This window comes from Parazoarcus sp. PS-13 R2A (assembly GCF_057621855.1).
This window is the reverse complement of record NZ_JBYEXN010000002.1, coordinates 170,569-401,254: the sequence shown is the minus strand read 5'-3', so window position 1 is coordinate 401,254 and position 230,686 is coordinate 170,569. Positions and strand designations below refer to the sequence as shown.

Sequence of the window (230,686 nt, the reverse complement as noted above, 5' to 3'; positions counted from 1 at the left end):
TCGGTTTGCTGTGGGGCATGGTGCTGGTGTCCTTTGCATCGACGATCGGCGCCACGCTGGCGTTTCTCGCCTCGCGCTACGTGTTGCGCGAGACCGTGCAGGCGCGCTTTGGCGACCGTCTCAAGGCGCTCAACGAGGGGGTGCGCATGGATGGCGCCTTCTACCTGTTCACCCTGCGTCTGGTGCCGGTGTTCCCGTTCTTCCTGATCAACCTGCTGATGGGGCTGACACCGATCCGTGCCGCCACCTTCTACTGGGTGAGCCAGCTCGGCATGCTCGCGGGCACGCTGGTGTATGTGAACGCCGGCACCCAGCTCGCCCGCATCGACGGTCTTGGCGGCATTGTGTCGCCCGGCCTGCTGGCCTCGTTCGCGCTGCTTGGCGTGTTTCCGCTGCTTGCCCGGGCGGCGCTCGGCTGGGTGGGGCGTTACCAGGCATGGCGTCACGGCTGACAGTGGCATGCAAACGTTGAAACCGACCCGCATCATCATCTTTGCCAAGGCGCCCGTCGCAGGCTACGCCAAGACCCGGCTCATCCCCACGCTCGGCGCCGACGGAGCAGCGCGGCTTGCGCAGCGCATGCTGACCCACACCGTCGACAACGCGCTGCGCGCCGGACTCGGACCGGTGGAACTGTGTGCGGCCCCCTCGGCCGCAGATCCGGCCTGGCACGAACTGAACCTGCCACCCAAGCTGCAATGGTCCGGGCAGGGCGAGGGCGATCTTGGGGCCAGAATGGCACGTGCGGCGTCGCGCGGGCTCGACACCGGCCTGCCGGTGCTGCTGATCGGAACCGACTGTCCGGCGCTCGACAGCGATGTGCTTCGCACTGCAGCCCAAGCGCTGACCGATCATGACGCGGCCATCACCCCGACCGCCGACGGCGGCTATGCCTTGCTCGGGCTGAACCGCTTTCACGCCTCGCTGTTCGACAACATGCACTGGAGTGTGCCCACGGTCGCCACCGAAACCCTCGACCGCATCGGGCGCATCGGCTGGCGCGTCGCCCGGCTCCCGGAACAGCACGACATTGACGAAGCACAGGATCTGGAATGGCTGCCGTCGGGCTGGTACGGTAGCGTGCACAGAGTCCCCGCCACGAACTGATTCGCCTGCCGTGAGTCTTATTCGCGTCAGTCCCGGCTGGTAAGCTTGCGGAATTCGACGATCAGGCCGTTTGCCCGTCGCCCCGTCACCCTGTGCCGGGGCTTTTGCAAGCCCGCATCACGCATCACGCATCACGCACACTGCACTGGAGCACCCGACATGAAGCGAAACATCCCCTGGATTCTGCTGGCGCTGGCCACCGCGGTGCAGGCGGCCACCCCGGCACCTGCGCCCATCACGCTGCAGCCGGACGAGACACAGGCGGAGGCAGCGGCGGTCAGCGCCAGGCTGCTCAGCCGCTACCATTACGAAGCGGTTCCGCTTGACGACCGCATGTCGGAGAAGATCTTCGACCGCTACCTGAAGTCGCTCGACCCCGAACGGGTGTTTTTCCTGCAGGCTGACATCGACCAGTTCTCTGTCGCCCGCACCCTGCTCGACGATGCCATCGCCGGACAGCAGCTCGACATGCCCTTCACCATCTACACGCGCTATGTGGAACGCGTGCAGGAAAGGCTGGGCCTGGCGCGCAAGCTGCTGGAGAAGGGTTTCGACTTCGAGCTCGACGAACAGTACCGCTACGTACGTACCGATCTGCCCTGGGCCGCTACCCAGGCCGAGATCGACGACATCTGGCGCAAACGGGTGAAGAACGACTGGCTGCGCCTGAAGCTCGCCGGCAAGGACGAGAAGGAGATCCGTGCCACGCTCGACAGGCGGTACGAAACCGCCCTCGCCCGCTCCTTGCGCGCGAAGAGCAGCGACGTCTTTCAGGTCTTCATGAACGCCTATGCCGCGTCGATCGAACCGCACACCAGTTACCTCGGACCGCGCGCTTCCGAGGACTTCGCCATCTCGATGAAGCTGTCGCTGGTGGGTATCGGCGCCGTGCTGCAGGAGCGTGACGACTACGTCACCATCCGCGAACTGGTGGCAGGCGGGCCGGCCAGCCGCTCAGAGCGCCTTGCGGTCGGCGACCGCATCGCCGGCGTCGCCCAGGGCGAGAACACCCCATTTGTGGACGTGGTGGGCTGGCGAGTGGACGATGTGGTGGGCATGATCCGCGGTGAAAAGGGCACGACGGTCGTGCTCGACATCCTCCCCGCCGACGCCGGCCCGGACGCCGAGCACAAGCGGGTGGTGATGGTGCGCGACACCATCACCCTGGAGAAGCAGGCGGCAAGCAAGACCATCCTCGATGTCGGCAACGCAGATGCCAGGAAGCGCGTCGGCGTGATCACCCTGCCAACCTTCTACCAGGACGTCGGCGCGCGGCGCAATGGCGACGACAACTATCGCAGCGCGAGCCGCGACGTGGCACGGCTGCTGTCCGAACTGAAAGCCGAATCGGTCGATGCGGTGCTGCTTGACCTGCGCAACAACGGTGGCGGCTCGCTCGACGAAGCCATCGCCCTGACCGGTCTCTTCATCCACACCGGCCCGGTGGTTCAGCAGCGCAACGCGCAGGGGCAGATCCGCGTCGAGAGCGACATGATCCCCGGCCAGGCTTGGGATGGCCCGCTTGGCGTGCTCATCAACCGCGCGTCTGCATCGGCCTCCGAAATCTTCGCCGCTGCGGTGCAGGACTATGGCCGCGGCCTGATCATCGGCGAGCAGAGCTTCGGCAAGGGCACGGTGCAGACCCTGCTCGATCTCGATGAAATGGCCGCCAGCAGGACGCCCACGTATGGCGAGCTGAAGATGACGGTCGCCCAGTTCTTCCGCGTCTCCGGCGGCACCACGCAGCTGAAGGGCGTCACCCCGGATATCGCCCTGCCCTCGCTGGCAGACAAGGAGAACTTTGGCGAGTCGAGCTACGACAACGCCTTGCCGTGGACGCAGGTGCAGCCGGCCGCCTTCACCCCGGAAGGCCAGTTCGCGGAATTGCTGCCAGCGCTGACGCTGCGCCACTCAGCCCGGGTGACGAGCGACATCGGTTACCGCAATCTTGAGGAAGACGTCGCCGAACTGAACACCCTGCGCAAGCGCAACGAGATCTCGCTCAACGAAGTCGAGCGTCGTCGCGAACGAAGCATGCAGGAGGCGCGCCTCAAGGCCAGGGAGCTGGCACGCGCCGCGGCGGCCGGCGACAGCGCTGAAGCCGCCACCCCGGCGGCCATTGCGGCGCTTCGCGACGACGGCCTGATCGCCGGCGAACGCAGCCTGCGCGCCGAACTGGACGCCGAAAAGTCGGGCAAGAACCGGCGCGACGTCCTGCTCGACGAGGCCAGCGCCATCCTGGGTGACATGGTCGAGCTGCTGCAATCCGAAACCGGGCTGGCTGCACGCAATCCGCCCGCGAGCGGCGCCCGCGTCAACTAGGCTGCCGCAGACACCCAGCCGGAAGGGATGAGCCGATTACTGGCTATCGCCTTTCGGCCGCGGCGGTGCGTCCATCCATTTCTCGAACTCGGCCACCGGCATCGGCCGGGCGACGTACCAGCCTTGCAGGCTGGCGTTCTCGAGCGTTTCCACGAAGCGCGCCTGGTTTGCCAGCTCCACACCCTCGGCAACGACGCTTGCATTAATGGCCTGCGCGATCGAGCTGATGGCCTTGACCAGGGTCTTGCCCTTGGGGTCGTCCAGGATGCCATCGACAAAACGCTTGTCGATCTTGATCGTGTCGACAGGCAGGTTCTGCAGGTAGGCGAGGCTGGAATAGCCGGTTCCGAAATCGTCCAGCGCGACCTTGCCGCCCAGCGCTCGAACCGCATCGAGCGTCTCGCGCACGATCGGATTGGTCTCAAGCAACATGCTCTCGGTGATCTCGACCGTGAGGTGCGGCAGCGCATCCGCTTGGGCGCGCATGTGGTTTTCGAGCTCGCGGGTTGCGAACTGCTCTGCCGACACATTGAATGCAAGCCGGAAATCGCCGCCCCAGCGCCCGGCCCATGAACGCGCCAGCTCGGCCGCCGCGTTGAACACCCAGGCACCGACCTCGAGAATCTGGCCGGTTTCTTCCGACAGCGGAATGAAGTCGAGCGGCGGCACCAGACCCCGCAAGGGGTGATTCCAGCGAATCAGCGCCTCACCCGCAGTGGCACGCTTCTCCGCGAGGTTCCAGATCGGCTGAATGTAGAGCTCGAACTGCCCCTCCTCAAGCGCCAGCGCGATCTCGCGCCGGATCTGCGTGCGCCGCTCGGCCTGTTCGTTCATGTGCGGCGCGAAGTAGCGGAAGCCGTTACGCCCCCCCTTCTTGGCCGAATACATCGCCGTGTCCGCATGCTGGATGAGCTCTGTCGCCGTTGCGCCATCCCCTGGATAGCGCGCGATACCGACACTGGCCGACAGCTCGAGCCCCTTCTTGATTTCCGGCATCTGCTTACGCGCGGCTTCGAGGAGGTCGTGCAACACGCGCTCGAGCACAAGAACGTCCTCCACCTGCCCGAGCACGATGACGAATTCGTCGCCGCCGAAGCGGCCCACCGAATCCGTCGAGCGCACCAGGCCCGAGAAACGCATTGCAAGTTCCTTCAGCACCTGATCGCCAACCCTGTGCCCGAGCAGGTCGTTGATCGGCTTGAAACCATCCAGGTCGAGGAACAGCACGTAGGTCGGCATGCCCGAGCGGTCGGTCAGGCGCATCTGCTCGCTGAGCCGGTCGAGCGTCAGGTTGCGGTTGGGCAGGCCGGTAAGCGCATCGAAGTTGGCCTGCTGGAAGATCGTGGCTTCCTGGCGCTTGCTCTGGGTGATGTCCTGCACGACAGCGACGATCAGGTCGTCGTCAAGCGTGCTTTCGCGGGTCATGCTGACGGTGAGCCGGCCCCAGCGGATATCGCCGGCCTTGGTCAGGTAGCGCTTGTCCATTGTGTAGCTGTCGCGCCTGCCGGCCATGAGCTCGGCGAACAGCGCAAGATCGCCCGAACGGTCTTCTTCAACCGTGATTTCACGAAAATGGCGACCGACGAGTTCGTCCGGCTCATAGTCGAGCATGTGCGAAAAGGCCGTATTGGTCTGGTTGATACGGCCGTCCGGATCGACCAGCACCATGCCGACTGCGGTATTGGCAAACACCGACGCGAAGCGGGTTGCGGTGGCCTGCACCGCGTGCCGCGCCGCAACGAGGTCGGTCACGTCGGACGTGCTGCTGACCAGATACTTGCACACGCCACGCTCGTTGTTTACGCACTGGCCGCGTTCCTTGAGCCAGCGCAGCTTGCCGGAAGGCAGAATGACGCGGAACTCGAAATCCCAGTGCTCGACCGGGTGCTTGATGACACGCTTCTCAAGCAGCACACGGTCGTCGGGATGAACCCAGTCCAGCATCCGCTTCGGGTCGTCCGTGATCTCCTCTACGTCGCGCTCCCAGAAATCGGCAAAATTGGGCGTCACGTACAGCATCTGCCTGAATCCCGGGTCGGCCATCCACACCACCTCGCGCAGCGACTCGGTGATGAAGCGCATGCGCTCCTCGGTTTCGAGCCGGCGGACTTCCTCGGTGCGAACTTCTGAGACGTCGGTAAAGCTGAGCACTGCGCCGGTCAGCTGCCCGTTGCTGTCACGGTAGGGCGAAATCTGGATCAGATAGTGCGTGTCCCCGCGCGCGGCGCGATCAATGACGGTCTCGCCCTTCTCGATGACTTCGGCCAGCTGGTCGCGCAGACGGGTCAAACGCAGGTTGCAGGGAACACCGACCAGACTCTGGCCGACGTCGTCCGGCATGAGGCCGAAGATACGCACGGCGAGCGGGTTGAAACGCGTGACCCGCCCCAGCTTGTCCACCACGACCAGTGCCATCTGCACCGAGTTCTGGATGTTTGTCAGCGTATCGTTGAGATCGGTCAGCTCAACGGACTTGGCCTGCAATTCGTCGTTGAGCGTGGTGAGCTCTTCGTTGGTAGCCTGCAGCTCTTCGTTGGTGGTCTCGAGCTCTTCGTTGGAGGCCTGCAGCTCCTCGGAACTGGCCTGCAATTCTTCGTTCAGGCTTTGCAGCTCCTCGTTCGAGGTTTCCAGTTCCTCGATCACGGCCTGCAGGTGCTCACGAGTGCCAGCCAGTTCCTGCTGGCATTCGAGCAGCAGGCGCGCTATCGCCCCCTGATCGCCCACCGAGCCGAGCACCGCTTCGATCTCGGCGGAGTCCGGCCCGTTCTGCTCCTCGAAGCAGATCATGATGCCGCGTTCGCTGTCCGTACCTTCCATCCACAACTTGCGCAGTACAAGCCGGATGTGGGCCGGTTTGCCGTCGATCGAGACCATCATGGGATGGCCTGCGGTTTCGGACAGGCTGTCCTGCGCCATGCGGTGCAACATGGTGCGAAGCTCGGTCCGGATCTCGGGAACGCACAGCGACAGGATCGAGAAATCGGCCGCCCCCTCTGGCAGCGTCAGGTAACGACGGGCGTTGCCAAAGAAATGCAGGGGCTCGAAGGCCTGGCTGACCAGGATGCTGGGCGGCGCATATTCGCGCAGCAGGATGTCGCGCATGATCTCCACTCGCGGCATCTGCGCGGTCTTGCCACGCACCGCCCCGCCCTCGGCCTTCACCCCGGGAAAGGTCAGGTTGCCGCCGATACGAACCGGATACGGTGTCTGCACCGCCTTCTTGCGATACAGCTTGTTCTTGCCATCGACCGTGGAGAAGAGATTGGTGGCGCCACTGATCGATTCCGACTTGCCCAGCAGCAGATAGCCCCCCGGGATCAGCGAGTAATGGAACTTGTTGAAGAGCTCTTCCTGCAAGCCCTGCTTGAAGTAGATCATCACGTTGCGACAGCTGATGACGTCCATGCGCAGGAAAGGCGGATCGCGAACGATGTCCTGCCGCGCAAAGACGCAGATCTCGCGGATCAGCTTGCTGATGCGGTAGAAGCGGCCTTCCTGATGGAAATAGCGGTCGCGAAGATGCGCCGCCATGCCTTCGAGCGAGGCCTCGGGATAGAGTCCGGCACGCGCAACATCGGTCGCGGTGAGATCGATGTCGGTTGCGAAGACGCGCACATCGAAGTCATTGATACGACTGCCGAGCGTCTCGACCAGCAGAATGGCAATCGTGTAGGCCTCTTCGCCGGTCGCGCAACCCGGCACCCACACGCGAATCGGCTCACGCGGCGCCTTTGTACGTGCAAGATTGGTGATGACCCCCGTGAGCGCCTGGAACGGCGACGGGTCGCGGAAGAACGACGTCACCGAGATGAGGAAACTCTTCTGCAGGGTCGTCAGCTCACCCGGGTGCTCGCGCACATGAACGAGATAATCCTCGAGCGAGTCCAGACGCAGCGCGGCAATCCGCCGTTCCACCTGGCGCCCCAGGGTGGCTTCCTTGTACTGGGTGAAATCGATCTGCGTCGCCTTGAACACGAGGTCGAGCACATCGCGCAGGGTTGCAACCGTGGGACGCTCGGCGGGGCGCTCGAGAGGAATCCTCATCGGCGACACGTCTGCAAGCGTATTCAGGTGCTGCGCAATCTCGCTGATCCGCAGCTGGAGATCGACCGAGCCCGAACGCACAGCGGCACTCGGCATGCCGTCGTGCTTGGCCTCGTCGAACGACTGTACGAAGACCAGCCCGCCTGCCGCCTTGACCGCACGGCAACCATGCGCCCCGTCACTGCCTGTCCCCGAAAGCACAACGCCCACCGCATAGTCGGCGTAGGTATCGGCGAGCGAATGCAGCAGCAGGTCAACCGAGGGCTTGGGACCAATCTCGTTGGCCGGCTTCACCAGCACCAGCTGCCCGTCACGCACGGTGATGTCCCTGTTGGGCGGGCAGACATAGACATGATCGCTAGCGACGATCTCGTTGTGATTGGCCGTGGTCACCGAGATCTTCGCATCGCGCGACAAAAGGTCAGTAAGCAGGCTGGTGTGCTGGGGCGACATGTGCTGGGCAACGATGTACGCCGTCTTGCCCGTTGCCCGAAGATCGGCAATCAGCGGTCGCAAGGCCTCCAGCCCGCCGGCAGAAGCACCAAGACCGACCACATAGGTGGGTGCGTTGTCGCGCGCAGCGTTTGCCTTGGCGCGCTTTGTCTTGGGGGCGGACGTCGCCGCCGTCTCCTTACCATCTGCCATCAGATTACTACCTGTCGTTAAACAAAAATACAAACAGAAACCACCTCGGGACCGAGGCTATCACAAGGCAAGACGGAAGATGTAATGGGGCAAACCATACACGCCACCCCGAAAAACCGCCCAAAGTGACGCTATTCGTTGGATGCCGTTCCCCGGAAGGACTATGCCTTGAGTACAGAGGGACATCCGCTGGGACGGGGCTTCCGGGCTGCGCATGAACACGTTGCCCATCCCGGACCAAGAGCCGGAGCGCGGCGCCAGCATCGCGCGGGAGTATAGCGGGATTGTGCGCAGCAACGAAGCCGGAAGAGGCGTTCGACCCGCCTGAACTCAGGTGCCGGCGGGCACTGATTTCGGGCGTCGACTGCGGGCTGAACGGATAGGTATGTGCAAATGCCAGGCACAAAGTAAAAACGCCCCAGAAGGGGCGTTATTACCAAAGCTCTGGCGGAGACGAAGGGATTCGAACCCTTGAGACAGGTTTTGCCCGTCTGCTCCCTTAGCAGGGGAGTGCCTTCGACCTCTCGGCCACGTCTCCATCACGAAGGCGGGACTATATAGACTCCCTGCCTCGCGGTCAATTTCAGTTCACGATATTTTTCGATCACGCCACGGAATCGAGTTCGAAGGCCTTGTGCAGCACGCGCACAGCCAGTTCGAGGTACTTCTCCTCGATCGCAACCGAGATTCTGATTTCGGACGTCGCGATCATCTGGATATTGATGCCCTCCTCGGCCAGCGCACGGAACATCTTCGACGCCACGCCCGGATGCGAGCGCATGCCCACGCCGACAACGGAGACCTTGCACATGGTCTTGTCAGCCGAAATCGCTGCCGCGCCGACATGCGACCGCACACCTTCGAGCAGGGCCATGGCCTTGTCGAGGTCGGCGCGACCGACCGTGAAGGAGAGGTCGGTGCAGCCGTCCTTGCCGACGTTCTGGATGATCATGTCCACGTCGATGTTGGCCTCGGCAACCGGGCCGAGTATCTGGTACGCAATGCCCGGCTTGTCGGGCACGCCCACGACGGTGAGCTTGGCTTCATCGCGATTGAAGGCGATGCCGGAAATGACGGGCCTTTCCATGGTGCTGTCTTCCTCAACGGTAATGAGCGTGCCCTCGCCTTCTTCCTCGAAGCTCGACAGGACACGCAGCCTGACCTTGTACTTGCCAGCGAACTCGACTGAACGGATCTGCAGCACCTTGGAGCCAAGACTGGCCATCTCCAGCATTTCCTCGAAGGTGATGGTGTCGAGCTTGCGGGCCTCGGGAACGATGCGCGGATCAGTCGTATAGACGCCATCGACGTCGGTATAGATCTGGCACTCCTCGGCCTCGAGTGCAGCGGCCAGTGCAACCCCGGTGGTATCCGAGCCACCGCGCCCGAGCGTGGTGATGTTGCCTTCCGCATCCACCCCCTGGAAGCCCGCCACGACCACGACCATGCCTTGCGCAAGATCCTTGCGAATGGACGCTTCATCGATGCTCAGGATGCGCGCGCGGGTGTGGGCGCTGTCGGTCAGGATCTTAACCTGGCCGCCGGTGTAGCTCTTCGCCCTGATGCCGATCTGCTGCAGCGCCATGCACAAAAGGCCGATCGTGACCTGCTCCCCGGTCGAAATGACCACGTCGAGTTCACGCGGATCCGGATTCGAAGAAACCGCCCTGGACAGCGCGATCAGCCGGTTGGTCTCACCGCTCATTCCCGACACGGTAACCACCACCTGATGCCCCTGTTTACAGAACTTCGCCACCCTGCGGGCAACACTCCCGATGCGCTCAGGCGTACCCATCGACGTGCCGCCATACTTCTGGACTATCAGGGCCATCTTTGTACCCAAGTACCTGTCGGGAAAGGGCTTGATTCTATTCGATGCCGGTCGTTTTGCAGAACTGCAACAAATCCGGGGGTTTGTACTCTTATGGATTGTGGTTAACCCCGATTCGTGATTTATCACCGTTGTATATTTGACTGGGCTTGATCTATACTCTGAACATCCTACAACTTAAGTTGTAGGAACCACATACAGACAAATTCAGTCTCAATATATGTCTGACAACTCGACAAAGGACAAAGTCATGAAAAACTCCGATACCCTTGATGTACGCGAAATTCGCCGCAAGCTCGGCCTCAACCAGTCCCAGTTCTGGTCCAAGATCGGTGTCACCCAGAGCGGTGGTTCCCGCTATGAGAGCGGCCGCAACATTCCGCGCCCGGTTCAGGCCCTGCTGCGCCTGGTTCACGTCGAACAGATCGACATCAACAAGGTCAAACGCGACGACGTGGATGTGGCCGAGTACCTGAAGGCCAGCAACCCGGAGCTGTACAAGACCCTAAAGAAGGAAGCCAAGGCCAAGCGCAAGGCTGGTTAATGGTCGGGAGTGCCGCCCGCAAGCCGGGCGCATGCATGAATCAGGGGCTGACGCGAACCGTCAGCCCTTTTTCCTTGATGCGAGCAGCGATCGCTTCGAGTTCATCGAGCGTCAGCGCCGAAAGGTGGGATGCCTCGGGTTGCCTCGACTCGCGCGCGATGCCGTACAGAAGCACCCCCTGCAGATTTTCGATGCCTGCCGCCGTCAGCACCTCGAGATAGGCGTCGATGTCATGCCTGGACGGCAGTTCGCCGTCCCAGCGGAACATGCAGGTCTGAACCCAGGTCGGACAGCGCGCGGCACACAGCGCCAGGTGGCGGGAAATAGCCTCGGGCTCGAGACGCACGCCGTTGATGCGCTCGATAGCGTCAACGTCGCCCCCATCGACCTTGAACCAGACCTCACCGTTCGCCGCTGCGAGCCGACTCACCCCCTCCTGCACCCGCGCCTGCGCCATCAGGCTGCCGTTGGTGATCAGACGCACAGGAACGCCAGCCCCCAGTCCGAACTCGTCATGCAGGCGTGCCACCAGCGCGACCGCTTCGGGGAACTCCGCCGCACTGGTCGGCTCGCCGTTTCCCGAAAACGCGATGTCTCGGATCTCACGCAGCCCCTCGGGCGCATTGTGCTCAAGCCAGTCGCCGTGCACCAGTACGTTGAGGAAACCGCGCAGCTCCGACTCGAGTTGCGCGAGATCGATCTCCGGCGCCTTGCCACGCACCAGGTTCGGCACCTGGCAGTAGGCACAGTGCCAGTTACAGGCGTTGTTGGGATTCAGGTTGATCCCGATTGAAACCCCGCCCGCACGCCGGGACAGCACCGGATAGACATAGGTCAGTCCGGCGAGCTCACGGTCATGATTGTGGATGGTCAGGATCTGCGAGGTCGAAATCATTTTGGGCTCAGTAAGTTGCGTTCGCACGGACAGCGGGAGCGGATTCAGGCAAATGCTATAATCCGCCGCCTTTCAAGCGAGGTTAACCATGCGCATCACCCGTCGTCTCGAATTCGACGCTGGACACCGGATTCCGGATCACGCCAGCCAGTGCCGGCATCTGCACGGTCATCGCTACGCGCTGGAGGTGACGCTGTCAGGTAACATCATCGACGCCGCAGGACAGGCGGTCAACGGCATGGTGATGGACTTCGCCGACGTCAAGAAAGTTGCCAACGAAATGATCGTCGACCGCTGGGACCATGCATTTCTGGTGTACCGCGATGATACCCAGGTGGCCGCGTTCCTTGCCTCGATGCCGGGACACAAGACCGTCACCCTCGATGTTGTGCCGACCGCCGAGAACCTGGCGGCCGAGGCCTTCCGCGTTCTGGACGGTGCCTATCAGGACGTTTATGGAAACCAGCTCCAGCTCGAACGCGTAAGGCTGTACGAAACGCCGAACTGCTGGGCAGACGCGGTACGCGGCGAGCGCTGAGCCGAAACACGGGCGGCGCAGCGCACTCGCTGCATTCAACAGCAGAAAAGCAAACGGGCGGATAATTTCCGCCCGTTTGCCTTATGTCGTGTCAGATTGCGTAGCGTCGCAGCCGCATGGAGAAGTCCTGCAGTTGCTGGATGCCGCTCTGCTCGGCGCGCTCGATCCAATCGTGCAACTGCTTGAGCAGCTGCTCATGTGTCGCGGTGGAACGCGCCCAGATTGCGGCCAGCTCCTCACGCATGGACACCACGGTGGCGAGGGCCTTGCTGTCGCCGATCACCTCCGCAAGCTGTGCTTTCTGCACTTCGCACAGGTGTCGCTCTTCACCCGACAGGACCCAGCGCCGCAAGGCGCGGGCGTCGAACTTGCCTGCATGGCTTTTCTTGAGACGCTCGATTTCCTCGCTGCAGGTGTGCTTGAGCGACTGCATGTAGCGCGTCATCACGTCATAACGGTGGGTGATGATGGCCTGCAGGGTGTCGAGATCGGGCTGATGCTTGGCGTCGCTGAACTTCGGCATCGGGATGACCTTCTTGGCCTTGGCCAGGCCCAGGATCTCGAGAATGCGGATGTACATCCAGCCGATATCGAACTCGTACCACTTCGCCGACAGCTTGGCCGAGGTGGCGAAGCTGTGGTGGTTGTTGTGCAACTCCTCGCCGCCGATCAGGATGCCCCAGGGCACGAGATTGGTCGATGCGTCGGTGCAGTCAAAGTTGCGATAACCGATGTAATGGCCCAGGCCATTGACGACGCCGGCGGCCCAGATCGGGATCCACATCATCTGCACGGCCCAGATCGTCAGACCAATTGCGCCGAAGGCCACCACGTCGATGATCAGCATCAGCGACACCCCGACCACGGAGCGGCGATAGACGTTGCGCTCGAGCCAGTCGTTGGGCGTGCCGTGGCCGTAGCGTGCAAGGGTTTCCTTGTTGTCGGCCTCGATCCGGTACAGCTCGGCGCCTTCCAGCAACACCTTGCGGATACCGCGTGTCTGCGGGCTGTGCGGGTCTTCGGGCGTTTCGCATTTGGCGTGGTGCTTGCGATGCACCGCAGCCCACTCACCCGTGACCATGCCGGTGGTCAGCCACAGCCAGAAGCGAAAGAAATGGCTTGGCAACGGACTCAGTTCAAGCGCGCGGTGAGCCTGATGGCGATGCAGATAAATGGTGACTGACGCAATGGTGATGTGGGTCATCACCAGCGCGACAACGACATAGCCCCACCAGGGAAGCTCGAAAAGCCCGGAATACATTCTTTAGAAATCCTTGTACAAGAGAAACCTGTGCGCCCGCGACACTACACGAGCCACAGCAAACCACCAAACAGTGGCCTTGCCGGCATTCAGACCGGCTCTGTTAACCCTTCGACAGCGGGCGCGGGAGAAAGTGGCGGGAGCAGACGCACTTCTCGCTGCGGATACGGGATACCAATGCCCGCAGCCTTGAATCGGCGCCACACTTCCATGTTGATCTCGGAGGTAATGGCTAGCGTACCCTCCTGCGGGTCTGCAATCCAGCACCCCAGCCGCAGGTTGATGCCATTGTCGCCGAAACCCGTCAGAAAGGCCTTCGGTGCCGGATCGGCAAGCACCCGCGGCTGCGCACCCGCCACGGCAACAAGAATCGCCAGCGCCTGATCGAGATCCGCATCGTAGCTCACCTGAAACACGAGCGGCAGCGCCACCTGGGTATCGCTGAACGTTTCATTCTGCACCACCGAGCTCACCAGCACTTCGTTCGGCACGATGGATTCGATGCCATTCGGCGCCCTGATCACGGTATAGCGGGTGGTGATCTCCTTGACCACGCCCCGCTCGGCGCCAACCGAGATCAGGTTGCCGATACGCAATGAGCGATCGATCAGGATGATGAAACCCGATACGTAGTTTGCAGCGATCTTCTGCATGCCGAAACCGAGGCCGACACCAAGCGCGCCGCCGAACACCGACAAGGTGGTGAGGTTGATGCCAACCATCGGCAAGGCCACCAGAAACGCAACGAGGATCAGCAGTGCGCGCATCACCCGCGTCAGCACCAGGCGGACACTGGCATCGAGCCCCGTCGCGCCGGCCAGCCGGCGCTCGAGCACGCCAGCGAGCCACATCGCGACGAGCAAGGTGAGCAAGACCATCGTCAGACCCTTCATCAGGGTCCAGGCCGACAGCTTCTGCCCGCCAAGGGTAACGGACATCGAGTCCAGCCCTTCGATGACCTCGGGCAGCCACCCAAGGATGTAGAGCGCAACCACGCTCCAGGCCAGGGCCGAGACAAACCTCTCCAGCGCACCCAGCCAGCTCGTGCGACCGACTGCCTGCCGCAGGGCAAATACGACGAAACGGATCACCGCCAGCGAGGTCAGCAAGGGCACGGCCAGGTCGAGCAGATGGACGGGCTGATAGCGCGCAAGCACTGCCCGTGCAACGACGACCAGCAACAAGGCGGTGAGGGGAAACAGCACGCGCTTGGCGCCATGCTGCCCGAAGCGCCGCGCGGAGTTGAGCGGCTCGGGATCGAGCTGCAGCAGACGGCGATCCCAGGCCTGCTGAATGAACCAGCCCACAACGAGGGCACAGACGATGACGGCGAGCTGGCGCAGCATGGCGGCCTGGCCGAGGCCCGACCAGGCTCGCGCAATATTGTCGGCCAGGGCGACCAGATTCGGACCTTGCTGCATGCTCACGGTTTCCAGGGCAGGCGCCGGACGGGCGTCGCTTCGGCGCGATGGCGCCGCCAGTTGTCACGGTAACTGCGTGCCAGCGGGCAATGCGCACGCATCACCAGCAGATTTTCCGCGTTCCGGTTGTTGGCCGACCAGGTGAAATTGTATGAACCGGTCACCACAGTGCAGCCCGGCCCTTCCGCGTCGGCAATCACGACCTTGTTATGCGCTGCGCGGTAACGGGTCTCGAAGGCGACCGGCACCCCGCCCGCGAGCAGGCGTGGCACGGCATTGCCGCGCTCGCGCCGGTTCATGCCGGCGTCGGCGAGCACCTCAACGCGTACACCACGTTTATGGGCGGCCACCAGCGCATCGGCAAACGTGCGACTGGTAAAGGCATAGGCCTGCACCAGCACGCTGTGGCGCGCCTTCCTCACCACGTCTAGCAACAGCTTCTCAGGATCGTCCCAAGGCGAGAAGGCGAGTTCGATCTCGCCCTGCGCACGAAAGGTCTGCGAAGCGGATGCGCTGCCTGCCAGCGCTACGAGCAGAAACACCTGCGACACCGCCAGCGCCACGCGCCGCCAGCCATCAGGCATCGGCAGCGTCGGGCACTGAAGACTGGCGCTCGAGCACCGCGGCAAAGAAGCCGTCGGTATTGTGCTCGTGAGGCGACAGGCGCAGACGTTCGCCGGTGGCCAGGGTCACGCCCTGACGCTCGAGCACTTCCTGGGCGGACACGGCCTTGAACGCCGGGTTTGCAGCCAGGAAAGCGTCGACCACGGCGTCGTTTTCTTCGGCGAGCAGGCTGCAGGTTGCATACACCAGGCGGCCGCCGGGGCGCACGAGCCGGGCCGCAGCGGCAAGGATGGAGCCCTGCTTGACGACCATTTCATCCACCGACTCGGGCGTCTGGCGCCACTTCAGGTCGGGATTGCGGCGCAGGGTGCCTAGCCCGCTGCAGGGTGCATCCACCAGCACGCGGTCGGCCTTGCCTGCCAGGCGCTTTACCTTGGCATCGTTCTCGTGCGCGATGAGCACCGGATGGACGTTGGAAAGCCCCGAACGCGCCATCCTCGGCTTGAGCTTGGCCAGACGCTTCTCGGACACGTCGAAGGCATACAGGCGCCCGGTCGAACGCATCATCGCACCCAGCTGCAGGGTCTTGCCGCCAGCACCGGCGCAGAAATCCACCACCAGTTCGCTGCGCTTGGGCTGCACCAGCAAGCCAAGGAGCTGACTGCCTTCGTCCTGGACCTCGAAGCCACCTTCAAGAAACAGCGGGTACTTCTGCAGCGCGGGCTTGCCCGCAAGCCGGATACCTTGCGGCGACATCGTGCAGGCTTCCGCAGCAAAACCATCCTCGTTCAGCTTCGCGAGCACGGCATCGCGGTCGGCCTTGAGCACGTTCACCCGCAAATCGAGCGGCGCCGGCCGGTTCAGGCTGTAGGCAAGCTGCAGCACCGCTGCTTCGTCGTAACTGGCGAGCAGGCGCTCGGTCAGCCAGTCAGGCAGGTCGGCGCGCTCGGCAACCGTCCCCTCGTCCAGCGTGGCCGACTTGATGGACTCGATCCAGTCGCGTTCGGTGGCCGACGCGAGACCTTCGAACTGGCGCATCGGCCAGCCTTCGCCACGTGCCAGCCAGGCCAGCAGCAGCTGACGCGGGGTTGCAGTGGCGCCGGCAATACGACGCAGCCAGCGCAGGCGGCGCACGATGCCATAAACGGTCTCGGCAATGAAGCCGCGGTCGCGGTGACCGAGATCGCGATTCTCACGAAAATGCCGCGACAGGACCGCATCGGCGGGGTGTTCGAAAGACAGCACGGTGCCGAGCACCTGTGTGGTCTGAATGATGAGACCGCGCGAGATGGCCTCGGCTGCCTTGACTGTTTTCTGCATGATATCCGTTCAGTTCGTATAAAGATTGGCCAACGGTTCTGTCGGCGCTTCTTCCTTGAGTTCAATACTGTCGACCGCACCTGCGGTCTCGCTCGCCTTTCCGTCCGGCGGTGCAAGCCTGAGCTGCACGGCTTGCTGGTCGAGCACTTCGCCCTTGTCGTCCACCATCCTGATGCGCACCGGCAACATGCCGTAATTGCGCGCCAGCCAGATGTCTATGGTCAATACGCCGGTCTGCGCCTGCGCCCTGACCCGCAAGGTTTCGAGCCGCCCGATCGGCAGGCTCAGTCCTTCGTCCCCGACTGCTTCGAGCAGTGCAGGCGTGGCTTCCTTGTTGCTGACCACCATGATCTCACGCGGCAGCCCTGCGGTACCGACGATACCGATCTGGTGCCACAGACTGAGCACATCCTGATCGCCGGTCTGCAAGGCTGCGTTGCGACGCTCCCGCTCTCCGCGCCGGATGCTCACCTTCGCATTGTCCCAGTCGAACAGGGCACTTTCCAGTTTCTTGCCCTTCTGCGCAACGGTGAACTGATTTGGCCTGAGCCCCTCCGGCCCCAGTTCACCTTCGCTCTTCTGCACGTAGTGAAAACCGTGGAGCAAGGCCGCCAGCCCGGTCGTTTCGAGCGTGACCTGCATGCGGTAACTCGTATCGTCATGAAACCAGTCATGACGCGCTTCACCCACCTGCAGGCCGGCCGAGCCCAGATAGACGCGATATACGATGGCACCGTGTGCGGGCCAGCCGTCGAGCGCGAACGACTCACCCAGGTCGGGCTCAGCGGACTCGGCTTCAGGTGCAGCTTCGGCTTCGGCGAGTTCAAGCGGAGGCTCCAGCGCCCCAGGCGCCACTGCCTGCTCAAACAGCGGCTCGGGCGCTGCATCGCTGATCACGTCGGTCGGCGGGGACAACGCAGCAAGCGGTGCGAAGGCCGGCGGCGCCTGCTTGCGCGCCGGCGGGACTGCAGGCGCTGGCGCAGCCACCACCGCGGGTGCTGTCGTGACCGGCACCGCGACCGTTCGCAGCGCTGCACTGAGCGTCTGCGCCGTTTCGGGCTCAGGGTCAGCCCAGTGCCAGCCCTCGCCCGCAAGCAGCGTGCCATGGGCCAGCACAGACAGACCCAGCGCCGCGATGAGGCCTCGATCGATCATGAGCCGGCCGTCCTCAGCCTGCCACCTGCTCGACTGCGGGCACTGCGCTCGGGGCCACGGCGAAGTCCGCATCGGCAACACTGACGCGGGCATCGGCACCCAGTGCAATCCGCCCCTCGACAAACCAGCGCACGGCCTGCGGATAGATTCGATGCTCCTGTTCGAGCACGCGCGCAGAAAGTGTTGCCTCGTCGTCGCCGGCGTGCACCGGCACGACGGCCTGTACCACGATCGGTCCGCAATCCAGCGTCGCTGTCACGAAATGAACGGTCGCGCCATGCACCCTCACCCCGGCTTCAAGCGCCCGGCGATGCGTGTGCAGCCCCGGAAAGGACGGCAGCAGTGACGGATGAATGTTGATCAGGCGCCCCTCGTAATGACGAACGAAGTCATCAGTGAGTACCCGCATGAACCCTGCCAGCACGACCAGATCGGGCTGATGCGCGTCGATTGCGGCAGCCAGCGCGGTGTCGAAGCCGGCACGGTCGGCATAGGCCTTGTGGTCGATTGCCACGGTGGCAATGCCGTGCGCAGCGGCAAAGGCAAGCCCCGCCGCATCGGGCCGGTTACTGATCACGGCTGCAATGCGGGCACCCGGTATGGCGGCCCGCACAATGGCTTCCATGTTGCTGCCGCGACCGGAAACAAGAATAACGATGGACTTCATGATCCTCGAAGGGGATGGCGGTGTATTCAATACACCGGCAGGAATACTGCAGTTGCAAGGTTCTGGACCACTCGGGTGACAGTACGTTCGGTCTTTTCCTCGACCACGTCGGAAAGCGCTTCGAGCAGACCGATCACACGGCCGAAATCGCGCTCGAAACTGAGATTGGTGACGTCCCCCATCTCATTCGACAACAGCAGCAGATGACCATCCGCGCCGGTTGCGTTGCCCAGTTTCCAGGCTGCAATCTCGACATTGCGGGCCGCATTGTAGAGGTGCTGGGCGTCAAGATCATCCAGAAGATAAAACTCCTCACGATCGCCGAAGGCCGACTGCACCATGCTGGCCAGTCCGACAATGTACGCCTGAACCCGGTCGCCGCGATAAGCGGGGTGCAGGGCAACCGTCAGCGCATCGAGATCGCGCCGGTAACCGAGCGACTCCAGACGCCAGCCGTGCGGCTCGTCGAAGATATGCGAAACCGCCGCCTCCATGCTGCGGGCATCGGACTTTCGCCATTCACGCGGATTGCGCTTGTAAAGCTTCTCCGCCAGGCGCCGCAGACTGATGAAAATACGCTGCTGATGCGCTTCGGCGAAGCGATTGAAGTCCGTTTTTACCAGATGCTGCGCCGCAAATCCCGGCAAGCGCCCGGGCTTTGGCCCCGTACCGGGTGACGAACAGGCCATCAGGCCGGCGACCACCATGACCAGCAGCAGACAACGCCAGCGCTTGCGCTCAGCAGCCATTCACCCTCCAGCGGGGGTTCGCACCCCGGGTCGTATTGAATAGTTTCGGAGCAAATCATACCGGATCGGGCGCGCTCGCACGCCAAACCCCCGCGTGCTGGCTGATGGCCGCACGCCCCGTATAATCCCCGGTCCAACCCCGTTCGTTGCAGCGACCCTGTCCGCACATGCCCTCAATACATCGCCTTTCAGACCTCCTCGTCAACCAGATCGCCGCCGGCGAGGTGGTGGATCGCCCGGCCTCAGTGCTCAAGGAGGTTCTCGAGAACGCGGTCGATGCAGGCTCGCGTGCCATCGAGGTGCAACTCGAACAGGGCGGCGTGCGCCGTATCCGGGTCAGCGACGACGGCTGCGGCATCCAGCAGGACGAACTCGCGCTCGCGCTCGAGCGTCACGCCACCAGCAAGATCGCCAGTCTCGACGATCTCGAACGGGTTGGCACCATGGGTTTTCGTGGCGAAGCGCTGGCGGCGATCTCGGCCGTTGCGCGCACCACCATCACCAGCCGCGCCGAGGGCGCCGGACATGCGTGGCGTATCGACGGCGACAGCGGTGAACTCACGCCTGCGGCACTCAACCAGGGCACGGTAGTCGAGGTCGCCGACCTGTATTACAACACCCCGGCGCGGCGCAAGTTTCTCAAGAGCGAAGGCACCGAGTACGCGCATTGCGACGAGATGTTCCGTCGCGTCGCCCTCGCCCGCCCGGACGTCGGCCTGCAGCTTTCGCACAACGGCCGGGTGGTGCACCGCCTGCCACCGGGCGAGCCGATTCGTCGCGTCGGCACCCTGATGGGTGACGACTTTCTCGAGCACGCGCGCGAGGTGCGCGCCGAGGGCAGCATTCTTTCACTGGGTGGCTTTGCCTCCCTGCCCGCCTATTCGCGCAGCAGCCGCGACGCCCAGTACTTTTTCGTCAATGGCCGCTACGTGCGGGACAAGCTGCTGACGCACGCGGTGCGTCAGGCCTACACCGACATCCTGCACGGCAGCCGCCATCCGGCCTATGTGCTGTTTCTCGAACTCGACCCTGCGGGTGTGGATGTCAACGTCCACCCGGCCAAGATCGAGGTCCGTTTCCGCGATTCGCGGGCAGTCCATCAGTTCGTGTTTCATGCCGTCAGCCGGGCGCTGGCCGAATCCGGCGCCGGACGGGCGCTCGACGAACCGCTTTCCGCCGAAACCTCCGTCCCTGCGCAATCGGTGCAACCCGCGGCGCACTCGACTGCGCAGACACCAAGCCCCTACGGCCGGCCGCCGGAAAGCGCCTGGAACCGCCCCCCGGTGCAGGGGCAACTGGCGATGGACTCGGCCAGCCGGGCCTACTTCGACTTTGCAGCGAGCGCACGGCCCGCACCTGCGGGCGCGGGCGCAGATGCGCCCCGGTCATCGTCCGCGCCCGTCGCCCCGCCGCCCCTGCCATCGGGCGACAATGGCGCGCCGCTGGGCTATGCACTGGCGCAGCTGCACGGGGTCTATATCCTGGCCCAGAACGCAAACGGCCTGATCCTGGTCGACATGCACGCCGCCCACGAACGCATCCTGTACGAAAAGCTCAAGACCGTGCTCGATGGCACGCCGGCGGTACAGCGCCTGCTCATTCCCGCCGTATTTTCCGTCAGCGCAAAGGACATGGCCGCAGCCGACGAGTGCGCCGACGTCCTGTCGCGCATGGGATTCGAGATCGCCCCCGCGGGGCCGCAGGAGCTTGCGGTTCGCAGCGTGCCGGCGCTGCTGGCAAACGCGCCGGTGGCCGAACTCCTGAGAAAGCTGCTGGAAGAACTGCGCGAATTCCCCGCATCCGACGTGGTCACGGCGAGGCGCAACGAGCTGCTCGCCACCATGGCCTGCCACGGGGCGGTGCGCGCCAACCGCCACCTGACGCTACCGGAAATGAACGCCCTGCTGCGCGACATGGAGGCAACCGAGCGCGCCGATCAGTGCAACCACGGCCGCCCGACCTGGACCCAGCTGACGATGTCCGACCTCGACCGCTTCTTCATGCGCGGGCAGTGAGGGCACGCCACTACGCTGCGGCCCGCCACCTCGCTGTCAGGCGCGATACAGGACGATGCCCGCCACGACCGCAATGACCGTTGCCCAGCCGAGGCGGTCGATGTAGCGCTGGAGCATGGCCTCCATCCGTTCCCCGCCCCAGGCCATCAGCCCGGCCACCATGAAGAATCGCAAGCCGCGCCCTACCAGCGAGGCCAGGGTGAAGGGAATCAGGGCCATGGAGAGCGCACCGGCGGCAATCGTGAACACCTTGTACGGAATCGGCGAAAAGCCAGCGACGAAGACCGCCCAGAAGCCCCATTCGTGGAACCACTCGACTGCGGTCGAATAGCTCGACCAGTAGCGACTGGCGCGCAACCAGGGCTCAATCATTTCGAAGGCGTAGCTGCCGATCACGTAGCCCAGCAACCCACCTGCCACCGATGCGAGCGTGGTGATGAGCGCAAACCACAGTGCCCGGCGGGGATTGGCGAGACTCATCGGCGCCAGCATCACGTCGGGCGGAATGGGAAAGAATGACGACTCCGCAAAACTGAGCCCGCCCAGAAACCACGGCGCACGGCGGTGGCGCGCCCATTGCATGGCGCGCTGATAGAGCGGCGAAAATATCTTCACGAAAAGTCCTCGAAATCCGGCGACGCAGCACGGGCCGTAAACGGCCGCCATGATAGCTGGTTGGCAAGAAAGTTATTGCACTGGATGCCGCGGCGCAGCAATCAAGGCCGGCGCTCCGGGCGCTCTTCGCTGCGGGACGCATTGCCGGCTTCCCTGCGACCTTCCCCGCCTTCGTCCCGTTTGCGCGCGGCATCGCTCTCGGCGCCACGCCGGCGCTCGCCCTCCTGCGCCTCCCGGCCGCCCCGCTGATCACGACGCGATGCCCGCTCCGACCCCTGATCGCGCCGAGCACTGCCAGCATCCCGTGCCGCATCCCGGTGCAAGGGTCGGACGGTCGGCATCCCGGGCAGATGCGGAAACGGGCGCGGCGACACCACAATGTATCGCTTTCCGGCGGGTTCGCCGTCGTCGCTGCAGGGCTCCCGGTAGCGCGCCTCGCACTCGGCTTTCAGTTGCGCGCGCTCAAGCTCGCGCGCCTGCTCCGCCGCCTCCGCGTCGAGACGCAGCTGGCGTTCGGCTTCGAGTTCGCGCTCCAGCCGATCCAGACGCGATTCCGGTGGCGGCGGGAGCGGTGCAGGCGGCAGAACCGGGGCTGGCACCACCGTCAGCCGGCCCCGGCCTCCGACCGGCTCCGCGTCCACGCCCGGTGGCGGCATGTTGCCGTAGTTGATGCGGCCTTCGCGGTCCTTCCAGCGAAACACCTCGGCGTCGTCCGCGCACGCCGAAAATGCCATCAGAATTCCCGCACCGAGCGCCAGCCAATTGCGGTTCATTACCCTCTCCGCGCCATGCCTGCCCTTTCCTACACGGCAGGAGCCTCCAGCTTACTGCAGCAGGCGTCCGCGCCGGCGCACAAAGCGCAACAAGGGATTGCAGCACCGCTTCAGGATCATCAAAAAATCACGCGGCATTGCACAATATGGCTTTCCTGTAGAGAATCAAGCCCTTCCACATTTGGTGTCTTGCCATAACCGGCCGGGCAGTTCAGATCATGTCGAAGCCGTCTGCCCCCCTCTCGCTCAAGCTGGTCCTGATTGTTCCCTACGTCGTGCTGGTGATTGCGCTTGCGGTCGCTGTGGGCTCACTGTCGTATTCGGCCGGGAACCGGGCCGTGTCGACGGTCTCGGAGCACCTGCTGCTCGAAACCGTGGGACGCATTGCACAGGCAGTGGACCGTCACATCGTCGGATCGGGCGCGGTGCTCGAGTCAGCCTTCCCGGACGGCATGGCAGCGCCGGAGAAGATCGAATCGGATTTCCATGAGCTCCGGACGCGCTTCTGGATTGCGACCTCACTGCATATCGACCCCAACAACTACGTCTATTACGGCAACGAATCCGGGCAGGGGCTGGGCCTGTACCGGCACTCCCTGCAGGACGCCGAACTGCGGATGAAGATCAATGCCGACGAACACCGGGCAATCTATCGCTTCACTGGCATCGACGGCCCTTTGAATTTCGAACGGCGCGAAACGAAGCTTTTCGACCCCCGCACCCGCCCCTGGTATCAGGACGGCAAACGGGTCACAGGCCATACCTGGACCTCGGTATACATTGATTTCGGCACGCGGGAACTGCTCGCCACACGGGCGCGCAGAGTGCTGTCGAGCGCAGGCGCTTTCGAAGGCGTGGTCGCGACCGACATTTCCCTGCGTGCGCTGAACGACTTTGTTGGCCGGCTCAAGGTTTCTCCCAACGGTATCGCCTTCATCATCGAGCAGGACGGCAACCTGATCGCGTCCTCGGCCAGCCCCAACATCCGGGAGTTGCCCGATGGCAGCAGCGCCCGTCTGAAGGCACGCGAAAGCTCGCATCCGCTGCTCAGATCAGCCTACCGCCTGGTGCAGGAACGCCTGGCCACCCCCGATGCCACCTCGCTGCCAAGAGTACTGACCTTTGTCACCGAAGAAGGCGAGGAGATCCATGTCGCCTTCGACCGCATCCAGGACGAGGCCGGCCTGAACTGGATTACCGTCGTCGCCATGCCGACCAGCGACTTCATGTCCGGGGTGACCGAGAACGCAACCCGCACGGTCATGCTGGCGGCCGCGGCGGTCGTGATCGCCATCGTTATCGGGCTGCGCATCCTCGGCTGGGTTGCGGGTGATCTGAGGCGCATTGGCGAGGCCGTGCGCAAGGTGGGCGAAGGCGAGCTCGACGCACCGGTCGGCGTGGCGCGCAACGACGAGATCGGCGCACTGGCGCGCAGCTTCGAGGCCATGCAGACCCGCTTGCGCACGGACAAGCTCACCGGACTCGCAAACCGCGACGCCTTCATGCAAAAACTCAACAAACGGGTTGAGCTGGCCCGCAGCGATCGCCGCGCTGCGAAGCTGGGCGTGCTGTTCATCGACCTCAACCGTTTCAAGCAGATCAACGACCAGTATGGACACGACGCCGGCGATCTGGCTTTGCAGGAGATCGCCGAGCGCCTGCGGACCAACGTCCGCGGAGGCGACCTCGTCGCCCGTTACGCCGGTGACGAGTTCGTCATCCTGCTCGACCAGGTTGCGAGCCGCGAAGCCGTGGGCCATATCCGCCGCCAGATCGAGGAAGTCCTGCGTCAGCCCCTGTGCTGCATCGAAGCCGAGAGCACGGTCGAGATCAGTGTCGGCGGCGCGATCGGAGAAGCCCTGTATCCGGATGATGGCCTCGATGCGCAAAGCCTGCTCAAGAGCGCGGACCGGGCCATGTACGTGCATAAGTTTGCCGACCGCGCTGAACGGGGAGATGTGCCGGCCTGAAACCCCGGCTTATCCCCACCGGGCGTAGACAAGATGCGTGACAAGCTGTGGACAAGTGCCGCAAGTATCTGACCACGAAGCTCAAATTCAGACTGCTGCGAAATCGGGCAGCGGCGGACGGCCATCCGCCCGCTGCGCGCCGGCAGCGCCGCTACCTTCACGAAGGCTCGGGCGCATCCGGGCGCACCGGGGCAGTGCAACGCACCAGAAAAGTGCATTCAAGCACGAATATCCAAATGTCACGACCCCATTTCGGGCCGCCGACGCCCCCGGACCGCCAAGGGCCTCGGGCACGAACATTCCTGACAGCCTGCCGGCGAGCCGGATGCAACACGCGGCACGCAATTTGCTATTCTCCCGCAAAGCACGCCGTTGGGCGCTGCGCAGTGGCCTCGCCGGTCGATGAAGTCGATTCCGGCACGCCACAACCGCTACCAGCCTCAACGGCAAGCCGGCCGGATTCATCCGGCCGCAATCCAACACCCGAATGACCGCTCACCGGAGAAATACATGTCCAAGCCGCGCGCCCTTGTTGCCCTCACCCTGTTGCTCACAGCCGGCGCTGCCGCTGCACACCCCGGCCACGAAGCCATGAGCTTTGCCAGTGGGCTCAGTCACCCGCTCGGCGGGTTCGACCACCTTCTGGCGATGCTGGCAGTGGGGCTTTTCGCAGCACGCCAGAAGGGCGTCGCGCGCTGGGCACTGCCTGCGGGATTCGTCGCCGCCATGCTGGGTGGCGCTGCGCTGAGCACGAGCGGAGTCGAACTTCCGGCTGTCGAGGCCGGCATCGCGACGTCCGTGCTCGTCTTCGGCCTGCTGATCGCTTTTGCCGCACGCCTGCCACTGGCGGCGGCCATGCCGCTGATCTCCGTGTTCGCCCTGTTTCACGGCCATGCACACCACGCCGAGATGGGCAGCAACGCGCTCCTGACCTACACGGCCGGTTTCGCGCTGGCCACTGCAGCCCTGCATGGCGTCGGCTACCTCGCAGCCCGCCACCTGCCCGAATCGCGGTTTGGCAAATACGCGCAGCGCGCAATCGGCATGGCAATCGCCGGTGCCGGCATGCTGCTCGTCGGCGCCTGAGCGACATGGATCAGGGCAAGTCCCTGACCCTGAGAAACGACGGAAAACGGGGCAACCCCTTGCCCGTCAGCTCACGATAGCGGTAGGTCACCAGCGTGCCGGGTGGCGGTGGCTCGCGGCGCTGGGCATCGGTGAAGCCGGTTCCAATCCGGAACCGGCGACCGTCCGGCGCCTCGACCAGCAGCGCACCCAGCATGCCTGCGTATTTCCCATTGCCCTGAACGTGGGCGATCACTCTCGCCTCGTCGTCCAGCCAGGGCACGTATTTCAGGATGGCATCGGTGCGCCCGGCCACCCGCAGCGCATCGTCCCGGTGCAGCATCAAACCCTCGCCCCCCGCCCGCACAACCCGCTCGAACTCGCGCTGCAAGGCCTTACGGTCGGCGACGCGGTGCTGTGCGACGCGTTGCAGCCAGGGCAGGCCCGTACCGCTTACGATGCGCGCCATGGCGTCGATGCGCTCGGTGAAGGTGCCACCATGAGCGGGCAGATCGAAGACCATGTATTTCACCTTACGCCATGCCGCATCGTCGGGCTCCTGAGTGCGCACCGCACTCACGAGTTGCTCGAAGCGGCCACGGCCGATCCAGAGCTCACCATCGAGCGGCTCCGGCGGCAGGCCGGCAACAAACCACGCTGGCGCAGCCACCGGATTTCCGCTGCGAAACAGCAACTGCTGCCCATTCCACAGCGCACGCACGCCGTCCAGCTTCTCGCTCACCCAGTACCCGGCCGGATCGACATCCGCGTGATAGCGCCCTGCGAGCATCAGCGGAGGCAGTTGCGCCCATGCGGGACAGGACAGCGCGAGCAGCGCAAGAGTCAGAACACGGGCAATCGCCTGCCGGCCAGGCACGGGGCATTTCTTCGTTCGCATCGCGGGAATTCACCGGAAAGGATACGATTATGCCATTCTCATTCTTTAAGCACATCTTCGGGAACCGGACTCCATGCGAACTTCCGTCAGGCACACCGATCCGGATACCCCAAAGCGCCACGGCACGAGGATAATGCGAGGCCAACTCCCAGTCCTGACCCCGATGCCGCACACCGACCTCCCACCCGCACTGCTTCTGCTCGGCCCGACCGCAAGCGGGAAGACAGCCAGCGCGCTGGCCCTGGCGCACGCGTTGCCGGTCGAGATCATCAGCGTGGATTCGGCCCTGGTGTACCGCGACATGGACATCGGCACGGCCAAGCCGACGGCGGCAGAACAGGCGGTCTGCCCCCACCATCTGATCGACATCATCACGCCGGAAGAAGCCTACTCGGCTGCGAGCTTTCGCGACGACGCGCTGCGCCTGATGGCCGAAATCACCGCTCGCGGGCGAATCCCGGTGCTTGCCGGCGGCACCATGCTGTACTTCAAGGCATTGCGCGACGGCCTGTCGGCACTCCCGCAGGCCGACGCCAGGCTGCGCCGGCAGATCGACGATGACGCCATGCGTCTTGGCTGGCCTGCGATGCATGCGGAACTCGCGCGTCTCGACCCCGAGGCTGCGGCCAGGCTCGAGCCCGGCGACGCGCAGCGCATCCAGCGCGCACTCGAGATCGTTCGTGTCACCGGACGACCGCTGGCTGAAAGCTACGCCCGCCGCGAAATGACACCCCCGCCCTTTCGCCTGCTGCCAATCGCGCTTGCGCCCTCGGACCGCAAGGTGCTGCACGACCGTATCGCAGATCGTTTCTCGCAGATGCTGGATGGCGGACTCATCGACGAGCTTGCGCAACTGCGCCAGCGCTACACCCTGAATACGTCCATGCCCTCGATGCGCTGCGTCGGCTACCGCCAGGCATGGGCCTATCTCGACGGCGAAGACGACATTGAAACACTCCGCTTCAAGGGCATTGCCGCAACCCGTCAGCTCGCCAAGCGCCAACTCACCTGGCAGCGCCAGTTCCGCGACACCTGGCCGGAGCTGGTCGAACTCGACTGCCTGCGTGCCGATCTCGCCACCGCGGTGCGCAACACTGCACTCGAACGCCTCGAATCCTGAAACACTCCTGGAAACCGGACCCAATGGACCAACAAATCATCAACGACGTACGCCAGTGGCTCGACGACGTCGTCATCGGACTCAACCTCTGCCCGTTCGCGGCCAAACCCCGTACCGAAGACCGCGTGCGCATCTGCGTGAGCCACGCCACGACCGACGAAGCCCTGCTCGACGACATGCAGGCCGAACTCGAGCGCCTCTCGGACACCCCCGCCAGCGAACTCGAGACCACGGTCCTTGCGATCCCGGACATGCTGTCCGACTTCGAGGACTACAACCAGTTTCTGGACCTGGTCGATCTGTGGCTGCAGCAGTTCGGCTGGGAAGGCGAACTCCAGGTCGCGAGCTTTCACCCCGACTACCAGTTTGCCGACACCGAATCGGACGACGCAGGCAACCTCACCAACCGCTCGCCGTGGCCGCTGCTGCACATGATCCGCGAAGAAAGCCTGGAGCACGCACTGGCGCACTTTCCAGACCCGGAAGGCATTCCCGAGCGCAATGTGCTGCGCATGGAGCAGCTGAGCGAGGACGAGCGGAAGCGGCTGTTCCCCTATCTTTTCGGCTGACCCGGCAGCAGGACCACGCAGCTGCCACCGAGGCGATCGTGCAGGAACTGGCGATCGCGATCGAAGATGGCCCAGATCAGACCGACGCCACCGATCAGCACCGATGGCCACGCCAGTGCATAGCGCAGCCAGCTGCGCGCTGCACTGAGCGGCTGGCCGCTGACCGAGTCCACGATCTTGAGCCGCCAGGTCTGCATGGCCAGGGTCTGCCCCTGGCGGTGCCAGTACCAGACGAAATAGAAGCCCAGCACCAGGAACACGTGAATCCACGCCAGCCAGCCCGGTGACGCGACCTCGAAGATCATGCCGATCAGCAGGTTGGGCACCATGAAGGTCAGCGCCAGCACCCCGAGCAGCAACATCGTTTCGTACAGCATGCTCGCCAGCCGGCGGCGCAGACCGGCAAGTTCAACCACGGTGGGCGAGCGCCCGGGTGCTGCGGCCTGAGCTCCGGCCGCCGGTGTCTTGTTGCCTTTACGACTCATCGAAATATATCTACCTGTCCTTGAAGCGCCGCACCGGGCCGGCGTGGCGCAGGCGTCACCGCTTCGGGGCGACGTCCTTCAGGGGGCAGATTCTGATAGCGTTCCCACTCCGCGTGCAAATTACTGCGTCGATCAGGCGGCAGTTTCTGCATGGCACGGTACTGCATCCGCGCGCGGCTGCGCTCGTCCGGGTTGAGTCGCGCCCAGTCCCGCATCCGCACCTGGATACGCACCTGCTCGTCGGCCGACAGACGATCGTAACGGTCGCAGATGCCCAGCCATTTGCGCCGGCTGACCGGGGTCATCCCGTCCCAGTCTGCCTCAAGGGGCGCAAGCACCTCATGCTGTCGCGCATCGAGCTCGGCCCACGCCGGTGCGGCCAGCGGCAGAACGCGCGCCGACGCCAGCGCACTGCACAGCAGGCACGCGATCAGGATGAGGAGTCTTGCTGCAGCCATGCGGGAAAATCCGAATCAAGATAAGCGTCGATGGGGAGCTCGTCCGCCAGCAGCGCCGCGTCGACTTCTTCGAGTTCGAGCAGCATGGACGTCGTCGTCCAGTGGTCACCCGCAAAAACGAACACGACAACTGCCGCCAGCGCCACCGACTGACGCAGCAGCGGACGCCAGGACCACGCAGCCCACATCGTCGCCAGCAGCCTGGCGAACACGCCGCGCCGCGGGCGATGCGCCTCGAGCGCATGCAGTCGCGCTGCCCTGAGGCGCTCGGCGACCCGCTCGTCGGTGTGATGGGCGGCAACCGAAAGACTGCCGACAATGCGCCGTGCGACCGCTGCGTCGCTCAAACTATCGCCCCCTGGGCGCTGTTGCTGATCGGTCATGGCATGAGCCCCTTTGCTCTGAGGGCCGCGGCAAGCGTCTGGGTGGCACGCGAGCAGTGCGTCTTCACACTGCCCTCGGAACATCCCATGGCCTCGGCCGTTTCGGCGATATTCATTTCCTCCCAGTAACGCATCAGGAACGCCTCCCGTTGACGATTTGGCAGCCGGGCGATCTCGCGCTCAATCTGCGCGAGCACATCGCGACGCTCGAACAGACCGTGCGGCGTTTCATGCTCTGCCCCGTCGCGCTCGTCGGCCACGCTCTCGAGCGGGTCGCCTTCTTCTTCGTTCGCCCCCTTGAGCACGGACAGCGGCGACACCCAGAAGCGGCGGACCTTGAGTCGCCTGTGCGCATCGAGAATCACGTTCTGCAGGATGCGCTGAAACAGCATCGGAAACTCGTCGGCCGGGCGCTCACCGTAGCGCAGCGACAGTTTCAGCATCGCATCCTGTACCGCATCGAGCGCGGCATCGTCATCGCGCAGGGACCAGACAGCCTGCTTGAACGCACGTTTTTCAACGCTTTCAAGAAACGCGGAGAGTTCGGTGCGGGTAGCCAGCTGGGAATCCTTGAAAGAAGCGCCTATTGGACCGGCATTTACAGCCTTGACCAAACTCCCTCGGAGCGGGTACTGTTATCCGTTTCTTCAAACGAATTACAGGGCGACTTTGCGATGGTGCTGACTGGAGCGGAAATTGTAATCAGGTGCCTGCAGGAAGAAAAGGTCGAATACGTATTCGGCTATCCAGGCGGCGCCGTGCTGTACATCTATGACGCACTTTTCCAGCAGGAAGAGGTTCGCCACATTCTGGTACGCCACGAACAGGCCGCTGTCCATGCAGCTGACGGTTTTGCACGCAGCACGCAAAACGTAGGTGTTGCACTGGTGACCTCGGGCCCGGGCGCGACCAATGCCGTTACCGGCATCGCCACCGCCTTCTGCGATTCGATTCCGATGGTGATCATTTCCGGACAGGTACCGACGGCCGCGATCGGCCAGGACGCCTTCCAGGAAGTCGACACCGTGGGCATCACCCGCCCCTGCGTGAAGCACAACTTCCTGGTGCGCGACGTCAAGGACATCGCCACGACCATCAAGAAGGCCTTCTATCTGGCACAAAGCGGCCGTCCCGGCCCGGTGCTGGTCGACATTCCCAAGGACATCACGATCGCCAAGTGCGAATTCGAGTATCCGAAGGAAATCTCGATGCGCTCCTACAACCCGGTGGTCAAGGGCCACCAGGGTCAGATCAAGAAAGCCGTGCAGTTGCTGCTCGAAGCCAAGCGTCCGATGATCTATGCCGGCGGCGGCGTGGTGCTGTCCGACGCGGCCGAGCAACTGACCAAGCTCACCCGCATGCTGGGCTATCCGATCACCACCACCCTGATGGGTCTGGGCGGCTACCCCGCAAGCGATCGCCAGTACCTCGGCATGCCCGGCATGCACGGCACCTACGAAGCCAACATGTCGATGCACTACTCCGACGTGCTGCTGGCAGTCGGCTCGCGCTTCGACGACCGCGTGATTGGCGACCCGGCCAACTTCGCCGAAGAGCCGCGCAAGATCATCCACATCGACATCGACCCGTCGTCGATCTCGAAGCGCGTGCGCGTGGATGTGCCGATCGTGGGCGACGTCCGCGAAGTGCTCGACGAAATGATCCGCCAGCTCGAAGCCGGCCCCGCCCGCCCCGACATCAGCGCGTGGTGGAAGCAGGTCGAGGAATGGCGCAGCCGAAACTGCATGGTGTACAAGAACTCCGACACCATCATCAAGCCGCAGTTCGTGGTGCAGAAGCTGTGGGAAGTGACCGGCGGCGATGCCTTCGTCACCTCCGACGTCGGCCAGCACCAGATGTGGGCAGCACAGTACTACCGCTTCGACAAGCCGCGCCGCTGGCTCAACTCCGGTGGCCTGGGCACGATGGGTGTCGGCATGCCCTATGCGATGGGCGCCCAGCTTGCCCACCCCGATGCGCAGGTCGCCTGCATCACCGGCGAGGCCTCCATCCAGATGAACATCCAGGAGCTGTCGACCTGCAAGCAGTTCCGGCTGCCGATCAAGATCTGCAACCTGAACAACCGCTACCTCGGCATGGTTCGCCAGTGGCAGCAGCTGTTCCACGGTCAGCGCTACTCCGAGTCGTACATGGATTCGCTGCCCGATTTCGCCAAGCTGGCAGAGTCCTATGGTCATGTGGGTTTCCGCATCGACAAGCCCTCCGACGTCGAAGGCGCGCTGCGTGAAGCTTTCACCACGCACAAGAAAGATCTCGTGTTCCTCGACTTCCAGGTCGATCAGACGGAAAACGTGTATCCGATGGTTCAGGGCGGCAAGGGTCTCACCGAGATGATCCTGTCTGCCGAAGACCTGTGATCCGCGCCACCGTCCAGTCAATCATCTGAATCCAGGACCGAAATCATCATGCGTCACGTTATTTCCCTGCTGATCGAAAACGAATCCGGTGCGCTGTCACGCGTGTCCGGCCTTTTCTCCGCGCGCGGCTACAACATCGAATCCCTGACCGTGGCGCCCACGGAAGATGCGTCGATGTCGCGCATGACCATCGTCACCATCGGCTCGGAAGAAATCATCGAGCAGATCACCAAGCAGCTCAACAAGCTGGTCGAAGTGGTCAAGGTGGTGGACATCTCTGAAGCCGCGCATATCGAGCGCGAGCTGATGCTGATCAAGGTCCGTGCTACCGGCAAGGACCGAGAGGAGATGAAGCGCACCGCTGACATCTTCCGCGCTCGCATCATCGATGTCACCGACGCGTCATACGTGATCGAGCTCACGGGCAACCAGTCCAAGCTCGACGCCTTTACCAAGGCCATCGATCCGGCGCTGATCCTCGAAACCGTGCGCTCAGGCGTCTGCGGTATCGGGCGCGGCGACCGTGTTTTGAAGCTCTGACCCCTCCCATCTGTTTTGCGCCCGGCCGACCTGCCCTTATGATGTCGGCCGCAGGCGATTACTGCCCTTGATATCTGAAAGGAAAACCATGAAAGTTTATTACGACAAGGACGCCGACCTCTCCCTCATCAAGGGCAAGAAGGTCACCATCGTCGGCTACGGCTCGCAGGGCCACGCCCACGCCCAGAACCTGAACGACTCCGGCGTCAAGGTCACCGTTGCAGTACGCAAGGGCGGCCCGTCGTGGGACAAGGCCAAGGCCGCCGGCCTCAAGGTCGAAGAAATCGGCAAGGCGGTCAAGGCCGCTGACGTCGTCATGATCCTGTTGCCGGACGAGAACATCCCCTCCGTGTACAAGGAAGAAGTCGAGCCCAACATCAAGAAGGGCGGCGTGCTGGCTTTTGCCCACGGCTTCAACGTGCATTACAACCAGGTCGTGCCGCGTGAAGACCTCGACGTGATCATGGTCGCCCCCAAGGGCCCCGGCCACACCGTGCGTTCCGAGTACCTGCGCGGAGGCGGCGTGCCGTCGCTGATCGCCGTGTATCAGGACAAGTCCGGCAAGGCCAAGGACATCGCGCTGTCGTACGCTGCTGCCAACGGCGGCACCAAGGGCGGCGTGATCGAGACCAACTTCAAGGAAGAGACCGAGACCGACCTCTTCGGCGAACAGGCCGTGCTGTGCGGCGGTGCTGTCGAGCTGGTCAAGATGGGTTTCGAAACCCTGACCGAAGCCGGCTACGCCCCCGAAATGGCCTACTTCGAGTGCCTGCACGAGCTCAAGCTGATCGTCGACCTGATGTACGAAGGCGGCATCGCCAACATGAACTACTCCATCTCCAACAACGCGGAGTATGGCGAGTACGTAACCGGCCCCGAGGTGATCAACGAGCAGTCGCGCGTCGCCATGCGCAACGCGCTGAAGCGTATCCAGACCGGTGAATACGCCAAGATGTTCATCCAGGAAGGCAAAACCAACTACCCGAGCATGACCGCGCGTCGTCGCCTCAATGCAGAGCACGCGATCGAGCAGGTCGGTGGTCAGCTGCGCGACATGATGCCGTGGATCAAGGCCAAGGCCCTGGTCGACAAGTCGAAGAACTAAGACGTCTTCGTCACGGTTCAGAAGGCCGGAAGCGCAATGCGCTTCCGGCCTTTTTCTTTGTGTGGCGCCGAAACGAATCGATACATCCAGGGTATCCAGCTTAAGGCTGGCTTCATGTTGGCGGGCTTAAATGCACTCCGTCGCCCCAGCCGGGGCACTTATACCGAGAAAGGAAGCCAGCATGAAAAAGCTCTTTGCCGCCGCCATCATTGCCGTCACCACGACCAGCGCCTTCGCCGGCCCCGCCTGCAACGCCCCCGAAGACAAGTGGATGAAGGAGGCCGACTTCAAGGCAAGAATCGAAGCCCAGGGCTACAAGATCAAGACCTTCAAGGTCTCCAAAGGCAAGTGCTACGAGATCTACGGCTACGACAAGGCCGGCAAGAAGGTCGAAATCTATTTCGACCCGATCACGGCTGAGCCACTCGAATCCAAGTCCTGACCCCGGCACCTGAACCGCCCCTGCCGGGGCGGCTGCAATCCGCGCCGACCCGGTGAGTTTCGAGGACACACGACCATGACCCGCAGCGAATCAGACACTTCCATCCGCGTATGGGATCGCTTTGTGCGCCTGTTCCACTGGAGCCTCGTGCTGTGCGTGATCACCAACTACTTCGTGATCGACGACGGTGAGACCTTCCATCAGTGGATTGGCTACCTCGCCAGCGCGCTCGTACTTGCCCGCATCGTGTGGGGCTTCATCGGCACGCGATACGCACGTTTTTCAGATTTCTTCCCGACACCCGGCCGACTGCGCCGGCACGTGCGCCATGTCATTGCGGGCGAACCGGACCCTCACCCAGGCCACAACCCGCTCGGCGCGCTGATGATGCTGGCCCTGATCGCACTCGTGCTCGCGCTTGGTGTGAGCGGATTCATGCAGACCCTGGACGCATTCTGGGGCGAAGAGTGGTTGCAGGAACTGCATGAAGCATTTGGTTCAATCCTGATCGGCCTCGCCGTCCTGCATGCAGCTGCAGCGATTATCATGAGCCGCATCGACGGCACCAACCTGATCGGCGCGATGATATCCGGCGTAAAGACGCGCAGCAGGAAAGCCGCCCGCCCCTGACACGACCCACATTCAATGGAGGCCTGCATGCGCCTGCTGCTGCTCGAAGACGATGCGACCCTCGGCGAGGGGCTCAGCGACTTCTTGCGCAGCGAGGGGCATGTGGTCGACTGGTTCACTTCGCTCGCCGAAACCCGGGGACTCTCCCAGGAAGCCTTCGACCTGCTGCTGGTGGACTGGAACCTGCCCGATGGCGCAGGCACCGACTGGATTGCGGCACTGCGCAGACAGGGAAACACAACGCCGGCGCTGATCCTCACCGCACGCGACCGCCTTGCTGATCGAATCCGCGGCCTCGACAGCGGCGCCGACGACTACCTGGTGAAGCCTTTTGCACCCGAAGAGCTCGCTGCGCGGGTGCGCGCGATGGGCCGTCGGCTGAGCGGCGTCTCCAGTCATCTGCGCAGCTTCGGCAACGTCGACGTCGACCTCACGGCGCGCAGCGCGCGGGTCGGGTCGACGCCCGTGGTCATGACCGCGCGCGAGTGGGCGCTCCTCGAAGCCCTCGTTCTGCGGGCCGGGCGGATCGTATCGAGGACAGACCTCGAAGCCCTGGTGAGCGGCTTCGAGGGCGATGTGATGAGCAATGCGCTTGAAGTCCATATCAGCCACCTGAGGCGCAAGCTGGGCAAGGACCTGATCGAAACCGTGCGCGGCATGGGTTACCGCATCCAGGCATGAAGGGCGCGCCATCCATCCGCAGTCGCCTGTCGCGAAGCGTGATCGTGATTGCGCTCGCCTGGAGCATTGCCGTCACCGCCGCGGTGTGGACGGTCATTCGCCATGAGATCGACGAACTCCTCGACAACACCCTGCAGGAATCAGCGCAGATCATCTTCGCGCTGCTCTCGTACCGGCTTGAGCACTGGCCGCTTGATGGCTCGGCCCCGGGCTCCATGCCCGCACCCGCACACGTCGAGCGCCTGATCTGGCAACTTGCGGACGCTGACCACACGGTCGTCCTGCGCTCTCACAATGCGCCCGCGACTGCGCTGCTGAGCACGCGCAGCGCCGGGTTCGCGGACGTCGGCGACGACTGGCGTGTCATCACCATGCCGCTTCCGGGCGAGCACGGCTGGGTTCTTCACGTTGCCCAGGATGCCGAAGAGCGTCGCGAAGCGAGCATCGAGGCGGCACGTTACACCGCCGAAGTGGCCCTCGCAATCGGATTGATCTGCGTGTTCTGGCTGCGCCGGCGGCTCAAGCACGAACTCCGCCCGGTCGCACAACTCTCGGACGCCGTCCGCGATTTCGACCCGCTCGATACGCGCTCGCAGCTGCCACCGGTCACGCGCGCCGAACTGGCGCCGATGCATCACGCCATCTCCGCGCTCAGCAGTCGGCTGATACAGCGCATCTCAAACGAGCGCGCATTCTCCGCCCACGCCGCGCACGCCCTGCGTACGCCGCTGGCAGGCCTCGACGCACAACTGGCAGTCGCCTTGCGGGAATGCCCCACCGAACTTCGCACACGGCTGCTGCGCGCACGCTCGGCAGCAAACCGGCTGCAAAGAGTCGTCACCGCCCTGCTCGCCCTGTTTCGCAGCGGGGCCGAACCCGAACTGCAGCCGGTGAACATGAAGGATCTGGTCGCGCACCTGACCTTCGAGGGGCTGGAGGTCCGGGTCGAGGGGATCGAGTGGATTCACGCCGACGCCGACCTCATCGCCGCCGCGCTGATGAACCTGCTGGACAACGCTGCACGTCATCACGCCAGCCAGGCATGCGTCGCGGTTCGCGAGGACAGCGGGATCGTGCTCAGCGTGAGCGACAACGGCAGCGGCATTCCCGAGGCCAAAAGGGTGGGCCTGCAAGCTGCGCTCTCGACCCAGACCTATTCGGGTCAGACCGGCCTGGGCCTGATGCTGGCAGACATGGTTGCACGCGCTCACGGCGGAACGCTGACGCTGGACGGTGCGACCCCGGGATGTACGGTGGAACTGCGCCTGCCGCAAGCGACCTGCGTCGGACCGCCGGCCTGACCCGAGGCGCCGAGCGGCACCTGCCAACGACGCAAACAAGCGCTCGCAGCGCCTTGCCGGCGATGACCTCAGACGGACTCGGGCCGCGGTTCCGGGTGCGTGAATACCCTGGCACCGGGCAAGGCTTTCCGGATCGCGGACTCGATTTCATCGAGTGCGTCATGAGTACGGACGATGCTCCAGTCCGGCGGCACCAGCACGTCGACATAGATGAAGCTTTCCGCACCCGCGCGTCGCGTGCGCAGATCCGCATACGCGATGCCCCGGCCGGAAAAGCCCCGCAGCGTGGTCTCGATCACCGCAATGCTTTCCTCGGGCAGTGCGGCATCCATCAGGCCGTGAGCAGAGCTGCGAATCAGGCCCCAGCCCTCGGTCAGGATGTGCAGACCCACCAGGATGGCGACCACCGCATCCAGCCACAGCCAGCCGGTAAAGCCGGCAAGAACGAGACCGGCCACCACGCCTGCCGAGGTCCACACATCGGTCATCAGGTGCCTGGAACTGCCCTCCAGAGCAATCGAGCGCAGACGAACGGCGGCACGCCCGAGCGACACCGCAACCCCGAGGTTGATGAGACTGCTGCCCACCGAGAAGGCCAGGCCAATCCCGATCGACTCGAGCGGAACCGGCTCAAACAGCCGTCCGACCGCGGACCAGATGATGGCGCCCGCAGCACCGAAGATCAGGACGCCCTCGAAACCGGCGGAGAAATACTCCGCCTTGCCGTGCCCGAGGGGATGTTCGTCGTCGGGCGGGCACTTGGCGATGGTGATCATCCACAGTGCGAAACTCGCCCCGGCCAGATTGACGAAGGACTCCATCGCATCCGACAGCAGACTGATCGAGTCGGTCATCCACCACGCAAGCGTCTTGAGTACGATGGTGACCACAGCCGCCGCCGTCGACATCCAGAAATAGTGACGCGCTTCCATGTTCTCGAAAAAACGCATTGGGTGAACCCGGCTCTCAAGTGACAAGGCGGGTTTCTAACACAGCATCGGTGAATTGGTCGTGAACGCAGATCAAAAATGGGCCTGGGCGAGCATGAAACCGGACCTTGATGCCGACACCGGGCGAATGCCCCTGCCTCAGCTACTTTCCGATACACGACGAATCGAACGGATATCCGGCGACAGCGCCCCGATGGGCTAGAATCGGGGCTTCTCTCAAGTCGATTGTCCACTTGGACCACACTGACCGCATGCCTCTGATCACACCCGAGAAGCGCCGCCGCGGCATTTACATCCTGCCCAACCTGTTTACCACTGCGGCGCTGTTTGCCGGATTTTTCGCCATCGTGCAGGCGATGAATCAGCGCTTCGAGGTTGCCGCCGTTGCAATCTTCATTGCCATGGTGCTCGATGGACTAGACGGTCGCATTGCTCGCCTCACCCATACGCAGAGCGAGTTCGGCGCCGAATACGATTCGCTGTCGGACATGGTCTCCTTCGGCGCGGCCCCTGCCCTCGTGGTGTACGAGTGGGCTCTCAAGGACATGGGCAAGCTTGGCTGGATCGCAGCCTTCATCTACTGCGCCGGTGCGGCACTGCGTCTGGCGCGCTTCAACACCAACATCGAAGTGGTCGACAAACGCTACTTCCAGGGTCTGCCCAGCCCGGCTGCGGCAGCGCTGGTTGCGGGACTGGTCTGGGTGGTCATCGACAACGGCATTGCCGGCAGCGACGTGCGCTGGTACGCCTGCATCCTGACGATGTTTGCCGGCATCTCCATGGTCAGCAACGTGCTGTTCTGGAGCGGCAAGAGCATCAACCTGCGCAAGAGCGTGCCCTTCATCGTACTGATTGCGCTGGTGCTCGCGTTCGCGCTGGTCTCAAGCTATCCGCCGGGCGTTCTCTTCGGCCTCTTTGTCATCTATGCGCTGTCGGGCTACGTCGTGTATGTGCTGCGCTGGCGCAAGCGCCGCCAGCGCCCGGACGCCAAACCCGTCGCCGAGGAGCCCCGAGCAGCCGATACCCCGCCAGAATGACGCGCTTCTAACTGCGCCATTCAGGCGCTTTCACAAATTTTTCACACTTCCTTGAGCTTCCGGCGACACCACGGAGATCATGATCCGCGGTCCATGTCTCCGGAGCTCCGAATGCAGCCCGCGCGGTCCCGTCTTCCCAGCAACGCCCAGTTCAACCGCTTCCTGCTGCTGTCATGGCTTATCTGTCTGGCACAGGTGCTGCTGTGCCAGACCGCGCGTGAGTTCTCCGAACCCGCCGTGGCCGGCTGGAGTCTGGCCACGACGCTGAGTTACGCCGCGTTCTACCTCCTGCCCACCGCGCTGCTTGGCCATCTCGGCCTGCGGGTGCTGAGATCGATACCTGGCCTGAAGTCCGCAGCGGCATTGATGGCCGTGCTGGCCGTGGGCCTGGCCGGCCTCACCCAGGTCCTGCTGTTTGCCGACCGCATGATCTATGGCATGTACGGCTTCCATATCAATGGCTTTGTGATTGACCTTGTGTCCACGCCGGGTGGGATTGCATCGCTCGGCGCCAGTCGCAGCACGGAACTGACGGCGACCGCCATCGTTGTCGCGCTCATCCTCGCCCAGGCAGGCGCCTATCTGCTTGCGCTGCGTGCGCACACAGGCGCCACCCCGGCGCGCAGCGGACGCTGGCGCTGGGTTCTCGCCGCCTTCCTCGCGCTCACGCTCGGCGAGCGGATTGCCTATGGATTCAGTGCCGTGCTGCACTACGAACCGGTGCTCTTCGCCAGCGAACGCTACCCGCTCTACCAGCCCATGACCTTCGACAAGTTCGCCCGCAAGATGGGGATCGAGGCGGAAGCGGCCGAGAGCAATGGCGTGCGCATCCGGAGCGGCTCGCTGAGTTACCCGCGCAAACCGCTCGAAACCGTTGCGCCCGCCGCACCGCTCAATATCGTGTGGCTGGTTGCGGAGTCGCTGCGCTTCGACATGCTCGACCCGAAGATCATGCCCAGGACGTGGCAGTTCTCGAACGAGGCACTGCGTCTGGAGAAGCATTTCAGCGGCGGAAACATGACACAGATGGGTGTGTTCTCGATGTTCTACGGGCTGTACGGAAACAACTGGTTCCCCATGCTTGCCGCCCGCCGCGCGCCGGTGCTGATGGACGTGATGCAGCAACAGAACTATCAGTTCAGCCTTCACACCAGCCAGCGCTTCACCTATCCCGCCTTCGACAAGACCGTCTTCGCCAACATGCGCGCGGAAGACCTCCACCCCATCGAGAACGGCGCACCGGCCTGGCAGCGCGACGTCCAGAACATCGACAACATGCTCGGATTCATTGATGGTCGGGACAAGGCCCGGCCCTTCATGACCTACATGTTCTTCGAGTCGACGCATGCCAACTACGACTTCCCGGAACGGGCCGTGATCGCAAGTCCGTATCTCGAGGACTTCAACTACATCACCACCAACCTGTCGGAGCAGATCGGCGCGATCAAGAACCGCTACATCAACGCTGCGCATCACGTGGACGCCCAGATCGGTCGCGTGATCGAGCACCTGAAGGCGCAGGGCCTGCTCGAGCATACCGTGGTGATCGTGCTCGGCGACCACGGTGAAGAGTTCATGGAGCGCAAGCGCTGGGGCCACAGTGCGGAGTTCAACCGCTTCCAGACCGGCACCCCCGGCGTCATATACGTACCGGGCGCCGCGCCGCGCGTCATGACGGGCATCAGCAGCCACCTCGACATTCCGGCCACCCTGCTGCCCCTGCTCGGCGTGAGCAACCCGCCCGAGGACTACTCCAACGGCCACAACCTGCTCGCGAGCGACTTCCACCGCGATTACGCCGTCGCCGCCGACTGGAACCGGATCGCCTACATCGGTGACGACTACAAGGTCACCTTCCCGATCAATGCGGTGGGCGCTGCGCGCAATGAGATCACCGACGGTGACGACAACCCGCTCGCCGACGGCGATGCCGCACGAATGGCGATCCGCAAGCCGATGGTCGAAATCATGGATACACTCACACGTTTCACGCGTGCGCCCGGCTGAGGCGCATCATTGAGGCATGACCATGCGGCTGCTACTGATCGAGGACAATCGTGACATCCTCGCCAACCTTGCGGACTACCTCACGCTCAAGGGCTACGAGGTGGACTGCGCCCAGGACGGACTGACCGGACTGCATCTTGCCGCCGTCAATCACTACGAGCTCATCGTGCTCGACGTGATGCTGCCCGGAATGGATGGTTTCACCCTGTGCCAGCGTCTGCGCGAGAGCGAGCGCAGCGACACGCCGGTCATCATGCTCACGGCACGGGATGCGCTCGACGACCGCCTGACCGGCTTTCGCGCCGGTGCCGACGACTACCTGACCAAGCCCTTCGCGCTGTCAGAGCTGGCCGCCCGCATCGAGGCAGTCCTCAAGCGCAGCCGCGGCGGCGGCAGACGGCTGCTGAAGGTCGCCGACCTCAGCTACGACCTCGACACCCTCGAAGTCACCCGTGGCGGCCAGCTGCTCCACCTGGGGCCGATCGGCCTCAAGCTGCTCGCAGTGCTGATGCAGAAGAGCCCCGCGGTCGTACGCCGCGAAGTGCTCGAAACCGCGCTCTGGGGCGATGAGCCCCCCGACAGCGACAGCCTGCGCAGCCACATTCATGCCCTGCGCCAGCAACTCGACAAACCCTTCCCCTCTCCCCTGCTGCAGACTGTTCATGGGGTGGGCTTCCGTCTCGCTGCACTCGCAGGCGATGGCTGAGAGAAGCCTTTCCGGGCGTATCGTCACGGCGTTTACGCTGATGACGACGGTCGTCGCCGGCCTGTTCGCGCTGGCCATCGTGATCTTCATCAACCAGGCTGAGGTACAGCTTGTGGCAGAAGGCCTGAACCGCCAGCTCGATGTCATCACCTCCACCGTCAGCGAAGGTGAGAAGCCCTATCTGGGGCCGGAGCTGACGCTGTACCGCGCGCCCTCGGCAGACGACGCGACCCTGCCCGACTGGCTGCGCAACCTGACGCCCGGCTTCAGCGAGATCGAACACGACGACGTAGACTGGCATGTGCTGACCCGCGACGAGGCCGGGAAGCGGTTCATCCTGGTGCTCGACCAGGTTGAGTTCGAAGAGCGTGAAAACCGCCTTTACATCGCGGCCGTCTCCGGCTTCGCGCTGAGCCTGCTGGCCGCATTCATCATCGGCACGCTGACCGCAGGCAAGGTCATCGCCCCGGTCATCCGCCTGTCTGGCCAGGTGCGACATCGCGACCAGTTGCTGTCGCTGGCGCCACCACTTGCAACCGACTATCCGGCGGACGAGGTGGGACAACTGGCGGCGGCCTTCGACGACACCCTGAACCAGCTGCGCGAAGCGCTCGACCGTGAGCGCCTGTTCACCAGCGATGTCAGCCACGAACTGCGCACACCGCTGATGGTAATCGCCAGTTCCTGCGAACTGCTGCTCGAAACCCTGCCCCACGACGCACGCGAACGGACGCAGATCGAACGCATCCAGCATGCCAGCGAGGAGATGCGCGAGCTCGTCGAAACCTTCATGTGGCTCGCCCGCGGCGAGCAGGCCAAACGTCAGCCGGCGTCGATGAACACGCTGCAACACATCGCCGAAGAGCAGTTCCGACGCTGGAGCCCGGACGCCGAGCAGCGCAGGCTTGGTCTGCGGCTGACGGTCGAGGCACCGGACGACACGCTCTACCCAACACCGATGCTGCGCGCCGTGATCGCCAACCTGCTGCGCAACGCCCTGCATTACACCGACAAGGGCGACGTGCAGCTGGTGCTGCAAGGCAGGCGCTTCAAGGTCATCGACAGCGGCGCCGGCATCCCGATTGCGGAACGGCTGAGCGTCTTCCGCCCCTTCGTCCGCGGCGGAAGCAGTCGCGGAGACGGTATCGGCATCGGGCTCTCCCTGGTTCAGCGCATCTGCGCACAGCAGGGGTGGAAGATCGAGCTCTCGGATGCCGCCGGTGGCGGTTGCGTGTTCGAAGTCGACCTGGGGTGAAACCGGCCGGTTGAACGTCACTTCACGATAATTTGACACCTGTACGACGGCGGGGTCACAGCAGCCTCGCCAGACTGCGCACTTTGAATCACTGCGGAGTCAGCTCGTGCACACGTCCAGCCAATCGCCTACCCGTCTGCCCTTCTCGGAGAAATACGACCTCCGCCACGCAAGGGCCTACTTCGAGAAGCATCAGGATGGCCTCGCACGCCGTCTCTCAAACTATCGCGACATCCAGATTGCCCGCCAGGCCCTGCACCTGGCCGGAGACCCGACCCTGGTGCTGGATCTGCCCTGCGGTGCAGGACGGTTCTGGCCACTGCTCGCGGAGCAGCCCAACCGGGTGATCCTCGCTGCGGACAACTCGGCGGACATGCTCTCCATCGCCACCCAGTCCCAGTCGCCAGAAATCGTTCGGCGGGTGAAGACCTTCCAGACTTCGGCGTTTGACATCGACCTTCCCGATCGTGCCGTTGACAGCATTTTCTGCATGCGCCTGATGCACCACATCGGCGAACACGAACACCGACTGGAGATGCTGCGGGAGTTTCACCGCGTCACCCGCGACACGGTCATCCTGTCCATGTGGGTGGACGGCAACTACAAGGCATGGAAGCGTGCACGGCTTGAGCACAGGCGCGACCGCAGGGAAAACCGCGGTCCCCAGAACCGTTTCGTGATCCCGGCAAAGCAGATTGAGAGCGAGTTTCGCAGCAACGGTTTCGAGATTCTTGGCCACTACGACTTTCTGCCGATGTATGCTATGTGGCGGACCTATGTACTGCGCAGGATCGATAGATGAACAGACTCGCACCCTCACTGTCTGCCACAACCGCTAAGCAGGACGACTTCGAGCACTGGTGGACACTGCCGGGCGAATGGGTGGAAACACCCAATGAGAGGCGTGACGGCTGGAGTGGGGTGATTCGCGCCCTCACCGATCACACCCTGTGTTACGTCAAGCGCCAGCGCAATCACCTGTGCCGCACCCTGAGCCACCCGCTGGGCTGGCCGACGGCGAGCAGGGAAGCCCACTTTCTCGACGCGGTGCGCAACCTCGGCTTGCGCGTGCCGGAAACGGTCTACCACGGCGTGCGCAAGTATTCGCGCGGAACCGAAGCCGTTCTCGCCACCCGTGCGCTCGATGGTTTTACCGCGCTGTCCGAGCACACCGGCTTGAGCGCAGCACAACGCGAGACCCTGGCAACCGAGCTCGGCCGGGTGCTCGGCGTGCTTCACCGTGCGCGTTTTCAGCACGGTTGCCTTTACGACAAGCATGTGATGGTGCGCTGGCAGGGCGAGCAACCCGACGTCGCCCTGCTCGACCTCGAGAAAATGCGCCGCCGCTTCAGCGCGGACGCTGCGGCCAAGCGCGACCTCGACCAGTTGAAACGTCATCAGTCGATCCTGACCCCGGCGCAGTGGGACATGATGCTCGAATCGCACCGACAGGCACTGCGCGAAAATACCGACGTTTGAGCTTTTCTTCACAGCAGCAGCACACTTCGCCAACACCCGGCAGCCCAAACTCCCTGACACCATCATCACTCAGGGAGTTGCAACATGCACAGTCTCACCGCCGGGTACCGCGGACGCTTCAAGTACGACAGCCGGACCGCGACCGCCTACCAGCAGGTGGATCCGGACAAGCATCAGGCTGAAATGCGCCTGGTGGACAAGGTGCTGTCCATGGTTCCCCCTGCACACCGCGTTCTGGATTTGCCATGTGGCGGCGGCCGTCTGAGCCTGCATGTGAGCCAGCGCGGCTATCAGGTGACCGCAGCGGACCTGTCGGATGCCATGATCGCCATCGCGGGCAGCACGCTGCACGCACACGGACTGACACACGGTGTCGACAAGCAGGACATCGAGCACACCACCTACCCCGACCGGGCCTTCGATACGGTGTTCTCCTTCCGCCTCTTCCATCACTTCCCCAACGCCGACATTCGCCAGCGTGCGGTCAGCGAGCTGTGCCGGATCTCGGGCAGGTATGTGGCGATGTCCTATTTCAGTCCCTGGTCCGTCACCTCGATCAAGCGCCGCATCCGCGTACTGCGCGGCGGACGCCCGTCGGAGAAGCACTCAACTTCGCTGCGCGAGGTCGAAGCGTACTTCGCACGCGCCGGCTTTCGACTGGTGCGGGACTTCGCCCGCAGCCCCTTCATTCACACACTGCATCTCGCGCTATTCGAGCGCATCGAAGCCTGAGCACCGACGGCACCGTTCGCAGCGCACGGCCCGGGGAGCGGCGCTCATCCGGCGGGCAGGCTCAGGACCGCGCGCAGCCCGCCGCCGGGCGATGCTTCGAGCACGACGGACCCGCCGTACAGGCGGGCGAGATCATTCACGATGCCCAGACCAAGGCCGGACCCCGGCACCAGCTCGTCGGTGCGCACGCCACGCTCGAACACCGCCTCCCTGACCTCCGGCGCCAGACCGGGACCGTCGTCGTCGATACTGACGACGAGCCCCTGCCCGCTCACCGACACCTTGACGTCGACCCGTGATGCGGCCCATTTGCACGCGTTGTCGAGCAGATTGCCGAGCATTTCCTGCAGATCCTGTTCCTCGCCACGGAACACCGCATCGCCTGCCGCACCACGCCACTCGACCGACAGCACCCGATCCGGATGCAGGCGCTGCATGACCCTGAGCAGCGCCTCGAGCGCCCGTCGCAAGGGGGTGCGCACCCCGGGCACCTGCACCGCAGCAGCGGCGCGGGCGCGGGCGAGGTGGTAATCCACCTGGCGACGTGCGGCACCGACCTGTTCAGCAACGAGGCGTGCAAGGGCGCTGTCCTCCGCTGCCGCCGCATTCGCAAGAATGGCCAACGGGGTCTTGACCGCATGCGCGAGGTTGCCCGCCTGCGTGCGCGCACGCATGACCACCTCTGCGTCGCGCCCCAGCACCGCATTGAATTCATCGACCAGCGGACGCACCTCATCCGGGAACCGCCCCTCCAGCGCGCGGCTGCGCCCGTCCCGAACGTCGGCGAGACCGCGGCGCAGACGCCGCAGCGGTGCCAGGCCTGCCCACACCTGAATGAAGACCGCCGCAGCCAGACCGGCGGCCAGAATGCACAAGGCCAGCACGAGCAGGCCGACGAATTCGCGCACCGGGCCTTCCATCGTCTGCTCATCGACCGCCACGATGAGGCGCAGGGGCAGACCGGGGTGGTCCGCCAGCCTGACCACACGCTCCATCATGACCAGCGTGGCGCCGTCCGGACCGCCGATGCGGTGGATGTGCACCTGGCCGTCATCAAGGCGGTCGGCCGGCACGGTGAGCACCGTGTCCCACAGCGAGCGTGAGCGCAGGTGTCCGATACCGTGGGCGCCCTCCCCGTCGACCTGCCAGTAGAGTCCAGAGTACGGCTTCTGCAGGCGCGGATCGCTCAACGCAGACAGGAGCCTGGGACGCAGATCCTCGCCGAACTCGACATTGGCGGTGAGCTGGTCGAGCTGAACCCGCAACTCTGCATGCAGACGGGCAGCAACATGCTCGCGGAAGAGATCAGCGAGAAAGAAACCCGACAGCGTGAGCGCTGCCAGGATCCATACAAGGCTGCCGGCAAGCAGCCGGAACCGCAGCGAACCGACACGCGGCAGCGCCTGTTTCATTCCGGCGTCACGAGCCGATAGCCCAGTCCGCGAACGGTCTCGATCAGGCCGGCCGGCAGCTTCTTGCGCAGCCGCCCGATGAACACTTCGATGGTGTTGGAGTCGCGGTCGTAGTCCTGCGCATAGATGTGCTCATTCAGATCGGTGCGCGACACGACCTCACCCTGGTGATGCATCAGATAGGCAAGCACCCTGAACTCATGACTCGTCAGGCTCACCGGCTGACCGTTCAGGCTGACCCTGCCGGCACGCGTATCGAGTACAACCGGACCGCACGCAAGGCTCGCGCTCGCATGCCCGCCCGCCCGCCGGATCAGGGCCCGCATCCGGGCGAGCAGCTCTTCCATGTGAAACGGCTTGGTCAGGTAATCGTCAGCGCCCGCATCGATGCCAGCCACCTTCTCGTGCCAGCCATCGCGCGCGGTCAGGATCAGCACCGGTACGGTCATCCCGTCTGCGCGCCACTTGCCCAGCACGGTGAGCCCGTCCATGCGCGGCAGGCCGAGATCGAGAATAACCGCATCGAAGGTTTCCACGGCCCCGAGAAAGTGCGCATCCTCACCGTTGTCAGCCGTGACAACCGCATAGCCCGCCGCATCGAGCGCCTGCTTAAGCTGCCCGGCGAGCGTCGGCTCGTCTTCCACCACGAGAATGCGCATCAGTGCCGCTCCTCCTTGCTTCGCTCGTCGCCGGTCCTGCGTCCGCGCACCGACAGTACGCTGCCGTCTTTCGCATCGACGAGCAACCTGGCCATGCTGCCGTCGTCACGCAGCAGCTTCAGTTCGTACAACCAGCGCCCATCGTCCCGCTCAAGCTCGATCTCGATGATCTGCCCCGGATGCGACTGCTCCACGCGCTCGATGATGTCGCGCAGCGGGATAACCTCCCCGGCCTCGAGCGCACGCCGCGCCCGGTCATGGTCGTGCGCATCGGAAGCCCGTGCCGGCATGCTGACAGCGGCTGAGCACAGCACTGCCATGGAAAGCAGGGGGGCAAGAAGGCGTGCAGCAAAGGAACGCATTACGACGGACTCCTTTCGGGGGCGAGGCTTGAATGATAACGACACGGCAGTTGCGAGGCCTGCATCCATGGCTCTCACTTATAGCCGTGGCCGACTGAACCCGCGATGAACGTCCGCTTCAGGATGCATTCAGCCGCCGGCGCCCATCATGGCGCCATCTTCCCAGTCACGCTCACCGGAGGCAGACATGCCCGGCAATCGCTTCAATCTTTCCATCCTTGTTCTTGCACTCGCCGTTCCCGCACTTGCCGCGGCGGGTCCGCGCGACGAACTCCTCAACCGCTACAGGGCCGAGGCGCGCACGGCCGATGCAAGCTTCAGCGCATTCTCCGCTGCGCGTGGCGAGGCGCTCTATCGCGACCGCCATGACGGTGGCAAACCGGACACCCCAGCGTGCACATCGTGCCATGCCAAGGACCCGCGCAAGCCCGGCCAGACCCAGACCGGAAAGCGCATCGACCCTGTCGCGGTATCGGTCAGCCCGGATCGCTATACCGATCCGGCAAAGGTCGAGAAATGGTTCAGGCGCAACTGCAACGAAGTCCTTGGCCGCGAGTGCACTGCGCTCGAAAAAGGTGACTGGCTCACCTGGATGATCAGCCAGTAATCCGCAGGAGACCATCATGAACATTCCCGTCCGCCCCCTCGTATCCGCCTCACTCATTCTTGCCGTCAGCGCCTTCGTCCTCACGGGTGCGGTTGCCGACGGCGGGCACTACTTCCCGCCGGTCGCAGACAAGACCACTGCAGACGAATGCGGCAGCTGCCATCTCGCATTCCCGCCCTCCATGCTGCCTGCAGCATCGTGGCGCAAGCTGATGGGTCAGCTCGACCAGCATTTCGGCGACGACGCGAGCGTCGACGCTGCAAGCGCCGACATCATCACCCGCTATCTGACCGCCAATGCGGGCGACAGCAGCGGGCTTCGCTTCAGCGGCAAACTGCTGCGCGACCTCGCCCCCGGCGCAGCTCCGCTGCGCATCACCGACCTCCCGCGCTGGAAGCGCGAGCACCGCAAGATCCGCGCGGCCGAGTGGGCCGACCCGAAGGTTAAATCGAAAGCCAACTGCGCCGCCTGCCACGAGGGCGCTGCCCGCGGCTACTTCGATGACGACTGATCGCCTCCGGTCATGACGCTTCGTTCTCCAGGACAATACCCATGAAACGCGTTCTGCTCCCCTTCCTCTGCACCGTCACACTCGCGTGGTTCGGCGCCTTGCTCGTCGAAGCGGCGCCAGCCGGTACCGCGCTGCCCTGGGCGTTCCGGCAGCAGGCGCTTTATCTCACAGGCCTGTGGTCCTTCGCGCTCATGTCGCTGATCATGGTGCTGGCAACGCGCCCTGCCTGGCTTGAAGCACCGCTGGGCGGCATGGACCGCATCTATCGTATCCACAAATGGGCAGGCATCCTCGCCGTGCTCTTCGCCGCTGCGCACTGGCTGATCGAGATGGCGGACGACGTGATCAAGGCCGTCTTCGGCCGCGCAGGCCGGATCCCCGGAAACCACGACGGCGGCTTTCTCGCCATGATGCAGGATGTCGGCGAGGACCTCGGCGAGTGGGCCATCTATGCCTTGCTGGCCATGCTGCTCATCACCCTGTGGCGCAAGTTTCCCTACCATCTGTGGCGTTACCTGCATCACGTGATGCCGGTGCTCTACCTGATGCTGGCAATCCATGTCGCCTTTCTTGCACCCACGGTGTGGTGGTCGCAACCGGTCGGGTGGATGCTCGCAGTGCTCATCACGATGGGCGTTGCGGCGAGCGTGGTGTCGCTGACAGGGCGCATCGGCAGACGCCGGCGCGTCGCCGGTACCATCGAGTCGGTGCATGCCACGGCTGATGGCATCTGCGAAATCGACTGCCTGCTGGACCCGCAATGGAAAGGTCATCGCGCCGGACAGTTTGCATTCGTGACCTTCGATGCCATCGAGGGCGCCCACCCCTTCACCATCGCCAGCGCCGACCGTGGCGATCATCATGTCCATTTCAAGATCAAGGCGCTGGGCGACTACACCCGTGGTCTGGAGCGAAAGCTACGGGCCGGACAGTCGGTTCAGGTCGAAGGCCCTTACGGCCGCTTCGACTTCCGCCGCGCGTCACGCAAGGCAGCGCAGATCTGGATTGCGGGTGGCATTGGCATCACGCCTTTCATCGCCTGGCTCGAATCGCTGCAGAACATGTCCGACAGTGCGCCCGAAGTCGACCTCTACTACAGCACCCGATGCCGTGACGACGATCCCTTCGTCAGCCGTCTGGAATCGCTGTGCGCGGGCCTCGCATCGGTCAGGCTGCATGTCGTCAGCACCGACCGCGACCCGGTGGTGAACGCCGAATGGCTGCAGCGGCAGCACGGCGCGGCAAAGCACACCGAGCTCTGGTTCTGCGGTCCGCGCGCATTCGGAGATGCCCTGCGCACGGGCATCTCCCGCCTCGGGATGCGAGGTGTACGTTTTCATCAGGAAGCATTCGAGATGCGCTGACAAGGCCGAAACCGCGTGGGCGGGCGCGATCGAAGGCGATGATCGCACCCGCCCATGCGCTGCGACTTGCCATGACGCAAATCGCTGCCTTATAGTGCGGCACATGAAACCCGAACGCGACCTCCTCTCCCTGTCGCTTCGCCTCCTGCCGGCGGGTGTGCTGCTGCACGCCCGACTGCTGCGCCCCGCGCGCTGAATACATTCCCCCCTCCCTTCGTGCCACACCCCACTGCCCGCGCACCCATGCAGGCAGTCGAGCCGTATACGCAATCAGACCTTAGCCGGAGCCGACCATGAAAGACGCCTTGATCATTTTCGATACCACCTTGCGCGATGGCGAACAAAGCCCGGGCGCGTCGATGACCCGCGACGAAAAGCTGCGCATTGCCCGGCAACTCGAGCGCATGCGGGTTGACGTGATCGAGGCCGGCTTTGCTGCGGCCTCGAACGGTGACTTCGAAGCCGTGCGTACCATTGCCGAGGCGATCAAGGAATCCACCGTGTGCTCGCTGGCACGCGCCAACGAGAACGATATCCGCCGCTCGGGCGAAGCCATCCGCCCCGCCGCCCGCGGCCGCATCCATACCTTCATCGCCACCAGTCCGATCCACATGGAGAAGAAGCTGCGCATGACGCCGGACCAGGTGGTGGAGCAGGCGGTGAAGGCGATCGGCTGGGCGCGCGAATATACCGACGACGTCGAATTCTCTGCCGAAGACGCAGGCCGTTCGGACATCGACTTCCTGGTGCGGATCTTCGACGCGGTGATCAAGGCCGGCGCAAAGACCATCAACGTGCCCGACACCGTCGGCTACAACGTCCCCGAGCAATACGCCGCCACCATCCGCACGCTGATCGAGCGCGTGCCGAACTCGGACAAGGTGATCTGGTCGGTGCACTGCCACAACGACCTCGGCCTTGCGGTATCCAACTCACTGGCTGCAGTGATGGCCGGTGCGCGTCAGGTGGAATGCACCATCAACGGCCTCGGCGAGCGTGCAGGCAACGCCTCGCTCGAAGAAATCGTCATGGCCGTGCGTACCCGGGCCGACGTGTTTCCGGTCGAGTCCCGCATCGACACCACCCAGATCGTGCCCGCGTCGCGCCTGGTGTCGCAGATCACCGGCTACCCGGTGCAGCCGAACAAGGCCATCGTCGGCGCAAACGCCTTCGCGCACGAATCCGGCATTCACCAGGACGGCGTGCTCAAGCACCGCGAAACCTATGAGATCATGCGCGCCGAAGATGTGGGCTGGGGCGCAAACAAGCTCGTGCTCGGCAAGCACTCGGGGCGCAACGCCTTCCGCGCCCGCCTGCTGGAACTCGGTATCGAGATTGGCTCCGAAGAGCAGCTCAACCTCGCCTTTGCCCGCTTCAAGGAACTGGCGGACAAGAAGCATGAGATCTTCGACCAGGATCTGCACGCACTCGCCAGCGACGAGGCGATCACCCCCGAGTTCGAGCACTACCGCCTGGTATCCACCCGCTTCCACTCCGAGACGGGCGAGACGCCGCTGGCCGAGATCACCCTGACCGCAGGCGGCCGTGAAACCCACAGCAAGTCGAGCGGCTCAGGCCCGGTCGACGCCGCCTTCAAGGCGATCGAATCGGTGGCAGCCAGCGGCACCGAACTGCTGCTGTACTCGGTGAACGCCATCACCACCGGCACCGATGCCCAGGGCGAAGTGACCGTGCGTCTCGCGCGCGACGGGCGCATCGTCAATGGACAGGGCTCAGACACCGACATCATCGTCGCCTCGGCGAAAGCCTATCTGAACGCGCTCAACAAACTGCACGCCGGCAGCGAGAAGCTCAATCCGCAGGTATGAGCCAGGCCCGCGCCAGTTGCAGGCTCAGTCCTGCGGCTGGCGCGACGGCGCCGTGTTGCGTGCGTAGAACATGGTGCTGAGAAACAGCACGATGGACAGCGCCACCTCGATATAGGCCAGCGTGCCGCTGAGCCCGGCATCGTTGGTACGCAGCACGCCCTCGGTGAGGTAGAGCAGCACCAGCATCGACATCCACTGGTAGGTATAACGCTTGCCACGCAGGATGCCGAATACGGCAAGCATCAGCGGCAGGACCTTGAGCATCATCCACGAACCGCCCGGACGCAGGGGCGCGAGCCACACCTCCCACAGCACGCACAGTACGATCAGCGACAGCAGCGCCACGCTCGATATCAACGACAGCAGACGTGGGCTCATCGCGCACCTCCCAGCTTCAATGCAATCTCCGCAAGGCGACGCCCCTGAGCCTGCGCCAGCACGATTTCCTCCTCACTCAGCTGCGACAACCCGTCCGCACCGGCGACGTGGGTGACACCGTAGGGCGTCCCTCCGCTGCGCGTCGCGTTGAGCGCGGGCTCAGTGTAAGGCAGCCCCACCAGCACCATGCCGTGATGCATCAGCGGCAGCATCATGGACAGCAGCGTGGATTCCTGGCCGCCGTGCTGGCTCGCGCTCGATGAGAACACGCAGGCGGGCTTGCCGGCGAGCGTGCCATTGACCCATGCGCCCGCAAGGCCATCCACGAAATACTTTACCGGCGCCGCCATGTTGCCGAAGCGGGTCGGACTGCCGAGCGCCAGCCCGATGCACTCTTCGAGATCGCGCGCCTCGACATAGGGCGGGCCGTCGGCGGGAATGTCCGCCTCCACCGCCTCACACACGGCCGACACCTTGGGCACCGTGCGCACACGCGCTGCAACGCCGGGAACCTGATGGATACCACGGACGATCTGCTCGGCCAGCGCGCGAACCGAGCCGCGGTGGCTGTAATACAGCACGAGGATTTCCTGCATGACGAACCGAAGTGGATAGAATGCGCGGATTATACCTGCCCTCCCTGCCGGCCCCGTCCGCTCAATCCACATGTCGCTGCAGTCACTCCGCGATTTCGCCGAGCTCTTCTCGGCGCGCTTCAATGCGACCCGCTGCCCGCAGGTTGCAAGCAGCCTGGCCTTCACCACCCTGCTTGCCCTGGTGCCGCTGATCACGGTCACGCTTTCGGTGTTCAGCAACCTGCCGGGCATGGATCAGCTGGGCATCTCGCTCAAGATCTTCCTGCTCGAGAACCTGCTGCCAGACCGTGCAGGCAAGATCATCACCACCTACGCGATCCAGTTTTCGCAGAAGGCCGCCCGCATGACGCTGATCGGCACCGGCCTGCTCGCGGTGACGGCGCTGATGCTGCTGGCCACGATCGAGCGCGTGTTCAACCACATCTGGGGCGTGCGCAAACCGCGCCCGATGCTGCTGCGAATCACCGTCTACTGGTTCATGCTCACCCTCGGCCCAGCCATTCTGGGCGGCAGCGTCTTCGCCACCGGTTACCTGGTCAGCTCTTCAATGGAGTGGTCCGCCCATCTGCCCTGGATCAGCGAGCTCGCGGCACGCACGCTGCCACCGCTGCTGCTGGGGGCCCTGTTCAGCTTTCTCTACTACGCGGTACCCAATCACCCGATCCGCCCGCTGCACGCAATTACCGGAGGGGTTTCGGCTGCGGTCGTATTCTTCCTGATGCAGCGGGCCTTCGGCATGTTCCTCGCCCAGTTCCCCACCTACACGCTGATCTACGGGGCGTTTGCCGTGCTGCCGATCTTTCTGGTGTGGCTCTACCTGTCGTGGATCGTGATCCTGCTTGGCGCCCTGGTGACGGCCACCCTGCCCGCCTTTCTGGAGCGACGCCTGCACTCCCCCTGCTTTCCCGGCAGCGAGGCCTGGGCTGCGGTCAGCGTGCTGCTCGAACTCGCCCGCGCCCAGCAGGACGGCCGGACGACACCGTTTACCCAGCTCCGCGCACACACCGGACTGTCCGAACCCGAGGCCGAGACCTTGCTCGGAAAACTTGGCGAAACCGGATGGACGACACGCGCCGAAAGTGGCGAATGGGTGCTGACCCAGGCGCCAGAGCGCATTCCGCTTAGCGAGGTCATCCGCCGCTTTGCCCTCGACGATCTCGCCTGGCAGGCTGCGTCGGAAGGCAGCGTCTCGGCCCTTGCACAGCGCCTCGGGCGCAGCATGCGGATGGAAGGCGAAACCATTGCCAGCCTGCTCCAGTCACCGCAGTCCGGCGCGCCGGACTGAGTGGCGCACAGGGCCTGCGCGCCACTCAGATCGGATAGGGGTCGATTTCGTAGCGGAAGAGTTCGATGCTGGCCGTCTGCATATCCAGCCCAAGCACCCGCCCCTGCGCGACATAAAGGTGCTCGCCGTCGTTGACCAGCGCAAAACGTCGCGACACATAGGTCCCGGCCGGCGCCACCAGCGCCTGGTGCTGCCTGACGGCCGCCAGGGGGGGCAGCATCAGCGCCGGCGTCATCTTGCGCACATCGCTGCCACGGAAGCCCACCTGAACCGCACTGAAGCCCTGGGAGATCACCTGCAGGCCGAGCTCGACCTGATCCGGGTTGTCGCTGCGAATCCAGCGCACCACGCAGACTGACCAGCCCAGCGTGGATTCGCGACGCAGTGCCAGCAGCATGCCCGCCGACAGCGCGGAATCGACGCCACCCACGCACAGGATGGCATACCCCCCGGGGCTCTCGTTGAACACCATCCACTCCGCCACCTCGGCGCCGGTGCCACGACCGATATCCCAGATCGCCTTCAGACCGGCACAGACCTGCACCGAGTACTGATGCTTGCGCCGAGGCTGCGCCCGCTGCGGCGGTGTGGCCCAGCGGTCGCGCAGACGACGCAGCAGCGAAAGCACCTCGACCGGCGTCAGCCCCTCGGGGAGACCGGACGTTTCCGGATCGAGCAGTTCACCGTCGCGCTCGAGCCCGACGACCTCGGCCTCGAGAACCCGCTCCTCCAGCCACGCAACCTGCTGACTGACGCGGCGGCAGATCCCCTGCGGGCTGAAGTAGATGATGTCGCGCCCACCCTGCGGTTTGTGCCGCACGATCGGTATCGGCGGATTGTCCTGCGCCAGGTCGATCCAGTAGGACGTGGTTTCCGGCTGCAGCGGCTCGGTCGATAGATCTGCGTCGCACGCTGCCGTATCGAGATAATCGAAGAGCCATTGCAATTCACGCGCAGTGAGGCTCTCGGGCTGGCTCACCGCAATGGTCATCACACGCCGGTACTGCACACACAGTGCAGCCACCCCCGCGTCAGCGCCTGCGCCACCCGCCAGCTGTTCGCGCATGCCGGCTGCAAGCCACAACACATGTGCATGCTGCCACAAGCCAAACGGCACCACCGCGCCAGCCATGCTGCCAAGAATGCAGGCCTCGCCGATGAGCTCGAGCGCCTGCGCACTCAGATCGACCAGCTCCTGCCTGCGCGCCCACAACCAGCGCCGCTGCAGTTCCGCCGCCAGACCCCGGTAGTGATCGGAGATGGCGAGCAGGCTGTCGATCAGCGCCATTGCAGTGCGGTGGATCTCCCGGCTCAGCGGCAGGCTCGCAGTGAGCAGGCGTGGCCGGAAACGTCCACAGATGTCCTTTGCGCGTACCCGCAGCAGCCCGAGCAATTCCTCGCGCTGCGCCACCGTGAGCGCGCTGTCGCCCGCCGCGGGTTCGTGGTGCCGCAGGGCAGCGAGGTCCGCAACCGGGTCGTCATCTGGCTCGCCGTTCAGCCAGGTCAGCGCGGCTTCGTGGGTTGCGGAGAGTTGATCGGGCTCTGACATCGACTGTCGCTATGGATTAAGTGGCTTACCATTCTATTCAACTTTGGAACGGCGCACCGCCCTGTACACTCAGGGCGAGCACATTGCCGTCGCACATGAGTCCGGCAAACCCTGAAAAATACACAAGCACCTTGCCGAAAAACCCTATGTACCCTACAATCGTGCGCTTTTCGTCTCTACCGATCTCAGGATACTCAGATGGTCGTCATTCGCCTTGCCCGTGGTGGCGCCAAAAAGCGCCCGTTCTACAACATCGTTGCTGCCGATTCGCGTAACCGTCGTGACGGTCGCTTTATCGAGCGCGTCGGTTTCTACAATCCGGTTGCTTCCGGCGCCGAAAACGCGCTGGTCATCAATACCGAGCGCCTGGCCTACTGGGAGCAAAACGGCGCCCAGCTTTCCCCGACGGTTGCCCGTCTGGTGAAGCAGTCCGCCAAGGCTGCCTGATTTTCAGGACGCTTCAAGCATGATCGTACTGGGGCGCATTGTCGCCCCTTTCGGCGTTCAGGGCTGGCTCAAGATCCACCCTTTCGGTGATGATCCGCTCACGTGGCGGAACATGCCGAACTGGTGGGTTTCGAACGATCCCGACGCCCCTGCAGAAGCATGGTCGCAGCGCGAATTGCGCGGCTGCCGTGCCCATGGCAAGGGCCTGGTTGCGACGCTCGAAGGCGTACCCGACCGCAACGCTGCAGAAGCCATCGAAGGCTGGTACATCGGCGCGCCCCGTGAGGCCCTGCCGAAGCCTGCTGCCGATGAATACTACTGGGGCGATCTGGTCGGTCTGGAAGTGAGCAATGAAGCCGGCGAGGCCCTGGGCACCGTCAGCGGACTGATCTCTACCGGTGCCCACGACGTGCTGCAGATTCAGGACGGAGACAACGAACGGCTCGTGCCCTTTGTTGCCGCCTATGTCCTCGATGTAGACCTGGCAGGCCGGAAAATCCGGGTTGCCTGGGAAAAAGATTGGTGATTCAGGCATACGGCGATCCGCGCCGCTATGACGTGATCACCCTGTTCCCGGAAATGTTCGCAGCCCTCACCGGCAGCGGCATTACCCGTCGGGCGCTGGGCCGCGATCTTTACCGGATCGCCTTTCACAGCCCGCGCGATTTCGCCACCGACGCACATCGCACGGTGGACGACAGGCCTTATGGCGGCGGCCCGGGAATGGTCATGATGCCCTCTCCTCTGGAGCAGAGCATCGCACAGGCCCGGCAGCAGCAGCGGGACGCGGTGGGCAGTGCCGGACCGGTGATCTATCTGTCACCGCAAGGCCGCACGCTGCAGCACGAACGAGTGATGGAACTCGCACAGGCGCCAGGACTGATCCTGCTGTGCGGGCGATACGAAGGTGTCGATCAGCGTGTGATCGACCGTTGCGTGGATGAAGAAGTCTCGCTTGGCGACTTTGTCCTTTCGGGCGGCGAACTGCCCGCGATGGTGCTGCTCGATGCCATCGTGCGACAACTGCCTGGCGCACTGAACGATGCCGATTCGGCGGTGGAGGACTCCTTCGCCGATGGCTTGCTGGACTGTCCGCACTATACGCGGCCGGAAGTATATGAGAATGAACGGGTGCCGGACGTACTGCTGTCCGGCAACCATGCCTTGATCCGCCGCTGGCGCTTGAAGCAGTCGCTCGGACGCACCTGGTTGCGCCGCCCGGAACTGCTCGCCGACAGAGCGATGACCAAGGAAGAATTGCGCCTGCTTGAGGAATTCAAGCGGGAGCAAACTGAGGCGAAAGACGGCGCTGCCGGCTGACGCTTCGATGACAAACCGCATGCATCAGGTGGCGACCTGCTCTGCATGCCAGGCCAAAGGCCATTAGACGAGATGGAGTCAAACACATGAACCTGATTCAGCAACTCGAACAGGAAGAAGTCGCCCGCCTTTCCGAAGGCAAGACGTTCCCCTCATTTGCCCCGGGTGACACCGTGGTTGTGCAGGTGAAGGTCAAGGAAGGCACGCGCGAGCGCCTTCAGGCTTATGAAGGCGTCGTGATCGCAAAGCGCAACCGCGGTCTCAACTCTGCCTTCATCGTCCGCAAGATCTCCTCCGGCGAGGGTGTCGAGCGTACGTTCCAGACCTACTCCCCGCTGGTCGCCTCGATCGAGGTGAAGCGCCGCGGTGACGTACGTCGCGCCAAGCTGTACTACCTGCGCCAGCGCTCGGGCAAGTCGGCACGGATCAAGGAAAAGCTGGACTACAAGTCGGCGGCAGCGAAGAAGCAGCAAGGCTGATTGCCAGTCTCGGAATCGTACAGAAAACGGACCCTCGGGTCCGTTTTTTTATGTCTGCGCTGCGTACCCGGCACGCGTGAGCGGCCCCGCAAAGGACCGCACCGCCACCGCCTGCCAGCTCGCCACGGCCCGGCGCGACGGTCCCGAGCGACGGGCCTGAGACCTCAGCGGCGCTCGACCATGTAGAGCATCACGGCCGCTGCGAGCAGGAACAGCATGCTCGGGGTCAATGCCGCCATCGCGGGCGACCAGGCGTTGATCACGCCAAGATTCGAGAACAGCCCGTTCAGCAGGTGGAAGCCAACGCCAAGCATGACGCCAAGGAAGACCTTGACGCTGACCCCGCCCATGCGATCGTGGGTGAAGGCGAAAGGCAGCGCCAGTGCAATCATCACCAGCGCGGCAAACGGATAGATGAGCTTCTTCCACAGCGCAATCTCGTAGCGCTCGGCGCTTTGCTGGTTGTCGCGCAGATGTCGAATGAAGGCCCACAGATTGCCGACCGACATCCGTTCCGGAACCACCATCAGCACGCTGAGCACTTCTGGCGTCAGCTCCGAGTGCCAGATGAACTCGGGCAGGGTTTCGACGTCGGTGCGGTCGGCACGGAAGTTGGTCTGCACCACACCGGTCAGGCGCCAGAATCCGTCCTGGGTGTACTCGCCCCGCTCGGCCTCGCTGATCGAAGCCAGCGCGGTGTTGTCATCGAAGGTATAGACACGCACCTTCTCCATCGTGCGATCGGGCTGCAGCGTGCGCACATTGACCACAAGACGCCCGTCCTTGACCCACAGGCCTGAGCGCAGCTGCTGCGACACCGTCGAGTTAGTCGCGGTCAGCCGCCACTGCTGGGCAGCGCTCTCGGCGGGCGGGGCAATGTACTCACCGAAGACGAAGGTCAGCACCACGAACACGCTTCCGATCAGCCCCAGCACCCGCAGCATCCGCCACGTCGACAGACCCGACGCGCGCATCACGGTAATCTCGGAATGGCGGGCGAGCGTGGTCAGCGCGTAAAGCGAGCCGATCAGCACCGCCACCGGGAGCAGCTCATACACCCGCCCCGGCAGGATCATCGCCACGTAGATCATGGCGTGATGCAGCATGTAGCCGTCCTTGCCGACGCTATCGAGCTCGTTTACGAAATCGAAAAAGGCGAACAGGCCGAGAAAGGCAACCAGCACCATCGCCGTGGCGCCATAGATCTCGCGCGCAAGGTATCGGGTCAGAATCCTGCTCATGAGCGCGACCGCCAGAAAGGAGTCACCACCAGCCGGCGGTAGAACATGAATGCCACCAGCGCCAGGACGGCAAGGTGCGGCAACAGCAAGGCGAGCTCGAAACGCAGACGCCCCTGCGACACCCAGGCCTGGCAGACGGTGATCGCATTGCTGTAGATCAGATAGGTAAACAGGGCCAGCAGCAGGTTGTTGGTACGACCGGCACGCGGGTTGACGAAGGACAGGGGAATCGCGAGCAGCGCCAGCAACAGGGCTGCGAGCGGAATGCCGATGCGGCCCGCCAGTTCGGCCAGATTGCGGTCATCCGGGTTCTGCAGCAGCTGCAAGGTGGGGCGGGTCCGGGTCTTGGCCGGCGCAGCTGCCATCTGCCTGGATTCGATCTGCACCTGATAGCGCTCGAAAGTCATGACCCGGTACTCGGGCGTACCCGGCGTGCCATCGTAGCGCCGGCCCTTCTCGAGAATCACGTAGCGGTTGCCGTCGTCATCGTTGTGCATGAAGCCTTCTGCAGCGGCAATGACCGTCAGCTTGCCCTTGTTCTCTTCGCTGACGAAGACGTTGCGCACCCGCCCGTCCTCGCCGGCACCCACCTCGACGAAAAACACCCGGCGGGCGCCTGACGACTCGCGAAACACGCCCGGGGCCACACGGGTCGTATCGTCGCGACTGTCGAGACGCTCGCGGTACTCGGCGTTCTTGAGCTGCGCCCACGGGCCGAGGAAGAGCGTCACCCCGGCAATGACCAGCACCAGCGGCACCGCAAAGCGCAGCACGGGCGAGATCCAGGCCGTCAGCGGCACGCCGGATGCAAACCACACCACCATTTCGGAATCACGATAGCCGCGCGACAGCGAGAGCAGCACCGCAATGAAGAGCGTGAGCGTGAGCACAACCGGAAGCTCGCTCAGGGCGCCGAAGCCGATCAGTGCCGCCACGGCGTCCGCGGGCACGCTGCCACCCGCGGCCTGACCGAGAAGCCGGATCAGCACGGTGGTGATGAGAATCGCGAACAGGGCGACAAATACAGCCGCTGCGGCGTAGGAAAATTCCCGCTGAAGGGCGCGGCGGAAGATCATCGCACCAAGTCTGGACCAGTAAGCGTTTTTGGGGAGGGTGTTCAGCTGCTTTTGACGGGCTTGTCGGGAACGGGCCATAATCGGCAACAGACCCAAGGACGCGTCGTACACAGGAGTAAGCTCGTGGAATTTACCATAAAGACCGTCAGCCCGGAGAAAGTCCGGACCGGCGTGCTCGTTGTCGGCGTGTTCGCCGGCGGCACCCTGACCGCCTCTGCGCAGACCCTCGACAAGGCCAGCAAAGGCAAGCTGTCACAACTGATCAAGCGCGGCGACCTCGAGGACAAGGCCGGCGCCTCCATGACACTTCACGACCTGCCGGGCACGACCGCCGACCGCGTACTCCTGGTGAGTCTGGGCAAGAAAGAGGACTTCAGCGACAAAGCCTATCGCGATGCCCTCGCCAGCGTCGCCAAGGCACTGTCGGCCAGCCCCGCCAAGGACGCCGCAATCACCCTCGCCGACACGGCACCGGGCGCGCGTTCGCAGGCATGGTGCCTGCAGCAGGCCAGCCGCATCATCGCCGACGGTGCCTACCGTTTCGACGCACCCAAGGCGGGCGGCAAGGACAGTAAGAAAGAGCGCGGTGCGCGCAAGATCACCCTCACCATCGACTGCAAGGTCAATGCTGAGCTCGAAACCGCCGTGCGCCGCGGGCAGGCCGTGGCAGAAGGCATGGCGCTGGCCAAGGACCTCGGCAACCTGCCGGGCAACGTGTGCACCCCCGCCTATCTCGCGGACACCGCCAAGGCGCTCGGCAAGCAGTTCAAGCTCGACGTCGATGTGCTCGACCGTGCCGACATGGAAAAGCTCGGCATGGGCTCGCTGCTCTCGGTCGCAAAGGGCTCCGAGCTGCCACCCAAGCTCATCGTCATGCACTACAAGGGCGGCAAGGCCAAGGCCAAACCCGTCGTGCTGGTCGGCAAGGGCGTCACCTTCGACTCCGGCGGCATCTCGCTCAAGCCCGGTGCCGAGATGGACGAAATGAAATACGACATGTGCGGCGCAGCCAGCGTGATCGGCAGCATCAAGGCCATTGCACGCATGGCCCTGCCGATCAACGTCACCGTAATCGTGCCAGCCACCGAGAACATGCCCAGCGGCACCGCGACCCGCCCGGGCGATGTGGTCACGTCGATGTCGGGCCAGACCATCGAGATCCTGAACACGGACGCCGAAGGCCGGCTCATCCTGTGCGACGCCCTCACCTACGCCGAGCGCTTCAAGCCGGACTGCGTCATCGACGTCGCCACGCTGACCGGTGCCTGCGTTGTCGCGCTGGGCAAGATCCCCTCCGGACTGCTCGCCAACGACGACGACCTTGCCGCCGAACTGATCAAGTGCAGCAACGACTCCGGCGACCGCGCGTGGCAGATGCCGTTGTGGGAGGAATACCAGGATCTGCTCAAGAGCAACTTTGCAGACATGGGAAACATTGGCGGACGTTACGGCGGCACCATCACTGCGGCCTGCTTCCTGTCGCGCTTCACCAAGGCCTACAAGTGGGCACACCTGGACATTGCCGGAACAGCCTGGGTGTCGGGTGACGCGAAGGGTGCAACCGGACGGCCAGTGCCCTTGCTGACCGAGTTCCTGATGAGGCGTGCCGAGGGCACGGCGGACTGAACGCGGTGACGCGGGTACAGTTTTATCACAACACGCCGGACCGGCTCGCGCTCACCTGCGAGCTGGCCGCAAATGCACATGCGGGTGGCAGGCAGGTCGCCATCCGCGTGGCCGATTTCGCCCACGCACGCCGCCTCGACCAGCATCTGTGGACGGCTGTACCGCTCTCGTTCATTCCACATGTGCTGCTTGAATCCCCGCTCGCAGCGGAGACGCCGATCGTGATCGGCACTGCTGACAGCACCCGCCCCTGGCCCCATGGCGACCTGCTGTTCAACCTTGCCGACGACATTCCGCCGGGTTTCGAGCAGTTCCGCACCGTGGTCGAAATCGTCGGCCAGAGCGAGGCGGACAAACTGCCCGCACGAACACGCTGGCAGCAGTACAAGGCCAGCCAGGTCCCACTCAAAGCCTTCGACGCCGAAAGCAGGTCAGCCCTATGAACGCGTGGTCACCCCGGGACGAGAACTCCGACGCCGAACTGGAGCTGGCCGACAGCCTGATCGGCAAAGCCGATGCGCTGCTGCGCCGTCACCACGCCACCAACGCCCCGCCCGCAGCCATGCCGGCCGAGACCCCCGATGACGGCGACGAACTGCCCATCCTTACCGATGTCGTCCTCGACTTTGACGAAAACATCCCGCTGCTCAGTGAAGTGGCGCAACTGCAGCAGAACACCCCGTCGCCCGCACCCGCAGCGGCCGCGAATCAGGCGGGCCTGAGCATCCAGGACCGTGCCGTGCTCGTCGAACATCTGGTTGAAATCGACACCCTGATCGCGCACGAAGTGGAAACCTGGCTGAGCAACGAGCTCCCGCAACTGCTGTCCCGTGAACTCGACAAGCTCAACGAGCGACTGCGAATCGAGACTCTCGCCCACCTGCGCGCAACCCTGCTCCCGACCCTTTCGGCGCATATCGCGAGCCGTCTGGACGACATCGAGCGCTAGACCGCCCGAGCACCGGCAGCCTCCGCCGGCACAGGATGACCGCCACGATGCACAAAGGGCCCGACGATCATCCGCCGGGCCCTTTGATCGTTTACGCCGCGCCGGTCTGCACCGGCCACGCCCTGCCGCGCTCAGGAACCATAGAGCAGCCCGGGCAGCCAGGTCGCCAGCGCCGGGAACACCACCACCAGCACCAGCGCCAGCACCTGGATGGCCAGGAACACCAGCGACGACTTGAAGATCGTTGCCATGCTGATCGTGGCCGGCGCAACCCCGCGGATGTAGAACAGCGCATAGCCGAATGGCGGACTGAGAAAACTCATCTGCATGTTGACCAGATACAGCACCCCGAACCACACCAGCACCTGGTCCGGCGTCGGTCCGGGCATGCCGAACAGCCCGTCGAAGGCCAGACTCTTCACGATCGGCACGAAGATGGGCACAGCCAGCAGCAGGATGCCGACCCAGTCGAGGAACATGCCGAGGATGACCAGCAGGAACATCATCAGGAAGAGGATGCCGTAGGGCGAGAGTCCGGTACCGAGCAGGCTGTCGGTAATGAAGGACTGTCCGCCCTTGAGGATGTAGAGCCCGACAAAGATCGACGCGCCGAAGATGATCCACAACACCATCACGGTCGCCTTGGCCGTTGCCAGACTCGCACCGAACAGGCCGTCGAGCGTGAGACGGCCGTGAATCAGCGCCACGATCATGGCACCGAAAGAACCGAGGCCGGCAGCCTCCACCGGCGTGGCGACACCGGTAAACAGCAGCCCCAGCACGATGATGACCAGCAGAATGGGCGCAATCAGGCCGCGCAGCAGGATGAGCTTGGCCCCCAGGCTGAGACGCTCCTCTACCGGAACGGCCGGACCGACCGCCGGATTGAGCAAGGAACGGATCAGCACGTAGGCGACATACAGTCCCGCCAGCATCAGGCCCGGCACCACGCTGCCCGCATACAGCTCGCCAACCGACTGCTGCGCCACCACCGCGTAAAGAATGGCGAGAATGGACGGCGGGATGAGCACCCCGAGTGCGCCGCCCGCCATGATCGAGCCCAGCGCGATCTGCTCGTCATAGTGACGCTTGAGCATTGCCGGCAGCGCAATGATGCCCATGGTGACGATCGCCGCCCCCACCACGCCGACCATCGCGGCAAGAATGGTGGATGCGAGGATGGTGGCCACTGCAAGCCCGCCGCGCAGGCCACCCATCCACTGATAGACGGCGTCGAACATCTCCTCGATCAGGCCCGCGCGTTCGAGCATCGTCGCCATGAAGATGAAGAGTGGAATCGCCGCCAGATCGGGGTTGGTCATCATCGGAAAGATGCGGCTCGGCACCATGTTCAGCATCGCCGAGTCACCGACCAGGTACAGAAACACCACGCCGAGACCGCCGGCAACGAAGGCCAGCGGCAGTCCGGCCATCAGCAGCACGAAGAGCGAGCCGAACATGATCCAGGTGAGCGCACTCATTTCCACGTTGGCCAGCACGCCCTGCATGCGGAACAGGAAGTAGTCGTCCCCCCAGGGATCGTAGAACGCGATGTTTACCGCTTCGATCGCCATGATTGCGGCGAGCAGCAAGGCCCCGCCATAGACAGCAAAGCGAAAACCGGTGTGGTTGGCAGCGGAGCCGTTCGAATTGGTGGTCTGCATGTCAGTGGTGCTCCCGGCAGGCCGTTTCAAATCTGCGGATGTCCTTGATCAGGTGCGAGATCCCTGCCAGCAGGATCAGGATGGCCCCAAGCAGCAGCGCGGCCTTGACCGGCCAGTACTGCACCTGCCAGGTTTCCAGCGAACGCTCCCCCTGGTTGTAGCTGTCGGAAAAGAAGCGCCATCCGGTGGAGATCATCACCAGCACGAAGGCAAAGAAGAACACCGAGGTCACCACATCGACCGCGCCTCGCGCCCGCCTCGACAGCTTGGTGTAGATCACATCCACCCGCACGTGCGAGCCATGCAGCAGGCCGTAGGCGCCGGCGAGCGCGTACTGCATGCCGAACAGCAGATAACTGGACTCATGCACCCAGATCGTGGGCTGATTGAAGGCGTAGCGCATGAGCACCTCGTAGGTGTAGGCGAGCACCGCGTTCACGCTCCACAGCGCGACGAAGGTCCCGCTGCGGTCGCTCAGCCAGTCGACCACTCTTTCAAAGGTGGTCGCAGTCGCCTCATGCTTGACCGCGGGCAGCACCCCCTGCCGTTGCGCAAGCACGATCAGGATCAGCGGCATCACTGCCAGCCAGCCCCAGTAGGCCCAATGGGGCATGACAAAGCCAAAGCCCTGCAGGTCACTCATCGCGTACTCCGGGAAATAAGCCGGACCACCCCCGTCCGCAGACAGGTTCGATCCGGAAAAAGATCAGTTGCCGGCAGCGCCGTGCCCCGTCGCCGCGGGCACGCTGCGGTTGTGCGCCCGGATCGCGCCATGACGCGATCCGGGCGCACAACCACGTTCAAGACCGGCGCCGCTGGCCAGACTCAGAGGCTCTGACCCTTGAGGTCGTCTGCGGTCACGTAGCCAAGGATCTCGTTCTTCATGTAGTCGAGCTGCAGCTTGAACACACGCGTCGCATCCGGATCCTTCTTCGCCCACTTGTACCAGATCGGGATCGCCGCCTTGCGGAAGCGCTCGATGTCGGTCGGCCCCATGCGCGAAACCTCGGAGCCGGCCGCGATGAACTTGTCCATCGCAACCATGTTGGCCTTCTGGATTTCAACGTAGTGGTGAAGGGAGTAGCTCTTGACCTGATCCTCGACGAATTCCTGCATCTTCTTGCTCAGGCGTTTCCAGGCCCCCATGTTCACCGTGAGATCCATGATGTCCACCGGCTGATACACGCTCATCGTTCCCGGCGGTCCGAACAGGATGTACTTGGTCACCTGATGGAAGCCGAGGTCGTAGTTGACCGCCGGACCGACGTAGTCGGCAGCATCGATCGTGCCCTTCTCAAGCGCGGGAAAGATGTCCGAGCCCGGCAAGGCCACCGTGGAGCAGCCAAAGGTCTGGAACACCTCGGCAACCATGCCGCCGGGCAGACGGATCTTCTTGCCCTTCAGATCGTCGACCGAGCGGATCGGCACCTTGGAGTGAATGATGTTGGCGTCGTGGTGGATCGGGCCGACGAAGAAGAGCCCCTGCTTGGCGTAGATCTCGCGCGCCAGTTCGAGCATGCCGAGGCCGTAATACATCGTGTCCCACTGTGCCGGCTGATCCGGCCCCATCGGGTACGAGGACAGGAACACCGACGCGGGGATCTTCCCCGCCCAGTACAGCGTGAACGGGTTCATCCCCTGCAGCACGCCACTGCGCACCGAATCGAACAGGGAATTGTTGTCGGCCGCGACCGCCTTTGCCGGAAAGGGCTGGATGCTCAATTCACCGCCGGACTTTTCCTTGAAGTTGTTGCACCAGGTCTCGAAGAGCTTGTAGCCAGTGGTCCCGGCATCCCAGGTCGACTGCACTTTCCACGTCGTTCCCGACTGCGCCTGTGCATTGCCGATAAACGGCGCCGTCACCAGCGCAGTCGATGCAGCCACCTTCAGAGCCTCTCGGCGTGTGAATGTCTTGCTCATCTTGTCTCCTCCGTCGTTGTTTGGCCAGGCAGGCACCCTCGACTTATTTATTCCCGCAGCGCAGCAATTTCACTTTGCGCGGACTCGCTACAGCACCTCACCCGGTACATCAGAATCAAGCGTGGCTGCAGCGAGCTGCACTTCCGAATTCGCCACAACCCTTTGATACAATGGATAACCCCTAAGGCCACACCAGCACCCCAGACGCCGGCGCCACTGCATATTGCGCTGAATTCAAGCCCTGAAAAACACAACATAAGGAATATCAATTATTCTTCGCTGGAATCAGTGAAGGCCTTCGCCACGGGAGTATGCCGATGGACAGATTCACCAGCATGCAGCTCTTCATCCGCCTTGTGGATAGCGGCAGCTTCTCGCGCACGGCGCGCGACATGAACCTGACGCAGCCGACGGTCACCAAGCACATCGCTGCAATCGAGGCCAGACTCGGCGTGCGCCTGCTCAACCGCAACACACGCGGCATGCGGCTTACCGAGGCAGGCACGCTGTTCTATGAACGCTGCAAGATCATTCAGCGGGAAGTCGAGACCGCCGACGACATGGTGACCCGCCTCGGTGAGCGGGTGCACGGCCGCCTGCGCATCGCAAGCTCCTCGGGTTTCGGGCGCAGGGTCGTGATGCCGCTGGCGCTCGAATTCATGGCCGGCAATCCGGGCGTACAACTCGATCTGCAGTTCGACGACCACATGATCGACCTCGTCGAGCACGGCATCGACGTGTCTGTCCGCATGGGCAAGCTCGCCGACTCCACGCTCGGCAGCCGCTGTCTAGGCCTCAACCCCTGGGTCACCGTGGCGAGCCCGGCCTATCTCGCCCGCTGCGGCGAACCCACCCATCCATCGACGCTCACGGCACATCACTGCATCGTCTACAGCAGCGTACAGGGCGACCACCTGTGGCATTTCGCCGACAGCAAGGGCAACCCGGTCCCGGTGGCGGTGAGCGGCCCGGTGCGCTCAAACAACATCTCCTGCGTCGCCTCGGCCGCAATCGACGGCATCGGCATCGCCCTGCTGCCGCTCTACATCGCGCGCCGGTGGATCGTGCGCGGCACGCTGACCTCCATCCTCAAGGGCTTTCCCCTGCCCTCGCAGGAGATCCATGCCGTCTATCCGTCGCCACGGCTCGTTCCCGCCAAGGTCAGCGCATGGATCGCCTTTCTGCAGACGCAGTTCGAGGACGATGCGTGGATCAGGCGCGAATGGGGAAATCTCGACTCCCTGCGCTGAGCGATCAGTCCTTGCGCTGTTTCCGACGAATGCCACCGGGAGTGTTGGTGGCGCATCCGTTATAATTACGCCTTTGCCTTCAAGCGCGCTAAAACAACATGGAACTGGCCAAAAGCTTCGAACCGGAGAACATCGAGCGTCGCTGGTACCCCGAGTGGGAATCCCGCGGCTACTTTGATGCCGGCCTCGACAAGTCGAACCCCAACGCCTTCTGCATCCTGCTGCCGCCGCCGAACGTCACCGGCACGCTGCACATGGGACATGGCTTCAACCAGACGATCATGGATGCGCTCACCCGCTACCACCGCATGCGTGGTCACAACACGCTGTGGCAGCCGGGCACCGATCACGCCGGCATCGCCACGCAGATCGTGGTAGAGCGCCAGCTCGACGCGCAGGGCATCTCGCGTCACGAACTCGGGCGCGAGAAGTTTCTGGAGAAGGTGTGGGAGTGGAAGGAGTACTCCGGCGGCACCATCACCCGCCAGATGCGCCGCCTCGGCACCAGCCCGGACTGGAAGCGCGAGCGCTTCACCATGGACGAAGGCCTGTCGAAGACCGTCACCGAAACCTTTGTCCGGCTCTATAACGAGGGCCTGATCTATCGCGGCAAGCGTCTGGTCAACTGGGATCCGAAGCTGGGTACGGCGGTATCCGACCTCGAAGTCGTTTCCGAAGAGGAAGACGGCAAGCTGTATCACATCATGTATCCGTTCTCGGACGGTGCGATCGACGGCCTGCAGGGCCTCACCGTCGCCACCACCCGGCCCGAGACGCTGCTCGGCGACGTCGCGGTCATGGTGCACCCGGAAGACGAACGCTACGCCCACCTGATCGGCAAGACCGTGCGCCTGCCGCTCACCGGCCGCGACATCCCGATCATCGCCGACGACTACGTCGACCGCGAATTCGGCACCGGCTGCGTCAAGGTCACGCCCGCGCACGACTTCAACGACTACGCAGTCGGTCAGCGTCACAAGCTCGACATGATCGTGGTGCTCAAGCTCGACGGCAGCATGCCCGCCGTGGCCGAGCGCTATGACACCAACGGCCAGGCACTGGAAGGCGTGGCCATGCCCGCCGGCATCGTCGGCATGGACCGCGTCCCCGCGCGCCAGCAGGTGGTCAACGAGCTCGAAGCCCTCGGCCTGATGCTCGAGATCAAGGCGCACAAGATGCAGGTGCCGCGTGGCGACCGCACCAACGTCGTGATCGAGCCGATGCTCACCGACCAGTGGTTCGTTGCCATGAGCAAGCCGGGCGCCGACGGCAAGTCGATCACGCAGAAGGCGCTCGACGTGGTTTCGTCGGGCGAGATCAAGTTCTATCCGGAAAACTGGATCAACACCTACAACCAGTGGCTCAACAACATCCAGGACTGGTGCATCTCGCGTCAGCTGTGGTGGGGCCACCGCATTCCCGCCTGGTATGACGAGGAAGGCAAGATCTACGTCGCCACCGACGAAGAGGCCGCGATCCACGCGTGGAAGGCCGATCTCGAAGCCGAGATCAACCGCCTCAAGGCTGAAGTCCAGTCCCGCCAGGCCGCAGGCGAGACCACCGAGCAGCACCCGGAACTCGCGCAGCGCCTGTCCGTGCTTCACGCCCGTTACGAAGAAGGCAAGCTGCGCCGTGAAGACGATGTGCTCGACACCTGGTATTCGTCTGCGCTGTGGCCGTTCTCCACGCTCGACTGGACCGCCGAGTGGCCGCAGCAGAGCAACGATGCACTCGACCTCTACCTGCCCTCCACCGTGCTCGTTACCGGCTTCGACATCATCTTCTTCTGGGTCGCCCGGATGGTGATGATGACGACTCACATCACCGGCAAGATCCCGTTCAAGCACGTCTACGTGCATGGCCTGATCCGTGACGCGGAAGGCCAGAAGATGTCGAAGTCGAAAGGCAACGTGCTCGACCCGATCGACCTCATCGACGGCATCGCCATCGATGAACTGGTGAAGAAGCGCACCTTCGGCCTGATGAACCCGAAGCAGGCGCAGAGCATCGAGAAGAAGACGCGCAAGGAATTCCCCGAAGGCATCCAGGCCTTCGGCACCGACGCCCTGCGCTTCACCTTCGCCAGCCTGGCCAGCCCGGGGCGTGACATCAAGTTCGACCTCGCGCGCTGCGAGGGCTATCGCAACTTCTGCAACAAGCTGTGGAACGCTACCCGCTTCGTGCTGATGAACTGCGAAGACCAGGACTGCGGCATGAACGAGCACACGCCCGATCAATGCGCGCCCGGCGCTTATCTCGACTTCTCCTTTGCCGACCGCTGGATCGTTTCCCGTCTCCAGCGCACCGAAGCCGACGTTGCCACCCAGTTCGAGTCCTACCGCTTCGACCTCGTCGCCCGCACGGTGTACGAATTCGTGTGGGACGAGTACTGCGACTGGTACCTGGAGCTGGCCAAGGTCCAGATCCAGACCGGCACCCCGGAGCAGCAGCGCGCCACCCGGCGCACCCTGCTGCGCGTGCTCGAGACCGTGCTGCGCCTCGCCCACCCGCTGATCCCCTTCATCACCGAAGAGCTGTGGGAAACCGTTGCGCCGCTCGCCGGACGCAAGGATGCCGACAGCGTGATGCTGGCACGCTACCCGCAGGCCGATCTGAGTCGCGTCGACGAAACTGCAGAAGCGAAGGTCACCGAGCTGAAGGCCATGATCTACGCCTGTCGTAACCTGCGCGGCGAGATGAACATCTCCCCCGCCCAGCGTCTGCCGCTGGTCGCGGCGGGCTGCGCCGACAAGCTCAAGGCCTATGCGCCCTATCTTGCGGGTCTGGCCAAGCTGTCAGAGGTCGAGATCGTCGCCGAAATCAGCGCCGAAGAGCTGGCACCGGTGGCCGTGGCCGGCGAAACCCGCCTGATGCTGCGCGTGGAGATCGACATCGCCGCAGAGCGCGAGCGTCTGGGCAAGGAGATCGCCCGCATCGAAGGCGAGATCGTGAAAGCCGAAGGCAAGCTGGGCAACGCCAGCTTCGTCGATCGTGCCCCCGCTGCCGTCGTGCAGCAGGAACGCGATCGCCTCGCCGGCTTCAAGGTCACGCTGGAGCAGTTGCGTCCGCAACTGGCAAAGCTGGCTGGTCATTGATGCAATCGCCCGGGGCCGAGGTGGCCCCGGGATAAAGCTCAAGCAAAAGGGCCGCTGATCGCGGCCCTTTTGCTTGGGTAACACTCAGTGCAGCATCACTTGCGCCGCATGTAGAACTCGAATGCCTTGTCGGCCGTCTCGCCCTGCTTGACCAGTTCATTCCCGGTCTGTTTGGCGAACGCCTGAAAGTCTTTCACCGAACCCGGGTCGGTCGCAATGATCCGCACAACCTGGCCATGATCAAGCTCGGCCAGTGCCTTCTTGGCACGCAGGATCGGCAACGGGCAGTTCAGACCGCGGGCGTCTACTTCCTTGTCGAAATCCATTGCTTCGTCCTTAGTCTTCGTTATCAGCAAACCCGACGATTTTAATGTAAAGCGCAGCGCGCCGGTAGACGCAGCCCGCGAGCAAAATACCTCAGCGCTCAAGTCCGCGCTCGCGACGTTCGTCGCGCACGCGGATTTTCAGTTCGCGCAGGCGCGCGTCGACGGCAGAAAGGTCGTAGAAGTCGCCGTCCCCCGCCTTGCGTGCAAGTTCGAGTTGCTCGACCGCCGCAGGATAGCTCCCCTGCAGCGTGTACACTTCGGCCTGAGCGCGATGGCGGGCGGTCAGCTTGCCAAGCTGGGCGTTGGCTCGCGACAGCAATTGCCACAGCCGGATATCCTCACCGCGCGTCTGCAGCCCCTGACGAACGCCGGCAACCGCGTCCGCCGCCCGTCCCGCAATGATCTGCGCATCGGCCAGCGCGTAGCGCAGGCTCTGACTCGCAGGAAAACGCCGCACCGCCGCGTCCAGCGTCCTGACCGCGGCCCCTGCGTCACGCCGTGCCATCGAAAGCTCTGCGGCAAGCGTCTCGATGAAGACTGAGGGCTCGGTGCTGCTACGCAATGCCTTCAGCCCCGCCTCGGCGTCGTCCAGCCGCCCGGCGCGCATCTGCGTCCGGATCAGGCCGTAACGCACGGCCTCATCCTTGGGCGTGCGCGCGAGAAGGTCTTCAAAGGTCTTCAACGCCTCTGCCGGCTGCGCCGTCTGCGATCGCAGCTTGGCCCGCACGTAGCGGAAGTCGGCGGAATCCGGCACCTGCCGGTAGCGCAGCGACGCCGCACGGTTCTCCATGTCGGCAATACGTTCGGTCGTCAGCGGGTGGCTGCGCAGATAGGCCGGCGCATTGTTCTCGTAAAGACGGCTCGAGCGCTGCAGCCGCTCGAAGAAGCTGGGCATGCCGCGCACGTCGAATCCGGCGGCCTCCAGCGTCTGCAAACCCGCACGATCCGCTTCGCGCTCGAAATCACGGGAGTAGCCAAGCTGCGACTGGATGGCCCCGGCCTGGCCGGCGGCGACGGCAGCCATGCTGGCGTCCGAGCTGCTGCGCGCCGCCAGCACCGCCACCAGCAGCGAGGCGAGCATCAGAATGCCGGCCTGGCTCTGCTTGCCGACGATCTGGGCGATATGACGCTGCGTGACGTGAGCGATCTCATGGCCGAGCACCGAAGCCAGCTCGGACTCGCTCTCGGAGGCGAGAATCAGCCCCGAGTGCACACCGATATAGCCTCCCGGCAAGGCGAAGGCATTGAGGGTGGCATCCTTGACCACAAAGAAATCAAAACTCTGCAGCGGATCGTTGCTGACTGCAGCCAGCCGCTTGCCGAGTCGATTGACGTATTCCTCGACCTCTGGATCGTCGAGATAGGCCGCATCCTTCCAGCGGATCTCGCGGATGATCTCTTCACCGATACGGCGCTCTTCCGCCGGCGACAGGTCGGACGTACCCACATCACCGAGATCGGGCAGATCGACGGCGTGGGCAGGAAAAGCCAGCGCGAGGCTGAGCAGCAGGGCGAGGGATCGACGCATCATGGGATGCTATGATAACCCTCCCGAAGCGTAGTTCCGGCGTGCGGTGTATCGGCATGTAGCAAGCGCCAGTCGCGCCGTCGAACCATTCACTCAATACCCTTCCGACACCGAACAATGAGCGATTCCACTCCGTCCGCCCTGACCCATTTCGACGCCGAAGGCCAGGCCCACATGGTTGATGTCGGCGCCAAATCGGAAACCCGCCGGGTTGCGGTCGCGACCGGCCGCATCCTGATGGAAGCCGCGACCTTCGACACCATTCAGAGCGGCACGGCAAAGAAAGGCGACGTGCTGGGCATCGCCCGCATCGCCGCCATCCAGGGCGCAAAACGCTGCAGCGACCTGATCCCGCTGTGCCACCCGATCCCGCTCACCCGCGTCGCCGTCGAGTTCGAAAGCGATCCCGCCGCGCTCGCCATTCGCTGCACGGTGACGGCCGAAACCGTCGGCCGGACCGGCGTCGAGATGGAAGCGCTCACCGCCGTCAACGTCGCCCTGCTCACCATCTACGACATGTGCAAGGCGATGGATCGCGGCATGCGCATGGAAGGCATCCAGCTGATGGAAAAGCTCGGCGGCAAGTCGGGGCACTGGGTTTCTGGCAGCTGAAGCCGCTTGGGCGCAAAACCTTCATTGCGCGGCACAAGGGGCGAAAGCCGACAATGCGTGCCGCTAAAAGTCGCCCAGGAAACAGCGTAAGCCTCTGAATTCATTCTGTTGATCAAGACCAGGCCAGGACAGGCACCGGAATTGCGTTCACGCCGGATGCAGTTTTGCTTCAAAGGTCAGGCGTGGTGCAGACGCCACGCCCTGGTTTAAATCTGGAATGAACACGCAGGGAAATCATGGCAATCAAGGATATCAAGGCCTTTTCGGACAAAGCCCGCGCTGATGCGGCCCTCGGCGAACAGCTGAAGGCCTGTCAGAAGGTCAGGGAGCTGCTCGCACTCGCGCGCGACAGCGGCTTCCCGATCGACGAAGTCGAACTCTATCCGCCCAACGAGCCGCAGTTCACCGAAGACCAGTTCTCCGAGCGGCTGTGCAAGGCGCTGCTGCGGGTCTGATCCGACAAGGGCCTGACATCCGTCAGGCCCGGCCTTCCCCCGGCGCGAACAGCCTCAGCGCCCGCGCACCATCGACATGATCTGGCCCGCATCGAGCGAACCCGCCCGCTCCTGGATCTGCGGCAGATAACGCGCTTGCATCTCCTTGGCCGGTCCCAGCAGATTCTGGAACGTGTCGCGCAGCAGTTCGGTACTCATCTGCCGCCCGCCTTCGTAGTAGCGCCGCGCCACCTGACCAAGTGCATAGGTGGTGGCGAAAGAGAATGCGACGCTGGTCGCGGACTTGCCGAGCTGGCGCCCCAGGCCGCCCCCGACCTTGCCCAGCAGTCCGCCAAGCAGCTTGCGCCCGAACTGTTCGAGATACTGCGAGGTCAGGCCAACGCCCATCGTGGCCAGCAGTTCGCGGATATGACCCTGGTCGAGTTCGTGCCCATAGGTCTTTCCGATGCCATAGACCATCTTGATCTGCAGCGGAATGATCGCCATCGAAGCCCACGACTGCGGCAGAAGCTCAAGCGCCCCATTCAGAATCGCGTAGTTGAGAATACTGCGATCCATCTCGGCGTCCGCCGCAGGGTTCGATGCAGCGCGCGGAATTTCCTGAGCCGCAGGGACACTCGACGGCGCCATCGGCGCTGCCGCATCGATCAGGTCGGCCATTTCCTCCCCCTGCTGGTCGACCGGCGCTGTCACCGCGCGCCCCAGACCCAGCGCGGCCGCGAGCGCATCGAGGAAGGCACGCTCGGCCGGACTGGTGTGACCGTCTGCATCGCACACACAGACCGCCATCTCGTATGCAAGCTGCCGGTGGGTCGGCTCGCCCAGCGCGGCGACCGCATCGTCCAGGCTGACGCGCTTGAGCAAGACCTGCTGGTAAAGACCGCGCAGATCGGCCGCACCGGCTTCTCCGCTCAGCGATTCGGCGATGCCGCGAATCTGCTCACGCTCGTGCTCGTCGTTCGCGCCATCGGCAAAGGCGGCCATCAGGGCGATGGTCAGGACGGCTTTCTGCTGATCTGCATTCATGATGTCTCGGGCTTGATGAAACGGGTGCACTCAAGACCCGATGAGCATGCGCGAGTTCCCCGCGGTGACGCAGGCGCCCGATCAGAAGGTCATGCGCCAGGGCAGTTCGCCCTGGATGAAGAGCCTGGCCTCGTCCGATGCAGGGCGGGAGAAGAAGCGCTGCGTCGGCGTGTGTTCGCACACCTTGCCGGCGGACAGAAAGACGATGTCGTCGCCGAGCCGGGTGGCCTGTCCGAGGTTGTGGGTCACCATCAGGATGCGGGTGCCGTCGGTACGGATCTCGCGGATGATGCGCTCGACTTCCGCCGTTGCCGACGGATCGAGGCTGGCGGTGGGTTCGTCGAGCAGCAGCAGGCGCGGGCGGGTCAGCCAGGCGCGCGCAAGCGCCAGCCGTTGCTTCTCCCCGCCCGACAACTGGCGCGCGCTGTCACCGGCGCGATGTGCGAGCCCGATGCGCTCGAGCACGGCCATCGCCCTGCGCTGGCGCTCGGCCGCAGACACGCCGAGCGGCTTGAGTCCGAGCGCGACGTTCTCCAGCACCGTGGCACGCAGCATCATCGGATGCTGGAACACCATCATCACCCCGCGCGCCGGACGCACACCACCGCCCCAGTCGATTGTCCCGCCGCAAGGTTCGACCAGGCCGCACAGCACGCGCAGCAACATGCTCTTGCCCGCTCCGTTGGGACCGAGCAAGAGCGTGATGCCCTCGCTGCCGAGCTGCAGATCGATGCCGTCGAGCACGGCATGTCCGTTGGGTGAAAAGCGCAGATTGTCGATACGGACAGGGAACATCGGACCTCGGTCAGTCGTAGCGTCGCATCGCCCACTGCCGCAGCAGGAAGGCAAAGGCGTTGAGCGCGAGAATGAGCAGGATCAGCACCACACCGAGCGCAATGGCCAGCGGCAGGTCGCCCTTGCTGGTTTCCAGCGCAATGGCCGTCGTCATCACCCGGGTCGAGCGGTCGATGTTGCCACCGACGATCATTACCGCGCCCACCTCGCTCATGGCGCGCCCAAGCCCCGCGAGCACCGCGACCATCAGGGAGTGGCGACAGTCGTACAGCAGCGTGGTCACGCTTTGCCACCAGCTGAAGCACATGACCTGCAGTTCTTCCGCGTAGCGTTGCCACACATCCTCCACCACCTGGCGCGCAATCGCAGCCATCAGCGGTATCACCAGCAAGGTTTGCGCGACCACCATTGCAGCCGGGGTGTAGAGCAGGCCAAAGTCGCCGAGGGGCCCCGAGCGCGACAGGAACAGATAGACCACCACGCCGACCACGACCGAGGGCAGGCCCATCAGGCCGTTGATGAGTACCGAGGCGGCATGCTTGCCGGGAAAGCGCCCGACGGCCAGACAGGCGCCGAGCGGAAGGCCGATGAGCGTACCCAGCATGACCGCGCCGCCGCTGACCTTCAGCGACAACCAGACGATCTCGCCCACTCGCGCGTCGAAAGTCGCGAGCAGGGCCAGTGCATCGGCAAAGGTGGAGGTGAACATCGACATCGCGGGGAGAATACCCGAATCCGCGCGACCTGCCGTGATCGAGGGCGGCCCAGGGGCGCCGGTGTGGCTGTTGGGTGGGCTGTCGAGAGCGCCGCCGGGAAATGCGTTTGTGGGGAAACAAGCCGATGCATGTCTGAGCCCGCATCGCGGGCGAGTTTGCATCGGCGCCCCACAAATGCAGTTCCTGGCGGGAAGCCGAAGGCCGCGAACGTCTGCCCGCCCGGCAGCCACACCGGAACAGCTCCCAGGGCCGCCCTCGATCACACCCCTGGATTACACGCTGTCAGCCGCCACCCTTCTGCATCGAGCGATCGAGTCTGGCAAGCCAGCTGCGCCGCGCCGGCTCGTCACCGCCTTCAAAGCAATATCTGACCTGCAGCTGAGGCAGCTCGAAAAGGCCCAGCCTGCGCACCGGCAAAACGAGCAGTTCCAGCGTCAGGCGCTGCTCGCCATCAACCAGCAGCAGGCGTCCCGGCGTTGGAGTGCTCACGTCTGCCCATGCGGCACGCAGATCGCGCTCGAACTCCGCCGGCGTCGCGGTCACCAGGCGCTCGACGACCTCCGGCACCGGACCATTGATGAAAGCCATCCTCAGCCGCCGGCGATCGGCGGCCAGATCGCCAGTTCGTCACTCGGCTGCAGACGGTGGCGAATACGCTCGGACGGCGGAATGAAGACACCATTGACCAGCACCAGATGCGCGCTGCGCTCAGGCACGTTGTAGCGGCGGATCAGGTCTGCCACCGTCGTTCCGTCCTCCACATCGAGCTCAAGGCGGTTGCCCTTGCGCTCGGCGGGAAGGTAGTCGGACAGCGAAGCAAACAGTTTGAACGCAACTTTCATCGTGACACGTGCCCTCACCTTGCGAGCGCCATCGGTTGCGAGGTCGCGACATAGGCATCGACGAACTGCAACGGTGTCTCAAGCAAGCGCTCTTTCCACTTCCCGAGTTTGACCTGCCCGTGAATCAGGCCGCGCAGGGCACCGACATGCTCGGTCAGCCCGATCGATGTGGCACCGATCAGTACATCGTCCTTGAACTGCAGGCTCAGGTAGCGGCTTCGCATTTCATCCACATGCTCGACGCCCTCACCGCCCTTGTCCGCAGCCTCACCCCACCATTGTCCGAACGAGGTCGAGATCAGGCCCAGGGTATCGAGCACGTTGATCGCCAGCACGCCGTTGAGGCAGTTGTCCCGTCCCGCCATGTTGAGTGCGGCCACGCGGGCCTGATCGGCAGCGTTGGGCTGAATCGCGGCGACAAGGTGGGCGCCGGTAAACACGTCCGGCGCCTCAGCCACGTCACCCGCAGCGTAGATACCTTTCACGCTGGTTTCCAGATGGTCGTCCACCAGCACGCCCTTGGCCACATGCACGCCCGTTCCCTCGAGAAAGGCGACGTTCGGCGCCACGCCCGCGGCAACGATCACCAGATCGCAGTCGATCTTGGCACCCGTGCTCAGGCTCACGGTCAGTGGCGAGCCCGCACCGCGGTCGATGCGGTTGACCCCGGCCGAGGTGATCACCTTCACACCCTTGTTCTCGACCCACTCCTTGATCATGCCGCCCGCTTTCGGCGTCATCATGCGCGGCACCATGCGGTCGCCCATCTCCACCACGGTGAGCTCGACGCCGCGCTTGGCCAGCGCCTCCATGATGATGCAGCCGATGAAGCCGGCGCCCAGCTGCAGCACCCGCGCACCGGGCTTCGCGTGTGCGGCGATCGCACGCGCATCCTCCAGGGTCCAGCAGGTCTGCACCTCGGGCAGGTCGACGCCCGGAATCGGCGGGCGCACCGGGTGCGAACCGGTCGCGATCAGGAGACGGTCGTAGTCCTCGAAATGGCCGTCGAAAAACAGCATGCGCTGCTTCTCGGTGTCGAGCGCCACGGCCCGCCCGCGCAGTTCGCGGATGCGGAGCTGCTCGAAGTGGCCCGGCGCCTTGCGCAGCCAGGTGCCCTTCTCGTCGATGTTCTCTTCCAGCAGGTAGGGAATCGCCATGCGCGAATAGGGCGGTGAGTCCTCGTTCCCAACCAGCACGATTTCGTCCTGCGGCGCGGCGCGGCGCAGGGTTTCAGCGGCCACCACACCAGCGGGGCCGTTACCGAGTATCAGGTGTTTCATCAGACATCCTCGATGCACAGCCGCGGCCGGCCCCTCGCAAGGCCTCCGCGATCATTGCAAATGCGACCGATGCGGGCGCTGCCACGAGCGGCCGGATGTCGGCCGGCCGCTCACTGGCTCCCGCTCCCCGTTTACAGCCCCAGGCGGGCCTTGGTCTCAGCGGTCGGCACCCCGTCAGGCGTCCAGCCACGCGCCTTGTAGTACTCCGGCAACATGGTCGCCAGCCCATTGACCAGCCCCTTTGCCGGACCGGTCTTGGCCGGCTCGGTGGTCAGGCGCGGCGGCAGGTTGTCGTCCTTGGCGGTGAAGCCGGCAGCGTTGTTGAACTCGCGCTCCATGTTCCAGATGCGCTCGCCCACCTCGTTGAGCTTGTCCATGCTCCAGTCGCCCTCGCAGGCGGCGTCGAGCTGGGGCTGCACATCGGCCAGGGTCCACGCAAAGCTGGTGAATACGCAGATACCGGCAGAGTCGAACACTGCGGTGGCATCCTGGAACGCCTTGACCAGTTCCGGCTTGCCCTCGGTGGTGAGCGGATCGGTCTTGACCGGAATGCCGAGCACTTCGGAGGCCACGGTGTAGCCGCGCAAATGGCAGGCGCCGCGGTTCGAGGTGGCGTAGGCCAGGCCCATGCCCTGGATGCCGCGCGAATCGTAGGCCGGGAACTCCTGGCCCTTCACGCTCATCGACAGCCCGGGATGACCGTACTTTTCGCACAGGCGCTTGGAGCCGAGGCCGATCTCCTTGCCAAAGCCCTCGCCATTTGCCGTCATCTCCACCAGCTTCGCCAGCGCCTCGGCAGAGCCGAAGGGCGAATCGATGCCGATCTTGGCCGAATCGAGCACGCCCATGTCGTACAGCTCCATCACTGCACCCACGGTCGCGCCGAAGGAGATCGGGTCCATGCCCTGCTCGTTGCAGATCATGTTGGCGTACTGCAGGGCCTCGATATCGCCCACGCCGTTGGCTGCGCCCAGTGCCCAGGCGGCCTCGTACTCCAGACCGCCGGACGCCCCCCAGTACTTGGGACTGTTCTTGACGGTGAAGTGGCCCTTGTCGATTTCCGAGATGCGACCGCAGGCGATGGTGCAGCCGAAACAGGCGGCATTGGTCACCAGCTGCGGCTTGCCGTCGCTCTCGCGCTTCTCGTGCATCGCCTCGGCGGAGATCTTGCCGGCGTCCTCGAACTGCACGTCGCGGTGATTGCGGGTGGGCAGCGCGCCCATCTCGTTGATCACGTTCATCAGCACCTGGGTGCCGTACTTGGGCAGCCCCTGGCCGGTCACCGCGTTATCCGCCAGCACCTTCTTGGCGTCGGTGGTCGCCTTCATGAAGGCCTTGAAGTCGTGAATGCCGGACACGCCCTTGGTGCCGCGCAGTGCGACTGCCTTGAGGTTCTTCGAGCCCATCACCGCGCCCACGCCGGAGCGCCCTGCTGCACGGTGCAGGTCGTTCACCACACAGGCGAACATCACTTCGTTTTCGCCCGCGAGGCCGATCGACGACACGCGCACCAGCGGATCCTGCAGCTCGTGCTTGATCGTCTCTTCGGTCTCCCAGCAGCTGCGACCCCACAGATGGCCTGCATCGCGCAACTCGGCCTTGTCGTTTTCGATGTAGAGATAGACCGGCTTGGGCGACTTGCCCTCGAAGATGATCATGTCCCAGCCGGCGAACTTGAGCTCGGCGCCAAAGTAGCCGCCCGAATTCGAGCACGCGATGGCCCCCGTCAGCGGCCCCTTGGTCACCACCGTATAGCGCCCGCCGGTCGAGGCCATGGTGCCGGTCAGCGGACCGGTGGCCATGATCATCTTGTTGTCGGGTGACAGCGGATCGACCTTGGGATCGATTTCCGATACCAGGTACTTGGTCGCCAGACCGCGCGAGCCGAGGTAATCCTGAGCCCACTTCATGTTCAGCGGCTCTTCCTTGCATGTGCCTGCCGTCAGATCGACACGCAGGACTTTTCTGTTCCAGCCCATGGTTGCTCCTCCTTCAGGCGGCAGTGGTCGGCGTATTGGCCTTGGCGGCCCAGGTGCGCATCTTGTCCAGCCCCGTCCAGTCGGCGTCGATGTAGGTGATCGCCGCCGTCGGACAGGCCTCGGCACAGGCAGGATTGCCATCGCACAAGTCGCATTTCTGCACCTTGCCCGACTCCTGGTTGTAGTTGATCGTGCCGAAAGGACAGGCGATCGTGCACACCTTGCAGCCAACGCAGGTGTCTTCGAACACCATCTTGGCGCCGGTGGAAAGGTCGATGCGGATCGCATCGACCGGACAGGAATTCAGGCACCAGGCTTCGGTGCACTGGGTACAGGTGTATGGCACCTTGCGCCCCTCGGCCTCGAAGTTGAATACCTTGATCCGCGACTTGCTGGGATTGAAGACCCCGGTGTGCTCATACGAGCAGGCCATCTCGCACTGCAGACAGCCGGTACACTTTGCGGGATCAATATGAAGTGATTTCCACATCAACCTTCTCCTCCGATTTCCGTTGTTATGACAGTGATGAAGCAACTCATATGAAGCACACTTCATACCTGCCGTCGAGGATACGCCCGACCCCGGACGGGACAAGCGCAGGAAAACCCTTATTACTAATGGATTAGACGGCCCGGAACGCAGCCTTATTTCATGCGGCCGATCTTGCGATACAGGGTGTTGCGACTGATGCCGAGACGGCGTGCTGCGGCCGACACATTGCCGCCCTCTTCGAGCATCACGCGGGAAATTGCATCGAGCTCGATCTCGTCCAGGCTGCGCCCCGCGGCGGCTTGCGCGGGTACTGCCGCCGCAGTCGGTGAGGACGCCGCCACCGCGCTGGCCTGCCCGCTCTCGGCGTCGTCCATCGGATCGGAACCGAACAGCTCCTCTGGCAGATGCAGAGGCAGAATCTCGTATTCGTCGTCATCCAGCAGCGCCACTGCAACTCGGATCACGTTCTGCAGCTGGCGCACATTGCCCGGCCAGGGGTAGCGCTCGAAGAAGTCGAGCACCTGCTCGCTGATCGTCACCTCGCCACGCGCGGGGTCGACTTCGGACGCCAGAATGATGGCGACGATCGAGCGGATGTCACTGCGGTCGCGCAGGGGTGGCAGGGTGACGGTCAGGCCATTCACCCGATAGTAGAGATCCTCGCGGAAGCTGCCGTTGCGCACCGACTCTCGCAGCACCCGGTGGGTCGCACACACCAGGGTGATATCGACCGGCACATTGCGTTGAGCCCCCACCGGTGTCACGCAGCGCTCCTGCAGCACCCGCAGCAGACGCGCCTGCATCGCCAGCGGCATGTCGCCGATTTCATCGAGGAACAGCGTGCCGCCATGCGCCTGCTGGATCTTGCCCACGGCCCCTTCGCGCCGCGCACCGGTAAAGGCGCCGCCGACGTAACCGAAGAGTTCGGATTCGATCAGGTTCTCGGGAATGGCCGCGCAGTTGACCGCCACGAAGGGGCCGTCCTGGCGCGGACTGGAATAATGGAATGCGCGCGCAAACAACTCCTTGCCCACGCCCGATTCACCCTGAATCAGGAGCGGAATGTCCTTGCCCATGATGCGCGCTGCGCGATCCAGCGCCAGCTGCAAGCGTGCATCGCCGGTCGACAGGCACTCGAGCGTCGCCCGCCCGCTGCGACGGTCGCACGGCGGATTGCGTCCGGCCGACTCGCCCGCGCCCGACGTACTGCGCGCCTCACCCTGTCCGCCGGCATCGCTGCGCGAGTTCGCCTTACCCACCGTCGGCACCCGCCCGCGGATGCGCGCATAGAGCGGTTCGCCCCCGCGCAGCTCGAGCGCCTGCAGCGAGCAGACGTCGCGCGAGCAGCGGTCGATGAAGGTGCCGAAGGGCAGGCGGAACAGGGTGCCGAACTCACCGCAGACCATTCCACCCTGCTTCACGCCGAGCAGGGCCCTGGCCACCGGATTGGCCCCCACGACGCGCCCCTCGGACGACACCGCGAGCAAGCCCTCCTGCAGGCCGCCGACACACTCGGGACGGTTATGGAATGCGATCAGCAGTTCGCGCGCGAACTCGATCTCGAACAGACGCTTCTCGAGCAACTGCGCAGCCAGACGCGCCAGTCCGAGGGTATGGCGCTGATTGCCACGATAGTCGCCGGAGATATCCAGCACCCCCTCGATCTCACCGCGCGGGTTGAACACCGGCGAGGCGCTGCAGGTCAGGATGCCGTTACGGTCAAGAAAGTGCTCGGCACCGTTGACCTCGACAGGCGCAGCCTCGACCAGGGTGGTGCCGATCGCATTGGTGCCCCGTACCGACTCGCTCCATGAGGAGCCTGGCTGCAAGGCCACGCGTTGCGCCCGGCTGACGAAATCGGGATCGCCCATGCTGTGCAGGATCATGCCCTGGCTGTCGGCCAGGATCACCATGCTGCCCGAAGCGCGGATCTGCTCGAACACATGCTCCATGATGCCGGCCGCGTTGCTCAGCAGGGACTTGCTGCGCTCCCGCGCAAGATCCAGCCCGAACCGGCCTTCGGGGTCGCCGCGGCCATCGTCCCGATAATCGACGCCACTGTCCCGGCAGCGCAGCCAGGATCGCAGCACCTCCTGCGGCAGTTCGATGTCCGCACACTCTCCACGATCGAAAAACTGGTGTCGCGCCTCACGCACACGCAGTTCGTGCGGCGTCGTGGCCATTGGGTGACCTGTCATGTCGTCTCCTCCAGCCCCCTGTCTCTATTTTTTGTCGGGGGACATGTTCCAAAACTTAGCACCTGTCACGATGCGCAGCAACCGCCGCACCCTGGCGGCAGTTCATCGTGAGCAATTTCCTTGCCATACAGGGAGTCCGGCAACAGTGGCACAGCGTTTGCAGAGCATGAGCACACCGGCCCAACCGGGGACATGCGAATCAAAGCGCTTCAATACCAGCCATGAGGAACGATACAGTGGAAGACAAGTACAACAAGGAGACAGTCACCCGTTCATTACGTCAGATCGCTTGCGCTGCAGCATTGGCAAGCGTCACGCTGATTGCGGGTGCTCACGGAGACGTCACGCCGCAGGCGGTTGATGTATCCACGCTCAAGCCGCTCGGAAAGGACTGGCTTGTCAGCAACCCCTATCGCAAGGACAAGGAAGCCATCCGCATCGGCGACTCGGCCTACAACCAGAACTGTGCGCGCTGCCACGGCCTGGGCGCCGTCTCCGGCGGGATCGCACCTGACCTGCGTTACCTGCCTAAAGGTGACGAGGGCGACGAGATTTTCATGCAGCGCATCCGTGACGGTGCCAGCCGCGGGGGACGTGTCTACATGCCGCCGTTCGAGGGTATCCTGCCGCAGGAAGCAATGTGGTCGATTCGTGCATGGCTGGAGACCGTACGTGAAGAATGAACGCAGACACTTTCTCCTGGGCGCAGGCGCAATGCTGGTCGCTGCCGCGCTGCCCGCGCGTGCGGCGGCGGCCGAACTTGAGCTGCAACAGGCTGGCGCACTGCGCATTGCGGTCTATGCCAACTATCCGCCCTGGTCGGACAAGGGCCAGGGCATTGATATCGCACTGGGCAGGGCGCTGGCGGCCAGGCTCGGGCTGCGTGCCGAGTTCGTCGAGTTTCCGGCCGACGAAGACATGAGCGACGACCTGCGCAACATGGTGTGGAAAGGCCACTACCTGGGCATGCGCCCCGGCGACGTGATGCTGCACGTACCGGTCGATCGCAACTTTGCCGCCAACAATGACAAGGTTACGATCTTCGCGCCCTACCACCTCGAAACCATGGCGATTGCGCGCAACAGCGCACGCATTCCAGCCATCGCGGGGTCGGCCGCCAACGCATTCGAAGTGTTCACGCGCGAGCGCATCGGCGCCGAGCTCGACACCCACGGAAGCGACTTCATGCTCCATGTGCTCAACGGTCGCCTGCGTGACCAGGTCACTCACTACCGCAGCATTCCGCTCGCAGCAGCGGGTCTGAAGGCCGGCGAAGTGGCTGCCGTGATCGGCACCCGCACCGAACTTGAATCGGCATTCAAGGATGCGCCCGGCGTTGCCATCGACAGCCTGCAGATGCCCGAACTTCGCGTGACCGGCTGGCCACTGGGTATGGCGGTGAAAGCCGATCATCCGACGCTTGCTGCTGCACTCGGCGACGCCCTGGCAGAGCTTCAGCGCAGCGGCGAGCTTGGCCGCATCTTCAGTGAGAACGGCAGCACTCACCGTCTCCCCGGAGGAATCTGACTCATGACAACACGCCAGAACCGGCGGTGAGCATGCACTCCGTCACCCCTTGCCCTGCATGACATTTGCGGGCCTGGCGCCCAGCCTCGCCGGCGCGGTCCCTCTTGCCCATGTCCCAACTGAAAAGTCGGGCACGGTCCGCGACACCGAAACCGATCAGCCCGTGGGCGAGCTGCCATGGGGCGTTGAAATCAACTAAGCACGCAACGCAACACAACGGTCGCGGCGCCATGTTGCTGCACTGAGTGCACGCCATCCTGGTGCCGGACCTGATCGACCGAGTCGGAAAACGGTGCCGCGCGCAAACGGAAGACACCTGCTCCAAAACGAGACACCTGCTCCACTCCGGAGCAGGTGTTTTTTCTGCTCAGTCCTTTGCGCCAGCAAGAATCCATGCGATCGCGGCTTTCAGATTGTCGTCGCTGATCCTGCTTTCATCGTTCGGCGTCATTGGAATGGCGCCCCAGGTGCCTGAACCACCATGGCGGACCTTGTCGAAGAGCTCGGATGCGGCGCCGGCCTGCCCTTCGTACTTTGCCGCCACCTCACGATAGGCCGGGCCCACCATCTTCTTGTCGACTGCATGACAGGCCACACAGCGCGCTTTCTTCACGATCTCCATCGACGCCATTGCCGGCGCCGACATCGAGGCCATCAGCACAGCCCCCACTACCATCGTCCTGATCATCACGGTATTCACTCCTTGGCCGGGTGCACGCCGCACCCTTCTGTTGGGAAACGGGTTTCAAACAACACCGGCTGCCTCCAGCCCGGCCCATTCTTCGTCGGTGAACAGGCGCGAACGGGTGTGAAAGCTCTTGCCTTCAGGCCCTTCCAGCGAGAAGGTTCCACCCCCACGCGTATCGAGCACATCAATGATCAGCTGCATGTGCTTCCAGTACTCATATTGCGAACTGCTGATGTAGAAAGGACAGCCGCCGATCTCGCCCAGGCGCACATCCTGGTCGGTGCACAGCTCGCCCGGCAGGTAGCAGTTGGCAGCACTGCCGTCACAGCAGCCGCCGGACTGGTGGAATATCAGGTCGCCATGCTTGGCGCGCAGCAACTCGATCAGGGCCAGTGTGGCCTCGGTTGCAATGACTCTCTCGACCATGACGGCCTCCATCGTTGCAAAAAAAGCGGGCGGCAATTGCCGCCCGTGAACTCACTTTCATGAGGAGGGAGAACTTCAGGCTGCCCCGCATATCGCAGCTCGACATGCGGGGCCTTGTATCAGAAGAAGCCGAGCTTCTTCGGGTCGTAGCTGACCAGCAGGTTCTTGGTCTGCTGATAGTGGTCGAGCATCATCTTGTGCGTCTCGCGACCGATACCGGACTCCTTGTATCCGCCGAAGGTGGCGTGTGCCGGATAGGCGTGGTAGCAGTTCGTCCACACGCGTCCGGCCTTGATTGCGCGACCCATGCGATACGCCCTGCTGCCATCGCGCGTCCACACACCGGCACCCAGTCCGTAGAGGGTATCGTTGGCCAGTTCGAGCGCTTCAGCTTCGGTCTTGAAGGTGGTCACCGCCAGCACCGGTCCGAAAATCTCTTCCTGGAAGATGCGCATCTTGTTGTGGCCCTTGAACAGGGTCGGCTTGACGTAGTAGCCGTCACCCAGCTCGCCTTCCAGCTGCGCCCGGCCGCCACCGATCAGGAGCTCGGCACCTTCCTGCCGGCCCACATCCATATAGCTCATGATCTTGCTCAGCTGCTCTTTCGAGGCCTGAGCGCCCATCATCACGTCGGTATCGAGCGGGTTGCCCTGCTTGATGGCTGCGACGCGCTCGAGCACGCGCGACATGAACTTGTCGTAGATCGACTCGTGGATCAGCGCACGCGACGGGCAGGTGCACACTTCGCCCTGGTTGAAGGCAAACAGCACCAGACCTTCGATCGCCTTGTCGAAGAACTCGTCGTCGGCATCGGCGATGTCGGCGAAGAAGATGTTGGGCGACTTGCCGCCCAGCTCAAGCGTTGCCGGAATCAGGTTGTTTGCAGCGGCCTGGGCGATCACGCGGCCGGTCGAGGTGGAGCCGGTGAAGGCGATCTTTGCAATGCGCTTGCTGTTGGCCAGCGGCATGCCGGCTTCGCGACCGAAACCGTTGACCACGTTGAGCACGCCCGGCGGCAGCAGATCGGCGATCAGCTCGGCCAGCACCAGGATGCTGACCGGAGTCGATTCAGCCGGCTTGAGCACCACGCAGTTGCCGGCGCCGATGGCAGGCGCCAGCTTCCAGGCGGCCATCAGAATGGGGAAGTTCCACGGAATGATCTGACCCACGACGCCCAGCGGCTCGTGGAAGTGGTACGCCACGGTGTTTTCGTCGAGATCGCTCAGACTGCCTTCCTGCGAGCGCAGGCAGCCGGCGAAATAGCGGAAGTGATCGACCGCCAGCGGGATGTCGGCATTGAGCGTCTCGCGAATCGGCTTGCCGTTATCCACGGTCTCGGCATAGGCAAGGATCTCGAGGTTGGCTTCGAGCCGGTCCGCGATCTTCAGCAGGATGTTGGCCCGTTCGGCCGGCGGGGTGCGACCCCAGGCGTCGGCAGCAGCATGCGCGGCATCCAGTGCGAGCTCGATGTCCTCCGCGGTGGAGCGGGCGGCCTTGCAGAACACGGCGCCGGTAATCGGCGTGATGTTGTCGAAGTACTGCCCCTTGACCGGCGGAACCCACTCGCCACCAATGTAGTTGTCGTACTTTTCCTTGAACTGAACCTTGGCACCAGGCCTGCCGGGCATTTCGTAGATCACTTTTTGTCTCCTTCCGGGTAAGCGAATAACGCGGTGTTGCGTTGCACCTCCTTTCGCAGGCCCCATGCCAGCCCTTGAGCCTTTGCATCCCGCTCGGAAAAATCTCCATAGTTTTCCGGCACATGTCTCATTTCCAGGCGCCACGCACCGGTATCGGGCGGAGCATGACTGTCACCTGCCGCGCTGTTCAATTTGGGTACAGCTGCTCCAATGCGATGCAGGAATCCCTATGAATCAGGCTGCATATCGACGCACACAAGGCCTATGCAACAGAATTTGTGCAGTAGAAACAAGCACGCCGCACCCAGGAAGGTTAACGTTCGCGGAAGGCACGTTTCCTGCATCAAAAATGTCATGAACAAGGCAAGCTCACCCGTTGCGCTCCCTCCCGACCTGCGCGCCTCCTGGCTGCGCAGCCAGGCGCATGGGCTGCAGACCGACCAGCCACTTCCGCTCGACCCGCTGAACCGGGCAGATCTCGCAGACCGTCTCGAGTCCAACGCCCGCCTGGTGACGTTCTCGCAACCGGTCATCGAGAACCTGCTGCGGCAGATCGACAGCAGGGACGCAACCGTACTCCTGACCGACAATCAGGGGCTCATCCTCAGTGCAAACGGGGACACCGGCTTTCTGGACCGGGCCGCCCGCGTCGCGCTCGGCCCCGGCGCGGCCTGGAGCGAGGAAGCGATGGGCACCAATGCGATCGGCACGGCGCTCGCCACCGGCGACATCATTGCGGTTCGCGGACATGAGCACTTTCTCGAGCGCAACCGCTTTCTGACCTGCGTCGCGATTCCCATCCTGGCACCCACCGGCGGCATCGCAGGCATCCTCGACATCTCGACCGATGCCAATGCCAACCTGTCGCATTCCAACGCGCTGTTGCGCACGACGGCCGAGATCATCGAGCACCGCCTCGTCGAGAGCATGGACGACGGCTTTCTTCGCGTGCGCTTCCACAACCGCCCTGAACTGCTCGGCAGCCCTCTCGAAGCCATTGCAGTGTTCGACGAGGGCGGGCGAGTGATGGCCTGCAACCGTAACGCCCGCAACGTGCTCAGGCTGCATCAGGAGTATCCGGACGCAAGCTGCGAAGACTGCTTCGCAATCACCTGGCAGAGACTGCTCGACTGGGCAGCCCTCGATCAGAGCCTTCCCTTCCCGCTGCGCGCCCGACAGGGCCAGACCCTGGCGGCCCGCGTCAGCCTTCATCGGCGCCCGCTCGACTTCAGCCAAGGCCGCACTCACGGCAAGACGGGGACACCCGGTGCAGGCAACCCGCCCGCAGCAAACGCAGACAGCGTCGTTGCCGTCACACGCAGCACACCATCAGGCGACCCCCGCGTCATCGCCGCCACGACACAGATCCGCCGTTGGGCCAGTGGCACAGGCCCGTTGCTGATCGAAGGTGAAACCGGCACCGGAAAGCATTACCTCGCAAGCACCCTCTGGCACGAGCATGCCCCCGGAACCCCGCTGATCCAGATGGATTGCCGCGCCCTCGCCTCCAGCACCGACATTGCCGCGGAGCTGGCAGTCGCAATGCGGCAGGCGCGCGGCGGTGCGCTCTATCTGAGCGACATCGACGCCCTGCCACTTTCATGGCAGGGCAGCCTGTTCGCAGATACGGCGCACCTCAGCCCGCGGCTTGTTGCCGCGACCCGCCGCAACCTCGATGTCCTGGTCGACGAGAACCGCCTCAACATGAGCGCCTTCGCTGCCAGCCACGGCATCGAAGTCCACCTGCCGCCGCTGCGCCGCCGCAGCGACTTCGACAGTCTGGTGCGCGGCTTCGTCCGCGGGGAATGTCCAGACCGTCCGATGTACGTCTGCCCCGACGCCCTCGCCCTGCTGCGCAAACACCGCTGGCCCGGCAACCTGAGCGAACTTCACAACCGCCTGCGCCTGATCCTCGCGCTGATGGGCGACGAAGCTGGGCAACTGTGCCCGGACGACATCCCCGAAGAGCTGCTGGAGCAGATCGGCGACTGAAGGTTCGACCGAGGCAGGCCTGCCCTGCTCGTGATCTCAATGATTGAAACGGCGGCCGTTTCGCGCAGTGGCACAGAGGACAACTCGTGCAGTCGTGCTTCTCCACGCCTCCGCGTGCCACTACCCCCTTTGGTACAGTGACGTTCCTGTCAGAGAACCACAAAGCGGATATTTTCCATGCACATCAACGCGGACTTCTCCCTGCGCGCCGTCGTACAACATCAGGACCTGCCCTGGGTCAGCTCTCCCGCTGGTGGCGTCGAGCGGCGGATGCTTGAGCGCGATGGCGACGAGGTGGCGCGCGCGACCTCGATCGTCCGCTACCTGTCGGGGGCAAGGTTCGAGCGCCACCTGCATGAACTGGGCGAGGAGATCTTCGTGCTCGAGGGCACATTCAGTGACGAATCGGGCGACTACGGCGCGGGCACCTATCTGCGCAATCCCCCGGGGTCGTCGCACGCACCGCACTCGGCCACGGGCTGCGTGCTGTTCGTGAAACTGCGTCACATCAACCCGGCGGATCAGGCCCATCTGGCAATCGATACCACGACCGCGACCTGGTATCCGGGACTTGTGCCCGGCCTGTCAGTGCTACCGCTTGCCGAGTTCGGCACCGAGCACACGGCGCTGGTGCGATGGGCACCGGGGACCTGCTTCAACCCGCACCGTCACTACGGCGGCGAGGAGATCTTCGTCATTGACGGCGTGTTCGAGGATGAATTCGGACGCTACCCTGCAGGCACCTGGATACGCAGCCCTCACCTGAGCCAGCACAAACCCTTCAGCCGCGAGGGCTGCACCATCCTGGTCAAGACTGGCCATCTGCCCCTCCCCACCGACATCGCGTCAGGGAAATGACATTTGCGGCTGTGGGGATGAGCACCTATGCTCCAGAGGCACACCCGACGCGCAGTGCCGTGCTTCGCGCTCACGCCGGGCGCTGAAGCGGAAGACATTTTCATGCATGCCCGAAGCATGTGTTTGCGGCACCGTCGAATATCGACTGTGAAAGCTCACGAACATGGACAAGGATATGCCGGACCTCGACAGCGAAACCCATGCGCTTCACGAACCCGATGCGCGCACACGCAAGTTTCAGGCAGTCGCAAGCTGGGTGGTCGTGGTCATCCTGATCGGCTTCGGCTCCTACGCCTTGATGAAGCTCGTGTCCGTGCATGAAACCCCGGGCACCTACTGGCGTGATCTGATCCGCGAGCAGTTTCCGGTACTGGTGGGCTTGCCCATGGCCGGGCTGGGCGCGCTGTTCGTCACGCTCATTCTGCGGATTTCGACCGGGCCGCTGGAGTTCGAGATGGCAGGGGTCAAGTTCAAGGGCGGCGCCGCACCGATCGTGTTCTGGATCATCTGCTTCCTGAGCATCGTGCTGTCCATCCGGATGCTGTGGCAGAGCTGATCCGCGCGTGCAGAACTATTTCCAGCTCACCGTCGATGCAAACAGGTAGCCCGCACCGTACACCGTCTTGATCACCTTGGCGCGCTGCGGGTTTTCCTCCAGCCGGCGGCGCAGGCGCGACACCCGCAGGTCGATGCTGCGATCGAGCGCGGACACATCGCGTCCGCTTAGCAGCTGCTCGCGCGACAGAATCTGGTTGGGATGCTCGAGCATGGTGATCAGCAGCTGTGCTTCGGCCAGACCAAGGGTGTCTTCCCTGCCGTCGGCGCTGATCAGCCGGTGCGTGCCGAGCTCGAAGCGCCAGCCCGCAAACTGCGCGACCTTGGCCGCGCCCAGCGCAGGATCCGGTTGCGCCGGCTCGTAGCGTCTCAGCACGCTGCGCACACGGGCAATGAGCTCGCGCGGCTCGAAGGGCTTGAGCACGTAATCGTCTGCCCCCAGTTCCAGCCCCATCACCCGGTCCGAGGTATCGGTCCGGCCGGTGACGATGAGCAGGCCGAAGCGATGCCGCGCGCGCACCTGCTGCAAGACTTCCATGCCATCCATGTCCGGCAGTCCGAGATCGAGAATGCACAGCTTGGGCTGCTGCACCCTCAGCCGGCGCAGGAAATCACTGCCGGTTCGAAACACCTCGCACTCATAACCAAAACGCTGCAGGGCGCCTTCAATCAGTCGTGCAACAGTTGCGTCATCTTCGACCACATGGATGAGCACGCTATCCTTGACCTGCATCCAGCCCCCGTATTTTCTTCTGTCGATGTACCCGTCTAGCGCCCCAAGGATGTGAGCGCTGCCGCAAGCTTATCGCGGCTGAAGGGTTTGTCCAGCATCGGGACGTCATCATCGCCTCTGCGCCCCGGCTCCGAACTCGCGTAACCGCTCATCAGCACCACCGGAAGATCGGGACGGAAGCGTCTCACGAAACGCGCCAGCGCGCGTCCGTCCATGCCGCCCGGCATGACCACGTCGGACAGCACGAGCGCGATCGACGCGACGTTCTCCACCATGTCGGCCGCCTCGTTGCCGCTTTCCGCCTCCAGCACGGTGCACCCGAGCGAAGCCAGCTGCTTTCGCACCACCTTGCGCACGTCGTCATCGTCCTCGACCAGCAGCACGAGACGGTCCTTGAGATCCATCCCGACCGCAGCAGGCGCATCCAGGTGCAAGGTCACGGCGGGGCGCGCTGCGCACGGCAGGATCAGCGCCACCGTGGTACCGACCGCCTGGCGGCTGCGAATGCGCACGCCACCGCCGGACTGCTTGATGAAGCCGTACACCATGGCCATGCCCAGACCACTGCCCATGCCAAACTTCTTGGTGGTGAAGAAAGGCTCGAACACGCGGGCAACGGTCGCCCCGTCCATGCCCATGCCGTTGTCGCTCACGGCGATCTGCACATAGTTGCCGGGCGGCAGCTCGAGGTCGGCCGCCTCCGCCCGCCCCAGCGCTTCGAGCGAAGATTCGATGCACAGCGCGCCGCCATTCGGCATCGCATCGCGCGCATTGAGCGCCAGATTGAGCAGCGCGCTCTCCAGCTGATGCGCGTCAACCATGGCGACCAGCTGATCGGTTTTCGACTGGGTGAGGATGGAGATATTGCCCGGCACCGAGCGCCGGATCAGGCGCGCCATGCTGAGCACGAGTTCGTTGACCTCGACCGGCTCCGGCGCCATCGGCTGCTGGCGCGAGAAGGTGAGCAGGCGCTTGATCAGCGTGGAGCCCCGCTCGGCGGCTTCCAGCGTCGGATCGACAAACTCGTCGATCACCGGATGCCCGGGCAGCGCCTCGCGCAGACCGGCGAGGTTGCCCATCACCACAGTCAGCATGTTGTTGAAGTCGTGCGCGAGGCCACCGGTCAGCTGGCCGATGGCTTCCATTTTCTGCGCCTGCGCAAGGGCGCTGAAAGTGCGCCGCTGTTCGGTGATGTCGACCGCATGGACAAAACAGCCGATCACCTCGCCATCCGGCCCCACGTCAGGCACGAGCGTGCTGCGAGCGAAGCGCATCATGCCGTCGGGCGCGATGAGCGAGTACTCGTAGGACACCTCCTCGCCTTCAAGCGCCCGCTCCACCGCGTCTTCCACGGCCTCGAACACCTGCAGCCCGATCACTTCGCGGATGGGCTGGTTGGCCATGGTTTCGCTGGTCCACCCGAACCACTCCGCATAACTGCGGTTGGCGTAACGGTAGATCCACTGATTGTCGAAGTAGGCGATATGCGCCGGAATGGTGTCGGTGATCTGGCGCAGTCGAGCCTCGCTGAAACGCAGCGCCGCAGTAATCCGGCGGTTGTCCTCGATGGCGGCGGTGAGCTCGGCATTGGAGCGGGTCAGCTCGGCGGTACGGCGCTCGATGGCGGCCTCCTGCTCGATCTGCTGACGTTCGATCTGGGTCTGCTTGGCATCGAGCTCGGTGATGTCCGAGTACAGCGCGATGAAGCCGTCGTGCGGCAGTGGAAAGCCACGGATCAGCAACAGCGTGCCATCCGGACGGCGACGCCGGGTTTCGTGGGGCTTGAACGCACGCGCGGCCTCCACCCGTTCGCTCACCTGCAGGTTGGGGTCGCCCGGCCCGTACTCGCCGCGATCGGCGTTGTAGCGGATGAAAGCCTCGAACGGCAGCCCGGGCTCGGCCATCGTGTCGGGGAAGTCGAGCAGGCGCAGGAAGGTGCGATTGCACGCGACCAGACGCAGGTTGCGGTCGAAAACCGTCACCCCCTGATCAAGCAGATCGAGCCCTGCAGCCGTCATCTCGCGATAACGGCGGTCACTGATTACCGGTTTGTTCGTGTCGCCAGCCGCAGCTGGCACCTGCCCTGATGTCATGCCGATTCACTCATTCCTGCACTCCCGCATTTTCCGGGTACGGACTGATTCTAGTCGGCCCGCAAGCCCCGGGGCAGCGCCGACAAGATTCAGTACATTTCCTCGAAATTGGTGACAAGTTTGTTTGTCATTCTGCTCCCGCGGCGCAGAACGACCACTGCCAGCCAGCCTGCCTGGGGGTTTCGGGGTTGCAGACGCGCGGTGACCGCCGGACCACCGGCAAGGGTTTCCAAAAAAACGTCATGGAGGAGCAAAGGGTGTCGACCAATCCTTACGAGCAGGGCCTGAACAAGAATGCAGCCAACTTTGTACCGCTGTCGCCCCTGAGCTTCATCGAACGCAGCGCCTGTGTATATCCCGACCGTGTCAGTGTGATTCACGGCGCACGCCAGTTCACCTGGAAGCAAACCTACGAGCGCTGCCGCCGCCTGGCAAGCGCGCTCACCCAGCACGGCATCGGCAAGGGCGACACGGTCGCGGTCATGCTGCCCAACGTGCCGGCCATGGTCGAGGTGCATTTCGGCGTGCCGATGACAGGTGCCGTGCTCAACACCCTCAACACCCGCCTCGACCCCGAAGCGATCGCCTTCATGCTGTCGCACGGCGAGGCCAAGGTGCTGATCACCGACCCCGAATTCGCAGCCATCGTCCGCCCCGCCCTCGACAGGCTCGAAGGCGAGAAGCCGCTGATCATCGATGCGCTCGACCCGGAATATCCTTCCACCGAATGCCTCGGCTCGATCGAGTATGAAGCCTTCCTCGAAACCGGCAAGCCCGACTTCGAATGGTCGCTGCCCGCAGACGAGTGGGACGCAATCGCCCTCAACTACACCTCGGGCACCACCGGCAACCCCAAGGGGGTGGTCTACCACCACCGCGGCGCCTATCTCAACGCCGCCTCCAACATCATCAGCTGGGGCATGCCGCAGCACGCCGTCTATCTGTGGACGCTGCCGATGTTCCACTGCAACGGCTGGTGCTTCCCCTGGACCATCGCCGCCAATGCCGGCGTGAACGTGTGCCTGCGCAAGGTCGACGTGGCACTGATCTATGAGCTGATCCGCAAGCACAAGGTCACGCACTTCTGCGGCGCCCCCATCGTCCACGGCATGCTGATCAATGCCAACGAAGCCTTGCGTGCCGGCATCGAGCACAAGGTGTCGGCCCTCATCGCCGGTGCGGCGCCCCCGGCCGCCATCATCGAAGGCATGGAGCGCATCGGCTTCGACATCACCCATGTCTATGGTCTGACCGAAACCTACGGCCCGGCTTCCGTCTGCGCCAAGCACCCCGAATGGGATGCCTTGCCGATCGACAGGCGCGCCGAGCGCAATGGCCGTCAGGGCGTGCGCTACCACATGCAGGAAGCGATCACCGTGCTCGACACCGACACCCTGCAACCGGTGCCCGCCGATGGCGAGACCATGGGCGAGATCATGTTCCGCGGCAATCTGGTGATGAAGGGCTACCTGAAGAACCCCAAGGCCACTGCCGAAGCCTTTGCCGGCGGCTGGTTCCGCACCGGCGACCTCGCGGTGATGCACCCGGACGGCTACGTGAAGATCAAGGACCGCTCCAAGGACGTGATCATCTCCGGCGGCGAGAACATCTCGTCGCTTGAGGTCGAGGAGGTGCTGTATCGCCACCCCGCGGTCATGACCGCAGCCGTTGTCGCCCGCCCCGACGAGAAATGGGGTGAAGTCCCGGCCGCCTTCATCGAGGTCAAGGAAGGCGCGAACGTCACCGCCGACGACATCGTCGCCCACTGCCGCGAGCATCTGGCCCGCTACAAGGTGCCCAAGCACATCGAGTTCTGCGTCCTGCCCAAGACCTCGACCGGAAAGATCCAGAAATTCGTGCTGCGCGATCAGGCGAAATCCGCTTCGGCAATCGGCTGACACGATCCCCGCCGTGCCATCGCGCACTGCGGCGTGCCAGACCTGCACCCAACGACACAAGGAACACGCACATGACCACTTACACCGCTCCCGTACGCGACATGCTGTTCGCAATGAACGAACTCGCCGGACTCGAGGACATCTACTCGCTGCCGGGCAATGAGGACGTCAGCGCCGATCTCGTCGAAGCCATTCTCGACGAAGCCGGCAAGTTCGCTGCCGAAGTGCTGGCGCCGATCAACGCCCCGGGCGATCGTCAGGGCAACACCTGGCACGACGGAGAAGTCAGCACCGCCGACGGTTTCAAGCAGGCCTACGAGGTGTTCTGCGACACCGGCTGGAACGGCATGCCCTCATCCACCGAGTTCGGCGGCCAGGGACTGCCGGTCACGGTATCCACCGCCGTGCTGGAGATGTGGAAGTCGGCCAACATGTCGTTCTCGCTGTGCCAGATGCTGACCCTGGGTGCGGTTGAAGCCATTGCCCATCACGGCAGCGACGAACTGAAATCGACCTTCCTGCCCAACATGGTGTCCGGCAAGTGGACCGGCACCATGAACCTGACCGAACCCCAGGCCGGCTCCGACCTCGCTGCGGTACGCAGCAAGGCCGAACCGCGCGGTGACGGCAGCTACGCGCTCTCCGGCACCAAGATCTTCATCACCTGGGGTGAGCACGACATGGCGGAGAACATCATCCACCTCGTGCTCGCACGCCTGCCCGATGCACCGCCGGGGGTGAAGGGCATCTCGCTCTTCGTCGCGCCCAAGTTCCTGGTCAATGCCGACGGCAGCCTCGGCGCCCGCAACGACCTGGTGTGCGCATCGATCGAACACAAGATGGGCATCCACGCCAGCCCGACCGCCGTCATGGTATTCGGCGAGAAGGAAGGCGCGATCGGCTACCTGGTGGGCGAACCCAACCGTGGCCTCGAGTACATGTTCACGATGATGAACCATGCCCGCCTCAACGTCGGCCTCGAAGGCGTGGCGATTGCCGAGCGTGCCTATCAGGCCGCGCTCGGCTATGCCCGCGAACGCGTGCAGGGCCGCATCATCGGCGACAAGTCGGGCGAGACCAAGCCCATCCTGCATCACCCCGACGTGCGTCGCATGCTGATGGACATGAAGGCCCGCACCGAGGCCACGCGCGCCCTCGCCTACTACGTTGCCGGCTGCATGGACCGCGCCCGCAGCGACGCCGACGAGAACGTGCGCAACAGCAACCAGAGCCGGCTCGAACTGCTCACCCCGGTGGTCAAGGGCTGGTGCACCGAAACCGCGCAGAGCGTGACCTGGAACGGTATCCAGGTACACGGCGGCATGGGCTTCATCGAAGAAACCGGCGCCTGCCAGCACATGCGCGATGCCCGCATCACCACCATCTACGAAGGCACGACCGCGATCCAGGCCAATGACCTGATCGGCCGCAAGGTGGCCCGCGAAGGCGGCCATGCCATGGCCGCCCTGATCGAGGAGATGTCGGCGACCCAGGCACAGCTCGAGGCGCATGCCGACGAGCAGTTGCAGAAGATCGGTGCGTCCTTCGGCAAGGGCATCCTGGCCCTGCGCGAAGCCACCGACTGGCTGCTGGCCAACTATGAGCTCAGCCCGCAGGCAGCCGCTGCCGGTGCCGTGCCTTTCCTCAAGCTCACCGGCACGGTCGCTGGCGCATGGCTGATGGCCCGCAGCACCGCCATCGCGATCGAGCGCATGCAGGGGCCGGATGCCGGCTTCTTCGGTGCCAAACTCGTCACCGCGCGCTACTTCGTCGAGCACGTGCTGCCCGAAGCCAACACCCTGCGCGACGCCATCGTGAACGGTGCCGAATCCGTGCTGGCACTGCCCGAGGAGCTGTTCTGATGAGCCGCGAATCGATGGAATACGATGTCGTCATCGTCGGCGCCGGCCCCTCGGGGCTGAGCACCGCGATCCGGCTCAAGCAGCTTGCCGAAAAGGCCGGGCGCGAACTGTCGGTGTGCGTGGTGGAGAAAGGTTCGGAGGTTGGTGCGCACATCCTGTCCGGCGCGGTGATCGAGCCGCGTGCGCTCAACGAGCTCTTCCCCGACTGGAAGGAACGCGGCGCCCCGCTCAACACCCCGGTCACAGAAGACCACTTCATGCTGCTGTCGGAGAAAGGTGCCCGCAAGCTGCCGACCCCGCCGCAGATGCACAACGAAGGCAACTACATCATCAGCCTGGGCAACTTCTGCCGCTGGCTGGGTGAGCAGGCCGAGGCGCTCGGCGTGGAGATCTACCCCGGCTTCGCCGCCGCCGAAGTGCTGTTCGACGAAGCCGGTGCGGTGCGTGGCATCGCCACCGGCGACATGGGCGTGACCCGCAACGGCGAGCCAGGCCCCAACTACCAGCAAGGCATGGAGCTGCATGCGCGCCAGACGGTGTTTTCGGAAGGCTGTCGCGGTTCGCTCACCAAGGGTCTGATGGCGCGTTACGACCTGCGCCGCGATGCCGACCCGCAAACCTACGGCATCGGCATCAAGGAGTTGTGGGAGGTCGATCCGGCCGTCCATCGCCCCGGCCTCACCGTGCATACCGCCGGCTGGCCGCTCAAGTCGGACACCTACGGTGGCTCCTTCCTGTATCACCTCGAAGGCAACCTGGTGTCGGTGGGCTTTGTCGTCGGCCTCGACTACAGCAACCCCTGGCTGTCGCCGTACGAAGAGTTCCAGCGCTTCAAGACCCACCCCGAGATCCGCAAGTACTTCGAGGGCGGCCGCCGCGTGTCGTATGGCGCACGTGCGCTGTCTGAAGGCGGCTTCCAGTCCCTGCCCAAACTCACGTTCCCGGGCGGCATGCTGGTCGGCGACACCGCAGGCTTCCTCAACGTGCCCAAGATCAAGGGCACCCACATGTCGATGAAGTCGGGCATCGAAGCCGCTGCAGCACTGTTCGCGCACCTGACGGCCGACGATGCAAAGACGACTGAAGTCACGGGCTACCCCGAGCGCCTCAAGGCCAGCTGGCTGTGGGACGAACTGTACTCGGTGCGAAACGTCCGCCCGTCCTTCCGCTGGGGCCTGTGGGGCGGCATCGCCTACAGCGCCATCGACACCTTCCTGTTCCGCGGCCGCGCGCCATGGACCCTGCGCAACCATGCCGACCACACCCAGCTGAAGAAGGCGGCCGACTGCGAGCAGATCGTCTATCCGAAGCCGGACGGCAAGATCAGCTTCGACCGCCTGTCATCGGTCTTCATCTCGGCCACCAACCACGAGGAAGAGCAGCCCTGTCACCTGCGGCTGAAGAATCCGCTGACGCCCATCGTCACCAACCTCGCCGATTTCGAGGCCCCCGAGCAGCGCTACTGCCCGGCCGGCGTGTATGAAATCGTGCGTGAAGAGCAGGGCCCACGCCTGCAGATCAACGCCCAGAACTGCCTGCACTGCAAGACCTGCGACATCAAGGACCCGACGCAGAACATCGACTGGGCGGTGCCCGAAGGCAGCGGCGGCCCCAACTACCCGAACATGTAATCAAACCCGCACGAAAGCATCAACAAACAACTTTTAACAGACGAGGAGAGACATCGTGTCCATGCAACGCCCTCACGGGGCCGAACAGCCCTACTGGCCATTTGGCCCCTTCAAGATCCGGCTGCCCTTCATCCACTATCGCTGGGAATATCCCGAGATGATCCAGGGCCTGATCATGTTCGTGGTCGGCCTGGCGATGATTCCGCTGCTGCAGAAGTATCTCGGCATGCCTTATGAGGCTGCGCTCGCCTTCTGCGTGATCGCCGGTGTCGGCTACATGCTGCCCGCCCTGCTCGGGGTGCCACTGGTACCGGGCTGGATCACCCCGGCCATTCCGGTGGTGATCCTCTTCCTGCAAGGCTTCGAGCCCGGCCCCGAGGCGATCAAGGCGCTGTTCGCGCTGCAGATCGAAGTGTTCGCGATCTTCCTGATCCTGGGCATCACCGGCCTCGGCAACCGCCTGGTCACGGTCATCCCCAACTCGCTCAAGTCCGGCATCATCATCGGCGCCGGTATCGCCGCGATGATGGGCGAACTCAAGGTCGGCGGCCGTATCGACAACACCCCGATCTCGCTGATCATCGGCTCGATCGTGTCGGCATACGTGCTGTTCTCGCTGTCGTTCAAGAGCATCGTCGAGAAGAACGTGTGGGCCAAGCGCATCTCCAACTTCGGCATGGTGCCCGGCATGATCCTGGCCATGCTGGTCGGCTGGGCCGTGGGTGAGTACCCGTGGCCGGACGTGCAGTGGGGCATCACCAATCCCGACTTCAAGCTGATGTGGAACTACCTGGTGTTCTCCACCGGCCTGCCCGACGCCAGCACCTTCCTGCTCGCGCTCCCGACCGCCATCATTGCCTACGTGATCGCCTTCGGCGACATCGTGGTCGGCTTCACCCTGGTGAAGCGTGTCGACCACCTGCGTGAAGACGAGAAGATCGAAGAGGGCATCACCCGCGTTCACCTGGTGACCGCCATCCGTAACGGCATCCACGCCTTCTTCGCACCGTGGCCCGGCCTGGCCGGTCCGTTGTGGACGGCTGCGCATGCCACGGTTGCCGAGCGCTATGCACTCGGCCGCAAGGCGATGGACTCCATCTACAGCGGCGGCGGCACCTTCTGGATCACCGGCTTTGTCGCACTGTTCATGCTGCCCCTGGTCAGCATCTTCAAGCCGGTGCTGCCGATTGCGCTCTCGCTCACCCTGGTGCTGACGGCTTACATCTGCATCATGGTCGGTATGGAAGAGCTGAAGAACTCCACCGAGCGCGGCGTGGCCGGCATCGTTGCGGTCACCCTGGCGATGCCCGACCCGAAATCCACCGTGTATGCAGTGGTGATCGGCCTGGTCCTGTACTTCCTGATCGAGCGTCCGCATCGCATCGGCACCCGTGAAACCAAGGATGTGAGCATCCTTGCCAACACCACTGCCGAAATGGAAGCGGCCGACAGCCACGGTCAGACCCGCGGTTAAACGCACACGGCCACCATTGCCCTGCAAGGGGTCATGGTGGCCGCCTCCCACGCCCCCGCCCCCATGTCCGCACTCATTCACCGCCTCTGCGGCGCCGACGCCGAACCTCTCCCGCGCAGCCGGAGCCTCGTCCGTCTGGGACTGACCGTTGCGCTTGTCTCCCTCTATGCGCTGACCATGCTGCTTGTCTTTGCGCCCGAAGCGCTGCACTGGGCCACGTTCGGAAACTGAACACCCACCGCCTGCCGCGCGCCCTCATCGTGGTGCAAGCCGCCCACCAATCCGGGCTAAAATTGGCCGCATTCCATTCCGGCCTTCCCCATGTCCAGTTTTCTGACCGCAGCGCTGTACAAGTTCGTCCGCCTCCCCGACTTCCGTGAGCTGCAAGCCCCGCTGCTGGATTGCTGCAACCGTCATCAGGTCAAGGGCACGCTGCTGCTGGCCGAGGAAGGCATCAACGGCACCATCGCCGGACTGCCCGACGACATCGAAGCGGTGCTGGCCTGGCTGCGCAGTGATCCGCGTCTGGCCGAACTCGAGCACAAGTCCTCGTGGGCCGACTCGCCACCGTTCCAGCGCATGAAGGTGAAGCTCAAACGCGAGATCGTCACCCTTGGCGTGGAAGGCGTATCGCCGACCAACATGGCTGGCGAATACGTCAAACCCGAAGACTGGAACACGCTGATTGCCGACCCCGACGTGGTGGTGGTCGATTGCCGCAACGATTACGAGGTGGCCATCGGCACCTTCGACGGTGCGGTCGATCCGCACACCCGCAGCTTTTCCGAACTGCCCGCCTGGGTGGAAAAGGAGTCCGCACCCGGCGGTCTGCTCGCCGACAAACCGAGGGTGGCGATGTTCTGCACCGGCGGCATCCGCTGCGAGAAATCCACCGCCTTCATGCGCATGCAGGGCTTCGAGGCTGTCTATCACCTCGAAGGCGGCATCCTCAAATACCTCGAGACCATTCCCGAAGCTGACAGCAGCTGGCAGGGTGAATGTTTCGTGTTCGACGACCGCGTCTCGGTCGGCCACGCGCTGGTGCCGGGCGGGCTGGGCCGCTGCCTTGCCTGTGGCTACCCGCTCACCGCAGAAGAACAGGCCTCCGAACAGTACGAGGACGGCGTGAGCTGCCCGCATTGCTGCGACTCGACCGAAGAACGCAAGGCCGAACTACGCGAACGCCGCCGCCAGCAAGCGCTGGCCGCAGAACAGAAGCGCGCCGACGACAAGGCGGCACGCCCCAAACCGTGAGCGACGGCGCCCTGCCCCTGCTGTATTCGTTCCGGCGCTGCCCGTATGCGATGCGGGCGCGTCTGGCGATTGCAGCCAGTGGCCAGCAGGTGGCGTTGCGCGAAGTCGTGCTCAGGGACAAACCGCCCGAACTGATCGCCGCCTCGCCCAAGGCGACGGTGCCAGTGCTGGTTCTGCCCGATGGCCAGGTGATCGAGCAGAGCATCGACATCATGCTGTGGGCGCTGCGCCTGCACGACCCGCAAGCCTGGCTGAATCCGCCATCGGGCTCGCTCGACGGGATGCTGACGCTCATCGCCCGCAACGACAGCAACAGCGAAGGCGGCTTCAAGCACCACCTCGACCGCTACAAGTATCCGAACCGCTATCCGGGCGCAGACGCCGCACAGCATCGCAGCGCAGGCTCCGCCTTCCTGATGGAACTCGAACACCGGCTCGAAGCGACGGCATGCCTGTTCGGCAACCGTCCCGCACTCGCCGACATGGCGATTGCCCCCTTCGTGCGCCAGTTCGCCGCCACCGACCCCGACTGGTTTGCCGGCCAGCCCTGGTCGCGACTGCAAGCCTGGCTGACCACCATCACGACAAGCCCGCGCTTCAATCACGTAATGGGCAAGTACCCGCAGTGGCGAGCAGGTGCGCAACCCACCCAGTTTCCATAATCAGTCCAAGAATCGACTCACGCGGAGACGCATAGAGCGCAGAGAAGCTCCATTCGGATTTCCTCCGCGCTCTCCGCGCCTCCGCGCGAAACACCAGCCCCGCCATCACCAACGACGCAGGAAGGCGCTGGCGTGACGCGGCGTTCAGACCATGGTCTCGGGCTGAAAGTGCGGGATCGCGTTGATGAGCGTGCGGGTGTAATCCTCCTGCGGGTTGCGCAAGACCGCTGTTGCCGTCCCGGTTTCGACGATGCGTCCGCGGTTCATCACGATCACCCGTTCGCACAGCAGCCGCACCACGTTGAGGTCGTGCGACACGAAGATATAGCTCATGCCCAGCTCGCGCTTCAGGCGGTCGAGCAGCTGCAGCACGACCGCCTGCACCGACACGTCGAGCGCCGAAGTGGGCTCGTCCAGTACCAGCAGCAGCGGATCCACCGCGATCGCGCGTGCGATGCCGACGCGCGCTTTCTGCCCCCCCGAAAGCTGATGCGGAAAGCGCGTCAGCAGCTCGCGCGGCAGGCCGACCATGTCGGCAAGCTGCGTGACCCGCGCGGCGATCTTGCGCCCGTCGCGCATGCCCTTGAGCCTGCGCAGGGGTTCGCCAATCGCATCCTGCGCGGAGTAACGCGGATCGAGGCTGTCGGTGGGATCCTGGAACACCATCTGGATCTTCATGCGCTGCGGCAGACTGGCAAAGCGCGCCGCAGGGTGCGCGGTGATGTTCTCGCCGTCCAGGATCACGTCCCCCGAACTGGGATCGAGCAGGCGGGTAATGATGCTCGACGTCGTCGACTTGCCGCAGCCCGACTCACCTACCAGCCCCAGGCTCTCGCCGCGCTGCAGCCTGAAGGAGATCCCATCCACTGCACGAAAATCGCGCTCGGCCGGATCGGCGCGGCGCCACGGCCAGCCGCCGCCAGTATCGCGGCGCGGAAAGACCTTCACCAGATCGACAACCTCGAGCAAGGTGTCGCTGCGCGCGGGTGCATGGGCAATGACGGCAGGCGCTTCGCTGCCACCCGCCGAGACCATCACCTCACCCGAGGCTGCAGTGCCGACGAGACCATCGACAAGCTCGTCGGGCACCGCGGTCAGATCTGAAAGATCGGTCTCCGGCCCCGGCGACGCCGCGATCAGCTTGCGGGTGTAGGGGTGGGTGGGGTGTCTGAACAGGTCGGCCACCGCCGCAGACTCCACGACCTTGCCCTTCTGCATCACGGCAATACGGTCGCAGTAGGCCGCAGCCAGGCCAAGGTCGTGCGTGATCAGCACCACCGCCATGTTGCGCTCGCGGGTCAAGTCGGCGATCAGGTCCATCGTCGCCTTCTGCGTGGTCACATCCAGCCCCGTCGTGGGCTCGTCGGCGATCAGCAGGCGCGGATTGCACGCCAGCGCCATCGCGATCATCACGCGCTGGCACATCCCGCCCGAAAGCTCGAAAGGATAGGCATGGTAACGATGGGCGGGGTCGACGATGCGCACCTTGTCGAGCATCTCGATCGCCTTGTCGCGCGCGGTCAGCCGGGTTGCCTGCGAATGGCGCACCAGCACATCTTCGATCTGACGGCCGACGGTGCGAATCGGATTGAGTGCGGCGCGCGGGTTCTGGAAGATCATCGAGATCTCGCGTCCGCGCAGATCGCGCAAGGCGGCCTCCGACGCACCGGTCAGCGGCATGCCGTCGAAGCTCGCCGAGCCTCCGGCAGCCGTGCCGGCGGCATCGAGCAGGCCGAGCACGGTATAGGCGGTGACCGATTTTCCGGAGCCGCTCTCACCCACCACACCGAGCACTTCACCTTTCTCGACCGTGAGCGAAACCTCGTCAAGGGCACGGACGACGCCGTGCCGGGTGCGAAACTCGACCGACAGACGATCCACCGACAACAGGGGATGAGTGGACACGAAATGCTCCTCAGGTACGACGCTGGGGGTCGACCAGGTCGCGCAGACCGTCGCCCAGCAGGTTGAAACAGAACACCGCCAGCATCAGCGCCAGGCCAGGAAAGAGCGCCATCCACCATTCGCCGGACACGATGTAGGTCGCACCCTCTGCAACCATGATTCCCCACTCCGCATCGGGCGGACGCACGCCCAGCCCGATGAAGGACAGGCCGGCCGCATTGAGGATCGCCCAGCCCATGTTGAGCGAGACCTGCACCATCATCGGCGGCAGGATGTTGGGAAAGAGATGCGTTGCCAGAATGCGCACATCGGTGCAGCCGCACAGGCGCGCCGCCTGCACGAAGCCGGCGTTGCGGCGAATGCTGGTTTCCGAGCGCGCGACCCGGGCGTAGAACGGCAGGTTGATGATGGCTGTGGCGTAAATGATGTTCTCCACCGAGTTGCCCAGCGCGGCAACCACACCCATCGCCAGCACGAACAGCGGGAAAGCCATGATGGTGTCCGTCACGCGGCCGACGATGCGGTCGGTCCATCCGCCCCAGAATCCGGCGGCACAGCCGAGCGCACTGCCGACGAAGAAGGACAGCGCCACCGCGGCGAGGGCGATGCCGAGATCGAGCCGGGTGGCCACGATCACACGGCTCAGCATGTCGCGACCGAGGTGGTCGGTGCCGAAGGGGTGCGCCCACGACGGCGCCTGCAATGCATTGGCGGCACTGGTGGCGATCGGGTCGTACGGTGCCAGCGCCGGGCCGAACAGGGCGATCAGCACGATGGCAAAGAACAGGAAGAAGGCCCCGGCCGTCACCGGGTTCTCACTCATCACATAACGGAAATGACGCAGGAAGCGGATCATTGCAATGGCCCTCAGGCGTCAAGACCGACGCGCGGATCGACCAGGGTCAGCACCACGTCGATCAGCAGATTGACGAAAACGAACAGCAAGGCCATTGCCAGCACGAATCCCTGCACCGCAGCGTAATCGGACGCCACCAGCGCCTGGATCGCGTAGGAACCGATGCCCGGCCACGAGAACACCTTCTCGACCAGCACGTTGGCGCCGAGCAGGAAGGAGAACACCATGCCCAGCGTCGTCAGCACCGGCAGCGCCGCGTTGCGCAAGGCATAAGCGCCCAGGATGGTGGAGCGCGACAGGCCGTTGGCGCGTGCCGAGCGCACGTATTCGCTGGACAGCGCATTGAGCATTGCCGCACGCGTCATGCGCGCAATGGGCGCCATCGCGAACACGCCCAGGGTGATCGCCGGCAGCACCAGCTGGCGCAGACTGGCCCAGAAGGTCTCGGCGTCACCGGCGATGATGCTGTCGATGAGGAAGAAACCGGTCACGCGCTCGGGCGAGAGATACAGAATGTCCAGCCGCCCCAGTGGCGACGGTGCCCAGCCCAGCAGGAAGTAGAAGATGTAGATCAGGAACAGGCCGGTGAAGAAGGTGGGGAGCGAAACCCCCGCCGTCACCACCACGCGGCACAGATGATCGATCCACGAACCGGGACGGGTCGCCGCCAGTACGCCGAGCGGAATCGCCACCGCGATCGCCAGCCCCAGCCCGCAGAAAGTGAGCTCCAGCGAAGCCGGCAGCCGCGTCAGCAGCTCCTCCATCACCGGCACGCCGGTGCCGAGCGACATGCCGAGGTCGCCCTGCAATAGCCGCCCGACGTAGAGAACGAACTGCTCCGGCCAGCTCCGGTCCAGACCCAGCGATTCGCGCACCTGGGCAATGGATGCAGCGTCGGCCATCGCGCCGGCAAAGTAGGCCGCCGGATCGCCCGGCAGCGCCCGCGTCAGCACAAAGGAAATGACCACCACTCCGAACAGTGAAGGCAGCGACTGCAGCAGTCGCTTCCCGATCTGGATGAGTTTTGTAGGCATCAGCGCACCCCGCCCGAAGACATGGGTGCGCGTGCCATGGGCAGTGAAGCTCTGCTCACGATATCTCAGGCCTTGGTGATGGTGCTGCAGTCGAGCTGGCGGTGGTACCACGAGGCGTAACCACCGACGTTCTTCGCCAGCGCGGCATCCAGATAGGGCTGATACAGCGGGATGCGCGGCACGTCGGCGAACGCAATCGCGATCATGCGCTTGATGTTGGGCGCGTACTTCGGATCGCTCACCTCCATGTGCAGGGTTTCATCCACGAGCTTCTCCATCTCTTCGTTCTTGTAGTTCGAGGAGTTGAACAGGTGCCCGTGCTTGTACGCCCAGAAGAAGTAGTAATCCGGGTAGTTGAGCCAGCCGCCGAAGTTTTCCAGATGCATCGGCAGGCGCTTTTCCACCAGCGCAGCGGTACGCCAGTTGGCACCCGGAATCTTGTCCAGCGTGACCTTGATACCGATCTTGCCCAGCGCCTCCTGAATCAGCAGCGCGGTCGGCTCCTGCCAGTCGGCCAGCCCGAGGTTGAAGGACAGCGTCGTTTCGAAGCCGCCCGCAAGGCCCGCCTCCGCAAGCAACGCACGCGCCTTGACCAGGTCGGTGTCGTAGGGGAAGGCCTGCGGCCACTCGGTCGTGGCGGGCGTTTTCGCACCGGCACCGAACATCGGCTTGCCGCGGCCATAGGCTGCAGCGGAAAGGATGTCCTTGTACGGCAGGGCATAGGCGACGGCCTGGCGCACACGCGGATCGTCGAAAGGCTTGTGCGTCACGCTGAGTCCGAGCACGTGCAGGCAGTTGTCGATCGGCGCACCGGAGACCTTGACCTTGCCGCCCTCCATGAGCTCCTTGGAGTCCTTCGCAGGCACATCCATGTAGAGATCGGCATCGCCGCGCTCGATCAGCGCACGACGCGTTGCCGCGGACGGCACCTCACGCACGATCACGCGGCGCAGCGCCGGCTTGGGTCCGAGGGCCCAGGCGTCGTTGCGCTCGTACACGAACTGCTGACCCGGTTCCCAGCGCGCGATCTTGAACGGACCGGAGCCGGCCGGCGTCTTGTGCAGGTACTCGGTGGCCCAGGGGTCTTCCTTGGTCGCATGTTTCCTGGCGACCTTGGCGTTGATGATGAAGGGCACCGGCACCGCGAGGTCGGGCAAGGTCAGCTTCGAAGGCGCGGGCAGGTCGATGCGGAAGGTCTGCGCATCGACCACCACGAACTGCTCCGGACTGGTCATCGAGCCCGCCTTCATCTGCACACCGGCAAAACCACCCAGGCTCACTGCCCGATCGAAGGACCACTTGACGTCCTCCGCCGTCACCGGTGAACCATCCCAGAAGCGTGCCTTGGGGCTGAGCTTGAAGGTGATCGACTTGCGGTCGCTCGAGTAGGTCCAGGATTCTGCCACCTCCGGCACGATCTTGGTCGAATCGTAGGACAGCGAGCCATCTTCCAGCGTCTTCACACCGAAACGCACCAGGCGGTCGTAGACGTTGACCGTAATCTGGTAACTCGGACGGTTGGTCCCGGCGCGGTGCAGGTCGAGGCTGTTGATGCCGTCACCGGTCACCACCACCAGCGTGTCGCTGCCGGCCGCTGCGTGGGCGGGCAGGTGACGCAGGAAAGGCAGCACGCTCGCGCCGACTACGCCTGCCTTGATGAAATCTCGTCTTTGCATGATCGAACTCCTTGGTGTGTAGTCAGGTTGAAGCCAGCGCGGCCATGTAGGCGCGCCAGCCTCCGAAATGGGTAATGTCCTCGGCACCCGCGGTGCCCATGGGCTCGCACAGAAATCCCTTCACCTGGCTGCCATCTGCCAGATCGAGCGTGCCGATGCCGAGCGGCTGCGGGATGCCGCGCATGAACTCGCCGAAGCGGGAAAGCGGCAGCGCCCAGACTTCGAGGTCGATCGCAGCACCCGCCTCGCTGCGCACCAGCCCGGGCCGCCGCGGCGGGCCACCGGCGAGGCTGTAGAAGCGATAGTTCGGGGCGGTTTGTGTAGCGCGCAGAAAGCGGGCACCGAGGCGGGTCAGCTCGTGGTTGAGCGGCAGACCCGACATGTGCGCGCCCACCACCGCCAGCGCAATCTCGTCACGGTTGGCGGCCGGCGAAACGCTGGCAGCCTGAGGCAGGGGCCAGCCGGTCGCACCCAGCGGCGCGGCGCAGTCCTGCTGCAGCACCCCGGCGACGGCTGCGATGCGTGCATCCTCCCCGCGGCCGGCGATCAGGGTGACACTGCCCGGCCTGCCGTCGGCACGCGTGCGAACGGGCACCGCGATTGCGCACATGTCGAGCAGGTTCACGAAATTGGTATAGGTTCCGAGGCGGGAATTGGGCCCCACCGGATCCGCTTCGAGCTCGGCCACGGTGCAGAAGGTCGGAATCGAGGGCACGCACAGGAGGTCGACCGCATCGGCCACGGCAAGCGCCTCCCGACGCAGATCCTGCAGACGGTAGAAGCCGCGGAATGCGTCGGCCGCAGAGAACTTCTCCGCGCGCTGGATGATGGCCCGTGTCACCGGCAGCACAGCCTCGGGCTGCTCGCGTAACAGCGCCTCGATCACGGTGTATCGCTCCGCCACCCAGACGCCGTCGTAAAGCATTTCCGCGATGGCATAGAGCGGACCGAAGTCGAGTTCAACGATCTCCGCCCCCCGCTCACGCAGGGATTCCAGCGTGGCATCGAAGGACGCCGCCTGTACTTCATCACCGAAGAAGCGCCGACTCGCGGTATCCGGCACACCCACGCGGAACGTCGGCGCGGCGACGGGGTTCTCGGCCAGCACAAGCGGTCGCGCGTACGAATCCGCGGGGTCGAACACTGCCGCAGCGGCGAACACCTTGTAGGCGTCGCCAACGGTCAGCGCGAAGATCGAGATCGTATCGAGGGTGCGGCAGGCTGGCACCACACCGCTCGCTGAAAGCGCACCGAGCGTGGGCTTGAGCCCCACGATGCCGTTCAGCGCCGCCGGCACCCGGCCCGACCCGGCGGTGTCGGTGCCCAGCGAGAAACTCACGATGCCGTGTGCAACCGCCACCGCGGAACCGGAACTGGATCCGCCGGGCACGATCGCGGGGTCGAGCGCGTTGAGCGGTACAGGAAAGGGGGTGCGCACACCGACCAGTCCGGTCGCGAACTGATCCAGGTTGGTCTTGCCGATCAGGATTGCCCCCGCGGCACGCAGCACGCCGACAACGAAGGCGTCTGCCCCGGCCTCGTAGGCATAGGCTGGGCAGCCTGCGGTGGTGGGCTCGCCGGCGGCGTCGATGTTGTCCTTGATGGCAAACGGAATGCCCCACAGCGGCTTGCTGTCGGGATCAAAAGCGCCAAGCTGCGCAAGCTGGGCCTGCAGCGCAGCGGGCGCGAGCACATGCAGGAAGATGCCCGGATCGCCTGCGGCCCCGATGCGGCGGTGGGCCTCCTCCATCACGGCAGCGGGATCAAGCCCCTGCGCATAGGCGGCGTGCAGGCTGGAGATATCGAACGGGAGTGTGTGCAGCATGAAATGTCTTCCAGAAACGTCTGGAAGTGATTTGAGCAGGGATCACTGACGCGGCATACTGCTAATTTTCGCCATCTGTGCTGCAAAATTTGCATCACTGAAAACGGAGCATCGCCATGAAGCATCTTCTGCCGCTGCGCTACATCGACGTCATTGCTCGCAGCGGCTCCATCCGCAAGGCGGCAGACAGTCTCGCGATCACATCCACCGCACTGAACCGCCGCATCCTCGCGATGGAAGAGGAACTGGGCGTGCCCATCTTCGAGCGCCTGCCCCGCGGCGTGCGACTGTCCGCCGCCGGCGAGATCCTGATCCACCATGTGCGCAACCAGTTGAGCGACATGGAGCGCGTCAAGAGCCAGATCTCCGACCTCACCGGCGAGCGTCGGGGCCATGTATCGATCGCCTGCAGCCAGGCCCTGCTGCCGTTCTTCCTGCCCAACCAGATCGCCCAGTACCGGCATGCACACCCTGCCGTTACCTTTGAAGTCCTCGTCCGCGACCGTGCCGCCGCCGAGCAGGCGCTGGTCGACATCAGCGCGGATCTTGCACTGGTATTCGAGCCGCTTCGGCTCATGGACTTTCAGGTCCTGCAGCGGGTCCGCCAGCCGGTTCATGCGCTCATGCGCCCGAACCACCCGCTGGCACAGGCCGAGACCTTGCGCCTGCGCGACTGCCTGCGTTATCCGGTGGCGCTGCCGACCTCGCAATACGGCGTGCGCCACCTGCTCGAACTGGCGGTGCAGCGCAGTTCGCTCACCTTGCAGCCGGTGGTTGAGTCAGACAGTTTTGAGTTTCTGCGCAGTCACGCGCTGGAAGAAGACATTCTCGCCTTCCAGATTCCGATCGGCCTGCCGATCGACACCGAAGGCAGCGGCATGGTCAGCAGGCCGCTCGACGTACGCGACGTCCCGCCCGGCGTGCTCTATTTCGGTCAGTTGCGGGGTCGCATCCTGCCGGTTGCGGTGTCGCGCTTCGCCAGCCAGGTGCTGGAAACACTCACCCACCGCTTCGAGACGGACTAGCGAATCCGCAAGAATTTCATTGCGCCGGCATGGCCTCAAGGACGAAAACCACGCCAAACGCGCCAATGGAAACCAGGCGCTGATTCACCATCGTATAGGACGCCACTCCCAGCGGATGATAGTGCGACACGAAGGCCGCAAAAGCCCCCAGTCCGAGCAGACCCGCGACGGGGCTGCGCTCCGCAATCGCCTGCCGAATCTGCTCCCGGTGCTGCTCGGGCGTCGGGTTGAGCCAGAACGCCAACGCTACGACTGCCAATGTAATGACCACGGACACGATGGAAGCTTTAGCCACTGCAATGTTTCCTGTAATAGACAAAGCGCGCCTCACACGGAGGCACGGAGCACCCGCCCATTATGCCTTCCTCCGCAACCTCCGCGCCTCCGCGTGAAACCGCCACGCTCCGCGCTTCCCCTTGGTACGGGGGAGCCCCCTGAACACCTTACGCAACGACTGGCCAGTTTGACGGTCGGACCTTGCATGCATAATCGGGGCCTTGCTCCGGGAGGAAGTCGCCATGGCCATAGGCTGGATCACCTTGTTGAAGACCGTTCCCTGGGCGGATGTCATCGCCACCGCACCGGTAGTCGCCGACGGTGCGAAAAAGCTCTGGAAGACGGTCGGCAGGAAGACGCAACCCGACACCGCCGCAACGGATGAGAGCGCGGAAACGGTGCCCGCCGAAGCTGATGCCTCGACGAAGCTGCAGGCAAGGCTGCTTGCGCTCGAGAACACCTCGCAGGATCTGCACGCCCAGATGCTGGCTTCGTCCGAGCTGATCAATGCGCTCGCCGAACAGAATACCGAGCTGGTGAAACGGGTCGAGGCCAACCGTGTTCGCCTGCTATGGCTGTCCGTTTCCACGCTTGTGACCTCCGCAGCGGTGGTGCTCTGCCTGGTGTTGCTGCTGCGCGCCTAGTCAGGCGACAGCCGATCACCGCGAGCCTGCGCGTACGCCCCCTGTCCCGGCTTTGGCGCATGCATGCCGGACAACACGCTCAGGATTGAAAAAACCCCTCCATCGCCTATGTTGAGATCACACGGCATGGGGGAGGTCGTTACCATGATCACGGAATCGCACTGCATTGCGCGCTTCGCTTCCTGCTGGCGCGCGCTGACCGGGCTGTTGGCCGCGGCCGCCACAGCATTCGCCCTGCCGGCCGCAGCGGCGGGACAGGAGGAATGGCTCTCCCTCGGCAGCAAGCACTGGTCCCCGACCGTGTTTTCCAAGACCGGCGCAGGCACCGAGAACGCCGTTGCCGAGGCGCGTGCCACGCGGGCTGCGATCGAGGGCTGGTGCGCCAACTGGAGCCCCGGCGACCGCGACTGCGTGCGCAGCCAGCTTGCCACCCCGGAGGCGAAGAAGACCTGGCGCGCCACGGCCAACTGTATCAAGGGCCGCATCACGGCGGTCGATGGCAACACCTACACCCTGGCCGGACGCTGGGACAACTCCGACATCGGTGGCGGACGCACGCGCTGGAGGGATGCCTCGGGGCAGATCGTCGGGCGTGACAACGCCAGCGGCGGACTCGGCATCTCACAGCAGTGGGAGGTGCTGTGCCCCGCATCGGCCGCCTCTGCGGGCCCGGCGGCTCCACGCAGCAGCGGCGTTCAGCGTCCGGCACAGTCCGCGCCGCCAACGCCTGCTGCGACAACGGCAGGCTTCACCGTCGGCGAAACCGTATATGCCCGCTACGGCGCCGCCTGGGTTCGTGGCAAGGTCACCCGCATCAGCCGCGTGAGTGGCGCCAAAGGCCCGGAGCTTGCCTATAACGTCACGCTCGAAAACGGTGAGCGCGGGCTGCTGCCTGCACACATGATGCGAAAGACACAGGGCAGATAGCGACCCAGCGCCAGGGCGGTCGCGCAGCCACTCACTCGTCTCCATTCACCGTGAGTCCGGTGGTCGTCACCGGGGCGCGTTAAAATGCGTCCTCAACGACAAGAAGAACACGGGAGACCCCATGAGTCCGGACATTCAGTCGTATTTGCAGCGCCTGCCCGATTTGCTGACGGAACTGGCGACCGTGGAACTGTTTTACGAACTCGGCGTGCTTGCGCTCGCAGGCCTCATCGCCTGGGTGATTCACCGCACGATGCGCGAGTCCTTGCGCGCCGGGCTTGAGGCCGCATCCAGCAAAGGCCTGCGCCATCTGACCCTGCGCACTGCCCAACGCATCCTGCTGCCGGCAACGATGCTGCTCGGCGTGCTGGTCGGCCGCGGCGCCCTGCGTTCGGCACAACTGCCTGTCGGCCTGCTCGATGTCGCCGTGCCCCTGCTGCTGTCGCTGGTCGCCATCCGCCTGCTGGTGTACGTCCTGCGCAAGGGTTTCCCGGTGACCCCGGCGCTGAAGACGTGGGAGAACCTCATCTCCGGCAGCATCTGGGCCATGGTGGCACTGCATCTCGTGGGCTGGCTGCCTGCCGTCGAAGCCACGATGGACGAGCTCGCCTTCAATATCGGCGCCTCGCGCATCTCGCTGCTGGCCACGGTCAAGCTCGTCGCACTCGTCGCCCTGCTGCTGACCCTCGCGTTCTGGGTGTCCGGGGTGATCGAGCGGCGCATGCGTGCATCCACCCACATGACGCCCTCGCTGCAGGTCGCCTTCGGCAAGTTCAGCAAGGTGTTCCTGATCGCGCTGGCCTTTCTGCTCGCCATCGACGCGGTGGGCATCGACCTCACCACGCTCACGGTGTTCGGCGGAGCGCTCGGCGTGGGCATCGGTTTCGGCCTGCAGCGCATCACCAGCAACTTCATCAGCGGCTTCATTCTCGTGCTCGACCGCTCGATCAAGCCCGGCGACGTGATTTCGGTCGGCGGCAACGATGCAAAGTTCGGCTGGGTGCAGGAGTTGCGCGCGCGTTACGTGGTGGTACGCGACCGTGACGGCGTCGAGCGACTGATCCCGAACGAGAACCTGATCACGTCCGAAGTGGTGAACTGGAGCTACTCGGACACCAACACCCGTGTGCGGCTGCCGGTGCAGATCAGTTACAGCGACGACCCCGAGCAGGCCATGGCCCTGCTGCTCGAGGCGGCCAAGGCCTCGCCGCGGGTGCTGCCCTTGCCGGAGCCCGCCGCGCGCATGCTCGACTTTGCCGACAGCGGCATCCAGCTCGAACTACGGGTGTGGATCAGCGATCCGGAGAACGGCATCGGCAACGTGCGCACCGACATCAACCTCGCGATCTGGAAGCTGTTCACGGCCGCAGGCATCTCCATCCCCTTCCCGCAACGGGATGTGCACCTTCACACCGTAGCCGCACCGGAACTGGCCGCTGCACAGGAGCGCCCCGCGTGAGCGCGCGCAGCGCCGGCCGGGGCGATGTGGATCAGATGCCGGTGAGCTCGCGGTAGGCGCGCCGCGTCTCGGGCGACACCGCTTCCAGCACCTGTTCGTGACTGGTCTTGTGGCGCGCCAGCAGGCGGGCAGAAGCAATCGTCCGCGATTTGCAGAACCAGTGGCAGGTGTGCTGCATCAGGTACATTTCTGCCGACAGCAGAAAGGCGCGTTCGCGCGGCGAGCGGCCCGCTTCGTTTTCCACTGCGCGTTCGAAGCCGCGGGCATGGATGTCGAAGGCCTTGCCCAACGCGAAGGTCGAGGACGGAAACAGGCGGTCGGCGTGGGGCAGAGCAAGCGGCAGCGTGCTGATGAGCACCTGCGCGGAGTCGACCCGCGCGATGTCCGCAGCAAGACGGCGAAACTGACTGGCGAGTGCGGTCTCGTGCGACTGCATCAGCGCGAGAACCTGATCCTGACGGTTCGGGTCCTGCTCGCCAAGGGCGCGGTCATAGCCCTCGGCCAGCGTCTCCATGAGTTTTTCGATCTGGTAGTTGCTCAGGTGGCTGCCCAGCAGGGTGATGCGGCGACGCTGGTCCCGGGACTTGAGCACCAGAACGCCAACGGCCGCGAGCATGAAGATAAAATAGGTTTCCATCCCGCTATTGTCCTGTGTGCCACGCATATTGGGCAACTCCGGCGATCAGGAAGCCTTGCACAACTCATCTCAGGCAAGACTGTTACCACGCAGCCGCCACGGCAGCCGGCGGGACAAGGTATCATCCGCGCGGTAGCGACGAAGCCCGACACCACGCCCTCGCCTTGCAAAGCCAGGCCAGCCGTTCGCCGGGCACGCCGTGAAGCCGTCCATCTGCTCACGCGCGCCATCAGGCCTCGCCACCGTCACCCCACACTTTCCGCACTGTCGACCGCGCCGGCGACGATGGCGGGCACTCCATACCGGCCCGCAGCAGGACAGAACCCAATGTCGTCAGAACACTTCACCGCAGGCAAGGACGCCGCGCTCGGCCACGCCAAACTGCACAGGACCCCGCAGGCAGCATGAAAACACCGCACAGAATCGCCCCACTGGTCGAAGACGGCCTCGTCGACAGCGTGCTGCGTCAGCTCATGAGCGGCAAGGAGGCGATGGTCTACGTCGTCCAGTGCGGCGACGAAGTACGCTGCGCCAAAGTGTACAAGGAGGCCAACAAGCGTGGCTTCCACAAGGCAGTCGACTACACCGAAGGCCGCAAGGTGAAGAACAGCCGCCAGGCGCGCGCCATGGCCAAGGGCTCGCGCTACGGCCGCCAGGAACAGGAGGCAGCGTGGCAACACGCCGAAGTCGACGCCCTGCGCCAGCTCGCCGCAGCCGGTGTGCGTGTGCCCGTACCCTACGACTTCCACGAAGGCGTGCTGCTGATGGAGCTGGTGGCCGATGAAGACGGCGAACCCGCACCGCGCCTCAACGACATCGAACTCAGCGCCGACGACGCCCGCACGTTTCACGCCTTCCTGATCCGTCAGGTGGTGCGCATGCTGTGCGCCGGCATCGTGCACGGCGACCTGTCCGAGTACAACATCCTGGTCGATCACACCGGCCCGGTCATCATCGACCTGCCACAGGCGGTCGATGCCGCGGCCAACAACAACGCCAAGCGCATGCTGGCGCGCGACGTGGACAACCTTGCCGATTACTTCGGCCAGTTCGCCCCCGAACTGCTCCAGACCCGCTACGCCGATGAAATCTGGGCGCTGTATGAAACCGGAAAACTGCTTCCCGACAGCCCGCTCACCGGCACCTTCAAGGACGTCGAGACCCTGGCCAATCTGGACGAAGTGATGCAGGTGATCGACGCCGCGCGCCGCGAAGAAGCCGCACGTCAGGCAAGAATGGCCGGCGAAAGCACGGACGGCGCCGACGACAACTGAGCCACGGGCTCAGGACGCCTCGCTGGCATCGAGCAGGCGCTCGCACTCCAGCATCATCGCCTGCGCCAGTTCCGACTGATAGTTGGGGTCGAGGGCTTCCATCATTTCATGCGCGGTGAAGAGGCCCGCCTCACGCGACAGCGTGGCGGCGATCTGCCGCGCCATGTCGTCGCTCAAGCCAGAGAGCTGCTTGCGCTCGGACTGCGGCAGCGTGCGCTTGCTGCGCCGCAGCCAGTCCGCCGCCAGCGTCGCCCCCTGCCCTTCGTTCATCCACTGCCCATGCTCATAGAAGGCCGACAGGCGTTCGGCAGTGAGCGCGAAGATCAGCGCAATACGGATGCCGCGCTCAGTGGGCGGCGTGCCCTGCGGGTTGTCGAAAATCATGCGTCTACGTCCGTGTGTTCGCGCTGCCACTGGATTTGATAACGGGTACTGCGACCACCTCCGGGCAACCTGACGAGGCAGCCCTTGGCGATAAGGTCTGCGAGATTGCGGGTTGCCGAGGAGGTGGTCAAGCTCCGCCCGGCTTCCCGGCGCGCTTGACGATACCGCGCTGCGGGTCGTAACCCCATGCGGCAAGCAGGAAAAACACGGCTAGGCAACCCACGACGATCGCCAGCGATTGCGGCGCCCACTGCCCGTACAGCGCAAAGCGCGTCGCCTCAACCGCGTGGCTGAAGGGGTTCCAGCTGGCGATGAAGTGGATCACGCTGGCGCCGGATTCTTCCAGCTTCCACAGCGGATACAGCGCCGGCGACACGAAGAACATCGGGAAGATGACGAAATTCATCGTGCCTGCAAAATTCTCCAACTGCTTCACATGCACCGACAGCAGCAGCCCGAGCGCCCCCAGCATCATCCCCGACAACACCAGCACCGGCAGCGCATACAGCCAGCCCGACCACGGCACACCCACGTCGAACAGCGCCGCGATCGCCAGAAACACGTAGGCTTGCAGCACCGACAGCAGCGTACCCGCGAGCAACTTGGCAAACAGCAGGTAGGCGCGCGGCAGCGGCGCGGTGAGCAGCAGCCGCATCACCCCCATCTCGCGGTCGTACACCATCGCCAGCGAGGACTGCATGCCGTTGAACAGCAGCACCATGCCGAGCAGACCGGGCACGATGTAGGTCTGATAAGGGATATAGGTGTCGTAAGGCGGGATGATCGACACCCCGAACACGTTCTGGAAGCCGGCGGCAAACACCACCAGCCACAGCAGTGGACGCACCAGTGCTGAGGCCAGGCGGCCACCCTGGCGGACAAACTTGGCCACCTCCCGGCTGGTGACGGCCTGCAGGGCGAGGAGCGCATGGCTCAGTTTCATGTCGGGGTTCCGGGTCGGCTGGTGGGTTCAGGGTCAGGGTTTGCAGCGGCTGTCGCGCTGATCGAAGCCCAGCGTGTCCATATTGTTCTGCTGATGCAGGAAGCCCTGGATCGGCGCACGCTCGATCACCGAGTTGTGGGTGGCGAGCAGGATGGGCTGGCGCAACTGGCGATCCCAGGGGCGAAAGCCGAGCCGGTTGCCCTTGAAGCCATCGATCGTGATCTCGTCGCCAGCGAGGTAGCTCACCAGCTTGGCGAAAGGCGCATTGTCGGTGCGCACCACCGCCTCGATCACCGACTTGATCGCAATCCACGCTGCCCAGTCGGGGCTCGACGGCTGGCGCTCGGCCTGCTTCTGCATGCGGCTGGACAGTTGTGGCGCGCCGTGGCGCTCCCACGCCCAGTGCCAGGCCTCGGCGACCAGGCCCTCACTGCCCACGACCGGACGCGAACGCACGGTTCGATACGGCAGGTTGCGCGCAAATTCGCCGTCGCTGTCCGCAACGAACACCACATCGTGATCGGCGCCACCCGTCAGCAGCAGGGGATTGCCCTGATCACGTTGGCGCGGATCGTTGCTGAGCACGAAGCTGCGCTTGTCTACGACCTTGAGACCGAAGCGTTTCGCCGACGTCTCGAAGGCTGCGCCCAGCAACTTGTCGGCCGCCAGCGGCCCTTCCAGCAGCAGCACCGAACGCCACTTGCGCGATACCAGATACTGCGCCATCGCGTCGGTCTGCATCGCGTGGTTGGGCAAGGTGTGGAAGAGATGCGGCTGACACTGTTCCTGACGCAGCACGTCGTCTGCGGCCGACACGTTGAACAGCAGCAGTTCCTTGCCGCGGGTGGCCCTGGCCAGTTCGGCCACGACCTCGGCCGGCGCGTCGACCAGGAAATAGCGCACCCCCGCAGCCTGCAGCGTGCTCACCTGCGCCAGCAATGCTGCGGCGTCGGCACCCTTCACCCGTTCGAGCGCGAACTCGAGCTTGAGCGCCTGGCCGACGAACCGCGCTTCCCGCATCGCCACCTCGGCGCCGGCAAAGGGCCTGCCAAAGGCTTGCGACAGATTGCGATGGAAGGTTCGCTTCTCGTCGTAACGCGCATCCTTGTCGAGCTCGAGGAAGGCGAAGCGGATGGTCTCTGCGGCCGCAGGCAGGCTGAACAACAGCACGGCGACGATGGTCAGCGATCGGCGAAGGAGAGTCGATAAAGGCATGTGAAATTCCCTGGAGTGTGGCGACTGCCGGGCAAGCAGCGGCCCCGCAGTCGCACCAGCAGCGTTCGGATCAGTCGTCAATCACCGCGGTATGGGGCACGCGCCCGACCGGCACCGAACGCAACACCTTGTTGTTCCTGGTATCGACGATCGACATGTCGTCCGACAGCCCATTCACAACGAACAACCGACTTTGGTCGCGGCTCAGGGTGACACCCCACGCGCGCTGCCCGACCAGCACGTATTCCTTCACCGCACGGCTGGCGACATCGACCACGGCGACATGGTTGGCACGCCCCAGGGTGACATAGGCAGTCTTGCCGTCGCGGGTCATGGCGATGCCGACCGGGGTCACATCGTCAGCGCGGAAGCCCTTGGGCGCGAACGATACGGTGCCCTTGATCTCGTTTTTCCTGCCATCAATGATGGTGACCGAGCCGCCGAGTTCGTTGGTGACCCAGATCTCGCTGCTGTCCGGGGTGGCGGCGAAGCGGCGCGGCCGGTTGCCGACCACGATATTGGCGGCGATCTCGTTGGTCGCGGTGTCGATCACATGCACCATGTTGGCAACCTCCGAGGTCACATACAGGCGCTTGCCGTCAGGGCTCATCATTACGCCCTCAGGCTCCTCGCCGACCTCGATCTCGGCCACTTTCTTGCCCGCCGCGACGTCGATCACCGACACCTTGGCATCTTCTTCCATCGACACATAGAAGCGCTTGCTGTCAGGGCTGAAGGCGAACATCTCCGGATCTTCGCCGACCTCAATCGAACGCTCCACCGCCAGCCTGGCGATGTCGATCACGTCCACCCGCTCGGAATTGCTCGCGATCACGAACAGTTTCTGGCCGTCAGTGCTGAGCCTCATGTCGCGCGGTCGCTCGCCGGTGGGGATGGTCTTCACCACCGCGTAGGTCTTGCCGTCGAGCACGGTCACCGCATTGTCGTTCTCGCTGCTGACGAAAATCTGGCCGGTGCCCTTTGCATGCACGGCGCTCATCGGCAGAAGTAGCAGCGCACTGGCGGCGAGTGCCATGCTGAGGGATTTCAGACGCATGAGGACAATCTCCTGTTGGCTATTTATTTTGACGACTACAGCGATCCTGACGAGGGTTCGCCACCCTCCGTCATTGTCATGAAAGCCTCGGCAAGCGACGCCACACCGGAAGCGGCCACCAGCGACTGCGGCGTTCCTTCGGCGAGGATCTTTCCACGGTGCAGCACGATCACGCGATCGGCCTCCTCAGCCTCATCAACCAGATGCGAGGCCCACAAAATACCCACGCCGCCCTCGCGCAGCGCCAGCACCTCGTCCAGCAGCTGTCGACGCGAGGCAGGGTCGAGCCCCACCGTGGCCTCGTCCATCAGCAAGACCGAGGGTTTGTGCACCAGCGCCCGCGCCAGTTCGACCTTGCGCCGGTTGCCGCCGGAGAGCTCGCGTACCCGGTCGTGGGCGCGTTCGGACAGCCCCAGCCGTTGCAGCGCATCCGCAATCCGTGTCTTCGATTCGCGCCCGGCGATGCCATGCAGGCGAGCGTGAAACATCAGGTTGGCCTCCACGCTCAGGTCGAGGTCGAGCGTCATCTGCTGAAACACCACGCCGATACGGCCCAGCGCTCGCACCGGTTCGCGCTGCATGTCGTGACCGCACACCCGCACCACGCCGCCGTCGGCATTGAACAGGCCGGTAAGCAGCTGGAACAGGGTGCTCTTGCCCGCACCGTTCGGCCCCAGCAGCGCAACGAACTCGCCCGGCCTCACCGTCAGGCTGACGCCCTTGAGCGCCTCGCGCGCGCCGTAGGATTTGCGCACCTCCTCGACCTGCAGCGACCACTGCGCGACCACCACGTCCTCATGCATCCGTGCGCACCTCAATGTTGTTTCTGCCCTGCGCCCTTCCCTGACCCGCATTTCCGCTGTGGTCGAGTCCGCGGCCTTCGGCCCCATCGTTATCAAGCAAACCGGCCAGCAAGGCCGGATGGCGGTCGAGCAGTTCGCGCTGCAGTGCGAGCACCGCGGCATCGTTGGGCAAGCGCGGACCGCTCAACCCTTCCCGCCACTCCAGCATCACCCTGCCCGGCGCACCGGACATGAAACACACGCGATCGCCCAGCGCCAGCGCCTCGCGCAGGTCGTGGGTGACGAACAGCACGGAGGTATTGCAGCGCTGCCACAAACTGACCAGCATCGCGCGCAGGCGGTCGGCGGTGGGCGCGTCGAGCGACACGAAGGGCTCGTCCATCAGCAGCACCCGGGGCTCGATCACGAAGGCCCGCGCCAGCGCCACCCGGCGCTGCATGCCGCCGGAGAGCCGGCCCGGATAGGCGTCAAGCACGTCGCCCAGTTCCATCGCCTGCAGCAAGTCGCGCGCCCGCGCCGGTGCAGTCGGATCATCGCCCGCCACCAGCAGCACGTTCTCGATCACGGTCAGCCACGGCATCAGACGCGGCTCCTGGAACATGAAGCCGATCCCGTCCTGCAAGGGACTGCCATCCAGGGTGACGCGCCCGCTCACATCGTGATCGAGCCCGCCGACGACGTTGAGCAGGGTGCTCTTGCCGCAGCCCGAGGGGCCGACCACACAGACAAATTCGCCCGGCTGTACCTGCAGCCGCAAATCAGCCAGCGCAATGTGCGAGCGCCCGCCCCGATCCGGATAACACTTGCGCACAATCTCGATATCCAGCATCGCTCAGCCCCTCCACCGCGTCAGCCGGCGCTCGAGCGGGCGTAGCGCAAAGGCCTCGACCACCAGCACGATGGCGGCGAACACCAGCGTGTAGGCCAGGATGCCGGCGATGTCGAAGAACTGGAAGAAGACATTGAGCTGGAAGCCGATGCCGTTGCTGCGCCCGAGCAGCTCCACCACCAGCACGATCTTCCAAATCAGCGACAGCCCGGTGCGCGCGGCCGCCATCAGATAGGGGTAGAGCTGCGGCAGATACACGCGCGACAGCGTGCGCCAGCGCGGCAGGCGATAGGCGCTGGCAACCTGCATCAGACGCGGATCGACCGCACGTGCGCCCTCGCGCACGGTAACGATCACGGTGGGAATCTTGTTGATCGCCACCGCGACAATCGCGGCGGTGTCGTTGAGGCCGAACCACACGTAACACAGGATGATCGTGACCAGCGCCGGCACGTTGAGCCCGAGCACCAGCCATCCGTCGAGGAAGAGATCGAGCGTGCGCCAGCGCCCCATCGCGATGCCGATCACGGTGCCGATCACCATCGCGGCGGCAAACGCGATCACCACCCGCGACAGGGTGATGCCGAGGTGATACGGCATCACCAGCGACAGGGTTTCGTCGACCACACGACCGAACACCATCAGCGGCGCTGGCAGCGCGTTGCTCTGCAGCACGGACGCCAGCACATGCCACAACAGCACGAACACGAGCAGCGAAGCAAGGCGAACGCCCGCGTCGCCGCCATGGCGAGAGCGCCAGGAAAGTGGCGCGGATGCCGCAGCCAGATGCTGTGCCGCAGTGTCGTGGCCGGCGCCCTGAACCCGCTCGATCACCGTTCCAGGCCCCCGGCCCAGAAGGTACCGCTGGCAAGCGATGTGGCCTTGCCGACCAAGGCCTGCCCGCCCTCGGCAGCGAGGATGGCGAACACCTTGCGTGCCACCTGCTCGGACTCACCCATGCTCGCAGCGGGAATGCCCGCGCGGTAACCCTCGCGCAGCGCCACGAAGGTGGCATCGTCCGCGACCTTCATCATCGGCCGCAGTTCATCCCACACCGCGTCCGATTCAAGCATGTGCTGCTTGGTCGCGGCCGAGGCGCGCAAAAAGCTGCGTATCGCCTGCGGATGCTGCGCCGCCCACTTCTCGCGAAAAACCCAGCCCACCAGCGGCAATGCGGTATCCACGTCGAGGGTGCGCACGATTTCGTCCATGCTCAGCAGCGGCACCATGCCCGCAGCCTGCAGGCGCGCACCGTAGTGCCAGAAGTTCATCGCCGCGGGAAGCTCGCCGCGCAGCATCAATTCATTGAGCAGCGGCGGTGCAACGAAAGCCGGCTCCAGCCAACCGGCAGCGTCCGCACCCACGGTCCGGCGGGCATAGGCGCGCAGCAGCAGCCAGCTCTTGTCGAGTGGCCCGCCGGCCACGCCCAGACGCTTGCCCTTCAGGTCGGCGAACGCTTTCACCCCGGCGTCGGGACGCACCATCACCCCGCCCACCGCCAGCGAATACGGCACGAAGGTGAAGTCCTGCCCCTCGGCACGCTGACGTGCAACCCAGATCCAGTCATTGACCACGACATCGACCGCACTGCCGAGCATGGCGATATTGGCTGCATCCTTCAGCGCCAAAGGCACGACCTCGATCCGCACACCCTCGCGCTCGGCAAACCCGCCTTTCTGCATCACCGCCAGTTCCCAGCTGACCGTGCCGAACTGCAACACGCCAACCCGCAGCACCGGCAGTTCGGCAGCACGAACCGGCACCGCCGTAAGGCATAGCAGCGCGAAGAGCGCCAGGCCGGCTCTCAGAAACGACATCATGGCGCTCTCCCCCGTTCTTGTTCGCTGTATTCCCGTGGGCAGGAAGCAACGCGGCAACCAGTTCTTGCGGGGCCGACGCTGTACGCGCCACCCCGCCCGATCACCTTAACGGGTGGCGATGTACATCGTGATTTCAAACCCAAATCGAAAATCGCAGGCTGCAGGGGTTTCCCATTTCATGACGTGTCTCCTGTTGGTCGGTAAAGCGACATGGCGTTCTGGATGACCGCTCACAGCCCCAGTGTGCCTTCGGCGTCGCATCCGCCGCATCAGGATTCCGACCGAAATCGCCTCATGATTTTCATGAGATCAAGGATCAAAGGGGTCAGAGTCGTTTGATCGCTTCGTTTCGCCTCAACCCACCGCGCGCTTGAAGATCCAGTTGCGGTTGGTATTGCTGTCCGGCGCCTGCATCAGCTCCCAGCCCTGGGCGCCGAGCTTGTTCAACTCCGCCAGCACGACCTCCGTATAGGCGCACAGGCGGTCTTTTTCGCGGCTGCCGTGGGCGCGGGCGACGTCTTCGGCGATCTGATGGATGTCGCTGCGGATCTGGTACTCAAAGCATTGCATGGGGTGCTCGATAAGGTGAAAAGGTGCGCATGGCAGGACGCCAGCACATGGGTCACAATAACACCCAACTCCTGCACCGGCCGCCCGCATGCGCATCCATTTCACCATCCTGCCGGAAGAAGTCGACATTACCGCCATCCGCGCCCAAGGCTCGGGTGGGCAGAACGTCAACAAGGTGTCGAACGCGGTGCACCTGCGCTTCGACATCGCCGCGTCGTCGCTGCCCGAGGCCATCCGCGAGCGCCTGCTGCGCCTCGGCGACCAGCGCATCAGCAAGGACGGCGTGATCATCATCAAGGCACAGGCCTTTCGCAGCCTGGAAAAGAATCGCGCCGAGGCAATCCGCCGACTGGAAGAACTCATCGAGTGCGCGGCCACGGTGCAAAAGACGCGCCGACCAACACGCCCCACCCGGGGCTCGGTTACGCGCCGGCTTGAAGGCAAGACCCGGCGTGCCGCGGTCAAGGCCGGACGAGGAAGGGTCGGCGAGTAGCATCCGTCGGCAACCCTGTCATAATGGCGGGGCTGCACGAGCGGGCAAGGCTCTGCCTGACCACCGAATCAGCGCATCATGCCTCTCCGCGCAAGGCGCGAGCACATGACCGCCAAAGGCATCGCCCACAACGGTGCCCTCGTGGAGGACAAGCCTCCGACTGGCGTCATCCGGCGGCGCCCATTAATCTTGTGCTGCTCCCCTCGGAAACGGAAGCATCAAGTAACCGTTTCTCCTTCCTTCACCCGCGTTCGATTCTGCCCTACGGGGCAATCAGAGGAGGCCACTTGGCCAAGCCAAATTACCAGTTCGAGAAACGCCAGCGAGACCTGGCAAAGAAGCGCAAGCAGGAAGAAAAACGCATCCAGAAACTCGCCGCAAAGGCGGCAGGCGGCAGCGACGACAATGCCGACGCCGAGCCTGAAGCGGAAGCAGCAGACAGCAACACCCCGCCGCTTGCCTGAGGCCTGAAGCGGTCAAGCGCAGCGACGGCCGCGCGGGATGGTGCGCCACCGCTCTCAGTGGCTGGCGAAAACCTCGTGACTGCCGTCGCTGCCGAAACTGACGACCTTGTAACGATCGGCCGGATACGGCCCCTCCATGCCCGGCGAGCCCATCGGCATGCCCGGCGCCGAGATGCCGACGATCTTCGGCTGCTCGGTCAGCATCCGCTTCACATCTGCAGCCGGCACATGGCCTTCGACCACATAGCCGCCCACCTTCGCGGTGTGGCACGAGCCGAGCGCCTGCGGTACGCCGGCGCTGCGCTTGACTTCGCTCATCTGCGCTGAAGCGATCTCTTTCACCTTGAAGCCGTTCTCACGCATGTGCTCGGCCCATTTGCCGCAACAGCCGCAATTCGGGTCCTTGTACATCGTCACCTCCTCGCCGGCGGCCAGTGCAGGCGACACCGATACGGCCGCGACCAGCGCGGTGGCGAGTGCGAGTCGGTGCGGAAGACGGAATCGTGTGGAATGCTGGTTCATGAAACCTCCTTGTGACAGTTTGATATCCGGGCCAATCAGGAAAAAGACGCCAGCGGCAGGACAATCTCAAAGGCCGTGCGCCCCGCGTCCGATACTGCACTCACGCGCCCGCCGTGGGCCTCGACGATCGAGCGGGTGATGGCCAACCCCAGTCCGGCGCCCACGCCATGCCGGTGACGCTCCGGCCCTGCGCGGTGAAAGCGTTCAAAGATCCGGCCAAGCTGCTCGGGGGCGATGCTGTCGCCGGCGTTGCACACCCGCAGCACGGCCTCACCCCCCAATGCCGAAATATCGATGTCCACCCCTGTTCCGCGCGACGCGTGCCTGAGGGCATTCGACAGCAGGTTTGAAACCGCGCGCCGCAACATCAGCCGGTCGCCGCTGACCCGTGCTTCTCCGTTGACCTCGACTCGCACGCCCTGTTCCTCGGCGAGCGCATCGTAGAACTCTGCCAGCGCACGCGCCTCGTCGGCCAGCGACACCACTTCGGCGGGTCGCGGCAGGTGCCCGTTCTCGGTCTGCGCCAGAAACAGCATGTCGCTCACCATGCGCGCGATGCGCTCGTACTCCTCCAGATTTGAGCCCAGCACTTCGCGGTACTCTTCGGTGCTGCGGGCACGCGACAGCGCGACGGCGGTCTGCGTCATCAGGTTGGAGACCGGCGTGCGCAGTTCGTGGGCGATATCGGCGGAGAAGTCGGCGAGGCGCTGGAAGGACTGTTCGAGACGTTCGAACATGCCGTTGAGCGCCTCTACCAGTTCGCGCACCTCGGCCGGCGCATCGCCCTCGATCAGGCGTTCGCCGAGACGATCCGCCGACTGCCGCCTTGCCACCTCAGTCACCCGGCGCAGGGGTGCAAGACCTCTGTGCGCGGCCAGCCAGCCCAGCAGCGCGGCCACGGCCGTCGCCACCGCGATACCGATCCACATCTGCATGCGCACCTCGTCGAGGAAGCGGGTGTGATGAACAATATCAAGCCCGAGCAGCACCCGGACCGGACGCGAGGAAAGCGGCATCTCCAGCACTGTTTCGCGCCCCACGAAGTCACGCCCGTCCAGCCGCCACGCCCCGCTACCATTGGCGAGAGCCTCGCCTGCGAGTTGGGCAGGGGCAAACTGTGATGCGTTGAGGGCGTAGATCACGCTGCCCTCATCGTCGCGCATCAGCAGCGACACCCCGTCGTGACCGGTAAAGGCATCGTCCAGCGCCTGCGGAAGCGCCTCCAGCTCCGCAGCAGAACCCACCCGCTTCAACAGCTTGGCGATCAGGCTGAACTTGCCCGACAGTTCGTGCTCATCCAGCTCGCGAAAGTGATCTTCGGCAGCACGCCCGAGCACGACCCCGACGACAATAAGCAGACAGGCGGTGAGTACCGCGAAGAGCAACCCCAGGCGTGCGGTCAGCGACAGCGGAACGCGCACGCTCAGCTCTCCCCGGTCGCTTCGAGCACGTAGCCCATGCCGCGCACGGTACGGATCAGGCGCGGCTCGAAGGGCTCGTCCACCTTGGCGCGCAACCGCCGCACAGCCACTTCAATCACGTTGGTGTCGCTGTCGAAATTCATGTCCCACACCTGCGAGGCGATCAGCGAACGCGGCAGCACCTCGCCCTGCCGCCGCAGCAGCAACTCAAGCAGCGCGAACTCCTTGGCGGTGAGGTCGATGCGCACACCCGCGCGCAGCACGCGCCTGCGCACGAGGTCGAGTTCGAGGTCGGCCGCACGCAGCATCTCGGGCTCCTTCGCCTTGCCCCGGCGCAACAGGGTACGCACACGGGCAAGCATCTCGGAAAAGGCAAACGGCTTCACCAGGTAGTCATCGGCCCCCAGCTCCAGGCCACGCACCCTGTCCTCGACCTGGTCGCGCGCCGTAAGAAAGAGCACAGGCATCTCCTGCCCCTGCCCGCGCACGGTCTGCAATACGCCCCAGCCATCGAGCGAGGGCAGCATCACGTCGAGCACGATCAGGTCGTAACCGCCGCCAAGCGCCAGATGCAGACCGTCGAGTCCGTCGCGCGCGAGATCGACCACGAAGCCCGCCTCGACCAGGCCCTGGCGCAGGTAGTCGCCGGTTTTCGGTTCGTCCTCAACAATCAGGATCTTCACGGCTTGCCCGCCTCGAATGCAGTGTTCCCCATATTGTGCCCGCCGCCGCTCAGCGTCGAGCCAGGATTACAAAGATGTAATGTTCGCGTCAGCTTTCTGTCCGTCACCGACAGGCAAGATTGCGTGGCACAAGTCGGGGACGTATCTTCGTTGCCCCGCTTATTACCAAGACTGACCATCCATGACCTCTTGCGCCCACAACAACAGTTTCAACGCAATTTCCACTCTGCCCGGGCACGAACGGAGGCAGCCATGACCAGTCGCCGCCACTTTATCGCTGCCGGTATCGCCAGCGGCTTGCTTGGCTTCACCTCCCTGGCGCGTGCCCATGGCGACGCTGCCCACACTGGCAAGGCAAAGACACCCGATGCCGCCGAGCAGCAGGCGTGGGGAATTGCCGGCGCACCCGGCAAGGCGCACCGCACGATCCGCATCGAAATGAGCGACGACATGCGCTTCACCCCGGACCGTATCGCGGTGAGGCTGGGCGAAACCATCCGCTTCGAGCACCACAACACGGGCGCGGTACTGCACGAGATGGTCATCGGCACGCCGGAAACACTCGCCGAGCACGCGGCCCTGATGATGCGTTTTCCAGACATGGTGCATGACGAGCCGTGGATGGCGCACGTCCCGGCCGGCGAGAAGGCGGAAATGACCTGGACCTTCAACCGCGCAGGGGAATTCGAATTTGCCTGCCTGATGCCGGGCCACTATCAGGCAGGCATGAAAGGCGCGCTCATCGTCCGTTGAGCCGGAGGCAAATGTCATTCACCGCCACGGCAATCACTCGTACAGACCCACATAAGGAACAGCCATGAAAACCACCCTCGCCACCCTTGCCGTCGCCACCTTCGCCACTCTCGCGATCAGCGCCCCTGCACTTGCCAGCAACGACCACGCTGGGCACCAGGCAGGCATGGGCAACATGCACGACGCCGCCGGAATGATGTCCGAGGGCACGGTGAAAAAGCTCGACGCGGCTGCAGGCAAGCTCACCATCAGCCACGGCCCGCTTGCCAACCTCGACATGCCGCCGATGACAATGGTGTTTCGCGCCAGCGATCCTGCCATGCTGAAAGACCTGAAGGTGGGCGACAAGATCCGTTTCACTGCCGAACGCATTGATGGCGCGTTCACCGTGACTGCGCTGGAAGCCGCCAAGTAAATCCGCCCCCGGTGATCGCTCCACGCGGGGCCGGGGCGCAGCACGGGTCGGGCCGGCTACACACCAGCGCGCACCGTCGAATCCGCTGCTGGAACCGCCCCGCACGCCTCGCCTGAACGCGAACCACAAGCGACTCCTTGTCTGAACCCCTCTTTCATCAAGGCCGCCATGACTGATCTGCGCCTTCCCCGACGACTGCTGGCAACTTCGGTCCTCTGCGCCTTGCTCGGTGCCGCGCCGGCGCTGGCCGACGGCCCGATGCTCGGCGCCAGCGTCGACGGACTGATCGAACATGCCCGCCTCCACAACCCGGCCTTTGCCGCCGAACGGGCCGAGGCCGAGGCTGCACGCGAGCGCGTCGAACCCGCCGGCGCGCTGCCAGACCCGGCATTCCAGATCGAACTGATGGACGCCACCAACACCATGCGCGGTGGCGGCACAACGATTCTGCCGGGCGAGGTGGGCGAAACCCGCTATAGCGTGGTGCAGTCGTTTCCCGCCTGGGGCAAACGCGAACTCGACGTCCGCGCCGCCACCGCACGTGCAGGACGTGCCGACGCCGGACGCGAAGCAGTGTGGCTGGAGCTGAGCGCGAGCATCAAGGCCGCGTGGCTGCGCTACTACGCAGCCGACCGCGAAGCCGTATTGAACCGGGACGCACTGCGCCTGCTGCAAGGCCTTGAGGAAATCACCCTTTCACGCTACCGCCTCGGCCTGCTGCCGCAGCAGGCCGTACTGCGCGCGCAACGCGAGATCACCGCCCAGCGCCTGTCCCTGGTTGCCGTCGAGCAGCGCCGCCGCACGGCCGCCGCCGCCCTCAACGCACTGCTCGCACGCACACCGGACAGCCCGCTTGCCGCACCGGCGGAACCGGCGCCGCTCGTCGACCTGCCGCCCATCGACCAGTTGCTGACACATACCCGCGACCGTAACCCGCTGCTCGCAGCCGAAGCCGCCGGCGTTGAAGCCGCCCGCTTCGAGCGCGACCGCACCTGGCGCGACCGCTACCCGGACTTCAGCATCGGCCTCACCAACAACCGTCCGCGCGGGGGCGACCCATCATGGGATGTGATGTTCGAGGTCATGATTCCGCTGCAGCAATCGGCACGGCGGGCCCGCGAGCGCGAGGCGACCTACATGCTGACGGCTGCCGACGCCCGCCGCGAAGCGGTGGAGGCGAAGCTGCAGGGTGAGCTTGGCAGCGCACATGCAGCCTACAGCGCGGGCCACGACAGCCTGCGCCTGTTGCGCGGCACCCTGCTGCCGCAGGCGGAAGCCACGCGTGACGCCAGCCGCTCTGCCTTTGCCGCCGGCAGCGTCGACTTCGACACCGTGCTCGAAGCCGAGCGCCAGCTCGTGGACACCCGCCTCGCCCTGCTGCAGGCCGAACTCGACGCACGCCTTGCATTGACCGAACTCGAAAAAATTGCTGGAGAGCAGCCGTGAATTCAGGCCTGAATCGCTCGCTGACCGCACTTGCGGTCGTACTCGCCCTTGGCGCAGGCTACTGGGCAGGCAGCCGTAACGATGCCATGCCCAACGCGATGGACACGGCAGCAGCGCCTGCAGGCACTGCGCAAGGCGACGCCAGCGGTGAGGCGCGCAAGATTCTTTATTACCGCAACCCGATGGGCCTGCCCGACACCTCGCCCGAGCCCAAGAAGGACTCGATGGGGATGGACTACATTCCGGTGTATGCCGACGACGCCCCGGACGACAGCGGTGTGGTCCGTGTCAGCCCTGCGCGGGTACAGACCCTGGGGGTGAAGACCGCGCTGGCTGAAAACAAGGTGCTCGACGCCGTTGTTCGCGCCGTGGGTCGTATCGAAGTCAATGAACGCACCGTGGTCGACGTTGCCCCCCGCTTCGAAGGCTGGATCGAACGCCTTTACGTCAATGCCGTGGGCGACCCGGTTCGCCGCGGCCAGCCGCTGTTTTCGGTGTACAGCCCCGAGCTGCAATCCGCAGGCGAGGAGCTGAATATTGCCGAACGCCTGCAGCGCAGCAGCGCCGGCAACGACCCCGTCGCCGCCGAATCGGCGGCCCGCCTCGCCGATGCCACCCGCGGACGCCTGCGCAACTGGGAGATCGCGGCGCCGGCCGGCGGAAATGTTCCGTCGCGCCAGACCTTCAACGCCCCCGCCAATGGCGTGGTGCTGGAAAAACGCGCGGTTCAGGGGGCACGCTTCATGGCAGGCGAGGCGATTTACCGCATTGCCGACCTCTCCACCGTGTGGGTCATCGCCGACATTTTCGAGCAGGACCTGGCCCGGGTGAGGGTCGGCCAAGCGGCGACGATCAGCCTCGACGCCTTTCCCGGACGCAGCTTTGAGGCCCGCGTCGATTATCTCTACCCCACGCTCAACAGCGCCACCCGCTCCACGCCGGTGCGACTGACGCTCGACAATCGTGACGGGCTGCTGCGCCCGGGCATGTTTGCGCACGTCGATCTGGCCAGCGCTGGCGCTGCGCCACGCGTGACCGTGCCGATTTCGGCAGTGATCGACGATGGCGCCCGTCAGGTCGTGCTGCTCGCCCTCGACGAGGGCCGCTTCAAGCCGCAGCCGGTCAAGCTCGGACAACGCGGACGCACCGAGGTCGAAGTGCTCGACGGCGTGCAGGCAGGCGACCGCGTGGTGGTGTCGGCCAACTTCCTGATCGACTCCGAGAGTCAGCTCAAGGCCGCGCTCTCCAACCTGAGCGACGCGGACGCAGCTGCAGTCCCCAGTTACGAGGCCGCGGGCGTATTCGAGGCCACCGACACCGAAAGCGGCACGGCGACCTTCACCCATGAGCCGATTCCCGCCCTGAAATGGCCGGACATGACCATGGATTTCGGCCTCGACACCCCCGAGCTGACCGCCGGCATCGCGCCGGGCACCCCGGTTCGCTTCACCTTCGAGCAACGTGCGCCGGGCGAATTCGTCATCACCCGCATCGACAAGGTGAAGCCAGGCGCCGCAAGCGCTGCGTCCGACAGCGCCCACGGGAGCCACTGACATGCTGGATCGCGTCATCGACTGGTCCGCGCGCAATGTCTTTCTCGTCATTCTGGCGACGCTGTTCCTGATCGGCGGTGGCCTTTATGCGGTCAAGAAGACGCCGCTTGACGCCATCCCCGACCTCTCGGACGTGCAGGTCATCGTCTACACCGACTATCCCGGACAGGCGCCGCAGGTGGTCGAGGATCAGGTGACCTATCCGCTCACGACCTCGATGCTCGCGGTGCCGCGGGCCAAGGTGGTGCGCGGCTTCTCGATGTTCGGCGCGTCCTATGTGTACGTGATCTTCGAGGACGGCACCGACATCTACTGGGCGCGTTCGCGCGTGCTCGAATATCTCAGCTCCGCGGCCGGCCGACTGCCTGCCGGCGTGGCACCGCAGATTGGCCCTGACGCGACCGGCGTCGGCTGGGTGTTCCAGTACGCGGTGACGGGCAAGAACATGTCGCTTGCCGACACCCGCAGCCTGCAGGACTGGTATCTGCGCTATCAGCTCACCCAGGCCGAGGGCGTCTCGGAAGTGGCCAGCGTCGGCGGCTTTGTGCGCGAGTATCAGGTGACGGTCGACCCGCACCGCCTCGCCACCTTCGGCATCGCCCTCGACGAAGTGGGCAAGGTGATCAGCGCCTCCAACCGCGACGTTGGCGGACGCGTCATCGAGATGGCGGAAAAGGAGTACATGGTGCGCGGGCGCGGCTATCTGCGCGGCGTGGAGGACATCGAAAACCTGGTGCTCAAGAGCACGGGCGGCACGGCCGTTACGGTGGCCGACATCGGCCGGGTGGAGCTGGTGCCGGCCGAACGGCGCGGCATCGCCGAGCTCAACGGCGAGGGCGAAGTCGCTTCAGGCATCGTGATGGCGCGCTTCGGCCAGAATGCGCTCGACGTGATCGCCAGCGTCAAGGCCAAGCTCGCCGAGCTCGCGCCCGGCCTGCCGGAAGGTGTCGAGATCGTTCCGGTGTACGACCGCTCAACGCTGATCGAGGACGCCATCGCCAACCTGAAATGGACGCTGATGGAAGAAAGCCTGATCGTGGCGGCGGTGTGCGTCATCTTCCTGCTTCATGTGCGCAGCGCGCTGGTCGCCATCATCACCCTGCCGCTGGGCATCCTGGTCGCCTTCATCGCCATGCGCGCGCTCGATCTGGGCTCCAACATCATGAGTCTGGGCGGCATTGCGATTGCCATCGGCGCCATGGTGGATGCGGCGATCGTGATGATCGAGAACGCCCACAAGCGGCTCGAGCGCCTGCCGCCCGGTGCCAGCCGTGCGGAGCATGCGCAGACCATCATCCGCGCCTGCAAGGAGGTAGGGCCGGCGCTGTTCTTCTCGCTGCTGATCATCACCGTGTCCTTCCTCCCGGTGTTCACGCTCGAAGGCCAGGAAGGCCGCATGTTCTCGCCACTGGCCTTCACCAAGACCTTTGCCATGGCCGGCGCGGCGCTGCTGTCGGTGACGCTGGTACCGGTGCTGATGCTGTTCTTCGTGCGCGGACACATCCTGCCCGAGGCGAAGAACCCGGTGAACCGCTTCCTGATCTGGGTCTACCGCCCGATCATCGGCCAGGTGATGCGCTTCAAGGTGCTCACCATCCTCGTCGCCCTGGTCGCAATGGCGGCAACCGTTTTCCCGGCGCGCCAGATCGGCTCGGAGTTCATGCCCACACTCAACGAAGGCGCGATCTTCTACATGCCCGCGGCCCTGCCCGGCATGTCGGTGACCGAAGCCGGACGCCTGCTGGCCACCACCAACCGCATCATCAAGACCTTCCCAGAGGTGGCTTCGGTCTATGGCAAGGCCGGCCGGGCCAACTCGGCCACCGATCCGGCGCCGCTGGAGATGTTCGAGACCGTCATCAACCTCAAACCCAGGGACGAATGGCGTGCCGGGCTGACGGTGGATGGATTGATCGCGGAGATGGACGCCGCACTCAAGTTCCCCGGTCTGGCCAACTCGTGGACCATGCCGATCAAGGCCCGCATCGACATGCTCTCCACCGGCATCCGCACGCCGGTCGGGGTCAAGGTGTTCGGCAAGGACCTCGACACCCTTGAGCAGGTGGCACGCCAGGTCGAAGCCGCCGTGCGCAACCTGCCCGCCACCTCCAGCGCCTACGCCGAACGTGTCGCCGGCGGCTACTATGTGGATATCGAACCGCGCCGCGACCAGATCGCGCGCTACGGCCTCAGCGTCGGCATGGTGCTCGACGTGGTCGCGACCGCACTCGGCGGCGACAGCGTCACCACCACCGTCGAAGGGCTGGAGCGCTACAACGTCAGCGTGCGCTACCCGCGCAGCCTGCGCGATGACCCGCAGCGCATCGCCACCGAGATCTATGTGCCGACCGCCAACGGTCCGATCCCGCTCGGCCAGCTGGCAACGGTCAGCCTGCAGCGTGGCGCGCCGGCGATCCGCACCGAGAACGCGCTGCTTGCGGCCTACGTCTATGTCGACACCCGCGACAGCGACATCGGCGCCTTCGTCAAGCGCGCACAGCAGGCGGTGGCCGAACAGGTCAGCTTCCCGCCCGGCTACTACGCCACCTGGAGCGGCCAGTTCGAGAACATGGAACGCGCCAAGGCCAAGCTCGCCGTGGTCGGACCGCTGACGCTGGCGCTGATCTTCGTACTGCTCTATCTCAACTTCCGCCGCTTGAGCGAAACCCTGATCGTGATGCTGTCGGTGCCCTTCGCGCTGGTTGGCGGGGTGTGGCTGATGTGGTGGCTCGACTACCAGATGAGCGTCGCGGTGGCCGTCGGCTTCATCGCGCTCGCCGGGGTGGCGGCGGAAACCGGCGTGATCATGCTGATCTACCTTGATCAGGCGTGGAAGGAGATCCGGACCAGACGCGCTGCGGAAGGTCTCGCCCCGACCCCGGCCGACCTCTACCACGCCATCATGGACGGCGCGGTGGAGCGCGTGCGCCCGAAGATGATGACGGTGGTTGCGATCATGGCCGGCCTGTTGCCCATCATGTGGAGCACCGGCACCGGTTCGGAAGTCATGAGCCGCATCGCCGCCCCGATGGTGGGCGGGATGATTTCTTCCACCGTGCTGACGCTGGCAGTGATTCCGGCGCTGTATGCCCTGGTCAAGGAGTGGCAACTCAAGCGCGAGGGGCGTATATAGCAGGCATGAGCGCCCCCGGCCCCGCGAGCGAAGCCTCTCCTCTCAAACCGTCTCCGAAGGCGGGGCTGCCACCTGCGATCTGGATGCTGGGCTTTGTCAGCCTGCTGATGGATGTGTCTTCCGAGCTGATCCACAGCCTGCTGCCGGTCTTCCTGGTCACCAGCCTGGGCGCGGGGACGCTGGTGGTCGGGCTGATCGAAGGCGCGGCCGAGGCCACGGCGCTGATCGTGAAGGTCTTCTCCGGCGTGCTGTCCGATTACTGGGGCAAGCGCAAACCGCTGGCAGTGCTCGGCTACGGTCTCGGCGCACTGTCCAAGCCACTGTTCGCACTCGCCAGCGGCCCCGGTCTGGTGCTGGGTGCGCGGCTGATCGACCGTGTCGGCAAGGGCATCCGCGGTGCGCCGCGCGACGCGCTGGTTGCCGACATCGCCCCACCCGAGATGCGCGGCGCGGCTTTCGGCCTGCGCCAGTCGCTCGACACCGTCGGTGCCTTCGTCGGCCCGCTGCTCGCCATGGGGCTGATGCTGCTGTGGGCAAACGATTTTCGTGCGGTGTTCTGGGTCGCCATCGTGCCGGGCGTGCTGTCGGTGGCGCTGCTGCTGTTCGGCGTGCGCGAACCCGAACGTCCCCCACAGGCAAGGCGCACCAATCCGCTCAAGCGCGAAAATCTGCGCCTGCTGTCCTCAGCGTACTGGTGGGTGGTCGCGATCGGGGCCCTGTTCACGCTGGCGCGCTTCTCCGAAGCCTTTCTCGTGCTGCGGACGCTCGATGGCGGACTGGCGATCGCACTGACTCCGCTGGTGCTGGTTGGCATGAATGTCGTGTACGCCCTCACCGCCTACCCCTTCGGAAAGCTGTCGGATGGCGTGAGCCACACGCTGTTGCTGGGACTGGGGCTCGCGGTGCTGATCGCAGCCGACCTCATCCTCGCCTCCGGCACGCACTGGGCGTCGCTGGTGGCAGGCATTGCGCTGTGGGGACTGCACATGGGCATGACGCAAGGCCTGCTCGCGCGCATGGTGGCCGACAGCGCCCCTGCCGAACTTCGCGGTACCGCCTACGGCTTCTTCAACCTCGTCAGCGGCCTCGCGATGCTGCTGGCCAGCGTGCTCGCCGGCTTGCTGTGGGAACTGCACGGCGCACAATGGACATTCATCGCCGGCGCCGGCTTTGCCCTGCTTGCGCTGCTGGCGACGTTTCTGCCCCGCCGGGCTGGCACACCGGCCAGCGGCGCCTAGGTATGTACACCCACTAGGTCAGCCCCGCACCGGACTCAGGCTCCGCCTTGCGGTTCATGCCCGATTCATTGAGGAGCCAGTTGCGGAACGCCGCAACAACCGGACGCTCGGCGGTCTCCTCCGGCGTCACAATGTAGTAGGCAAAGCGCCGCCCGAGCGATATGTCGAAGGGTGCGATCAGCTGTCCTGCGGCAATCTCTGCGGCAACGAGCGGCCGCGACAGCAGCGCAACGCCAAACCCGCCCAGCGCCGCCGCGATGGCAAGACCCGAGTCGGTGAAGTGCGGCCCCGCCGTCGTATCCACCCCCTTCACACCCGCCACCTTCAGCCACTCGGCCCAGTTCGGCCGCTCCTGCAGATCCTGAATGGTGTCGTCATGGATCAGCGTCTGATAGCGCATGTCCGCCGGCTTGCGCAATGGCAGCTTGCCACGCAGCAGCTGCGGGCTGCACACCGCGGTGTAGTCGGTTTCGAGCACCAGATCGACGCGACAGCCGGGATAGCGACCGTGACCGTTGCGAATCCAGACTTCAGGCGCATTACTGAGTGCCGCCTCGACGTCGGGCAGACGCTGGGGCGCCGCATCGCCGCGGTCGATCATGGCCGCCGAGCCTGACAGATGCAGCTCGACATCCGGATACATGCTGGTAAAGCGCTGCAGTCGCGGCAACAGCCAGCGCAGCGCAAGCGATGGCGGCGCCAGCACGACCAGGCGCGGGTCGGGCGCACACTCACGCACGGCCGCAACCGCTGCCGTGAAGCAGTCCATGCCCTCGCGCAACTTGGGCAGCATCGCCATGCCTTCCGGCGTCAGCTCCAGCGCGCGGGTCAGGCGACGGAACAGCGAAACCCCGAGATGCTCCTCGAGCGTGCGAATCTGGTGACTGATCGCGGTCGGCGTGACCGACAGCTCCTCTGCCGCACGGCGAAAGCTGAGGTTGCGGGCAGCGACCTCGAAAGCACGCAGGGCATTGAGCGGAGGAAGACGTTCGACCATACAGATGAGTTTTTCTAATCCGTCGGATGACAATTCATCGTTTGTTGCGCCGCAACATCCGCGCTAGATTTACACCGTTCCCACACGACGGGAACACGTAAAAGGAGCGTCAAAATGGAATACAAGCCCGAACAGATCGACTCGATCGTCCGTGAGGCCAACCGCCTCCGCAGCGAGGAGCTCGGCCGCCTGATCGCGGCCGGCCGCAGCAGTGCCCAGCAACTGGCTGCCTTCGTCATGCACAAACTGAACCTGTCTTCGCGTCACGCTCATCGCTGAGCCTGACCCGTGGCTGCCCTCGAGTCCCCCTCGGGCAGCACGCATCTGATCGAAAACACCGAACTGGCACATCAGCCGCGCCCTTGCGCAAACTGACGTGCCAGCTTCGTTTACGGCTGCAACAGCCTTACTGCAGCTGATCCAGCGCCTGCTTCAGGCTGGTCACGGTGCGCTCGACGTTGTGCAGCTTGTCGAGACCGAACAGCCCAAGGCGGAAGGTCTTGAAATCTGCCGGCTCGTCACACTGCAGCGGCACGCCTGCTGCGCTCTGCACCCCGACTGCAGCAAACTTGCTGCCGGTACGGATGCCGTCGTCCTCGGTATAGCTCACCACCACACCGGGCGCCTTGAAGCCATCGGCCGCCACACTCCGGATGCCCCTGCCCTCAAGCAGCTCGCGCACCCTCGCACCCAGTTCGATCTGTTCGGCGCGAACCTTCTCCAGGCCGTAGGCTTCGGTTTCCTGCATCACGTCACGCAACTTGACCAGTGAGTCTGTAGGCATCGTGGCGTGATACGCATGTGCGCCGCCTTCGTAAGCCTCCATGATCTGCAGCCACTTCTTGAGGTCGCAGGCAAAGCTGGTGCTGGCGGTATTCTCGATGCGCTCGCGCGCCAGCTTGCTGAACATGACCATCGCGCAGCACGGCGATGCGGTCCAGCCCTTCTGCGGCGCACTGATCAGGATATCGACACCGGTTTCAGCCATATCGACCCACATGGCGCCGGATGCGATGCAGTCGAGCACGAACAGGCCGCCTTCTGCATGCACCGCCTGGGCAACGGCCTTGATGTAGTCGTCGGGCAGGATCATGCCGGACGAGGTTTCGACATGCGGCGCAAACACGACGTCGGGTTTGTGCTGACGGATCGCGGCGACCACATCCTCGACCGGCACCGGCGCAAAAGGCGCCTGCGGGCCGGAGTTCACCGGGCGGGCCTTGAGCACGACAGCGGTTTCGGGAATGCGACCCATGTCGAAGATCTGCGTCCAGCGGTAGCTGAACCAGCCGTTACGGATCACCAGCGCGCGCTTGCCGGTGGCGAACTGACGCGCCACGGCTTCCATACCGAAGGTTCCGCTACCGGGCACGATTGCCACGGCATCGGCATTGTAGGCGCGCTTGAGCATGGCCGACAGGTCGCGCATGACGCCCTGGAAAGCCTTGGACATGTGGTTGAGCGCGCGGTCGGTGTAGACCACCGAGTATTCGAGCAGGCCGTCGGGATCGACGTTATCTAGCAAAGCGGGCATCGTGCCTCCTTATTGATATCCTGGCCGCCCGGTGGCACACGGGCCCTGCCGGGACGGTTGAAGGGCGGTCATTGCAACTGCCGTTAGCCGATGATTGTAACCACTCCTGTCGCAGCCGTGGTTTCAACCTCAACGCGAGCTCAGCCGATCATGGATCTGGCAGCGAGCCCCAGCAGCGCACAGCCCGCAATGACGTGGATCACGTTCATCCTGAAGCGGAAAAGTGCCAGCGCAGCGATAAGCGCAATCAGCGCCGAGGGCCAGTCGAACGCGCCCTCGAAGCCGGCCGGCCACAGCACGTGATAGCCGAAAAAGAGCGCCAGGTTCAGGATCACCCCCACGACCGCTGCGGTAATCGCGGTGAGCGGCGCGGTGAACTTCAGGTCGTCATGGGTCGATTCCACCAGCGGCCCGCCCGCCAGGATGAAGAGAAAGGAGGGCAGGAAGGTGAACCAGGTCACCAGCGCCGCGGCCACGGCGCCCGCCAGAAAGCGCGTTTCGGGGCCGAACAGCTCAGCGACGTAGCCGCCGACGAAGCCGACGAAGGCGACCACCATGATCAGCGGACCGGGCGTGGTTTCGCCCAGGGCAAGGCCGTCGATCATCTGCGTCGGACTCAGCCAGCCGTAGTGCCCGACCGCCCCCTGATACACATAGGGCAGCACCGCATACGCGCCGCCGAAGGTCAGCAGGGCCGCCTTGGTGAAGAACCAGCCCATCTGCGTGAGCGTGTCATTCCAGCCGAAGGACGCCGTCAGCAGCCCCATCGGCACCACCCACAGCAAGGCGCCACAGGTGAGCACCATCGCCAGCCGGCGCCAGCTGAAGCGGGCGTGCGCGGGTGTCGGCGTGTCATCGCCGATCAGGGCAGCGGTGGCCGGGCTTGCCGCGCCTGCATGCCCGCCACCTGCGCTGAACCGGGCCGGGGCAATGCGCCCGCCGATGAAGCCCGCCAGCGCCGCGCCAGCCACAATGGCGGGAAACGGCAGATGCAAGGCAAAGATGGCGACGAAGGACGCCCCCGCGATTCCCCACAAGGCCGAGTTCTTCAGCGCGCGCGAACCGATGCGGTGCGCAGCCTGCAGCACGATCGCGGTCACGGCAGGCTTGATGCCGTAAAACAGGCCGGCCACCAGCGGCACATTGCCAAACGCGATGTAGATCCAGGACAACGCAATCAGGATGAACAATGAGGGCAGCACGAACAGCGCGCCGGCCATGACCCCGCCCCAGGTCCGGTGCAGCAGCCAGCCGATGTAGGTCGCCAGCTGCTGGGCCTCGGGACCGGGCAGCAGCATGCAGTAGTTGAGCGCATGCAGGAAGCGCTTCTCGCTGATCCAGCGCCGGCGCTCGACCAGCTCGGCGTGCATGATCGAGATCTGCCCGGCGGGACCACCAAAGCTGATGAAGCCGAGCCTGAGCCAGAACAGGAAGGCCTCACCCAGGCTGACGCTGGCGGGCGGCTCGCAATCAGGTACCGGCACAGCCGCGGAAGCACGATCGGACATCATCGCTCGACAAATCACTGAGAGGCGGCGAGCTTAGCGTGCACAGGCTTCAATCAATAGCGTTTCAGGACCGCGGCATGAGCGCGCGCGCAACACCGGGCAGGAACTCGCCGCCCGCCAGAGGCTCTACCCACTTTCCTCCACGGCGTCTTCCTCATGCGCAATCAAGCACTCTGCACGCTCCTGCTCGCATGCGCTGCCATCAGCGGCGTCCCCACGGTTGCGGCAGCGCCCGCCGCCCCCGTCGGTGAGCGCGCGCCCGGCTGCATCGGACCGGCCACCTGGGCCACCCCCCAGGCCAGCGGCATCCGCGCCACGCCCGGCCCCGCAACCGTGGCCTCGATGGCACTGCGGGATGTGGTCCTGCTCGGCGAGCAGCACGACAACGCCGACCACCACCGCTGGCAGCTGCAGACTCTCGCCGCCCTGCACGCCCAGCGCCCGGACATGGTGATCGGATTCGAGATGTTCCCGCGCCGCCTGCAAGCGGTGCTGGATCAGTGGGTCGGGGGCAGCCTGAGCGAAGCACGCTTTCTGGAGCTCACCTCATGGGACACGATCTGGCGAATGCCGGCAGAACTCTACATGCCGCTGTTCCAGTTCGCGCGCCTCAACCGTATCCCGATGCTTGCGCTCAACGTCGAGCCGCAACTGATCCGCGACACCTCTGCCGGCGGCTGGGCGTCCGTGCCGGAATCGAAACGCGAGGGCGTTGGCCGGGCGGCTGCGGCCCCGTCCGCGTATGTGGATGAGCTGTTCGAGGTGCACAAGGCACACGCCGACATGCGTAGCCACATGCGCGGGCATGGTGCAGCCGGCGGTCGTGGCGCAGCCGGCCGCAACGATCCTGCCTTCCGCGACTTCGTCGAGGCGCAGCAGGTATGGGACCGCGCGATGGCAGAGGCGCTGGCGAGCCGCTCACGCGCCACCGCCGACGGCGGCAGCAAACCCCTTGTGGTCGGCATCATGGGGGGCGGACACATCCGCGGCGGACACGGCGTGCCCCACCAGCTGCGGGATCTCGGCATCGACAGCATCGGCACGCTGCTGCCGATCGCTGCCTCGACCCCGTGCGCCGACATTCCCGGCGGCCTCGCCGACGCGGTATTCGCCATTCCCGAACAGGCGCTCGACGCCCCGCCCCCGCCCCGCCTCGGTGTCGGACTGGAGGCCCATCGCGATGGCGTGCGGGTTGCCACGGTATCGCCGGCCAGTCTCGCCGAGCGTTCGGGCTTCGCCGTCAGTGACATCATCATCGAAGCCGCGGGCGAGAAGACGCCAACGGTGGGCGGACTGATCGCCACCATTCGCACGCAGCCTGCCGGCACCTGGCTGCCGATGACGGTGAAGCGCGGCAGTGAAACCCTTGAGCTGATCGTGCGGTTTCCGGCGAAGTCATGAGCGCAGCGCTCGCCTGCGTGCTGCGCACGGGGGAGTGGCTCCGGGCCATGTTGCTCGCGCTCGTCATGCTGCACTCAGGCGTCGCCAGCGCAGCGGCCGATGACCGGCTGCCCTCGATCGCCCTGAAGCTGAGCCTCGACCCCGACACCCGTGCCTTTGACGCCGTAGCCGAAGTCCGGCCGCAGTCGGCAGACTTCATCTTCGCGCTGCATCAGTCGCTCAGCGTCACCTCGGCCAGTGTCGACGGCCGTCCGCTTCGCGTCCAGCCGGGCGGCCGCCGGGGCGAGATCCGCAGCTGGCGCGTCGTCCTGCCGGCCAGCGGAACCCTGCAGCTGCACTATGGCGGCACCCTGCCGGCGCTCGACGCCCGGCTCGATCACCGCGACGTCCTTCAGCGCCTGATGCCTGCCGCCTCGGCTGCCGGCAGCTTCCTGCCCGCCGGCAGCGGCTGGTACCCGCACCCCGGCGCCATGTTCACCTACCGGGTCGAGCTCACCGTGCCCGCCACACAGCGTGCGCTCGTGGCAGGGCGCCTGATCGCCGAAACACAGCCGCAGGCGGACGACGCCACTTACCGTGCAAGTTTCGAGTTCCCTCACCCCGCCGACGGCATCGACCTGATGGCCGGCCCCTGGCGAATCAGGGAGCAGCAGGTGCCGCGCACGGACGCCGGCCTGCTGCGGCTGCGCACCTACTTTCCCGCCGACCTCGACGCCGTCGAAGGCCTGCCGGCTGCCTACCTGGACGATACCCGGCGCTACATCGAGCGCTACAGCGAAGCCATCGGCCCCTATCCCTTCGACAGCTTTTCGGTCGTCGCAAGCCCCCTGCCCACCGGCTTCGGCATGCCCACGCTCACCTACATCGGCGCGCAGGTGCTGAAGCTGCCCTTCATCCGCGCCACATCGCTCGGCCACGAGGTCCTGCACAACTGGTGGGGCAACGGCGTGTTCGTCGATTATCAGCGCGGCAACTGGTCCGAAGGCCTCACCACCTTCATGGCCGATCATGCCTACAAGGAAGAGGAATCGGCTGCTGCCGCGAGCGCAATGCGCATGGGCTGGTTGCGCGACTTCGCCGCCACCCCCGCAGCGGACCAGCCCACGCTGGCCTCGTTTCGCTCCCGCACGCATGGCGCGGCCGCAGTGGTGGGCTACGGCAAGTCGGCGATGCTGTTCCTGATGCTGCGCGACCTCATCGGCGAAGAGGCCTTCAAGCGTGGCATCCAGCTGTTCTGGACCCAGCACCGCTTCAGGGTGGCAGACTGGGACGCGCTCCGCAGCAGCTTCGAGACCGCCTCGGGGCGATCACTAGCGACCTTCTTCGAGCAGTGGCTCACGCGCCCCGGCGGGCCCGCGCTCACCCTCGACAAGGCCAGCGCGACACAGCACGGGCGCAGCGTCCGGCTTACGCTCGAACTCAGTCAGTCGTCCCCCGCCTATGCGCTCGAGGTGCCGCTCAGCCTGAGCTATGCCGATCATCATGAAACACGCAGGGTCAGTCTCGATCAGCGCCGGCAGCGCCTGACGCTCGAACTTCCGGCGCTGCCTGAGCGGGTCGCACTCGACCCCGAGCTGCGACTGTGGCGGGTGCTGTCGGCGAACCAGTTGCCGCCCATCCTGCGCCAGTGGATCAGCGCCCGTTCCCCGCGCCTGGTCATCGCCGACGACCAGGGCGGACCGGATGCATCAGACTTCACGGCATCGGCGCAGGCGCTGGCAGATGCGGTGTTCGAGAACCCTGCCCGGCGTACATCCATTGCAGACCTGAAGACCGGCTCGACCCCCGTGCTGCTGATCGGGCGCCATGCCGCCGTCGACACGGCACTTGCCACCGCCGGCCTGCCGCCCCGCCCTGACCAGCTGGGAGTGCGCGGCAGTGCGCAAGTGTGGACCACTGCAGACCAGGCGCATGCGCCGCTGGCCATCGTTTCGGTCGCAGACACCGATGCGCTGCGCGACTTGCTGCGCCCGCTGCCGCATTACGGCGCCCGCAGCTGGCTGGTCTTCGATGGTCGGCGCGCAATCGAACAGGGGGTGTGGCCTGCATCGGGGATGGAGATCCCGGTTCGAACCGGCAACTGAGCCCCGACACGACTCACGCTGGCAGGCACACAGGGAGAACCACACTATGCAGTGAGCCTTGTCCGTCTACAATCTTCAAAACAGGATGGAGACAGCAGCCCATGAGCCAGCACAACCCAGGCGCCAGCGATAACGCCACCCGCGTCGCCCCGCCGCCACCCGCGCCGCGAAGCTACCCGGCGCAGAAACCGACCGACGTCTATCTGTTCGGCACCTGCGTGCTCGACCTGTTCTACCCGGATGCGGGCATGGATGCGATTCACCTGCTCGAACGCGAAGGCATCCGCGTGCATTTCCCCCAAGGGCAGACCTGTTGCGGACAGCCCGCCTACACCTCCGGCTACACCGATGACGCACGTGAGGTGGCCCGCGCCCAGCTCAAGCTCTTTGCGCGCGACTGGCCGGTGGTCATCCCGTCAGGGTCGTGCGCGGGGATGTTCTGCCATCACTATCCGGAACTCTTCGCCGCAGAGCCCGACACCCTGAAGCAGGTGGAGTCACTTGCCGGACGCACCTACGAGCTGGCCGAGTTCCTGCTGGAAGTGTGCAAGGTCCGCTTCGAGGACAGCGGCGAACCGGTCAAGGTGGCGCTGCACACCTCATGCTCGGCACGGCGCGAAATGGGTACACACCTGCACGGTCGCGCCCTGCTCGCGCAGCTTGAGCAGGTCGAACGTGTTGATCACGACCACGAGAGCGAGTGCTGCGGTTTCGGCGGTACTTTCAGCGTGCGCATGCCGGACATCTCGGGCGCGATGGTGCGCGACAAGACCGCAGCCCTGAAAGGTTCCGGCGCGGCCGAGGTGGTCAGCGCCGACTGCGGCTGTCTGCTCAACATCAATGGCGCGTTCGAGAAACAGTACGACCGCCTGCGCGGCGAGCACCTTGCCAGCTTCCTGCTGCGCCGCTCCGGCGGCAAGACCACGGGAGCCCAGTCATGAACGCACCCGCCCCCAGCCAGGCCACCACCCCGACTGCGACAGCGGCTGCGCACGCACCCGCCATTCCGATGACCTTCAAGCAGCGTGCGCACGACGCAGTGCACGACAAGCAGCTGCGCAAGAACTTCCGTGGCGCGATGGATTTCCTGATGGCCAAGCGCGCGGCACAGTTTCCCGACGGCGACGAGCTCGAACGCCTGCGCACCTTCGGCAACCACGTGCGCGCACGTGCGCTGTCGAAACTGCCCGAACTGCTCGAGCGCCTCGAAACCAACCTGACCCGCAACGGCGTCAAGGTGCACTGGGCGGAGACCGTCGACGAGGCCAATGCGATCGTGCATGAGATCGTCAGCGCGCATGAAGCAAAGCAGGTGATCAAGGGCAAGTCGATGGTGAGCGAGGAAATGGAGATGAACCATTACCTCGAGGGCCACGGCGTCGATTGCCTGGAGTCCGACATGGGCGAGTTCATCGTCCAGCTCGGCAAGGAAAAACCCTCGCACATCATCATGCCGGCCATTCACCTCAACGCCGGCCAGGTGGCCTCGCTGTTTCACGACAAGCTCGAAGTCGATTACACCGAGGACGTCGACAGACTCATCCAGATCGGACGCGAGACCCTGCGGCGCAAGTTCTTCGAAGCCGATATCGGCGTATCGGGGGTGAACTTTGCCATCGCCGAAACCGGCTCGCTGCTGCTGGTGGAAAACGAGGGCAACGGCCGCATGTCGACCACGGTGCCGCCGGTCCATATTGCGGTCACCGGCATCGAGAAGGTGGTGGAGAACCTGCGCGACGTGGTGCCGCTGCTGTCGCTGCTCACCCGCTCCGCCACCGGACAGCCGATCACCACCTATGTGAACGTGATCTCCGGCCCGCGCAAGGCGGAAGAGCTCGACGGCCCACAGGAAGTGCACCTGGTGCTGCTCGACAACGGCCGCAGCCAGGCCTTCGCCGACAGCGAGCTGCGCCAGACCCTGAACTGCATCCGCTGCGGCGCCTGCATGAACCACTGTCCGGTCTATACCCGTATCGGCGGCCATGCCTACGGCACGGTGTATCCCGGCCCAATCGGCAAGATCATCACCCCGCACATGCTTGGGCTGGAAGAGACCAAGGACCTGCCCAGCGCATCCTCGCTGTGCGGCGCCTGCGGTGAAGTGTGTCCGGTCAGGATTCCGATTCCGGCCATCCTGCGCCGCCTGCGCGAAGAAAACGTCCGAGCGCCCGACGCCAGCCCGCAACACATGCGCGGTCAGGGCAGCAAGTATTCGCGCGCCGAGGGTATGGCGTGGAAGGGCTGGCGCCTGCTCAACACCTCGCCCCGGCTGTATCGCGTCTTCAACCTGGCAGCCACCCGCCTGAGCGCGCTGACCCCGCCCAAGCTCGGCCCCTGGACCGAGCACCACAGCGCCCCGAAGGCCGCCCCGCGCAGCCTGCACGAACTGGCCCGCGACCATCTGGGAGAAGACTGAATGAGCGCCAAGGAACGCATCCTCGCCAAACTCGGGCACAGCCTCGCCGGCACCACGCCGCTCGCCGACGACTACGACGAAGCCCTGCTCACCGAACCGTGGACCTATGCGCCCGAACAACGCATTCCGCGCCTGCGTGAACTGCTCGAAGCCGTGCATGGCGAAACGCAGCTGACCACCACCACCGACTGGCCTGCGCGGGTCGTCGAAGCGCTGACCGCACGGGGCATCGACGAATTGCTGATCTCGCCCGACACCCCGCATGGCCAACAGTTCGCCAGCCACCTTGCGGATCAGGCCAAGGCAATCCGGCTCAAGGCCTACGACCGCCCGGTGGAGGAATGGAAGGACGAGCTCTTCTTCAATACCCCGGCCAGTCTCACCGGCACGCTCGGCGGCATTGCCGCCACCGGCAGCCTGATCATGTGGCCGACCACGGCCGAGCCGCGGCTCATGAGCCTGGTGCCGCCCCTGCACATCGCCCTGCTCAAGGCGAGCGAGGTCTACGACAATCTGTACACCGTGCTGCAGGCCCAGTCCTGGGCAGCAGGCCTGCCCACCAACGCCCTGCTGGTGTCCGGCCCATCCAAGACGGCGGATATCCAACAGACGCTGGCCTACGGCGCCCATGGCCCGAAAGAGCTGATCGTGCTGATTCTCGAAGACGCCTGACTTCCCCCGCCCCGCGGGCCTGACCGGCTCGCGGGACACCGGAGCCGGTTTTCCTGAGCACCGTTCTTGAACCGGCATCGTCCCCGCGGCGAGAATGTGCGCCGACAAATCATTGGCCCACCCCCATGAGCATCCCAATCCGTTACGTCGAACCCGTCTTTCGTCCGCCGAGCGAAGCCGACTCCCTGATCCTGCCGGTTACCGACGGCTGCTCGTGGAACAAATGCACCTTCTGCGAGATGTACACCGCACCGCAGAAGGCGTTTCGTGCGCGCAGCGAGGACGAAGTGCTGGAGAGCATCCGCCAGACGGGTGCGCGCTACGGCGACCGCATCCGGCGCATCTTTCTCGCCGACGGTGATGCACTGGTGCTGCCGACCCGGCGCCTGCTGAACATTCTTGAGACCATCCGGCGCGAGATGCCTGCCGTGCGCCGGGTGTCGAGCTACTGCCTGGCCCGCAACCTGGCAAGGAAAACCGTCGAGGAACTGCGCGCGCTGCGCGAGGCCGGGCTCTCGCTGGCCTATCTGGGAGCAGAATCGGGCGACGACGTGGTGCTGGCGCGGGTCAACAAGGGCGAGACCTTCGACTCCACCTGCGAAGCGCTGGACAAGCTCGGCGCGGCTGGCATCACGCGCTCGGTGATGATCCTCAACGGCCTCGGCGGCCAGGTGTTCAGTGAGCAGCATGCCGACAATTCCGCACGCCTCGCCAACGCCACCCAGCCCGAGTATCTGGCCACGCTGGTGGTGAGCTTCCCCACCGGCGAAGCGCGCTTCCGTGCCGACTTCCCCGAGTGGGAGCCGCTGGACCAGCACGGGCTGATCGCCGAGATGGAGCGCTTCCTGTCGCAGCTTGAACTGCGCCGCACGGTGTTCCGCTCCGACCATGCCAGTAACTGGCTGGTGCTGAAGGGCACGCTGGGCGCGGAAAAGGACCGTCTGCTGGCGCAGGTCCGCGCCGCCCTCGCCGACCCGGAACATGCCCGCCTGCGTCCGGCCTGGGCACGCGGACTCTGATCTGCTGGCTTACCCAAATCGGGATCACAAACCCCCACGACACGGTCTATGCTTGATAAGATCGCGGGTTCGCGCACGCACCCAAGTGTCTGATCGCAGTGCGATTTAGTGGCAGGAGCCTTCCATGTTCTACGGCATCACCGACCTGACGACCTTCATCCTCGGCACCATTTTCATCGTGTTGCTGCCGGGGCCGAACTCGCTCTATGTGATGTCGGTTGCCTCCCGCCTTGGCGTGGCTGCAGGCTACCGCGGCGCCTGTGGCATTTTTGTCGGTGACATGATCCTGATGATTCTCGCCACGACCGGCGCGGCCTCCCTGCTGCGGGCGACGCCCGAGCTTTTTCTGGTCATCAAGTATGCCGGTGCGGGCTACCTCGCCTGGCTCGGCCTGAGCCTGCTGCGCAGTTCGTTTTCAAGCTGGAAGCAGCGCGGCGAAGAATCCGGCGAAACCACGCCGCCCGTCACCAACGCATCCAGCCCCTTCCGCACCGCGCTGATGATCAGCCTGATGAACCCGAAGGCGATCCTGTTCTTCGTTTCCTTCTTCATCCAGTTCGTCGACCCGGGCTACGCCTGGCCGGGCCTGTCCTTCATCATTCTCGGCATCATCGTGCAGATCTGCAGCGCGCTGTACCTGTCGGCACTGATCTTCGGCGGCGTGCATCTGGCGCGGCAGTTCCGCCGCCGGCGCCGCCTTGCCGCTACCGCAACCGGCAGCGTCGGCGGACTGTTCATCGGTTTCGGTCTCAAACTGGCCAACGCCACGCTGGGATGAGCGTGGCGCGCAAGCGGTTCAGCGACCGTTGCTGAACAGGGCTTTGAGCTTTGCCGCATTCTGCGGGCTGGCCTGCTCGATGCCGGCCCATCCTGCCTCGTAGGCCTTGGCACGGAAGAGATTGACCTGCGCTTCCGGAAGCGCGTAGGTCTCGATGCCGGCCTTGGCCTGCTTTGCCTTCTCCTCGGTCGCGGTCGCCAGATCCTTTTCGTTCTGGGCTTCGGCCCACGCCAGCTGCTTCTCAAGGAAGGCACGCTGGGCCGCGTCGAGCTTCTTCCAGGTGCTCTGGTTCATGAAGAAACTGACTTCGACGTTGTAGAAACCGGGCTCCACGCGATACTTGGTTTTCTCCTGCCAGCCGAGATCGAACATCCCGATCGAAGGCCAGCCGTAACCATCAACCACCCCGCGCTCGAGCGCGGTATAGACCTCGCCCGGCGGCACCTGCAGCGGCGCGGCACCGACCGCCTGGAAGAAGGCACGATAGACCGGCACGCTGCGCAGCTTGAAGCCGGAGAAGTCGCTACCGCTCGGCTTCTTCGTGGTGTAGATGTGGTAATCAAGCCCGTCCGACACCCGCGCCAGCCAGACCATGTTCGCCTTCTGGCGATGAATGCCGTCGAGCAGCGCGTAACCACCGTTGGCACGGATCTCCGACATCGGCTTTTCGGCCAGCGTCATTGCCAGCGCCTCGGGCACGAGATTGGCGTGGAACACCCCCGTGCTGTTGGCGAGGTCCACCACCCCGGCACGCACTGCGTTGCCCACCTCGAACGGCGGCATGGACTCTGGACCGCCCACCACCCGGATCTGCATGATGCCCTTGCCCTCAGCGTTCACCTTGTCGACGAAGGCGTTGAAGCGCTGCGAGAAGAAGGTGTCCTTGCCAAAGGCGCTGACCGCCTTGAGCGTGATTTCCGCCGCCTGTGCGGAGGTGGCGAGCAGCGAGAGCAGCACACTGGCGGTGAGTATTCCGTATTTTCTCTGCATGGTAGATCTCCGTGGGGTTGGTTCAGTCGGATGGGTAACGCTCAGCTCATCAGCCGTGGCAGGCCGACAGCCAGCCACGGCACGGTGAAGATGAGGCCGAGGACGATCAACTCGATCACAAGGAAAGGGGTCGCTGCCGCATAGATCTGCGGCAGGCGGATGTGAGCCGGGGCAACGCTCTGCATCACCATCAGCAGCAGGCCGAAGGGCGGCGTAAGCAGCCCCATCTCCATCGCGATCAGCATCATCACCCCGAGCCAGACGGGGTCGATGCCAGCCGCAGAGGCCAGGGGCATGAAAAAGGGCAGCGTGATCATCATCATGCTGACCTGATCGATGACGCAGCCCAGGACCAGCAGCAGGAGCAGCATGCCGACGACCAGCATCACCGGCGACAGCTCGAGTTCGGTGATCAGCCCGAGCAGGCCCGACGTCGCGCCGGAGAAGCTGAGCAGCTGCGAGAAGGTGGTCGAGGCCACGAGCACGAACAGGATGATGACCGAGATGCGTGCCGTTTCCATCAGCGCCTTGAACAGTGCCGGCAGCGTCAGGGCACGATAGGCCATGGTCGCCACCACCGACGCCAGCGCGCCGATTGCCGCCGATTCCGTCGGCGATGCCCAGCCCGCCAGCATGCTGCCGACCACGGCAACAAAGATGCCGAGCAAGGGCACGACATCGCGCAGAAAGGGCCACCAGCGCGCCCAGCCGGCAATGTCCGGCGCGTCCTGTGCGTCGACCGGTGCCAGCTCGGGGTGAGCGCGGCAGCGCAGAATCACGTAGCCGAGAAAGCCGATCGACATCACCAGGCCGGGCAGGATGCCGCCGATCAGCAACTGGCCGATGGAGATGCCGGCCAGACTGCCCAGCATCACCGCCAGCGCCGAGGGCGGAATCAGCATCGCAATGCCGCCCACGGCCATGATCGGCCCCATGGCGAGCGTCGGGTGATAGCCGCGTCGCAGCATCTCGGGCAGCAGCGTACCGCCCATCATTGCCGTATTGGCGATGGTCGAACCGGACAGGGACGCGAAGGTCGTGCCGCCCAGCACCGCCACGACCGACAGGCGTCCGGGCAGGCGGGTGATCAGACGTTCGATGGCCTCGATCGCCCGGTAGGCGAGGCCGGTATGGAACAGCACCTCGCCCATCAGCACGAAGAGCGGGATCGGGGTGAGCGAGAAACTGCTGATCGAGCCTACCGAGTTGCGCACCAGTTGCCCGAGTCCTGCCTCGCCGCCGAGGAAGATCCAGGCGCCGAGCAGATTGACGCCGAGAAAGCCGAATGCAACCGGCACACCGATCAGCATCAGCGCAAACAGGGTGCCCAGCATCAGGGCAAGTGCTGCCTGCCATTCCATCTCAGCGCCCTCCGCGGCGACGCGTCGCCGCATGCAGCCGGCGTGCGAATTCAACCGTCAGCAGGATGAAGGCGAACCCCATGGGCAGGTTCAGCCACCACTCGGGAAAGATCAGGACCTTGAACACCATGCCGCCCTGCTGTGCGGAATCGAGCGCCACCACGACGCACTGCCACGCAAGCACCGCACTGATGAGCAATCCAAACGTATCGGTCAGCAGTTCGAGCCACCAGCGACCGACGGCAGACGAGGCCCGCAGCAGAATGTCGATGCGGATGTGGTCACCCACGTAGAGCAGCCAGGGGGCTGCGATGAAGGTGGCAAGCATGAGCATGTACTCGGTGACCTCGACACTCCATGTCAGCGAACCAAGGCCGAGATTGCGCATGAACACGTCGGCGCAGACGAGCAGCCCCATTGCACCGAAGAGCAGCGCCGACACCAGTCCACAGCCCGACATCAGGGCGTGATAGGCGCGGTTTGCGGGGGAGCGGAAGGCGGGCTGTGGATGCTGAGCAGTCATACGTTGGCACCTGCCGTAAAATTGATTTAGGCATCAACATATCAGCAGTAAATCTTCATGTCCACGCGCATTCATCGCGACTCGCCCACAAACCGTGCGACGCCGCGCAGCACTCCGCCGCCAGCGTAAAACCACAATCAAATCATGGCGATAGCGCCGCACCACGGGGGTGCAGGGAACACCCGCATGCACCCTAAAGGATCACGTTTCCGCGACCTGATCACACGCATGCTGCATAGCACAAAGGTCTATTCCATTGCAAAACAAGGCCTTGACGTTTTCCTTCGTCACGCGTTGAAGCTGGCATGATTGACGCTTGACTGTAACGGCGCAGTCACACATGAACCGGCAGTTCCGAACGCGCTTCTACGGCGTTTGCATGGCTTTCGCAGCATGCCTGAGGGGGCCGGTGCAGTGACGAGCAGATCTTTGAATGCCCTACAAAAAGTAAAGGAGACAGATCATGCCGAGCCGCCCTATCCACCACGTCCTTAACGACCGCAAATTCGTCTGCGTACCATTTGACATGCCCGTGCGGGAGGTCACCCGCCTGATGCTTCAGCACAACGAGAGCGCTGCACTCGTCACCGAGCATGGCATCCTGACCGGCATCTTCACCGAGCGCGACGCCACCTTTCGCGTGCTGGCCACCGGCATCGACGCCGACCTCACGCCGGTTGGCGCAGTGCTCACGCACAATCCCCAGGTCATCACCGAAGACCGTCCCTTCGGTCACGCCCTGCACATGATGTTCGAGGGCGGTTTCCGCCATGTACCGGTGGTGAACGCAAGCGGGCGGCCGACCGGCGTCGTGACCGCGCGCGACGCGCTCGGCCTCGAGGCCGAGGCCTTTGGCGCCGAACTCATCCGACGGGAAGAGATCACCGTCATTCTGTAAGTAAAGACGCCCTGTTTCCGCAACGGGGACAGGGCGCGTTCTGCTTCATTTCCGGAAACGGATCAGCCGGCAGGCACACATCGCGATCATCCGCGTCGCCTGCACCCGGCCATGGCCTACCTTCCCAGGGCCAGAATCCAGTCGACGAGACGGCGTGCATTGCCTTCAGTGATCGCAACCGCATTTGGCGGCATCGACAATCCGCTGACCTTGCCCTTCCAGTGGCTGCTGTAGGGGCTGGAGCCCTCAAGCACGATACGGGTCAGGAACTCGCCTGCGCCGGGCTTGCCTGCGTACTGCTTGCCCACGTCCTGCCACGCCGGCCCGATGGGCGCCAAACCGTTCGGCCCCGGCTTGCCCGATTCGATGCTGTGACAGGTCAGGCATCCGCTTGCGGAGGCGAGCTTCGTCATCTCGGCGTCGGCCATCGGGTCAGCTGCGTGCGAACTGGCAGCAAGGGCGAACACTGCAACACCTGCAAATGATCGAATGGAAATCACGTTAAAAGCTCCTTCTGGATGAATGCTGGTTGTTCCGGGGCGGAGACGGCGCACGAACCACCCGCGCCAGGGCACGGAAGCCGCCACCGCCCGCGTGCTGCCCGGTCATGCGGACCGGGCAGCATTCACATCAGGACTTGTGCAGCTTGAACACCCACACCGAGCCACCCTGCTCGAGCGTGTTGATGCGGCGGGCAACATCGCCCCCCCACAGCGGCACCGCACCGCCCCAGCCGGAAACGACAGCGATGTACTGCTCGCCATTCTCTTCCCAGGTCACCGGGGGCGCGATCACGCCGGAACCGGTCTGGAACTGCCACACTTCCTCACCCGTCGTGGCGTTGATCGCCTTCAGGTAACCCTCCGGCGTACCGTAGAACACGAGGTTGCCGGCGGTGGTCATCACGCCACCCCACAGCGGTGCGCTGTTCTTGACCTCCCACACGATCTTTCCGGACACCGGATCGACTGCGCGCAGCGAGCCGATGTAGTCCTCGTACAGCGGCTTGATGGTAAAACCGGCGCCCAGATAGGCTGCACCGCGCTTGTACGACACGGGCTCGTTCCAGATGTCCATGCCCCACTCGTTGGCCGGCACGTAGAAGAGACCGGTCTTCGGGCTGAAAGCCATCGGCATCTGGTTCTTGCCACCGAGGAAGGACGGTGCGGCGAACACCACCTCACCCTTCTGACCATCGCCCCCCCCTTCGGTGAAGGGGTTGCCCGGACGCTTGTCGTCGTTGTACATCGGACGGCCGGTCTTGAGGTCGTAACCCTTTGCCCAGTCGATGCGGCTCACGAAGGGGAAGGCATTGATCAGCTTGCCGTTGGTGCGGTCATTGACGAGGAAGAAGCCGTTCCGGTCGGCCTTGCCACCAGCCTTCACCATCTTGCCGGTCTTCGGATCGTTGTATTCGAAGGAGATGAATTCGTTCACCCCGTCGAAGTCCCAGCCGTCATGCGGCGTACCCTGGAAGTGCCACACGATCTTGCCGGTATCGGGATTGATCGCGATCGTGGAGGACGAATACAGGTTGTCGCCCGGACGCAGCCAGCTGTTCCACGGTGAGGGGTTGCCGGTGCCGATGTAGATCAGGTCGGTATCCGGATCATAGTAGGCCGCCTGCCAGGGTGCCGCGCCGCCGGTCTTCCACAGATCGCCGGGCCAGGTTGCGTTGGTCTTGCCGGAGATGCCGTTGTCGCTCGGCTTGCCGTCCTTGTCGAACTTCTGCCCCATGTGACCTTCGACCGTCGGTCGGGTCCAGATCAGCTTGCCGGTCTTGGCATCGCGCGCATCAACGCGGCCGACGACGCCGAACTCGCCGCCCGAGTTGCCGGTGATGACCATGCCCTTGACGATCTGCGGCGCAGCGGTAAAGGAGTAGCCCGCCTTGTAGTCCTCGATCGTCTCGCGCCACACCACCTTGCCGGTGTCCTTGTCCAGCGCCACGAGCTTGGCATCGAGCGTGCCGAAGATCACCAGGTTGTCGTAGATCGCGGCACCGCGGTTGATCACGTCACAGCACGGCATGATGCCGTCGGGCAGACGGGCCTCGTACTTCCACAGCTTCTCGCCGGTCTTGGCATCGAGCGCAAACAGACGGCTGTAGGAAGCCGTTACGTACATCTTGCCGTCGAAGATGAGGGGCTGGGATTGCTGACCGCGCTGCTTCTCGCCACCGAAGGAAAACGACCAGGCCGGAACGAGATCCTTCACCGTCTCCGTATTGACCTGCGTCAGCGGGCTGTAGCGCTGACCCTTGGTACCCAGACCGTGAGTGACCACCTGGGTGGTGATCGTGGCGTCGTTGACGATGTCGTCATTGGTGACTTCTTTCGCGGTGGCCTGCGTCGCCCCCAGCACCAGCAGCGCGCCGGCAATGACGCTCAGCCGGCGTGGTGCGGCAGACATCCTTGATCTTGTACTCATCGTTTTCCTCCTTGGTCTCTCGGTATTTGTCTCAGGCAAGCTCCTGCGGATCGTGCAGACACCGCAGACCTCCTGCCCTCCCCGTCTGCAAGCGTCATGCCATCCCGCAAGCACTGGCGCGCCGGTTCCACCCGGCGCCAGTGCCTGTATCAAATCAAGGCAAGTGCTCCAAAATGGAACACGAAACAACACATGGAACACCTGTGAAGCGTGCGAGTCCCGCGCCGGGCCTGCAGACCAAGGCGACTGGCACAGGCATTGCATGTAGACGCGCAAGAATGGCGCGGCACGAACCGCGCATCAGAGGAGACACAATGCGTCTGATCACACTGATCGCCGGCGCGGCCCTGGCATTCGCCCTGGCGCCGCTTGCGTCCGCAGCAGCTGAAAGCCCCGCGCAGGACCCGCTCGGTTCCTCGCGCTGGGGCGACATGAAGCGCGAGTTCTTCCGCGACGAACGGGTCGTCTTCGATGAGCGCGTGAAGGTGTCCGCGCCCGCCACCGCAGAGGACGCCATGAACGTGCCGGTCAAGGTCGATGCCAGCGCGCTCGCCGGGGTCGAGGAAGTGCTCGTCTTCGCCGACTTCAACCCCATCGTGAAGGCGCTCAGCTTTGAACCCGGACAGGCACGCAGCGTCCTCGGCTTCCGCCTCAAGCTGCAGCAATCGACCCCGGTTCGCGCTGCGGCGCGCACGGCGGATGGCGTCTGGCATGTCGGCGGCACCTGGGTCAATACCACCGGAGGCGGCTGCACCCTGCCCTCGACCGGCGCCGGATCGCCGGAGTGGGAACAGCGCCTGAACGAGGTCAGCGCACGCCTGTGGCCACGCATCGATGGCGGCACGCGGCTGCGGCTGCAGGTGATCCATCCGATGGATACCGGACTGGCCCCGGGCATTCCGGTGTTTCACATCGATGAACTGGGCGTGCTGCTGGCCGGAGGCGAGCAGCTGATGATGATCCGTCCGGCCGAACCCGTTGCCGAGAATCCGCTGTTCACCATCGACATCCCGCCCGGCGTCCTCGGCACCGGCGCACTGAAGGTGAGCGGACGCGACAACAACGGCAACCGCATCGACGCAGAGGTAGCGCAATGAGCAGCCGGCACATCGCGCCCCGTGTCCCGAAGCTGATCGCGGCCATCGCGCTCGGCCTGCATGCCGTGCTGTTCTCTCCCGCCACGCTCGCCGCAGCCTTCGACTACGAACTCGCACCGCAGAAGATTGCCGACGGGGTCTACGTGCTGGTCGGCCTCAAGGAGGACTTCTCCTTCGACAATGGCGGCAACATCGTGAACACCGGCTTCATCGTCGGCCCCAGCGGCATCACCGTGATCGACACCGGCTCGTCAAAGCGCTACGGCGAGCAGCTGCGCGACGCCATCGCCCGCATCAGCCCCTTGCCGATCGTGAAGGTGATCAACACCCACCATCATCCGGACCATTTCCTCGGCAATCAGGCCTTCCCTCCCGACACGCTGTCGGCCACCCCGGTGACCTTGCTGGGGATCAGCGACGAAGGCCCGGCCTTTCTCGACAACATGTACCGCCTCAACGGCGACTGGATGCTCGAAACCGAGATCGCCGCACCGCACGCCGCGCTCGCTGCGGGCCGGATCGACGCCGGCGGGCGCACACTCGAACTCATTGCCTTGAGCGGCCACACCCCGGCCGACCTTGCCGTGCTCGACATCGCCAGCGGCACCCTGTTCGCCTCCGATCTGGTGTTCAACGGCCGTGCACCCACTACGCCACATGCCAGCATCGACCAGTGGCTGAAGGCCCTGGATCAGCTGCAGCAGATCGACTTCCGCCACATCGTCCCCGGACACGGCGACCCTGCCACCGACAAGGCGCCCATCGAGCAGACCCGCCGCTACCTGCAGTGGCTGCAGCAGTCCATCCGTGAGGGCGCCGAACAAGGGCTGGACATGACCGAGATGCTGGCACGGCCGGTACCGGCCGAGTTCTCCGGCCTTGCCGAGGTATCGCGCGAATACCTGCGCTCGGTGACCCATCTGTACCCGGCGGCGGAGCAGGCCGCGCTGAGCCGAGGCAGCCGCAAATGATTCGCCCTGAGCACCGAATGTCGACGACGGAGACGCATCCGCGATGAAGACCGACACCGGCAGCACACCCCAGCAACCGCAGCGGGGCGGTATCCGCCTCAGCCTGCATGCGCGCCTCAGCCTGATCATCACCGTTCTGCTCGCGCTTGCACTGATGGCAGGCGCGGCCGTGTGGACGAGTGAAGCCCGCAATACCATCCATGAGGAAACCGAGGCGGCCAATCGCGTCACAGCTCAGTGGCTCAGCGTGCTGGTCGCCGAAACCCGGCGCGACCCGCTGCAGGCCGAAACCCATCTGGTGTCCGCCCTGCACGAAATCGGCCGCATCCGCGCCCATGTGATCGAGGCGAACACGACCAGCGGCGAACTCGTCTATCGCTCGCCCGGCCCCACCTACAAGGCCGGGCGAAGCGCCCCGGAATGGTTTGCCGCACGCCTCACGCCCCAGTTGCCGCTGCGCCATTTCGCCACCGGAGACCTGCAGCTGAGCCTGATCCCCGACCCGTCGCGCTCGGTGCTCGACGCATGGGACGACCTCCGCGCCCTGTCGGGCTGGTGCCTGGCCCTGCTCCTGCTGGCCTGGGTCGGCAGTCACGCTGCACTCAACCGTGCGCTGCAGCCGCTGCGGGAGATTGACGACGCGTTCGCACGGGGCGCGGCAGGTCATTTCGACCGCCGCCTTGCCGTGGATGGTGTGCCCGAGCTCGATCGCCTGGCGCACAGCTACAACCTGCTGGCCGAACGGCTCGACCACAGCCTGGCCAACAACACCCGGCTCGAAGCGGACCAGCGTTTCGCACGCGCGCTGCAAAGCCATCTGGAAGAGGATCGCCGAGCCATCGCGCGCGAGCTGCATGATGAACTCGCGCAGGGCATCACCGCCGTGCGCGCCATCGCAGGCGCGATTCAGCAGCGCAGCGCCGACCAGCCCGGCATCCATGGCAGCGCTCAGGCCATCGTTTCCATGGCGGGTCAGATGCATGACGGGGTGCGCGCAATCCTGCAGCGCCTGCGCCCGCCCAGTCTCGGCCACGGCGGCGTCGATGAGGCAGTGAAGACCCTGTGCGAACAATGGTCCACGCTGCATCCCGACATCCGCCTCAAGTGCAGCACCGAGACGCCGGGGCGCGAAGTCGACGATGCGCTGCAGCTCACGGTGCAGCGCCTGCTGCAGGAGGGGCTGACCAACGTGGTACGCCACGCCGGCGCCAGCCAGGTCGAGGTCGCGCTGCACTGCGCGGACAGCAGCATCGAGCTGCGCATCACCGACAACGGCTGCGGCCTCGGTGCGCCCTGCACTGACGACCGCCCGCGTTACGGCCTGACCGGCATGCAGGAACGCACGCTGGCACTCGGCGGCGAACTGCGCTTCGAGCCCGCGCCCCGGGGCGGGCTGAGCGTTTGCGCCACCCTGCCCCTGCACACCCCCACGGAGACCACGACATGACATCGCTGAACGGACTGCGCATCCTGCTCGCCGACGATCACGCCATCGTCCGCATGGGCTTCCGCCTGCTGATCGAAGGCGCCGGCGCCACCGTCGTCGCCGAAGCCAACAGCGGCGAAACCGCACTGACCCTGCATGCCGAACACCGGCCCGACGCCCTGGTAATGGATGTATCGATGCCCGGCATGGGCGGGCTCGCCGCGCTCGAACGCCTGCTCGCCCATGACCGCGATGCCCGGGTACTGATGCTGTCGGCGCACGAGGACACCCAGATTCCGTCGCGTGCCCTGCAGGCCGGCGCCACGGGCTATCTCTCCAAGCGCGCTGATCCGGCCGAGCTGATCAGGGCAATCGCTGCGGTGGCGGGCGGTCAGCGCTATATCGACGCCGATCTCGCGCCACGCCTCGCGCTCGCCTGCCTGGGCAACAGCAGCGACCCGGCGGACACGCTGACGGGCAAGGAATTCAGCGTGTTCCTGCAGCTCGCCCGCGGGCACTCAGTGACCGAAGTCGCCAGCACGCTCAAGCTCAGCGCCAGCACCGTAGGCACCCACCTGTATCACATCAAGCAGAAGCTCAACGCCGCAAACGCCGCAGAGCTGGCACTGATCGCGGTGCGCTCAGGCCTGGTGGAAGCCTGAGCGGAAGCGCCTCAGCGGTAGACCAGGTCGCGCAGGGCCAGGCTCAGCTGCGGCACATAAGTGATCAGCAGCAGGCAGGCGACGACCGTGCCGACAAAGGGCAGCAGGGGGCGGATCAGGCGCTCCAGCGGTACCCTGGCAATGGAGCCGGCAGCGAACAGGTTCACCCCGAACGGCGGGGTGATCATGCCCAGTGCCAGGTTGATCACCATGATGATGCCGAAGTGCACCGGATCGATGCCAAAGGCCACTGCCACCGGCAGCAGCAGCGGCGCCAGCACGACGATCGAGGCCGACGTCTCGATGAACATGCCGATCACGAACAGCGCCGCATTCACGCCCAGCAGAAAGCTGACCTTGTCGCTGAAGACCTGCGCCAGCCACTGGCCGAGCGCATCCGGCACGCCAGCGCGGTTGAGCAGAAAGCCGAACACGCCCGCATTGGCGATGATGAACATGATGGTCGCGGTCGACACCACCGAGCGATGCAGGGTGGCGGACAGCGTGGAAAAGCTGATGCGCCGGTAGATCAGCATGCCCACCACCACCGCGTACACCACCGCAACCACCGACGCCTCGGTCGGGGTGAAGATGCCGCCGTAGATGCCGCCCAGAATGATGGCCGGCATCAGCAGGGCCAGCCACGCGCGCTTGAACGCCGGCCACAGTGCGAGACGGCCCTCGCCGTCTTCGAGCCCCAGACCATTGCGGCGGGCGTACAGCCACACGTAGGCCATCAGCGCACCAGCGATCAGGATGCCCGGCACCACACCGGCAATGAACAGCTCGCCGGTGGAGGTGTCGGTGGAAACCGCAAACAGGATCATCGGAATCGAGGGCGGAATGATCACGCCCAGCTCGGCCGCGGTCGCCTGCAGCGAGGCGGCAAAGGGCGCAGGGTAGCCGTGGCGCACCATGGCCGGAATCAGGATCGCGCCGACCGCAAACGTGGTGGCGACGCTGGAGCCCGCGACCGCGGCGAAGATCATGCAGGTGAGGACACAGGCCATCGCCAGCCCGCCCTGCACGCCGCCAACCAAGCTCTTGGCGAACTCGACCATGCGTTCGGAGATGCCGCCGGCCTCCATCAGGTTGCCGGCCAGAATGAAGAAGGGAATCGCGACCAGCGGATACTTGTCGAGCGCGGCATAGAGCTGCTGCGCCACCACCAGCGAGGGCAGGTTTGCCGCACTCACGCCCGCCATGGCCCCCAGGCCGATCGACACCGCAATCGGCACCGTCAGGCCGAAGAACACGAGCATCGAGACAATCATCAACTGGGACATGGTGGGGCTACCGCATTGTTCGTGAAAAGGTGGATCGGGTCGGGCGGGTGTCAGCCCTGAGCGTCGTTACGCAGGGCCGGGGTCTCGGCGCTGTCGCCGAGCCGGGCCAGGACGGCGATCGCGGCCAGCGCGGCGCCAATCGGGATGGCGACGTAGACCCAGGAAATTGAAATGTCGAGACTGGGCACGGTCTGAAAGCGCACCCGCCAGGTCATCTGACCGCCAATCCAGGCAAGGAAGCCGAGGAATCCGGCGCAGATCAGGCTCACCAGCAGGTCGAGCCAGCGCCGGTAGAACGTGCCGAGCAGATTGCGCAGCAACTCCACCCCGAGCATCATGCCCTGGCGAAAGGCCAGCGCGACGCCAAGCAGGACGGTCCAGATCAGCAGCGCGCGGGTGAGCACCTCGCTCCAGTCTGCCGGCGCTTCGAGCACGAAGCGCGCGATGACCTGCCAGAAGCCGGCTGCAACCGCAGCGACCAGAAACAGCTGGGCGAGGATGGACACGCTCTTGAACAGGATGCGGTCCAGACGACGAATCAAAGTCATTTTGCTGCCCGGAAAAAACAATGTCGGCCCTCAGGCCGACAGATGCACGGGGCATGCGGCGGGCCCGCGAGGGCCGGCAGCATGCGTTTGCCGCACGGGACTCAGCGGGTGTTCCTGATCGACTCGATCAGCGCCTTGTCGAATTTCTTGTAGTACTCGGGGTACACCGGCGCCATCGCATCCTCGAAGGACTTGCGATCAACCTTGGTCACGATTTCCATGCCTTCGGCCTTGAGCTGCTCCACACCGGTCTTCTCGACGTTGTCGACGAAGTCGCGCATGGCCTGCGAAGCCTTCCTGGCGGCTTCGAGGAACTGCTGCTTGTCGGCGTCCGACAGACCTTCGTAGACCGTCGGCGAAACCACGATCACCGTCGGCGCATAGACGTGGCCGGTCAGCGACAGGTGCTTCTGCAGCTGCGACAGCTTGGCCGAGGTGATGACCGACAGCGGGTTTTCCTGACCGTCGATGGTGCCCTGCTGCAGCGCAGTGGCCACTTCCGGCCAGGCCATCGGCGTCGGCAGGATGCCGATCTGGCGGAACGCGAGAATGTGGATCTGGTTTTCGGTAGTGCGGATCTTCAGGCCCTTGGCATCGGCCGCGCTGGCCACCGGGCGCTTGCTGTTGGTGAGGTGACGGAAGCCCTGCTCACCCCAGGCCAGTGCAACCAGACCGCGCTTCGAGAATTCGGACAGCATGTCCTGGCCGATCTTGCCGTCGAGCACCTTGCGTGCGTGCGCGAGGTCGCGCATCAGGAAGGGGATGTCGAACACGCCGGTCTGCGGCACGAAGTTGAGCGTCGCGCCGGTCGACAGGATGGCCGCGTCGATCGTACCGAGCTGCAGGCCTTCGATGACTTCGCGCTCGCCACCGAGTGCACTGTTGGCGAACTGCTGCACCTTGAACTTGCCCTTGCTGGACGTCTCGAGTGACTTCGAGAACGCTTCGCCACCCGCACCGTAGTGCGAACTGGCCGACAGCGCATACGCCATCTTGAGGGTGGTTTCCGCTGCTGCGGGCGCTGCGGGCGCTGCGGCGCCGACACCGGCGATGGCGGTAAAGGCTGCAAAAATGGGGGCAAGCCAGGGTTTGCGCATCGAATATCTCCGGGGAATTTCTGAAAACATGCCGATCAGATCAGCAAAAATACGGCGGCAATGCGAAGAGGATCAGCCCCCTTCGCCGCACGAAGCCGGCAATGCTACGCCGCTCAAGACCTCGCTTCAAGAACGCATTGAAAAACAGGCCTGTACGCCACGCCCCCGGGCGCACCATCGGAGCCGAGCCGGAAATGCAATCGACATTTTCCGCCGCACCGAGCACAGACTGTCGCGGCAGACCTCGCACACAGCGCACCGGTCTGCGTGGGCCACACCCGGCCCGCCGCCCTGTTCCTGCGCCCGCAGCATTCTCCTCATCGATCACCTCCCGCTGGCGCATCACGCATAATGGGCCCCCAGCTCCGCGATGGCCTTGGCGTCGCGGGCGAAGCAGAGCCGCAAACGGCCACCGCCCTTTACCTCACAGGAAGACAACATGATCAGCTTCTACTACTCCCCCGCCCCCAACCCGTTGAAGGTTGCCCTTTTCCTTGAAGAGGCCGGACTCGATTACGAAGTGTTGCCGGTCGACACCCGCAAGGGCGAACAGCACGACGCCGCATTCAAGGCCCTCAACCCCAACGCCAAGGTCCCGGTGATCGTCGATGGCGAGGCCGTGGTGTTCGACAGCAATGCAATCCTCCTGTATCTCGCACAGAAGACGGGCAAGTTCCTCCCGGCGGACACGCCCGCGGCACGCGGTCAGATGAACTCCTGGCTGATGTTCGTCGCCAGCGGCATCGGCCCCTTCAGCGGCCAGGCCGTGCATTTCAAGCACTACGCGCCGGGCGAGCATCCCTACGCGGTGAACCGCTACGACTTCGAAGCATCGCGTCACTGGCATATCGTGAACGAGCACCTCGCGACCCGCCGCTACATGCTGGGCGACGACTACACCCTGGTCGACATGGCACTGTGGGGCTGGGCGCGCGTCGCCCCCTTCGTGCTGGGTGAGGAGGCGTGGAACGCGCTGCCCAACGTCAAGCGCCTGCTCGACGAGATCAATGCACGTCCGGCGGCACAGCGCGCCGAAGCGCTCAAGTCGCGCTTCACGTTCAAGGCCGAGATGGACGACGAGGCCAACAAGGCGATGTTCCCGCAGAACGCGCGGCTGCAGGGCTGATCACTTTGCGCTTGCGGGGCGACGGCAGCGGACGCCGTCGCCCCGGCGCTCAGGCCCTGACCGGCTCGAAGCTGTCCGACCGTGCCATTGCCCACATGCGCTCGTAGAATCGCCCCTCAACCTGGCCGGCAAGCAGCTCCCCCGGCTTCAGGAACACGTGCAGTTGCGAGTACAGGCGCACCTCCGTCGGCGAGATGCGCTGCACCAGATGGCTGGCGTCGATCTGCGACGGATGCGTGAGCCCGGCCGCGGACAGCATCTCGGCAAGCGCCTCCATCGTGTTGCGGTGGAAGTTGTGCACCCGCTGCCCTTTGTCCTCGACCACCAGCGCACGCTGACGCAGCGGGTCCTGGGTGGCGACGCCCGTGGGGCACTTGTTGGTGTGGCACGAGCGGCTCTGGATGCAACCGATGGCGAACATGAAGCCGCGCGCCGAGTTCGCCCAGTTCGCCCCCATCGCCAGCGCACGTGCGATGTCGAAGGCGCTGACGATCTTGCCGCTGGCGCCGATCCTGATTCTGTCGCGCAGATTGAGCCCGACCAGGGTGTTGTGCACGAACAGCAGGCCCTCTCGCATCGGTACGCCAAAATGATCGGCGAATTCAAGTGGCGCCGCCCCCGTGCCCCCTTCCTTGCCATCGACCACGATGAAGTCGGGCAGGATGCCGGTCTCGATCATCGCCTTGGCAATGCCCATGAACTCCCATGCATGGCCGAGGCAGAACTTGAAGCCAACCGGCTTGCCGCCGGACAGCTCGCGCAGTTGCGCGATGAACTGCAGCAGCTCAATCGGGGTCGAGAAGGCGCTGTGGGCGGCCGGCGATATGCAGTCCTGCCCCATCGGCACACCGCGCGTGGCCGCAATCTCCGGTGTGATCTTGCCTTTCGGCAGCACCCCGCCATGACCGGGCTTGGCGCCCTGACTGAGCTTGATCTCGATCATCTTCACCTGGGGCTGCTGCGCCTGCGCGGCAAACGCCACCGGATCGAAGCGGCCATCGGCCGTACGGCAGCCAAAGTAGCCGCTGCCGACCTCCCACACCAGATCCCCGCCGTGTTCGCGATGATAGGGGCTGACGCTGCCCTCTCCGGTGTCGTGTGCAAAGCCGCCCAGGCGCGCACCCTTGTTGAGCGCACGGATCGCATTGCCACTGAGTGAGCCGAAGCTCATCGCCGAGATATTGAAGATCGACGCCGAATACGGCTGACTGCATTGCGGCCCGCCGATCTCCACCCGGAAAAGCGCCGGGTCCGCCTTGGGCGCCGGACAGATCGAATGGTTGATGAACTCGAAGTCGCTCTGATACACATCGACCAGGGTGCCGAAGGCCTTGGAGGCATTCTGGTTCTTGGCGCGGGCGTACACCAGTGAACGCTGTGCGCGGGAAAACGGCAGCTGCTCACGATCGCCTTCGAGCAGGTACTGACGGATCTCGGGGCGGATGGCCTCGACCAGGTAGCGGATGTTCCCGATCACCGGATAGTTTCGCCGGACGGCCTGGCGTGTCTGCGTCAGATCGATGATGCCGACCACGCTCAGCGCACCGGCCACGAGCGTGACCGGCCACGCCCATTCATGCTGCAGAAACGGCAGGCTGCTCAGGGCAAGCAACACGCAAAGCGCAAAAAATGCGTAACGACTGAGCAGCGACAGACTCATGAGGGCTCCCGTACAGGCTGATGCGGATGTCTCGAATATAGCGCCGACGGCTGTGGTCGACAGCAACGACCGACAAAGAAAGTTCTGTCCGGCAAACCGGAGCAGCGCCCTTTCGGCCAAGCGCAACAGGTTCCGATGCACGCACGATGATTGCGGGCGGAAGCGGTTGCAGCCATCTCCGGACGCAGCCTTGCCCTGCGTCAAGACGTCAGCAAGGCAAGGCGCGTAGGCTTGAACCAGTGCGTCTTCCGCTCTGCTTTTTCACTCTGTCTTTCATTCGGGGCAACATCATGACGACCAGTATCTTCTTCATCCCCAGCGTCAACCTGATGGGCAGCGGCTGTCTCAAGGACGCCGCGCTGGCCATACAGTCGCACGGCTGGAAAAAGGCGCTCGTCGTGACCGACGTGCCGTTGGTGCGCGCCGGTCTCGTAGGACGCGTCACCGAACTGCTCGGCGAACACGGCGTGGCTTCGGTGGTGTACGACCAGGTCAAACCCAATCCGAACGTCGAGAACGTCAACAACGGCCTGGCAGTGCTGCGCGCCAATGACTGTGACTTCGTCATTTCGCTCGGCGGCGGCTCCCCTCACGACTGTGCAAAAGGCATCGCGCTGGTGGCGACCAATGGCGGCGCCATCGCCGACTACGAGGGCGTCGACAGGTCTGCCAAACCCCAGCTGCCGCTGGTGGCCATCAACACCACCGCCGGCACGGCGAGCGAGATGACGCGCTTCTGCATCATTACCGACGACAGCCGCCACGTAAAAATGGCGATCGTGGACAAGAACACCACGCCCGTGCTGTCGGTGAATGATCCCGACCTGATGCTCGGCATGCCCGCCTCACTGACGGCTGCCACCGGCATGGACGCACTGACCCATGCCATCGAGGCCTACGTCTCCACCGCGGCAACGCCGATCACCGATGCCTGCGCCCTGCAGGCCGTCAGCCTGATCAGCCAGTACCTGCGCGCGGCAGTGAAGCAAGGCAGCGACCTTGAGGCACGGGAAAAGATGGCCTATGCGCAGTTCCTCGCCGGCATGGCCTTCAACAACGCCTCGCTGGGTTATGTACATGCCATGGCGCACCAGCTTGGCGGCTTCTACGACCTGCCCCATGGGGTGTGCAACGCAATCCTGCTGCCCCATGTGCAGGCGTTCAACGCCCGCGTGGCCTCGCCCCGCCTCGCCGACGTGGCGCGTGCGATGGGCTGCGACGTGCAGGGGCTCGATGCAGACGCTGCGGCCCAGCGCTGCCTGCAGGCCATCCGGGATCTGGCCGCCGACGTGGACATTCCGGCCGGGGTGGGACAGCTCGGCGCCAAGGAAGCCGACATCCCGACTCTCGCCGCCAACGCGATGAAAGACGCCTGCGGCCTCACCAATCCGGTTCAGCCGAGTTTTGAAGAGGTCTGCGCAATCTATCGCGCCGCCCTGTAAGCGAAAGCGCCGCGCCGCCGGGTCTGTACTGCGGTGCGGCGCTCGGCTGCCCACGGGAACGACACTACATCCCGAGTGAATTCAGCAATTCATCGTGCTCGCTGGTGCCGGACACAACCGGCGCGGGCCGTGCGGCCGTTGCGCCATGAACCTGATCCATCAGCGCGTCCGGGTCGGGCACTTCGCTGGCATCGAAGTCATTGAGCTTGATGAACTCGGTGCGGTCGATGGCCAGCTCGAGGTAGAAGATGTTGTTCCGACCGGTGAAGAAGGTGACGCGCCGCGCCTCGGGCTTCTCCAGATGGGTGTCCACGCTCAGGATGACCTGCTTGCTGAGCGCCATCATCTTGGGCTGATTCTGCGTAATGTGGGTCTGCAACTCGCGCGCCACCTTGGCGGTGAAATCGCCCACGGACTGATTCATCAGCTCGCCCATCACGTTGCTGACCTCATCCGAGGTGTGGCTGGTGGTCAGCTCGTCCTTGGACATGCCCATGTTCAGCATGTACTGCTCGTACAGCTCCATCGCCGCCTGCGCGGAAAAGTTGATGACGACCAGCCCGGAAAAGCCACCATCGAACAGCACAAAGCAGCCGATATCGGGCTTGAGACAGGTTTTCGAGATCCGCTGCACCATGCCTGAATAACGGATCTGGCTCTGCGTGGTCACACTCAGGACCCTGCTCACCGAATCGCACAGGCTTCTGAGGACGTCTTCAGTGCCAAAGACAACGGGGTAGTTTTCGGTACTCATCGTTCTGCTGCAGCCTTGCCGAAGAAGTGTAGGCCAATATATAGCACGCTCCCGGCCGATACCCACAGCCCTGATGGTGCCATTCTGCAAACTGCGCCGCGGATCAGCGCAGATATCCTGCACGCATCATCGTGACCGGGAACCCACGCGCCCTGCACCGCCTGCTCGCAGCCTCCATCGTTTGACCGCTGCGTCGCCGGCCGGCCCACTGTTCGGCCCGGCCGCGAGCTCGCATTCCTGCGACGCCGGGCCGGACGCCCCCCTAAAACATTGAAAAATGGGTGCCTACATGCGCGTGCCGGTTTCGATACGCGTGCGTGAGGGGCATAATATCGGGTAGTCGACTGCAGAAGCGTTGTCAGCCGTCGTCTGTGGCGACAGGGGGTCGCCATGGATTCATGGTCAAAAAATCAATATTGAGGGAAGCAATATGGTTGCAGGGAAATCGAAGATCATCTACACGCTCACGGACGAAGCGCCGATGCTGGCCACGTGTGCTTTCCTACCCATTATCCGGACCTTCACCGGCCCCGCAGGCATCGAGATCGCCAAGAGCGACATCTCGGTGTCGGCCCGCATCCTGTCTGAGTTTTCCGACTATCTGACCGAAGAGCAGAAAGTGCCGAACGCGCTGGCCGAGCTCGCTCGCCTGACGCAGGAACCGGACACCAACATCATCAAGCTGCCCAACATCAGCGCCTCGGTGTCGCAGCTGAGCGCAGCGATCAAGGAGCTGCAGACCCGCGGCTTCAAGATTCCCGACTTTCCCGAAAATCCGAAGACGGACGAAGAAAAGGCAATCAAGGCACGTTACGGCAAGTGCCTCGGCTCGGCGGTGAACCCGGTGCTGCGTGAAGGCAACTCCGACCGTCGCGCACCTGCCGCGGTCAAGAACTACGCGCGCAAGAACCCGCATTCGATGCAGCCCTGGAGCCAGGCTTCGCGCACCCACGTGTCGCACATGAAGCACGGCGACTTCTATCACGGTGAAAAGTCCATGACCCTGGACCGCGCCCGTGACGTGAAGATGGAGCTGACGACCAAGAGCGGCAAGAACATCGTGCTCAAGCCGAAGATTTCGCTGCTCGACGGCGAGATCATCGACAGCATGTTCATGAGCAAGAAGGCGCTGTGCGACTTCTACGAAGAGCAGATCGAAGACGCGCGCAAGACCGGCGTCCTGTTCTCGCTGCACGTGAAGGCGACGATGATGAAGGTCTCGCACCCCATCGTCTTCGGCCACTGCGTCCGCATCTACTACCGTGACGCCTTCGAGAAGCACGCCGCACTGTTCGAAGAGCTGGGCGTGAACGTGAACAACGGCATGGTCAATCTGTACGACAAGATTGCAACCCTGCCCGAGTCCAAGCGCGACGAAATCATCCGCGACCTGCACGCCTGCCACGAGCACCGCCCCGAACTGGCGATGGTCGATTCGGCCAAGGGCATCACCAACTTCCACTCGCCGAACGACATCATCGTCGACGCGTCGATGCCGGCGATGATCCGCTCCGGCGGCAAGATGTGGGGCACTGACGGCAAGCAGTACGACTGCAAGGCCGTGATGCCGGAATCCACCTTCGCCCGCATCTACCAGGAGATGATCAACTTCTGCAAGACCAACGGCAACTTCGACCCGACCACCATGGGTACCGTGCCCAACGTCGGTCTGATGGCGCAGCAGGCCGAAGAGTACGGTTCTCACGACAAGACGTTTGAGATTCAGGAAGCAGGCGTTGCCAACATCGTCGACCTCGAAACCGGCGAAGTGCTGCTGTCGCAGGACGTCGAAGAGGGCGATATCTGGCGCATGTGTCAGGTCAAGGACGCGCCGATCCGCGACTGGGTGAAGCTGGCCGTGACCCGCGCCCGCAACTCCGGCATGCCCGCGATCTTCTGGCTCGACCCCTATCGTCCGCACGAGAACGAGCTGATCAAGAAGGTCGAAAAGTACCTGAAGGATCACGACACCACCGGTCTCGACATCCAGCACATGTCGCAGGTCCGCGCCATGCGTTACACGCTGGAGCGCGTCGTCCGCGGTCTGGACACCATCTCGGTGACCGGCAACATCCTGCGCGACTACCTGACCGACCTGTTCCCGATCATGGAACTCGGCACCAGCGCCAAGATGCTCTCCATCGTCCCGCTGATGGCTGGCGGCGGCATGTACGAAACCGGCGCCGGCGGCTCCGCACCGAAGCACGTCAAGCAACTGGTCGAAGAAAACCACCTGCGCTGGGATTCGCTGGGCGAATTCCTGGCTCTGGCGGTGTCGCTCGAAGAACTGGGCATCAAGACCGGCAACGACAAGGCCAAGGTCCTCGCCAAGACGCTCGACAGTGCGACCGGCAAGCTGCTCGACAACAACAAGTCGCCCTCGCCCCGCACCGGCGAACTCGACAACCGCGGCAGCCAGTTCTACCTCGCCATGTACTGGGCACAGGCACTGGCCGAGCAGAACGACAATGCCGAACTGAAGGCGCACTTTGGCCCGATCGCGAAATCGATGACCGAGAACGAACAGAAGATCATCGACGAGCTGAAGTCGGTTCAGGGCAAGGCGGTCGACATCGGCGGCTACTACCTCGCCGACTCCGACAAGTGCAAGGCGGTCATGCGCCCGAGCGCAACCCTCAACGAACTGTTGAAGGCTGCACGCGTGTAATGCAGACACCGGACGCCGGGCAACCGGTGTCCGGCCAGCGGTAAATACAGAGGGGCTGTGCGACGAGCACAGCCCCTTTTGTTTTCCTGGCTCCATCGCCCCGCCCCTGGCGGGACGTTCGCACCGCTACCCCCTGCTCCCTGGCAGTCAGCTGCCCGACCGTGATCTCATGATTATCATGAGACGGATTCGGCGAACGTGCTGAGGCTGCGCGCCGCGAAACCCAATAGAGTGAAGCGCATCAGCGGACGGCAATGTGCCAGACCGCGATCCACAATCGACCAGGATTCGGACCATGGACGACCGCCAACTCCGCACGACGCCGCTTCGGCTGGCCGCCCTACTCTCCCTCGGCCTCACTGCCGGCACATCCTTGGCCGAGGATCAGCCACTTGGCGCGATCGTCATCACCGGCAGCCGGGTGGAGGTTTCACCGTTCGACGTGCCCTATTCGGTCGAAGGCGTCCCGCTGTCGGAGAACGCGGCCGAGGGCTTGCGGGTGAACGTCTCTGAAGTGCTTGCAGGCGTGCCCGGGGTGGTGGTGCAGAACCGGCAGAACTATGCGCAGGATCTGCAGATCTCGGTTCGCGGCTTCGGTGCCCGCGCCGCCTTCGGTGTGCGCGGGGTGAAGCTGATCGCGGACGGCATCCCGGCAACAAACCCCGACGGCCAGGGCCAGGCAGCCACCTTCAACCTCGATACCGCGGAACGCATCGAAGTGCTGCGCGGCCCCTTCGCAACCGTCTACGGCAACCATGCTGGCGGTGTCATTCAACTGTTTTCGCGCGACGGCAAAGGCACGCCGCGCGTGAGTGGCGGCATCGCCGGCGGCGATCACGGCACGCTGAAGATCGACATCGGCGCGGAAGGCGAGAAGGACGGGATTGGCTACGTGCTCGACGCCTCGCATTTCGAGACCGATGGCGAGCGCCGCTACAGCGCGGCAACGCGCGACCAAGGCTTTGCCAAGCTGACGCTGAACCCGGACGAGGACAGCAAGCTGACCCTGATCGCCAGCGGCCTGCGCCAGCCCGACACCGAGGACCCGCTCGGCCTCACCTGGGACACCTGGAAGCGTGACGACACAGCGGTTGAAGACGTTGCCCTGCAGTATCAGACACGAAAGAGCATCGAACACATGCAGGGCGGCGCCGTGTACGAACGCCGCTTCGGCGAGGACAGACTGCAGTTGCAGGCCTATGCCGGGCAACGCAGCGTGATCCAGTATCAATCGATTCCGAAAGTCGCGCAGAGCGCCATCACCCAGGCAGGCGGCATCATCGATTTCGATCGCGACTTCCATGGTTTCGGCGCGCGCTGGATCGCACAGCGCTCGCTGGAGCGCGGCAAGCTGACGGTCACCACCGGCTTCGACTACGACCGTTCGCAGGATGACCGTCAGGGTTACCAGAACTTCATCGGCAACACGCTGGGCGTAAAGGGAGAATTGCGCCGCGACGAGATCGACACCGTCACCAGTCTCGATCCCTACGTGCAGGCCAGCTGGCAGCAGGGCGACTGGGACTGGTCGCTGGGCGTGCGTCACAGCAACGTGAAGTTCGACGTGGACGACAACTTCATCGTCGGTGCAAATGGCGACGACAGCGGCACGGTGCGCTACCGCAAGACCACGCCGGCCTTCGGCGTACTGTGGCGGGCGACACCGCTGCTGAACCTGTACGCCAGCATCGGCACCGGCTTCGAGACTCCGACCCTGACCGAGCTGTCGTATTCCGCCGCAGGCGGCTTCAATTTCGACCTCAAGCCCTCGCGCAGTCGCCAGATCGAGCTGGGCCTGAAGGCCTACGTGGGCGAAACCGGCCGCATCAACGCAGCCCTGTTCCAGATCCGCACCGAGGATGAAATCGTGGTCGCGGGCTCGAGCGGTGGCAGAACCGACTACACCAATGCGGGGCAGACCCTGCGTCAGGGCCTCGAACTGGCGGCGGAAAGCAGCCTGACCCGCAGCGTGAGCGTGCGTGGTGCGCTGACCTTCATGCGCGCGGTGTATGACGAGGCCTTCGGCACGGTGGAATCCGGCAATCGCATTCCCGGCGTACCGGCGGTTTCGGCCTACGCCGAACTGGCGTGGAAGCCTTTTGCCGGCCTGAACACCGCCATCGAGGCGGTGCATCGCAGCAAGGTGCAGGTCAATGACAGCAACGACGACCGCCCCGCGCCGGCCTACACCCTGGTCAATCTGCGCCTGGGTGCCGAACAGCAGTCCGGCCCCTGGACCTTCAACCAGTTGCTGCGACTGGACAACGTCTTCGACCGCAAGTACGTCGGCTCGGTGATCGTCGGCGACCGCAACGGCCGCTACTACGAACCGGGCCCAGGGCGCAGCGTGTATGGCGGCGTTCGCGCCACCTACCGCTTCTGAACCGGCGCCCGCCATGCGCACGCCACAACGCCTCCGCAAGGCCCTGCTCGCCATCGGCATGGTCTGTGCCCTGATGGCAGCGCCCTGCACCCGGGCCGCCGACGCCGACGCGGTCGTCCTCGCCATCGAGAACGCCGCTGTCGACGATGTCAGCATTGCGCTCACTGACGCGATTGCGGAAGAAGGCATCACGGCACCATCCGAGAGCCACTTCGGCGACATGCTGGCGCGCACCGCCCCCGAACTCGGCCACCGCGCCGACCTCTACGCCGAAGCCCGGATCTACACCTTCTGCAGCGCGGTCATTGCCGCGAAACTGGCGACCGAGTCAGCGCACAACATCGCCCACTGTCCGCTGTCGATCGCGGTCTACAGCCTTCCCGCCGACAAGGGCACCGTGTATCTCGGCTACCGCCGCAGTGTCGATTCAGCGGGCGGCCGTGCAGCCGATGCACTGCTGGCCCGGATTGCCGCACGCACTGCGGCACAGTTTCAGCGCGCAGCCGCCCCCGCAGGGCGCTGATTGCGCCGCCCGGCAGCGTCTGTCACGCACCTACCGCCTAAGCCATATACTCCCGTGCAAGGCGATCAGCGCCAGACGGTGCGCGGCCAAGGCCTTTCAATGAGCCGAAACTGGTGCGCGAAACGACCTATTTGTGCGATAGTACCCGCCCGCTATCCGGTGGCCCATGGCCCGATCGGCGAAGCCGCCCGAGAAAGAGAAGCACGCGGCAGTCTCTGCGCCCGACCGGTCCTCTGACAGCGGACATCACGCCAACAACGGAGATGAAGATGAAGCTTCGAAGCATTGCAACCCTCGGCGCAAGCCTGGCACTCGCGTTCGCAACCACGGTCGCGTCCGCAGAAACCCGCGTCACCTTCAAGGCGGCCAAGGCCGGCACCTCGTACTATCAGATGGCCGTGCAGATCGGCGAGACGGTCAAGAAGACGAGCGCGGGCGACATCATCGTCACCGTCGAGGAAAGCCAGGGTTCGGTGCAGAACGTGATGGAATCCGCCGCACGCGGCAAGCACTACATGTTCACCTCGCCGCCCTCGCTCGTCGACAAGGCGGTCGCCGGCGAAAAGCCCTTTGACCCGGAAGAGGCCACGTTCAAGAAGATCCGCGCGCTGTTCCCGATCCCCTCGCTGACCATGCACTACGTGGTTCGCAACGATGCCGGCATCAAGAGTTTTGCCGACCTCGCCGGCAAGCGCTTCGTCACCGGCAAGGGCTCCTTCGGTGCCGCGGAAGCCGCGCGCAACTTCAAGCTGTTCGGGCTCGAAGGCAAGATCGACGTCATCGACATCGAACTCTCCGGCGCCGGCGCTGCGATGAAGAACCGCCAGGTCGACGGCTTTGCCACCGCGGGTTCGTGGCCGGCCCCCAACGTGGTCGAAGTGGCTGCAAGCTCGCCGGTCACTCTGCTGTCGATGAGCGACGAGCAGATCAAGGAGACCGGACATAGCCGCATGGTGATCCCCAAGGGCACCTACCCGGGCATGACCGAAGACATCGTCACCACCTCGCTGCCGGTGATCTCCTACGCCCTGACCGACATGGACGACGCCACTGCGTACCAGCTGACCCGCAGCTACTGGCAAGGTCTTGCCGAGATGGCAAAGACCAACCCGTGGTGGAGCGGTGTGCTGCCGAGCCTCCTCGACAACATCACCGTAAAGCTGCACCCGGGCGCACTCAAGTACTACACCGAAGCCGGCATTGCCGTTCCGGACCGGCTGAAGTAAGCCGGCCCCATCGTGCGGCGTCCGCGGACGCCGCCTTGCCCTGTTTCCCGCCGCGCCCGCACTTCCTGCGGGCGCCATCACTTTCAGATCATGACCGACACCTCCCCCGCTGCGGCCCTTGCCCTGGCGCCCCGGCACTCACTCCTGTCCCTGCACTCGGTAATGGTGCTGCTCGCCTTTGCCTCGGTGGCCTTCCACCTGTGGCTGGTGACTGCAGGCCTGATCCCGCACCTGGTGAGCCGACCGCTGCACATCATCGCGGTGCTGCCCTTCGTCTTTCTGTTCACCGCGCAGCCCGCCACCGGCTGGCGCCGGGTGATCGACGTTGCCCTGTGCGCTTTCGGCCTTGCCGCCTGCATCTACGTGCTGGTTCAGTACGAGGCGCTGGACGAGCAGTACGGCCGCCTGCGGGGCACGATGCAGTTCGTGGTGGCCTGGGGCCTGATCCTGCTGGCACTCGAGATGGCGCGGCGGCAGGTTAAATGGGCCATGCCCTCCACCGCGGCGCTGGCCCTGCTATACGGCCTTTTCGGACAGTACCTTCCGGGCGAACTCGGCCATGCGGGCATTCCGCTGGCCAGCTTCCTGGGTACGCTGACGATTACCGAAGGCGGCTTGTGGGGCAGTCTCACCGGCACCTCGGCCGAAGTCGTCGCGGTGTTCGTCATCCTGGGGGCGGTGATCGGCGCAGGCGAAGGCGGCCAGGGTTTCATGGCCGCGTCCATCGCGCTCGCAGGTCGCCTGCGCGCGGGTGCGGCCAAGGTGTCGGTGCTCTCGTCCGCCCTCTTCGGCTCGATCTCGGGTTCGGCATCGGCCAACGTTGCCTCGACCGGCGCCATCACCCTGCCGACGATGAAGCGCCTCGGCTATCCGCCCGCACTCGCTGCCGCCGTGGAGGCAGTGGCCTCGTCCGGCGGCCAGATCATGCCGCCGGTGATGGGCGCAGGCGCCTTCATCATGGTCGAGTTGCTGCGCACCACCTACAACGAGATCCTGATGGCAGCACTGCTGCCGGCGGTGCTGTTCTTCTGGGGCGTGTGGGCAGGCTGCGACCTTTACGGCCGCCGCTACGGCCTTGAGCCGATGCGGGCCGAGGACATCCCGCCCTTTGCCCGTGTGGCGAAGCTGGTCCTGTTCTTCCTCGTGCCTTTCGGGCTGCTGCTGGGCATCCTGTTCCTGTCCGGCAATACGCCGCAGTACGCGGGGGCCGCCGCCACCGGTGCCAGCGCAGCACTGCTGCTGTTCAACGACCAGCTGCGTCCGTCGCTGACGCGCTGGGCCAGCCGGCTGGTGGAGGCCGCGGTCAATGCCGCACGCCAGATCGCCACCATCGCCGCCATCATCCTGTGCGCGGGCCTGATCATCGGCGTGCTCAACATGACCGGCCTCGGCGTCAAGATCACCTCGCTGATCCTCGGCCTGTCGGGCGGCAACCTGTGGGGCGCCTTGCTGCTGACCGGCCTGGCCTGCCTGATCCTGGGCATGGAAGTGCCCACGACTGCGGCCTACGTCATCTGCGTGGCAGTTGCAGGCCCGGCGCTGATGGAGATTGGGCTGCCGCCGCTTCAGGCCCACCTGTTCATCTTCTGGTTTGCGCTGCTGTCGACGATTACCCCGCCAGTGTGCGGCGCGGTCTTCATCGCGGCGGGCATGGCAGGCGCCCCGTGGCTGAAGGTTGCGTGGCATGCCATGACGCTCGGCGTCGGCCTTTACATCGTGCCGCTTGCCTTCGTCGCCAACCCCTCGCTGACCGCCCTCGGCTCGACCCCATGGCTGGCGCTCGCAGCATGCGTGAAGATCGGCATCGGTGTGTGGATGGTGAGCCGCGGCCTGATCCACCGCGAAGCCATGACCGTGCGTGCGCTGTGGGTGGCCGCCGGCATGGTGGTGATCTTCGCCTTCGGCATCTGAAACAGCGCCGGCGAGCGTTTGATGTCGCCGGGCACAGCCCGCCGGGTGTTCCGGCACCATTTCGGCACCATGATGTCCCACCCTGAAGCAGGTCAATGCCTGCAGGGAGGACGCCATGAAGCAGATCCTGATCGTCGGGGCAGGCAAGATCGGTGCAGTGATTGCAGACTTGCTGAGTGCCTGCGGAGACTACGAGGTCACCGTGGCAGATCGCGATGGTGATGCGCTCGGTCGCCTTGCCACGGCACTGCCGGCGCTGACCGTGGAGACGCTCGACGCCCATGACGACACTGCGCTGTCTCCTCTCCTTGCCAACAAGTACGCCCTGATCAACGCCAGCCCCTTCGGCATGAGCGCACGCTTGGCGCAGGCCGCGGCCGGTGCCGGCGTGCACTACTTCGACCTCACCGAAGACGTCGCCAGCGCGCACAGCATCCGCAACCTGGCTCAGGATGCCAGCACGGTGCTGATGCCGCAGTGTGGTCTCGCCCCCGGTTTCATCTCGATCGCGGCCCATGATCTGTGCACCCGCTTCGACACCCTGCACAACGTGCACATGCGGGTCGGCGCCCTGCCCCGCTTTCCGTCGAACGCGCTCAAGTACAACCTCACCTGGAGCACTGACGGGCTGATCAACGAGTATCTCAACCCGTGCGAAGCCATCGTCAACGGCGAGCGCCGCGAGATGCCCGCGCTCGAGGAGCTGGAGCACTTCTCGCTCGACGGCGACAGCTACGAAGCCTTCAACACCTCGGGCGGACTCGGCACGCTGTGCGACACCCTCAAGGGCCGGGTCAGAAACCTCAACTACCGCACGGTGCGCTACCACGGACACCGCGACGTGATGAAGCTGCTGCTCCACGACCTGCGCCTGGGCGAGCGCCGGGACCTGCTCAAGGACATTCTCGAAGCGGCGATTCCGGTGACGATGCAGGACGTGGTGCTGGTGTTCGTCAACGTCAGCGGCATGCGCGAAGGCCACCTGATGCAGGAGACCTTCGCCCGCAAGATCTACAGCTGCAGCATCAACGGCACCCTTCGCAGCGCGATCCAGATCACCACTGCCAGCGCCCTGTGCGCCGCCCTGGACCTGCTCGTCGAAGGCCGCTTGCCCGAGCGCGGATTCGTGCGCCAGGAGGACATCCGCTTCGACGATTTCATGTGCAACCGATTCGGACGCAATTTCATGATCGATGGCGTCGAACCCGACTCGGCTTCGACCGGCGGCGAGTGCAGGACCATGTAGCCCGGCCGCGCCCATGCTCAAGGAGAACAGGATGAATACGCACGATATCTTTCGTCATCTCGGCATCGACACCTCGGTGCTCCGCGCCGGCGACGTGTGGGTGGATTCTCCCATCGACGGAACACGGCTGGCACAGCTCGCCCCCGACACGGCAGACATCGTCGACACCAAGATTGCCCTCGCCAGCCGCGCCTTCGATAGCTGGCGCCGTGTGCCCGCGCCGCGCAGGGGAGAGCTGATCCGCCGCTTCGGCCTGCTGCTGCGTGAGCACGAACCCGTGCTCGGGGCGCTGATCACGCTTGAGTGCGGCAAGATCATCGCCGAAGGTGAAGGCGAGGTGCAGGAGATGATCGACATCTGCGATTTCGCGGTCGGCCTGTCGCGTCAGCTCTACGGCCGCACCATCGCCTCCGAGCGCCCGCTGCACGCCCTGCGCGAAACCTGGCACCCGCTCGGGCCGGTGGGCATCATCAGCGCCTTCAACTTCCCGATGGCGGTGTGGTCGTGGAATGCCGCACTCGCGCTGGTGTGTGGTGACAGCATCATCTGGAAACCCTCGATCAAGACGCCCCTGTGCGCGCTGGCCTGCCAGCACCTGCTCGAGCGGGCCGCGAGCGACATGGACGACGTGCCGCCGGGGCTGTCCTGCGTGCTGATCGGCAACAACGACACCGGCAGCCTGCTGGTGGACGACCCTCGCGTGCCCCTGATCAGCGCCACGGGCAGCTGCACGATGGGCCGACAGGTGGGGCCACGGGTGGCGCAGCGCTTCGGGCGCACCATTCTCGAGCTCGGTGGCAACAACGCCATCATCGTTGCACCAAGCGCCGACCTCGAACTCGCACTGCAGGCGATCACCTTTGGCGCGGTCGGTACCGCCGGACAGCGCTGCACCAGCACGCGCAGGGTGTTCCTTCACCAGCAGGTGCGCGACGAAGTGCTTGCGCGACTGAAGAAGGCCTGGACCGGCCTCGTGATTGGTGACCCGCGCGAGCCCGACACCCTGATCGGCCCGCTGATCGACCGTCAGGCCTTCGAGAACATGACCTTTGCCCTGCAAGCGGCGCGCGCGCAGGGCGCAGCGATCACCGGTGGCGAACGCGTACTGAGCGATCGCTACCCCGAGGCCTGGTACGCAAGGCCCGCCATCGTGGAAGGCACGGACAGCCTGCGCAACAGCCTGGAGGAGACCTTCGCGCCCATCCTGTACTGCTTCGAATACACCGATCTCGACGAAGCGATCGAACGCCACAATGCCGTACCGCAGGGCCTGTCGTCGGCGATTTTCACCCGCGACCTGCTCGAGGCCGAGCAGTTCCTGTCCGCAGTGGGCAGCGACTGCGGCATTGCCAACGTGAACGTGGGCACCAGCGGCGCCGAAATCGGGGGCGCCTTCGGCGGCGAGAAAGAGACCGGTGGTGGGCGCGAGTCGGGCTCCGATGCCTGGCGCGGCTACATGCGGCGCTCGACCGCCACCATCAACTTCTCGACGCAGTTGCCGCTGGCCCAGGGCGTGAACTTCGGGACTTCCTGAGGGCCGTGTCTTCGCCGTGAGCACGGAGCACGGGGACGCGCGGACGTCACAACCGGATACCACCCCGGGCGCAGGGAATTCGCCCAGACTTTGCCTGCCGATGCGCGGCCACCTGCAGTGGCCCGCATCGCTGACACGACCGGCAAATAATTCGAGGAGACGACAATGGGCAAGAAAATCCTGATGATCTGCGGCGATTTCTGCGAAGACTATGAAACCATGGTGCCCTTCCAGACCCTGCTCGCAGTCGGCCATACGGTGCACGCCGTGTGTCCGGGCAAGAAGGCGGGCGAAACCATCGCCACCGCGATTCACGACTTCGAGGGCGATCAGACCTACACCGAAAAGCGTGGCCACAACTTCAGCCTCAACGCGAGCTTCGACGAGATCGACCCCGCAAGCTACGACGCACTGGTGATTCCCGGCGGTCGCGGCCCCGAGTACCTGCGCCTCAACGACAAGGTCGTCGCTGCCGTGCGCCACTTCTTCACCGCCAACAAGCCGGTCGCCGCCGTGTGTCACGGCGCTCAGCTGCTGGCCGGCGCGCGCGTGCTCGAGGGTCGCACCTGCTCGGCCTACCCGGCCTGCCGGCATGATGTCGAGCTTGGCGGCGGCACCTATGCCGACATCCCGATCGACCAGGCCGTCACCGACGGCAACCTGGTCACCGCTCCGGCGTGGCCTGCACATCCGGCATGGCTCGCCCAGTTCCTGACCCTGCTCGGCACCCGCATCACCCATTGAGCGATGTCCGGCGCGGCCCGGTGTCGCAACACACCGGGCCTGCGCCTACAATGCGATGGAGAATACTGCCCGGCGGACCAGCACATGTGCCAGATCTTCACCCATGCAGAACCCGACCTCTACGCCTGCCGCGCCCGCTCGATCAGGCTGCGCGGCGTCGCGACGAGCATCCGTCTGGAGAACATCTTCTGGCAGGTGCTGGAGGAAATCGGCCAGCGCGACGGGCTCACCGTGCCGCAACTGGTCACCCGCCTGCACGACGAACTGACCGCCGCGGGCAAGCTGCAGGATCGAAGCAACTTCACCTCATTCCTGCGCGTGAGCTGCACCCGCTACCTCGAACTCGAAGTCACCGGCCTGATCCCGGCCGACCGCGCAGTCCCCATCGGCTCGCTCGACGCCGACACGGTGCTCGCCGGCGAACGCCGAGCACCGCTGCCACTCGCGCGGGTGCGCAGCGTGGCCTGACGCCCGGCGGCCCCGTCGGCCCGATTACATGCCCTGACAGCTCGGCCCTTCTCCCGTCGCGGCACGGCACGACCCGGTTGATGTTCTGCGTGGCGTCCTTGATGTCACGGGTTTCGCGATGCACGCCAGAACACGCAATTCCGGGGATGGGTCTCGCGCTGCAGGACATCGCTGCGAAACCGGTCTGCAACCGCCCGTCAGTCTTCGAGACTGCGCGCAGCCCCGATCAGGGCCGGCCACGGCGCATCGATCACGAAGGTCGGAACCTCCGCGAGGTAGGCGCTGAAGCGGCCCTTGTGCTCAAACCGCGCACGAAACGGCGAGGCATCGAAAAACGCGCCGAGTCTGGGCACGATGCCGCCGCCGATGTAGAGACCGCCCCGCGCGCCCAGAATCAGCGCAATGTCGGCAGCGACCGTGCCGAGCAGTGCACAGAAGTCGTTCACCACGGTGACGCAGTGTTCGCACTCGCCGTTCAGGGCCCGGCGGGTGATCTCGCCCGGGTCCAGCGCCTCGCCCCCCCTCCCGCTCAGGGTCGCGTTCGCCTCATGGAGCGCAAGCAGCCCCGCCCCGGAGATCAGCCGTTCGGCCGAGACATGTGAATACCTGTGTGCAAGCAGCGCGATCAGTTCAGCCTCATGCGCGGTGCTGGCCGCTAGGGTGACATGTCCGCCTTCGCCCTCAAGCGGAATCCAGCCCTTTCCGCTGGGCAGCAAGCCCGACACCCCCAGGCCGGTGCCGGGGCCGACGACGCCGATCGCCCGCCCCTTTGCCGCCAGACCACCGCCGACCTGTCGCAGCTCATGCGGTGCAAGCGCCGGGATCGACAGCGCCAGCGCGGTGAAGTCGTTGAGAAAGCACAGGCGCGCCAGCCCCAGGTCGCGGCGGAGCGCTTCGATCGAAAACGCCCAGTCGTGATTCGTCATGCGTACCTGGTCGCCATCGATCGGGGTGGCGATGCCGATTGCCGCCCATACGGGCTGCACGCCACCGCAATCCTTCAGATAGCGCGCGATGACCTCACGCGGGCCGGCGAAGTCGGCACAGCGAAACGTCTCGACCTGCTGCGGCAGGCAAGCGGGGCCATGAATGAGCGCGAAGCGGGCATTGGTCCCGCCGATGTCGCCGACCATTCGTGGAAAGCTGTCAGGATGCGAAGTGGGCATGGCAAAGGAGCTCTGAAGCGCTGAATGACAATGCGGAGCAGCCCGCAAGCGTCTGGAACCCAGTCTCGCACGAAAGCGCGCCCCCTCCAATACGCCCCTGATACGGCGCTGCTTGCACGCGCTTGCCTTGGCCGCAAGTGAAGATTGGGGTGCTATGGCATTGGCAACTCCGGTATCTTTGTAACTGATGAGAAAAATTAACTGTGCCGCGCGACAGGACTTCAGTGGCGACCACCCGCCGCTCAAGCACGTCCGCGGATTTGGTGACTGACATGAACCCGACCACCGTACTTACGCATCCCGTCACGCCTGCATGGCAGGCCCTGGCCGCGCATCATGCCGACATTGCCGAAGCCCAACTGCGCGACCTGTTCAAGGACGATCCGCAGCGCTTCGAGCGCTTCTGCCTGCGTGCTGCTGGCCTGACACTCGACTATTCGAAGAACAGGATCACCACGGACACCGTCGGACACCTGCTCGCCCTCGCACGCGAAAGAGGGCTTGAAGCCGCACGCGATGCGATGTTCGCCGGCGCGCACATCAACAACACCGAAGATCGCGCAGTGCTGCACACCGCCCTGCGCAATCCGGCCGGCAGCCGGGTCGAGGTCGATGGCGAGGACGTCATGCCCGCGGTGCTGGCGGTGCGCAAACGGGTGGGAGACTTCGCCGAGGCCGTCCGCGACGGAAAATGGACGGGCTACACGGGCGAAGCGGTCACCGACGTGGTCAATATCGGCATCGGCGGCTCCGACCTCGGGCCGGCCATGGCCTGCGAGGCGCTGGCCGCACATGGACATCCGCGGCTGCGGATGCACTTCGTGTCGAACGTGGATGGCGACCAGCTCGCACGTGTGCTGGCCAAGGTCGTTCCGGCGCGCACGCTGTTCATCATCGCCTCCAAGACCTTCACCACCATCGAGACCATGACCAACGCGGCCAGTGCGCGGGCGTGGTTCCTCGCCGGCGGCGCCAGCGAGCAGGATATCGCCCGCCACTTCGTTGCGGTATCGACGAACGCCGCCCGGGTGGCTGAATTCGGCATCGCCGCCGACAACATGTTCGGCTTCTGGGACTGGGTCGGCGGGCGCTACTCGATGTGGTCGGCCGTTGGCCTGCCGGTTGCGCTGTGCGTGGGGCGCGAGGGCTTCGAAGCCATGCTCGACGGCGCGCATGCGATGGACCGGCACTTTGCCGAGGCGCCGCTCGAAGCCAACATGCCGGTGATTCTTGCCCTGCTCGGCGTGTGGTATCGCAGCTTCTTCAACGCCTGCAGCCAGTGCATTGCACCCTATGCCCAGGCACTGTCGCGCATGCCGGCCTACCTGCAGCAGCTGGAAATGGAGAGCAACGGCAAGTCCGTGACGCGGGACGGCCAGCCGGTCGCATCGCTCACCTGTCCGGTCGTGTGGGGCGAACCCGGTACCAACGGCCAGCACGCCTTCTTTCAACTTCTGCACCAGGGCACCGACCTCATCCCGGTCGATTTCATCGCGCCGCTCAAGGCCAGCCACGGGCTGCCCGATCACCATCGACTGCTGCTGGCCAACTGCATCGCCCAGAGCAAGGCGCTGATGGTCGGCAAGACAGCCGCCGAAGTGCGCGCGGAACTCGCCGCAAGCGGCATGGATGCCGACGCCGCACAGGCGCTCGTGCCGCACCGCGTCTTTCCCGGCAACCGCCCCAGCAACACCCTGCTCATGCCCGAACTGTCGCCGCGCACGCTCGGCACCCTGATCGCACTCTACGAGCACAAGGTCTTCGTGCAGGGTGTCATCTGGGATGTGAACAGCTTTGACCAGTGGGGCGTCGAGCTCGGCAAGCAGATCGCCACCCGCATCGCCGGCGAACTCGCTGGTGGCCCGGCGGGCGAACATGACGCTTCCACCCTGGGCCTGATTGCGATGGCACGCGCACCGGCCTGACTCGCGGATCAGGCATCCCCTCCAGTGCGATACGACGATAGAAAGTCTTCGAGCGCTCGGCATGCGATCTGCACCTGATCATGCAGGGCATCGATGGCCTCCCCGTCCAGCCGCGCCGCCTCGGCGGCCTGCTCCAGCTCCGCGCATCGCGCGTGGAGCGCGGTGAGATACAGGCTGCCCGCCGACCCTTTGAGCTTGTGCACCAGCGCACGCTGCACGTCCGCCGTCGCGGCCGCGCGCACGGCGTCTGCGGTGGACGGTGCGCTCGTGAGGAACAGCCCGATCATCTTCTCCACCGCCTCGAGACCGATGCACTCGACATCCGCGCCAAGCGCTGCGGCATTCAGTATTTCAGCGTCCGGGGCGGCGGGCTGTTCGCCATCGCCTGCCGGCATGAACCTGCCTTTTGACATCACTCTCCCCAGCTCACGTCCAAAACCCTCGAAGCTGACCGGCTTGGGCAGATAGCCGTCGAAACCGGCGGACAGGAAACCCTCCACGTCCTGCGGGAAGGCATGCGCCGATATGGCGATGACAGCCGGCGTACTGTCCATTGCCTGCTGATCGAGCTTGAGTTCGCCACACAGCACCCGGCCATCGATGTCGGGGAGGTTGATATCCACGATGAGCAGATCAAAGCATTCGTGTCGCGCATGCTCACGGGCAGCACGCCCCGTGGCGGCACTGACCACGGTGCACTCGAGCAGACGCAGATACTCCCCGGTGACGAGCTGGTTGATCGGATTGTCCTCGACCAGCAGCACGTGACACCCCGGAAACTTCAGCGCGCCGACCGCGCCCGAATCAGCAACCTGCGGCTCACCTTCCCTGAGCGGCAGATCGAACCAGAACCGGCTCCCCCGCCCCACTTCACTCTCCAGCCGGATCACACCGCCCATCGCAGCCACGATGCGCTGGCAAATCGTCAGCCCAAGTCCGGTCCCGCCAACGAATTCCGCCTGATGGGCCTGATAGAACGGCTCGAAGACGCGGTCGACCGCATCGGGCGCGATACCCACGCCACTGTCGACCACCTCAAAGCGCAGCTTCGGCGCGCCCGCATCACCGACGACGCTGAGCCGGCCCTTCACGAAGCCCTGGGTGGTGAACCGGATCGCATTGGCGACAAGATTCGTCAGCACCTGACGGATGCGGCCGGGGTCGGCAATGATCCACGCCGGCACGTCCGCAGACACCTCGAAAGTGAAATCGATGCCAGCCTGCTCGGCCCGTGGCTCGAGGAAGCGTGACACCTGCTGGACAAGATCCAGGACGTTGAAGCTCGACGCTGACACCACCACCGCCGATGCTTCGATCTTGGAGAAGTCGAGGATGTCGTTGAGGATGTCGACCAGCGCCAGACTGGATTCGCGCGAGGCGTCGACATACCTCGACTGCACCGGGCTGAGCGGCGTATGGCGGAGCAGTTCGAGCGTGCCGATGATGCCGTTCATCGGGGTACGGATCTCGTGACTCATGTTCGCCAGAAAGCCCGACTTGGCGCGGTTGGCTTCATCGGCCTTGAGCCTCGCCGCCTCGAGCGCCCTGTTGGCCTGTTCGAGACTGGTATTGGTCTCGCTAAGCTCCTGGGTGCGGTTTTCGACCTCGACCTGGAGCGAGGCCTGGTTGCGCACCAGTTCCTGTTCTAGCGCACGCCGTTCATCGACGCTCTGCCTGAAGCTGGCGATGGCGCGGTCCATTTCGGCCAGCTCGTCCCGCGCGTTAACGTCCGGCGGCGTCGTGCCCTCCGAGTACGCGATCTCGCGCAAGGACGCGATCTGCCTCGCGAGCCGCGACACAATGCCCCGGTGCACCACGAACCACATGATCGACACCAGCGTGATCAGCGAGACCAGCGTCCCGGCCGCGACCACAACCAGGCCATCGCCGATCAGCTCACGCAGGGCGCCAGCGGCCGAATTCACCGCCTCGCCGGCATGCGCCGCGCGCTCGCCAATCAGGTCGCTGAGTTGACCGAACGAGCTGTCACTTGCGGCAACGGCCTCATGCAACTGCTCCCGAACGCGCAACGTCGTGCGCTTGGTGTCGATCGCCTCGCGAATGCGCACGACGGTCTTGAACAAGGCATTGACGGCCTCGACCCGGCCCGGGTCGCGCACCGCGCGCAAGCGCCGCACGACAGCTTCGAGACTCGCGGTCGACGTGCGCTCCACAACCTCGACATCGGCCAGCGAAGTGACGCTCTGGAGCCGTTCGATATCCTGATGCAGCAGGTACAGCCGATGCGTCAGCTCGGACAGGCGGTCGAGCAGATCGAAATCATGCTCGATGATCGAATCGAGGGTGTCATGAATGCTGGCTCCGACCGTGCCGCCGGCCGTCGCTTCATAGACATAGGCGAAATTGGCGGCCGCCACGGTCTCGGCATTCGCCGCCTCGAGCTGCGCGATCTCCACCAGCCCGGACAGTGCGCGCTTGATGGCATCGGCCTGGGCGGAAAGCGCGTGCTCACCAGCGATGCGCTGGTGAACGAGGCGCCGTGTTTCCTTCAGCCTCGAATCGATCTGCCCAACCAGGCGTCGCGCCAGGGCAACGTCGTCGGCCCCGAACAGCAGGGTCGGCTGAGTTCCGATCACCTGCTGCAGCCGCGCAACCTCCTCCATCATGACGTCGCCGAGCGCCTGCGCCTTGGGCTCGTCGCTGGTCTCGAGCAGGAGCTTGGAAACATTGCCCACCCGCATGCTGATACGGAACAGGTCCTGCGCCACCTCGAGCGAGGGAATGGCGATATCGGAGATACGACGTTCTTTTTCGTCGAGCTGAAACAGCCCCACCACCGCGACGATTGACCCCAGCGAGGACAGGGCCGCCATCAAGAGAAACGAGTAGAATAGTTTTTGCCCGATCCCTTTTTTTATCATCTCTCGATCCTGCGCCCTCTGCGCAATTCGACGCTCAGCACGAGTTCACCGCACGAATGCGAATCCCCTGCAGCGTCCCGATTCGTTCCATGTTCGGACTGGCCACCAGCTGCATGGTGTTTGCCGGCATCGTTGCAATGGCAGGCGACGCACGGGCGTGGAGTGTCGACGTCCGCACCCCGCCGTTTCAGTGGCACACCTCGCACAAGGCGGAAATCCGCCCACTCACTGCGGCCTCGAAACCCTGGCGAATCTGCGCGCTCTACCCGCACCTGAAGGATTCGTACTGGCTCAGCATCAACTACGGCATGGTAGCGCAGGCTCGTGCGCTTGGGGTCGAACTCAAGGTGTTCGACGCGGGCGGCTATCACCGGGTCGACGAGCAGCTTGCGCAGATTGACGCGTGCCGCGCCTGGAAGGCAGATGCACTACTGCTGGGCTCAGTCTCCTTCGCCGGCCGTATCGAAGAACTGAAAGCACGCGTGGCGGGCCTGCCTGTCTTCGGCCTCGTGAATGACGTACCCCTCGACACGCTTGAGGGCCGTGTCGCCACATCGTGGTACGCCATGGGCTACCGCACCGGTGAGTTCATCGCGGCGCGTCATCCGGCCGGCTCCAAAGGGGTCAAGATCGCGTGGTTTCCCGGCGCCTCGCGCTGGTCAGACAGGCCGAACGTCGAGCTGGGTTTCTTTGACGCACTGAAGTCCGCCTCGGTGCGCGAACTGGTCATCAAGGAAGGTCCCGACAATGACCGGCGCATCATGCGCGCGCTGCTCGAGGACGCACTGCAGGAACACCGCGACATCGACTACGTGGTCGGGGGCGCCATCCTGGCTGAAACCGCGCTCGTTGAAGTCGGCCATATCGAAGCAGCCCGCCGCCCGAAGGTCATCAGCTACTACTTCACCCATGGCGTCTACCGGGGTCTGCTGCGCGGCAAGGTACAGATGGCCGTCACCGACCAGATGGTGCTTCTGGGCCAGCTCTCGCTTGACCAGGTCAGCCGCTTTCTCGACGGCAAGCCGTTCATGACCGATATCGCGCCGAGCCTGCAGACGCTGACCTCGGACGCGAGCCACACGCTGGAAACCCGCAACTCGCTGTCACCGGCGCGCTTCTCCCCTGTGTTCGAAGTCGGGCCGCGACAGCGCTGAGTTCGCCCCATGCGCACGCACTGGCACGATCCCGGGCGGGGGGCGGCAGATCAAACTAGGCCTGCGCGCCCTTGAGGTAGTCAAGATCGGCCTGAAGGTAGTCGCTCAGGACCGCTGACAGCGCGGGGTAGAAGCGGGCATCGTCCACCGTCCTGCATTTCCGTGCGAAGGTCGGCACCCAGTTCAGCAGCGCTCCTTCGATAAAGGCCACCTGGGCTCGCGCTGCAGCGGACGCATCGTCGTCCTCCGCGTGCTGCTCGATCAGGTGGGCGAGATAGGCGAGCAGCACGGCCACGTGGTCGGCAGGCTCACCGACGTCATCGGCGACCTGCAGCCCGCTTGCCTGCAGAAGCTCGCGCATCTTCGCCTCATCGGCAGCGCACAGCAGACCGTTCTCGTCCCGATAGATCGAGGCGTAGGGCAAGGCCGAGTGCTTCTGGTCGCGCAGAAAGGTCTGCGCAAAGTCTGCAGCCAGCTCCAGCCGCAGATCACCCTGCCCGCTCAGCGTGGAAAGCGCCGCACGCAGGTCGGCGACCGGCGCGTCGAAGCCGCAGGCCTCGAGGGTGGCTAGAATGTTCTGCCACGGTCCGGCGCTCAGGGCCTCGACCTGCCGGGCATCGAGTTCATGCGCAAAAAGGGTCGAGAACCAGGCATACAGATGGGCGCGTCGGTGTTCGATGTCAGTTTGGGTGCTCATGATGTCCTTCATCTCGTTTGGGGTCAGACCGTTGGCGAGCGGCCAGAATACCGCCCGCCAACGCACCATCAGGACTTAACTTACTTCGATCGGCCCGCCAAAGCTGGTCACCTGCGGCGCCTGCCCGACGAACTTCTCGACGTTGACCTGGCAGGTGTTGGCACTGGTCGCTTGCGAGAGCTTCGATGCACCGACGTCCTGGCTGACGGTATTGGGGTCGCCGTAGGTGTCGAGCGCGCCGACACTGGCATCAACCGGACCGTACCATGCGCCTTCGTGGATCCGCACCACACCCGCCGGATAGTCCTCGGACACCCGGGCGCCAGCGAGCAGCTGACCACGATCATTGAAGACGCGAACGATGTCGCCATCCGCAATGCCACGCTGCGCTGCGTCACGCGGGCTCATGTAGATCGGCTCGCGTCCCTTGACCGTGTATTTCGCCCGATACTCTTCCGACTCGCACATCTGCGAGTGCAGGCGCTGATCCGGGTGGCACGACTGCAGCCACAGCGGGAAGGCTGCCGAGCGCGGACCGCCATGCGAGCGTTCGTTCTTCTCGAACCACATCGGGTGACCGCGGCAATCGTCGTAACCGAAGGAATCGATCTTGCGGCTGAAGATCTCGATGAAGCCGGACGGCGTACCGAGCGGATTCACCTCGGGGTCGTCACGGAAGGTGGCGTACTTGACCCACGGCTTGCCGCGACCGAAATCGACGTAGCCCTTCGCCCAGAAGGTGTCGAAGTCCGGCATATCGAACTTGCCTTCGTTGGACTTGCGGCAGCCCTCGTACAGCGAACGCAGCCACTCCATCTCGCCCTTGCCCTGTGAGTACTCCTTGTGCCGGTTGAAGCGGCGGCACAGCTCGGTAAAGATGTGGAAGTCGGTACGCGACTGGAACAGCGGGTCGACCAGCTTCTGCATCGCCAGCACGCCCCGCACGCTGTAGGAGCCGTACTGGTCGATGTCGTTGCGCTCGAACTGGGTGCAGGCCGGCAGCACGATGTCGGAGAAGCGGCACGATGCAGTCCAGTTGAAGTCGATCGTGACAACCGTCTCCAGAGCCTGGAAAGCGCGCTTCATGCGATTGCGGTCCTGGTGGTGATGCCAGGGGTTGCAGCCGGAGAAGACCATCATCTTGATGTCCGGCAGGGTCACCTCGGAACCGTTGTAGGCAATCTTCTTGCCCGGCTCGAGCAGCGCATCAACCCAGCGCGCGACCGGAATCGTGCTGCTGTAGCCCTTGAAGTCGGTGTTGTCGTGGACCGGCTTCTGCCCCTTGTCGACGTTGCGCGGAAACGCGCCCGGCGCGGCTGCACCGGTCGAGGGCACACCGATCGAGCTGTAGTGGTGTGCGTAGCTCACGCCGCCGCCGGGCAAGCCGATCTGCCCGAGCATCGCGGCGAGCACTGCACCCATCCAGTACGGCTGCTCGCCGTGCTGCTGGCGCTGAATGCTCCAGCCAAAGAGCAGCTGGGTACGCGTACCCACCATGGCCCGCGCAAGCTCACGGATGGTCTTGGCCGGCACGCCGGTGATCCCCGCCGCCCATTCCGGCGTCTTCTCGACCTTGTCCTCGCTCTCGCCCAACAGGTAGGGAAGGAAACGCTCGAAGCCGAGGCAGTAGGTGTCGATGAACTTCTTGTCGTAGAGGTTCTCCTTCACCAGCGTGTGCGCAATCGCGAGCATCATTGCCACGTCGGTCTGCGGGTGGACCCTGATCTGCTCGCAGCCAAGATGCTTCTGCGTCTTGCTGCGCACCGGATCGATGCTGATGACGCGGATCTTGCCTTCCTGGATGCGCTGCTTCAGCGCCGCGATATGCTCGAACGACTCGTGTGTTTCGCATGCCCAGCCAACCTGCAGATTCTTGACCGGGTCGTTCGCCCACAGCACGATCAGACCGGCGTTGTCGAGAATCTCGGACCAGGACGTACCCTGCGCATAGACCTCGGTCGAACCGAGCACGTAGGGAAGAATGGTCTGTCCCGCACCGGTCGAGTAGTCGCCGACCTTCTTCACGAAGTTGCCGTGCATCGCCACCGCGCGCTGCATGTGGTTGCCGGCGCTGTGCAACTGCCCGGTCTGACGCCAACCGGTCTGTCCGGCATGCAGCGCCCACGGCCCGTAGGTTTTCTGAACCCGCTCGAGCTCCTCATGGAAGAGATCAAGCGCCTCGTCCCAGGTCACGCGGATAAAGCGGTTGTCGCCCCGCGTCTTGCGGTCGCCCAGATGACGGTTCTTGAACCACTCGTAGCGCACCATCGGATAGCGCACCCGCGACGGGCTGTAGATGATGCCGCGGATACCGTTGATCATGTCGGTCGGGTTCTTGTCGAGCTCGAAGGGCACGATCTCGGCCACTTTCCCGCCGTGGATGCGCGCACGCAGCGCGCCCCAATGGCTACCGGTGAGTTTCCAGCCGTCCAGCAGGTTGGCCTCGGGGGTGGCCGCTTTTGCCAATACGCTGGGCGCGACCAGGGTGGTTGCCGAAGAGGCAAGCAAGCCCTTGATGAAGTTTCTGCGTGAAATCGTCATGTTGATCTCCACGAATTCGTAGTGTCTGAATTGAATCTCAATGCTTGCGCGTCGAGAAATCAGCCGAGTGCTTTTGCAGGTACTTGAGGATGACGCTCTGGCTGTCGCCGTCCAGATTCACGAAGGACAACATGCCGTTGAACATGCCAGGCCAGGTATTAGTGTCGAAGTGATCCTCGTCGGGCTGCGTATGGCAGACGCTGCAACGCTCGCGGTAGGTATCCTTGGCAAAGCTCCAGATCCCATCGACGTTGTCGGTCAGGCTGGCGGGCTTGATCCACAGGGACACGTTCACACGCTCCCACTCGAGACCGGTCAGCGGGTCTTCCTTGCGTTCGAAGCCCTGGACCAGTTCGGCGCTCTGGGCAACTTCCTTGGAGACCACGCCCGAAGCGATGTTGAGACCGAACATCTCGTTGATCATGCGGCCAAAGCCCTTGGTCCGCCTCCAGCCTGCGAGCTCGACCTTCAGGCGATCGCTGCCCACCTCGACGACCTTGAGCTCCGTCGCCGGGTTGATGCGGCCTGCAACAACCTTGAGTTCCGAATCCTCATACGCCTCGATACCCCGAACGACGAAATAGGACGTATCCGGCGAGAAACTCGTGACTGCAATCGACTGCTCGAGCTTGCCCATCGCGCCCGAGGCTTGCGCGACCATGTCGGGCAGCTTGTGGGCGATGCCCTTGTGGCAGTCAACACAGCTCTGATCGCGTTCGGCCGCACGTGTCATCTGCACCCGTGCCTTCTCCGACATCGCGGTGAAATCCATGCTCTTGTAGTCATGGCAGTTCTTGCATTCGAGCGACCCATTGGCCGAAAAACGGCTCCACTCGTGCTGCGCAAGCTCAAGGCGCTTCTCCTCGAACTTCTCCGGCGTATCGATGGTGCCGACGAGCTTGCCAAACACCTCCTTGCTTGCCTGCATCTTGCGGGCAATCTTGTCCGTCCAGTTGTGCGGCACGTGGCAGTCCGGGCAGGTCGCGCGCACACCGGAAGAGTTCGACCAATGCACGGTGCCCTGGAGCTCCTTGTACACATTGGCTTCCATCTCGTGGCAGCTGATACAGAAGGCCTCGGTGTTGGTCACTTCGAGGCCGGTATTGAAACCGCCCCAGAAAACGACACCTGCCAGAAAACCACCTACGGTGAGCACACCCAGGCTGATATGCGCACTGGGTGACTTGACCGTTTTCCATAGCTTGCGAATCATCATGATTTCCTCCGCAATAAGTTCGATTCGGCTCGTACGATGGGCTTACATGTGGCCCGGAGGCCCGAAAATGAGTTGCAGAATCCACACGGCAAACCCGTAGCCAAAGATCGAAACGAGCGACAATGCAGGAATCGCGATGGCGGTAATCAGCAGGAATGCTTTAACTTCTCCGAAAAACGAGGTTTTTTCCGGCGATTGGGAATTGGTGTCCACGGCGGCCTCCACTCGAAATTGGCGCGCCAACCCTTGGCGCCACCTTGACCCCAATGCTAGAGGGGCGATGTGAAGATGTCCTACCAAGGTCATATACAGCCCGTGTCGATTTGTGAAAGAATATGAACAGACCATCCCCTCCCCGCCAGCCATGACCATCGACGAACCGCTCGCTCCCCAGCACCACGTCATCGTCGTCGAGGACGACGAGATCACGCGGATCAAGATCAGCGCCTATTTCGAGAAGGCGGGCTACAGGGTGAGCCAAGCGGCCAGCGCCAAGGACATGCGTGCGGTGATGGCAGTCGATCCGGCCGACGTCGTCCTGCTCGACATCAACCTGCCAGGCGAGGATGGCCTGTCGCTGACGCGCGAACTGCGCCACGAATCGAACCTCGGCATCGTGCTGGTCACCGGCCGTACCGACGCAATCGATCGCGTCGTGGGCCTGGAGATGGGTGCAGACGACTACGTCACCAAGCCGTTCGAACCGCGCGAACTGCTCGCACGCGTCAAGAACCTGCTGTGGCGCATGGCAGCGGCGCACAAGACTCCGTCCGACGAAGGCAGCAAGGGGCGGGTTCGCTTCGGTGCATGCAGCTTCGATATCGAGGGACGCAACCTCACCGTGCGGGGAGAGCCGGTGCGCCTGACCCGCGCCGAGTACGAGATGCTCGTGTCACTGGCCAGCGCGCCCAGGCAAGTCCTGTCGCGCGACCGCCTCCTCGCCCGCATCAGCCATCGCGGCGACACCCCCAGCGACCGCACCGTCGATGTCCTGATCAAGCGCCTGCGGCAGAAAATCGAAGCCGACCCGAAAACACCCGAACACATCGTGACTGTTCACGGCGAGGGGTATCTGTTCTCGCCGTAGTGCGGTGGCAGTGCCGGACTGCTCGCATCGCGGCACGACCTGGTAGTCTCTCGGAAATGCATTGCGAATGTCGCAAGCGCCTGCGTTTCCAGTCACTGCCAAGATGTCCAGCACAAGCAACTACTACGATAAAAATGCCCCGCAGTTTTTCTCCAGCACGGTGGACGTCGATATGTCCGCCCTGCATGAGCGCTTTCTGGCCGGGATCCCGGCAAAGGGCCTGATCCTCGATGCAGGCTGTGGCTCGGGCCGGGACAGCCGAGCGTTTCTGAACCGCGGATACCGGGTTCGGGCGTTCGACGCCAGCGCTGCGCTATGCGAACTGGCTTCACGGCACATCGGACAGGCGGTCGAGATGCGCGGTTTCGACGAAGTCGATGAACTGCTCTGCTACGACGGCATCTGGGCGTGCGCAAGCCTGCTCCACTTGCCCGGCGTGGATATGGATGCTGCGCTGGCACGGTTGTGGGCCGCACTCAAGCCCAATGGCGTTTTCTACCTGAGCTTCAAGCTCGGAGAAGGTGAGCGGGTCCAGGACGGACGCCACTTTACCGATGCAACCGAGGCAAGGATCCGTGCCTGGATTGCGCCCTTCGCCGACCTTGCTGCAGCGGAGTGCTGGACGACACAGGATCAGCGCCCTGGACGCACCGAGCAGTGGATCAACGCGCTGATCCGCAAGCACGGGCCCGCGGCAACCAAGCTCATTGTCGGTGGCGAACGCAATCACTTCCTGCCTCACCTGTGTGCAGCAATCAGCCAGGCGGACGAGATTGACCTCGCCGTTGCCTTCATCAAGACAACGGGTCTGCGCCTGCTCTTGCCCGATCTGCGCGCTGCGCTCACCCCTCAGGAAGGTGAGGCGAAAGACAAGACGTGCGCGCCGGTGCAACTGCGCGTTGTGACCAGCGACTATCTTGACGTGACCGATCCCGAGGCACTGCGGTTGCTGATGCTGCTGAAGGAACTCGGCGCGCAGATCCGGGTATTTGAATCCGCGGGCAGCAGCTTCCACATGAAAGCCTATCTGTTCGCACATCTTCACGGCGGCAGTGAGTTACGCGGTACAGCCTTCATCGGGTCAAGCAATATCAGTCGTCAGGCGCTCAAGGATGGCCTCGAATGGAACTACCGCGTCGACTACCCGGGCGATGACGGTTTCCTTCAGGCACGCTCGCGCTTCGAGGAGCTGTTTCGGCATCCGCGCACGGTGGAGCTGACTGATTACTGGATCGATGCCTACGAGCGCCGCCGGGTTCAACTTCCGCAGGCAGTCTCGCCCGGCAGCAACGAGATGGAGCCACCTCCCGTCCCGTCCTCGATTCAGCGTGAAGCGCTGCAGGCGCTGATGGCGACGCGTATTGAAGGATACAAGCGTGGCCTGGTCGTGCTGGCCACAGGGCTCGGCAAGACATGGCTTGCCGCGTTTGATTCCGAGCAGGTGCGAGCCCGTCGCGTGCTGTTCGTCGCGCACCGAGAGGAGATTTTGCAGCAGGCCGCCGAAACCTTCCTTCGCATCCGGCCGGCGGCACGCGTGGGCTTCTATGCCGGGCAAGTACGGGACCGCGATGTCGACGTGCTCTGTGCATCCGTGCAAACGCTTGGGCGCGCAGCACACCTGGAGGTTTTTGGGCCTCAGCACTTCGACTACATCGTGATTGACGAATTTCACCACGCGGCTGCGCCGACCTATCGCCGTTTGCTTGCGTACTTCGAGCCGCGCTTTCTGCTTGGCCTGACCGCAACGCCAGACCGGACCGATCAGTCGGACATCCTCAGCCTGTGCGACGACAACCTCGTATTCACCTGCCAGCTCTTTGCCGGTATCGAGGCTGAACTGCTCGTGCCTTTCCACTACTACGGCATCTACGACGAGTCGGTCGACTACACCGGCATTCCGTGGCGCAACGGCCGTTTCGACCCCGAACAGTTGTCCAACAAGCTGGCCACCCTTGCGCGCGCACGACACGCATTGCGCCAGTGGCAGTCGCGCGCCCAGGCACGCACCCTCGCATTCTGCGTATCGATTCGGCACGCGGAATACATGGCCGAGCAATTTCAACGCGCGGGCATTCCCAGCGCTGCGGTTTACGCTGGATCAGCAATGAGTCGTGGGGATGCGCTTGAGCAGCTGGCAGAAGGCCGTTTGAAGGTCATTTTCTCGGTCGATCTGTTCAACGAGGGCGTCGACCTCCCCGCCATCGACACGGTAATGATGCTGCGCCCGACCGAGTCCAAGATCCTGTTCCTGCAGCAGCTTGGCCGCGGTCTGAGAAAGGCCGCGAACAAGGACAAGCTCGTCGTGCTCGACTTCATCGGCAACCACCACAGTTTTCTGCACAAGCCCCAGGCACTGCTGGCGGTGGGCACGAGCTATCGGCAACTGGCAGCCTTCGCACGCAAGGTCGAGAACGGGGACCTAGAATTGCCGGATGGCTGCTTCATCAACTACGACCTCCAGCTCATCGAGTTTCTGAAGTCGCTCGACAGTGACAGCGCAGCCAAGGAGTACGAGGCGCTGAAAGGCGCACTCGGCCGCCGCCCCTCACTGGCGGAGTTCTACCGCGCCGGCGTCAGCGTATCGCGCATGCGTCAGCAACATACTTCATGGTTCGAACTTGTGCTCAACAAGGGAGACTTGTCGGCCGACGAGCAAGCGGTGGTCCTGGCGCATAAACGCTTCCTACGCGAAGTCGAAAGCACAGAGATCACCAAGAGCTACAAGATGGTGCTGCTCGAAGCCCTGCAGGAGCTGAACGGCTGGCTTGTGCCGCCCACACTGTCAGCGCTTGCAGCACAGTCATGGCGGGTGCTGCAACGACGCCGTCCCTTGCTGGCAGATGTGCCGGCTGAGTTTTTGAATACCCCCGACGATGTGCCGCCGACCTGGCTACGTTATTGGAAGGATCGTCCGGTCAATGCGTGGATCGGCGGCAATCGACCAAATGGCAGCGAGACATTCTTTCGCGTAATTGATGACCGCTTCGTGCCGACATTCTCGGTTACCAAGGATCACGCATTCACACTCTCGGAGTTGGTACAGGAGTTAGTCGACTTCCGTCTTGCTGCTTACGAGGTGCGAAAGGCAAGCGCTCCGAAAGGTGGCGGCAATGTCATCCCGCTGCGCAGACCCGCGCCAGAGCGCACCGAGCTGCCCTACTTTCCGAATCTGAAAATCGCCTGCGGCCATTTCAAGACCGGCCGAGCCGATGCCGAAGAACACCGCAGCCTTGGGTCCGGCTATGGCAGCCTGGACCCTGCTCGCCACTTCATCGCACGGGCGAGCGGCAACTCGATGGACGGCGGCAAAAACCCGATCCGGGACGGCGACTATCTCCTGCTGGAGCTCATCAGCCCCGGCAGTGCCGGTTCGATCACCGGCGCGACGGTTGCCATCGAACGTGGCGACGGCACTGGAGACAACCAGTACCTGCTGCGGGTCGTCACCAAAGGGCCCGATGGGCAATACGTCCTCAGGGCCAACAACCCCGCTTACGAAGACATGGCGTCAAGCGATGAGATGCGCACGCTGGCGCGATTCAAGGCCGTCATCGCCCCCTTGGAACTCATGCATGGCGAACGCCTGATGCGGGAGGAGATTCCCGCGCTGTTTGGCGAAGCGTTCAACCCCGGCAACTGGAACAGCGGGCATGTCGTACTTGCAGACAAGAATGCGCACATCCTGCTGGTGACACTGAACAAACAAGGCAAAGCCGAGGACCACCGCTATCTGGATCACTGGATCGACGAGCACAGCTTCCACTGGCAAAGCCAGAACGCGACCACACCAGAGAGCAAGCGAGGCCGCGAGATCATCGAACATCAGAAGAAGGGGTTGGCGCTTCACCTGTTTGTGCGCGAACACAAGCTTGAAGCGGGCAAGGCAGCACCTTTCACGTATTACGGACAAGTCAGGTACGTCAGCCATACGGGCAGCGCGCCGATGAGTGTGGTGTTTGCAGTGGGGGAGTGAATCAGGATGCGGGGCACGCATCTTTGTCGGCAAGATGCGAGAGGACGACACAGGAATGTCTCGATGCGACACCCGATCCAACCTTTCTGGCGCCGAATTGGCACAAACTCGAACCGAGCCGCGCTCCGAAGCACCGCAGTGAGCGCTTCTACAAGATCGACCAGTTGCTTTGCGCACGGAAGGTGGTCACCCGTCAGTCCTTTCTCGACGAACTCGAAGTTTCCTTGGCCACCTCTTGGGGCCACCTTTCAGCACAGCAGACGACTCTACTACTTGAGGAGAGCAAGCTCTGCTTGGCCGATACACGAGACCAGGCATTTGCACGCTCGCCAGCAAGATCTCGAAACATCTTCCGGCAACTATCGCTATCATGACGTTTCAGTTTTCGTGGTCGTGCTCGTCTGACCCCGCCATAGATGGAAATTTGGCATCACATGATGTCGACCTGCGGTGAGTCTAACTTTGCCGATTCTAATTCTATTTGCCCTTGCATAAGACCTGCCCGATCGCAGGAGTGAGCGCCGAACATCTTCGACTTATGACGCAGACTCCTCAACCAAAGTGTTTGATTTTCGATCTCGAAACGATTCCGGCTCAGCAAGGCCGCCCCGCGCGCATCATCAAGGTTGGTGCGCTACGACCTGACACGGGAGACGCGCTCGAACTCAGTACTGACAAACAGCTCGACTCGGCACTACGTCGTCTCGACGAAATGGCCACAGGCGCTAGTTTCGTCCTCGGGCACAACGTCATTGAGCACGACCTGCCCTTACTACGCACCGCGGCTCCCGATCTTAGCCTCCTAAAATTACCCGAAATCGACACCCTTCGGCTCTCGCCACTGGCGTTTCCACAGAATCCATATCACCGGCTGATCAAGGATTACAAGCTTATCCGTGACAGCCTGAACTCACCGTTGGCTGACTGCAAATCGACGCTAACCCTATTTCTTGATCAGCAGCAGGCCTTTGGGCTCCTCGCACAAAGCCAGCCAGATGAGTTGCACAGTTACCAAGCGTTGGTAGCCCCCCGAATCGGCGCAGGCCTCGGCAACTTCTTTCTGTCCATCACTGGGCGCGCCCCCCTGGCCACGGCCAGTCTAGCTAGCCTGATTCCCAATCTACTGAAAGAATCAGACCCTAGTCTCAGTCGAGATCTGAAGGTATGTCGGACGCGGCTAACGCAACTCGTTGAACGAGACTTACACCAACCTGAGCTTCACTTGCCGCTAGCATACGTTCTGGCATGGCTGCGAGTATCAGGGGGCAATTCGGTCCTGGCACCATGGGTCCGCTACCAGTTCCCTGCCGTCGGGCAACTAATTCATGAGCTTCGCGACGTTCCCTGCGCAAGCGATGAGTGTCAGTATTGCCGTACGACACACAACCCGAAGCATGAGCTCAAGCGCTACTTCGGATTTGACGACTTCCGATACGAATCTGAGGGCAAGAGCGCCCAGTACGACATAGTCCTTGCGGGCATGCGCGACACGTCCGTTTTGGCCGTCCTGGCCACCGGCGGCGGAAAATCAATCTGCTATCAGTTGCCGGCACTCAGCCATTACCACCGCAATGGCAGTCTCACCATCATCATTTCGCCGCTTCAATCGCTGATGAAGGATCAGGTAGACGGTTTGCTTGCTCGCAATGTGCAATGCGCGGCTGCGCTCAATGGCCTGCTGACCATGCCCGAACGCGCGGATGTGCTGGAGAAGATCCAACTCGGCGACGTCGGCATCCTGCTCGTATCTCCTGAGCAGTTCCGGAACAAGGCGTTTCGCAAGGCCATAGCGCATCGACAGATAGGAGCGTGGATCTTTGACGAAGCGCACTGTTTATCGAAATGGGGTAACGACTTTCGACCCGATTACTTGTATGCATCCCGCTTTATTCGCGAATTTACCGGCGAAACGCTGCTTGCCCCTATAGGTTGCTTTACCGCAACGGCCAAGCAAGACGTGCTAGAGGACATCCAACAGCATTTTCACGAGGAACTTGGGATACGTTTCGCGTCCTTCATCGGGACCCCCGAACGACCCAATCTCCATTTCGAGGTTTTCCCTGTTAGTGCTGGGGAGAAATTCGCACGGGTACATCAGCTCCTCGACGACGAATTGGGCACCCAGGATGGTGGAGCGGTCGTTTTCGTGGCTAGCCGAAAGAAGGCCGAAGATCTTGCAGATTTCCTGATAGGCCAAAACTGGCGTTGCCAATTCTTCCATGCGGGACTACAGCCGCACGAGAAGAAGGATATTCAGGACGAATTCAAGGAAGGCAGCCTGCGCGCAATTGTTGCGACCAACGCCTTCGGGATGGGCGTAGACAAGCAGGACGTACGTCTGGTGGTTCACGCCGACATCCCTGGCTCGCTAGAGAATTACCTGCAAGAGGCTGGTCGCGCCGGACGGGACCAAGCCGATGCTCGCTGTGTCCTGCTATACGACGCACATGACATCGAGACCCAGTTTGGTCTCAGTGAGCGCTCACGCCTCAGCCAACGCGACATCCAGCAGATACTCGCAAAGCTGCGGTTCGAAAGCACTCGGCGCAAGGGCGGGCAACTGGTCATCACCGCCGGCGAGATCCTCCAGGACGATACGGTCCAGACCAGCTTCGAAGCTGACGACCGCGACGCTGAGACTAAGGTAGTCACTGCCATCGCTTGGTTGGAGCGCGGGCAGTATCTACGCCGCGAGGAGAATCATACAAAGGTCTTCCCCGCCCGCCTCAACCTCAAGGCAGAGGAAGCCGAAGCCAAGCTACAGAATGCACAACTCCCTGCGAGGCGGCTCGAAGAATTCCGCGCAATTTTGCGTTTCCTTTACACCGCAGCGGCTGACGAACGGATCAATACTGATCAGTTGATGTTACTCACTGGGCAGACCAACGAAGAAATCACCGGAGCGCTCAAACAGCTTGAAAATCTCGGCCTATTAGAAAACGACTCACAGCTTACGTTGTATCTTCGGCACGGTGTCGCCGGCTCCTCAGCCGATCGGCTTCGACAGACTCTGCAGCTTGAGGACGCCCTATTCAGTGAACTCCGTGTGCGGGCGCCCGATGCAGACCACAGCGGATGGCAGGATATCGCCCTACCGCCGCTCACCGCGCAGTTAAGGTCACATTGCGACATGCCTGACCTGCTTCCCGTGCACGTTCTCCGACTGCTCCGCAGCCTGGCTCAAGATCGCGACGGTGAAAGCCAGCAGCGAAGCAGTTTCGAACTTCGCCAACTAAGTCGAGATTACATGAAGCTGCGCATTCGTGGTGGTTACACCTGGGGTCAGATTCAACGCCTCGGTGACCGCAGACGTGCAATCACCGCCAGGGTACTGCCCTTTCTGATCGAAAAAATTCCGGCAGGCCTCCGAGGAAAAGATCTTCTCGTCAGTACGACATTCGGCGAGCTCCTTCAGGTGGTATCTGCCGATCTCGAGCTAAACGCTACGATCAAACCCGAGCAACGCAACAAAGCGATCGAGCACGTACTCCTCTACCTCCACCAGCAGGAAGTGCTCACTCTGAACCACGGCATGACCGTGATGCGTCGTGCGATGGCAATCGAGATCAACCCAGCGAAGCAGGGCCAGCGCTATCTGAAGGACGACTTTCAAAAATTGGACGAACACTACCGAGAGAAACGCATCCAAGTCCACGTGATACGCGAGTATGCAGAACTCGCTTTGCACGAGATGGCGGACGCACTTCGCTTGGTCATGCGCTACTTCACCACGAGCAAACAGGAATTCTTGCGGCTTTACTTTGCCGGCAAGGAAGACGTACTGAAACTGGCAACCAGTGAAGCTTCGTGGAAAGCAATTCTGAACGGGCTGAATCCAACGCAGAAGACCATCGTCACTGACCATGACGATAGCAACCGGCTGATCCTGGCAGGCCCGGGTTCGGGAAAAACGCGCGTTGTCGTCCATCGCATCGCCTACCTCCTGCGTGTTCGCCGCGTACCGGCAAGCTCCATTATCGCCCTGACCTTCAATCGTCATGCCGCCAACGAGATTCGCAAGCGGCTTAGCGATCTCGTCGGCAACGACGCCTGGGGCCTGACGGTTCTGACTTACCATGCAATGGCCATGCGGCTAACCGGGACGAGCTATACCCGGCGCGATAAAATTGAGGAAGCCGAACTAGACTCGGTGCTTGACCGGGCGGCAGACCTCTTAGAGGGCAAGGCACTTGTCGACGGAGAGGACGATCTCCGCGAACGCCTTTTGCGGGGTTACCGATATATCCTGGTTGACGAGTATCAGGACATAGACGACCGCCAATACCGCCTCGTCAGTGCCCTCGCAAAACGCCACAGTGACAACGATTCTGATCTGTGCATCCTTGCCGTCGGCGACGATGACCAGAACATCTACCAATGGCGTGGCGGTAACAACCGCTACATTGAGCGCTACCGCGAAGAATACGCAGCCGAAATCAGCTATCTGGTTGAGAATTACCGCTCCAGTCGCACGATCATTGCGGCATCCAACCAACTCATCGAACAGAACTCTAACCGCCTAAAAGCCGACCATCCTATCCGCATTAACGGCCAACGTGACGCCTTACCGTCCGGCGGAAACTGGCAAGCGCTCGATCACCAGCGTGCCGGAAGCGTCACGTGCATCCGCCTGCCTGATGCCGACCGCGCCACCGGAAACATCCAGGCACAGGCCGTCACAACGGAACTGGCCCGCCTGCGCGCACTCGAGAATCGTAGCGACTGGCTCGGCTGCGCGGTGCTCGCACGCAGTCATCGCTATCTTTGGCCACTACAAGCCTGGTGCGAACTCCACAAGGTTCCGTACTTCCTGGCTGCCGACAAGCAAAGCGCCCTTCCACTTACACGGCAGCGCGGCTTCATCTGCGCAGTCGAGCTCCTTCGCTCGACTGAAGAACCCTCGCTTGACATCGACTCGATCGTCACGAAACTGGGTGACATTCAACTTGATGCCCAATGGCGAGCCTTTTTCGAAGTCGCTTGCGAACAACTCAGGGGCGAATTCGGGGCCTGCCAACTCGCGATAACGACGTTGATCGACTGGCTATACGACTACGCACGGGAAATTCGCCAACAGCCTAAGCAGGGACTCTTCCTCGGAACGATTCATTCTGCCAAAGGACTAGAGTTCCGACATGTCGTCCTCCTCGATGGTGACTGGACTCCGAAAGCGGACAGGCTGGAAGAAGACCGACGCTTGTACTACGTTGGCATGACCCGCGCAGAAGAAACCCTTACCCTATGTGAGTTTTCATCCGGTAACGTATTCTCGCAGTCAATCGTCGGATCGCTGACGGCTCAGGAGTTCTCCGGGCACCACGACCCAGAGCTGGACATTCAATACCAAACGCTCAGCCTTAAGGATATTGATATCGGTTATCCTGGCCGATTCACTGCGGAAGCACCCATCCACGATGCGATTCGCCGAATTGAACCGGGAGCTCGCCTGGAGTTCGAAAAGAACGGCGAGCGCTATGCAATCAAGAGCAACGGACACATCCTGGGGAGAACATCCAAATCCTTCCAGTTGGAATTAGACGAACCGGTATGCGAGGTTGCCGGCATCGTTACCCGCTTCGCCGAAGACAACGAGAAAGGGTTCCAAGGATCAACTAAGTGTGCGCGTTGGGAGATCGTGGTGCCGAGGATCAAAGGCTACAGGATCTAGCAAGATTGAAGCGCCCCGGGTTTGATGGAGGCTCCAACTCTTGAGAAGATGGAGCCATGAACAAGTCAAACAAGTTTCCCCCTGAGGTACGCGAACGTGCGGTGCGGATGGTGCAGGAGCATCGCGGCGAATACCCCTCTCTATGGGTCGCCGTAGAGTCGATTGCCCCAAAGATCGGCTGCGTACCCCAGACGCTGCTGGACTGGGTCAAGCGCTACGAGGTGGATTCGGGAGTGCGCGATGGGGTAACGACGGCAGAGGCGCAGCGCGTGAAGGAGTTGGAGCGAGAGGTGAAGGAGTTACGCCGGGCCAACGAGATTTTGAAACTGGCCAGCGCGTTTTTCGCCCAGGCGGAGCTCGACCGCCGACTCAAGTCCTGAGGGATTTCGTCGACGCGCACCGCAGCACCTTCGGGGTCGAGCCGATCTGCAGGGTTCTGCAGATTGCCCCAACCGGCTACCGGCGACATGCATCGTTTCGGCGTGCGCCGCACTGACGCTGCGCTCGCGTACAACGGGACGAAGCACTGATGCCGCAGATCGAGCGCGTCTGGCAGGCCAACATGCAGGTCTACGGGGCAGACAAGATCTGGCGCCAATTGGCGCGCGAGGGCGTTGAGATTGCCCGTTGCACTGTCGAGCGATTGATGCGGCGACAGGGGCTGCGAGGCGTCCTGCGCGGCAAGGTGGTCCGTACAACCATCGGTGACAGCAAGGCCCAATGCCCGCTGGACAAGGTCAATCTTCAAGTCCGGGCAGAGCGACCCAACCAGCTCTGGGTGTCGGACTTTACGTACGTATCAACCTGGCGAGGGTGGTTGTACATGGCTTTCGTCATTGACGTGCTTGCCCGGCGGATCGTCGGCTGGCGTGTGAGCAGTTCGATGCGCACGGACTTCGTACTCGATGCACTTGAACAGGCTCTTTATGCTCGCCAACCAGACCGCCAAGACGCATTGATTCATCATTCGGACCGCGGGTCGCAATATATCTCCAATCGCTATACCGAGCGTCTTGCGGAAGCAGGCATGGAGCCGTCGGTCGGCAGCAGGGGCGACAGCTATGATACTCAGTTGCTCGAGGCAGGCCTTGGCCGCCGTTTGCTGCGAAAAGCGCCGGTTAAGGCCGGCGTTCGAGCGAACGGTGACGACAAAGGGTGACCGATTGCGAATGCTGCTTGAAGAAACACGCGACGACATGCCGTACTCCACGTTGGGAGTACCGTATAGGCAACATGCGGGGGGATGGCGCGAAAATGTTTCGCGGCGGACTTTGCGTCAAATTTTTGACGCAAAAATGGAGCAAACCCTTCCGGATTTTGCTCCATTTTGCCGCAGTTCAAACCATAAATCTATGATTTGACGGGAATTTTTGGTCGGGGAAAGAGGATTCGAACCTCCGGCCCCTGCGTCCCGAACATCTTCCGGACACTTGCTGGCAACGGCACTCAGTTTTTAAAGCCCACAAAATCAGTGGGTTACTATGCAACAACGTGCACCAACATGCAACAAAACGAAGACTTTTTTGGAGCAATGGCGCAAAAATGACGCAAAATTCATTCCATTGACATATACAAAACGGATGCACAGAACATCATTGGCATAACCCAAGATTGGCATGGATTTCGCATTTTTGCGATCCCACTTTCGTCACCACAGTTCGTTCGAGCATGCACACAAAGTCTACCTATACTCGACTTTGAAGCACACCTCGAAATCCATGACCGTACCGTACGTTCCCATCACGAAAGAAGCGGCCGCCAGTATCCTGTCGGTATCGAAACGAACCATCGACAACTGGCTCGCCGACGGCACCATCGTAGAGCCCTACGCTATCGGTAGGCGGGTCTATTGGCACCCGGATGTCTTCTATCGGTGGCTGAACGAACGCCTTGGCGTTACGGCCACGAATGCTGTCCGCGCCGAAGACCAGACAGACGCATCCAGCCTCAAGAAAGTGGGACGACCGCGAACCAAGTCCATCTCCGTAAATTAGGCGGGGTCAGCCGTGGTCGTGAAAATCATTGCTCGAGCAAAATCCGCCCCCTTTGGTACCTGGCCCAGAGCTACGTCGGCACGGGCGGTACCACCACGTTTTACCTGATCCGCCCCATGGGCGAGCAAACGAAACCCGACTGGGAAACCGCAAGCACGCGCTGGGTAAGCTTCGATGAGGCACCAGACCTGATCCGACTCACGCAGGTGATTGCGGGTCGAAAGCGGGATCTGCAAATTCAGGCGGATGCGAGGCTGATCTATGAATCGCGCTAGACGTTTGACGATGAGCTGCCACCGAACGGCATTTAATGAAAAACTAATGCCTTTCGTCACCTCCTCTCGTCAGGGATCAGAAGATGCAAGTGATTGCTGGAAAGCTTGTCGGAGACAACCTATACGTCCATCGCCTCTGTCTGTCCCACCTACCAGACGAAGTGCGTGAGCAGGTCGAACGAGCTCAATCTATCGCCCCAGAAGCCTTTGCTGCCGCGAATATATTAAAGATTGACCAGCATAAGCACACGGTCTCCCTTCTCCACTACCCCGCCTTTTTCGAAGAGCCGTTTCCGGTCCTCTCGGAAGCTTGGAAACTCCATCTCGACAGCGAGCGCGTTACTTATCGTTCGTATGCCGAGTCACTCAATCCGCCAATCCTGCACCGCAAGGAGCTTCTGCTTCCCGCAGACTACCCTGGACGAGATATCTTCGCGGAGCTGACGAAGCAGGCAGAGCAACTAGGGCTATTTGGAGATAACCACCTAATCGGATTCAAGCGGTCATGGGAACAGAAGATCCGTGATACCGGCTACTACCTCGACGGCCATAGCTTGCAGCCACTAGGTAACGACGTCACGAACACCGAACAGGATAGCCCTTTTGGTCCAACGACCACCGAGGTCCAGCGCCATCGGACGGCCCTGAGTCGAGCAGGCCTATCGGCACCGATACAGGCGCTTGCAAGGCACGGGCTGCTTGGCGACAACACCGCCCTTTTCGATTACGGCTGCGGTCGTGGTGACGACATCGTCGCCCTGCGCGCGAACGGTGTCGTCGCGAACGGCTGGGATCCATACTTTGCGCCGAACAGCGAGAAGCTCAGGGCGGATATCGTTAACCTCGGATTCGTCATCAACGTGATCGAAGACTTCGACGAGCGGATAGCGGCTCTCCGTGGTGCGTACTCTCTCGCCGATCAGCTGCTCGTCGTGTCCGCCATGCTCTATGGCAGCGCTCCTCCGCCAGGCAAGCCTTATCGCGACGGCTATCTAACTGGACGGCAAACCTTCCAGAAGTACTTCAACCAGAACGAATTAAAGGAGTTCGTCGAATCTGTCCTCGATAGCGAAGCAATCGCGGTTGGTCCCGGCATCATGTTTGTGTTCTCAGACAAACAGGCAGAACAACGTTTTCTTTACGGCCGTCAACGTAGTCATCACGCACTCAAGCTCTTGGGATACCGCCGTGCGGAAGCATCCACCAATAGAAAACCATCACGGCTTTCAAACCGAGAAAGGCAACTCACTGAACACCCCGAATTGATCGATGCGCTGTGGAACACAATGCTGACACTCGGGCGAACGCCAGAGCGGAGCGAATTTGCAAACCAGGCCGCCTGTGTTGAGGCATTCGGGTCATGGGGACGCGCGGTTCGATTCGTGCTCGATGTAAAGGACTCAGCGGAGCTAGCGCTCGCAGCGGAAGAACGGCGGTCCGACCTGCTCGTTTACCTCGCGCTCCAGCTATTCTCGAAGCGAAAACAATATCGCCACCTCGATGAGCGCTTACAGCGCGACATCAAAGCGCACTTTGGCGACTACCAAAAAGCCATCTCATCCGCGCAAGCGATGCTTCTTAGCGTTGCAGAGCCCTCAGTCCTAGATGCAGCATGCCGAGCAGCGCAGGCAAAAGGACTTGGCTACTACGTCGAAAGTGACTTCTTGCAGCTACACGCCTCACTGATCGAGCGTCTTCCCGCAGTTCTTCGGGCATACGTGGGCTGTGGCTTGATCCTCTATGGCGATCTTGACGACATCAACCTTGTCAAGATTCACATCCGCTCAGGGAAGCTCACCCTGATGAAATTTGATGATTTCGACGGACACCCGATCCCTCTCATGACAAAGCGGGTCAAGATCCGGCTGCGTGACCAAGAAATCGACTTCTTTGAGTATGGCTCACCCCATGAGCCTCCGCCTCTGTACTTTAAGTCCCGTTACCTTAACGAGGACAACCCAATGTTCGAGCAACAAGTTCAATTCGACGAGCAGCTGGAAGCCCTCGAACTCTTTTCTCCCGAGGATTACGGCCCCTCCCTTGCACAGCTCGACGAAGCTCTGGCATCACGGCGCCTTGAGGTCGGCGCTTTCAGAATCGCGCCATCGTCAACGATCCCAGATCTAGACGCAGCGTGTGGCGCTCACCTCTCATTCAGGCAACTCATCGAGTGTGGGGAGACCTGGGAGCGAACGAGGATGGATAACGTACCCACACATGCGGCCACTTTCAATGCACTACATGCACTAGCAACCAAAGTATTGGATCCGATCATCGACTACTTCGGAATGATCCACCTGACCTATGGCTTTGCGTCCGCAGCACTGGTTAAAGAGATCTCGGCCCGTATCGCACCGCGGCTAGACCAACACGCTGGTCACGAACTAAATCGCACAGGCAAACCCATTTGCCCACGCCTTGGAGCCGCTGTCGACTTCCTGGTTGAGGACGAAGACATGCTTGAAGTTGCCAAATGGATCACACAAAATATTCCATTCGATAGGTTATACATCTACGGCCCAGAGCGCCCCATTCATATCAGCTACGGTCCAGAAATGGCGGGCCACATCGTTATCATGAGCCCATCACCGATTACTGGACGGCTGGTACCCAGAAAGCTGACGCCGACAAAACTTGCCGACTTTGAGTGGAACGCCTGTAGCTAGTCCAAAACTTTCGTTTTTTGCAGTATGCACCAATAACAAGAGCTGAGACGATGGATATTAAGAATCTTCTAAATGATATTGCGGCTGAGGTTGCAACGGAAACAGCCCAAAGCATGTCAGCTGAGGACCGCATCTACCATGCTGTCGCCCAAAGACTCCTGATGCTCGAACGTGATCTCCTCGGACCCGGCACCCCGAAGCCACAAGACGCCCGAGTTGAGCGCTTGCTTGACGCGATCGAGAAGGAGAATTTCTGATGTTTCTCCAACGTGTGTCACTCAGGAATTTTCGCGGCTTCTACGGCGACCAGTCCATCGACTTCGCAGCACTCGGCGTAAACTCAGTCACCGTCATCCATGGTGAGAATGGGGCCGGTAAGACAAACTTGCTGAACGCAATCTTCTGGTGCCTGACGGGAGAGTTCACCCCGCGGCTCTCAAACCCAGAACTGCTCCTAAATAAGGCTGCAAGAGATGAAGACAAGGAAGCTGAATGCTTTGTAGAGGTCACATTCAAACATGAAGAAAAGCAGTATCTTGCCCGCCGGACAGTGACGGGTCGCGGCCTATCTTCGCTTGAGGTCCTGCCACTGGATGACGGCTTTGGAAAGCCCTTCACCAACTCTCAGCAGTTTCTCGAAAAGATCATTCCAAAGGGTCTATCTCGCTGGTTCTTCTTCGACGCCGAGGCGATCGGCGAGCTCGAGCTCTCGGGCAGCACGCAGTTCCGCCAGGAATTGAGGAAGGTCCTCGGCTTCGAGTTGGTCGACCGCCTTCTCGAAGATCTCGACCGCTGCCTCAGCAAGAAGCAGAGCAGCCTGGCAAAGGCCGTCAATTCAAAAGAACTCGATGCCATCCAAGAAGCACGCGAGAAGATCGAGCACGTACTTCCAGCGCAGCGCGACAAGGCGAAAGCCCTTGAGCAGCAGCTTGCGATCGCTGATGCCCGTGTTTCCAAGCTCGAGGGCGAGCTTCGCAACCTGCCGAAGAGCAAGCCATTGCAGGACAGTCGCAGCAGGCTGGAAGCACGGCGGAAGCACTGCGTCGCGAACAAGAAGGAGCTCCAAGACAGGATCGCACGTTACGTCGGCGACTCGGCCCCTTCTGTGCTCATCGCCTCAATGGCGGCGCCGTTTCAGGACCAGCTCCACCTCAAGGAGAACTCAGGGCGACTGCCCGCCCCCTTCAGTGAGCAACTTGTCGAGGACATCCTCCGCGACGCGACCTGCGTTTGCGGAAGGCCGGTCGATCATGGTTCATGCGAAGAGGCGAAGATCAAGAGCCTAATGCGCAGCGCATCGACAACAGCATTCAACCAGCGTGTCCGAGCGATTCAGTACCTGCTTAAGGACATCGAGGCAACCAGAGAGACCTATGGCACATCGCTCGCCGACCTACAGCGGCGGGTCGAAACAAACGACACGGATATCGCCGAGATTGATGATCAGCTGAAGGACATCAAACGTCAGCTCGAGCTCATTGACGAAGACTCGATCAAGACGCTGGAGCGCGAACGAAGCGCAGCTGCGACTGAAGCGCGTCAACTTTCCCAACAGCTCGCTGTCATCAACGACCAGGTGACCAAGAACGAGGCGCGCTTGCGTGACCTAAAGCTTCAATATGAAAGCACCGCCAAGAAGCTCGGCCACGGCGACGCAGTCAAAAAGCAGATCGACAAGATCAAGCGACTCAGTGACTACATAGCAGGCACACTCAAAAAGCAGGAACTCCGCGCGCTCAACTTGCTGCAAATCGAGCTCAACCGGATTCTGACGAACTACATGACCAAGCATTACAGCGCACGCATCAACCCGAGGACCTACGAAGTCGAGCTACTCGACGCTCGAGGTCGGGACGTGGGTCGGAGCACAGGTGAAGGTCAAGTGCTCAAGTTCGCCTTCATCACAGCGGTGGTTGCACTTGCGGGCCGCAAAACACAAGAGAAAATCGAGTTTCTGGCCGAACCAACCGTCGCACCGCTCGTCCTCGACGCGCCCTTCTCGGCGCTCGACCCAGAATACCAAGGTTCCGTTGCCGAGAACCTGGCTAACCAATCCACGCAGCTGGTTCTGCTGATCTCCTCCGCCGCTTGGGGCGATGCAGTTGCAGCGGCCCTCGAGCGCCATGTCGGCAAGCGCTACTTAATCGTATCCAGACAGCAAGGGCCTCGCGGCAACAAGCCCGTCAAAACCATGCGTATCAACGATCGGGTCCTTACGCTCAACGAATACGACGCCGAGCGAGACGAATCCGTCATCCTGGAGTTCTGACCATGTCCCAGCAAAGTCTTTTTACGGCTGGCAAAACGATCTACTGGCCAGCCGAGTTCGCCGACCTAGTGAGCATGCTCAAAGGGCAGGACTCACTCGGCAAGCCTTCTCATCCTGCGCTGTACTCCTTCAACACGGGGCCTATCGTCCTCGCAGCCATAATCGGCCTCATTCATGATCGCGAGCGCGACGTCGGCCCTCAGCGCCTTGAGATTAGCGTCGACATCTTCGAGCGGCAGAAGCTGGTCAACTCCTCGCTTGCCAGCTTCATCCTGCTCATACCGCTGATCGGCACGAACGATCTCGAGTTGCTGCGGCCAGAGCGTGAAGACGAGCTTCTGGGCAAGTTCCAGCGCTATGCCGCAGGAGGGCTGGAGTATCTGCGCGGTGCGATGTCACGCTCCTCCGACTCGACTGGTTACACGGTCATCAAAACTGAAGTTGAACGTGCCTTGAACTTCGTTCCGCGCATTCGTAATGCTAATCTGCAAGTCGACGAAGATGAGGAGATCAAGATCTAAAAATGCTTCGTTCAGGCAAAGGCCGAGGGAGAAGAAGCCCATGGAACGTGATGCGACAATTCAAAAACTGAAAAGCCGTGCTCCGGTAATCACTCAAGTGACAGCCACTGAAGACATGGGCTTCGAGTTCTCAGCAGTTGTCCCCAACGGAGTGATCCACGCTGAGCCAGGAATGCTTTTGGGCTATTCTAGAGGCAGATGGCCACCCGATGAATGGGAGGGAAAGTCTGGAGAAGAGACTGATCAGTTGCTGAGAGACTTTTTACTCGATACCGCATGGCAGGTGAAAGCGTGGGAGGATCTGAGTGATGAAGACCTTGAGCAGTGGCTTGAAGACGTGATAGATATCAGCTCAGATTGAGCACTATAGGAACAGAACTTTGAGCCTACAAAGCAGCCGTCACGCATAAACTGAAACTGACGCTCACGTTTGTCTCACACTCAAGAAAGCATGCGGATACGCTCTGCCACTGCTCCCCAGTCGATATCGGGCGTCATGTGACACCAACTGATGCGGACACAGGCATTCGCTTCATCATCTGTCATCCCCATCGCCTTAAGCACATGACTCGGCGTGTAGCTCGCCGACGTGCAGGCTGAGCCATTAGAGATCGCGATTAAGTCCTTCAGCGCCACAATCAGCGCTTCGGAATCTAGCCCCCGAAAAGCCACGTTCAGCACGTGCGGCATCACACGTGTCTGCTCGCCTGTCAGCCTGAAGTTCAACCCGCTAAACGCACCCAGCGCGACCTCTCGAATGGTCTTGCAGCGCGCAAACCGTGTTGACTGGGTCCGCACCGCCAGCTCTGCAGCCTCACCAAGTGCAACGATTAACGCCACGGGCAGCGTACCTGGGCGAAGCCCTCGTTCTTGTCCGCCGCCATATACCAGCGGCTTGAGCGGAACCCGCTCATACCCCCGCCGTCGTATGATTAGCGCTCCAACCCCCTTCGGTGCAAAGACCTTGTGACCGCTCACGCTGATCATGTCGATACGCGGGTCACGAAGGCTTTCCAGATCCTTGCCAAATCCCTGCGCAGCATCAGTATGGAAGTACACGGGATGTCCTTCGAGCACGCTCGCGAGCTCCTTCAGTGGCTGCAGGACGCCCGTTTCGTTATTCGCTTGCATAACTGACACGAGCAAGGTGTCGTCTCGCAGCACGGCCTTGAGCGCATCCGGCTCGACGTACCCCCCCGCCCCTACTGCCAAGCGAGTCACCTCGAAGCCGTCTCGCTCCAGAGCCTCAAAGGGATCCAGCACAGCCTTGTGCTCGATCGCTGTCGTAATCAGGTGTTTGCGGCCCTTCGCATGGCCGGCCTCTCGTAAACCGAGAATCGCCAGGTTGTTGCTCTCGGTCGCGCCACTGGTGAAGATCACTTCGTCCCGTGTTGCTCCGACCACCGCCCCCACTTGGTCACGAGCTCGCTGGACGGCCTGCTTCGCACGCGCACCATACTCATGTGTGCGACTGCCCTCGTTACCAAACTCATCAGTCAGGTAGTGCATGAGCACTTCACGCACCTCTGGATCCAGAGGCGTGGTGGCATTGCAGTCCAAATAAACAGGCTTCAAGGGAGTCCCCATCTGTACGTTAAACATTGAACGCTTAACAAACTTCACGTAGAATTTCACCATACATTCCACGCAACCAAGGCCGGATTTTAGCCCTCACGCGAGTCACCCGTACAGCCCCAAGACGCACCCAATGGAAACCCAGCCAACCCTTACATTCCCAGTCATCCGTGGTCTGCAAGCGCGCCGTGAATACTTCGTAGCCATGTGGTCACTGCGCATGCTTAGGCAGATCTCGATCTTCGACGAGGACGAGCTACCGCCCGAGCTCCGTGCGCAACGCACACTGAACAAGGCTCGCATTCCCGAGATTTCCGGCTATATCCTGGACAACCCGGACGACTATGTCTTCTCGGCCCTCACGGTCTCGATTGATTCGAACGTCGTATTTGAACCGCTACCCGGGCAGGACAAGCTCGGCCTACTGAGGGTTCCGATGGATGCGCGCTTCATCATTAACGACGGTCAGCACCGACGAGCAGCCATCATCGAAGCACTCGAACAGCACCCCGAGTTGGGGCACGAAACAATTGCCGTTGTGTTCTTCCTTGATATCGGCCTTGAACGCTGCCAGCAGATGTTCGCGGACCTTAACAGACACGCGATTCGGCCTAGTCGTTCGCTCGGCCTCCTGTATGACCATCGCAACGACAAAGCCCGCCTGGCGAAACTCGTCGTTATGAAGTCCGACTTCTTCCGAGACATCGTTGACATGGAAAAGTCGTCACTCGCCAAGCGCTCACGTAAACTTTTCACACTTTCGGCTTTTCACAACGCCTGTGCTGACCTCATAAACGGGCTCGCAACGGGCGATCTTGCAGAAGACGCCAATCTAGCCCGCACTTTTTGGGAAGCCGTCTCAGAGCAGTTCCCGGCATGGAAACAGGTGCTTGAAGGACGCCTGCCCGCAAGTGAGGTACGCGAGGGCTACATCCACTCTCACGGGATCGCCCTACAAGCTTTGGGACTAGCGGGAAATACACTCCTTAAAAATCAACCAAAAGACTGGAAGAAGCGGCTCGAGTCACTGCAGAAAATCGATTGGTCGCGAGGCAACACAAAACTATGGGAAGGCCGCGCGATGATCGGCGGAAAGATCTCGAAAGTTACAACCAACGTCATTCTCACCACCAACGTCATCAAGAAGGCGCTTTCAGTTCCCCTGGATAGCGAACAGCTGAGAGTCGAAACAGCGCATGGCAGGTGAACGTCATAGACGGCGTCCAACATCACACTGAATTCATACCATGACCAAACAAACAGTACCCACCCAGAAACAGACTACCGAGTCGCCCAGAGTTATCCCGATACAGCCTTCTACTTCCTCACCGCAGGCTCAGCAGACAAAACGCCCCTCAGCATTTAGTGCGCTTGGTTTTCAAGCGACTATCGCCCAGCTGGAGGACGAGATCCGCGCCCTTTACACGGCAGACGAAGTGCCATGGATCATTGGTTATTCGGGTGGAAAGGATTCGACAGCTACGCTTCAGCTTGTCTGGTCCGCTGTCGCGGGACTGCCTGAAGAGGAGCGCCACAAGGCCGTTCACGTCATATCCACAGATACATTAGTCGAAAACCCTATTGTGGCAGCATGGGTTGGCAATTCTTTGGAGATCATGAAACGCTCTGCCAATGCGCAGAATGTGCCTTTCGTACCACATCGGCTAACGCCAAAAGTCACTGAATCATTCTGGGTTAACTTGATCGGTCGCGGCTATCCCGCTCCTCGCCACAAATTTCGGTGGTGCACGGAGCGCTTAAAGATCCGACCGTCCAATAAGTTTATTAATGGGATCGTGTCGAGCAGTGGCGAAGCTATTCTAGTCTTGGGAACGCGAAAAGCCGAGAGTACACGCAGAGCCGCAAACATGGCTAAACATGAAAAAGGGCGCGAGCGCGATAGGCTAAGCCCAAACTCGAGCCTACCCGGTTCACTTGTTTATACCCCCGTAGAAGACTGGACTAATGACGATGTCTGGTTCTATCTAATGCAGGCAAAAAATCCGTGGGGATACAACAACCGAGACCTATTGGGAATGTATGCCGGTGCGTCTGCGGACGGCGAATGTCCACTAGTTGTTGACGACTCAACACCAAGTTGCGGCGATTCACGCTTTGGTTGTTGGGTTTGCACTTTGGTTGAGCAAGACAAATCGATGACGGCCATGATCCAGAACGACTCTGAAAAAGAGTGGATGATGCCCTTGCTCGACCTCCGTAATGCACTTGACTTCAGAAGTGGGGGCACCGGCCCGGACGATCATGAGGGATCTGATCGACACCTCCGAGACTTCCGCCGCATGACCGGAGCGGTCCAGGTCATGGCAGGTGGCCGCCCGATACCAGGCCCCTACACTCAAGAGTCTCGGGGGAAATGGTTGAGCAGGCTGCTACAAGCTCAGGCACATATCCGGCGAAACGGGCCAACGGATGTCCAGAAGATTGAGCTCATCACCCTGGATGAATTGCAGGAAATCCGTCGGATCTGGGTGATGGACAAGCATGAACTGGAGGATTGCTTGCCGCGGATCTACGAAGAGGCCACCGACGAGAAGTATCCTGGCCGGCCACTCGATGACAATCTTGTGCTCGGCGAGTCGGAGATGCGCGAACTTGCGAGCTTGTGCGAAGGGGACAGGCTTCATTACGAACTCACTCGCGAGCTCCTTAGCCTGACTTTGCAACAACGCTCGAGTGGTCGCCGCGCCAAACTCAACGAAAAGCTTGAAAAGGCCTTTGCTCGCCATTTCTATGACGACAAAGAAGACGCTTTGGCGCGCGCGCAAGCGCTTGCAGATGAACGAAAACGCAGAAGCGATGAGCGTGAAGGCCGCATGGCTACCGAAACCGTGGATGCGGGGCCACAGAGATGATTCTGGACTCCATCGCAATCGAAAGTTTCGGCGCCTACGGCGGCCTCCAAGAGGCGACACTTACCCCAGAGGAGGGCAAGCCCATCATTCTCTTTGGTGGCATGAACGGTGGCGGCAAGACAACACTGCTCGACGCCATCCAGTTGGCATTCTATGGCAGCAAGGCAAAGCTATCGAACCGTAACCGTCTCAGTTACCGGGAATACCTCCGCCAGAGTATTCATCGAGGAAGCGATCCTGGAGAAGGCGCAAGCATCACACTTCGGTTCCGTCGAATGATGGAAGGCGAAACGCGCAATTTTGAATTGCAACGGTCCTGGCGCGAGGGCGTTAAGGGTATCGAAGAAACTGTTCGCGTCCGGCGTGACGGTAAGCTCGATGATGTGTTTACCGACCACTGGGATGAGGCAATCGAAGCCTACCTACCAAGCGGTATTTCCCACCTGTTCTTCTTCGACGGCGAGCAGGTCAAGGAACTGGCTGAAGGCGGCCATGCTGCGGAAATTCTGGGAACAGCGGTTCATTCCCTGCTTGGGCTCGATCTCGTCGACCGGCTGGAAACAGATCTCAAGGCGTTCGAGCGCCGTAAGAGAGCAGAGGGGCTCGACCCCGAAACTGCCCATAAGTTGAACCAGGTTCGTGGAGAACTCAAACATGTCGACGACGCCCAAGAGCAGGCACTCATGCAAGAAGGCGCCCTGGTAAACGAGGCCGGTCGCCTAGGCAAAGAACTTCGGCAAGCGGAGGACCGGTTTCGAGCTGAGGGCGGCGAGCTCTTCTTGCGTCGCCAGGAACTCGACGCCAGCCTCCTCAAATTCAAAGCTGAAAGGGATGCGCTCGAAGGACAGATGCGCGAGCTTGTCGCTGGCCCACTCCCCTTCCTGATGGTCGATAGCCTGTTGCGCGAGGCGGAGCAACAATCACGCCACGAAAACGATGTTCGCCGCGCACGCCTGCTAATTGACGCGCTCGAAGCGCGCGACGATGAGCTTATCGCCACCTTACGCCGAGAGTCGATTACACCAGCTCTGCTCAAAATAATTGACCAGACCCTGCGCACTGACCGGACGAACCGCATCGGCCTCGCTCAAGAGCCCTTACTACTGGATGCAGGCGAAGATCTAGCCCTACACATCGCTCACCTACGAGCGACCGTTTTACCAACAGCGGAAGAGCAAGCGCAAAACCTCGTAAGCAAACTCGCTGCCGTGGAAGAGAATATCGCACGTCAAGAAGGAGAAATCGAACGTATCCCCACGGAGGATCGCATTGCGAACCTTCAAACCGCGCTTGACCAAGCACGCGCCGCGCACCAAGCCAAGCTAGCGGAACTGGAAGCCGTGCGACTAAGCATTAGCGCCCTGCAAACCCAACGAGCGGTGGTTGAGAGCAAGTTGGACAAACTGAGTGAGCATGATATCGACGCACGCTTCGCAGATGACGACCGGCGGCGCATGCTCAAACACTCAAACAAAGTGCGAGATACACTCACCAAGTTCCGCTCACGTGTTGTCCGTAACCACATAACCCGCATGGAAGCGCTCATGCTTGAGTCTTTCCAGAACCTCCTGCGTAAAAATGACTTGGTAACCGGCCTGAGTATTAACCCCGCCACATTTGAGCCGACCTTGACTGGACGTGACGGCAAGGCGCTGCCGATAGAGCGGCTCTCCGCCGGTGAGCGCCAGCTCTTGGCCACTTCCATGCTCTGGGGACTGGCCCGTGCTTCCGGCCGCCCGGTTCCTACCATCATCGATACGCCGCTGGGTCGGCTCGACTCATCCCATCGAAAGCATCTGGTGGAGCGCTATTTCCCGAATGCCTCGCATCAGGTTCTGCTGCTTTCGACCGACGAAGAAATCGTGGGGAAGTACTACGATTCCATCAAGCCTTACACCACCCGCACCTACCTCCTTGCACACAACGAGCAAGCAGGGCAAACGACTATTGAATCGGGGTATTTCATCAAATGAAACCACCTGTTGATCACGTTCGCATCAGCACGAAGGCAAAAGAGATTTTGATTCGGGTGAAGAAGCGGACCGGTTTAGAGCACTGGAACGAAATCTGCAGAATCGCTTACTGCCGTTCGCTTGCTAACCCTATCCCGCCGACTAACACGCTTTCGCATGGCAATACCGCGATTGATATTGAGTGGAAGACTTTCGCTGGCCCGTTCCAAAACGAACTCATCGCGACAACCTTGGTTAGAGCAGCAAAGGACAAAATCGATCTACAGAGCAAAGAGTCTGTCGCCAATTACTTTCGCGCTCATCTCGAGCGAGGGATTGCCAGCCTGCAGAACATCAGAAGTCTCTCAGAGCTGGCAATAGCGAACGCGCCAAAGTCAGATCATTAGGTCAAGATCTGGCTTCTCTGTCACCTTCTGGGATTGGCTTTCAATAAACGCGAGAAGCCCGTCCAAGTCAATCGGGCGCTCCTTGAAAAACTCTTTAAGAATGCCTAATCCGCCGTTTGCATACTCCTGAAAGATAACAATCCTATTGTCTTCGGCATCCGCCGTTCCAGACAAGGACTCTGACCTTTGCGTCTCAGCCAATGACATCAAGTAGGCGACGCCCGGCCAGGCCGGGCAATTTCCAAACGTCCCTTGGTCGATCCCCTTTCCGGTATCAACCGTTGTCAAAGGGTCCCTCCTGCCGTTAGCCATCCCCACCTGAGCCGCAAACAGAAGCAGCTTCCATATTTCACGAAACGCACCCACCTGCTCGCTTGTTAACGCCTTGATGATCTCTTCTTTATCGGAGGCACGATGAACTCTCTTCATACCCGCAGCAGCGGATTTCTTCTGAGCGACTTTGGACATGTTCGGCGTCCCTAATATTTTGTAATTTTCCTCTCCCTCGATCTCGAAAAGGACTAGATCCGAAGAATCGACTCGATCAACACCGTTCGTATGACGTCGAATTGTTGTCCTTAAGACATGCTCTGGAGTCGGGGTATTGAATGAGTAAAAATCATTCTCCAAAACGACGCGGTAAATCTCCTCTACCGAGGCCGGCCTTCCAATTAATCGCAACGCCCTCTGAGCAGCTTCAAGAATTGTAGTTTCAGCGTTCATAGCTCCCTGACCTCGGTAAATTCATCATCAGGCATCGGGAAATATTGCTGGATGGCCTGGCCGTTTACCACGAGTTCGGGATTAGCGCGCTCCGGAATGGTCGGACCGTGATAGGCTAAGTAATAACGTTTACCCACGCGCCCGGTTTCATTCATAGCGCGCTCGACCTGCCCGTTATATTGCTCCGGACTGACCAGCAAAAGCACCTGTGGCGCTAGCTCAGGAATATTCCGCGCCACGCCATCCCTGAAAATACTCAGCGACCCAAACGGCGAGTCAATCGCCACGGGATAAGCTGACCCCGCCAGATCTCGAAGGATGGTTGGGATCTCTGAGCGGCGCTTAGCCAGGGCGACCAAGCTGGCGATAAATACCAGCGAAGTCACGGTACGCTCACCGGTACTCAGCGCTGCGTCAATCTCGGTCTCATCGCCGTCACTGCCAGCCACGCGCTTACGAATGCGTAGGGTGTAGTTCTCGGTGAGTTCGGCCCAATAATCCTTCGCCATGATCTTGCGAAAGTGGTTATCGATTTCATCGTTTAGCAACGGCCGCAGATCCTCTGTTTCAGCCTTCAGGATGTTCTCGAGGATTTCAGCACAATCCTCGACCGCGTCGACCCGCCGCTGCGCCCTCGCTGCCGCCTCTTCTTTGTCGCCAATCTGTCGAATCTGGTTCTCCAGCGCAACCTTCGCTTCTTTAGTAGCCTCGCTCTGTAGTTCAATCCGACCGAGCGCCGAGTTCTGCGCGTCGCGATCGAGCTGAAGCGACTTGCGTTTCTCTTCTAGGTGTTTGACCTCCTCGTCATCCTTGCCTCCTAGAATTTGGTGGATCTCTTCAATTTCTTCATCCCGCTCACGAATGTCCCGAAGGAGCTCCAGCCGCTCCATGTTCAGTTGCCGCAGTTGGACATGCGTCTGGCTCGCGACCCCTTGGATCAATCCAATTGCGTGGTCCAAGGCGCCGACGGCGTTGTTAAAATCCTGATCCCCCGCAATTGTCAGTAGACTCTCAACGGCCTCGCGCTCGGGCGTCCCCTCTCCAAGATGCCGTTTACAGATGCACTTGCCGCTGTCGATCAACTCCTGCAGGAAGGTATTCAGCACCCGCGCGGGGATCTTCCCCTCGCTGCGAAGTCTGGCAACGATTTCCTGTCCGCGCTTGATAAGCCCCGAAGTGAAGAGCGTATAGCCATCGTCCGCTATGAGTTTGCCTAGGCGTCGCGCCACTTCGTCGCGCCTGCCTATCAACTCGTCACGTTCGTTGGTGAGCCGAATCCGCTTATTCTGGAGCTCGTGAGCCTTCTGGTTAGCGGCAAGCTTCGCATCTACTATTTCGAGCTCTGCAGCAATAGCGCCGAGATTCCCTAGCGTTTGCGTCCGCTTGCCGACAAGCTCAGTGGCTTCGGCTTCCAGGCCCGCTAACCGCTCAATGAGCTCTCGTTTCTCCTCACTGGTGGACTCTTTTTGCTCACTGCGCAACTTGCCGCGAACATTCGGGTGGCGCAGGTCGTCGATCGTTGTGCGCACCAACTTCAACCCGAGCATCTGATGAATGGCCTCAGTCACCTGAGAGCTGTTCCTCTCTTCAGCGAGATAATTGATGCGCTCTCCGTTGAAGAACAGGAAACCACTGATGCCGTCCGGCACAATGGCTTGGATGCGTTGTTGCGGCCGATCGAGTGAAAACGTCTGACCATCCTTCATCACCACGAGCGTTAGACTTGCTTTTCCAGCGTCCAGCCGCTGCTGGGCTAGAGTGAGCTGCCGCGTCAGGATGTAGCGGTCGTTGTCGTGCTTAAACGCGAGTTCAACCGTAGCGGCTACCGCGCTCGGATCCTTGGCACGATACGCCAGTCCCTCGTGCAAGATGCTGTCCGGTTTCTCGAAGTCATCCTTCAGGCCGTCCTTCCCGTAAAGCACCCAAAGCAGCGCCTTAAGCAAAGTGGTCTTTCCGAAGCCGTTCTCCGCATGAACAATTGTGACGTTACGATCCCGTAAGTCCGAAAAGACGATCTCCTGCCGCCCCTTAAACTGGCGAAAGTTCTCAATAACCAGTCGCTCAAGAATCATTTTATAATCCGCTTGATATGATCATACAGGCGCTGATGGATGTCGCTACGCCGCCTGAGGTGCATGACATCTCGCTCTTCTTTTAGAACATCGCGTATTAGGTTTTGATATTCTGGCGTTGCGCTCTTAAATATCTCCTGAGCACGTGTCAATTTGTTCTTCATGGATCCTCCAGTCAGCGGCAAGAAATCTTCTTCGGAAACATCAGATCCGAGAAAGAAGTTCATCTCTAATCTTTGCAATTCTTTCTGAGCCGATATCTGGGCTGCTATTTTTTTCCAACAACGATTGATCATCCATGTTTTTATTCTGATACTTCGTAGCTTGCACTGACATAAGCCAATAACAGTATGGGTGCTTCAAGTGGGTGTTTCCACCAATATAATTTGCATAGATCCCGCCAGCACTCAGCTTTGTTGAACAGGACGTGGCCTTGGCCACTCTGTTTTGATTTGTTGGCAGCGGTGAGAAATTCCTCAACGTTTCCCCATCAAGCCCCCCAGGCGCCTGGAGATCCAAAAGAGACGCAGGAATCAAATGGTCAACATGAAACTCCGTGGAAAGCCTGCCGAATTTTAGCGGGTTATATGCATCACCCATTTTTTGCTTGTGCGGAAGAAGCATTGCGTTAAAAATTCGGGCAGCTTTCTTCTTATCAATTTTGTTAAGGTGTGTATCAAGCCATTGCACGTCTAACGAATTTGAAATTCCAATCCCCAAATAAGCCACACTTATCGCATCGGCCAAACTAGCGAGAGACCCGCCAAACCCACCAGAAATAATATTTTCCAAGTACTCTGTAGTACGGCCGACGCTTCCATCGAGAATTAGGCGGTAACATAGAATAAGATAAGAATGAAGCTCCTGATCGCACCCTACGCCACCAGTAAAAAACGATGGGCTCGTTTTCGAACCGTGCAAGAAATCAGTGTAGTAATAAGCAAACACGGTACTAACTGGAAGCTTTCCACACTCAAATATCTCCCTTAGATATTCATTTCCCAGAGAGCCTTCAAATTTATCGACAAAATCTAAAAACTGGTCTACATCAGCTTTTGACAATGCCGTACCCCATGATGCAAAAAGCCTGTTTCCCGCGTTTTTTTCAATCGCCTTTATTGCAGCATTAACAAAAGGTAGAAAATGTTGTTTTGGCTTCTGGTCAACAGTAAGCGTCTCTGTAAAGTCATTCTCAATAGACTCTATTTCAGCCTCGCTCCAATCTGCGGACGTCGCCTTTTCGAGAATGTGTGCCCTCAACAAGTCGACGGGGCCAAGATCCACTCGAACCGTATTAATACCAATGAACGTATTAAGTAATTCAGTGCGCTGAAAATTGAAATAAATATCAAGTGCAAGTTGCCGCGCGACAAAAGTCGGCACAATTACATCTGCGAGGATCTTCCCTCGCCCTGCGGCCAGCTCCTCCTGAATATATTCATCTATTTCATTTCGAAGAATTGCGTATTGATCCCTGATTGCCTGCCTGGGATGCGCCAGAAACTCTTTATCATTATGTTGATAAATTGCAGAAAATGGGACAACTCGTGCAGCAAGGGCCACGAAATAATGTGCATCACCAGGCCTGTTTGGTGCTGGCGATAGAACTTGATCGTGCAGCACAGCCAGAAGGGCTGTGCCGACGGCTAAGCGCTGGAGACCATCAACGAGAACTAGATAATTCTGTTGATTTTGTGGAAGATTCGGAAACTGTTGTTGATTTCTATTAAACTGAGAAAGAATCGCATTACCAAGGAGAATCGAGGTTGATTGTAGTAGTTCTTTTACATTATCTATATTCCAGGAAATTCCACGTTGAAACCTTGGTATATCAATCCAGTTTAACTGTTGTCCAGGCGCTGCCAGTGCCTCGACATGAGGTGACGGCACTCCAGAATATGGAATCAATAAGTAATTGCAAATGTATTCATAAAAGTTTGGCGTTGGACCACTTCGCTGTATAGCCATTTCGCGTATCCCCCTAATTTGCCAGCAAGTTGTACTTAATTCTTAGATGTTTTAAGTGATGAAGTGCCTCCGGCCCGTTCTCAGCCATCCGGCAGAATTCCACGATGCGACTCAACTCCTTCTGGAAAAAATTGCGCTCCATGTTGAAGCCAGAGTCGTCGAGCTTGCCGCCGAGATCAGGTGGGCCAACGAAGAAATCATAAATAATGGCGCGGCTCTTCCCCGGAGCGTTGCGGAGCAAACGCCCACGGCGCTGGATGAATTGGCGCGGGTTGGTGGAGCTGGCCAGTAGGAAACCCATGCGCAGCTCGGGCAAGTCGATGCCCTCGTCCAGGCAGCGGATGGCGACGACACCATCCAGAAAGCCGCTGCTCAGGTCGCGGAGGATCTCTTCTCTCTCCTGAGCTGTCTCGCGAAAGGTGAAGTTGCGGACCCGCAAGCCGTGCTTTTCGCCGAGAAGTCTGGAAACGGCCTGGATCTGACGGGCTTCTTCGTCAGTGATGGCGTCGGTCGTTCTACCGTCGCCGCAATAGAAGATCGCCCTTGTCGGTTTTTCCGGCATCGCGGCAATGATCTGATCAAGGGCGCTGAGCTTGTTGACCGCGCCACCCAGCAAGCGAGCCCGCTTTATCAGTAAGCTCATCGCCGCCTTCTCGATGTCATCGTCCACGTCTCGCCCGGGGAAAAACTTTGCGAGCTTGGCCGTGATCTCCTCGTAGAGTTCGGTCTCTTCGTCTGTGAGCTCAACCGGTATCGGATGATAGCGATAGTTGCAGAGGCGTCCATCAGTGATCGCTTGTGTCAGCGAATACTCGAAGACAATGCCTCCGAAATAATTGAGTACAACTGAGGTACCGATGGGGTCGTGGTGCCGTTCCGGCGTGGCCGACAGACCAAGGCGCATGGTTATGCCATCGAGGAGAACATCCTTGATCCGCTGGGCGCCCAGGTTGTGAACTTCGTCAGCGATAAGCAAATGATGAACAAATCCGGATGCCACCCTGGGCCGCAGACGCGCTTGGAATGCCTCACTCATGTAGGTGGCGTTGGTTGTCACCACAGCCATCACGCTGGACATACCAACACCCATCCGCTGGTAGCCTTCTTCTAATTGCGCCTGCCAGCGATCACGCCCTTCGAAACAAGGGATGGGCTGTATCCCAAATGCAGCAATCTCGCGCATCCACTGCTTGCACAGGTTGATGTAGGGGCAGACGATGAGCAGCGCCAGTGGTGTGTTCTTTTCCGCAACCTTGCTGGCAAGCGTCAAGGCTGTGAGCGTCTTTCCCGAGCCCGTCGCCATGGCAAAGATGCCTTTTCCTCTCGCCTTGCTCCATGCGCGGATTGCATCTGCCTGATAAGGCCGTAGCTGAAAACCATCCGGCGGGACAAATGGATTGTTCGAAGCAGGCTCTTTCGCAACGTGTCGGTTCATGCCTGCCGGGGGACGCTCGGGATCTCGATAGCGTTCGAGCAGGTCGCGGCTGACCGCAGAAAAATCGAGCACTTGGAGGCCGCGCGTCGAATCGGCCCAGAGCGCTTCGAAGTCGTCGATCTTTGACTGAACTCGACCTTCGCCGTCCTTCCAGGAACAGAAGACTTCAACGCTCTCGAAGTTCTCGATGAGACCGCCAGCGGTTTCGTTCGATGACCCCGAAAAGCTGACGTGGTTGTCTGCAGAGTCGGTAAAGATCCCAATCTTCTCGTGGTAAAGCCCACGGCTGTAGGTACCGTTTTTATCGAGCCTCAGTGCAATCTTTACCTCGAGCTTTCCACTCGCAGCTAACCAAGCGAGTGCATTGAGCCGATCTTTAATCAATGCGTCTTCTATATCTGCAAGGCTTCTTGAGGCAATCGCCCGAAGCGCCCCCATCGGCTCGGCTGCCGCGGCCTGCAGTGCTTCAACATCGTCTGGCTCAAGGTGCGGAGACACGACCAAGCGCATCTTGCCACCCCGCGACGCAAGGCTGGCCACACCGCGCGAGGCCAGCGCAAGGCCTGCGCTCGTAAAGTAGCCTGCTGCGCGCCGGTAAAGAAGCGAGTGCTCCAGGCACGGAACGAAGAAGCCTTGGACTAAATCGTCGCGACCGGTTCGGTACGATAGGTTGAGGGAAAGCTCGGGTAATGTTATCGCCATGTAGGACGGGTAACCGATTAAAGTGAGCTCAGCACAATGCACTTCGGTTTGGCACCGTAATGAACTATTGAAAAGATTGATCGAGGATACATCAATGGTCTCTATTCATGCACCTGTCACAGATCATTGAATATCCTGTGGGTGCAATGTGGCTCGGATTGGGGCACAGCCCAGGCTCACCTGGTGAGCTCGTTACACTACGCGATCTCGGTCCTCACCTGCCTGACATGGCTGCACTCACCCCGCCAGCGGAAACCCTCGCAATTGCATTCGAGATGTCCGGCATGGCCGAAAGTGACGCGATAGCGCTTGTCCGGGTTGCGCGAACTGGGGAACTCCCACATGCCGGTGTCCGCGAGCGGTGACTCCACCGGAACCTTGGCAAGGTTGCGCCCAAGCGCCTCGATGCGCGCGGCCGTATCACTCGTCACGCTGAGCGCTTTGGCCTCCTGCAGCAGCGCCGGCGCAAGCGCAGCCAGTCCCGCCTGGACCTCGGCCAACAGGCTTGCGTCCGGTGGGAGGTCCGCTTCAATGGCATTCACGAGGTCGAGTTTGGCCTTCATCAAGTTGGCGATGAAGCCATCGAGTGTGGCGTCGGCAAAGAAGTACTCCACCGTCACCTGCTCGGTTTGGCCGAGGCGATAGGCGCGGTCCTCGGCCTGGAGATGGTTCGCAGGCACCCAGTCGAGATCCTGGAAGATCACGTGGGTTGCCGCGGTGAGCGTGATACCGACCCCACCTGCGATCAGGTTGCACAAAGCCACTCGCACCGTCGGATCAGTCTGGAAGCGCTCGACCGCAGCATGCCGCGCCTCGACGCTATCTGAGCCGGTAATCGTGACCGCCGTTTCGCCGAGTTTCTCACGGTGCCGCTCGATCCCCTGCTGAAAGCAGCAAAACACCACGACTTTACGCCCGCTCTCCAGTACGTCGGCGATGCGCTCTGCCACTGCCGCATGCTTGGCGCGGTGCAGCGCCATTCGAACTTTCGTCAGTCGCGCGAGAAAGGCGCGATCGTTAGGCCGGGCCGCATCCGCAGCGGCGAACCACTCGAGAAAGCCGCGGTGGCTGCGCGCCGGCGCACCGTCGATCGACACCGGCACCCAACTGCGGATTTTTTCAGGCAGATCGAGCACCTCCTCCTTCTTGCGCCTGAGCATCACCTCCTTCATCAGAAGGTTCAACTCATCGAGGTTGGAGGCTCCGCCGGTCACCCAGCCATAGTCATTGCGATATGCGTCGCAGTAACGCTTCGCAAACGACAGAAAACTGCGTGCTGCAGGGTGACCCACCGCGCGCAGCAGATTGAACAGGTCACGCGGACGGTTGGTGAGTGGCGTGCCGGTCAGCAGGTAGACCTGCATCGGTGCATAGGACCGATCTCCTTTACCGTCCACGCCAAGAAGTCGCAGACAGTGCGCACTGCGTCTGCTGGTGTTCTTGATGAAGTGGGCCTCGTCGAGCACGACGCCCGACCAGGGCACCTCCTGAAGACGATCGGCGTGCCGCGCCAGCAGATCGTAGTTGAGGATCACCCAGCGCGGCGCCACACAGCCGTGGCCGGCAACGCCCAGCACCTCGATCGCGGCATCCGGCTCAACCGCTCTAATCTCGCGCGCCCAGTTGAGCTTGAGCGAGGCCGGGCACACGATGAGGATGCAGCCTTCGGGTACCGCGAGCTTCATCGCAACGATGGCCTGGCGGGTTTTGCCAAGCCCCATGTCGTCACCGAGGATCGCGCGACCCTTTCGCATCAAAAATGAGACGCCCTCGCGTTGATGCGGATAGAGCCCGAATGCGTCACAGGGGATGGGGCCAACGGTGGCGCACGCAGAAGAATTTAAAGTCATCATGACACTCCTCTTTAGCGGCTTCGCCAACAGGGCGGGGGCCGCAATCCGGACACAAATCCCCCCGGCCAGAACAACAAACAACGCGCGACCGTGGTTGGCCAGACCACTGCGCATGAACGCTCACTCGCTGCGGAAAAGCGCCTGAAGCGAGGCTTCGACCATGTTGCTCAGCGTCACCTGCTGGATCGCCTCCAGATCGTCCAGGCCCTCATCGTGGGCATAAATCGGGCGGGCAAGAATCTGTTCGGCATATCGTTCGATAGAGCGCAGCATTGCAGCCTTGTAGTCGGGATCGACGGGCAATCCTGCGACGTCGCGACGGAGTTTTTCGAGTCGGTCCATGCTCAGGCGCTCCCGTGCAGGGGCAGCAAGTCCTGAGCATCAGACCGCACACCCGCACGGATCTGCGCCGAGCGCGCCTGCGCTGTATCGCGAACACCGCCCTGCCCGGTGCGACCGGATGGTGCGTGGTCGCGGGATACGACTTTGAAAGGAAGAGGGATAAACGTGCCCAGCGCCTCAGCGCCGAGATGATGGGCATCGGCCCAGTCGGTATTGACCATCGTGCTTCTCCTGCCCCCATTGAACCGGCGTAACCGGCCTCGCGGGGGCGAAGAGGCGGAGACGCTTTAGCCGGAATTTGTTATCCGCCCCGGCAAGTTGTCGTTAAGGCCGGCGGAATGTTTCTGAAACGAAAAAAACCTGCTTCACGCTTGCGCGCTAAAGCAGGTTTTCTCCGCTTTAGCTGCATTTATAAAGCGCCCGCAAGCTGTTCCTTCAAATCGGCGCGTCTTTATGTTCGGCCAGGACGCATGCGTCTGTCAAGCGGATCAGCAAGGCTTCAGCCATGAGTAGGGCCCCATATCCATATTTATTATCTGACACTTGTTTTTGCCAGTTTAACTGATATATATTGCTGATAAATACACGGAGGCCCAATGGAAGCCACACCAACTTATGCGTTTGACGAACTCTGCACGCTGGTGGAGTTGCCATCGCGCACCGTGCGGTACTACATCCAGCTCGGGTTGGTGGATCGCCCCGATGGAGCGAATCGCGGGGCCCGCTACGGCGCGCGCCATGTCGAGCAGTTGCTGACCATCCGAAAGTGGCAGGCGGCAGGACTCTCGCTCGAGCGCATCCGCGAACTGCTTGAAACACCGAGCGCGATCGCACCACCAACAAGGGCGCGCGGCGCCGGCACGGTCGAGGTGTGGAGTCATCTCGTCGTTGCCGAAGGTGTTGAGTTGCATGTGGAGTCCGGCATATCGGGCCTGTCGCCCGAAGAATTACGTGAGTTTTATCGCAGTGTGATGGCGCACTTTGAAAGCATCCGCGCACGACACAACAAAGATCAGGCAAAGGGGAATGGCGATGAGTGAGCAGATTGGCATCCACAGCAGGACAGGAGAATCCCTCGCACTCAAGGGCGTCGATGCACGCGCCCGTCTTGCGGGCTTGCTCGCGACAACGAAGCTGGTTCAGCGCTACGAGAACACGACCCCGACACCGCTTGAGCTTGCGTATACCTTTCCCTTGCCAGTCGATGCGGTGCTCCTGAACTTTTCGGTTTGCATTGGCGAACGGCGTTATCTGGGCGAAGTCGTGCCAAGTCGCTTGGCCGAGGAGCAGTACGAACACGCGGTCGAATCGGGCAATTCAGCCTTCCGCCTGCAGAGCATCGGCGAGGGCCTCTACAGCGCGACCCTTGGCAACGTGCTGCCAGGCGAGGTCGTCCGCATTGAACTCGAATACGCCGAACCCTTGTCGTGGAACGGACTGAGCATGCGCTACCGACTGCCCACCACGCTTGCGCCCCGTTACGGAGAACCGAAAGAACTGCAGCCTTGGCAGCAACCGATCTCGAGCCTCGACGCGCGATATTCGCTCACGCTATCCGTTGAGTTGATGGGCGAGCTTGCCAAGGCAACTGTCGCCTGCCCCAGCCACCGCATCCGCCTTGCTGCTGCACAAGGGCAATTAACGGTTAGCCTGGCCAATGATGCAATGATGGATCGAGACTTCATTCTGGACATTCAGTCCGACGGCCTTGAGTCACTTGGCGTTGCGGCATCCGCGCTCGACACCCATGTTGCAATGCTTACCCTGATGCCGCCCGCGGTTGACGCCGAAGCAAGTCGCGACACCGTGATCCTGCTCGACTGCTCCGGTTCAATGGCCGGAGACAGTATCCGGTTGGCGAAGGAAGGCGTGCAGCTTGCGATCGGGCACTTCACCCCGGAGGACCGCTTCGGCCTCATCGGGTTTGGCTCGGACTTCACCTGCTTTGCGCAAGGGCTTCAGTCGGCCCGCGCTCAGACGATGCAGCAGGCCAGAGCTTTCGTGAGCGCACTGAAAAGCATGGGCGGAACCGAACTCGCAAGCGCACTTGAGGCCGCACTCGCGTACAAGTCGGGGCGCCCCCTCGATCTTCTTGTCCTGACCGATGGCGAAGTGTGGAAACTTGAGAACGTCACCGAGCACGCGAAGGCGATCGGCGCGCGGATCTTTACGGTTGGTATTGGTTCGGCAGTGGCAGAGGACACCGTGCGCATGCTGGCGGACGAGACCGGTGGCGCATGCGAACTGGTCTCCCCAAACGAAGACATGAGCGCCCGTATCGAGCGTCACTTCATGCGCATGCGCCAGCCCCGCATCAGCGATGTCACTTTCGAGTGGCCCACTCCCCCACTATGGACGACCACCCCACCCCGCGCGGTCTTTGCCGGTGATGCGTACTCAGTATTTGCCGCATTCCCCAGTCAGGTCAGCGGCTCAGTAACGACACAAATCCGTTTCGCGGGCGAAGAAGAGGCACAGTCGATGGCAGTCCACATCGACAGCGCCGGCGCAATGAACACGCAGATTGTCCGCGTCGCTGCAGCCTCGCGCTTGCAATCGCTTGCGGACGATTCAAGGTCGGCGTGGGCCGTGCGCTACCAACTCGTGACCGACGACACTGATTACATTGTCACGCTCGAACGCTCAGAGGCCGAACGACCCACTGAGTTGCCAGAACTGCACGTTGTCCCACACATGCTTGCTGCCGGATGGAGCGGTAGCGGGACGGTGGTGAAGTGCTCACCACAACGCAGTTACAGCAACTCGGAGAGCATTCAGTCAATGAAGACGCTCTCGGCCAACATTTGTTACTCAGTGAGGCCAGACGCCGACGTTCCCGCAGTGATGCGTAGCACCCGCCGTGCCGCCATCCACCCCGTCGCACAGGACGACGGCCCGCTCGCAGGCTTCATTGCCAGGTTGCAGCGGCGCCTGGAGCGGCGCGCACTGGGAGGGCTTCCGACAAGCCGTGAAGATCTCATCACGACTCAACTGCCAAACGCGTTGGTCATGCTGATTGATCAAGCCCGCGCAAAAAGCCTGGACGAACTCGCGGTCGCCAGAGCCCTGTACGCCGCACTTATTGACTGCGGACTCGGGCACACACTGGGAGATAGGTTCACTGAACAGGTTAAGGGACTGCTTAATTCGGGGGCGCTCGACAACTCGTTAGTGCAGGACTTCAAGCGCGTGCTGGACACGATTGGGCAGGCCGGAGCCGGGTCATTCTCTTCGGGCAGGCTTGATATTCAAACTTTCTAGCGGCGATCAAAGACCTAACAGCCACAGCTACGCAAGGGCGAGCTTAGGTTGCTCGCCCTGCGACCTGACTACTCCGGCTGGGAAACGGGCTTTAGCCAACACTATCCGTACGCGGCAGAGGGCTGTCCCTTCAGGCTAGTGCCTGAACTTTCCTGATCATCGACTCACGCGCCTGATCGAGCTTGTTAGCGTTCGTTTTTGCCGAAAGCGCATCTTTGCTCTTGCTTCCCAGGAAGTAAGCAATGCGCTCCGCATTCGCACCAGATGGATGTGGCAAGCCGTCGAGAATGCGCTTGTGGTCCAGCAACCCCCGGTCGGCGATAAAGTGGAGCGCCTCTGCAACCTTGTCGCCAAGCGGCACGAACACCGCCTTGGGCAATGCCTTCACGTCCTCGGCAAAATGCGTCAGCAGTTGATCGCGCAGCAGCGGATGACGCGTCATGTTCGGCGTGCCGTTATAGTTTTCACCTTTGATGAAGACCGGGTTGCGCAATACCGACGTCGTCTGCACGAGATCGGCAGCCGCCCCAAAAAAGGCCTCGCACGACTGGATATTCAACCACCGATTGACGCCCACACAGTCGAGCAGCTTCACCAGGTTCGGTCGCATCGCGCCCGAGAACGCAGCAGTCTTTTTGGCCGCGATCAGCGTCGCCTGCACGTCCATTCCCAACTCGAGCTGCTTGCGCGCTTCCTTCAGCGCATTGAGCATCTGGGTCTGACCCGGCGTGATCCCAACAATCACCACGCGCGCCCGAGGATTGATGTACTCGAACGGGGCATAGCACACCTCGACATCGCCATCCTGAGCGATACGAAGCTTGGTGTTAATTGAAGACGCACCGCCGAGTTCGGCAGCAGACAGCGAGCGGATAACAGGGGCGAAGTGCTTGAAAAGGGATTCATTCATGGCTGGCTAATGGCTCCGAAAGTAGATGCATTCAGACAACGTTGGTGAAACAAGCAGATGACTGCGAACACGTCCCGAGTCGCACAAGAAAGTCATGTCTTATTGTTCGTGCGGCATATTCGGGTATTCACTGGCCAACTCGCAAGTAGTACCGTGCGGCCTTTCGTTCTTCGTTGTCATCTGCGTTAAGGTGAGCAAATTATGAAGGCACCCTTCCCTTGCACTTGCTGCGACAAGCTTGTAACGCACGTCATGCTGGCGCACTGTCGTGGCGTACCCTCTGGCAACCAGACTCGCTCTAGCATGGCGCACCTCGCTGCGACCTCGTCTGTGGCACACTTCAACTGCTACACTTACATCGCCGTTGAAAAGCACAGCAGAAGGCCACCTAAACACCCTCTTTAACAATCCGCTCTCGCAGCACCTTCAATCATTGGCAACCCCCTTTGCAGCCATATGATTTGAAAGCGTTTTTCGGAGCTAGCAGTCAGAACGAATGCCCTGATCTCAAAGGGATTAAGACAGAGACTGCAGCTAGAGACGCTGCTGAGGCTCAAGGTGCAAAGCCTCAAAACACGGCACAGCCTAGCCAACCGCCGATGTCTCAAGGTGACATTCGTCGTTTCGACGTTTCTGAGGCACAGCGTCCAGGGCTTCCTGCTGGCTACAAGGTGTCAGATACGTCTGTCAATGGCATCAAGCGCGTAGACGGCGGCAGCTCCCCTCTGTTTACGAACATCGACCCTGCGACAGCCGTCGAGCAGCTCAAAGGTGTGCGCCCCGGTATAGAGGGTGCTCAGTGGGGCGACGCTGAGCAAGGTGTGCAAAGCGGCGCTGGTTTGCGAGGGGGCGGCACGCTCAACGTAATGCCTTCGTCTGCGTTCACAAGGGTGCCACCGTCTCAGTCAAACGAGCTTTCTCAGGCACTACACGCAGCCGCAGCAAGAGGTGATGAGGCGGCGCTCCGCAACCACTACCAGAAGAACGGTGGCACTTGGCAGGGTGAGACTGCAGAACAGACTGCACAGAGAGAATATCGTAAGAGCTTGATGGACGCGCTCGGAAGCAAGAGTCGATCTACTCGTACAGCCGCAATGCAGGCGCTGACGTGGATGGACAAGAATAGACAGGACGAACGGAGCGATGCGGCAAAGCTCGCTGCCGAGGAAAGAACGGCAGGGTTAAACAGGGAAAGTGCTGAAAGAATTGCCCAGATCCAGGCTGACGGTAAAGCTTCCGGGAAAGTGCCGAGTGGGTTAAAAACGCTGAGCGATGCAGCGAAATCAGCTGAGGCTCAGTACGGTGAAGACCGTGCACCATCCGTAGTAAAAGACCTCGCGGCGCAGCGAGAAGCCGGGGTGCGCGAGCTTGTGAATCAAGATCGAGCGGGGGAAGCCCAAGCCCTACTGCAAGCACCTTATTCAGACACTGGTGTAAGGCAGATGGGTGAAATGGGTGCCGTAAGGGATGTCGCCGCGCACGAGAATTCTTTGGACAGAGGGTGGCGCTTTGCCGGAAGCGGGTCGAGCTGGCTTGGCGTGCCAGCGGGCCTCGTCACCCTAGCTGCTACCAAAAGCCCACAGTGGGCGTTGAGAGTTGCTGGCGGGTTTGGTCTAGGTGGCGCTATTGGCGGGCTTGGTTACGGTTATTCGTCAGGCACAAGCGGGGTCAACGCGAACACCAACGCTCACGAGCTGCTAGGAGGCAAGTTTAACGAAGACGGTACTTACCAAGTCGGTGATGTCAAAATTCCGCTTGACGCGCTACAAAACCCAGACCTGCTCGCAAAGATCACATCACTTGGGCGGCGTGACATTGTCCCGTACCTCAAGGCGCTTGGTTACGATACCGGCAACTAACGAGCAAAGCCCAAGTACAGCGAAAACCCCGGCAAGTACGACAAAAGCCGGGGTTAACGCTTCCATATCTGATGGATTAAGTGCCTCAAGCAGTACGTTTCCGACAAATATTGCTGTAAGTGCGACAGCGGCGCTCACATAGAACAGCATGAAAAACCTATCAGACATGGCTACCTCCGTCTAGTCTATAATCACTCTCAGACTCTTATACGCTCTGAGGTGCATTATGGATAACCTA

The 230,686-nt window shown here is 63.0% G+C and carries 199 protein-coding genes, 1 tRNA gene, 1 pseudogene and 1 other annotated feature (1 of these 202 cut by a window edge); of the genes and pseudogenes, 106 read left to right on the top strand and 95 right to left on the bottom strand.

From position 1 onward, the window contains the following. The 3 genes from AC22G6_RS03740 to AC22G6_RS03730 form a co-directional block, all read left to right on the top strand. Positions 1-452, top strand: partial view of a TVP38/TMEM64 family protein gene (locus AC22G6_RS03740; protein ID WP_487365666.1) — the 3' portion only. It extends 235 nt beyond the left edge of the window; the window shows 452 of its 687 coding nt (coding positions 236-687); its start codon lies off the left edge, out of view; its stop codon occupies positions 450-452. A gap of 7 nt (positions 453-459) precedes the next feature. After that, complete coding sequence (locus tag AC22G6_RS03735; protein WP_487365665.1) at positions 460-1,107, top strand: TIGR04282 family arsenosugar biosynthesis glycosyltransferase; 648 nt, start codon at positions 460-462, stop codon at positions 1,105-1,107. A 159-nt stretch (positions 1,108-1,266) separates the two neighbouring features. Beyond that, positions 1,267-3,429, top strand: a complete 2,163-nt coding sequence (locus tag AC22G6_RS03730) for a carboxy terminal-processing peptidase (RefSeq protein ID WP_487365664.1) — start codon at positions 1,267-1,269, stop codon at positions 3,427-3,429. Between the two features lie 36 nt (positions 3,430-3,465). Here AC22G6_RS03730 and AC22G6_RS03725 read toward each other — a convergent pair whose 3' ends face one another. From AC22G6_RS03725 to AC22G6_RS03715, 3 genes are all read right to left on the bottom strand, one after another. Next, on the bottom strand, positions 3,466-8,118 hold the full coding sequence (locus tag AC22G6_RS03725) for an EAL domain-containing protein (protein WP_487365663.1): 4,653 nt from the start codon (positions 8,116-8,118) through the stop codon (positions 3,466-3,468). A gap of 445 nt (positions 8,119-8,563) precedes the next feature. Next, positions 8,564-8,656, bottom strand: a tRNA-Ser gene (locus AC22G6_RS03720). A 66-nt stretch (positions 8,657-8,722) separates the two neighbouring features. Continuing rightward, positions 8,723-9,949 carry an aspartate kinase gene (locus tag AC22G6_RS03715; RefSeq protein ID WP_487365662.1) on the bottom strand — a complete coding sequence of 409 codons (1,227 nt, stop codon included), beginning with the start codon at positions 9,947-9,949 and terminating at the stop codon, positions 8,723-8,725. Between the two features lie 250 nt (positions 9,950-10,199). On the opposite strand from AC22G6_RS03715, the gene AC22G6_RS03710 reads away from it, so the two are divergent. Then, positions 10,200-10,493, top strand: coding sequence for a helix-turn-helix domain-containing protein (locus AC22G6_RS03710; RefSeq protein WP_108951297.1), 294 nt, complete (start codon positions 10,200-10,202; stop codon positions 10,491-10,493). Positions 10,494-10,533: 40 nt separating this feature from the next. Here AC22G6_RS03710 and AC22G6_RS03705 read toward each other — a convergent pair whose 3' ends face one another. Continuing rightward, positions 10,534-11,388: a radical SAM protein gene (locus AC22G6_RS03705; protein ID WP_487365661.1), complete on the bottom strand. Its 855-nt coding sequence runs from the start codon at positions 11,386-11,388 to the stop codon at positions 10,534-10,536. 88 nt (positions 11,389-11,476) lie between these two features. Here AC22G6_RS03705 and queD point away from each other — a divergent pair, with 88 nt between their 5' ends. After that, a complete protein-coding gene (gene queD / locus AC22G6_RS03700) occupies positions 11,477-11,926 on the top strand; it encodes a 6-carboxytetrahydropterin synthase QueD (RefSeq protein ID WP_108949016.1) in 450 nt (149 codons plus the stop codon). A gap of 91 nt (positions 11,927-12,017) precedes the next feature. Here the strand turns inward: queD and AC22G6_RS03695 are convergent, their stop codons facing one another. The 7 genes from AC22G6_RS03695 to AC22G6_RS03665 form a co-directional block, all read right to left on the bottom strand. Further along, positions 12,018-13,187, bottom strand: coding sequence for a DesA family fatty acid desaturase (locus AC22G6_RS03695; RefSeq protein WP_487365660.1), 1,170 nt, complete (start codon positions 13,185-13,187; stop codon positions 12,018-12,020). An 89-nt stretch (positions 13,188-13,276) separates the two neighbouring features. Beyond that, positions 13,277-14,608, bottom strand: a complete 1,332-nt coding sequence (locus AC22G6_RS03690) for a mechanosensitive ion channel family protein (protein ID WP_487365659.1) — start codon at positions 14,606-14,608, stop codon at positions 13,277-13,279. Positions 14,609-14,610: 2 nt separating this feature from the next. Then, the gene (locus AC22G6_RS03685) at positions 14,611-15,192 is read right to left on the bottom strand and encodes a phospholipase D family nuclease (protein WP_487365658.1); all 582 of its coding nucleotides are present in this window, start codon (positions 15,190-15,192) and stop codon (positions 14,611-14,613) included. Further along, positions 15,185-16,492 carry an RsmB/NOP family class I SAM-dependent RNA methyltransferase gene (locus AC22G6_RS03680; protein ID WP_487365657.1) on the bottom strand — a complete coding sequence of 436 codons (1,308 nt, stop codon included), beginning with the start codon at positions 16,490-16,492 and terminating at the stop codon, positions 15,185-15,187. Before AC22G6_RS03680 ends, AC22G6_RS03685 begins: the two co-directional genes overlap by 8 nt. A gap of 9 nt (positions 16,493-16,501) precedes the next feature. Then, positions 16,502-17,647, bottom strand: coding sequence for a DUF3108 domain-containing protein (locus AC22G6_RS03675; protein WP_487365656.1), 1,146 nt, complete (start codon positions 17,645-17,647; stop codon positions 16,502-16,504). 13 nt (positions 17,648-17,660) lie between these two features. Beyond that, on the bottom strand, positions 17,661-18,314 hold the full coding sequence (gene purN, locus AC22G6_RS03670; protein ID WP_487365655.1) for a phosphoribosylglycinamide formyltransferase: 654 nt from the start codon (positions 18,312-18,314) through the stop codon (positions 17,661-17,663). A gap of 26 nt (positions 18,315-18,340) precedes the next feature. Beyond that, complete coding sequence (locus AC22G6_RS03665) at positions 18,341-19,063, bottom strand: hypothetical protein (protein ID WP_487365654.1); 723 nt, start codon at positions 19,061-19,063, stop codon at positions 18,341-18,343. Positions 19,064-19,230: 167 nt separating this feature from the next. Here AC22G6_RS03665 and mutL point away from each other — a divergent pair, with 167 nt between their 5' ends. Continuing rightward, a complete protein-coding gene (gene mutL, locus AC22G6_RS03660) occupies positions 19,231-21,078 on the top strand; it encodes a DNA mismatch repair endonuclease MutL (protein WP_487365653.1) in 1,848 nt (615 codons plus the stop codon). 36 nt (positions 21,079-21,114) lie between these two features. Here the strand turns inward: mutL and AC22G6_RS03655 are convergent, their stop codons facing one another. Together AC22G6_RS03655 and AC22G6_RS03650 are read right to left on the bottom strand one after the other, a co-directional pair. Next, on the bottom strand, positions 21,115-21,693 hold the full coding sequence (locus AC22G6_RS03655; protein ID WP_487365652.1) for a YqaA family protein: 579 nt from the start codon (positions 21,691-21,693) through the stop codon (positions 21,115-21,117). A gap of 101 nt (positions 21,694-21,794) precedes the next feature. Next, the gene (locus tag AC22G6_RS03650) at positions 21,795-22,466 is read right to left on the bottom strand and encodes a DUF4124 domain-containing protein (RefSeq protein WP_487365651.1); all 672 of its coding nucleotides are present in this window, start codon (positions 22,464-22,466) and stop codon (positions 21,795-21,797) included. A 218-nt stretch (positions 22,467-22,684) separates the two neighbouring features. On the opposite strand from AC22G6_RS03650, the gene AC22G6_RS03645 reads away from it, so the two are divergent. Both AC22G6_RS03645 and AC22G6_RS03640 read left to right on the top strand, forming a co-directional pair. Further along, positions 22,685-24,436 carry a diguanylate cyclase domain-containing protein gene (locus AC22G6_RS03645; RefSeq protein WP_487365650.1) on the top strand — a complete coding sequence of 584 codons (1,752 nt, stop codon included), beginning with the start codon at positions 22,685-22,687 and terminating at the stop codon, positions 24,434-24,436. 510 nt (positions 24,437-24,946) lie between these two features. Next, entirely contained in the window at positions 24,947-25,522 is a 576-nt protein-coding gene (locus AC22G6_RS03640) for a HupE/UreJ family protein (protein WP_487365649.1), read from the top strand. A gap of 10 nt (positions 25,523-25,532) precedes the next feature. On the opposite strand, the gene AC22G6_RS03635 is transcribed toward AC22G6_RS03640, so the two are convergent. After that, entirely contained in the window at positions 25,533-26,399 is an 867-nt protein-coding gene (locus AC22G6_RS03635; protein WP_487365648.1) for a DNA ligase, read from the bottom strand. Between the two features lie 133 nt (positions 26,400-26,532). On the opposite strand from AC22G6_RS03635, the gene miaA reads away from it, so the two are divergent. Both miaA and AC22G6_RS03625 read left to right on the top strand, forming a co-directional pair. Further along, positions 26,533-27,519: a tRNA (adenosine(37)-N6)-dimethylallyltransferase MiaA gene (miaA, locus tag AC22G6_RS03630; RefSeq protein WP_487365647.1), complete on the top strand. Its 987-nt coding sequence runs from the start codon at positions 26,533-26,535 to the stop codon at positions 27,517-27,519. 23 nt (positions 27,520-27,542) lie between these two features. Continuing rightward, positions 27,543-28,088 (top strand): DUF1415 domain-containing protein, encoded by a 546-nt coding sequence (locus AC22G6_RS03625; RefSeq protein ID WP_487365646.1) that lies wholly within the window; start codon positions 27,543-27,545, stop codon positions 28,086-28,088. On the opposite strand, the gene AC22G6_RS03620 is transcribed toward AC22G6_RS03625, so the two are convergent. Genes AC22G6_RS03620 through AC22G6_RS03605 form a run of 4 tightly spaced genes read right to left on the bottom strand, consistent with a single transcriptional unit; the run spans position 28,073 to position 30,028 of the window. Then, positions 28,073-28,573 (bottom strand): RDD family protein, encoded by a 501-nt coding sequence (locus AC22G6_RS03620; protein ID WP_487365645.1) that lies wholly within the window; start codon positions 28,571-28,573, stop codon positions 28,073-28,075. The two genes, AC22G6_RS03625 and AC22G6_RS03620, sit on opposite strands and share 16 nt — an antisense overlap. Beyond that, positions 28,570-29,031 carry a DUF3106 domain-containing protein gene (locus AC22G6_RS03615; protein WP_487365644.1) on the bottom strand — a complete coding sequence of 154 codons (462 nt, stop codon included), beginning with the start codon at positions 29,029-29,031 and terminating at the stop codon, positions 28,570-28,572. Before AC22G6_RS03615 ends, AC22G6_RS03620 begins: the two co-directional genes overlap by 4 nt. After that, positions 29,004-29,414 carry a DUF3619 family protein gene (locus tag AC22G6_RS03610; protein WP_487365643.1) on the bottom strand — a complete coding sequence of 137 codons (411 nt, stop codon included), beginning with the start codon at positions 29,412-29,414 and terminating at the stop codon, positions 29,004-29,006. Before AC22G6_RS03610 ends, AC22G6_RS03615 begins: the two co-directional genes overlap by 28 nt. Then, a complete protein-coding gene (locus tag AC22G6_RS03605; protein WP_487365642.1) occupies positions 29,411-30,028 on the bottom strand; it encodes an RNA polymerase sigma factor in 618 nt (205 codons plus the stop codon). Before AC22G6_RS03605 ends, AC22G6_RS03610 begins: the two co-directional genes overlap by 4 nt. 60 nt (positions 30,029-30,088) lie before the next feature. On the opposite strand from AC22G6_RS03605, the gene AC22G6_RS03600 reads away from it, so the two are divergent. The 7 genes from AC22G6_RS03600 to AC22G6_RS03570 all read left to right on the top strand — a co-directional run bounded on the left by AC22G6_RS03600 (position 30,089) and on the right by AC22G6_RS03570 (position 36,491). Further along, positions 30,089-31,792: an acetolactate synthase 3 catalytic subunit gene (locus AC22G6_RS03600; RefSeq protein WP_487365641.1), complete on the top strand. Its 1,704-nt coding sequence runs from the start codon at positions 30,089-30,091 to the stop codon at positions 31,790-31,792. A gap of 48 nt (positions 31,793-31,840) precedes the next feature. Continuing rightward, a complete protein-coding gene (gene ilvN, locus AC22G6_RS03595; RefSeq protein WP_108949034.1) occupies positions 31,841-32,332 on the top strand; it encodes an acetolactate synthase small subunit in 492 nt (163 codons plus the stop codon). A gap of 88 nt (positions 32,333-32,420) precedes the next feature. Then, positions 32,421-33,437, top strand: coding sequence for a ketol-acid reductoisomerase (gene ilvC, locus AC22G6_RS03590; RefSeq protein ID WP_487365640.1), 1,017 nt, complete (start codon positions 32,421-32,423; stop codon positions 33,435-33,437). A 181-nt stretch (positions 33,438-33,618) separates the two neighbouring features. Beyond that, a complete protein-coding gene (locus AC22G6_RS03585; RefSeq protein ID WP_487365639.1) occupies positions 33,619-33,879 on the top strand; it encodes a PepSY domain-containing protein in 261 nt (86 codons plus the stop codon). 75 nt (positions 33,880-33,954) lie between these two features. Then, positions 33,955-34,509: a cytochrome b/b6 domain-containing protein gene (locus AC22G6_RS03580; RefSeq protein ID WP_487365638.1), complete on the top strand. Its 555-nt coding sequence runs from the start codon at positions 33,955-33,957 to the stop codon at positions 34,507-34,509. A 27-nt stretch (positions 34,510-34,536) separates the two neighbouring features. Next, positions 34,537-35,190 (top strand): response regulator, encoded by a 654-nt coding sequence (locus AC22G6_RS03575; RefSeq protein WP_487365637.1) that lies wholly within the window; start codon positions 34,537-34,539, stop codon positions 35,188-35,190. After that, a complete protein-coding gene (locus AC22G6_RS03570) occupies positions 35,187-36,491 on the top strand; it encodes a sensor histidine kinase (RefSeq protein WP_487365636.1) in 1,305 nt (434 codons plus the stop codon). Before AC22G6_RS03575 ends, AC22G6_RS03570 begins: the two co-directional genes overlap by 4 nt. Before the next feature lie 68 nt (positions 36,492-36,559). Here AC22G6_RS03570 and AC22G6_RS03565 read toward each other — a convergent pair whose 3' ends face one another. Further along, entirely contained in the window at positions 36,560-37,441 is an 882-nt protein-coding gene (locus tag AC22G6_RS03565) for a cation diffusion facilitator family transporter (protein ID WP_487365635.1), read from the bottom strand. A 251-nt stretch (positions 37,442-37,692) separates the two neighbouring features. Between AC22G6_RS03565 and pssA the strand changes: the two genes are divergently transcribed. The 7 genes from pssA to AC22G6_RS03530 all read left to right on the top strand — a co-directional run bounded on the left by pssA (position 37,693) and on the right by AC22G6_RS03530 (position 44,657). Then, a complete protein-coding gene (gene pssA, locus AC22G6_RS03560) occupies positions 37,693-38,478 on the top strand; it encodes a CDP-diacylglycerol--serine O-phosphatidyltransferase (RefSeq protein WP_487365634.1) in 786 nt (261 codons plus the stop codon). A gap of 111 nt (positions 38,479-38,589) precedes the next feature. Then, positions 38,590-40,485 carry a sulfatase-like hydrolase/transferase gene (locus AC22G6_RS03555; RefSeq protein WP_487365633.1) on the top strand — a complete coding sequence of 632 codons (1,896 nt, stop codon included), beginning with the start codon at positions 38,590-38,592 and terminating at the stop codon, positions 40,483-40,485. Between the two features lie 22 nt (positions 40,486-40,507). Beyond that, positions 40,508-41,191 carry a response regulator transcription factor gene (locus AC22G6_RS03550; RefSeq protein ID WP_108951302.1) on the top strand — a complete coding sequence of 228 codons (684 nt, stop codon included), beginning with the start codon at positions 40,508-40,510 and terminating at the stop codon, positions 41,189-41,191. Next, entirely contained in the window at positions 41,184-42,446 is a 1,263-nt protein-coding gene (locus AC22G6_RS03545) for a sensor histidine kinase (RefSeq protein ID WP_108949042.1), read from the top strand. Before AC22G6_RS03550 ends, AC22G6_RS03545 begins: the two co-directional genes overlap by 8 nt. A gap of 106 nt (positions 42,447-42,552) precedes the next feature. Further along, positions 42,553-43,248 carry a class I SAM-dependent methyltransferase gene (locus AC22G6_RS03540; RefSeq protein ID WP_108949043.1) on the top strand — a complete coding sequence of 232 codons (696 nt, stop codon included), beginning with the start codon at positions 42,553-42,555 and terminating at the stop codon, positions 43,246-43,248. Continuing rightward, positions 43,245-43,925: a lipopolysaccharide kinase InaA family protein gene (locus AC22G6_RS03535; RefSeq protein ID WP_108949044.1), complete on the top strand. Its 681-nt coding sequence runs from the start codon at positions 43,245-43,247 to the stop codon at positions 43,923-43,925. Before AC22G6_RS03540 ends, AC22G6_RS03535 begins: the two co-directional genes overlap by 4 nt. 84 nt (positions 43,926-44,009) lie before the next feature. Continuing rightward, positions 44,010-44,657: a class I SAM-dependent methyltransferase gene (locus AC22G6_RS03530; protein WP_108949045.1), complete on the top strand. Its 648-nt coding sequence runs from the start codon at positions 44,010-44,012 to the stop codon at positions 44,655-44,657. A gap of 44 nt (positions 44,658-44,701) precedes the next feature. Here the strand turns inward: AC22G6_RS03530 and AC22G6_RS03525 are convergent, their stop codons facing one another. From AC22G6_RS03525 to AC22G6_RS03515, 3 genes are read right to left on the bottom strand one after another with little or no spacing between them, the layout of a single operon-like run. Further along, complete coding sequence (locus tag AC22G6_RS03525; RefSeq protein WP_108949046.1) at positions 44,702-46,069, bottom strand: sensor histidine kinase; 1,368 nt, start codon at positions 46,067-46,069, stop codon at positions 44,702-44,704. Beyond that, on the bottom strand, positions 46,066-46,728 hold the full coding sequence (locus AC22G6_RS03520; RefSeq protein WP_108949047.1) for a response regulator transcription factor: 663 nt from the start codon (positions 46,726-46,728) through the stop codon (positions 46,066-46,068). The genes AC22G6_RS03525 and AC22G6_RS03520 overlap by 4 nt, the downstream gene beginning before the upstream one ends. After that, the gene (locus AC22G6_RS03515) at positions 46,728-47,090 is read right to left on the bottom strand and encodes a PepSY domain-containing protein (protein WP_108949048.1); all 363 of its coding nucleotides are present in this window, start codon (positions 47,088-47,090) and stop codon (positions 46,728-46,730) included. The genes AC22G6_RS03520 and AC22G6_RS03515 overlap by 1 nt, the downstream gene beginning before the upstream one ends. 187 nt (positions 47,091-47,277) lie before the next feature. Here AC22G6_RS03515 and AC22G6_RS03510 point away from each other — a divergent pair, with 187 nt between their 5' ends. The 4 genes from AC22G6_RS03510 (at position 47,278) to AC22G6_RS03495 (ending at position 51,401) form a co-directional block, all read left to right on the top strand. Next, complete coding sequence (locus tag AC22G6_RS03510) at positions 47,278-47,697, top strand: DUF1924 domain-containing protein (protein WP_108949049.1); 420 nt, start codon at positions 47,278-47,280, stop codon at positions 47,695-47,697. Positions 47,698-47,713: 16 nt separating this feature from the next. Continuing rightward, on the top strand, positions 47,714-48,208 hold the full coding sequence (locus AC22G6_RS03505) for a diheme cytochrome c (protein WP_108949050.1): 495 nt from the start codon (positions 47,714-47,716) through the stop codon (positions 48,206-48,208). Positions 48,209-48,249: 41 nt separating this feature from the next. Then, positions 48,250-49,572 (top strand): ferredoxin reductase family protein, encoded by a 1,323-nt coding sequence (locus AC22G6_RS03500; RefSeq protein ID WP_487365632.1) that lies wholly within the window; start codon positions 48,250-48,252, stop codon positions 49,570-49,572. Between the two features lie 293 nt (positions 49,573-49,865). Then, positions 49,866-51,401 (top strand): 2-isopropylmalate synthase, encoded by a 1,536-nt coding sequence (locus AC22G6_RS03495; protein ID WP_108949052.1) that lies wholly within the window; start codon positions 49,866-49,868, stop codon positions 51,399-51,401. Between the two features lie 24 nt (positions 51,402-51,425). Here AC22G6_RS03495 and AC22G6_RS03490 read toward each other — a convergent pair whose 3' ends face one another. After that, positions 51,426-51,779, bottom strand: a complete 354-nt coding sequence (locus tag AC22G6_RS03490; RefSeq protein WP_108949053.1) for a DUF2069 domain-containing protein — start codon at positions 51,777-51,779, stop codon at positions 51,426-51,428. Then, complete coding sequence (gene wrbA / locus AC22G6_RS03485) at positions 51,776-52,375, bottom strand: NAD(P)H:quinone oxidoreductase (protein WP_487365631.1); 600 nt, start codon at positions 52,373-52,375, stop codon at positions 51,776-51,778. Before wrbA ends, AC22G6_RS03490 begins: the two co-directional genes overlap by 4 nt. 70 nt (positions 52,376-52,445) lie before the next feature. Here wrbA and AC22G6_RS03480 point away from each other — a divergent pair, with 70 nt between their 5' ends. Further along, positions 52,446-53,660: a YihY family inner membrane protein gene (locus AC22G6_RS03480; RefSeq protein ID WP_487365630.1), complete on the top strand. Its 1,215-nt coding sequence runs from the start codon at positions 52,446-52,448 to the stop codon at positions 53,658-53,660. Between the two features lie 25 nt (positions 53,661-53,685). Here the strand turns inward: AC22G6_RS03480 and AC22G6_RS03475 are convergent, their stop codons facing one another. Beyond that, complete coding sequence (locus AC22G6_RS03475; protein WP_487365629.1) at positions 53,686-55,209, bottom strand: hypothetical protein; 1,524 nt, start codon at positions 55,207-55,209, stop codon at positions 53,686-53,688. Positions 55,210-55,407: 198 nt separating this feature from the next. Here AC22G6_RS03475 and rpsP point away from each other — a divergent pair, with 198 nt between their 5' ends. The 4 genes from rpsP (at position 55,408) to rplS (ending at position 57,455) form a co-directional block, all read left to right on the top strand. Beyond that, complete coding sequence (rpsP, locus tag AC22G6_RS03470; RefSeq protein WP_108949057.1) at positions 55,408-55,656, top strand: 30S ribosomal protein S16; 249 nt, start codon at positions 55,408-55,410, stop codon at positions 55,654-55,656. Between the two features lie 19 nt (positions 55,657-55,675). After that, entirely contained in the window at positions 55,676-56,182 is a 507-nt protein-coding gene (gene rimM / locus AC22G6_RS03465) for a ribosome maturation factor RimM (protein WP_487365628.1), read from the top strand. Then, the gene (gene trmD, locus AC22G6_RS03460) at positions 56,182-56,976 is read left to right on the top strand and encodes a tRNA (guanosine(37)-N1)-methyltransferase TrmD (RefSeq protein ID WP_487365680.1); all 795 of its coding nucleotides are present in this window, start codon (positions 56,182-56,184) and stop codon (positions 56,974-56,976) included. The genes rimM and trmD overlap by 1 nt, the downstream gene beginning before the upstream one ends. Positions 56,977-57,062: 86 nt before the next feature. Continuing rightward, on the top strand, positions 57,063-57,455 hold the full coding sequence (gene rplS / locus AC22G6_RS03455) for a 50S ribosomal protein L19 (protein ID WP_108949059.1): 393 nt from the start codon (positions 57,063-57,065) through the stop codon (positions 57,453-57,455). 164 nt (positions 57,456-57,619) lie between these two features. Here the strand turns inward: rplS and lptG are convergent, their stop codons facing one another. After that, positions 57,620-58,696, bottom strand: coding sequence for an LPS export ABC transporter permease LptG (gene lptG / locus AC22G6_RS03450; protein ID WP_108949060.1), 1,077 nt, complete (start codon positions 58,694-58,696; stop codon positions 57,620-57,622). Next, the gene (gene lptF / locus AC22G6_RS03445; RefSeq protein ID WP_108949061.1) at positions 58,693-59,772 is read right to left on the bottom strand and encodes an LPS export ABC transporter permease LptF; all 1,080 of its coding nucleotides are present in this window, start codon (positions 59,770-59,772) and stop codon (positions 58,693-58,695) included. Before lptF ends, lptG begins: the two co-directional genes overlap by 4 nt. Positions 59,773-59,895: 123 nt before the next feature. On the opposite strand from lptF, the gene AC22G6_RS03440 reads away from it, so the two are divergent. Genes AC22G6_RS03440 through AC22G6_RS03430 form a run of 3 tightly spaced genes read left to right on the top strand, consistent with a single transcriptional unit; the run spans position 59,896 to position 62,347 of the window. Next, positions 59,896-61,398 (top strand): leucyl aminopeptidase, encoded by a 1,503-nt coding sequence (locus tag AC22G6_RS03440; protein WP_108949062.1) that lies wholly within the window; start codon positions 59,896-59,898, stop codon positions 61,396-61,398. A gap of 5 nt (positions 61,399-61,403) precedes the next feature. Next, positions 61,404-61,841: a DNA polymerase III subunit chi gene (locus tag AC22G6_RS03435; RefSeq protein WP_108949063.1), complete on the top strand. Its 438-nt coding sequence runs from the start codon at positions 61,404-61,406 to the stop codon at positions 61,839-61,841. Next, a complete protein-coding gene (locus AC22G6_RS03430; protein WP_108949064.1) occupies positions 61,838-62,347 on the top strand; it encodes a hypothetical protein in 510 nt (169 codons plus the stop codon). Before AC22G6_RS03435 ends, AC22G6_RS03430 begins: the two co-directional genes overlap by 4 nt. Before the next feature lie 131 nt (positions 62,348-62,478). Here the strand turns inward: AC22G6_RS03430 and AC22G6_RS03425 are convergent, their stop codons facing one another. The 3 genes from AC22G6_RS03425 to dctP (AC22G6_RS03415) all read right to left on the bottom strand — a co-directional run bounded on the left by AC22G6_RS03425 (position 62,479) and on the right by dctP (AC22G6_RS03415) (position 65,931). Continuing rightward, the gene (locus AC22G6_RS03425) at positions 62,479-64,011 is read right to left on the bottom strand and encodes a TRAP transporter large permease (protein WP_108949065.1); all 1,533 of its coding nucleotides are present in this window, start codon (positions 64,009-64,011) and stop codon (positions 62,479-62,481) included. A gap of 1 nt (position 64,012) precedes the next feature. Then, positions 64,013-64,654, bottom strand: a complete 642-nt coding sequence (locus AC22G6_RS03420) for a TRAP transporter small permease subunit (protein WP_108949066.1) — start codon at positions 64,652-64,654, stop codon at positions 64,013-64,015. Between the two features lie 182 nt (positions 64,655-64,836). Further along, the gene (dctP, locus tag AC22G6_RS03415) at positions 64,837-65,931 is read right to left on the bottom strand and encodes a TRAP transporter substrate-binding protein DctP (protein WP_108949067.1); all 1,095 of its coding nucleotides are present in this window, start codon (positions 65,929-65,931) and stop codon (positions 64,837-64,839) included. Between the two features lie 317 nt (positions 65,932-66,248). Here dctP (AC22G6_RS03415) and AC22G6_RS03410 point away from each other — a divergent pair, with 317 nt between their 5' ends. Beyond that, the gene (locus tag AC22G6_RS03410) at positions 66,249-67,181 is read left to right on the top strand and encodes a LysR family transcriptional regulator (RefSeq protein WP_108949068.1); all 933 of its coding nucleotides are present in this window, start codon (positions 66,249-66,251) and stop codon (positions 67,179-67,181) included. Between the two features lie 98 nt (positions 67,182-67,279). Continuing rightward, positions 67,280-70,276 carry a valine--tRNA ligase gene (locus tag AC22G6_RS03405; protein ID WP_487365627.1) on the top strand — a complete coding sequence of 999 codons (2,997 nt, stop codon included), beginning with the start codon at positions 67,280-67,282 and terminating at the stop codon, positions 70,274-70,276. 95 nt (positions 70,277-70,371) lie between these two features. Here AC22G6_RS03405 and AC22G6_RS03400 read toward each other — a convergent pair whose 3' ends face one another. Together AC22G6_RS03400 and AC22G6_RS03395 are read right to left on the bottom strand one after the other, a co-directional pair. Beyond that, positions 70,372-70,602 (bottom strand): sulfurtransferase TusA family protein, encoded by a 231-nt coding sequence (locus tag AC22G6_RS03400; protein WP_108949070.1) that lies wholly within the window; start codon positions 70,600-70,602, stop codon positions 70,372-70,374. A gap of 91 nt (positions 70,603-70,693) precedes the next feature. Continuing rightward, positions 70,694-72,133 carry a M48 family metalloprotease gene (locus tag AC22G6_RS03395; protein ID WP_108949071.1) on the bottom strand — a complete coding sequence of 480 codons (1,440 nt, stop codon included), beginning with the start codon at positions 72,131-72,133 and terminating at the stop codon, positions 70,694-70,696. Between the two features lie 114 nt (positions 72,134-72,247). Between AC22G6_RS03395 and moaC the strand changes: the two genes are divergently transcribed. Both moaC and AC22G6_RS03385 read left to right on the top strand, forming a co-directional pair. Continuing rightward, positions 72,248-72,742: a cyclic pyranopterin monophosphate synthase MoaC gene (moaC, locus tag AC22G6_RS03390; RefSeq protein ID WP_108949072.1), complete on the top strand. Its 495-nt coding sequence runs from the start codon at positions 72,248-72,250 to the stop codon at positions 72,740-72,742. A 236-nt stretch (positions 72,743-72,978) separates the two neighbouring features. Beyond that, positions 72,979-73,197 (top strand): Nif11-like leader peptide family natural product precursor, encoded by a 219-nt coding sequence (locus tag AC22G6_RS03385; RefSeq protein ID WP_108949073.1) that lies wholly within the window; start codon positions 72,979-72,981, stop codon positions 73,195-73,197. 54 nt (positions 73,198-73,251) lie between these two features. On the opposite strand, the gene AC22G6_RS03380 is transcribed toward AC22G6_RS03385, so the two are convergent. The 9 genes from AC22G6_RS03380 to AC22G6_RS03340 all read right to left on the bottom strand — a co-directional run bounded on the left by AC22G6_RS03380 (position 73,252) and on the right by AC22G6_RS03340 (position 82,526). Then, positions 73,252-74,223, bottom strand: coding sequence for a YcjF family protein (locus AC22G6_RS03380; protein WP_487365626.1), 972 nt, complete (start codon positions 74,221-74,223; stop codon positions 73,252-73,254). A gap of 81 nt (positions 74,224-74,304) precedes the next feature. Further along, on the bottom strand, positions 74,305-75,018 hold the full coding sequence (locus tag AC22G6_RS03375) for an ABC transporter ATP-binding protein (RefSeq protein ID WP_487365625.1): 714 nt from the start codon (positions 75,016-75,018) through the stop codon (positions 74,305-74,307). A 10-nt stretch (positions 75,019-75,028) separates the two neighbouring features. Further along, positions 75,029-75,733: an ABC transporter permease gene (locus AC22G6_RS03370; protein ID WP_487365624.1), complete on the bottom strand. Its 705-nt coding sequence runs from the start codon at positions 75,731-75,733 to the stop codon at positions 75,029-75,031. A 283-nt stretch (positions 75,734-76,016) separates the two neighbouring features. After that, positions 76,017-76,322 carry a hypothetical protein gene (locus tag AC22G6_RS03365; protein WP_487365623.1) on the bottom strand — a complete coding sequence of 102 codons (306 nt, stop codon included), beginning with the start codon at positions 76,320-76,322 and terminating at the stop codon, positions 76,017-76,019. 2 nt (positions 76,323-76,324) lie between these two features. Further along, on the bottom strand, positions 76,325-76,576 hold the full coding sequence (locus AC22G6_RS03360; protein WP_487365622.1) for a MoaD/ThiS family protein: 252 nt from the start codon (positions 76,574-76,576) through the stop codon (positions 76,325-76,327). A 14-nt stretch (positions 76,577-76,590) separates the two neighbouring features. Continuing rightward, complete coding sequence (locus AC22G6_RS03355) at positions 76,591-77,856, bottom strand: NAD(P)/FAD-dependent oxidoreductase (protein WP_487365621.1); 1,266 nt, start codon at positions 77,854-77,856, stop codon at positions 76,591-76,593. A 131-nt stretch (positions 77,857-77,987) separates the two neighbouring features. Then, entirely contained in the window at positions 77,988-79,835 is a 1,848-nt protein-coding gene (locus tag AC22G6_RS03350; protein ID WP_487365620.1) for an aldehyde ferredoxin oxidoreductase family protein, read from the bottom strand. A gap of 13 nt (positions 79,836-79,848) precedes the next feature. Further along, complete coding sequence (locus tag AC22G6_RS03345) at positions 79,849-80,325, bottom strand: 4Fe-4S dicluster domain-containing protein (protein ID WP_108949080.1); 477 nt, start codon at positions 80,323-80,325, stop codon at positions 79,849-79,851. A 155-nt stretch (positions 80,326-80,480) separates the two neighbouring features. Continuing rightward, positions 80,481-82,526 (bottom strand): sigma-54-dependent Fis family transcriptional regulator, encoded by a 2,046-nt coding sequence (locus AC22G6_RS03340; protein ID WP_487365619.1) that lies wholly within the window; start codon positions 82,524-82,526, stop codon positions 80,481-80,483. Between the two features lie 221 nt (positions 82,527-82,747). On the opposite strand from AC22G6_RS03340, the gene pedF reads away from it, so the two are divergent. Continuing rightward, positions 82,748-83,209: a cytochrome c-550 PedF gene (pedF, locus tag AC22G6_RS03335; protein WP_487365618.1), complete on the top strand. Its 462-nt coding sequence runs from the start codon at positions 82,748-82,750 to the stop codon at positions 83,207-83,209. Continuing rightward, a complete protein-coding gene (locus AC22G6_RS03330; protein ID WP_487365617.1) occupies positions 83,199-84,053 on the top strand; it encodes a substrate-binding periplasmic protein in 855 nt (284 codons plus the stop codon). The genes pedF and AC22G6_RS03330 overlap by 11 nt, the downstream gene beginning before the upstream one ends. A gap of 367 nt (positions 84,054-84,420) precedes the next feature. Here the strand turns inward: AC22G6_RS03330 and AC22G6_RS03325 are convergent, their stop codons facing one another. The 3 genes from AC22G6_RS03325 to adh all read right to left on the bottom strand — a co-directional run bounded on the left by AC22G6_RS03325 (position 84,421) and on the right by adh (position 86,807). After that, entirely contained in the window at positions 84,421-84,741 is a 321-nt protein-coding gene (locus AC22G6_RS03325; protein WP_487365679.1) for a c-type cytochrome, read from the bottom strand. Between the two features lie 57 nt (positions 84,742-84,798). After that, positions 84,799-85,167: a DUF779 domain-containing protein gene (locus AC22G6_RS03320; RefSeq protein ID WP_487365616.1), complete on the bottom strand. Its 369-nt coding sequence runs from the start codon at positions 85,165-85,167 to the stop codon at positions 84,799-84,801. 119 nt (positions 85,168-85,286) lie between these two features. Then, complete coding sequence (gene adh / locus AC22G6_RS03315) at positions 85,287-86,807, bottom strand: aldehyde dehydrogenase (RefSeq protein ID WP_487365615.1); 1,521 nt, start codon at positions 86,805-86,807, stop codon at positions 85,287-85,289. A 354-nt stretch (positions 86,808-87,161) separates the two neighbouring features. Here adh and AC22G6_RS03310 point away from each other — a divergent pair, with 354 nt between their 5' ends. The 3 genes from AC22G6_RS03310 (at position 87,162) to AC22G6_RS03300 (ending at position 90,213) form a co-directional block, all read left to right on the top strand. After that, the gene (locus AC22G6_RS03310) at positions 87,162-88,799 is read left to right on the top strand and encodes a sigma-54-dependent Fis family transcriptional regulator (protein WP_487365614.1); all 1,638 of its coding nucleotides are present in this window, start codon (positions 87,162-87,164) and stop codon (positions 88,797-88,799) included. Positions 88,800-88,976: 177 nt separating this feature from the next. Beyond that, the gene (locus tag AC22G6_RS03305) at positions 88,977-89,657 is read left to right on the top strand and encodes a cupin domain-containing protein (RefSeq protein ID WP_487365613.1); all 681 of its coding nucleotides are present in this window, start codon (positions 88,977-88,979) and stop codon (positions 89,655-89,657) included. A 163-nt stretch (positions 89,658-89,820) separates the two neighbouring features. Continuing rightward, entirely contained in the window at positions 89,821-90,213 is a 393-nt protein-coding gene (locus AC22G6_RS03300; protein ID WP_487365612.1) for a hypothetical protein, read from the top strand. Between the two features lie 15 nt (positions 90,214-90,228). Here the strand turns inward: AC22G6_RS03300 and AC22G6_RS03295 are convergent, their stop codons facing one another. Together AC22G6_RS03295 and AC22G6_RS03290 are read right to left on the bottom strand one after the other, a co-directional pair. Next, positions 90,229-90,945: a response regulator transcription factor gene (locus tag AC22G6_RS03295; RefSeq protein WP_487365611.1), complete on the bottom strand. Its 717-nt coding sequence runs from the start codon at positions 90,943-90,945 to the stop codon at positions 90,229-90,231. Positions 90,946-90,980: 35 nt separating this feature from the next. Next, positions 90,981-93,038, bottom strand: a complete 2,058-nt coding sequence (locus tag AC22G6_RS03290) for a PAS-domain containing protein (RefSeq protein WP_487365610.1) — start codon at positions 93,036-93,038, stop codon at positions 90,981-90,983. Positions 93,039-93,295: 257 nt separating this feature from the next. On the opposite strand from AC22G6_RS03290, the gene AC22G6_RS03285 reads away from it, so the two are divergent. The 6 genes from AC22G6_RS03285 to AC22G6_RS03260 all read left to right on the top strand — a co-directional run bounded on the left by AC22G6_RS03285 (position 93,296) and on the right by AC22G6_RS03260 (position 101,819). Beyond that, positions 93,296-94,936: an acyl-CoA synthetase gene (locus AC22G6_RS03285; RefSeq protein WP_487365609.1), complete on the top strand. Its 1,641-nt coding sequence runs from the start codon at positions 93,296-93,298 to the stop codon at positions 94,934-94,936. A gap of 71 nt (positions 94,937-95,007) precedes the next feature. Continuing rightward, positions 95,008-96,798 (top strand): acyl-CoA dehydrogenase, encoded by a 1,791-nt coding sequence (locus AC22G6_RS03280; RefSeq protein WP_487365608.1) that lies wholly within the window; start codon positions 95,008-95,010, stop codon positions 96,796-96,798. After that, entirely contained in the window at positions 96,798-98,429 is a 1,632-nt protein-coding gene (locus AC22G6_RS03275) for an electron transfer flavoprotein-ubiquinone oxidoreductase (protein WP_108949091.1), read from the top strand. Before AC22G6_RS03280 ends, AC22G6_RS03275 begins: the two co-directional genes overlap by 1 nt. Positions 98,430-98,490: 61 nt before the next feature. Next, positions 98,491-99,903 carry a xanthine/uracil/vitamin C permease gene (locus AC22G6_RS03270; RefSeq protein WP_487365678.1) on the top strand — a complete coding sequence of 471 codons (1,413 nt, stop codon included), beginning with the start codon at positions 98,491-98,493 and terminating at the stop codon, positions 99,901-99,903. A gap of 321 nt (positions 99,904-100,224) precedes the next feature. Further along, complete coding sequence (trhO, locus tag AC22G6_RS03265) at positions 100,225-101,157, top strand: oxygen-dependent tRNA uridine(34) hydroxylase TrhO (protein WP_487365607.1); 933 nt, start codon at positions 100,225-100,227, stop codon at positions 101,155-101,157. Next, the gene (locus AC22G6_RS03260; protein WP_487365606.1) at positions 101,154-101,819 is read left to right on the top strand and encodes a glutathione S-transferase; all 666 of its coding nucleotides are present in this window, start codon (positions 101,154-101,156) and stop codon (positions 101,817-101,819) included. Before trhO ends, AC22G6_RS03260 begins: the two co-directional genes overlap by 4 nt. 144 nt (positions 101,820-101,963) lie before the next feature. On the opposite strand, the gene AC22G6_RS03255 is transcribed toward AC22G6_RS03260, so the two are convergent. The 5 genes from AC22G6_RS03255 to atzF all read right to left on the bottom strand — a co-directional run bounded on the left by AC22G6_RS03255 (position 101,964) and on the right by atzF (position 109,115). Beyond that, complete coding sequence (locus AC22G6_RS03255; protein WP_487365605.1) at positions 101,964-103,724, bottom strand: dipeptide ABC transporter ATP-binding protein; 1,761 nt, start codon at positions 103,722-103,724, stop codon at positions 101,964-101,966. A 10-nt stretch (positions 103,725-103,734) separates the two neighbouring features. After that, positions 103,735-104,580 (bottom strand): ABC transporter permease, encoded by an 846-nt coding sequence (locus AC22G6_RS03250; protein WP_108949096.1) that lies wholly within the window; start codon positions 104,578-104,580, stop codon positions 103,735-103,737. A gap of 11 nt (positions 104,581-104,591) precedes the next feature. Continuing rightward, positions 104,592-105,614, bottom strand: coding sequence for an ABC transporter permease (locus AC22G6_RS03245; protein ID WP_108949097.1), 1,023 nt, complete (start codon positions 105,612-105,614; stop codon positions 104,592-104,594). 65 nt (positions 105,615-105,679) lie between these two features. Beyond that, complete coding sequence (locus AC22G6_RS03240) at positions 105,680-107,290, bottom strand: ABC transporter substrate-binding protein (RefSeq protein ID WP_108949098.1); 1,611 nt, start codon at positions 107,288-107,290, stop codon at positions 105,680-105,682. 22 nt (positions 107,291-107,312) lie between these two features. Then, the gene (gene atzF / locus AC22G6_RS03235; RefSeq protein ID WP_487365604.1) at positions 107,313-109,115 is read right to left on the bottom strand and encodes an allophanate hydrolase; all 1,803 of its coding nucleotides are present in this window, start codon (positions 109,113-109,115) and stop codon (positions 107,313-107,315) included. A 116-nt stretch (positions 109,116-109,231) separates the two neighbouring features. On the opposite strand from atzF, the gene AC22G6_RS03230 reads away from it, so the two are divergent. Next, positions 109,232-110,140 carry a LysR family transcriptional regulator gene (locus AC22G6_RS03230; protein ID WP_487365603.1) on the top strand — a complete coding sequence of 303 codons (909 nt, stop codon included), beginning with the start codon at positions 109,232-109,234 and terminating at the stop codon, positions 110,138-110,140. 16 nt (positions 110,141-110,156) lie between these two features. On the opposite strand, the gene AC22G6_RS03225 is transcribed toward AC22G6_RS03230, so the two are convergent. Further along, on the bottom strand, positions 110,157-110,435 hold the full coding sequence (locus tag AC22G6_RS03225; protein WP_487365602.1) for a hypothetical protein: 279 nt from the start codon (positions 110,433-110,435) through the stop codon (positions 110,157-110,159). 223 nt (positions 110,436-110,658) lie between these two features. Here AC22G6_RS03225 and AC22G6_RS03220 point away from each other — a divergent pair, with 223 nt between their 5' ends. From AC22G6_RS03220 to AC22G6_RS03210, 3 genes are all read left to right on the top strand, one after another. Further along, positions 110,659-111,060: a hypothetical protein gene (locus AC22G6_RS03220; protein ID WP_487365601.1), complete on the top strand. Its 402-nt coding sequence runs from the start codon at positions 110,659-110,661 to the stop codon at positions 111,058-111,060. Between the two features lie 144 nt (positions 111,061-111,204). Then, a complete protein-coding gene (locus AC22G6_RS03215; RefSeq protein WP_487365600.1) occupies positions 111,205-111,987 on the top strand; it encodes a hypothetical protein in 783 nt (260 codons plus the stop codon). A 121-nt stretch (positions 111,988-112,108) separates the two neighbouring features. Next, entirely contained in the window at positions 112,109-113,446 is a 1,338-nt protein-coding gene (locus tag AC22G6_RS03210) for a mechanosensitive ion channel family protein (protein ID WP_487365599.1), read from the top strand. A gap of 31 nt (positions 113,447-113,477) precedes the next feature. Here AC22G6_RS03210 and AC22G6_RS03205 read toward each other — a convergent pair whose 3' ends face one another. Beyond that, on the bottom strand, positions 113,478-114,083 hold the full coding sequence (locus tag AC22G6_RS03205) for a hypothetical protein (RefSeq protein WP_487365598.1): 606 nt from the start codon (positions 114,081-114,083) through the stop codon (positions 113,478-113,480). A 404-nt stretch (positions 114,084-114,487) separates the two neighbouring features. Between AC22G6_RS03205 and AC22G6_RS03200 the strand changes: the two genes are divergently transcribed. Next, on the top strand, positions 114,488-115,357 hold the full coding sequence (locus AC22G6_RS03200) for a PA4780 family RIO1-like protein kinase (RefSeq protein WP_487365597.1): 870 nt from the start codon (positions 114,488-114,490) through the stop codon (positions 115,355-115,357). Positions 115,358-115,366: 9 nt separating this feature from the next. Here AC22G6_RS03200 and AC22G6_RS03195 read toward each other — a convergent pair whose 3' ends face one another. The 10 genes from AC22G6_RS03195 to AC22G6_RS03150 all read right to left on the bottom strand — a co-directional run bounded on the left by AC22G6_RS03195 (position 115,367) and on the right by AC22G6_RS03150 (position 122,978). Continuing rightward, complete coding sequence (locus AC22G6_RS03195; RefSeq protein WP_487365596.1) at positions 115,367-115,741, bottom strand: hypothetical protein; 375 nt, start codon at positions 115,739-115,741, stop codon at positions 115,367-115,369. 127 nt (positions 115,742-115,868) lie between these two features. Next, positions 115,869-116,684, bottom strand: a complete 816-nt coding sequence (locus AC22G6_RS03190; protein WP_108949107.1) for an ABC transporter permease — start codon at positions 116,682-116,684, stop codon at positions 115,869-115,871. Positions 116,685-116,717: 33 nt separating this feature from the next. Continuing rightward, a complete protein-coding gene (locus AC22G6_RS03185; protein WP_487365595.1) occupies positions 116,718-117,899 on the bottom strand; it encodes an ABC transporter substrate-binding protein in 1,182 nt (393 codons plus the stop codon). Between the two features lie 70 nt (positions 117,900-117,969). Continuing rightward, positions 117,970-118,956, bottom strand: a complete 987-nt coding sequence (locus AC22G6_RS03180; RefSeq protein ID WP_487365594.1) for a PQQ-dependent catabolism-associated beta-propeller protein — start codon at positions 118,954-118,956, stop codon at positions 117,970-117,972. 35 nt (positions 118,957-118,991) lie between these two features. Continuing rightward, on the bottom strand, positions 118,992-119,759 hold the full coding sequence (locus AC22G6_RS03175; protein ID WP_487365593.1) for an ABC transporter ATP-binding protein: 768 nt from the start codon (positions 119,757-119,759) through the stop codon (positions 118,992-118,994). After that, a complete protein-coding gene (locus AC22G6_RS03170; RefSeq protein ID WP_487365592.1) occupies positions 119,752-120,588 on the bottom strand; it encodes an ABC transporter ATP-binding protein in 837 nt (278 codons plus the stop codon). Before AC22G6_RS03170 ends, AC22G6_RS03175 begins: the two co-directional genes overlap by 8 nt. A 3-nt stretch (positions 120,589-120,591) precedes the next feature. Continuing rightward, the gene (locus AC22G6_RS03165; protein ID WP_487365591.1) at positions 120,592-121,422 is read right to left on the bottom strand and encodes an ABC transporter permease; all 831 of its coding nucleotides are present in this window, start codon (positions 121,420-121,422) and stop codon (positions 120,592-120,594) included. After that, a complete protein-coding gene (locus AC22G6_RS03160) occupies positions 121,419-122,408 on the bottom strand; it encodes an ABC transporter substrate-binding protein (protein WP_487365590.1) in 990 nt (329 codons plus the stop codon). The genes AC22G6_RS03165 and AC22G6_RS03160 overlap by 4 nt, the downstream gene beginning before the upstream one ends. Before the next feature lie 105 nt (positions 122,409-122,513). Continuing rightward, on the bottom strand, positions 122,514-122,588 hold the full coding sequence (gene pqqA, locus AC22G6_RS03155; RefSeq protein WP_108951310.1) for a pyrroloquinoline quinone precursor peptide PqqA: 75 nt from the start codon (positions 122,586-122,588) through the stop codon (positions 122,514-122,516). 174 nt (positions 122,589-122,762) lie between these two features. Beyond that, positions 122,763-122,978 carry a hypothetical protein gene (locus tag AC22G6_RS03150; protein ID WP_487365589.1) on the bottom strand — a complete coding sequence of 72 codons (216 nt, stop codon included), beginning with the start codon at positions 122,976-122,978 and terminating at the stop codon, positions 122,763-122,765. Between the two features lie 88 nt (positions 122,979-123,066). On the opposite strand from AC22G6_RS03150, the gene arfB reads away from it, so the two are divergent. Next, a complete protein-coding gene (gene arfB, locus AC22G6_RS03145; protein ID WP_487365588.1) occupies positions 123,067-123,471 on the top strand; it encodes an alternative ribosome rescue aminoacyl-tRNA hydrolase ArfB in 405 nt (134 codons plus the stop codon). A gap of 287 nt (positions 123,472-123,758) precedes the next feature. Beyond that, on the top strand, positions 123,759-123,935 hold the full coding sequence (locus AC22G6_RS03140) for a hypothetical protein (RefSeq protein WP_487365587.1): 177 nt from the start codon (positions 123,759-123,761) through the stop codon (positions 123,933-123,935). Between the two features lie 54 nt (positions 123,936-123,989). On the opposite strand, the gene AC22G6_RS03135 is transcribed toward AC22G6_RS03140, so the two are convergent. The 3 genes from AC22G6_RS03135 to AC22G6_RS03125 are packed head-to-tail and all read right to left on the bottom strand — an operon-like array spanning position 123,990 to position 126,561. Continuing rightward, entirely contained in the window at positions 123,990-124,457 is a 468-nt protein-coding gene (locus tag AC22G6_RS03135) for a DUF411 domain-containing protein (protein ID WP_487365586.1), read from the bottom strand. Positions 124,458-124,492: 35 nt separating this feature from the next. Continuing rightward, positions 124,493-125,878 carry a heavy metal sensor histidine kinase gene (locus AC22G6_RS03130; RefSeq protein ID WP_487365585.1) on the bottom strand — a complete coding sequence of 462 codons (1,386 nt, stop codon included), beginning with the start codon at positions 125,876-125,878 and terminating at the stop codon, positions 124,493-124,495. 2 nt (positions 125,879-125,880) lie between these two features. Further along, complete coding sequence (locus AC22G6_RS03125) at positions 125,881-126,561, bottom strand: heavy metal response regulator transcription factor (protein ID WP_487365584.1); 681 nt, start codon at positions 126,559-126,561, stop codon at positions 125,881-125,883. Between the two features lie 252 nt (positions 126,562-126,813). On the opposite strand from AC22G6_RS03125, the gene AC22G6_RS03120 reads away from it, so the two are divergent. From AC22G6_RS03120 to AC22G6_RS03095, 6 genes are all read left to right on the top strand, one after another. Continuing rightward, positions 126,814-127,314, top strand: a complete 501-nt coding sequence (locus tag AC22G6_RS03120) for a cupredoxin domain-containing protein (protein WP_487365583.1) — start codon at positions 126,814-126,816, stop codon at positions 127,312-127,314. 64 nt (positions 127,315-127,378) lie between these two features. After that, a complete protein-coding gene (locus tag AC22G6_RS03115; protein ID WP_487365582.1) occupies positions 127,379-127,729 on the top strand; it encodes a copper-binding protein in 351 nt (116 codons plus the stop codon). A 168-nt stretch (positions 127,730-127,897) separates the two neighbouring features. Then, complete coding sequence (locus AC22G6_RS03110) at positions 127,898-129,175, top strand: TolC family protein (protein ID WP_487365581.1); 1,278 nt, start codon at positions 127,898-127,900, stop codon at positions 129,173-129,175. A 20-nt stretch (positions 129,176-129,195) separates the two neighbouring features. Next, the gene (locus AC22G6_RS03105) at positions 129,196-130,728 is read left to right on the top strand and encodes an efflux RND transporter periplasmic adaptor subunit (RefSeq protein ID WP_487365677.1); all 1,533 of its coding nucleotides are present in this window, start codon (positions 129,196-129,198) and stop codon (positions 130,726-130,728) included. A gap of 1 nt (position 130,729) precedes the next feature. Beyond that, positions 130,730-133,861, top strand: a complete 3,132-nt coding sequence (locus tag AC22G6_RS03100) for an efflux RND transporter permease subunit (RefSeq protein WP_487365580.1) — start codon at positions 130,730-130,732, stop codon at positions 133,859-133,861. 5 nt (positions 133,862-133,866) lie between these two features. After that, entirely contained in the window at positions 133,867-135,099 is a 1,233-nt protein-coding gene (locus AC22G6_RS03095) for an MFS transporter (protein WP_487365579.1), read from the top strand. A 13-nt stretch (positions 135,100-135,112) separates the two neighbouring features. Here the strand turns inward: AC22G6_RS03095 and gcvA are convergent, their stop codons facing one another. Continuing rightward, entirely contained in the window at positions 135,113-136,096 is a 984-nt protein-coding gene (gene gcvA / locus AC22G6_RS03090; RefSeq protein ID WP_487365578.1) for a transcriptional regulator GcvA, read from the bottom strand. A 114-nt stretch (positions 136,097-136,210) separates the two neighbouring features. Here gcvA and AC22G6_RS03085 point away from each other — a divergent pair, with 114 nt between their 5' ends. Then, positions 136,211-136,375, top strand: coding sequence for a hypothetical protein (locus AC22G6_RS03085; RefSeq protein WP_487365577.1), 165 nt, complete (start codon positions 136,211-136,213; stop codon positions 136,373-136,375). 127 nt (positions 136,376-136,502) lie between these two features. Here the strand turns inward: AC22G6_RS03085 and AC22G6_RS03080 are convergent, their stop codons facing one another. Both AC22G6_RS03080 and chrA read right to left on the bottom strand, forming a co-directional pair. Next, complete coding sequence (locus tag AC22G6_RS03080; RefSeq protein WP_487365576.1) at positions 136,503-137,630, bottom strand: aminotransferase class V-fold PLP-dependent enzyme; 1,128 nt, start codon at positions 137,628-137,630, stop codon at positions 136,503-136,505. A gap of 140 nt (positions 137,631-137,770) precedes the next feature. Further along, entirely contained in the window at positions 137,771-139,138 is a 1,368-nt protein-coding gene (chrA, locus tag AC22G6_RS03075) for a chromate efflux transporter (protein ID WP_487365575.1), read from the bottom strand. A gap of 156 nt (positions 139,139-139,294) precedes the next feature. Here chrA and AC22G6_RS03070 point away from each other — a divergent pair, with 156 nt between their 5' ends. The 7 genes from AC22G6_RS03070 (at position 139,295) to leuE (ending at position 147,508) form a co-directional block, all read left to right on the top strand. Continuing rightward, positions 139,295-140,539: a ChaN family lipoprotein gene (locus AC22G6_RS03070; RefSeq protein WP_487365574.1), complete on the top strand. Its 1,245-nt coding sequence runs from the start codon at positions 139,295-139,297 to the stop codon at positions 140,537-140,539. Then, positions 140,536-142,623: a M1 family metallopeptidase gene (locus AC22G6_RS03065; RefSeq protein WP_487365573.1), complete on the top strand. Its 2,088-nt coding sequence runs from the start codon at positions 140,536-140,538 to the stop codon at positions 142,621-142,623. Before AC22G6_RS03070 ends, AC22G6_RS03065 begins: the two co-directional genes overlap by 4 nt. A gap of 101 nt (positions 142,624-142,724) precedes the next feature. Continuing rightward, the gene (locus AC22G6_RS03060) at positions 142,725-143,564 is read left to right on the top strand and encodes a (Fe-S)-binding protein (RefSeq protein WP_487365572.1); all 840 of its coding nucleotides are present in this window, start codon (positions 142,725-142,727) and stop codon (positions 143,562-143,564) included. Next, the gene (locus AC22G6_RS03055; RefSeq protein ID WP_487365571.1) at positions 143,561-145,039 is read left to right on the top strand and encodes a LutB/LldF family L-lactate oxidation iron-sulfur protein; all 1,479 of its coding nucleotides are present in this window, start codon (positions 143,561-143,563) and stop codon (positions 145,037-145,039) included. The genes AC22G6_RS03060 and AC22G6_RS03055 overlap by 4 nt, the downstream gene beginning before the upstream one ends. Next, complete coding sequence (locus AC22G6_RS03050; protein ID WP_487365570.1) at positions 145,040-145,711, top strand: LutC/YkgG family protein; 672 nt, start codon at positions 145,040-145,042, stop codon at positions 145,709-145,711. A 125-nt stretch (positions 145,712-145,836) separates the two neighbouring features. Continuing rightward, on the top strand, positions 145,837-146,730 hold the full coding sequence (locus AC22G6_RS03045) for a radical SAM protein (protein WP_487365569.1): 894 nt from the start codon (positions 145,837-145,839) through the stop codon (positions 146,728-146,730). A gap of 124 nt (positions 146,731-146,854) precedes the next feature. Continuing rightward, the gene (gene leuE / locus AC22G6_RS03040; RefSeq protein WP_487365568.1) at positions 146,855-147,508 is read left to right on the top strand and encodes a leucine efflux protein LeuE; all 654 of its coding nucleotides are present in this window, start codon (positions 146,855-146,857) and stop codon (positions 147,506-147,508) included. Positions 147,509-147,526: 18 nt separating this feature from the next. Here the strand turns inward: leuE and dctP (AC22G6_RS03035) are convergent, their stop codons facing one another. The 3 genes from dctP (AC22G6_RS03035) to AC22G6_RS03025 are packed head-to-tail and all read right to left on the bottom strand — an operon-like array spanning position 147,527 to position 150,382. Next, positions 147,527-148,498 (bottom strand): TRAP transporter substrate-binding protein DctP, encoded by a 972-nt coding sequence (gene dctP, locus AC22G6_RS03035; protein ID WP_487365567.1) that lies wholly within the window; start codon positions 148,496-148,498, stop codon positions 147,527-147,529. A 41-nt stretch (positions 148,499-148,539) separates the two neighbouring features. Beyond that, positions 148,540-149,859: a TRAP transporter large permease gene (locus AC22G6_RS03030; RefSeq protein ID WP_487365566.1), complete on the bottom strand. Its 1,320-nt coding sequence runs from the start codon at positions 149,857-149,859 to the stop codon at positions 148,540-148,542. Position 149,860: 1 nt separating this feature from the next. Further along, a complete protein-coding gene (locus AC22G6_RS03025) occupies positions 149,861-150,382 on the bottom strand; it encodes a TRAP transporter small permease (protein ID WP_487365565.1) in 522 nt (173 codons plus the stop codon). A gap of 463 nt (positions 150,383-150,845) precedes the next feature. Between AC22G6_RS03025 and AC22G6_RS03020 the strand changes: the two genes are divergently transcribed. Beyond that, positions 150,846-151,280, top strand: coding sequence for a CBS domain-containing protein (locus AC22G6_RS03020; RefSeq protein ID WP_487365564.1), 435 nt, complete (start codon positions 150,846-150,848; stop codon positions 151,278-151,280). Between the two features lie 116 nt (positions 151,281-151,396). On the opposite strand, the gene AC22G6_RS03015 is transcribed toward AC22G6_RS03020, so the two are convergent. Both AC22G6_RS03015 and AC22G6_RS03010 read right to left on the bottom strand, forming a co-directional pair. Next, positions 151,397-151,780, bottom strand: a complete 384-nt coding sequence (locus tag AC22G6_RS03015) for a c-type cytochrome (protein ID WP_487365563.1) — start codon at positions 151,778-151,780, stop codon at positions 151,397-151,399. A 130-nt stretch (positions 151,781-151,910) separates the two neighbouring features. Then, on the bottom strand, positions 151,911-153,710 hold the full coding sequence (locus AC22G6_RS03010; protein WP_108949134.1) for a PQQ-dependent methanol/ethanol family dehydrogenase: 1,800 nt from the start codon (positions 153,708-153,710) through the stop codon (positions 151,911-151,913). A 314-nt stretch (positions 153,711-154,024) separates the two neighbouring features. On the opposite strand from AC22G6_RS03010, the gene AC22G6_RS03005 reads away from it, so the two are divergent. The 4 genes from AC22G6_RS03005 to AC22G6_RS02990 are packed head-to-tail and all read left to right on the top strand — an operon-like array spanning position 154,025 to position 157,866. Further along, positions 154,025-154,807, top strand: coding sequence for a quinoprotein dehydrogenase-associated SoxYZ-like carrier (locus AC22G6_RS03005; protein ID WP_487365562.1), 783 nt, complete (start codon positions 154,025-154,027; stop codon positions 154,805-154,807). Then, positions 154,804-155,778, top strand: coding sequence for a quinoprotein relay system zinc metallohydrolase 1 (locus AC22G6_RS03000; RefSeq protein ID WP_487365561.1), 975 nt, complete (start codon positions 154,804-154,806; stop codon positions 155,776-155,778). Before AC22G6_RS03005 ends, AC22G6_RS03000 begins: the two co-directional genes overlap by 4 nt. A 43-nt stretch (positions 155,779-155,821) precedes the next feature. Then, entirely contained in the window at positions 155,822-157,225 is a 1,404-nt protein-coding gene (locus AC22G6_RS02995) for a histidine kinase (protein WP_487365560.1), read from the top strand. Next, a complete protein-coding gene (locus tag AC22G6_RS02990; protein WP_487365559.1) occupies positions 157,222-157,866 on the top strand; it encodes a response regulator in 645 nt (214 codons plus the stop codon). Before AC22G6_RS02995 ends, AC22G6_RS02990 begins: the two co-directional genes overlap by 4 nt. Before the next feature lie 11 nt (positions 157,867-157,877). On the opposite strand, the gene AC22G6_RS02985 is transcribed toward AC22G6_RS02990, so the two are convergent. The 3 genes from AC22G6_RS02985 to AC22G6_RS02975 form a co-directional block, all read right to left on the bottom strand. Continuing rightward, the gene (locus AC22G6_RS02985; RefSeq protein WP_487365558.1) at positions 157,878-159,152 is read right to left on the bottom strand and encodes a TRAP transporter large permease; all 1,275 of its coding nucleotides are present in this window, start codon (positions 159,150-159,152) and stop codon (positions 157,878-157,880) included. Between the two features lie 50 nt (positions 159,153-159,202). After that, the gene (locus tag AC22G6_RS02980; RefSeq protein WP_487365557.1) at positions 159,203-159,700 is read right to left on the bottom strand and encodes a TRAP transporter small permease; all 498 of its coding nucleotides are present in this window, start codon (positions 159,698-159,700) and stop codon (positions 159,203-159,205) included. 101 nt (positions 159,701-159,801) lie between these two features. Continuing rightward, positions 159,802-160,797: a TRAP transporter substrate-binding protein gene (locus AC22G6_RS02975; RefSeq protein WP_487365556.1), complete on the bottom strand. Its 996-nt coding sequence runs from the start codon at positions 160,795-160,797 to the stop codon at positions 159,802-159,804. Between the two features lie 439 nt (positions 160,798-161,236). Between AC22G6_RS02975 and AC22G6_RS02970 the strand changes: the two genes are divergently transcribed. Next, entirely contained in the window at positions 161,237-161,923 is a 687-nt protein-coding gene (locus tag AC22G6_RS02970) for a glutathione S-transferase family protein (RefSeq protein WP_487365555.1), read from the top strand. A 49-nt stretch (positions 161,924-161,972) separates the two neighbouring features. On the opposite strand, the gene AC22G6_RS02965 is transcribed toward AC22G6_RS02970, so the two are convergent. After that, entirely contained in the window at positions 161,973-163,583 is a 1,611-nt protein-coding gene (locus AC22G6_RS02965) for an FMN-binding glutamate synthase family protein (RefSeq protein ID WP_487365554.1), read from the bottom strand. A 290-nt stretch (positions 163,584-163,873) separates the two neighbouring features. On the opposite strand from AC22G6_RS02965, the gene yiaY reads away from it, so the two are divergent. Beyond that, on the top strand, positions 163,874-165,025 hold the full coding sequence (gene yiaY / locus AC22G6_RS02960) for an L-threonine dehydrogenase (RefSeq protein ID WP_487365553.1): 1,152 nt from the start codon (positions 163,874-163,876) through the stop codon (positions 165,023-165,025). A 64-nt stretch (positions 165,026-165,089) separates the two neighbouring features. Here yiaY and AC22G6_RS02955 read toward each other — a convergent pair whose 3' ends face one another. Continuing rightward, positions 165,090-165,779 carry a DUF3334 family protein gene (locus tag AC22G6_RS02955; RefSeq protein ID WP_487365552.1) on the bottom strand — a complete coding sequence of 230 codons (690 nt, stop codon included), beginning with the start codon at positions 165,777-165,779 and terminating at the stop codon, positions 165,090-165,092. Between the two features lie 430 nt (positions 165,780-166,209). On the opposite strand from AC22G6_RS02955, the gene AC22G6_RS02950 reads away from it, so the two are divergent. The 9 genes from AC22G6_RS02950 to AC22G6_RS02910 all read left to right on the top strand — a co-directional run bounded on the left by AC22G6_RS02950 (position 166,210) and on the right by AC22G6_RS02910 (position 178,482). Beyond that, complete coding sequence (locus AC22G6_RS02950; RefSeq protein ID WP_487365551.1) at positions 166,210-168,447, top strand: NADP-dependent isocitrate dehydrogenase; 2,238 nt, start codon at positions 166,210-166,212, stop codon at positions 168,445-168,447. A gap of 295 nt (positions 168,448-168,742) precedes the next feature. Continuing rightward, positions 168,743-170,830, top strand: a complete 2,088-nt coding sequence (locus AC22G6_RS02945; RefSeq protein WP_487365550.1) for a TonB-dependent receptor family protein — start codon at positions 168,743-168,745, stop codon at positions 170,828-170,830. A 13-nt stretch (positions 170,831-170,843) separates the two neighbouring features. Next, entirely contained in the window at positions 170,844-171,353 is a 510-nt protein-coding gene (locus AC22G6_RS02940; RefSeq protein WP_487365549.1) for a DUF302 domain-containing protein, read from the top strand. A 269-nt stretch (positions 171,354-171,622) separates the two neighbouring features. Then, complete coding sequence (locus AC22G6_RS02935) at positions 171,623-172,579, top strand: TAXI family TRAP transporter solute-binding subunit (RefSeq protein ID WP_487365548.1); 957 nt, start codon at positions 171,623-171,625, stop codon at positions 172,577-172,579. Between the two features lie 90 nt (positions 172,580-172,669). After that, on the top strand, positions 172,670-174,490 hold the full coding sequence (locus tag AC22G6_RS02930; protein ID WP_487365547.1) for a TRAP transporter permease: 1,821 nt from the start codon (positions 172,670-172,672) through the stop codon (positions 174,488-174,490). Positions 174,491-174,605: 115 nt separating this feature from the next. After that, positions 174,606-175,736 carry a saccharopine dehydrogenase family protein gene (locus tag AC22G6_RS02925; protein WP_487365546.1) on the top strand — a complete coding sequence of 377 codons (1,131 nt, stop codon included), beginning with the start codon at positions 174,606-174,608 and terminating at the stop codon, positions 175,734-175,736. Positions 175,737-175,767: 31 nt separating this feature from the next. Beyond that, a complete protein-coding gene (gene amaB / locus AC22G6_RS02920; protein WP_487365545.1) occupies positions 175,768-177,270 on the top strand; it encodes an L-piperidine-6-carboxylate dehydrogenase in 1,503 nt (500 codons plus the stop codon). Positions 177,271-177,435: 165 nt separating this feature from the next. Continuing rightward, positions 177,436-178,014, top strand: coding sequence for a DJ-1/PfpI family protein (locus AC22G6_RS02915; protein WP_108971026.1), 579 nt, complete (start codon positions 177,436-177,438; stop codon positions 178,012-178,014). A gap of 84 nt (positions 178,015-178,098) precedes the next feature. After that, positions 178,099-178,482, top strand: coding sequence for a ribbon-helix-helix domain-containing protein (locus AC22G6_RS02910; protein ID WP_108949151.1), 384 nt, complete (start codon positions 178,099-178,101; stop codon positions 178,480-178,482). Positions 178,483-178,679: 197 nt separating this feature from the next. Here AC22G6_RS02910 and AC22G6_RS02905 read toward each other — a convergent pair whose 3' ends face one another. Further along, the gene (locus tag AC22G6_RS02905; RefSeq protein ID WP_487365544.1) at positions 178,680-179,648 is read right to left on the bottom strand and encodes a glucokinase; all 969 of its coding nucleotides are present in this window, start codon (positions 179,646-179,648) and stop codon (positions 178,680-178,682) included. Positions 179,649-179,920: 272 nt separating this feature from the next. Here AC22G6_RS02905 and pgi point away from each other — a divergent pair, with 272 nt between their 5' ends. Further along, positions 179,921-181,573 carry a glucose-6-phosphate isomerase gene (gene pgi / locus AC22G6_RS02900; protein WP_487365543.1) on the top strand — a complete coding sequence of 551 codons (1,653 nt, stop codon included), beginning with the start codon at positions 179,921-179,923 and terminating at the stop codon, positions 181,571-181,573. A gap of 8 nt (positions 181,574-181,581) precedes the next feature. On the opposite strand, the gene torS is transcribed toward pgi, so the two are convergent. Next, positions 181,582-184,455: a TMAO reductase system sensor histidine kinase/response regulator TorS gene (gene torS, locus AC22G6_RS02895; RefSeq protein WP_487365542.1), complete on the bottom strand. Its 2,874-nt coding sequence runs from the start codon at positions 184,453-184,455 to the stop codon at positions 181,582-181,584. A gap of 89 nt (positions 184,456-184,544) precedes the next feature. Here torS and torT point away from each other — a divergent pair, with 89 nt between their 5' ends. Beyond that, positions 184,545-185,609, top strand: a complete 1,065-nt coding sequence (gene torT, locus AC22G6_RS02890; RefSeq protein WP_487365541.1) for a TMAO reductase system periplasmic protein TorT — start codon at positions 184,545-184,547, stop codon at positions 185,607-185,609. A gap of 55 nt (positions 185,610-185,664) precedes the next feature. Here the strand turns inward: torT and torD are convergent, their stop codons facing one another. The 4 genes from torD to AC22G6_RS02870 all read right to left on the bottom strand — a co-directional run bounded on the left by torD (position 185,665) and on the right by AC22G6_RS02870 (position 190,276). After that, the gene (gene torD / locus AC22G6_RS02885) at positions 185,665-186,306 is read right to left on the bottom strand and encodes a molecular chaperone TorD (RefSeq protein WP_487365540.1); all 642 of its coding nucleotides are present in this window, start codon (positions 186,304-186,306) and stop codon (positions 185,665-185,667) included. A gap of 75 nt (positions 186,307-186,381) precedes the next feature. Continuing rightward, positions 186,382-188,847: a trimethylamine-N-oxide reductase TorA gene (gene torA, locus AC22G6_RS02880; protein ID WP_487365539.1), complete on the bottom strand. Its 2,466-nt coding sequence runs from the start codon at positions 188,845-188,847 to the stop codon at positions 186,382-186,384. Positions 188,848-188,884: 37 nt separating this feature from the next. Next, positions 188,885-190,063, bottom strand: a complete 1,179-nt coding sequence (torC, locus tag AC22G6_RS02875; RefSeq protein ID WP_487365538.1) for a pentaheme c-type cytochrome TorC — start codon at positions 190,061-190,063, stop codon at positions 188,885-188,887. A gap of 42 nt (positions 190,064-190,105) precedes the next feature. Further along, a complete protein-coding gene (locus AC22G6_RS02870) occupies positions 190,106-190,276 on the bottom strand; it encodes a periplasmic nitrate reductase, NapE protein (protein WP_487365537.1) in 171 nt (56 codons plus the stop codon). Between the two features lie 112 nt (positions 190,277-190,388). Here AC22G6_RS02870 and torR point away from each other — a divergent pair, with 112 nt between their 5' ends. From torR to AC22G6_RS02825, 9 genes and pseudogenes are all read left to right on the top strand, one after another. Further along, positions 190,389-191,150, top strand: a complete 762-nt coding sequence (torR, locus tag AC22G6_RS02865) for a two-component system response regulator TorR (RefSeq protein WP_487365536.1) — start codon at positions 190,389-190,391, stop codon at positions 191,148-191,150. A 172-nt stretch (positions 191,151-191,322) separates the two neighbouring features. Then, the gene (locus AC22G6_RS02860; RefSeq protein WP_487365535.1) at positions 191,323-195,123 is read left to right on the top strand and encodes a DUF3427 domain-containing protein; all 3,801 of its coding nucleotides are present in this window, start codon (positions 191,323-191,325) and stop codon (positions 195,121-195,123) included. A gap of 514 nt (positions 195,124-195,637) precedes the next feature. After that, positions 195,638-200,791, top strand: a complete 5,154-nt coding sequence (locus tag AC22G6_RS02855; protein WP_487365534.1) for a RecQ family ATP-dependent DNA helicase — start codon at positions 195,638-195,640, stop codon at positions 200,789-200,791. 56 nt (positions 200,792-200,847) lie between these two features. Further along, positions 200,848-201,914, top strand: a pseudogene (locus AC22G6_RS02850) (IS3 family transposase); the annotation flags it as partial. Further along, positions 201,126-201,242, top strand: a sequence feature (AL1L pseudoknot). (Overlaps the previous pseudogene by 117 nt.) Before the next feature lie 1,229 nt (positions 201,915-203,143). Beyond that, a complete protein-coding gene (locus tag AC22G6_RS02845) occupies positions 203,144-205,726 on the top strand; it encodes a DNA phosphorothioation-associated putative methyltransferase (protein WP_487365533.1) in 2,583 nt (860 codons plus the stop codon). 50 nt (positions 205,727-205,776) lie between these two features. Beyond that, entirely contained in the window at positions 205,777-205,983 is a 207-nt protein-coding gene (locus AC22G6_RS02840; protein ID WP_487365532.1) for a hypothetical protein, read from the top strand. Continuing rightward, positions 205,983-207,995, top strand: a complete 2,013-nt coding sequence (locus AC22G6_RS02835; RefSeq protein ID WP_487365531.1) for an AAA family ATPase — start codon at positions 205,983-205,985, stop codon at positions 207,993-207,995. Before AC22G6_RS02840 ends, AC22G6_RS02835 begins: the two co-directional genes overlap by 1 nt. A gap of 2 nt (positions 207,996-207,997) precedes the next feature. Further along, positions 207,998-208,516, top strand: coding sequence for a hypothetical protein (locus tag AC22G6_RS02830; protein ID WP_487365530.1), 519 nt, complete (start codon positions 207,998-208,000; stop codon positions 208,514-208,516). A gap of 40 nt (positions 208,517-208,556) precedes the next feature. Further along, the gene (locus AC22G6_RS02825; protein WP_487365529.1) at positions 208,557-208,877 is read left to right on the top strand and encodes a hypothetical protein; all 321 of its coding nucleotides are present in this window, start codon (positions 208,557-208,559) and stop codon (positions 208,875-208,877) included. 80 nt (positions 208,878-208,957) lie between these two features. Here the strand turns inward: AC22G6_RS02825 and dndA are convergent, their stop codons facing one another. Then, complete coding sequence (gene dndA / locus AC22G6_RS02820; protein WP_487365528.1) at positions 208,958-210,151, bottom strand: cysteine desulfurase DndA; 1,194 nt, start codon at positions 210,149-210,151, stop codon at positions 208,958-208,960. 73 nt (positions 210,152-210,224) lie between these two features. Here dndA and dndB point away from each other — a divergent pair, with 73 nt between their 5' ends. From dndB to dndE, 4 genes are read left to right on the top strand one after another with little or no spacing between them, the layout of a single operon-like run. After that, on the top strand, positions 210,225-211,298 hold the full coding sequence (gene dndB, locus AC22G6_RS02815) for a DNA sulfur modification protein DndB (protein ID WP_487365527.1): 1,074 nt from the start codon (positions 210,225-210,227) through the stop codon (positions 211,296-211,298). A gap of 40 nt (positions 211,299-211,338) precedes the next feature. Beyond that, positions 211,339-212,964, top strand: coding sequence for a DNA phosphorothioation system sulfurtransferase DndC (gene dndC, locus AC22G6_RS02810; protein ID WP_487365526.1), 1,626 nt, complete (start codon positions 211,339-211,341; stop codon positions 212,962-212,964). Next, positions 212,961-214,937 (top strand): DNA sulfur modification protein DndD, encoded by a 1,977-nt coding sequence (gene dndD, locus AC22G6_RS02805; RefSeq protein ID WP_487365525.1) that lies wholly within the window; start codon positions 212,961-212,963, stop codon positions 214,935-214,937. Before dndC ends, dndD begins: the two co-directional genes overlap by 4 nt. Continuing rightward, positions 214,934-215,323: a DNA sulfur modification protein DndE gene (gene dndE, locus AC22G6_RS02800; protein WP_487365524.1), complete on the top strand. Its 390-nt coding sequence runs from the start codon at positions 214,934-214,936 to the stop codon at positions 215,321-215,323. Before dndD ends, dndE begins: the two co-directional genes overlap by 4 nt. Here the strand turns inward: dndE and AC22G6_RS02795 are convergent. The 8 genes from AC22G6_RS02795 to AC22G6_RS02760 all read right to left on the bottom strand — a co-directional run bounded on the left by AC22G6_RS02795 (position 215,312) and on the right by AC22G6_RS02760 (position 224,639). Then, on the bottom strand, positions 215,312-216,046 hold the full coding sequence (locus AC22G6_RS02795; protein ID WP_487365523.1) for a DNA phosphorothioation-associated protein 4: 735 nt from the start codon (positions 216,044-216,046) through the stop codon (positions 215,312-215,314). The two genes, dndE and AC22G6_RS02795, sit on opposite strands and share 12 nt — an antisense overlap. Continuing rightward, complete coding sequence (locus AC22G6_RS02790; protein ID WP_487365522.1) at positions 216,043-218,118, bottom strand: AAA family ATPase; 2,076 nt, start codon at positions 218,116-218,118, stop codon at positions 216,043-216,045. Before AC22G6_RS02790 ends, AC22G6_RS02795 begins: the two co-directional genes overlap by 4 nt. Then, entirely contained in the window at positions 218,115-218,345 is a 231-nt protein-coding gene (locus AC22G6_RS02785; RefSeq protein ID WP_487365521.1) for a hypothetical protein, read from the bottom strand. The genes AC22G6_RS02790 and AC22G6_RS02785 overlap by 4 nt, the downstream gene beginning before the upstream one ends. Next, positions 218,323-220,086 (bottom strand): GmrSD restriction endonuclease domain-containing protein, encoded by a 1,764-nt coding sequence (locus AC22G6_RS02780; RefSeq protein ID WP_487365520.1) that lies wholly within the window; start codon positions 220,084-220,086, stop codon positions 218,323-218,325. Before AC22G6_RS02780 ends, AC22G6_RS02785 begins: the two co-directional genes overlap by 23 nt. Before the next feature lie 13 nt (positions 220,087-220,099). Then, positions 220,100-222,223 (bottom strand): DNA phosphorothioation system restriction enzyme, encoded by a 2,124-nt coding sequence (locus tag AC22G6_RS02775; RefSeq protein ID WP_487365519.1) that lies wholly within the window; start codon positions 222,221-222,223, stop codon positions 220,100-220,102. A 197-nt stretch (positions 222,224-222,420) separates the two neighbouring features. Further along, positions 222,421-224,073 carry a DEAD/DEAH box helicase gene (locus AC22G6_RS02770; protein WP_487365518.1) on the bottom strand — a complete coding sequence of 551 codons (1,653 nt, stop codon included), beginning with the start codon at positions 224,071-224,073 and terminating at the stop codon, positions 222,421-222,423. 123 nt (positions 224,074-224,196) lie between these two features. Further along, on the bottom strand, positions 224,197-224,418 hold the full coding sequence (locus AC22G6_RS02765; protein ID WP_487365517.1) for a hypothetical protein: 222 nt from the start codon (positions 224,416-224,418) through the stop codon (positions 224,197-224,199). Between the two features lie 2 nt (positions 224,419-224,420). After that, a complete protein-coding gene (locus AC22G6_RS02760; protein ID WP_487365516.1) occupies positions 224,421-224,639 on the bottom strand; it encodes a hypothetical protein in 219 nt (72 codons plus the stop codon). A 375-nt stretch (positions 224,640-225,014) separates the two neighbouring features. Between AC22G6_RS02760 and AC22G6_RS02755 the strand changes: the two genes are divergently transcribed. Then, a complete protein-coding gene (locus AC22G6_RS02755; protein ID WP_487365515.1) occupies positions 225,015-225,458 on the top strand; it encodes a MerR family transcriptional regulator in 444 nt (147 codons plus the stop codon). Beyond that, the gene (locus tag AC22G6_RS02750) at positions 225,451-227,679 is read left to right on the top strand and encodes a VIT domain-containing protein (protein ID WP_487365514.1); all 2,229 of its coding nucleotides are present in this window, start codon (positions 225,451-225,453) and stop codon (positions 227,677-227,679) included. The genes AC22G6_RS02755 and AC22G6_RS02750 overlap by 8 nt, the downstream gene beginning before the upstream one ends. A 130-nt stretch (positions 227,680-227,809) precedes the next feature. Here AC22G6_RS02750 and AC22G6_RS02745 read toward each other — a convergent pair whose 3' ends face one another. Beyond that, the gene (locus AC22G6_RS02745) at positions 227,810-228,589 is read right to left on the bottom strand and encodes a hypothetical protein (RefSeq protein ID WP_487365513.1); all 780 of its coding nucleotides are present in this window, start codon (positions 228,587-228,589) and stop codon (positions 227,810-227,812) included. A 599-nt stretch (positions 228,590-229,188) separates the two neighbouring features. Between AC22G6_RS02745 and AC22G6_RS02740 the strand changes: the two genes are divergently transcribed. Next, the gene (locus tag AC22G6_RS02740; RefSeq protein WP_487365512.1) at positions 229,189-230,448 is read left to right on the top strand and encodes a hypothetical protein; all 1,260 of its coding nucleotides are present in this window, start codon (positions 229,189-229,191) and stop codon (positions 230,446-230,448) included. Positions 230,449-230,686 lie beyond the last annotated feature (238 nt).

Excerpts from the sequence above, each read along its gene's own strand:
- AC22G6_RS03735 (WP_487365665.1), top strand. The coding sequence starts at position 460 with ATGCAAACGTTGAAACCGACCCGCATCATCATCTTTGCCAAGGCGCCC.
- AC22G6_RS03730 (WP_487365664.1), top strand. The coding sequence starts at position 1,267 with ATGAAGCGAAACATCCCCTGGATTCTGCTGGCGCTGGCCACCGCGGTG.
- AC22G6_RS03725 (WP_487365663.1), bottom strand. The coding sequence starts at position 8,118 with ATGGCAGATGGTAAGGAGACGGCGGCGACGTCCGCCCCCAAGACAAAG.
- AC22G6_RS03715 (WP_487365662.1), bottom strand. The coding sequence starts at position 9,949 with ATGGCCCTGATAGTCCAGAAGTATGGCGGCACGTCGATGGGTACGCCT.
- AC22G6_RS03710 (WP_108951297.1), top strand. The coding sequence starts at position 10,200 with ATGAAAAACTCCGATACCCTTGATGTACGCGAAATTCGCCGCAAGCTC.
- AC22G6_RS03705 (WP_487365661.1), bottom strand. The coding sequence starts at position 11,388 with ATGATTTCGACCTCGCAGATCCTGACCATCCACAATCATGACCGTGAG.
- queD (WP_108949016.1), top strand. The coding sequence starts at position 11,477 with ATGCGCATCACCCGTCGTCTCGAATTCGACGCTGGACACCGGATTCCG.
- AC22G6_RS03695 (WP_487365660.1), bottom strand. The coding sequence starts at position 13,187 with ATGTATTCCGGGCTTTTCGAGCTTCCCTGGTGGGGCTATGTCGTTGTC.
- AC22G6_RS03690 (WP_487365659.1), bottom strand. The coding sequence starts at position 14,608 with ATGCAGCAAGGTCCGAATCTGGTCGCCCTGGCCGACAATATTGCGCGA.
- AC22G6_RS03685 (WP_487365658.1), bottom strand. The coding sequence starts at position 15,192 with ATGCCTGATGGCTGGCGGCGCGTGGCGCTGGCGGTGTCGCAGGTGTTT.
- AC22G6_RS03680 (WP_487365657.1), bottom strand. The coding sequence starts at position 16,492 with ATGCAGAAAACAGTCAAGGCAGCCGAGGCCATCTCGCGCGGTCTCATC.
- AC22G6_RS03675 (WP_487365656.1), bottom strand. The coding sequence starts at position 17,647 with ATGATCGATCGAGGCCTCATCGCGGCGCTGGGTCTGTCTGTGCTGGCC.
- purN (WP_487365655.1), bottom strand. The coding sequence starts at position 18,314 with ATGAAGTCCATCGTTATTCTTGTTTCCGGTCGCGGCAGCAACATGGAA.
- AC22G6_RS03665 (WP_487365654.1), bottom strand. The coding sequence starts at position 19,063 with ATGGCTGCTGAGCGCAAGCGCTGGCGTTGTCTGCTGCTGGTCATGGTG.
- mutL (WP_487365653.1), top strand. The coding sequence starts at position 19,231 with ATGCCCTCAATACATCGCCTTTCAGACCTCCTCGTCAACCAGATCGCC.
- AC22G6_RS03650 (WP_487365651.1), bottom strand. The coding sequence starts at position 22,466 with ATGAACCGCAATTGGCTGGCGCTCGGTGCGGGAATTCTGATGGCATTT.
- AC22G6_RS03645 (WP_487365650.1), top strand. The coding sequence starts at position 22,685 with ATGTCGAAGCCGTCTGCCCCCCTCTCGCTCAAGCTGGTCCTGATTGTT.
- AC22G6_RS03640 (WP_487365649.1), top strand. The coding sequence starts at position 24,947 with ATGTCCAAGCCGCGCGCCCTTGTTGCCCTCACCCTGTTGCTCACAGCC.
- AC22G6_RS03635 (WP_487365648.1), bottom strand. The coding sequence starts at position 26,399 with ATGCGAACGAAGAAATGCCCCGTGCCTGGCCGGCAGGCGATTGCCCGT.
- miaA (WP_487365647.1), top strand. The coding sequence starts at position 26,533 with ATGCGAGGCCAACTCCCAGTCCTGACCCCGATGCCGCACACCGACCTC.
- AC22G6_RS03625 (WP_487365646.1), top strand. The coding sequence starts at position 27,543 with ATGGACCAACAAATCATCAACGACGTACGCCAGTGGCTCGACGACGTC.
- AC22G6_RS03620 (WP_487365645.1), bottom strand. The coding sequence starts at position 28,573 with ATGAGTCGTAAAGGCAACAAGACACCGGCGGCCGGAGCTCAGGCCGCA.
- AC22G6_RS03615 (WP_487365644.1), bottom strand. The coding sequence starts at position 29,031 with ATGGCTGCAGCAAGACTCCTCATCCTGATCGCGTGCCTGCTGTGCAGT.
- AC22G6_RS03610 (WP_487365643.1), bottom strand. The coding sequence starts at position 29,414 with ATGACCGATCAGCAACAGCGCCCAGGGGGCGATAGTTTGAGCGACGCA.
- AC22G6_RS03600 (WP_487365641.1), top strand. The coding sequence starts at position 30,089 with ATGGTGCTGACTGGAGCGGAAATTGTAATCAGGTGCCTGCAGGAAGAA.
- ilvN (WP_108949034.1), top strand. The coding sequence starts at position 31,841 with ATGCGTCACGTTATTTCCCTGCTGATCGAAAACGAATCCGGTGCGCTG.
- ilvC (WP_487365640.1), top strand. The coding sequence starts at position 32,421 with ATGAAAGTTTATTACGACAAGGACGCCGACCTCTCCCTCATCAAGGGC.
- AC22G6_RS03585 (WP_487365639.1), top strand. The coding sequence starts at position 33,619 with ATGAAAAAGCTCTTTGCCGCCGCCATCATTGCCGTCACCACGACCAGC.
- AC22G6_RS03580 (WP_487365638.1), top strand. The coding sequence starts at position 33,955 with ATGACCCGCAGCGAATCAGACACTTCCATCCGCGTATGGGATCGCTTT.
- AC22G6_RS03575 (WP_487365637.1), top strand. The coding sequence starts at position 34,537 with ATGCGCCTGCTGCTGCTCGAAGACGATGCGACCCTCGGCGAGGGGCTC.
- AC22G6_RS03570 (WP_487365636.1), top strand. The coding sequence starts at position 35,187 with ATGAAGGGCGCGCCATCCATCCGCAGTCGCCTGTCGCGAAGCGTGATC.
- AC22G6_RS03565 (WP_487365635.1), bottom strand. The coding sequence starts at position 37,441 with ATGCGTTTTTTCGAGAACATGGAAGCGCGTCACTATTTCTGGATGTCG.
- pssA (WP_487365634.1), top strand. The coding sequence starts at position 37,693 with ATGCCTCTGATCACACCCGAGAAGCGCCGCCGCGGCATTTACATCCTG.
- AC22G6_RS03555 (WP_487365633.1), top strand. The coding sequence starts at position 38,590 with ATGCAGCCCGCGCGGTCCCGTCTTCCCAGCAACGCCCAGTTCAACCGC.
- AC22G6_RS03550 (WP_108951302.1), top strand. The coding sequence starts at position 40,508 with ATGCGGCTGCTACTGATCGAGGACAATCGTGACATCCTCGCCAACCTT.
- AC22G6_RS03545 (WP_108949042.1), top strand. The coding sequence starts at position 41,184 with ATGGCTGAGAGAAGCCTTTCCGGGCGTATCGTCACGGCGTTTACGCTG.
- AC22G6_RS03535 (WP_108949044.1), top strand. The coding sequence starts at position 43,245 with ATGAACAGACTCGCACCCTCACTGTCTGCCACAACCGCTAAGCAGGAC.
- AC22G6_RS03530 (WP_108949045.1), top strand. The coding sequence starts at position 44,010 with ATGCACAGTCTCACCGCCGGGTACCGCGGACGCTTCAAGTACGACAGC.
- AC22G6_RS03525 (WP_108949046.1), bottom strand. The coding sequence starts at position 46,069 with ATGAAACAGGCGCTGCCGCGTGTCGGTTCGCTGCGGTTCCGGCTGCTT.
- AC22G6_RS03520 (WP_108949047.1), bottom strand. The coding sequence starts at position 46,728 with ATGCGCATTCTCGTGGTGGAAGACGAGCCGACGCTCGCCGGGCAGCTT.
- AC22G6_RS03515 (WP_108949048.1), bottom strand. The coding sequence starts at position 47,090 with ATGCGTTCCTTTGCTGCACGCCTTCTTGCCCCCCTGCTTTCCATGGCA.
- AC22G6_RS03510 (WP_108949049.1), top strand. The coding sequence starts at position 47,278 with ATGCCCGGCAATCGCTTCAATCTTTCCATCCTTGTTCTTGCACTCGCC.
- AC22G6_RS03505 (WP_108949050.1), top strand. The coding sequence starts at position 47,714 with ATGAACATTCCCGTCCGCCCCCTCGTATCCGCCTCACTCATTCTTGCC.
- AC22G6_RS03500 (WP_487365632.1), top strand. The coding sequence starts at position 48,250 with ATGAAACGCGTTCTGCTCCCCTTCCTCTGCACCGTCACACTCGCGTGG.
- AC22G6_RS03495 (WP_108949052.1), top strand. The coding sequence starts at position 49,866 with ATGAAAGACGCCTTGATCATTTTCGATACCACCTTGCGCGATGGCGAA.
- AC22G6_RS03490 (WP_108949053.1), bottom strand. The coding sequence starts at position 51,779 with ATGAGCCCACGTCTGCTGTCGTTGATATCGAGCGTGGCGCTGCTGTCG.
- wrbA (WP_487365631.1), bottom strand. The coding sequence starts at position 52,375 with ATGCAGGAAATCCTCGTGCTGTATTACAGCCACCGCGGCTCGGTTCGC.
- AC22G6_RS03480 (WP_487365630.1), top strand. The coding sequence starts at position 52,446 with ATGTCGCTGCAGTCACTCCGCGATTTCGCCGAGCTCTTCTCGGCGCGC.
- AC22G6_RS03475 (WP_487365629.1), bottom strand. The coding sequence starts at position 55,209 with ATGTCAGAGCCCGATCAACTCTCCGCAACCCACGAAGCCGCGCTGACC.
- rpsP (WP_108949057.1), top strand. The coding sequence starts at position 55,408 with ATGGTCGTCATTCGCCTTGCCCGTGGTGGCGCCAAAAAGCGCCCGTTC.
- rimM (WP_487365628.1), top strand. The coding sequence starts at position 55,676 with ATGATCGTACTGGGGCGCATTGTCGCCCCTTTCGGCGTTCAGGGCTGG.
- rplS (WP_108949059.1), top strand. The coding sequence starts at position 57,063 with ATGAACCTGATTCAGCAACTCGAACAGGAAGAAGTCGCCCGCCTTTCC.
- lptG (WP_108949060.1), bottom strand. The coding sequence starts at position 58,696 with ATGAGCAGGATTCTGACCCGATACCTTGCGCGCGAGATCTATGGCGCC.
- lptF (WP_108949061.1), bottom strand. The coding sequence starts at position 59,772 with ATGATCTTCCGCCGCGCCCTTCAGCGGGAATTTTCCTACGCCGCAGCG.
- AC22G6_RS03430 (WP_108949064.1), top strand. The coding sequence starts at position 61,838 with ATGAACGCGTGGTCACCCCGGGACGAGAACTCCGACGCCGAACTGGAG.
- AC22G6_RS03425 (WP_108949065.1), bottom strand. The coding sequence starts at position 64,011 with ATGCAGACCACCAATTCGAACGGCTCCGCTGCCAACCACACCGGTTTT.
- AC22G6_RS03420 (WP_108949066.1), bottom strand. The coding sequence starts at position 64,654 with ATGAGTGACCTGCAGGGCTTTGGCTTTGTCATGCCCCATTGGGCCTAC.
- dctP (WP_108949067.1), bottom strand. The coding sequence starts at position 65,931 with ATGAGCAAGACATTCACACGCCGAGAGGCTCTGAAGGTGGCTGCATCG.
- AC22G6_RS03410 (WP_108949068.1), top strand. The coding sequence starts at position 66,249 with ATGGACAGATTCACCAGCATGCAGCTCTTCATCCGCCTTGTGGATAGC.
- AC22G6_RS03405 (WP_487365627.1), top strand. The coding sequence starts at position 67,280 with ATGGAACTGGCCAAAAGCTTCGAACCGGAGAACATCGAGCGTCGCTGG.
- AC22G6_RS03400 (WP_108949070.1), bottom strand. The coding sequence starts at position 70,602 with ATGGATTTCGACAAGGAAGTAGACGCCCGCGGTCTGAACTGCCCGTTG.
- AC22G6_RS03395 (WP_108949071.1), bottom strand. The coding sequence starts at position 72,133 with ATGATGCGTCGATCCCTCGCCCTGCTGCTCAGCCTCGCGCTGGCTTTT.
- moaC (WP_108949072.1), top strand. The coding sequence starts at position 72,248 with ATGAGCGATTCCACTCCGTCCGCCCTGACCCATTTCGACGCCGAAGGC.
- AC22G6_RS03385 (WP_108949073.1), top strand. The coding sequence starts at position 72,979 with ATGGCAATCAAGGATATCAAGGCCTTTTCGGACAAAGCCCGCGCTGAT.
- AC22G6_RS03380 (WP_487365626.1), bottom strand. The coding sequence starts at position 74,223 with ATGAATGCAGATCAGCAGAAAGCCGTCCTGACCATCGCCCTGATGGCC.
- AC22G6_RS03375 (WP_487365625.1), bottom strand. The coding sequence starts at position 75,018 with ATGTTCCCTGTCCGTATCGACAATCTGCGCTTTTCACCCAACGGACAT.
- AC22G6_RS03370 (WP_487365624.1), bottom strand. The coding sequence starts at position 75,733 with ATGTCGATGTTCACCTCCACCTTTGCCGATGCACTGGCCCTGCTCGCG.
- AC22G6_RS03365 (WP_487365623.1), bottom strand. The coding sequence starts at position 76,322 with ATGGCTTTCATCAATGGTCCGGTGCCGGAGGTCGTCGAGCGCCTGGTG.
- AC22G6_RS03360 (WP_487365622.1), bottom strand. The coding sequence starts at position 76,576 with ATGAAAGTTGCGTTCAAACTGTTTGCTTCGCTGTCCGACTACCTTCCC.
- AC22G6_RS03355 (WP_487365621.1), bottom strand. The coding sequence starts at position 77,856 with ATGAAACACCTGATACTCGGTAACGGCCCCGCTGGTGTGGTGGCCGCT.
- AC22G6_RS03350 (WP_487365620.1), bottom strand. The coding sequence starts at position 79,835 with ATGGGCTGGAACAGAAAAGTCCTGCGTGTCGATCTGACGGCAGGCACA.
- AC22G6_RS03345 (WP_108949080.1), bottom strand. The coding sequence starts at position 80,325 with ATGTGGAAATCACTTCATATTGATCCCGCAAAGTGTACCGGCTGTCTG.
- AC22G6_RS03340 (WP_487365619.1), bottom strand. The coding sequence starts at position 82,526 with ATGACAGGTCACCCAATGGCCACGACGCCGCACGAACTGCGTGTGCGT.
- pedF (WP_487365618.1), top strand. The coding sequence starts at position 82,748 with ATGAGGAACGATACAGTGGAAGACAAGTACAACAAGGAGACAGTCACC.
- AC22G6_RS03325 (WP_487365679.1), bottom strand. The coding sequence starts at position 84,741 with ATGATCAGGACGATGGTAGTGGGGGCTGTGCTGATGGCCTCGATGTCG.
- AC22G6_RS03320 (WP_487365616.1), bottom strand. The coding sequence starts at position 85,167 with ATGGTCGAGAGAGTCATTGCAACCGAGGCCACACTGGCCCTGATCGAG.
- AC22G6_RS03310 (WP_487365614.1), top strand. The coding sequence starts at position 87,162 with ATGAACAAGGCAAGCTCACCCGTTGCGCTCCCTCCCGACCTGCGCGCC.
- AC22G6_RS03305 (WP_487365613.1), top strand. The coding sequence starts at position 88,977 with ATGCACATCAACGCGGACTTCTCCCTGCGCGCCGTCGTACAACATCAG.
- AC22G6_RS03300 (WP_487365612.1), top strand. The coding sequence starts at position 89,821 with ATGGACAAGGATATGCCGGACCTCGACAGCGAAACCCATGCGCTTCAC.
- AC22G6_RS03295 (WP_487365611.1), bottom strand. The coding sequence starts at position 90,945 with ATGCAGGTCAAGGATAGCGTGCTCATCCATGTGGTCGAAGATGACGCA.
- AC22G6_RS03290 (WP_487365610.1), bottom strand. The coding sequence starts at position 93,038 with ATGACATCAGGGCAGGTGCCAGCTGCGGCTGGCGACACGAACAAACCG.
- AC22G6_RS03280 (WP_487365608.1), top strand. The coding sequence starts at position 95,008 with ATGACCACTTACACCGCTCCCGTACGCGACATGCTGTTCGCAATGAAC.
- AC22G6_RS03275 (WP_108949091.1), top strand. The coding sequence starts at position 96,798 with ATGAGCCGCGAATCGATGGAATACGATGTCGTCATCGTCGGCGCCGGC.
- AC22G6_RS03270 (WP_487365678.1), top strand. The coding sequence starts at position 98,491 with ATGCAACGCCCTCACGGGGCCGAACAGCCCTACTGGCCATTTGGCCCC.
- trhO (WP_487365607.1), top strand. The coding sequence starts at position 100,225 with ATGTCCAGTTTTCTGACCGCAGCGCTGTACAAGTTCGTCCGCCTCCCC.
- AC22G6_RS03250 (WP_108949096.1), bottom strand. The coding sequence starts at position 104,580 with ATGATCCGCTTCCTGCGTCATTTCCGTTATGTGATGAGTGAGAACCCG.
- AC22G6_RS03245 (WP_108949097.1), bottom strand. The coding sequence starts at position 105,614 with ATGCCTACAAAACTCATCCAGATCGGGAAGCGACTGCTGCAGTCGCTG.
- AC22G6_RS03240 (WP_108949098.1), bottom strand. The coding sequence starts at position 107,290 with ATGCAAAGACGAGATTTCATCAAGGCAGGCGTAGTCGGCGCGAGCGTG.
- atzF (WP_487365604.1), bottom strand. The coding sequence starts at position 109,115 with ATGCTGCACACACTCCCGTTCGATATCTCCAGCCTGCACGCCGCCTAT.
- AC22G6_RS03230 (WP_487365603.1), top strand. The coding sequence starts at position 109,232 with ATGAAGCATCTTCTGCCGCTGCGCTACATCGACGTCATTGCTCGCAGC.
- AC22G6_RS03220 (WP_487365601.1), top strand. The coding sequence starts at position 110,659 with ATGGCCATAGGCTGGATCACCTTGTTGAAGACCGTTCCCTGGGCGGAT.
- AC22G6_RS03215 (WP_487365600.1), top strand. The coding sequence starts at position 111,205 with ATGATCACGGAATCGCACTGCATTGCGCGCTTCGCTTCCTGCTGGCGC.
- AC22G6_RS03210 (WP_487365599.1), top strand. The coding sequence starts at position 112,109 with ATGAGTCCGGACATTCAGTCGTATTTGCAGCGCCTGCCCGATTTGCTG.
- AC22G6_RS03205 (WP_487365598.1), bottom strand. The coding sequence starts at position 114,083 with ATGGAAACCTATTTTATCTTCATGCTCGCGGCCGTTGGCGTTCTGGTG.
- AC22G6_RS03200 (WP_487365597.1), top strand. The coding sequence starts at position 114,488 with ATGAAAACACCGCACAGAATCGCCCCACTGGTCGAAGACGGCCTCGTC.
- AC22G6_RS03195 (WP_487365596.1), bottom strand. The coding sequence starts at position 115,741 with ATGATTTTCGACAACCCGCAGGGCACGCCGCCCACTGAGCGCGGCATC.
- AC22G6_RS03190 (WP_108949107.1), bottom strand. The coding sequence starts at position 116,684 with ATGAAACTGAGCCATGCGCTCCTCGCCCTGCAGGCCGTCACCAGCCGG.
- AC22G6_RS03185 (WP_487365595.1), bottom strand. The coding sequence starts at position 117,899 with ATGCCTTTATCGACTCTCCTTCGCCGATCGCTGACCATCGTCGCCGTG.
- AC22G6_RS03180 (WP_487365594.1), bottom strand. The coding sequence starts at position 118,956 with ATGCGTCTGAAATCCCTCAGCATGGCACTCGCCGCCAGTGCGCTGCTA.
- AC22G6_RS03175 (WP_487365593.1), bottom strand. The coding sequence starts at position 119,759 with ATGCATGAGGACGTGGTGGTCGCGCAGTGGTCGCTGCAGGTCGAGGAG.
- AC22G6_RS03170 (WP_487365592.1), bottom strand. The coding sequence starts at position 120,588 with ATGCTGGATATCGAGATTGTGCGCAAGTGTTATCCGGATCGGGGCGGG.
- AC22G6_RS03160 (WP_487365590.1), bottom strand. The coding sequence starts at position 122,408 with ATGATGTCGTTTCTGAGAGCCGGCCTGGCGCTCTTCGCGCTGCTATGC.
- AC22G6_RS03150 (WP_487365589.1), bottom strand. The coding sequence starts at position 122,978 with ATGCAATGCTTTGAGTACCAGATCCGCAGCGACATCCATCAGATCGCC.
- arfB (WP_487365588.1), top strand. The coding sequence starts at position 123,067 with ATGCGCATCCATTTCACCATCCTGCCGGAAGAAGTCGACATTACCGCC.
- AC22G6_RS03135 (WP_487365586.1), bottom strand. The coding sequence starts at position 124,457 with ATGAACCAGCATTCCACACGATTCCGTCTTCCGCACCGACTCGCACTC.
- AC22G6_RS03120 (WP_487365583.1), top strand. The coding sequence starts at position 126,814 with ATGACCAGTCGCCGCCACTTTATCGCTGCCGGTATCGCCAGCGGCTTG.
- AC22G6_RS03115 (WP_487365582.1), top strand. The coding sequence starts at position 127,379 with ATGAAAACCACCCTCGCCACCCTTGCCGTCGCCACCTTCGCCACTCTC.
- AC22G6_RS03110 (WP_487365581.1), top strand. The coding sequence starts at position 127,898 with ATGACTGATCTGCGCCTTCCCCGACGACTGCTGGCAACTTCGGTCCTC.
- AC22G6_RS03100 (WP_487365580.1), top strand. The coding sequence starts at position 130,730 with ATGCTGGATCGCGTCATCGACTGGTCCGCGCGCAATGTCTTTCTCGTC.
- AC22G6_RS03095 (WP_487365579.1), top strand. The coding sequence starts at position 133,867 with ATGAGCGCCCCCGGCCCCGCGAGCGAAGCCTCTCCTCTCAAACCGTCT.
- gcvA (WP_487365578.1), bottom strand. The coding sequence starts at position 136,096 with ATGGTCGAACGTCTTCCTCCGCTCAATGCCCTGCGTGCTTTCGAGGTC.
- AC22G6_RS03085 (WP_487365577.1), top strand. The coding sequence starts at position 136,211 with ATGGAATACAAGCCCGAACAGATCGACTCGATCGTCCGTGAGGCCAAC.
- AC22G6_RS03080 (WP_487365576.1), bottom strand. The coding sequence starts at position 137,630 with ATGCCCGCTTTGCTAGATAACGTCGATCCCGACGGCCTGCTCGAATAC.
- chrA (WP_487365575.1), bottom strand. The coding sequence starts at position 139,138 with ATGTCCGATCGTGCTTCCGCGGCTGTGCCGGTACCTGATTGCGAGCCG.
- AC22G6_RS03070 (WP_487365574.1), top strand. The coding sequence starts at position 139,295 with ATGCGCAATCAAGCACTCTGCACGCTCCTGCTCGCATGCGCTGCCATC.
- AC22G6_RS03065 (WP_487365573.1), top strand. The coding sequence starts at position 140,536 with ATGAGCGCAGCGCTCGCCTGCGTGCTGCGCACGGGGGAGTGGCTCCGG.
- AC22G6_RS03060 (WP_487365572.1), top strand. The coding sequence starts at position 142,725 with ATGAGCCAGCACAACCCAGGCGCCAGCGATAACGCCACCCGCGTCGCC.
- AC22G6_RS03055 (WP_487365571.1), top strand. The coding sequence starts at position 143,561 with ATGAACGCACCCGCCCCCAGCCAGGCCACCACCCCGACTGCGACAGCG.
- AC22G6_RS03050 (WP_487365570.1), top strand. The coding sequence starts at position 145,040 with ATGAGCGCCAAGGAACGCATCCTCGCCAAACTCGGGCACAGCCTCGCC.
- AC22G6_RS03045 (WP_487365569.1), top strand. The coding sequence starts at position 145,837 with ATGAGCATCCCAATCCGTTACGTCGAACCCGTCTTTCGTCCGCCGAGC.
- leuE (WP_487365568.1), top strand. The coding sequence starts at position 146,855 with ATGTTCTACGGCATCACCGACCTGACGACCTTCATCCTCGGCACCATT.
- dctP (WP_487365567.1), bottom strand. The coding sequence starts at position 148,498 with ATGCAGAGAAAATACGGAATACTCACCGCCAGTGTGCTGCTCTCGCTG.
- AC22G6_RS03030 (WP_487365566.1), bottom strand. The coding sequence starts at position 149,859 with ATGGAATGGCAGGCAGCACTTGCCCTGATGCTGGGCACCCTGTTTGCG.
- AC22G6_RS03025 (WP_487365565.1), bottom strand. The coding sequence starts at position 150,382 with ATGACTGCTCAGCATCCACAGCCCGCCTTCCGCTCCCCCGCAAACCGC.
- AC22G6_RS03020 (WP_487365564.1), top strand. The coding sequence starts at position 150,846 with ATGCCGAGCCGCCCTATCCACCACGTCCTTAACGACCGCAAATTCGTC.
- AC22G6_RS03010 (WP_108949134.1), bottom strand. The coding sequence starts at position 153,710 with ATGAGTACAAGATCAAGGATGTCTGCCGCACCACGCCGGCTGAGCGTC.
- AC22G6_RS03005 (WP_487365562.1), top strand. The coding sequence starts at position 154,025 with ATGCGTCTGATCACACTGATCGCCGGCGCGGCCCTGGCATTCGCCCTG.
- AC22G6_RS03000 (WP_487365561.1), top strand. The coding sequence starts at position 154,804 with ATGAGCAGCCGGCACATCGCGCCCCGTGTCCCGAAGCTGATCGCGGCC.
- AC22G6_RS02995 (WP_487365560.1), top strand. The coding sequence starts at position 155,822 with ATGAAGACCGACACCGGCAGCACACCCCAGCAACCGCAGCGGGGCGGT.
- AC22G6_RS02990 (WP_487365559.1), top strand. The coding sequence starts at position 157,222 with ATGACATCGCTGAACGGACTGCGCATCCTGCTCGCCGACGATCACGCC.
- AC22G6_RS02985 (WP_487365558.1), bottom strand. The coding sequence starts at position 159,152 with ATGTCCCAGTTGATGATTGTCTCGATGCTCGTGTTCTTCGGCCTGACG.
- AC22G6_RS02980 (WP_487365557.1), bottom strand. The coding sequence starts at position 159,700 with ATGACTTTGATTCGTCGTCTGGACCGCATCCTGTTCAAGAGCGTGTCC.
- AC22G6_RS02975 (WP_487365556.1), bottom strand. The coding sequence starts at position 160,797 with ATGCGCAAACCCTGGCTTGCCCCCATTTTTGCAGCCTTTACCGCCATC.
- AC22G6_RS02970 (WP_487365555.1), top strand. The coding sequence starts at position 161,237 with ATGATCAGCTTCTACTACTCCCCCGCCCCCAACCCGTTGAAGGTTGCC.
- AC22G6_RS02965 (WP_487365554.1), bottom strand. The coding sequence starts at position 163,583 with ATGAGTCTGTCGCTGCTCAGTCGTTACGCATTTTTTGCGCTTTGCGTG.
- yiaY (WP_487365553.1), top strand. The coding sequence starts at position 163,874 with ATGACGACCAGTATCTTCTTCATCCCCAGCGTCAACCTGATGGGCAGC.
- AC22G6_RS02955 (WP_487365552.1), bottom strand. The coding sequence starts at position 165,779 with ATGAGTACCGAAAACTACCCCGTTGTCTTTGGCACTGAAGACGTCCTC.
- AC22G6_RS02950 (WP_487365551.1), top strand. The coding sequence starts at position 166,210 with ATGGTTGCAGGGAAATCGAAGATCATCTACACGCTCACGGACGAAGCG.
- AC22G6_RS02945 (WP_487365550.1), top strand. The coding sequence starts at position 168,743 with ATGGACGACCGCCAACTCCGCACGACGCCGCTTCGGCTGGCCGCCCTA.
- AC22G6_RS02940 (WP_487365549.1), top strand. The coding sequence starts at position 170,844 with ATGCGCACGCCACAACGCCTCCGCAAGGCCCTGCTCGCCATCGGCATG.
- AC22G6_RS02935 (WP_487365548.1), top strand. The coding sequence starts at position 171,623 with ATGAAGCTTCGAAGCATTGCAACCCTCGGCGCAAGCCTGGCACTCGCG.
- AC22G6_RS02930 (WP_487365547.1), top strand. The coding sequence starts at position 172,670 with ATGACCGACACCTCCCCCGCTGCGGCCCTTGCCCTGGCGCCCCGGCAC.
- AC22G6_RS02925 (WP_487365546.1), top strand. The coding sequence starts at position 174,606 with ATGAAGCAGATCCTGATCGTCGGGGCAGGCAAGATCGGTGCAGTGATT.
- amaB (WP_487365545.1), top strand. The coding sequence starts at position 175,768 with ATGAATACGCACGATATCTTTCGTCATCTCGGCATCGACACCTCGGTG.
- AC22G6_RS02915 (WP_108971026.1), top strand. The coding sequence starts at position 177,436 with ATGGGCAAGAAAATCCTGATGATCTGCGGCGATTTCTGCGAAGACTAT.
- AC22G6_RS02910 (WP_108949151.1), top strand. The coding sequence starts at position 178,099 with ATGTGCCAGATCTTCACCCATGCAGAACCCGACCTCTACGCCTGCCGC.
- AC22G6_RS02905 (WP_487365544.1), bottom strand. The coding sequence starts at position 179,648 with ATGCCCACTTCGCATCCTGACAGCTTTCCACGAATGGTCGGCGACATC.
- pgi (WP_487365543.1), top strand. The coding sequence starts at position 179,921 with ATGAACCCGACCACCGTACTTACGCATCCCGTCACGCCTGCATGGCAG.
- torS (WP_487365542.1), bottom strand. The coding sequence starts at position 184,455 with ATGATAAAAAAAGGGATCGGGCAAAAACTATTCTACTCGTTTCTCTTG.
- torT (WP_487365541.1), top strand. The coding sequence starts at position 184,545 with ATGTTCGGACTGGCCACCAGCTGCATGGTGTTTGCCGGCATCGTTGCA.
- torD (WP_487365540.1), bottom strand. The coding sequence starts at position 186,306 with ATGAGCACCCAAACTGACATCGAACACCGACGCGCCCATCTGTATGCC.
- torA (WP_487365539.1), bottom strand. The coding sequence starts at position 188,847 with ATGACGATTTCACGCAGAAACTTCATCAAGGGCTTGCTTGCCTCTTCG.
- torC (WP_487365538.1), bottom strand. The coding sequence starts at position 190,063 with ATGATGATTCGCAAGCTATGGAAAACGGTCAAGTCACCCAGTGCGCAT.
- AC22G6_RS02860 (WP_487365535.1), top strand. The coding sequence starts at position 191,323 with ATGTCCGCCCTGCATGAGCGCTTTCTGGCCGGGATCCCGGCAAAGGGC.
- AC22G6_RS02845 (WP_487365533.1), top strand. The coding sequence starts at position 203,144 with ATGCAAGTGATTGCTGGAAAGCTTGTCGGAGACAACCTATACGTCCAT.
- AC22G6_RS02840 (WP_487365532.1), top strand. The coding sequence starts at position 205,777 with ATGGATATTAAGAATCTTCTAAATGATATTGCGGCTGAGGTTGCAACG.
- AC22G6_RS02835 (WP_487365531.1), top strand. The coding sequence starts at position 205,983 with ATGTTTCTCCAACGTGTGTCACTCAGGAATTTTCGCGGCTTCTACGGC.
- AC22G6_RS02830 (WP_487365530.1), top strand. The coding sequence starts at position 207,998 with ATGTCCCAGCAAAGTCTTTTTACGGCTGGCAAAACGATCTACTGGCCA.
- AC22G6_RS02825 (WP_487365529.1), top strand. The coding sequence starts at position 208,557 with ATGGAACGTGATGCGACAATTCAAAAACTGAAAAGCCGTGCTCCGGTA.
- dndB (WP_487365527.1), top strand. The coding sequence starts at position 210,225 with ATGGAAACCCAGCCAACCCTTACATTCCCAGTCATCCGTGGTCTGCAA.
- dndC (WP_487365526.1), top strand. The coding sequence starts at position 211,339 with ATGACCAAACAAACAGTACCCACCCAGAAACAGACTACCGAGTCGCCC.
- dndD (WP_487365525.1), top strand. The coding sequence starts at position 212,961 with ATGATTCTGGACTCCATCGCAATCGAAAGTTTCGGCGCCTACGGCGGC.
- dndE (WP_487365524.1), top strand. The coding sequence starts at position 214,934 with ATGAAACCACCTGTTGATCACGTTCGCATCAGCACGAAGGCAAAAGAG.
- AC22G6_RS02795 (WP_487365523.1), bottom strand. The coding sequence starts at position 216,046 with ATGAACGCTGAAACTACAATTCTTGAAGCTGCTCAGAGGGCGTTGCGA.
- AC22G6_RS02790 (WP_487365522.1), bottom strand. The coding sequence starts at position 218,118 with ATGATTCTTGAGCGACTGGTTATTGAGAACTTTCGCCAGTTTAAGGGG.
- AC22G6_RS02785 (WP_487365521.1), bottom strand. The coding sequence starts at position 218,345 with ATGAACTTCTTTCTCGGATCTGATGTTTCCGAAGAAGATTTCTTGCCG.
- AC22G6_RS02780 (WP_487365520.1), bottom strand. The coding sequence starts at position 220,086 with ATGGCTATACAGCGAAGTGGTCCAACGCCAAACTTTTATGAATACATT.
- AC22G6_RS02775 (WP_487365519.1), bottom strand. The coding sequence starts at position 222,223 with ATGGCGATAACATTACCCGAGCTTTCCCTCAACCTATCGTACCGAACC.
- AC22G6_RS02770 (WP_487365518.1), bottom strand. The coding sequence starts at position 224,073 with ATGACTTTAAATTCTTCTGCGTGCGCCACCGTTGGCCCCATCCCCTGT.
- AC22G6_RS02765 (WP_487365517.1), bottom strand. The coding sequence starts at position 224,418 with ATGGACCGACTCGAAAAACTCCGTCGCGACGTCGCAGGATTGCCCGTC.
- AC22G6_RS02760 (WP_487365516.1), bottom strand. The coding sequence starts at position 224,639 with ATGGTCAATACCGACTGGGCCGATGCCCATCATCTCGGCGCTGAGGCG.
- AC22G6_RS02755 (WP_487365515.1), top strand. The coding sequence starts at position 225,015 with ATGGAAGCCACACCAACTTATGCGTTTGACGAACTCTGCACGCTGGTG.
- AC22G6_RS02750 (WP_487365514.1), top strand. The coding sequence starts at position 225,451 with ATGAGTGAGCAGATTGGCATCCACAGCAGGACAGGAGAATCCCTCGCA.
- AC22G6_RS02745 (WP_487365513.1), bottom strand. The coding sequence starts at position 228,589 with ATGAATGAATCCCTTTTCAAGCACTTCGCCCCTGTTATCCGCTCGCTG.
- AC22G6_RS02740 (WP_487365512.1), top strand. The coding sequence starts at position 229,189 with ATGTCTCAAGGTGACATTCGTCGTTTCGACGTTTCTGAGGCACAGCGT.